The sequence below is a fragment of the Bradyrhizobium sp. A5 genome, assembly GCF_042076515.1.
Classification (GTDB): domain Bacteria; phylum Pseudomonadota; class Alphaproteobacteria; order Rhizobiales; family Xanthobacteraceae; genus Bradyrhizobium; species Bradyrhizobium cosmicum.
In genome coordinates this window covers 4225314-4450273 of the sequence record NZ_CP148990.1, presented here as the reverse complement: position 1 = coordinate 4450273, position 224960 = coordinate 4225314, and the positions used below count along the sequence as shown (strand labels likewise).

Below are 224960 nucleotides of genomic sequence, written 5' to 3'. Positions count from 1 at the left end.
TATCAGAGCGCAGCATATTGTCCGGAGATACATCTTCAGCTCCAATGGACCAAAGCGACTTCAGATCGAGATGCGTGCAGCAGATCGATCGCGGGTCTTGGTCTTCCTGATCCGCAACCTTAGAGATCGCCTTTCGACCCGCACATCAGGGATACTCTGTAGGCGGGCGGGGCGGGAATCGGCGCGCCGAATTCCACGCGGCGACTTTCAGGTCTCGGGCGCGACCCTGCTCTGTCGGCAATTCGTTGAGAGGGCTCGTGGAACGGCTGCCAAGGCGACGAGCACAACGCCCATTCCGAAAAAATCGCCAGCCTTGGTGAGCTCTGCCGCAATACGCCGAGCGTGCTGGATGGCAGCGTCCCGATCGGCGTGCTCGAAGCCCACCTCGTCTGTGGAGAGACCGTATTTGTCGACAATATGAAAATAGTAGCGCACGCCCTGGATTAGTCCGGTGCGATTCCGCCTTCCAGTGACAAATATGTAAGGGGCATTGGCCAAAGGGATGAGATCCCCGCGACCGCGAAGCTTCTGCAAACGATCCGGTCTGCCTCTAGGGCTCATACCCCCTCTCGGCCAAGCCGGCGAGGTGCGGCACCTCGGGCGGCGAGCTCTGGGAGCGCCGAGATTTGCAGGCATATTTAAGGCGATTTTGTAATGCTTTTGAGTGTGGCCGCGGCATGTTGGAGGGACATGCATGATGTCGCGACAGTCTCTCCCCGATTTGATGCCTCGGTGAAAAACTACTTGGTAATGTATTCGCTGCGGGGTAATAATTGGTACAACCGTAGGGTGATGTCTTGAAGTCCAGTCCGGGATGTCAAGTTGCTTTCAAAGCCGGCAATGACCGGACATGCCGAGATTGCGCCGACGATCTTCTCTTTGCGGTACGTCCTTTGGGTGACGGGAATTTCGTGTACGAGGGTGTGAATCCGTCGTTTGAATCACGCCTTGAGATGTCCTCGCAGGAAATCTGGAACCTCGAGGTTTCCGACTGCATTGGCAGGAAAGACGCTGAGTCCGTTTGTGAAGCCTTGCAGGCGTGTCTCGCGGAAAGGACCGAGATCAGAATTCGCCATCGTCTCGCGCTGGGCGGATCTCGGCAGAACATCGAGACCAGAATCGTCCCGATCATCGATTCGGTAGCCGGCGTCATCGTCCGATTGATCGGCAGCCACCGGATCCTCGATAGGAAGTCCTCCGAGAGCGCAATACAACCGAAGGCCTTCAGCTTGGCCTCCATCCAGGAGGACATTCAGCAGCGGATCGCGTCCGAGCTCCACGATTCGACTTGTCAGCACCTGATCGCTGCGAGCCTCGGCTTGATGCGGATCCGCACCCATTTCGGTGCTCTCCCCGGTGGAGAACAGCTCTGTGATGAAATCGACGCCTCGCTCGAGGAGGCTCTGAGAGAAATCCGAGCGTTGACCTATCTGCTGCATCCCCAAAGCCTGACGATCGACGGGCTGAAGGCGACGATCGAGCAGTATGCCAGGGGCTTTGCTACGCGCGCTTCGCTGCAGGTCAGCACTAGAATTCCGGCTGTCGTCGACCGATTGCCTTACGAGAGCCAGCGTTCGCTGCTGCGCGTCGTTCAGGAAGGGCTGACGAACGTATTTCGCCACGCGAAGGCCACGGAGGTCAAGATCGCGATCGACGCGACCGACGGGCGTCTTCGGCTGACGATCAGGGACAACGGGCGCGGCTTTCCGCTCGGCCACCCGGCGCGGGGCGGGAAATCGATATCGATCGGGGTCGGCATTCCCGCGATGAGAGCCAGAGTCGAGCGGCTTGGCGGCAGGCTCGACATCCAGCCCGATCCGGCGGGACCGGGCCACGGCACGACGCTCTGCGCAGTATTGCCTTATGACCTTGCTGTGAAGGACTCAGTCGGCGCGAGAGGTCACTAGGACCATGAGGGCTTACGCAGGCAGGTAGAAGAAAGAACACTGGCCACCAGTGGCCGGCTCCTCCCGTTTGAGGGGCCGGCTCCTGAGTCAACGAACCTGGAGTGCTCCGCCATGAAGCGGATCCTTATCGCCGACGATCATGACGTGGTGCGTTCAGGCTTGCGCGCCGTGCTTTCGCAACGCGCGGACTGGGAGGTCGTTGCAGAAGCGACCGACGGAAGCAAGGCGGTCGCCGCCGCCATCGAGCACCAACCTCACGTCGCCATCGTCGACTTCTCCATGCCGCGCATGACGGGAGTAGAGGTCGCGCGTCGGATCAGGGAATACCCACTTCAGACCGAAGTGTTGATCTTCACCGTCCACAATTCCAGTCTACTCGCGCAACAGGCCCTTCAGGCCGGCGCGCGCGCTTTCCTGTCCAAGTCGGATGCGAGCAGGTTCCTGCTGACCGCCGTGGATTCGCTTCTTGCGCACAGGCCGTTCAGCATCCGGAGCAGCTCGAGCGAATTCGACCGTGTGAGGGGTGCTATGGCGCCCGATAACGGGCTTACGCCGCGAGAGCAGCTCGTCGCCAAACTGGTCGCAGAAGGCTACAGCAACAAGGGCATCAGTGTCATCCTGGGCCTCAGCGTCAAGACCACGGAAGCGCATCGGGCAGCGGCAATGCGGAAGCTTGACGTGAATTCGACAGCGGGTCTGGTCCGATATGCGGCCCGGGTGGGGCTGATTGATTTGTGAGCAGGCGCGTGCCCATCGGGTATTTGCCCGGCGACATCAGGGGTTTTCTAGGATAACGCCTCGAATGATTGCCGGTATCGTTGACCCAATCTGCGGCCGGCAATTTCCTTGATGCCGCGGATCGGCACACGGGAACGACGCCGTGAAGAGCATCCTGGTTGCGGATGATCATGAAGTGGTGCGCTCCGGAATCCGCGCCATCGTCGAAACTCGCTCCGAGTGGACCGTCAGCGGAGAAGCAACTAATGGCAAGGAAGCCATTGCATTGGCGCTGGAGACGTTCCCCGACGTCGTGATCGTCGATTATTCGATGCCTGTGATGAACGGGCTGGAGGTCAGTCGTCGTCTCAAGTCCATGCAGCTGCGCACGGAAGTGTTGATACTGACGATGCACGAGAGCGAGGAGCTGTTGACCGAAGCGATTCTGGCCGGCGTTCGCGGTTTTCTATTCAAGTCCGACGCGAAAAAGCACTTGATTTCGGCGATCGAGGCGTTGCTCGACGGCAAGCCCTATTTCACCAGCATTCTGCTGGAGAAGATGCTACATGACTATCAGCTCAGCAAGCACAACAGGTCCGACATGCTGCTCACCTCGCGCGAGCAGAGTGTGGTTCAGCTCATCGCGGAGGGCCACACCAATCGCTCCATCGGCGCCGTCCTGAAGCTGCGCGTGAAGACTGTCGAGACACACCGCGCGTCGGCCATGCGCAAGCTGGGGATGTCGTCGACGGCCGAAGTGGTCCGCTACGCGATCCGCAAGAAGCTGGTCGCGCCTTGAGAGGTCTGGTCGCGGAACGAAGCGATCTGCTCGGTATATTTCCCGCCGACAATCAGGGTTTTTGAGGAACGCCGCATTGCGCCCCATCGCGTAAAGCTAGCGCAGGTGCCGGCGTGCTCGCGATCGCTGATCCGGCATGGCGAAAGTCCTGGCAATTCCGCGAAGGGCCTGACGAGGAGCGTGATATGAGGCGACTACTGATTTTGCTCGTCCTGATCGGCCTTGCGACGACGGTTTCCCTATCCGAGGCCGTTGCGCAAAGTAGCGCTGCGCGAGGAGCCGTCTCGGGCGCCATCATTGGCGGGGCGGTTGGCGGGCGACGAGGCGCGGCAATTGGCGCCACCGCCGGAGCGATCGCCGGCGCCAATTCGCGGCATCGGCATTGGCACAACTATTATTGGCGCCACGGTCGGTGCTGGTACCGCGCCCGCAACGGGCGTTCCCATCCGGTGTCCAGCAGATACTGCCGCTGACGGGATCTTGCGGATGGTGTGCGTCCTGAGAGAAGCGGTGGAAGATAGTCGGGCGCTCGAGTGACCGGACCGATGGTCCCTGCGCGAGAGCCCGCCGCGCCCCGCGTTCGGGGAGGCGAGGTTTCAGGAGGCAACAAATGTCGAACTATGAACCAGATCTCACGAACCCAAGCCTCGGTGGCGCCGCTGTTGCGATCGACGTCGGATTGCGCGACTACATGCTCCGCATCTACAACTACATGGCGGCGGGCGTCGGCCTCACTGCTGTGGCGGCATGGCTGACCTATCAGCTCACGGGTCCTGCATTGCTTCAGAACCCGGTGATGTGGATATTCATCCTGGCGCCGCTCGCGCTCGTGTTCTTCATCGGATCGCGCATCAATTCGCTGTCGGTCGGAACGGCGCGGCTCCTGTTCTTCGTCTATGCGGCGCTGGTCGGCGTATCGCTTTCCACGCTCCTGCACATCTACACCAGCGCCTCGATCGCGCGGGTCTTTTTCATCGCGGCCGCTATGTTCGGGGCGCTCAGCGTATTCGGTTATACCACGAGACGCGACTTGTCCGGGCTCGGCAGCTTCCTATTCATGGGCTTGATCGGTGTCATCATCGCAAGCTTGGTCAACCTCTTCCTTAGGTCTTCGGGAATGGATTGGCTGATCTCGATCGTGGGAGTCGCTGTCTTCGCCGGGCTCACCGCCTACGATACGCAGAGGATTAAGGCGATGTATGATGCCGGCGACGGCCATACCATAGCTGGGCGCAAATCCGTGATCGCTGCGCTGTCACTTTACCTCAATTTCCTCAATCTCTTCTTGATGTTGCTGCGCCTGGCAGGCGGCCGACGGTAGCTGGTATGTCGGCTGCGCCGTTTCGACGATCATTGCCGTTCAGAACGATCCGAAGATCGATCCCAGGACGAGGACGGCGCCAAGCGCGATGATGCAAGTCACGATCACGGTCATTACCATATCGAGATAGCTCTCGCCGTGGGTCAACCCGCTGATCTGGAACAGCAACAGGACCGTGCCGTTGTGCGGGAGGGCATCGAGCGTGCCGGCACCGATCGTGGTCACGCGATGCATGAGTGCAGGATCGATGCCGTGCTCCGCGGCAAGCCGCACATACGTGTCGCCGAGGATGTTGAGGACGATCGCCATTCCCCCGGACGCGGTGCCGGTCAATCCGGCCAGCACGTTCACGGCGATCGTGAGGGAGACGAGGGGGCCTCCGCCGACGGAGAGCAGCGCATCGCGCACATCTGCAAAGGCCGGTAGGGCGGCAACCACGGCGCCGAAGCCGACGAGACTGGCGATCGTCAGTATCGGCAATACGGATGAGATGGCGCCAGCGTCCAGGCTCTCCCGTAGCGCCGGGAGACGCTTGTAGTTGAGGAGAATAACGGTCAGGGTCGCTGCCGCAAGCGCAATTACGACCGACCAGACGCCTGCTACCGCTCCGATCGTCGTTCCGCCCCACATCTTCTCCGTCAGGAACGAAAAGTCGAGACGGGGCAGTATGACGAGCGACATGAGAAAGTTCATGCCGATGACGACGCCCAGCGGCAGCACCGCAAGAGTGAAGGGAGGCACGCTGGCACTGTGCTGACCGTGCTGAAACTCGGCCGGATCGAAATCGCCGGCCGCCGACGCCTGCACGCGAATTGTCTCGTTGACGGGAGAAGTCGCCAGTCCATCGTGGTAACCCTCGCCTACCTTGCGCGCTGCCGCCTCGGCGCGCCGGAGCCACCACATGCCGAGAACCATGATGATGATCGAGGCGATTATGCCCAGACCGGGCGCCGCGAAGGTTGTCGTGCCGAAGTACGGCATCGGAATGGCATTGTTGACGGACGGCGTTCCCGGCATTGCCGACATCGTGAATGTGAATGCTCCAAGACCGATGGCGGCCGGCATCAGGCGGCGCGGCAGGTTCGCAGCCTGAAACATCTCTCTCGCCATCGGGACCAGGACGAAGAAGGCGACGAAAACGCTGACGCCGCCGTAAGTCACCACCGCTGACGCCAGAACCACCGATAGCATCGTGCGGCGGGTGCCGAGCCGTTCGGTCAGGAACCGCGCGATCGACGTGATTGAACCGCTGTCGTCCATCAGCTTGCCGAACAGCCCGCCGAGCAGGAACATGGGAAACCACTGCGTCACGAACCGCCCGGCACCGCCCATGAAGGTCTGGGTCCAGTGAGCGAGAAGTGGCTCGCCGGAAATCGCGGCCGCCAATATCGCCGCGGCCGGGGCAACCATCAGGACGCTCCATCCGCGATACGCGAGCCACATCAGCAAGCCGAGACCGAGAAGTATCCCCACGAGTCCCATGGCCTAAGCCTCCGCTAGGTTGCTGAATTCGCCGCAAGCGTTGCCGCGTCGTCGCGCCCCGCCGAGGGTTCGAAACATTGGCGCGGCAGAAGGAAGATCCATGTGACGAGCACGAAGGGCGCGGTGAGTGCGGGAATCGCAAGGGGCGTCAGGGCAACGTTCAGCGCCGCTTGCGCAATGACCGTGACCAGCGTGCCCAGCATGGCGTAGGTCGCGACGCGCCAGCTCGGCCGGTAAAACACGGTTCCCAAGGCGATAGCGGTCAGAACCGGACTGAAACCGAGGAGGCCGCCGGTAATCAGCTCGCTCTCGGCTCCGAAGAGATGCGCCGCCAGAACGGCCAGTATCGCACCCGCGAGTGCGAAGCCGGCGGCGGGCAACGAATTCACGGCAAGCCCGATGAGCAGCAGAAGCGCAGCCACGCCGTTCCCCTTCAGGAAGACCTGCGAGATGCTTTGCAGGACGCCGTTGAGGAGGTCGACGAGTTTGAGCGGGTCAGCCTCATAGGGCTGAAACGCCGTGACGCCGCCGCCGGAGGGCAATGCGGCTCCTCCGAGACCGGAGAAGCCGTACGTGGCCAGCAGGAGGAGCCACGTCGTAATCACGAATGGAAGCGTGAGGCTGGACAGCCCCAAGGGCTTGACGGTGTTGGCGATACCGAGCATCGCGATCACCGAAACCGCCGCTCCCAGCACCACATAGAACCACATGAGTGCATTGGGGGACAGAAACGTTGCCAACGCGAGTCCGACGAGGATTCCGTTGTACCCGTAAAACCCGGAATGGAGCGAGGCAGCATCGACGCGAAGCCATTGTGCCGTCAGATTGGCGACGACGAGCGCGAGGATACTGGCGATGGCGATCCTCGGCACGCCGGCTGCGTACGAGGCCCAGGCGATCGCTGCCAGAAAGAGCAATCCGGTGAGCGGGTTGTCCTGAAGCATCACCTGTCCGGTGCTGCGCAAATTGACGTCCAGAAATCGCAACACATATGACGATGCGCAGATGCCCTCCCATTTTCTCAGGACCGTTTCCATGCCTGCCTCCTCGAACGTGTCCGCTAGCGCCAGAGATAGGGAGGAGGTAGCGAAGCGCCGACGACCTCCTCACGTACCACTGCCCAGAACTCGCGAACCTTGGCCTTGACCTGGGCGGTCTCGCGTCCCAGCACCTTGAACACGAGGCCGGCATCATTGGGCAGATGACACGCGCCGAACGCCAAGCCGCCGGCGCGGTCAAGATCGGCCGCGGCACGCGCGTGGATTCGTTCCGCCTTGTCCTTGGGGGCGCACAGGATCACATTGGCGAACACATCGAAGGAATCCATCACGCCGGTCTGCCGCATCGCATATCGCTGCGGCTCGATAACCAGTTTCTCCGCAAACAGGATCCGACCGTCGGGTCGCGCGCCGGACGTTGACATCGACAATATCGTGGCCCCGAAGCATTCGTCGGGATGATGGTGCTTGCGGCCGGGTTGAACGATCTCGGAGAGGAGCAGGGTGGCCGAGGGCGCCACGAAGATCTGCGTGTCGCTGAGGTAACGCGAGTGCCTATGGGGGATCACGGGGTCCGGGAGAAATTCCAAATAGGCATCTTCCGCGACCGTGATGGTCTGGCTCTGGGCTGCATAGTTCGCCTCCATCGCGTGAACCTTGGTCGCGGATTGCGAGGTGATGTGTGCCTGCGCACGCGGACCCAGGGTGACGTCGAGCGCGAGTCTGTCTCCTTGCAGCATGCAGCCGGTCGTGGTGATCAGGAATACGGAGGCGAGAGCCGGCATCTCCTCGTCGCAATAGAGCGCGCGCTGGACCATGTAGGGCGCGCGCCGCTCTAGCTTCGCTAGAACCGTCCGTCCCGAGCGGTGCTCTAGGCCGAGACGCAGAAAGCCCGTCTTGCCGACCGCGCCGCTCTTCATCTGCGCCGGCTCGTCCTGAAACCGGGCAAACTCCGGGCTGGTTGCGCCGATGACTTCAGCGCGCGTCCAGGGAGGAAAAGCCGCTCGTGTCATGCCGGGCGCCGTAGCTGTCGATGGACATCGAACAGGAATTCCCGCTCGATCAATTCGACCAACGCCGGAATGCCCTGACCCGTCTTGCAGTTCGTGAACAGGAACGGCTTGAGGCCGCGCATCATCTTTGAATCGCGCTTCATCACCTCCAGGCTGGCACCGACGTGGGGTGCAAGATCGGTCTTGTTGATGACCAGGACGTCGGAATAGGTGATACCGGGTCCGTTCTTGCGTGGAATCTTGTCGCCCGCGGCGACGTCGATTACGTAGATGAAATAGTCCACCAGCGCAGGCGAGAACGTTAGCGTCAGGTTGTCGCCGCCGCTTTCGATCAGTACTACATCGCTGTCCGGGAAGCGCCTCTCCATGTCTTCGACTGCCGCAAGGTTCATGCTTGGGTCTTCTCGCACGGCAGTATGGGGGCATGCGCCCGTCTCGACGCCGATGATGCGCTCCTGAAGCAAGATTCCCTTGAGAGTGCGCTGAACATGCTTGGCGTCCTCGGTCGTGACCACGTCATTGGTGATAATGAGAACTTTGATGCCGAGATCGAGCAGGCGTGGCGTGATGGCTTCGACGATCGCGGTCTTGCCGGATCCGACCGGGCCGCCGATGCCGATGCGCGTGATGTTCTTCGACATTCGAAGCTCCCATTGCTCAGTTCATGAACAGGCGGACATGCGCTCTGGTGTGGATGGCCGCGAGAATTTCCGTCAACGGAGCAAAGCCGGCCATGTCCGAAAGCCGCGCAGCCGCAGTGGCCGGATATGCCTCTTCCGCCTTGCGGGTGAGCTCGTAGAGAATCTTCTGCGTATCGATGTGGCTTACCTTCATCAACCGCAGGGCCGCGCCGAGAATCGTCGTCGCAACGCCGTATTGGTGCACGATGAACGCCTGGCTGGCGGGCAGATTCTGTACGGCAAAGCCAATCGCCAGCGCTAGCGGGTAGCAGCCGGGGGTCACGGATGTTTCGATGCGTTCGCGCCAGGCGCGGAGCAGCGGCGCGCCGACCACCGCCACACCCATCTCGGCGAACTTCTTGCCCATGCGGACTGACATCGCCCGCGCTTCATCGGAAAGCTTGCGGGCGTAGACCTGCGCGTCGATCCGGACGAGGGTATCGACATCGTCCGCCGTTGCCGCGCGATGCGCGGCGATCAGCGCGATGCAGTCACCGCGTGCAGCCTGCTCGAGTGCTGTCTGGGCGAAAGCGCGAAGCGTGGCCGCGTTCGTGACCGCGCCTTCCTGGATCGCAGATTCCAGGCCCGAGGAAAACGAGAATGCGCCGATCGGAAACATCGAATCGCCAAACTGCAGCATCCGTGAGAGAGACGAAGCGCTGCCTGCCGCCTTGGCATCCTCATTCGTGATGGTCATGAGCGGAGCCGGCCGTTGCGGACAACGCTTGTCCCGGAGTTCCCGAGTGCCCGTGGAAGCGCGTCGGAGGGTGTCCGAAGACGTGTCCGCTCTCGGGTTCGGTCTCGGCGTAGCTCTCGTGCGTATGGGAATGCACAGGGCCTTCCGCGCCACCGAACAGCCGCCGCGATTCGTGTGGCGCGAGATAGGGGATGACGTCCCGGCCGGGGACGAACTCGTAGCGGAGTCCCTCGAAGCGGTGCGTGTTCATCACGGACGTCATCACCTTGCGATCAACGGTGAGCGGGACATAGACAACCGTGTCCTTGACCAGCGCCGGCCAATGCTGATTGCCCATCGCGTGGCCCAGTTCCACGCATGTCCGCATTGCCACCTCGGGCGTAAGACTCATCAGCGCGTTCAGATGCACGATCATCACATCGCGCAGCTCGATCCGCACGACGATTGCCGAGCGCGCCTGGGCATCCCAGAGCAGGACGTCTCCATCCCGGATATGGGTGCCGCGGTCGATTGAGATCGCGACCTGCACGCCCCTCGCCGTCGTTTTGCGGAAGCGACTCTTCTGCGCTTCCCACTGATCGATCTCCAGCAGATCGGTATCGGCGGCGGACAGGCGCTCGGCCCACTCGGGCGCATCGATGTTGCCCATAACGGTCTCGATGAGGATCATGACAGGCCTCTCAACTGAAGAAGTATTTCTGATTCAAGGCGACCGTCTTCAAGGGCGGGACGGTCGCGTGCTTGCCGTCGACCGTCACGGCAAAGGTTTCCGGACTGACTTCGATCTTCGGCGTCCCGGTGTTTCGGATCATATTGCTCTTGCCGATATTGCGTACGTTCCGCACAGGTATCACTTGACGGCGGAGTTCTAGCCGTTGCTTGACGCCGGCGGCGTGCGCTGCGCCGGAGACAAAGGTGATGCAGTTCGCCCCCAGCGCGCCACCCTGGGTTCCGAACATGGGTCGATAATAGGTCGGCTGGGGCGTCGGGAGAGACGCGTTCGGATCGCCCATGACAGCCCAGCTGATGAATCCGTTCTTGATCACGATCTTAGGCTTCGCGCCGAAGAAGGCGGGCTCCCACAGGACGAGGTCCGCGACCTTGCCGACCTCGACGGAGCCGAGCACGTCGGAGATGCCGTGCGCGATAGCGGGATTGATCGTGATCTTCGCCACGTAGCGCAGCACCCGGAAATTGTCGTTGCCGGGCGCGTCCTCCGGAAGCTTGCCGCGGCCGGTCTTCATTGCATCGGCGGTCTGGATGCATCGCAGCCAACATTCCCCGATGCGGCCCATGGCCTGGGAATCGCTCGAGAACATGGAGATGATCCCGAGATCCTGAAGAACGTTTTCCGCCGCAATGGTCTCAGCCCTGATGCGGCTCTCAGTGAACGCGACATCGGACGGAATGTCCGGACTGAGGTGGTGACAGACCATGATCATATCGTAGAGTTCGGCCTGCGAATTGATGCCGTAGGGAAGGGTGGGATTTGTCGAAGATGGCAGGACGTTTGGGAGGCCGGCTATCTTGATAATGTCGGGTGCGTGGCCGCCGCCCGAGCCCTCGGTGTGGAACGAATGGACCGTCCGCCCCTCGAACGCTTCGATCGAATCGTCGATGAAGCCAGACTCGTTCAATGTGTCGGTATGAATGCAGACTTGGGTGTCCGTCTCGTCGGCCACGGTGAGCGCGGAGCGCAGGACGGCCGGCGTGGTGCCCCAGTCTTCGTGACATTTTACGCCGACGGCACCCGCCTCGATCTGCTCGATCAGGGCGGCCTTGCCGTGCCCGTGACCCTTGCCGAGGATGCCGACATTGAGCGGCCAATCCTCGAACGCACGCAACATCATGCTGATGTTGCCTGGACCGGATGTCACCGTCGTCGCATTGGAGCCATCCGACGGGCCTGTCCCGCCACCGATCAACGTCGTCGTGCCGTTCGACAGTGCGGCCTGCGCCTGCTGCGGAGAAATGAAGTGAATGTGCGTATCGATGCCTGCGGCCGTCAGTATGAGATGCGAACCCGAGATGGCGTCAGTGGCCAGTCCGACCTCCAAGCCGGGCGTAACCCGATCCATGATCTGCGGATTTCCGGACTTGCCGATGGCACAGATGCGGCCATCCTTGATGCCGACATCGGCCTTTACGACGCCGAGCACAGCATCGATCACGGTGACGTTTGTGATCACGAGATCGGGTGCGCCGGCTGCCCGCGTCACCTGATTGTCCATGCCCATGCCTTCGCGCATGCTCTTGCCGCCGCCGAAGACGATTTCGTCGCCGTAGCCCCCCCGCAGATCGCGTTCGATCTCGACGAACAGTCCGGTATCGCCCAGGCGGATGCGGTCTCCTGTCGTCGGGCCGAAGAGGCCGACATATTCTTGCCGAGAGATGCTGGCCATCACGTTCCCTGTTCTAAGTATTTACACTCAGCGCCGTCGTTTATGAGGAGCGAAAGCCTCGCTGTTTCGCCTGCGCGACTGCTTTGGCCTTGACTGTGGCGGCATCCGCACCGGCCGTGGGGCCGTCGACTAGATTGTTGAAACCGTAAACGGCGCGATTGCCGCTATACGGGACGAGCTGAACCTCACGCTCGTCGCCGGGCTCGAACCGCGTTGCCGTCGACGAAGGGATATTGAGGTGAAGTCCGAAGGCCGCCGCGCGATCGAATTCCAGCGCTCGGTTGACCTCAAAGAAATGGAAGTGCGATCCCACCTGAATCGGCCGGTCTCCGGCATTGCGAACCTTGAGCTTTGTGACCGGCCGATCGGCATCGAACGTGATCGCCGACGGGCTGCAAATGTAACCGCCGACTGGAACTTCGACCTCTGCCGGGTCGGCGTCGGCAGCAACCTGTGGGCCAATCTTCGGTCCAGCCATGTCGATCTCCCCATTACTGGATCGGCGTATGGACGGTCACCAGACGGCTTCCGTCGGTGAACACGGCTTCGATCTGCACCATTGGAATGAGATCGGCGACGCCGTCCATCACGTCAGCCTTGCTGAGGACGGTGCGCGCCTCGTTGGTCACGTCTTCGATCGTCTTCCCGGCGCGAGCGCCATCGAGGGCGGTCGCGGAGATGATCGCTACCGCTTCTGGATAGTTCAGCTTCAGGCCCTTGGCTTGTCGCTTCAGCGCAATTTCAGCCATCATGTAGACGAGCAGCTTGTCGAATTCGCGTGGCGTCAGTTGCATGCGGGGCACTCCCGGTGCTGCCGGCGTTGGCAGTCCCCATTGATGCAGCCAGTGATGCAGACGCGTGCCCCAGCGTGCAATGGGACTTCTACCTAGTCCTGCGTCGGAAACTACTTAGCGAGCCGAACGTCGCTGTTGCGTGCCTGTACTGCGCTTGTTTTCCCAATATGATGGTTGACGGCAGATATCATACCGGGGTGCGCCCGTGATGGGGTCGATTGTCGAAATGGTATCCGCGCGTCATCTATCCGACCACGGTGTTGCTGTTCGGCGGGGTCGTCTTTGCCAATGTCGCGGCCTGGCATGGGCGTTCGCTTTGTTTGCCGACAGGCCAGCGATGATGGGGATTGCGCTGCTCGCCTGGGTGTTCGGCCTTCGCCATGCGGTCGAGGCCGACAGCATCGCTGCGATCGACAACGTCGTGCGCAAGTTGATGCAAGGGGGCGGCACGCCGAAGACCGCGGGCCTTTACTTTTGCCCCGGGGCCATTCCACCGTCGTGGTCGTCGCGACGCTGCTACTCGCCGTTGGCGCGGTGCGGTTTGGCAGTGCCGGCCTGCTCGCCGGCGTGGGCGGCATGATCAGACCTTCGGTTTTGGCGGTTTTCCTCTTCCTGATCGCTTGCCTCAACTTCGCGATCCTCATGGACCTGTGACGAGTTCTCCGCGAGGTCCGCGCGCATGGGCCCCATGATGCGGGGCGGATCGATGCTCTGCTCGCCTGCCGCGGCATCCTGGCGCGTCTACTCGCGCCGATGTTCCGCCTGGTGACGAAATCCTGGCACATGTATCCGCTCGGCTTGCTGTTCGCTCTCGGCTTCGACACCGCGACCGAGGTCGGGCATTCTCCATTTCGGCGACCGAAGCCGCGCGCGGATGGCGCTATCGCATGTTCTCGTATTCCCCGCGTTGTTCGCCGCCGGTATGGCGATAACTGATACCGCCGATAGCGCGCTGATGGTCAGCGCCTATCGCTGGGCTCTCGTCGATCCCTCGCGGAAGCTCTGGTAGAACCTCGCAATCACAGGGGCCTCCGTAGTTGTCGGTCTCTTCGTTGGTGGCGTCGAGCTGCTGGGGCTGATTGGCCGGCGCCTCGGCCTCGAGGGCAAGATCTGGTCGTTGGCCGAGGGCATTAACGCCAGCCTCGCCAATTTCGGATTTATGGTGATCGCCCTGTTTGCGATAGCATGGCTCTTCTCCGTCGTCTCCTATCGCGCGCATTTGCCGGCTCACCGATCACGCACCGTCGCATGCGCTGACCGCGGACCATTCGGTAATAGTCGTCGCCGCGCCTCGGGGTTTTCTCGGATGTCGAAGGCGGAGAATTGCGGCTAGCATCGCTCGGATTACGCAACCGCGTCCCACAATATCAGCCGGCGGAGTTTTTCGTCGGGCCGGAGGCTTTCATGTCCGATCTCGTGGCGATCGTCTACCCCTCGGAAGACAAGGCAGAGGATGTACGTCAACGCCTCTTCAGACTGCAGAAGGAGTACTTGATCACGATCGGTGACGCCGTGATTGCCGTGAAGACGGAGTCGGGCAGCATCAAGCTAAATCAGCTCGTCAACACCACCGCTGCGGGCGCGATATCGGGAAGCTTCTGGGGGCTTTTGATCGGCGTGCTGTTTCTCAACCCGATCGTGGGCGTCGCGCTGGGCGCCGCCTCCGGCGCGCTGGGCGGCGCGCTGTCCGATTTCGGCATCAATGATGCATTCATGAAAGAGCTGTCGGCCAGCATTCAGCCTGGCAATGCGGTGCTGTTCGTCCTGGTCAAGAACATGACGGCGGACAAGGTGCTCAAGGAGATCAAGGATGCCCGCGGTGTCGTGCTCAAGACCTCGCTGGACGAGACGAAGGAAAAAATCTTACGCGACGCGCTCGCCGGTGTAGCTGAAAAGCCAGCCACCTAGCAATATCGCGCCCTCAGCGTTCAGCCGCAGGCGAGCTTGCGCGGTGGCAGGCGTGCAAGTCCTGCGATCTCCGATCGAGCGACGTCCGCGGTCCATTCGCTAGGCAACGAGGCAGGACATATGGACGATGGGAAGACCTACTGGAGTGCCCAATGCGATGGCGCCGCGATAGTCGGGCGGAAGTCGCATGAAGCCAAAGAACAAAAGTGTTGCTTTGTGGATCGCTGTGTTCTTTGCTGCCGTCTTCTTTCCATCACTTCGAGCCCAAGCTGAATGCGCGGAATTGTCTCGTGAACTCATCGTCGGAATCAAGGAGGCGCCACCCTTTTCGCTGAAGGACGAGAAGGGCGACTGGATGGGAATTAGCGTCGAACTTTGGCGACGGATTGCGACGGAGCTGTGCATTCGGTATCGCTTTGTGGAAGTAGACGACGTTGGCTCGCTCTTGCGAGGAGTTAACGCTGGTGATTTCGACCTCGCAGTCGCTGCGATCATGATAACGCCATCTCGGGCGCGCGACGTCGACTTTACATTTCCATATTTGCGGATAGGGACCGGAGTTGCGGTTCGAGCCGATCCGACGGCGAGCTGGCGACCCGTGATCCGTTCGATCGGATCGTACGGCTTCCTGCAGGCGGTGTCGGCGCTGCTCGCCCTCTCGTTCCTGACGGGATTGTTGATTTGGCTTTGCGAACGGAGAACAAACGACGGATTTGGCGGCGGTACATCTCGTGGCATTAGCGCCGCCATTTGGTGGTCGACGACCGCTATGACGCAACGTATCGGTGGCGGCGTAGTTCCGGTAACGGTACCGGGACGAGTCTTGGCCTTGATATGGATGATCGTGTCGGTGATCGCGGTCGCAGTCTTCACGGCCGGCCTCACTTCGGCTCTGACGTCGAGGCGATTGCAGGGTGTCGTCACCCGTGTCGCAGACCTCACGGCGATGAGAGTAGGTGTGGTGGCGGGAACCGTGGCGCAGGAGCGGGTGAGCCATTTGCGAATTTGCTTCCAAGTGCTGCCGAACGTGCAGCGAGGCTTGGCGGCTCTGCAAAATGGGCGTCTGGATGCGCTGGCTCATGATAGGCCCATTCTCGCTTGGCTGATTCGGCGGAACGATGCCAAGGCAATCGAGCTGGTGGACGTGACCTTTGCGCCGCAGGACTATGCGATCGCACTTCGAAATGGCAGCGGGCTCAAGAAGCGCGTCGACCTCGCCTTATTGGAAGCTCGGGACCCGGATTGGTGGAGGGAGAACCTGGCTCGTTATATGGGCTGGACTGGTGAAGAACCGTAGAACTCTGGCCATCGGCGCGCTCCTGGATGATGTCGTCGGCGGACAGGATGGTTTGGATACGTTCCAGAGCCACCGTCGTCTGCGCGATCGCGCTCGTCATGCTTGCAAGGTCTTTGATCGGTTTGAAAAACGTTGACAGATGCGCCAGATACACGGTCAGCGCTCCGGCTGTCATCGTTCCCGCAACGATCAGGGAAGTGCCCTGCCAAAGCACAATCGCTGTACAGATCGCCACCACGATATTGACCATCGGTGACAGCAGCGATTTCACCTTTCGCGCCTTGAGCGCGGCTTCAACGGTCGCGTGACTCGCGGCCTCCAAATGGGCGACTTCGAGATCCTGCCTTCCAAATGCCTTGACTGCACGAACCGAACCGAGCCCCTACTGGACGACCGCGACGATGTCGCTCTGTCGCGCACGGACAGTTCGCGTGACTCCCTTTACCGCTTTCCTGAAATGAAAAGAAACACCACCAGGAAGGGGGTGAAACCGACGGCGATCAGGGCGAAATCCCAGTCGAGCCAGAACATCAGCTCGACCATGAAGACGATGGTGATCAGGTCAACGACGATGTCGAGTGTAGATGACGACCCAAAGCGTTGAAACGTCGCAACATCATTGGTGATAGTGGACATCAGCGCGCGAGTCTTGACGTTGTCGTAGTAGCGCAGAGAGGGGCGGTGTAAATGTTCGCAAATGCGAATACGCAAGTCGTGCTACCCACTACCCCACGCTTGTGGTGTAGTAATTGTCGATATAGGTGGCGATCGCTCCGAAGACGGCGATAAACAGGGTCGCGACTCCTGCGAACAGGGCAACGCCGAGTGTATGACGTCCAAAGCCGTAATCGTGCGCCCCACGCGAGCCAGTACGGAAGCTTGCGGTGTCCGAGGGCGTCGTCGAGCACGAGCTTGAGTGGCCACAGTGCCGCGAGGCTCATGGCGACCTCGACCAGCGTTGCGATGGAAACAATGAATAGCCAGCCTCGGTATGGCCGGAGGAGGTCAAGAACCAGGCGGCTCAATCGGCCGCTCTTCGCCGGCTGTGCGTGGGCCGCCTCGTCCACTGAAACGGCGGTCCCCGCGACGGATTTCGGAAGCGGCATTTGCTGATCACCTGGTCGTGGCGGCCTTCTGGTTCAGCCAAAATTCCACGGTGTTACGTCACCCGCTATGCAAAAATCGGAAGGTTGCGGAGGCGAAGTTATTCGCGTGAGAGAACTCAAATTCCGATCTGACAGAACTTCGAGCTTTGTTTCGATATCGTGGGAGTCGTCGTCCTGTGGTCGGATTGTGCATAGACGGCGCCATGCCTAAATAGACATGATTGGCGAAGCGGTCTCGTCGTGGCCGTTGAGCCAAAACACGAATGAGGATCCAGGAGATGCCCATTTCGATTTCAATGATTGTTCTAAGCTCGCAGCTGGTCATGCAGGTAGCTGACGGGGTGCCGAAGTTCGATATCGCGCGGAGTTGCACGCTCGATGTCGCTGCCACCGCCGGCCTCTCCGTCGATCAGTCGCTAAAGAGCTGTATCAATGACGAACGGAAGGCAAAGCAGCAGCTTGCGAGCCAGTGGTCGAAATTTCCTGCGCCAAGCCGGGCAAGCTGTGTCTCGCAAGAGAGCATTGGCGGCACGCCAAGTTACGTCAGTTTGCAGACCTGTCTCCAAATGGGGCAGTGGGCGCGGTAGCAGCTCAGCCGTAGTGATCATATTCGCTCAGCGCAATCCGGACTTCACGCGCAAAATCGACCAGCGAGATGGTGAACCCGCCGAGCGAAATCATGAAGAAGATGGCGACTCCACGTTCGTGCTGTATCTGGAAGAACGCCGTTACAAAAGCGACGATCACGAGAAGCGTCACCGAGATACTTGCGATCACTGCCCAGAAGATCGCCCGATTCATCATCGCCGCGCGCTGCATCAGACGCGGCAGATCGGCCTTCAGCCGGCATCGGACCGTATCGTCATCGGGGATCCCGTTCAGGATCACCGTCCGGTCAACGATCCGGTTCAGGCGGGAGATCAGGATAGCGATGAAGGCGCCCAGTGCGCCCAGCAGGAAGGCGGGGGCCGCTGATTGCGAGATGACATGAGATAGCTGAGTTACGGATGGCGTTTCGGTCAACATTGAGCGGGGTTCCGGTTCACGATCAGGCCGCGTCGTTTAGGCCGCCCGACTTGTCCACGTAACGCGCCATCCAATGGATCGACTATGCAAAATCGGCGTCGTCTGCGTTGAGCCGTCGATTCATCGAGATAGATAATCAGAGTTGCGCGTCGTGCACGGTCCGATTTTGCATAGGCAGATGACGACACCGGCTCATATAGCTACTCCCGCGCATCGTCTTACAGCCTCGAACGCACATGTCCCATTGAGAGTGGTAGATAGCAATACCTCCGCCCGAGCATCGGGACTGCTGGCTGCGCACAAGGCCGACCTCGCCGTCGTTCGCGGCGATACCGGCGGCTTGGAGGATGCCAGGAGCGTGCTCCTGCTGACCCACGGCGTGGTTCTGCTCATGGCGCCTTCGGCGGCGAGCGGCATAGTCTTGGTGAGCTTCGCGATACGACTATCGGCGTCATCGGTGGGGCGATTAACCGGCCGACGGTGGATGCGCTGAAGTAAATTTATCCGTTTGATCGCGCTAAAGTCATTTTCCAGGATGTTGTCTTAGCCGACGGCGGCACCGCGCTTTCGTCCGGCCAGGTTCAGGCCCTTCTTGCGGTTTCCCGCTGACCGAGAAGTACCTGGCCAAAGTCAGACAGTTCTTCCGGCGGGACCGGATCAAAGGATCGGCCCCGAAGCTGATCGAAATCGAGTCGGCCGGCGCCGTCGCCAACATCGCCTAGTATTACGAAAGTTACGACATCCCAAAGGGGACCTTGCGCGGCGCGCCACCTGTCCCATCTGATGATCTGACGTCGCTTCGCGTTTCGTATTTTCTTGTTGCAAACAAGTCGGTGGGTAACAGCGCCATCATTGACCTGGCCCAGTCCCTAGTCGATGTCCGGAGGGACCTGTTGTCGCAATATCCTATATTGGCGTAAGCTGCCGCACCGAGCACCGACGCCGATGCACTGATCCCTATCCATCCGGGAGCTGCGACGTACTACAACGGAAACCAGCAGAGCTTCCTCGATAAGTATGACGACAAGCTTTATTACGGATCGCTGCTGCTGGGGTCCCTGATTTCGATTGTGGTTGCTGCGTGGCGCTTCGCCGGTTCGGGGACCGCCACTCAAAGCGAGCTCGAGCCGCTCTACGAGCTCGGCAATGAGATCAAGGCCCCAGGCAGCGAGAGAGCGAGTTGGAGCAGATTGAGAAGCGGATCGATTACATTCTGAGGTGGGAAATGGCCCGGAACGCGAGCGGCGAGGGGGCGGACAGCACGGACATGGCCGCGTTAAGCTTGGCGGCCCACAGGCTTTAGTATCTGATGAGCCATCGCAGGCTATCGCTTCGCGGTGCCACATCCGCCGAAACAGCGTAACGTGCCGGCTGGCCCTCAGTGGCTGGTCCAGGAAAAGATCGCGTCCCAGGGATGCCCTGCGCCGTCGACGTCACCATACCCCGTTATGAAAGACTGGGCTCGCGTTCGACTCGCGACCGGGCAAGATCAGACAACCGATCGCGACATAGCAGATGATCACTACTGGTAGCCGCACGCCATATCGGTGTGGATTTCGCACGCTGCTATTCCCCGATCTGACCCCCGCATCAGAGTGTCGAGTATGGTCGCAGACGCGGAATTGATTGCCCTATTTGTTCACCATCCGTCGCGTCGGCGTCACGGTGCTGGTCGGCGCCATCGGTGAGATGGAGAACGTCAGCCATGTATTCCAGCCCGATGGCCGATTTTCGGCGGCGAACTCGCCATAGGCTTTGACGTTGAGATATCCCTGCATGTCACCAACAGGGAAGAGGTATCCGAGTTGCGGACCAATTCCGAAGACTCGGGATCGAAAGCCACCGAGGATGGGATTCTGACCGAAGTCGTCCGTGACCTGCTGATAGGCATATCCCACGAAGCCGACGAAAACCTGTTTCGAAAGAAACTGGGAGACACCCCAGTCGAGATGGAAATCGATGCCGTTCTGATACTGCGTATCCTGGTTCTTGAAGTTGTAGGTAAAGCCGGCAACGGCGGAAAATTCCTGACCTGCCGCCGGATTGAAAAAGGTATACCCGGCGCCGCCATCGATTGCGGCGTGACCGATACCGAGATTGGAGAGGCGACTGGGATCGTAGGCGCCCACCGGGATGTCGCCGGTCAGATACGTCATGAAGTTATGTATGCCAGCGTTCCATTTCAGCGTGGCTTGCGGATACAGATCTCCCACCGACGTAAGCGAATCGGACAGGCTTCCTGTCCGGGTCGTCGCAAAGGGACCAACCGCTGTGGTGAGCGTTCCGTTGATGCTGGTGGCGGCGCGACCGAACAGGCCGGTAACGCCGATAGCCAGCTGTCCACCCAGGACAGGCGTTGCGAACGTGTAGGTCGGATTGAGCAGCACGAGGTCGGCCTGCGCATTAAGATTTGCGTTCAGGTTGACATTGACGTTCGCCGGGATCCTTCCAACCTGGATCTGTTTTGCCGCGGCTACCGCGCCGGATGCCTCGACGGAGGTGTGATAGTAGACCTCGGCCCAGGACCAGCCTGGTACTTGAGGCGTGGCTGCGAGGCTGCCGAACCGACCGGGAAGCCAATAGGACACTCCGCTTTCGTCCGCGCTGGCCGCCCCGGGCAGCGAAGCAAATATCGCGATGGCAAGGCCGGCGGAGTGTGCCAGCCGATGGGCTGCGCCTCGCTTGGAGATATTGCCCGTCATCTGCATGTCTCTCTCAATGCCGTTATGCTCACAGTCGCGATTGAACTTTGGAATTGCAGCGGTGACTATGCAAAATCGGCCACGTCACGAACGTCGAACCTTGCTGTGGTTCTAATACCACGCTCACGTTGTCTCCCGATGTGCCCAGTAGAAACGCGAATTCTCACCTATAGGGATCGGCTCGGTCCTGGTGATCAGCGGTATGGCTTACGCGCGCTGTGGCAGGCGAAGCGCGGTGCAAGGTTTGAGAGGGGCTTTCGCCAAAGACCTTGCGGTACTCAACCGAAAATCGTCCCAATTCGGCGAAGCCAAAGCAGGTCGCAATCTCCGTTACCGTCGAGAGATGACCGTCAGTCGCTATCAAGGCGCGCCTTGCCTGCTTGAGGCGCAGCATTCTCAGATGGCGGCAGGGCGGTAAACCATGGATTCTGTGAAAAGCTTTCCGAAGGGTCCGCTCGCTGACTGAAAGGGCAGCACACAGGGCCGAAATCTGGATCGGCTCGTCGACTTCCGCGAGTGCCAGAATTTCGGCCTGTCCGACCAGGTCGCGGCACGGATTATTTCGGGCTGCACGGATTGATTCCGCCTCGGTTTTGGCCGTCAGATGAATCTTCATCGTGGCACCTGCACTGCGCAAAAACACAGCAGACTGTTCTCCGACACCAAAAACCACAGCGCTGCGGCGCGGCCTATTGTCCTTGAGGGCAACGTCAGGTTGTCTGGTCGCCGATCGTCCGATCGGTCGCCGCCGGAAACTTGGATTCTTCTGGAGATAATGCGTTGGCGTTGATCCGAACCGAATCTTTTCGCGTCAGGAATTGGGCAGCGAAACCTGTGCATGTGCGCTTGCCGGGTATTGGATGGCGGCGAGAGCCAGCAAGGTCGCCATCCATTTCGGTCTCAACACACTGTTTCGGATGGTGGAGTGTGTCACGGCCAAAGCATCACCTTCGAGGTTCATCGAGGCCGGACCCTAGGATGTCGATCGCGCACCGCCTATGCAAAATCGCGCAACAGTCGCCTTTGAGAACTATCCGACTGCATACTCATCTCGTTTGGAATGATCTTTCTGTCCCTGCTACCGTCGGTTTCTGCATAGCCGCTGCGTATCACGTTCTGCACATTTACCGTTCGTTCGAAGCGTTCGCGCAACCCGGATTCAAAAGAATGGACAGTGCATGAGGAATCGATTTCTTGCAGCTAGCATGATCGTGCCGCTCATTATGAGCGGATCTCTGACCAACGCGGACGCTCTGCCGCTACTGGGCCATCCTCCGGCGCTTCACGATGCGGTTTCGCTGGGAGCCGAATCTGTCGCCGTTCGGCGGGGGGCCGTCGTCGCCCGTGGGCCGCAGGGAGGCGTGGTCGCCGCTGGCCGGACGACCGTCGTTCGCCATGGCGTACGCCCGGTGCATCCAATCGCTCGACCGGGCGTTCGACCGGTGCATCCGATTGCTCGTCCCTGGGTGCGTCCGACGCGGTATTACTGGCTCCCGGGAGGCGCCATCGCGGCAGGTGCGGCGATCGGCTTTGTCGCTGCCGCATCTGTCGGCGCGTATGCCGGCGTCGCTCCAGGCCCGAATTATTGCTGGTACTACACCGACGCCAGCCGCACCAAGGGCTTCTGGGATGTGTGTCCTTGAGCTGACGGCGGTTTCAGATCGTCCCGAAGACATGCCTTGTCTCGCGGCGATTTAAAGTTGCGGTCTCGTCGAAAATTCCGATCAGGGGCTTTCGACGCTCCTTGCTGCCGATGGTGCAAGCAATCCCGTCTTCTCGGCGATAGAAACGGCTTCGGCAAAAGATTGAACCCGCAGCTTTTCCATCACCATATGCCGGTGTGCTTTGATGGTTCGTTCGGATGTACCAAGCTGAAAGGCAATCTGCTTGTTCATCTTGCCCCGGACCATAAGTGCGAATACCTCGTTTTCCCGAGGCGTCAGGGTCGCTATCAAGGATCTGAGCGAATTGATCTGATCCTGCTGCTGCTTCGTCGCCTCAAATCCGGCGAGGGCGCGACGGATCGCATCGAGCAGCGTTTCCTTGGATACGGGCTTCAGCAGAAAGTCTTCGGCGCCGGCCTTGATCGCGCGTACGCTGGTGGGGACGTCACCACGGCCGGTCATGAATACGATCGGCCAGCCGTACGACAGCTTCGTGAGTTCTTCCTGAAGCTGTAGCCCATTAAACGATGGCATGTTCACATCGAGCAGAATGCAACCGGGCTTGGCAGTCTCGACGCCGCGCAAAAACGAGCTTGCGGACTCATAGTCGGCAATCTCGAAGCCGGAGACCTTCAACACACGCGAAATGGCCGCCCGGAAAGAGGCGTCGTCGTCGACAATGTGTATGACGGGCGTGCCGGTCATTCTCTCGTTCGGAATCACCCTGGTAGCCGTGGCGCAGTAATAAGGGTCAAGCGCTTTGGCGAAGTCGGTATCAGCCGTCGGATTATTGGATTGGGAATATAACGCCGACAGTTGAAACTATCCAGCCTACGCGAGCAGCATCTGCGCCGAGCGTCATTTTGGCATCCATAATGCCTGGTATTCTCCGTGGTCCCGCTACCGAGCAGGCCGCATCGGCTACAAGTAGGCAGTATAGGAACTGACCCAGACGAGAATGGAAGCGAGCAGCCCGATGACGCCCGCATTCGCAGCAAAGGCGGTTGCGTTTCCGGACATCCCGAGCCGGAGCGAGTCGCGGTTCATCTCGTCAGGAATGGATATCTCTGCCGGGAAGGCCGACGCCCCACCGATCGCATTGGTCCGCGCCAGTGTACCGGATGTGGCAATTTGTCCTTGGCCGATCCCCTTTGGAATTTCAATGATTTTCGCGCGGTAGATTCGGCCCGGAGCGCTTTCGAGCACAATATCGACGGGCGTGCCCGCCTTGATCGTCTGGAAGCCGTTTTGTGAAAACATTCCGACAATTGTAATTTCATTCTCGACGATAAACGACATCGTTGAGCGCGCCTGGAGGGCACGATCGCCGACGGTGAGTGCAACAGATGTGACGTAGCCGTTGGCCGGCGCGCGAATGCTTGTCTGCGACAACTCCCAATTTGCATTCTCGAGTTGGGCCTGAATCTGGGCAACGGAGGTGTTCACCCCACCGATTTCCGAATCCAGGGCGAGCTTGGCGCTCTGCTGAGCAGCTTTGGCCACATTGAGCTGCGCCAGTGACGTTTCGTATTGATTCTGGCGATCCTGTCCCTGGAATTGTGTGTTGGCATCGTCAGCCACGAGCTTCTGAATGTCGGCCAGGCGTTTCGCGTTGTACGAAACTTGCGCGGTCAGACCGGCGACATTTGCGGCTGCCTGGTCGTAGTTCGACTTCAGGATCTCGGTTTGCTGTTTCGCGGCAGCAAGCGACGCCTGCAATTGCGTGACCTTGTATTGAAATGGTGCCGGATCAATCTGAAACAGGATGTCTCCTGACTTCACCGGGATGTTCGGCTTTACCGGAATCGCCACCACCTGACCCGTCACATTCGGCGTCACCTCGACCACCCGGCCAGCGACCGTCACCTTGCCCGACGGTGTCAGGTAGTTGAACAGCGCGAGGAACGTCGCGAGGATAGAGGCGCCGGTCAGGATCGAAATCGTTCCCGACAGCCAGCCCCAGCGCACGAGCCTGAACCTGAAGAAGACGGCCCACATCGCAGCGATATAGAGACACAGGATAATAACCACGGTGGAGCCTCACGTTCGGGTACGAGATGGCCATTAGCCGGGAATCGATCAATGCGCGCTATGCAAAATCGGCGCGGCGAAAATCGTCGTGCCAAACGGTCGTCGTGCTGGCTTTTGCATAGTCGATGCAGTGTGACCTCTCCAGGGTGGCCGGCAAGCAAGACCATTCGCCGGAATCATCGTGACCAACAAGGAGAGCGTTATGACGCAGGCGTCGATACGCAGAGCCGCGGCGTTTGGCCTCGTCGCGGCCGGCGTGGCCCGCCGGACGATGCGACGCGGTTGCCGTTGGCGCGGTCGCGGTGGGGGCTGCTTATGCGGCGCCGGTCGTAGTGGCGCCTGTGCGGGTTGTTCCCGGGCGTTGCGTGCAGGCCGTCGATCCCTACGGGCGCATTTACATGCGCTGCTATTAGGGCTGGCGCCGGGCGGCGGGTGTAGTCAGCCGTGATCGACAAATATGTGCGAAGAGCGGACATCCATGCGGATCAGGATTGCCCGTTTTTGCATAGCCAGCCATCGCACAGGGCGTCAAACATGTACCTGCTACCCAAACTCGCTTGACCGCAAGCTGCGAACCGAAGGGAATTGTTCTGATGTTTACAAAACGCGATCTGCTTCGTTCCGCAGCGCTGGCTGCGATCACTGTCACTGCAGCGAAAGCTGTCCCGGCAAACGCGCAGGCCAAAGCGGAATGGCCTGACATCCGCGAGGCCAAGGCGATCGCCGAGGAAGGCTTCATCTACGGGCTGCCGATCGTAATGAATTACGCGGTCATGTATGAATATTCAGTCGACAGGAACTCGGGACAATTCAAGGCGCCGTTCAATCAGATCAATAACGAGGCTAGGGTCTTCACATACAAAGACACGGCCGTCATAACTCCCAACAGCGACACACCGTACTCGCTCGTATGGACCGATCTGCGTGCCGAACCGATCGTCTTTTCGGTGCCGGTTGTCGAGAAGACGCGCTATTATTCTGTGATGCTGTGTGACGGCAACACGTTCAATTACGGATATGTCGGTAGCCGCGCGACCGGCAGCGAGGCCGGTGACTATATGGTGGTCGGTCCCGATTGGAAGGGCGCTACCCCGCCCGGTATCAAGAAGGTCTTCCAGTCCTCGACGCAGTTTTCGGTCATTATCTACCGCACACAACTTTTCGATGCTGCAGACATGCCGAATGTTGAGAAGGTCCAGGCGGGCTACAGAGTGCAGCCCCTATCGGTCTATCTCAAGCAACCCGCACCGGCCGCCGTACCAGCCATCGAGTTTCCCAAAGCCAATGCGGAGTTGGTGAAGAAGAACTTCTTCGAGTACCTCGACTTCGCCTTGCAGTTCGCCCCGGCAGGGGCGGAGGAAACGCAGATCCGCGCCAAGCTCGCCCGCATTGGCGTCGGGGCCGGCAAGACCTTCGACTTCAAGGATCTTCCACTGACGCACAAGATTGAAATCGGGCTGGGAATGCGGGACGGCGAAGAGAAAGTCGAAAAGTATCTTGCCAGCGGACAGAAAGACGTAAACGGATGGAAAATCGGATCGCTGTTCGGAGACCGACAATTCTTCAGTGGCGACTGGTTGAAGCGTGCGGCTGCCGCCAAGGGCGGCATCTATGGCAACGACGCGGTTGAGGCCGTCTATCCGCTGACGAGGACGGTTGCCGATGGTGAGGTCCTCGATGGTTCCAAGCACAGTTACACCCTTACCTTCGCAGCTGGACAATTGCCGCCGGTGAACGCGTTCTGGTCGGTGACGATGTACGACGGCAAGACACAGTTGCTGATCGAAAATCCGATCAACCGCTATCTGATCAATTCGCCGATGCTGCCGGGCATGAAGCGGAACGCGGACGGTTCGCTGACGCTCTACATCCAGAATAAATCGCCGGGCGCCGACAAGGAGGCCAATTGGCTCCCGGCGCCGAACGGAGAAATCTATCTCGTCATGCGTCTGTACTGGCCGAGGCCGGAAGCGCCGTCGGTCCTGCCGGCGGGCGAAGGGACGTGGCAGCCGCCCGGTATCAAGCGGGTTTGATGGCACTTGGATCAATCATGCTGCCCGGGAAGTGACTTGAGCGCGCGGACTCGTGCGGGCCGCTTTTGGCCGGCGCGAGTTCGAACGTGACTCACAGGCGCCTCCGCAGATCGCAAGGAATACTTCAACGCTCAGGTGTCGACCTGCGCTCAGGGCGCCTGGCGGGAAGACGCGGAGTTGCTCGGCACCCGCTAAGGCTGCTGCGGCAGGTCTTGCACGGAGGCATCGTCGTAACGTCAAGAGAGCGAAACAAGCGGGGCGAGAAGTCATTCAGTGCTGCAAGGCCAAGCCCAGCAAGCCGGTCATCGAAGCAATTGCTGTCGTGTTCGGGGAGCGCGCGATTCCTGGTATCAAGATGAAGTCGTAAGCCAGTCTGTACGAAGCCGAATGGGAGGACGTTTCCGTTGGGGGCTGCAAGCGACATACCCTTACGCAGCCTTAGCTTTGATGAATATTCTGACATGGTTATTGGAGCGACGGTGAACTTCCTGCTGATTGGTCCCAGTCAAGCGCCTTGGTCGGTCATTGCAAGTTGGATTCGATCGTCTGGCAATTTGGCGTGGAGGGAGGCTCCAAGATTTGCACGGCGTCTCGAGCCTGGATGCTTTGAGTTTCATTTTTCAGCACGAACAAATCGCTGATCGCCTGACTTTTGACGGTCATATTCTCCAGCCTCGGGATTTCGTGGTACTTTCGCCTGGAAGTGAGCTTGCGTTCGCGTGGTGCGGAATCCATCGTTGGATGTCGATTTCGATGCCTGTCGGGCTCTTCGAAACGTTTGCCATTGAAGCCGGCAGAAAACATCTTGCAAGCAAAGCAGACGCTCGCATGTCGCGCGGCACGCGAGTGCTTGCTTTCGATGCGTCGTCCAGTAGCGAGACGGCTCGCTTTATGTTTTCCGGTCGGTTCGTTTTTGCATAGTCGGTGCTTCATCGGGCACCCATAGTGCCGGATAGCGCGACCAACCGCAGATGACCGCAGCGATAACCCGAATCCCAACAGGAGAAGTAGAAATGACGAGTACAAGATTCGTTCACCTGGCCGGCGTGCTCGCCGTGACGTCGATGCTCGGTGTCATGGCAACAGCCAGTGCCCAGACCGCACAGGCGCCGTCTGCGTTGAAAACAATTGGTGCGCCGTCCGCCGCGGCCAAGCCCGAGATCGTCCCCTCGCTGTTCGTGCTCAATTCCCGTGCGGCGACGTTGCAGGGCGAGACGCTGGTGCTGACGGGCATTGCCCCGAGCTCCATCATATTTGCGGACCGCCCAGTGCGATCTGCCGGCCATCAGCCCACTGCCGACGTCATCGCGGAATGGGGATCGGGTGACGACAGCTTTGCCAAGAATCCTCCGAACGCGACCTTGTCGGTATTCGGCAAGGACGGTGCGGTGAAGGACGCAGTCGTGGTGCTGAAGAACCCGAAGCTCGAGGGCGACAAACTGACGTTTACCGTTCAGACCCTCGAAGGGGATATTGCCGGTGCGGACGGCGGGGCGGCGCTGTTCATTGACATCATCGGCCGACCGTTCACGCCAATGTCGTTTGCTGGCGTCGCTCGACGTACGGCATTCCGGGGCGCGATGTATGCCGGCGCCGTCGGCGCCGCCGCCTATGGCGCGGCTGCCTACTACCACCCGTATGGTTACGCCTATCCCCGTCCGGCCTGCGGCTATTACCCGTATCCGCCCTGCTACTGAGGCGAGAGGCGGGGAAGCGCATGTTTCCCCGCCTTCGATCGATTTTCGTTTTCGGTCGACGACTCCACACAGAGAGCCAGCCAGTAAAATGGAGATAGCAATGAATATCACCCGCCGTAGCCTTGCGATGGGCGGACTGAGCCTTCTCGCCAGCGCCTCGATGAGCTCCCTGAGTCGTGCCGAATTCGGCTCATTCCTCGGGATCGGGGAGGGCATCGAAGACTTCATGCTGGCCACCGACGCCTACATCTTCGGATACCCACTGGTGACGATGGAGATGACGCGGCGCGTCATCACCAACGTCGCGTCACCGGTCGGGACGCGCGGTCCGATGGGCCAGATCATCAAGCTGCGACAATATCCCGATGCATCGTTCCGAGACGTTACTGCGCCGAACGCCGACACGCTTTACACGACGTCGTTTTTCGATGTCGGCAAGGAGCCGTGGGTCCTCAGCACTCCCGATATGAAGGGTCGCTATTTCCTGTTGCCCATGCTGGATGGCTGGACCACCGTATTCCAGGTGCCGGGCAAGCGCACCACAGGTACTGGCGCGCAGACCTACGCAATCACCGGCCCGGGCTGGAAGGGCACGTTGCCGCCCGGGGTCAAGGAATACAAGTCGCCCACGGCTATCGTATGGCTGCTCGGGCGCATCTACTGCACCGGCACGCCGGAGGATTACGCCGAGGTGCACAAGCTGCAGGATGAATTCAAGCTGGTGCCGCTGAGCTCGTATGGCAAGCCCTATGCGCCGCCGCCGGGGACGGTCGATCCATCGATCGATATGAAGACCGCGGTGCGCGAGCAGGTCAACCGGATGGATGCAGTGGCGTACTTCACGCTGTTGTGCAAGCTGATGAAGGACAACCCGCCGTCGGCGGGGGATACGCCCCAACTCGCGAAATTCGCCAAGCTTGGTATCGTTCCGGGGCAGGACTTCGATGCGAGCAGGCTCAAGGCGGATTTCGTCAAGCGGGTGCCCGAAATCGCCGTCGACCGGATCATGCTCCAGTTCAAGGTCAACAAGGCAGTCACAGACGAGAACGGCTGGACGTTCACGACCAGGACCGGCATCTACGAGACCGACTATTTGATGCGCGCCCTCATCACCGCGATCGGGCTTGGGGCCAACAGGCCGCAGGATGCAGTCTATCCGACTTCGCAGAAGGATGCCGAAGGCCGCAAGTACAGCGGTGCCAACAAGTACGTGATGCGATTTCCCAGGGGGCAGCTGCCCCCGGCGGAGGGATTCTGGTCGCTGACGATGTATGATTCCGGCTATTTCTTCGTCAACAATCCGCTCAACCGCTATTCGATCAGCGCGCGCGAGAAGCTGAAGTCGAATCCGGATGGCTCGGTCGATCTTTACATCCAGAACGAATCGCCCGGCAGGGACAAGGAATCGAACTGGCTACCTGCGCCAGCGGGCGATTTCATCCTGATGCTGCGTATGTATTGGCCGCAGGAGAAAACTCCTTCGATCATCAATGGCTCGTGGAAGATTCCGCCGGTGAAGAAAGTCGCCTGAACCAGCGGTGGCGTCGCGCTTCGGCGCCGGCGTCTCATCCGCAACGAATGGAATGGGGGTGCAAGATGTACAGGGCCTTGATTTTCGCAACGATATTGTCTGCGACGGCGATTCCGGTCGCCCGCGCTCAGGTTGATTTGAGCACCTATGCCGACGCCAACGGATTCTTGAATGTGCAGACGCTGACATGCGCTCAACTCGCCGGGACCTGGCAAGGCGATGCCGACCGGCTGACGGCCTGGTATAGCGGCTGGTACAACGGGCTCGCTCGCAAGCACTATATGGATATCGTCAAATCAAAAGAGGCAGAGCACGAGGTCATCGTCTATTGCAAGGCGAACCCTGGTCAATTGATCATCGAGGCGATCGCCGTCGTGTTCAAGGACATGCGGGCGAGGCTGGGGATTGAAATGAAGCCATGAAATCCGGCGGTTTGCCGTTACACTAGTCTGGGCGCCCTTGCCACAAGGGCGGATTTTGCATAGTGCCAAAAGGACATCGTTGCAGGACTGCTATTTGCAAGCCGCGCGCTGGAGCCAATCTGATCGCGGTTCGTATCTGATCTGAGACTGCTTTTCTTGCCGAGGGGACAACTGCAAACAGCCAATGATCGTTTCGTCATGCGCACCATAGCTGTCGTCGACGACAATCCCAGTCTGCTGCAAGGTCTAAACCGCCTTTTGTCGGCCCACGGCTTCCGCGTCCGGACGTTTGCATCGGCGGAGGCGTTTTTGGAGGCCGATGCCGGGTGCGAAGCGGATTGTTTGCTCCTGGATATTCACCTTGGCGGAATCTCAGGTATCGACCTGCAACGGCAATTGATCGCGTCAGGTAGGGAACTGCCGGTCATTATAATGACGGCCATCGATAATGAGGTCACCCGGCAGGAGGCATTCGACGCGGGCTGCGTTGCGTATTTGAAGAAGCCGTTTCTGTCAAAGCTGCTAATCGATGCCATCGGCAGGATTCCTTGAGGAATGGTATCCAATCCCTTTCGCAATGGCCCGGAATTGTAGCCAGAGGCCGATTGTCATAATTGCTCTCCCGGACGCCGGGCAAGTCGAGTAGGGTGGGTTCCAGGTCATCATAGAATGACATCCCGCGTAAACGGCCGCTTTATCGCATGATAACTCGAATAGTTTTCAGTTCGATCGTTCTGTTGCTGGCGATGACCGGTGCGGCGTCCTCCCAGCCTAAGCGGGTGCTGATTGTTCATTCCGTGGGCCGAGATTTTTCGCCGTGGGATGACTACGCGAGAAAGATCCGCGAAGAGTTGAAGCTTCAGTCGAAAGATCCCATCGATATCTTCGAGGTGTCGCTGTCGACGGCCCGCTTCCCCGACGGGAATGAAGACGCATTTGTCAACTATTTGAACGCGGTGTTTTCCGAGCGCAAGCTCGACCTGATCATGACGATCGGCGGCCCCGCGGCACGCTTCTTTCAGCAGAATCGTCAGCGGATTTTTCCTTCGATCCCAACCTTGTACGCGGCTCTCGCGCAGCGGATGTCGTCGGACGCGCCGGCGACCGATGCGATGGTTTCGGTATCTGTCGATATAGTGAGCACTCCCGACCAGATCCTGAAGTTGGCTCCGGAGACGACCAAGGTCTTCGTCGTGATGGGAAGTTCTCCGATCGAGAAGCTATGGCTGGAGGAGATGCGCAAGCTGTTCCAACCGCTGAAAAGCCGGCTCGAGATCACTTATTCCAATGAACTGTCGCTGGAACAGATCCTTGAGCAGGTGGCTGTCCTGCCACCCCGGACTTTCATCGTCTACGGGCAGATGTTGGTGGACGCCGCCGGCGTTGTGCATGAAGGCAATCGAGCCATAGACCGGATTCACGCAGTCGCCAATGCGCCTATCTTTTCGGAACAGGACGCGTTCTTCGGCCGAGGGATCGTGGGCGGTCGGATGACGAACATTTCCGACGTTAGCCGACAGACCGCCTCAGTGGCCGTGCGCATTCTGGGCGGAGAGTCGCCGGGCAGCATCAAGACGCCTCCGATTCCAGCTGCATCGCCCAGGTATGACTGGAGAGAGCTGAAGCGCTGGAACATCAGCGAAAGCCAATTGCCGCCAGGCAGTCAGGTAATGTTTCGCGTGCCGAGCGTGTGGGAGCAATATCGGCTGGAAGTGTCGGCTGTTACGGCTGCTATCCTGCTGCAGGCCGGTATCATTGGATTGCTGCTGATCGAGCGGCGCCGGCGCCATGTCGCTCAGGCCGAGGCTAACAGCCGTCGTCGGGAAGTGGTCCACTTGAACCGCGTTACAACCGCCAGCGTTCTGTCGTCATCCATAGCGCATGAACTCAACCAGCCGCTCGGAGCGATTTTGAGCAATACTGAAGCTGCGCAGGTTCTGCTGAAGGCGAATCCACCTGACGTTGCTCAGCTCGGCGAGATCCTTTCCGACATCGTCCGGGACGAACAACGGGCCAGCGACATCATCAGCGGGTTGCGAAATTTGCTGAACAATAGGACGGAATCCGATCTGCGAACGTTCGATTTGAACGATTCCGTGCGGGACGTAGTCAAAATTGTGTCTCCTGAAATTACAAGGCGGGGGGTGAACCTGCGTACCATTCTCGCGCCCGAGCCGTTACGGGTGCGGTGTGATCCGATTCATCTGCAGCAAGTCCTCATGAACCTCGTGATGAATGGCGTGGATGCGATGGACGAGGTGGTCCCGCGCAATCTTTCGATCCGGACGGCGCTGGCTGACGCTGACGGCATCGAAGTCCAGATATCCGACTCAGGAACGGGTATTCCCAACGACAAGCTGGCCAGCATCTTCAATGCATTCGTCACGACGAAGCCGCAAGGGACGGGGCTGGGACTCCCAATCGCGCGAACGATCCTTGAAAGCTACGGCGGCGAACTCTGGGCTGAGAACCGCAGCCGGGGCGCGGTGTTTTCATTCAGACTGCCTTTGGATAAGTCGGCGACAACCTAGATCCCTGGACCTGTCGTGTTTCTCCGCCAGTCAGGGCTGACGATAGGACGCGGTAATGAGAGCGTATTCTTCAGCTGCACTTAAGCCGGTCGCGCGATTGTAGAATTCCTGCGTAACCATCGTGCCGCGATAATTGGGAAGCGCGCTCGCAAGATGCGGGTGGCTGCCTCCATACGTCGCGGCAGTCGATGCGCCAGCCGTCCGAAAGAGTTGGGATGAGACGTTTACGCCGATCGCTTCGCGAGTGATCCTGGAGATCCGGGTACGACGGATCTTGGTGGTCAGTTGTCAGCCGGCGGTTGAAGAAATCCAAGGATCAGGATGTTCACTACCACGGCACAGGAGCGGCCTGTGCGCTTCGATGTCGCCGCTGACTGCATCAGGGACGAATTCTGGGACTTGGCCTTCATCTGTACGTGCGACTGGGTATCTTAGACGGCACGCGGAGCGACCAGCGGCCGGCCACCTTGGTGAAAGTGTCTGCAATCGTGAGGACCGCAGATTCCGACCGACACCTCAGTCGCCAAGCTGGCTGCATGAGCCGACGATTTCTCCCAATTGCTTACTCGCGCGAACGAATTCGCGAAACTTCGCCGAGCGTGGATTTCTTTAAACTAGCGTCAAACGCTCTCTGTAAGTCGTTGTGAGTATTACTGGAGCAACTGACTCCTGTTCTCTCGAAGGGCGCTAGGACCGAGTTGGAGCGTTTGGCCCTCAACACAGATCGGATGTTCGGTCTCAATCTCTGAAACCAACAGCATATCTGCTGAGAAGAGGCCTGCTCGCTCGGACGCACTTCGCCCGAACCCACGCCGTCGCACCAAACCCTCGGGCAACACAGACCCAACCGCCAATATAAACCTCTTCCTCTCGACGGCGGGGAGGTGGTCCGTCTTCGTGAAATGGTTTTAGGCAAAGCGTTTGCCCCAGGTTGCACGGCGATCTCCCGCGAAGGCACGCGGGCACCGGCCGGAAAACCTATCAGCGCAGGCTCTTAAACAGGCGTTCGGCATTCAAACGAACTGCCGGCGCTGACCGCGGCCTCAACGTGCTAACGGGATGCCGCGAAAGAGTGCTCTCACCATGCGTTGAAGTTGGCGACGAGTTGCTTGTCCAGGGACAAGCTTTCCATGCCACTGGAAAGCAAAATACCGCTTCGGTTATGGTGGCCACTCCCGGGCATGTCTCGTTTGTGGTGCAAGAAGTGACCGATCTCGTGCGCCACTACACCAATGAACGCTTCGCCAAGATCGAACACGGGTAGATTGCCTTGGTCAACAACCACGAATACCTGCTCATCAGGCAGATACTCCCCAGCCGCCTCAGTATCCATTGCATCATAGTCGCCGACGAGAAAGCAGGTGAGATCGGCGCCGCGCCTCTTCAATGGTACGACATCCTTTCGAAAAACATCCCGCGAGATTTTTGGTCCCAAGGCTTTCTGGACCGTAATCCATTTCGCATCGACCAGCGTGAAAAAGATATTCGTCTGAGCCCCGAACACCCAGTTCAGCCTGGTGAGGAACCAGGGCACGTCATCCGGCGTCCATTTCGTCGCGTTGATCACTTTGCCTGACTGATCGAGGTGCTTGAGGAATCTGAACGCGATCGTGAAGTCTTTGCGCGGCAGACTGGCGACCTCCAACTTGATGGCCGTGTTGCCGCGCGCGGCTTTGAGTTCGGGAATACCGACACCCTTGGCAACGACCTTGAGGCCGCGCGCACTGCCATCCGGCCGCGCGGTCCCATACAGCGCTGTACGCAGGCGCAGCAATTGATCATCGCGCTCCTGGCTTTTTTGCTTTCCATATCGAGTGTTGATGTATTCCTGAGCGATGCGTTCGACTTGCTCGAAGCGCACATCTTCAACCTGTAACCGATCGCGATCATACGATAGGCGAACGTCCTTGCTGTCGCGCAGGCAGACCAAGTTGAAGCCTCCCCGAGGAACGATCATGAAGCTTTGCGCCGCGTACACACCAGAATTCTGCAAGAACTGAGCGAAGCTTGCCATAGCTTTCCCAAACCCTAAATCACGATAGTGTCGCGCCGGTCCACCGCGCCGGGGACAACCATCCGTAATCATTGCTCGCCGGTTGAACCAGCAGCATACTGGAAATTAGCCGTGCGGGGCAATGTGCTGGCGTCGATTTTGCGGTCTGGACTTCGTTGGCGGCTGCGAGGGCGAGCGAGGTGTACGTCGAGTGGAGGCTACTCTGACAGCGGATGTCGCTAGCTATTCACGCCTTCTGCGGTGACGGGCGCGGCGTGCTAGCGACGCAGAAAGCCGTCTGCCAAGACGTCGTAGACCCAACGATTGCGGGCCACGGCGGGCGCATCGTGAAGACCAGCGATGACGAGTTGCGGTTCATTGGGTATACTGGCGATGCGCGCCGCCTGCTCTTCGACGGAACCATGCTTGGCGTTCGCGACACATGGAAACGCGAGCAACACAACTGCCGATTATCATTAGGGAGCGTCATACGCTCCCGGCTGGATGCGGGCCGCACGTGAAGGAGATCCCGGCAAATCTTCCCGACTACACCGACCGAAGTCCAGTTAGGAGTGACCTGCCGTTTCGTTTGCCGGAGCCTAGCCGGACTACGATTGCTCGACCACGTAAGGGAGGTAGGTCATGCCACTGACCGAAGGCGACGTCCTGGACACACTCAGTGACTCGGTAGCGCTTGGCATCGAGTTTTACGTCGACAAGATCCATATCAAGGGCGAATACTTGACGACAGTTCGCGATCACATTCGTGCCGGCAATATATTGGTGCAGGGCGGCACTCAGGATCTCGCCTTCTACGATCAGGCGACGGATATTTTGTTGACGCAGAAGAAGTCGCCTCCCGCAGATGATAGCGATCGGGCGTTGCTCCTGCACGAATGCGTCCACGCCATGATCGACGTCTATGATCCTGACGGCACTGTTACGCGCCACATGGGCGAACTGGCGGCCTATCTCACTCAAACGACCTATAGCGTTCGCAGGAATCCGTCGTCTAACCGCAACGGCACCGCACCCTGGGACAAGTTCTGGGGCGACCTCTACGCCACAGTGCGCGCCAACAAGCTCGACACCAGCGCGGGCAACGGCGTGAGGATCCCGTCGGCGACGCTCGAAAATCTGCGCCGGCAACTCGCTGCGCTGCCTTTTGTGAACTATGGAAATTTCGCCAAAGAAGCGACCGGCGTATCGGATGGGCTGACCCGCAGGAACTTGTTTCTGTCGGGCGATGAACCCGTGTCCATGCGATCATCGAGCGTTTCCCACGAAACTTATGTTGATCCGAGCGACGACTATTTGATACGCACCCTGATGGAGGCCTACTCGAGCACCGATGTTAGAGGCTATGGCAGCCGCCTGCGCCGGCTACGTCGTGATTTTCTCTATTGCTCGCTGTCTCGCGCCCATGAGCTCCGGAAGAGGTTCTCGGTGCGGAAGCGTGGAGACCGGCTCTCCGAACTGTTTCACGATCGCCTGTCGCATGGCGGCCGCGCAATTCTACTCCGTGTGCTTGCGCTGCGAAGCTGACCAGCATGCTGGACAAGTCGGAAAAATAGTCTCGAGAGGAAGAATGCGCTACCGCACCGCGTCGAATTCTCGGCGTGTTGGTGCATCGTCTAAGCGGACTCCCGACCACTCCTTTGCAGCGGATTTTAGTCCCGATGCCTTGCGCGCAGATCTTGAAGGTCCTTTTTCAATGCCACCAGATCCAGCCCGCGAGGAAAAGTGAGGCGTCCAGAGCGGATCACGAGCCGGACATACGGATAACGTTCTTCGGCAAGCATCGGAGAACTGATCTTGTACTTGTGCCAATCTTCGACGATGTGTGCCTGTTGCTCGACGTTGTATGAGTCCCAGCTATCGCCGGGCGTGTAGTCGTAGCCGGCACCGACTGTCTGCGCCCAGAAGGAGCGCGCCATCGTCCAGTTTGAATCGTTGAACGCCTGCCACACGTGGGTCATTTCGTGCACGAAGAGGTCGCAAATGCGACCGAAGTTGTCGCACAAGAGGCCGAAGGTGGGGCTAGGCGATGCCAGGTTACTGAAAGCGACATTGCCAAGATTGATGGCATACCGCATGCTCGGCACCATGGGATTGCTTCCCCTAAAGAACGGTCCATCGTTCGTCCACGGTCTTCCGCCTGCTCCCAGGCCATTGGTAATCGCAATTGTCTCCACGGCGGCAGCGTCGGGCCAAAGACGTTGCGCGCGAAATCCCGTTCGCTGACGTCCAGCACGCGCGCGAAGTCCGGTCGGCTTCCTTCACATTCCGGCGCGGTCGGAGCCGCTGGGGTGGACGCAACCGGTGGAGTGGGCGCAATCGGCGGGGGAGGCGGCGTACCTGGCGGCAGATAGATGAATCCCCCTCGCCATCCACCTTTCCCGCCGGTCGTACCGGAAGAAAACGCAAAATTCTGGCGGTCAGGCGACATCGCGCGGCAGCCTACATACTCGGCCAGGTACCAGTTCACCTGCCGTGTGGCTTGTTGGAAATCGCGCTGTTTGACGAGCTTGATGCCCGGAAAATTGAACTCGATGAGGTCCCAAGGGTCGATGCCGATCCGCTTGGCGAGGGATATCCAGGTCTCGCCTGCCGTCGCCGCATGCCGGAGTCCCGCTGGCGGTACATAGCTTTCGACGACAGGCTTCAAGGGCCTTTCCTGGTTCGGCAATGTAAGACCCCCCCTGCTGATTCCTGCGGAACTACCCGTTCTCGCCACCAATATTTATTGGTCGCCGCTACCTCGAGGCGGTTCGATGGTTCCATTCATTCGGCCACGAACTGGCACTGGCAAATCGAGGAGCCTTATTCGTAGCTTGGGGGCGTAGACACGGAGCAATGTCGAACGAGCAATATCCGCTTTTTTAGCGCCGGCCTTTTGACTTCGAGCCGAGCAGATCATGCGTGCCGCTGATGCTCACGGTTCCAGAGCACTCGAAACCGCCGAAAATTCCGCAGGAGCCGGTGACCGTAACGCGCAAGTCCTTGCGCTGGTACATGTCGACCGAAATGCCCACGCGCGAAAAGTCGTTCGCGCTGTTCGGCAGGATTAAGTCGATGTGTTCGGCCGCCCAACGCGGAACATGTGAGTTGCTCTTCCAGAACAGCTCATTGCCGGCGTGGTGCACGAAGTTCGGCCCGACCGTAAGGGCACCGTCCACGCTCTCGAACACGAAGCCTGTTTCGTCGATGTGCACGTTCACCCGATCAGGTGCTACTGCGAAATGCAGCGAGGTGATGTCCTGGGGCTGCGGGTCTTTGCCGAATTGCGAGCTGTAGGCATCGCTCCATTGTCCGCGGTCGCGTCCGAGCCCAAAGCCGTGCCGCCCCGGGAGATCCCGCGTTGAGAGCGGCTTGTCGGACAGCTTTGGGCGCCAGATCTCCCGAAACCCCTTGCCGATCGTTGCCGCCATCGACAGATCGAGAGCCCAATGCGACCCCTTCTCCGGGCTTTGCCCTTCGGCGAATGCGTCGAATCCGTCCGTCGTCTTGGCAATGCGCAGCTTCTTGATCAGCTCTTCCCAGTCTTTGGGCAGGAAGGTGACGCCGTCGAGCGTGGTCGTCGCGGCAGCGACACCATACTTCTCGAGCTGGTGTCGGATGTAGGGCTTCTCGTCATAAAGGCGCACATCCGGGTTGGGGCCGGCGAAATAATTCTTCAAATCGATCTGCGGTCGCAGCATGGTCAGTCGCGCCGCGATCTTCCGGTAAGTGTCGGTCGTCGTCGGATCGGTCGTCGTCATGGTGCGCCCTCCGAAGCAATCCTCGCGCCAGATTGGTCCCGCCCGGACGGGTTCGGGTTCAATGCCGGCTCGTTCGATCAAGCTGCGCCCGGCCCAGATCATTCGAAGTCCTGTCGCGCCGGTGCAGAGACTGTTTGAACCTGCCGATCGGAAACGGCGACAACCATCTGTGGAGTAGTGTGAACAGCGAGGACGATCAAATGTCACTGCGGAGCAGGGTATTGGACGTACTCAATGGCCCGGCCGTCGCACGCATGCGCTTCCGGTTTCCGATCCGCGGCAGCCACGTGACGATTGCGCCGCAAACGTTTCATCACGTTGCCCGGGCGATCCGGTTGGGGCAGGTCACCGTCGCGGTTCCGACCGATCTCGCAGCTGGTGTTGCCGCGCAATATAACGATGTCGCGCGAACCCGAGTCGACGGCACCGCGGTCGCGGCCAATACACTGGAGGTCGTGTCGGCGACGGGGCGGCTGGACGCGGCCTATATCGTCCACGAGAGCCTGCATGCGGCATACGATCTGTTGCGTACCGGCCTTGATGCCAATGCGGAAGAGGCGTCTGCCTATGTCTGCACGGCGCTCTATTGCCGCATGACAGGCCTGCCCCGCCCTCGCTGGGCCAACGGGCCGATCTACGCCAATGCCGCAGAGGTCGCCCGAACGCTGCTGTCCCAGTATCAGAAGGGCGATCCCGGGATTCCCTGGGTCGGCGAGCATGAATGGAAGATGCTGCGCGCAGGTGTTGGCTTTGATCCGGTCTATACCAGCGGCCCCGGCGGTATTCTCACGGGATGGCTCCTCGGCCAGCAATATACCCACGACGGCTAGAGTGCCGGGACCGCATCCGTTTCAAGAATGGCGGGAGCTTCCAATTCCTGCCATTCATCGCCAACGGAGCCCATGCACTTGAGCGCGTCAGGCGACCAGCAACCCCAGCTTGCCGACCACCGCAAGCGAACGCCGAACGCTTTCTCGTGTTGACAGCAGCAACGGCTCGGCAGTCTGCCCGGCTCTATCCTTCTGGTCTATCTGGATGGTCGGGCCGAATTTCTCGGTCATTTCGGCCGTGATCTGGTCGATGGACCGCGCACCGTCGAGCAATTGCAGGAAATCCCTGGTCCGGTCGTCCTCCAACTGCACTGTTTGATGGAGAAGGTTGGTGACGAGCGGACCTGTTTGCGCTTGTCTTCGCGCGAGCAGGCTCGCCTGCGGATGCTCGGTAGCTTCCTTCAACAAAAAGGGACGCGACAGCAGGAACGAAACCTCGCCGCCGCAAGCCAGGATGAACATCGCCTCAGTCAGCACCTTTTGGTCATCATCTGCCTGCCGGCCGCCCAGCAGCGCGCGGGCGCCATCGAGCAGTTCGTCAAATGACAATGCTCGCGGCCACGCCCGGCCGAGACATAGATGCGCGGCCTTCAAGAGCGGATTGGTTACCGTGACCCTGCTGCCGTCCTGGTTCTCGAATTCCATCGCGGAATCGTCGGTCACGCAAGCGTCGGAGTGGACCGGGTTGGTCGTGCTCAGCAAATGGAACCGGGTAACGAAATCGAGGTCAATCTGGCGGGATAGCGAAATGCTGTCGTGGCAGAGCAAAGTGCGCCGAAAGCCGTTGCCGTCGATGAAGTCCTGATATTGATCGCGCGCCATGAACTCGCTTTCCGGGAAGCGCTGCAGCGTTGCGCGAACCTCCCCGGAATAGCCGGCAAGATAGCGTCGTGAGAAATCAGCGTCGCCCAGATATTGCAGGCCGTGGCGGCTTGCGTCTTCGGCGACCTCATGCAGCAGGAAGGCCTCGGCGCCATCATCGAGATCGTCGTGAAATAAAAGCTCGTCGGGGGACTTAAGGACGCGGTTGTACTGGTCGCGCATAACCGCGCCGTGCACCGAGTCGGCCTTCGAGCCGTCGCTCAGGAACTTCAGGATCGCGCGGGCCTGTCCTACCTTCTCCTTCATGTCGGTGAGGCGGCGGGTGTGATACCGCATCATGTCGCGGACCATGTCGCGAAGATGCGAGAACGGGTGCGCATTATAGCTGACGTAGCAGACCCCGCGCGGAGCCAGGTTCTGCTTGAAGATCATCATAATCTTCTCGCGCACTGCCGGCGGCACCCAGGAATACACGCCGTGCGCTATGATGTAGTCGAATTGCCCGAAGCTTGCGTCGACATTCATGATGTCGCAATGGAGGAGCTTGATATTGCTGAGGCCCAATGTGGCGATATTTTGCTGGCCGCGCTTGATCGTCACGCGGCTCAGGTCGACACCGACGAATTCGCTGTTTGGATATTGAAAGGCCATCGGCAACAGGTTGCCGCCAACGCCGCAGCCAAGCTCCAGCACCCGGCAACGCTCGACTGGCACTGGCTGCATGCCGTAAACGGCAGCAATGGTAGCAAGATGGTTCGGATGAGTGAGCCCGTAGACGTGGCCGGGGTAGTAGACCTCGTCGTATGGCGTGGGGCCGGTGCTCGCGTGGCGATGCTCGGTTTGAGTGTCCATCGTCCTCAATTCCACGAATATGCGAACTTGTCGTTCTCGATCGAGACCCGCGCTTGCTTGACTTCTTCCTTGGCAAGCGACTTGCTGAGGAATTCGCGCGACAGCTCCGGGAGCAGGGTGTTCGTGATGATGTTGTCAATCATTCGCCCGCCGGAATCCGGGTCGTTGCAACGCGACACAATGTGCTCCACGACCGCGTCATCGTAGCCGAAGGACGCGTTATGATTGTCACGGAGGCGTCGTCCGATCCGGTCGAGCTGCAACCGCACGATCCCGGCGAGCATCTCGTCGGATAGCGGGAAGTACGGTATCGAGACGATGCGTCCGAGCAGGGCTGCGGGAAACACCTTCAGCAATTCCGGCCTCAGCAACTTTGCGAGCTCTTCCGGCTCGCTGCGATACCGTGGATCGCGCGAGAAGCCCATGATCAGATCGGTGCCGACGTTGGTGGTCAGGATGATCAAGGTGTTCTTGAAGTCGATCCGCCGCCCGTTGCCGTCCTCCATGGTTCCCTTGTCGAACACCTGGAAGAAGATCTCGTGGACGTCGGGATGAGCTTTCTCCACCTCGTCGAGCAGGATAACGCTATAGGGCTTGCGCCGGACAGCCTCCGTGAGGCGTCCACCTTCGCCATAGCCGACATAACCGGGAGGTGCTCCCTTCAAGGTCGAGACGGTGTGCGCTTCCTGGAACTCCGACATGTTAATCGTGATCATGTTCTGCTCGCCACCGTAAAGGGTCTCGGCAAGCGCCAGGGCGGTTTCGGTCTTGCCCACTCCGGATGGACCAGCCAACATGAACACGCCGATCGGTTTCGACGGGTTGTCAAGCTTGGCGCGGCTGGTCTCAATTCGCTTGGCGATCATCGTCAGCCCATGAGACTGGCCGACGACGCGGCGGTTGAGGATCTCCGGTAGCTTCAGCACGGTTTCGATCTCGTCGCGCATCATCCGGCCGACCGGGATGCCGGTCCAATCAGAGACAACGGACGCCACCGATTGCTGGTCTACATGGGCATAGACCATCCGCTTTTCCGGATTGATGCTCTCAAGCGTATCGAACTTGCCGCGCAGTTCCGCGCGCCTGACAGTCGGATCTTCGCCTTCTTTGGGCTGGGACAGAATCTCTCGAATGCTCCGGATGTCCTTGACGAGCTCCTGCTCTGTAGCCCAATCGGATTCGAGATTTGTGAGCTTGTCCTTCAGTGCCGCAATGTCGTTGTCGATCGCCGCGATGCGGTCGCTGTCCTCAATCCCAAGATCGCTGTCGCTGACGAGTGTTGATCTCTCAGCTTCTCGAGCGGTAATCGCAACGCGTGCATCCTCAATCAGGGCCGGCGTCGTGCTCTGGCTGATGGCCACGCGTGCCGAGGCGGTGTCAAGCAGGCTGACCGCCTTGTCCGGCAACTGCCGCGAAGGAATGTAGCGATGGGACAGGTTAACCGCTGCGACGATCGCGGCATCGGAGATGCGAACGCCGTGGTGCTTTTCCATCGGCCCGAGAAGTCCGCGCAGCATGATGCAGCAGGTCTCCACGTCCGGTTCATCGATCTGGATCGGCTGGAAGCGTCGTGTGAGCGCGGGATCTTTCTCGATATACTGGCGATATTCTGCCCATGTGGTGGCGGCGATCGTGCGCAGGGTGCCACGGGCGAGAGGAGGTTTCAGGAGATTGGCCGCATCACCGGTGCCGGCCGCGCCGCCGGCGCCGATCAGTGTGTGGGCTTCATCGATGAACAGGATGATGGGGGTGGGTGAGCTCTGGACCTCGTCGATCACCGAGCGTAAGCGCTGCTCAAACTCACCCTTCATAGAGGCACCGGCCTGCATCAGGCCGATGTCTAGCGCACAAAGCCTTACGCCGCGGAGAGGTGGCGGCACGTCGCCGGCGGCAATTCGCTGGGCGAATCCCTCGACAACTGCGGTCTTGCCGACGCCAGCCTCGCCGGTAAGGATTGGATTGTTCTGCCGCCGACGCATCAACACGTCGATCAGTTGGCGGATTTCTTCGTCCCGGCCAAGGATCGGGTCCATCTCACCCGATTTGGCCTTGGCGGTGAGATCTTGAGAGAACCGGTCGAGCGGCGTCGTCCCCTTGGGACTCGCTTGGGCCGCGCCTTCCGTGCCGGCGCCGATCAGGCCCGAACCGTCCATCGGCCGCATGGTCTCCTCGTCGGAGCCGGCCCAGACGGCGCGGCGCTCCGCGGCGAGTGCATCGACGTTGACCTTGGCAAATTCTTGCGAGAGATTGTTCAGCGTGCGACGAATATCGTTCGATTTTAGGCCCGCCACGAGCAGATGGCCTGTGCGGATCTGGGTCTCGCCAAAGAAGAGCGTGGCATAATGCCAGCCCCGATCGAGCAGATCGATGACCGAATTGGCGACGCCCGGCATGTCGGTTTCGTTCTTACGAAAGCCATTGATCACGCCGGCAAGGTCCGACAACAAGCGTGCCCGGTCGAGCTTGTAATGATCGACCGAGAGGCTGAGATCGTTGCGTTCCTGCTGCAGGATATGAAACAGCCAGTGCGCTAGCTCGACGTTGCGATTGCCGGCGCTCTTCGCGTGGCGCAGGGCCTGTATGAAGGCATCATAGCCGGCCCGGTTCAGCTTGCCCGTTACAGCTTCAATGCTGATGTCGGTCACGGCGGCTCCTCCTGCTTAATCCCTCCGCGGATGCCTGGCATCAAGCGGAGATTTCATCGAATCCCATAGCTTTAGGCAATCGACGCCACGGATAGGTTCAAATCGCCGCGGCATCGGCTGCCGCGCTCCGACGGGCCCTCAATCGCTCGCCGAGCTGAAAGCGGGCGTCTCGGCGATATTCTTCCGTTGAAGTCCAGTTCGGCGAGACCCAGGTGGTCCATCCAAGTCGTCCACTCTGTCCGAGCCTGACCGGTACGACCTCTCCCGCAGGAATGGCGAGCTCTACCTCCCATTCCAATTCGTCGCCAACATAGAAGAAGACAGCGTCGGCCAATGGTTCCGACAGGTTGGGCGTTTCCGTCGGCAGGAACTGCTCGTACTGGACAAAAGTTTTGACAAACACTCGAACTCTGATCTTGTCCTCGACGCTGAACACACGCGAGCCGAGAAGGGCGTCCTGACCGAGCTTCGCATGCGTTCCGCCGAGCCGGCTGCAGTGACTTGGGTCGAATGAGAGCCAGGTGCCGACGAATTCGTCGATCTCGACTTTGACGTCGAACAGTCCTTGCAGGAACCGAGTCAACCGTGATGCACACTTTGCCCTCGGCGCGACCAGTCCAGCGAAGCTGAGCTTCGCCATGTCCGGTACCGTATCGCGATCGGCGAAAACAGCAGAGCCTAAGCCGGCGAAGGAGCCGACATAGGCGATGAAGCGATCCTCGGCAGGGCGGTCATGCTGCGCGATCGGGCGCGCATCGGCCCAGGCACGAAAAAAGAGTTGGAGGAAGCGTCCGTTGAGGAGATCGAGAAAGCGCGGGAAGGCGTCATCACGCATCAGCCACCAACCGAGGCTTTCATCGGTGGTGGCGATTGGCAGCGCGCCCTGCGGCCCCAGAAGCCCGAGAAATTTGACGAGTATCCTGAGCCGGCCAGCATGGTCCTCGACCGCCGCGAGGTTCGAGGCGGGGAACTCCAGATAGGGCACCTGGCCGAGGTCGACATATTCGTCGCGACGAGCGGCACTGTCACCGATTCGCGGTCGATCCGGGTTGGCCCGCTCGATCTGGCGTAACGTATGGAAGAAATCGAAACGCCAGGGCTCGGCCTTCATCTGGTCGATCAGCGTCATAGCGGCCTCCGCGTGCCCATGCGCGGTGGCCATCGCATGATCTCGCCGCGCTCCGGCGTCGAGATGACCGTTTGGGAAAAGGTGTTGAAGCCGGAATAGTCGGCGAAAAAGCGCTCCAGCACCGCACCGAGCAGAAACACGCCGCTGCCCTCAAATGCTTTCTCGTCGAGCGTGACGGTAATCTCCAGGCCCCGTGCCGCACCGCTTCCGGTGCGCTCGCGCACCCTCCGCACGACGGGACGGCTTTCTATGCTGCGTACGCCGCGAATCTTGCGCTCCGTGGCGTCGTCGAACTGGTCGGCGAACAAGGACAGCATCTCGCGCAGCGCTCCGGCGTTCTTGCCGCCGCCGCGCTCGACGAGGCCAAGATAGTTGAGGCTGAGCATGTTGATCAGCCGCCAGCTGACAACCCCACTGTAGGCGATTTCGCTGCGGCTGCGCAGTTGAGCCACCACCGGCTCGCGTGGCGGCGTGGGACCGGCGACGCACGTCAGATCAAGGGAAGTGTCGTCCAGCAGGCGAAAATCGGCGCCGCCCTGGCCAACCGGCAAGTGCTCGGTGAGATGGCGATTAGAGCACAGAGCTCGAACGCTCAGTTCGGCAACGGAGCCTTGGCCGCTCAATTCACCGGGCTCGAGCAGTGACAGGAACATGTCCGTCCCGGTGTAGTCGGAGGAAGAACCGTATGTCTTCTCTTCCACTGTGCGGCGTCGAGGTAAGCGGCGGACGGTAAAATAAAGTCCGTCGACCGATCCGCTGTTCCGGTCGACGGTGGCCGAATATAGCGGGCGCACGGGCCGCTTATCCTTCTCTGCCGGAAGATGCGCGTAGACTTCGAGCACCTGGTGCGGTTCGTATTCCAGATAGTGGCTGCGATCTGGCACCACATGGTACTCGTAAGTATTCGACTTGACAGGAATGCGATCGCTCGTCTTCTCGAACAGATTGATGGCTGGCGCAGTATAGAGCCTGAAGGTCTCGGGGCGCACCGAGGCGGCCAGCCGCGAATTGTGTTCGTCGAAAGCGAAGACAATATCGATCGATTTGCTGCGCAGCCGCGACATTACGCTGCGTAGTCCCGTCAGGTTTATACCGAGGAACTTGCGTGGAAACATGAAATATTCTCGCAGCAGCTCCGAGCCGCGAAAGATCCGATTGTCGTTGGGAAACAGAGACTCGTTTTCGTCGAAGCCAATTTGCTGCACGCAATCATGGGGCGCTCGAGTCACTACCGGATCGCCGAAGTCGTCGAGATGCCGGAAGTAGACTCCCTTGCAATTCGAGATCAGTTGCTCGTAGAGCGCGATGGCGTCGGATTCCGCGCCCGAGAGGTAGATCGGAAGTTCGCTCACGCGGCAGCCTGCGAACCAGGTTTCCGGCTTGGTCCGAGCGTCTGCGTCCGCCAACTCCTCGTCGAGTCGGGTCGCACTACGATGGGTCAACGATAGCCTCAGCCCCGCGATGACGTCGCCGCCGACCGGGATCCCAAGCGCTTGCAGAGCGCCCGCCGTCGAGAAATACTCGGCGCCGGTGACATCAAACGGCCAGAGAAAGATATCGCGGCAAAGTCGAAACCGGCACGAAAGACTTCGCTCTCTCTCACGGTAGGTCGCGTCTAAATAGGCGCCGCGCGCGATCTTTTTGCCGTCGCGCAGCGCCGGGTCGGCGTAGGGTGGCCGTGCCGTGACGAGCATCGCCGACGGTGTGGGCGCAAGATAGTTTGGTACCAGCTGCTCAAGCAGGTTTGCAGTGAATTCCGGGAATTCGTGCTTGAGCTTGAGCTGAACGCGGGCGGCAAGAAACGCGGCGCCTTCCAACAGTCCCGTGATCATCGGGTCCGAGCGGTCCCGGATCAAGCCGCCGAGGCGCTCTGCGATGCCTGGATATTCTTCGGCAAAATCTCCCGCCTGCTCGTACAGCAATGACAGTTCACGATTGTAGAAATCGAGGAATTCGCGATTCATGCTAAAGTCGATTGATTTGGATATCGCCGCTGTCGAGGTCGACGTCGGCGATAAATTCCACAGGAACGTTGAGCGGCTCGGCCTTGAGGTCGGCGTGAACGATGAAGCGCAATTTGAGCTGCTCGGGACCGACGGAGCCGTCGCGGCGGACTCGGATCGTCTTGCGATCTAGTCTTGGCTCGTACGTCGTCAGAGTCTCGCGCAGGGCGTCGGTGAGTTCGTCGTCCGTGACCTCGTCGATCGAACGGTGGGCGATATCGGGGAAGCCGTAATTCAGGATCGAGGTTCGAACGCTATCCCGCCCGCTCAGATCCAAGGTCGATTCCAGAGCAATGGTATTGAGGAGCGTTTCAAGGTCGTGCGAGACCTCCCGCCGCAGCAACGTTTCCGAGATCGGAAAGCGGCCTGCGCTGCGCCGCCCGGCAATGACGCGCTCACCGAACCCATCGCGCAGATTAAGCTTCTTGCGCGCATCGCGTGCTTCATGAGCTGAGCGAAAGGCCAGCATCAATGGAGGAGAGAGCCGATCCTTCTTTGGAGCAATGGTCATTTACGGTCCCCAAGATGGCCGCCCGACTCGCTATTCTATTCCGCGGCGCATCAGCTGGTCTCCAAGATAATGTCGCCTCGACAGGCGGTCGGACCCACGATCGGGTCCGCCGAGACGTGCGACCGCAATTGCGTCGCCTGGCGCCGGTTCGCGCTAATCGCTACCGGCGCCAGGTGAGGGGTCGACGATCAGGCCCATTCCTTGTTGGCGGGAACGTCCCAACCAAACACCGGCGCAGCTCCAGCGCCGCCTTTTTCCGTCTGGGTCTTGTAGGTCATCTTGACCTTCGCGAAGTTCAGACTCACGTTTTCGGTGAGGCGATCTTCACCGTGCGATCCGCCCGTCGATACACTGGTGACCAGGATGTGCTTCATCTCGATCTTGAGATACTCCAGCGGATTTTCACCCGCTTTACGGACCGTAAGGATCGCCGTATCAATGTGCTTGCCGTTCGCGCAGACCTTGAAAAGCTCCGGCGTGGCCTTGTCGACGAAGTGCGTAAAGTGGAGATCCTGGACGCTCACCTTGCCGGCGCCGCCACCTGACCCGCTGTGGAAAGTGCCTGACTGGCTCTCGCCGAAAGACCAGCTCAAAATATCGATTTCGTCCTTGTGCTTGTCGTCCAGCGACTCGCCCTTGATCGGATCGAGTTTCAAGAAGATGTCGACAGCCATAGCGTAGTCCTCTCAAATTTCTGCATGGTTACGGTTGCGATGTTGCGGCGTCAGGAACCGGGGCCGGGTAGGCGTGAAACCAGGCTGAGGCCGACGTCCATCGCCTCCAACTGAAAGTGTGGACGAAGAAAGAAGCGCGCGTTGTAATATCCCGGATTCTCCTCGTTTGCGATGACTTCAACCTTCGCAGCGGCCAGTGGCTTGCGCGCTTTCTGAGCTTCTGACGAGAGGGCTGGGTTGGCATCAACGTATTCGTTGATCCAGGTTTGCAGCCAGATCGTCAGCTCATCCTTCTCCTTCATGGATCCGATCTTGTCGCGAACCATGCACTTCAGATAATGCGCAAAGCGAGACACTGCGAACATGTAGGGCAGTCGGGACGACAGGTTGTCGGACGCGGTGGCATCCACGCCCTTTTCTCCGAAGTACTTCTTTGGCTTGTAGAGTGACTGGGCGCCGATGAAGGCAGCCTTGTCGGTGTTCTTGCGATGGATCAGCGGGATGAGGCCCGCCTTTGCAAGTTCGTGCTCGCGGCGATCACTTATGGCGATCTCGGTCGGGCATTTCAGGTCGACGCCGCCGTCATCGGTCGGGAATGTGTGCGTCGGCAGGTTGATGACCTCGCCACCGGACTGCACACCGCGGATGCGCGTGCACCATCCAAACTCCTTGAAGGCGCGGTTGATGTTGACTGCCATTGCGTAGGCGGCGTTGATCCAGCCGTATTTGTCGCCGGTGTGTCCGTCTGTCTCCTCTTCGAAGGCGAACTCTTCCACGGGCTCCGATTTTGCACCGTAGGGGAGGCGGCCGAGCGCGCGCGGCATGCACAGGCCGAGATAGCGCGAGTCGTCCTGATCGCGCAGTCCCTTCCATGCGGCATATTCCGGCGTATCGAACACCTTGCCGATGTCGCGAGGGTTGGACAGCTCGGTCCAAGAGTCCATTCCCATCAGCGTCGGCTCGGCGCCGCTGAAGAAGGGGGCGTGCGCGGCGCCAGCGATCTTGCTGAGATCGCGGAGCAACTGCACGTCGGTTGGGAGGTGGCTGAAATAGTAGTCGCCGATCAGGCAGCCGAACGGCTCGCCGCCCAACTGGCCGAATTCATACTCGTAGATCTGCTTGAACAGGGGACTCTGGTCCCAGCGCGCATCGGGGTAAAGCCGCAGATTCCGATACAGCTCGTTCTTGGAGACGTTCATCACCCGGATCTTCAGGTTAGCGTCGGTCTCGGAATTGAAGACGAGGTAATGGAGGCCGCGCCAAGCACTTTCGATTGCCTGGAACTCAGGTGTGTGAAGAATCTCGTTCATTTGCGCGGTCAGCTTCTGGTCGATCCGCGCGATCATCTCCTCGATGGTGTCGAGGACGTCCGACTTGATGACGCTCGTGTCCTTCAAGGCCTCTTGAACGAGCGTGGATACCGCGTTTTCGACTTCGGTCGCCGCACGTTCAGTGCGCGGTTTGAAGCTTTGCTTCAGCAGAGTGGCAAACTCGTCAGCTTCAACAGTCTTGACCTGGGTGGTGCTCTCTTTGTGAACAGCTTCTTTTGCCATGGTCCCCATTCCTTCCTTAGCTCTCGGTGCCAGGTTCGGTCGAATGGCTTGTCGCGCGTTCCCGAAGCGCCGCCATAAGTTGAGGATCGGCGAGAAGTTTTTTGAGCTGGTCCTCGGCGGCCACCTTGCCGTCCATGTAGCGCAGCAGGTTGGCGAGTTGTTCGCGCGCCTCGAGCAGCTTGGCAGTAGCCGGCACCTGGCGGGCGACGGCCACCGGTGTGAAGTCTGCCATCTTGTTGAAGCGCAGGGTGACCGAGATCTTCTCGTCGGATCCATCGCTGAGGCGATTGGCGACGCGCGCCGTCACGCCGGGCTGGATTGCCGCCATGCGGTTGTCGAAATTGTCCATGTCGAATTCGAGGAACTTGCGCTCTTCGACCTTCGACTTCTCGATGCCGGGGTTATTGCCGGAAAGGTCTGACAGGACGCCCATGACGAATGGCAGCTCGATCAGCCGTTCGGCGTCGTAAGGATCCTCGTATGTGATGTGCACGCGTGGTGCGCGGTTTCGTCGAATGAATTTTTGACCGCTGTCGGTAGCCATGGTTCCCCTCTCAACGAAATCGAGAAGCCAAATTGCACGACGCAGATTGACTAAGGCGTTTCAACTTGCGGTCGGCAAAACATCCTTGTGTCCAGTTAGTGCCCTTGAGCGAAAGGTGGGTTCAATACGATTTGTTGATTGTCTTGAGAGCGCCCTCAGGCAGGAGGTCATTCAAAAGGCTGAGGAAATCTCTTTGTGCGAGATCGCGCGCGCGATCGATCAAAAAGGGGATGGGGCTGGACGGCTCCGCGGTTCGGAAAAACGACGCCACCTTCGTCAGCAAGCCCAAGGCCTGCGCTCTATTTTCTACTGAAAACACAATATCTTGAGCGCTGTCATCGGTCGTCGATGAGGGCGAGGTCGCGAGCTCCGCCATCCGTTCGATGGGCAGGTCGAAGACCTTGTCGCGCCCGATGTTGATCGCAGCGCTCTCCACGTGGGACGGGACCAGCATCCGCATCACTTCAATGAATGATTTGCCGACCATCTCCTGCGCTTGACGCACCAGCAACAGTGCCGGGTTGGATGGTTCCATCCGGGCGAAATAATCGGCCGCCGCAGCAAGCGCTGCAGATGCCTGTGCGGATGAAGCCACCACCCCGGTGGTGTCTGACGGCGCCTGTATATCGACAGGACCGGCACCTTCCGCGGTTCCGGCGATTGCCGTAGGATCCCGCAACGCGACAAGACCCGCGAGCCAGGTAGCCATGCCGTTAACCAGGCCGGAGAGCCTGTCGAGACTGATCGGTTGCCCCGCGTTCAATTTCTCGTGCCAGGTTTGCTTGATGCCCGCGATTTCAGCAGCGACCGCGGAGCACCGCGCGCTGGTTACTTTGAGAGTGTTGAGATCCGTCTCGCTGACGATGCGCTCGATGGCCGCCAGATCTGGCCCGTCGGCGTCGGCGTCGCCGGCGGGAATTTCGCCCATGGCGACTTGATAAGCGCGGTAGTTCAGGTTGCCGTGTCTGCGGTTCTCGATAAGGGGAAGGAACTGGAGCGGGTTGATCACGGTCGGGAACACGTCGATTGCTTCGACCGTGACGGCGCGAAGTGCGTAGTCACCGTCTTCGCCCTTCGGATGCACCGCTTCCCACTGCTCGCGCAGCAGCAAATTGGTCGCCTTCAGGCAGCAGAGAAAGCCGTCGAGATCGCGGTTGAGGATTGAAAACTTGGCCAAAAGCAAGTTCAGGCGAAGATCGCGGGTGCGCGCAAGAAGGGGCTGTGCGGCGGAAAACTGGCCGGCAAAATCGACTGCCTTTGGATCGAAGCGTCCACGCTCTCCATTGGCGTTGACGACCTCGAAGAACGACATCGGCAGCAGGGATTCCGCGCCTGCGAAAAAGTTGAGATATTGGACGTCTCCGACGGCGTCGAGATCTGGTCCGCAGGGATCGTCAGCGGTAATGGGCTGCGTCAGGGAGGCGACATCAAGCATACGAGGATCGTCCATCTGCTCGGTCACGGCCCCGCTGCCGAGCCCGTTGCGACTGCCGGATCGCGGGGGATCATGATCCGATCTATACTTATGGGTCAGATGCCTGCTGATCTTGGTTCATTCCCGAAGATCATGCCATTTTCGCGTGAACCGGCAAGCTCTTGGAGCCGACTACTTGATGACCGGGGCGGTTCTTTGGACTGCTGTTGTGGAACGTCCGGAGGCCCAGCCCTGGAGTGGATTTTCCGGCACTGCCGGTGGCGGGCAGGATTTTCGTGGTTCTCGCATAACGTCTGATCAGCTCTTTGCAGCGGGTCATTCGATCGAAGGAGGGAGTTTAAGCCCACATGGGCCAGCTTACTCAGGATACCCGCCTTTGCGAACTCAAGACGCCTCTTGGCAAGGACGTTTTGGTTTTTGCCGGATTCGAAGGCTCGGAAGGTCTCAGCGAGCTGTTCGAGTATCGCATCGAGTGTCTCAGTGAGGATGCGGACCTCGATTTCGACCGTGCCATCGGTCAGCAGTGCACGCTGACCATAAAGCTGCATGAAATGCAGCGCGAGTTCAGTGGCGTTCTGACGGAGGCCCAGTGGCTCGGGGTGAAGAACGACTATTTCAGCTACCGGATCGTGCTGAGGCCCTGGTTATGGCTGTTGTCGCGGACCACCGATTGCCGGATCTTTCAGGACAAGAAGGCGCCCGACATCATCAAGGAGGTTTTCAACGAACGTGGCTTCACCGACTATGAATCTAAATTGACCGAAGAGGGGGCATGTCCGAAGCTCGAATATTGCGTTCAGTACCGCGAGACCGACTTGAATTTCGTGTGTCGGCTGATGGAGCAGCACGGCATCTACTACTTCTTCAAGCATGAGGGCGGCAAACATACGCTGGTGTTGGCAGACTCCAAATCATCGCACACCCCGATCAAAGGTCTTGCTACGATTCCCTACATCCCGCTGACGGGTGCCGATCGTCGAGGAGAGCAGCACATCTATGAATGGGTCTCGGAGCGTCGGTTTCGTACCGGCAAGATCGAACTCAACGACTACAACTATCAGAAGCCCAACGCTCAATTGATCAGCGATGCCAAGGGCTCCGAGCATTACACTCGGTCGGAGATGGAGTTTTACGACTATCCCGGGAAGTTCAAGGAGAAATCCGACGGCGAGCGCTACGCGAAGATCCAGCTCCAGGCCGAGCAAGCGATGGATCGGCGTCGCCGCGGCAACGGCGACGCCGTTAACCTGTTCCCCGGCGGGCTGACGAAGCTCGAAAAGCACTCCAAAGACTCGCAGAACGTGGAATATCTCGTGGTGCGAGCGACGCACTCGTTCTCGATCGAATCTTACCGCACTGGCGGTCCCAGCGACGCCGGGCAACATGTCTATTTCGGCAGCTATGAGTTTCTGCCAAGCGATCGGCCGTTTCGAGCGCTGATGATGACGCCGAAGCCAAGGATCAACGGCATCCAAACTGCCAAGGTGGTGACCAAAGACGACAATTCGAACGAGGAAATCGACGTTGAATCGCTGGGCGAAATCTATGTCCGCTTTTTCTGGGATCGGAAGAAGAAGCGGTCGTGCCGGTTGCGCGTGGCTCAGGTTTGGTCTGGCAAGCGCTGGGGCGGTCAGATCATCCCGCGCGTCGGACAGGAAGTGGTTGTCGAATTCCTGGAGGGGGATCCGGACCGGCCCCTGGTGATCGGCACCGTGTACAACGACGAATACAAGCTACCCTACGATCTGCCGTCGAAGAAGACGGTTGCAGGATTGAAGTCCGACTCCACCAAAGGTGGTGGCGGCTTCAACGAGTGGAACTTCGAGGACAAGAAGGGATCCGAGAAGATCACGGTGCATGCTGAGAAGGACCACGACGTGACGGTCCGCGACACCGAGACACGGACCATCGGCGAAGCTGCATTCGGCGGCGACACCCGCAAAACCACGCTCAAGAAAGGCAATGATAAGCTCGATATCGAATTGGGCGGTCAGTACATCACGCTGGCCATGGACCAGTCTGTCAATGCGGGCATCAGCATCACACTCACGGCCAATGCCAATATCACCCTGCAGGTTGGTCCCAGCCAGATTATCCTGACCCCGGCGGGCATCGTCATCAACGCGCCGACGATCGCCATGACAGCGCAGGCCGGCATGGCGCTTGTAGCCGGCGGTCCGCTGGTCGCGCACGGCACTCCAACTCTTGTCGGCTGACGGTCATGGGGCAGGTTCGGTTCGGCACGGTACAGGATCTGTTTCAGGCCTATCCCTTGGCGCGCTATGATGTCGGCAGAGCCGACGCTGACAAGCCTTCGATGGATTTCCTTCAGGAGGCCGCCGACGCGTGCAATTGGCATCCGGCCGTGTCTTACTGTGCCTATTTGCTTCCAAGGCGCGTGGCAATTGGCTGGGGATGTCGCTCCCTGCGACGGATGTTCGACCATTTCGATGCCAGCGATAGCAGGTCGCTGAATATTGTGGAGACCTGGGTCCGGCAACCGGACGAGCAGTCCCGGAACAAGGCGCTGGCTGTCGGCAATGCCAACGATCCTGAGCAACCAGCAACATGGCTGGCGCTGGCGGCCGGATGGTCCGGCGGAAGCGTGGTTCCCCCGGAATTTGCGCCCGTGGAAGCCAGGCCAGATCAGGCCGCACGGGCGGTGCGTGCAGCACTGCTGATTGGCCTCTGCCGGCTCCCCCGCGACTCCCGGGACGAGATAATGACGTCATGCCTGGAGGATGGTATTCAATTGGCACGCGGCGAACCGCGCCCTCCTCGATAACGAGACGATGTGATGGTGCTTCGCTTTAATATCGAGAACGAACCGAATCTTCCGGACGGCGGACCTGTGTCGTTTACGGTTACCGGCAGGCGTTCGGTCGATATTGGCAGGGACCGTCACCTCGACTGGACGCTGCCGGATCCGGCGCGGACGATTTCCGGAAAGCATTGCGAGGTGCACTTTCGCGACGGTGGCTATTGGCTGCACGACGTCTCGACCAACGGCACCTTTCTCAATGGTGCCGACCAGCGCATGCGGGGGCCGCACCGCTTGCGCGACGGCGATCGGCTCACGATCGGCCACTACATCATAGGAGTTTCGCTGAAGGATGAGGCTGGCGGGCGCACCCCAAACCATGAGGCGCAACTGCACGAACCCTCGGTCCAGCAGCATGCGGATTACGGAGAGCTTTGGACGGCCGATCGTGACGTTCCGCCGCCGATCGATCCGCAACTGTTGAAGAAGCCACGCGAGGCTGCGCGGCCCGTCAATCCGGGGTTCCTGGATTGGGCGGCGAGCGTCCCGGCACCGGGTGGAGACCCATTCCGACGGTCATCGCCGGCGTCTCCGTACCAACCGTCCGTGCAGGACGACGACATGAACTGGGCAGCCGGTCCGGTTAACGCGCCGAAACCGCAAGTCGAGCGTCCGCCAGTCATGCCGACCCCACGCCGGCCGCCGGTGTGGATCGATGATGAGCCGGCCGCTGCCCAGCAGCCAGCATCGCCATCGCCACCGCGCCCACAGGTTGGGTCGCCGCACCCGGCGCAAGCAGCAGATGAGGGGCGTGTCACGGCCAAGCCAGTCGGCGGTACCGAGTTCGCACGGCTGGTGGCGCGCGCTGCAGGATTGCCGGACAATTTCTTTGCCAGCAAGTCCGATGCCGAACTCGCCGAACAGCTTGGCATCATCTTGCGCATGACCGTGGATAATCTGATGGCGCTGCTGCAGGCGCGAACCCAGGCCAAGCAGCTGACCCGCAGCACCAGCCAGACCACCGTCCAGGCCCTCGAAAATAATCCGCTGAAATTCTCGCCGACCTCGGAAGAGGCGATGCGCATTCTCTTTGGGCCGCCGACGCGTAGCTACCTCGACGCACAGCGCGCCCTTGCACAGGGCTTCAGTGATCTCAAATCACATCAGTTGAAGACCTACATGGCGATGCAGCACGCTGTGCATGAGCTGATTGCGGGCATAGATCCGACGCTGATGGCGCGCGAGCTCGAGCTTCAGCGTGGCGCAAGCTCCTGGCTCGGCACGAACAAGGGCAAACTCTGGGACGAATTTTTGACGCGCTGGAAGGCGCATCTTGGCCGCGACAACAGCGCTCCGATCGAAACCTTTATGTTGCTCTTCTCAGACTATTACGACCGCGGTGACAAGCCCGGTTCAAAGTAAACTATCGGCGACCACGCGGTTGCCGACAATTTCTAAGTGGATGTAGGAATGTCTTGGTACAGCAAGGTTTTCTGGTCGGAAGGTCTGTTTCTGCGACCGCATCATCTGCAGCAGAACGACCGCTACATCGAACATTTGCTGGAAAAGCGCGTTCGCTACACGACACCGTACCCCTGGGGCTTTGCCCAGCTGGAGATCGATAAGGATCTTACCGAACAAAGCAAGTTCGCGGTGCGCAATGCGTCCGGCGTCATGCCGGACGGTACGCCGTTCGCTATCCCTGCGGACAGCCCAATTCCCGAAGCGATCGATGTGCCGGAGACGGCCGCAGGCCAGATCGTCTGGCTGATGATGCCGGTCGCGGCACCAAACACCCGCGAGGTCGACGAGGACCGCACCGACAGCGCCAGTCGCTATGTTCGTACTTCGGAAACCTTCATTGACTCGACCTCGGCGCTACGCATCGAGGAAGAGATCGACATCGCTTATCCGCGCTTGTCGTTCGAACTGCGCAAGACCAACAAGCCCGGATACATGGGCCTCGGCATCGCGCGCATTCTGGAAGTGCGCGACAAGAACATCCTGTTCGACGACAAGTTCGTGCCGACGATGCTGGTCTGCGCCGCGCATCCGATCATCGATGGTTGGCTCAACCGCATCATCGGCTGGGTTGAGACCAAACTCGACGAGCTGGCGCGTTATGCGGTCGATCCGTCATCCGGCGGTGGGTTGCAGAGCGTCGACTATCTGGTCCTGCAAGTGCTGAACCGTACCATTCCCGTGCTGACTCATTTCCAGCGCTCCGGCAGCGTGCACCCCGAGCGCCTGTACGAGGAATTGCTGAGGTTCGCGGGTGAACTTGCGACTTTTTCCACGGCGGAACGGCGGGCGCGCAACTATCCGGCGTACGATCACGACGATCTCGAGAACGTCTTCACACCATTGGTGAGCGACATCCAGGACTTCTTGAGCGCGCGGCTGGGCCGGCGCGCGATCCGTCTGGAGATCATCGAGCGCGCGCAGAATGCGTTCGTATCGCCGATCCGCGATCGAGCGCTATTCCGAAATGCGACCCTGGTGCTGGAGGTTGCCGCACGGCGGCCACTCGTGGAGATCCAGAACGATTTCCCGCACCTGTTCAAGGTCGGGCCGAACACCAAGATGAACGAGATCGTGCACGCAAACTTGCCGGGCCTGACCTTGGTGCATTTGCCGACGCCGCCGCCGCATATCCGTGCCATCACGGATCACGTCTATTTCTATCTCGACCGCAAGTCGCCGCTGTGGCCCGAGTTCAGCACGGCGGCCTCGATCGGAATGCACTTCTCCGGCGACTGGCCGGAGCTTGAGCTGTACCTTTGGGCTATCCTGGAAGACAGGCCATGAGCGACAGGGACAAGCCGGTTAATCCTTTCGGTCGAGGCGAACGGACGATCATCCGTCCCAACCCCGGCGGGAAGTTGCCGCCGGCGCCGACCTCTCAGCCTCCGCCGGGCGAGGGGCCTGCGGCACGTCCGGCCTATTCGCCATCACCCGTACCTTCTCCCGGCGCGCCAGCGCCACCATCATCCTTTTCGCCCGTTCCACAGGGCTCGAACTACGCCTCCGCGCCGACCAGCCATCCAGCCGAGGAATGGATCTCGACACCCGCGCAAGGCCAAGTGCCGCAACCCATGTTGCCGCCAGGCCCGCCGGTGCGCGTTGACGATCTGGTGGCGCCAAATGCCAATCCGGTGATGCGCGCTGCGGGCCCGTTGCTGCAACTGCTCGGTCGGTTGCGGGTGGCGCTCATGCGCGCGTCATTCGCGAGCCTGATGGAGCAGGTCGCAGACGCCATCAAATTCTTTGAGAAGGACATCCGTTCAGCGGGCATTTCCGAGCACCAGGCCAACACAGCGAAATATATCCTGTGTGCCACTGCCGACGATATCGTGCAGCACATCCCAACCGAGGAGCGTCACGTCTGGACGCAATACTCGATGCTGAGCCGGTTCTTCGGCGAGCGTGTCGGCGGCGTCCGTTTCTTTGAGATCCTCGACCATTTGAAGGTTGATCCACTGGTCAACTATCCGGTCCTCGAACTTCAGCACGCCTGCCTTGCGCTTGGTTTTCAGGGCATTCACCGGACGTCGGGGGGCGGACTTGCGAACCTGCAGGTGATCCAGCGTAACCTCTATGAATTGCTGCGCCGGGTCCGGCCGAAGACGATGAGCGACCTGTCGCCCAACTGGCGCGGGCAGTCGCTGGCGGGGCGCCGGCAGCGTCTGCGTGTTCCAGTCTGGCTCGTGGCGGCCGTCGTCGCCGCGCTGCTGACCGGGTCCTATTTCGTCCTGCGGACGCTCCTCACTGGCCGGGCAGAGAATGCGGCCGAGGTGGCGCTCGCGCTCCATCCGGCCGGCCCGATCGAGCTCAAGCGCCAGGTCGTTGCACCACCGCCGCCGCCTCCGCCTCCGCCGCCACCAGATCGCATCACCCAGTTGCAACGCATCCGCAACGCGCTCGCGAAGGAGAACACAGCCTGTGCCATGACCGCGGACCAGACCCCCAGTTTCATCGTGATCAGGGTCTGCGATCTGGCCTTGTTTGCATCGGGCCAGGCGACCATCCTCGACGGTTTCAAGCCGATCGCACTCCGCGTCGCAGCAACCCTCGACAAGGAGCCGGGACGGATCCGGGTCGTCGGCCATACCGACAGTTCGCCGATCCGCACTGTCCGCTTCCCGACCAATTTCGAGTTGTCGGTCGAGCGCGCCAAGGCGGTTGCCGCGGCACTGAAGCCTGGCTTGACCGATGGTTCGCGCGTCGATGTCGAGGGCAAAGGAGCAGATGCGCCAATCGCCAGCAACACGACACCCGAGGGACGCGCCAAGAACCGGCGCGTCGAGATCTTTATCGAACGCAGCGAATAGGCAGATTCCACCGGGTCAGGTGGTTTGCAACAGGTACGGTTAGATGCTTGCCAAGGACATTCTTCGCATCGTTCTCTACGGAGTCGGGCTCAGCTCGCTCGGAGCGGTGATCTATTTCGCCGGTCCCTTCATTGCGTTCGGCGACTGGCGGCCGCTGGAGAACCATATCGTCCGGCAGATCGCTATTCTGCTGCTCACCACGGTCGTGGCAGGCATCGTTGGCCTCAATCTGTTCAAGCGGCGCAAGGGTGCCAAGGAGATTGCCGATGGCATCGCTGGTGCGGACCAGCTCGTCAGCGATGAACCGGTGCTCAAGGAGCGCATGAAGGATGCGCTCGCGACGCTGAAGACCGCCAGCGGCAACAAGTCGGGCTATCTCTACGATCTGCCCTGGTACGTCATCATCGGTCCGCCCGGCGCCGGCAAGACCACGGCGCTGGTCAATTCCGGGCTCAAATTTCCGCTCGCGCGCGGGGCGACGCCCGCAGCGATCGCGGGGGTCGGCGGTACCCGCTACTGCGATTGGTGGTTTACCGAGGAGGCGGTGCTGATCGATACCGCCGGCCGCTACACCACCCAGGATTCCAATAGCAAGGCCGATAAGGACAGCTGGCTGGCGTTCCTGGACATCCTGAAGAAAAGCCGATCACGCCAGCCGATCAACGGCGTCCTTGTCGCCATCAGTATCGAAGACATCCTGACGCTGCCGAAGCAGGAGCTCGCGCTTCACGCCGATGCCATCAGGATGCGCCTGCTCGAGCTACATCAAAGACTCAAGGTCAGCTTCCCGGTCTACGCGCTATTTACCAAAGCCGATCTCGTTGCCGGCTTCACCGAGTATTTCGCCTATCTCGGGGAAGCGGGCCGCCGCCAGGTTTGGGGTGCCACGTTCCAGACCGCCGATAAAACCCAGAATCTGGTGGGGCAAATCCCGGTCGAGTTCGACCGTCTGCTGGAGCGCTTAAGCGAGGAGACGCTCGACCGTCTGCAGGACGAGCCGACGCCCCAGCACCGCGTGCAATTGTTCGGCTTTCCGGCACAGATGGCGCGGCTCAAGCCCCAGATCCACGATTTCCTCAACCAGATCTTCGAGCCCACGCGCTATCACGTGAACGCGAACCTGCGCGGGTTCTACTTTACCTCCGGTACGCAGCAGGGCACGCCGATCGACCAATTGATCGGGTCGCTGGCACGTACCTTCGGTGCTGAGGAAGTCGGGTCCGGATCCTATTCGGGGACGGGCAAGAGCTTCTTCCTTGCCGATCTGATTTCCAAGGTCATCATCGGCGAAGCCGACTGGGTCTCGACCGACCGTGCCGCGGTGCGCCGCGCCCTGATCCTGAAAGCCGCAGCGCTATCGTTGATCGGCCTGGTGTCGATCGGACTGATCGCAGCCTGGCTGATGAGCTACAAGCGGAACTCCGATTTGATCGAGCAAAGCCTGCAAGCGGATAGCGAGTATGCGGCCGTCGGCGCACCACTTATCAAGCAGACGTTGATTGCCGATCACGACCTCGACAAGGTGCTGCCACTACTCTACCGGCTGCGCAACGCCCCGGCAGGCTACAGATCGCGCGGCGAGTCGGTGCCTCTGTCGGCTCGCTACGGGCTCAGTCAGCACGCCCGGCTGCTGTCGCCCTCGAAGGCGGCCTATCATACGGCGCTTGAGCGCATGTTCCGGCCGCGCCTGCTGTATCGCCTGGAGGAGCAGCTCAATGCGCGCATAAACGAACCTGCCTTCGTCTACGAGGCGCTCAAGGTCTATCTGATGGTCGGCGGCCTGCAGTCGCCGGACCGTGAGCTGATCCGCTCCTGGATGCAACGTGACTGGGCGGACAACCTCTATCCTGGCGCCACCAACGCGGAAGGGCGGCGTCTACTCGACGAGAACCTCGTGGCGATGTTCGACCTCGAGACCGAACAGCAGCCGCTGGTCGAACTCGACGGCCGGTTGATCAAGCAGGCGCAGAGCTCCTTGGCGCGCCTGAGCGTGTCGCAACGCGCCTACGAGTTTCTGAAATCGGAGGCTCGCGCATCGACTGCTGGCGACTGGATCGCCGGTCGCCATGGCGGACCCGACATGGGTGTCGTTTTCGAAACCACGACGGGGCAGCCTTTGGACGCCGTGCGGGTACCTGAGTTCTTCACGTATAACGGTTTCCATCAGAAGTTCGTCGCACGGCTGTCCGGATTGTCTGAGCGGATGAAGCGGGAGCGATGGGTTTTGGGTGATGCAGGCCAGCAGTCGGCCATCGACCAGCAGTACGACAATCTGGCCGGCGATCTGCTCAACGTCTATTCCAACGATTTCGTGGCGACCTGGCGAACCGCGCTCGGGAGCCTGCGCCTGAAGAAGCTGCTCGCCGACAAGCCGAAATATGAGGTGCTGCGGGCGCTTTCGGCGCCGACCTCGCCCATGCGGCAAATTCTGGAATCGGTGCGTGACGAGACGGCGCTGACCAAGGAACGGGCGAAGCCGGCGAACGCTTCGGCGCCAGTTGCCGTACCGGCGCCAGTACTCTTCACCAATGCCCAGGATGGACCGCCTGGCGCGATGATCGAAGCACAGTTCAAACCTTACCATGCGGCGCTCGAAGGCGAGAGTACTCACCGGCCGATCGACTCGGCCGTCGCGAACCTGAACGACATCGCGCAGAACCTGACGCTGATCATCGAGAATCCCCAACTGACCGCACAAGCCACGGCCGCGCTTCAGACCCAGGTCGCAGCGCTCCGCAACAATGCCTCGCGCATGCCGCCGCCATTCTCCGACATGCTGCGAGCAGCAGCCGCGGAGTTCGAAGGCAGCATCGCGGCTTCAACCGCGGGGCAAATCCTGCAAACGTTGCGCGATCAGGTCACGCCAGTCTGTCAACAGACCGTGACCAACCGCTACCCGTTCATCCGCAGCAGTAGCCAAGAAGTCCCGCTGGCGGATTTTGCCAAATTGTTCAGTCCGAATGGCGTTATGGACAAGTTCTTCACCCAGTATCTGGCACCTTATGCCGACACGTCGCGATCGGACTGGACTTGGCGAAAGGAGAGCCCCGTTGGTCGGTCGTTCTCGCCCGACACGCTCAAACAATTCCAGAATGCGGCTTATATCCGGGATGCGTTCTTCCAAACGGGCGGCGGTGTGCCGGCCGTTTCATTTGCGATCCGGCCCCCCGGGGCGCCGGGACCAGGCGTGACCGTTAAGACCGAGATCGGCGGCACCACGATTGCGAGCCCAACCATTCCCGGATCGGCCCCCTCGCCTTTGTTTGGCGGTCCGCAACCTACGCCGCCGCCACAGCCACAGAGCAACTCGCCAACGACCGTCCTATGGCCGGGCCCAGCGCCGCGAACGGCAATTTCAGTCAGTAACGACACTGGCCCGCCATCCGTGCTTGAGCGCATTGGTCCCTGGTCGTTGTTTCGGATGCTGGAGGCAGGTTCGTTAGCGGTGAAAGCGGAAACGGCCAGCGCGACCTTCATCGTCGCTGGGCGCGAGCTCAGCTATCAAATTTCGACGGGATCGTTGCGCAACCCGCTGAACCTGTCAGTGCTGCGCGAGTTTCGTTGCCCGACCGGGATATGACCATGCGTTGCGGGCTATTCGGCAAGATCGGCGCAAAGCGCGATTTCATCGCGATCGCGACCCCACGCAGCTTCCTCGAGGCCTGGGAGCCGTGGGTACAGGCGGCGCTGTCAGCAAGTCGCCACCAGCTTGGCCCAGGATGGCAGCAGGCCTTTCTGACCGCTCCAGTCTGGCGGTTTTGGCTCGGCGCCGCGATTTGCGGCACGACAGTGGCGGGTGCGATCATGCCCTCGCTCGACGGGGTGGGGCGATACTATCCCTTGACCCTGCATGCGGTGACCGGCGAGGCCGTCTCGCTGCCGCCGCCGAGCATTGATCCGCAGGACGAATGGTTCGGGCAAGTGGAGACGTTCCTACTTTCGACCCTGGATCGGGCCGCAACCTTCGAGCAGATCTCCGATGCATTGGATCGGCTTGCGGTGCCACGATTGCAGGAGACCGTCGGCAGCGGTCCGCCGATCACGTCGCTTGGTACAGCGGCAATGGGGAGGGCTTCGGCGGTCGACGCCTTCGCGGGGGCGTTTGCAGCACTTTGCGCCACCAACCCACAGGTCTACGCCGCGGCTAGCTTCTGGTGGACCGCCGGAGGAGAAGGCTTTCCGCCAATGGCGCTGAGTTGCCGCGGATTACCAGATCCGTTTCACTACATCACGCTGCTGACCGGTGATCTCGGCCTCGCGGCGTCCGGGACTGGATGACGCGCGATGGTGCATATTCCATCCTTGTTCGATGTTGGTAGCGTCACCCATGCCGGGCGGGTGCGGGAGCGGAACGAGGATTCATGTTTGATACGTACCGACGTTGGCCTGTGGGCGGTCGCCGACGGTATGGGTGGTCATGAAGCCGGAGATCTCGCTAGTCGCATTGTAGTGCAGTCGCTTGACGCGATCCGCACGCCAGAATCAGCCGCAGACCTGTTGGCGGAATGCGAGGAGCGGCTGTTCAGCGCAAACCAGCAGATACTGGCGCTAAGTCATGAACGACAGGGTGCCACCGTCGGGACCACAGCGGCGGTTCTGCTCGTTCGCGATAGCTACTATGCTTGCATATGGGCGGGTGACAGTCGGGTTTACCTGATCAGTCGCGGCGCAATTTGCCAAGTGTCGCATGATCACAGTGAACTGGAGGAACTGATCGCCGAAGGCGCGCTGTCGCGCGAAGACGTAAATGATTGGCCGAGCAATGCCATTACTCGTGCCGTCGGTGTCGCCGATGATCCAGAATTTGAGGTGGTGACAGGCCCGGCCGAGCCGGAGGATATCTTCGTCATCTGCAGCGATGGCCTGACCAGGCACGTGCACGACGACGAGATCCTGCAGCACGCGGCTACGCGGCGCGCCCAGGCGGCTTGCGATGACATGCTCGCGCTGGCTCTTGATCGCGGCGGGCTTGACAACGTGACGATTGTGATCGTGCGATTGCTGACGCCACGATCTCAGGAGGCGACAAGATCTCCGCTCAATCGGGAGCCGCAACCATGACCCCGAACGATCCGTTCCGATCGTCCTATCACGGCGTGCCGCCCGGCACCCGTCTCAACGGCATTTACGAGATCGAAGCGGTGATCGGCGCGGGCGGCATGGGTGAGGTCTACAAATGCCGTGAGATCCAGACTGGATCGCCTGTTGCGGTGAAAATGCTACTGCCCGACATGGTCGATAACGAGGCGGCGCTCGCGCTGTTCCGTCGAGAGGCCGCGGCACTCCACAATCTCCCGCATGACGCGATCGTTCGCTACTTCCTGTTTACCGTGGAGCCGGTGCTGCAGCGACCTTATCTCGCGATGGAGTTCGTGAATGGCCGCTCGCTCTCGAACATGCTCGATGATGGGCCGTTGACCTTCGAGGCGCTGATCAGGCTGATGCAGCGCGTCGCATCGGGGCTGGAGGCCGCCCATGAGCACGGCATCATCCATCGCGACGTTTCTCCGGACAACATCATCGTTCCGCTCGACGACGTCAGGCGGGCCAAGATCATCGACTTCGGCATCGCCCGGTCGACCCAGATGGGTGACAAGACCATCATCGGCTCGGGCTTCGCTGGCAAGGACAACTACGCATCGCCGGAGCAGGTAGGGTTGTACGGCAATGACGTGACTGCGAAGTCCGATGTCTACAGCCTCGGTCTTGTGCTCTTCCATGCGCTGACCGGACAGAAACTCGACATGGGTGGCAGCCAGTTTCAATTGGTGGAGAAGCGCCGGCGGGTGCCCGATCTCGGTGCGGTGGATATGCGCATCCGCCCTTTGCTGGAGCGGATGCTGCAGCCTGATCCGGCATTGCGCCCGACGATGGGGGAGGTCGCCAACTGGACGCCAACCGGTTCGGCCCAGACGCCGGCCGCGCCGTTATATGGCTTCGATCCGCTGCGGCGGCCGGAAAGCGCGGCGCCGGCGCCGCTGGACAGGATGCCGTCGACCGCGCGGGGTCCGCGCGGCCTCTGGCTGGGGGCGGGCGTGGCGGCATTGTTGCTGCTGGTCGGCGGTGGTGGATATGCCTTCTACAAGCTGGTCTGGTCAGCGCCCGGCACCGCGGTCTTGCCGCCACCTCCGAAACTCGCTGGAACAGTGGTGCCGCCGAAGGTCGAGCCCGCTGGACCACAGCCCGGACGCCAAGAGCCAGTGAAGTTGCCCGCGCAGCCGACGGCGACGCCGCCTCCGGGACTCGAGGGGCCGGGGCGAGCTGAGCGCATCCGCAAATACGTGGCCCAATATTCTGGCGGTGACTGCTTCTTCGTCTTGCCGATTGCCGTGAGCCCAAATGCCGCTGTCATCGAAGGGTTCGGTGCCTCGACCGCCCCATTCGATACCTTCGACAAAGCGTTCCGGCGTGAGCAGGGTTTCGAGGCTTCGATCGGCGTCAGGCAAGTGACCCAGGCGCAATGCCCAGCCGTCAAGTTCTTGAGTCAGGTCGGGAGCGATCAGGCGCGAATGCCACGCATCACCTTGTCAGCAACAGAGCTGAAAGGCGGTGAAACCCTCAATGGGACCATTGAGAACTTCGCCAACCGCGTGGTGGAGCTGCTCATGGTGTCGGATCGCGGCGAAGTCCAAAGCCTGTCTTATCTTCTGAAGCCGGGCATCGACTCACTTTCGTTTACGCTCCCGACAGCGCGCGCGAGCGGTCCGCAATTGCTGTTAGTCGTGGCGGTCCCGCAGGTCCTGGACTCATTGCGCCAGCCGCGACCGATGGCTGCCGACACGTTCTTCCTGCAGGCGCTAAGCGAGGCTCAGCGCAACAAGGTGACTGTCATCGCGGCCGCGCGCTACGTGCTGCTCACCAATTGACCGGCGCGCTCAGAATGTTCCGATCACCAGGATTTTCAGGTCGGCATCCGGCTTGAAGTCGCTTGCCGTATACTCAAGCGTGTTTCCAATAGCAGACGATGCCTTTAGCCGCCCAGGACAGAAGCTCACCAAACGGTCGCTGCCGCCTGGGTCGATAGTCAGCTTGAATGACCGGATCGGCCCGGCCCAATTCGCGCCGGTCTTGAGCACGTACGAAATGCGCCGCTCCTGCAGATTCGCGCTGTTGGTCTGGTTACTGCCCGCGCGCTTGTCGAGCTCGGCGAGGAACGTATCCTGGACGCAGTATTCTTTCCGGTAACGCGCGACTTCCTGACCGAGTGCGCTGCTGCGGCGCAGGCTCGAGCGCAGAATGGTGTCAGGACTGGAGCCAACGCTCGGCCGGTACTGGTGTTCGACCGTGACGGTGCGTATGGGCGGAAACACCTGCTGGCGCACAGCCGAAGTCTTGATAACCCAACCCGGCGCATACTGCTGGCGACCGTTGTCGCTCATCCCGGCTGGCATCAGAAGTCCGTCGTCCACGAGCCGGGTCCGGGTCGCCGCGGGCAGGTCGGTCACCCGGATCTCGCGGCGACCAATTGGCAGCAGCGGCAACTTGAGTTCGCGGAGCAGGGCACTGACGTCCCTGTTGCCAACCATGGCGCGCTGATCGACGGTCAGCGGCGCCGGGTTGCCGTCGACCTTGGTCTCGAAGTCGACGAAGTTGATCGGATCATTTGACGGCAGTGCAACGTTCTCAGCCTCCGACAGGTCGATGTCGGGCAGCGGAAAGGCAACAGTAAGCGTGACCTGCTTGGCGGTGAGGTTGGCGAATTGGTAGCGAACGCTGATCCTGTCAAGCGCGATACGAAGGTTCTCGCTCTCCATGGCCACGTCACTGGAGCGTACGAACTGGAGCCCGCCGATCGACAATTCCGCAGCCGAGTCGTTGGCGCGTGCCGGCCAGCCCGTCGCAACCAGGAGCGCGACCATCAGGGCCCGCATCCGGAACGACGGTCGGGCGTGGGGTCCGTTCGGCAAGCTAGTCTCCATGCGGCGTCGCAGCATATGCTGGTTCCATCCGATGCGGGTCAATCGATCGCCTGATAAAGATCGCCCCACTCGGGCTTCCAGACCCCGTCTGGATCGCAAACCACGAGCGCGAGCTTGACGTCGTTTGCCAGCCGGATCGCGCCGCGAAAAGCATCCTGAGCTGGCAATTGCGCGCTGACCTGGTCGGTGGTCAACCGTCCCCGGCTCGCGGCGGCAGGCAGCACGATCGATCCGGAGGCGCCGTTATTGTCGCGTTTCAGGAGCAGCGTGATTGCGTCGGGCTGGACTTCATTCACTTGCTCAAATCTATTCCGGGCCATGGTTTTCCACCGCACGCTGGAGAAATTTCGGACTATCACCGTCCAGTGATAGAATTGAACGTGATTGCGATTGCTCACCACTAATTGACGCGCCGCATCAACGGCATCTCGGATTAGTCGATCCGACGCGGCGATCGGTTCGGGGTACATTGAGGCGAACATGCTTCGTCCAAATCATTGGATCTGGGTCTTCATCGTTGGCGCTGGGATTTTCACAGCCAGGGCGCACGCCGACGATACTGTCGTACGCAGCTTCGCCGGCGGTTCGGCCGCTTCCATGGTCGGCATCGTCCCGGCCAGCGAGGACGTGGAACTCGCAGGACCGCAAGCACTCAGCGCCGACGGGCAAGGCAACCTGTTTGTGCTCGATCAGATCAACGGTCGCATCCTCCAGTTTGACCCGAAACAACCAAGTTCCGATCCTGACGTCCTCAAGATGCCGAAAGACGTCCAGCCGACCGATCTCGTCGTCCACGACGACGACATATTGGTTTGGGACGGCGGCGTACGAACGCTGAAGGCGGCGCCGGGGCAATCCACGCGCGGACTCGGCGGTGACGTGATCCAGCTCGAGGAGGTCTCCAGCCGTGGGGCGGATGATCAGGTCGCCGTCTCCGCTTTCGCCCAGATGGGATCGCAGGCGCCCGGCAGCGCGGCAGACCTGCTCGACCAGAACACCCGCGCGGCCATCATCAAGACGACCCGCCAGTCCGACCGGCAATATGTGGCTTCCCGAAGCAAGGGCTCGGTGATCGCCGATATCATTCCGGACAAGGGCAATTCCAGCGTACGGGTCGAGATCCAGACCATGGTCACCAACGAGACCATCGGCCAGCTCGGCCTGCGCGTGCGCAACCAGCTTGGGACGGTGGAGTTTCTCGAGATCGACAACAGCGACCGCTTCTACGTGCTGGCCGAGGATGTTCCGCCATCGGGAAAGAACGCCACCACATTCGTCGCACGCTATGCCGCGAACGGGCGTCTCGAGGGAATCTATGAGCTTCCTCTGGAAAATACTCCGCTGACCCGGCGGTTCGTTACGGTTTCGAGCGATGGCGACGTCTATTTCCTGCGGACCAAGCCGGACGGTATCGAAGTGGTTGGCGTCGGGTTTCGACCTCTGACCAATGCCTCGATTATCGACGTGCGGCCGTCGCGAACGGCAACCGCGCCGGCTCCGCAATCCGACGTCAAATTTGACGCTTCGGCCGCCGTGAGACCGTCCAATCGCCAGCAGGCGATCGAGACGGCGTTTGCGTTCGAGGGCATCCAGTGGAAGCTGACGCAGGCGAACTACGGCAACGATCCCGACAGCCAATGCAGCGGTTTCAGCCGTGTTCGTCGGCCGTGGTATCTGCAGGGAAAAGTGAACCAGGAGGTGCGCGGCGTACCCTATTGCTGGGGCTGCCACGGTTCGCTCGCGAACTTCCGGCAGCGGATCGAGAGCGGAACGCTGGCCGGCAATGTGTGCACTCGCAATGCGCCGCGGCCGGATGTGGCTGGCGTCGACTGTTCGGCATTCGTCAGCGCCGCGTGGGGGCTCTCCGTCCACTACACGACTGCCGCTATCCCCGCGATCGCAGCGCCCGTGGCAAATCCCTGGGACCTGAGGCCCGGCGATGCGCTGAACAAGCCAGGCTCGCATGTGATGTTGTTCCTGCGGTTCACGCCTGATCGCAAGGCCGAGGTCATGGAATCCTCGACCGGTGGCTGCAACGGCCGCGTCTGTCGCAACGTCTATCCGTTGGCGAGCCTGCTCGCGCGCGGCTATGTTCCGGTCCGCTTTCGGGCGTTCGCGGATGATCAGACGACGGTTTCAGCGGGCGCCTATCAGGAGACCGAGCAACCGCCAGCGGGCCGCAAAACGGCAAGCAAAAGGCGCTGAACCCAGTGTGTCGCCAGAGCTACAAAATGGTAGGCATGATGTCGAGGTGGATCACGATGCGGATGCCCAGAGGGCTTGATTGCGGGATCGGGCGGCTATGCGCCACCGTCGGGCTCGCTGCGTTGATCGGACTGACAATCCCGCAGGCGCATGCGGCAGGAGATTTGTCGATCAGCAATCCAGACGGGGCGGCGGTGCGCGCGCTCGTGATCGGGATCGACGACTACCAGCACGTGCGCAAATTGAAGGGTGCGGTCGCTGACGCCACGGACATCGTGACCAGCCTGAAATCCATGGGAGTTGGCGACGTCGTCGAACTGATTAACGCCCAGGCCGACAGGGCAGGCGTCCTGCGCGAGATCAGTGCACTGGTGGAGCGGACCAAGAACAACGACCTCATCTTTCTGTCGATCGCCGGTCACGGCACCCAGGAGCCGGAGCGCGTCAAGGGCGCGGAGCCGGACGGGATGGAGAACGTGTTCCTGCTGCCAGGCTTTGAAATCACGCCAACCGGGTCCGTTGAGCGTGTTCTGGGCAGCGAGTTCAACCATTTCATCCGGCAGTTCGAGCTGCGCGGAGCGAGGGTGATCTTCGTGGCTGATACCTGCCACGGTGGCGGTATGGTGCGCGATATCGATCCGCGTGCCGCTGAAATGAGCTTCCGGCAGGTCCCGCGCTACACGTTGCTGGTCGACGAACTGAAGCCGGTGTCGGACAGCAACGATCCGAAGTCCGAGCTTGACCTTGACCACACGGCATTTCTGGCCGCGGTGGACCGCTACACCAAGGCGCCGGAAGTCCGCATCCCTGGCATCGATGGCCTACGCGGGGCTCTCAGCTATGCGGTCGCGCGTGCGGTGGAAGGTAGCGCGGACATCAATCACGATGGGAAGGTGACGCTTAAGGAGCTTTTCAGCAATGTTCGGCAGGTGGTCTATCAGCTCTCGGACCAGCGCCAGAACATTGTGACCATATCGTCGCCAGCTCAGACGCCGGATACCGACGTCGCCTTCGGATTGACGCGCGGTGTAGTGCTGATTCAGGGGCCGGCCGCAAGAGCGGCCTCGGGTCAGGCCGGAGCCGTGGCGCCCGTCGAAGGGCAGGCTCCGGCGCCTTCGGCTGTCACTGCCAAGGCACCAACCGTTCCGACCCTCGCCGCGGCGACCAAGGAACTTCCGATCAGTGACGCGCCGGCCCCCCTTCGCCTCGCTGCGCCGATCCGACTGGCGGCGCTCGACGGCAAGACGAACTATTTTGCAAGCGTGAAGCCAAAAGATGTTCCCGTGCAGGCTGTTCAACCGACGGACAATCCCGACCTGATCTGGGACCCTGTGTCGCACGACGTGATCGCTTGGGGGGATGTGGTTGCCTATGGGATGGACGTTGCCAGCCTGCCGACGGTGATTGATCGGACAGCGGCAATTCGTGAACTCAAGCGCATTGCGACCCGGTCGCCGCAGGTGATGCGTATTTGGCCAGACGATCGCCAACAACGTGCTGGCCAGACGGTCGAAGTTGACCTGTCTGATGTGGCATCAAGGGCGGTGCTGCTGTTCAATGTGTCCGGCGATGGCACCATACAATTGTTGTATCCGGTGGGTGCTGATGCGGCGTTGGCCCGATCGACGAGTTTGCGCCTACCGCTCAGGGTCGGCGAGCCGTTCGGTGCGGAGCAGATCGTTGCGGTGACCTCGCAGCAACGCATGGTCGATCTTGAGACAGCCCTAGTGCAGTTCAACCGGCGTCGCGCCTCGGGCCAGGTGATCAAGAGTCTCGAGCGTTACTTGCCCGCGGACGCGCGAATCGCCTCGATCGGCTTCTTCAGTGCTCCTTGATTCTTAAGGGAGCAGGCCATGCCTTCATCGCAGCCGATCCGCCAGGAGCGACCATGGCTCGCATTCCTGCTGCTACTGGCAGGTAGCGGAGCTGCGTCCGGAGCACCGTTGCCGACGGCGTCGTTACATGTCGGCACGACGTACGCACCTTGGCTTTGGCCCGTACAAGCGGTGCGCAGGCAGACCAATACCGCGAGTGTGTCCCTTCAGATCCTGCCGAGTCAGACCGTCAACGTCGGCGGCAAAGTCTCGTTCGGCGTCACCGCCAGGAAGCCTGGATATCTCATTTTGGTCGACGTCGACGCGGAAGGGCGGATGTCCCAGATCTTTCCGACCCCCGAGCTATTGGCTCAGTCGAACGAACGCGACATTAATCTCGTCAAGCCGGGTGTCGAATTCGTTGTTCCTGCTCCGGCGGCGCGGCAACGTGGTTTTGAATATGTCGTCGCACCGCCGACTGGGTCCGCAGTGATGATCGCCATCCTGAGCGAGCGGCGGGTGCAGTTGCTCGATCTGCCGGACTTGCCGCGCAAGCTACAAGATCAGGCCGAGGCGTTGAGCTATCTATCGGCCTGGACCAGTGAGTTGCGCGTGCCGGACGCCGGGAGCGGAAAGCTGGTGACAAACAATTGGTCGTTCGACGTCAAGTCCTATTCCATCAAGTGAGCCCGGTAAGGCTAAGGTCTATGAAGACTAAAGCTTGCTCAGCCGACTGAAGAAGCCGCCCCGGGCGATCATGTAATGAATGTCCTTTGGAAAGGGAAAAGCGCTGCGGACGTTGGAAATCGCGCCCTGAAGGAATTCCCTGCTGTGGCGCCGGCTTGTGGCGCAGACGCGGCTGGTCAGCGACCTGCGGTATCATGAAGCGATCCACGAAAGCCGGGTCGAGATCGTTGACCCTGACCATCTGGCCAAATGCCGGGAATAAGTCGTAATGACCGACCCTTACGCTGAGGTTCTTGAGAGCAGGACGTTGTGGCTGCGCTTGATTGCCATCGGCCGTCGCCAGCCCGCGCCCGATCAGGTCCAGCTTCACCGATTGCGGGAGAGTTGAGGGACCATACACGATTTCGAGCGCGCGGCCGCTCTGTCCGGACAGCCACTGGTACCAGAAGGTCGCATCGTCGGGCCGCGCATTGGCACCGTAGAGGCAGTCAAATCCCCAACAAGCGGTCAGCTTCCCTTGATACTTTCCGAGGCTCCCGACGAGATTGCGCATGCCGTTACCACCACCGGAGTGGCATGCGATGATGAGCTTGCCGATCTGGAGCTGAGGAATGGACGTCGAGGACATACCCAAGAACCTGGCAAGAGCTCCAAGGATCTCCTCGAGATAACGTTCGCCCCAGTTCGCGCCTGCCAGGTCGGACACGCTGTAGTTTCCGGCAAAGGTGTCGCCAACGGCATATTCGTAGCCCAGGAACGGCGCGATAAGCACCACGTCCTTGCCGGAGTCCCGGACCTGTTCGCGCAGTCGCGCTGGATCGCTGTGGAACAGGAATTCATGGTTTTTGACGTAGAAGCCGTGAAGCCAGATCACGACATCGAACTTGGTGGCGGCCGTTGGGGGCTTTGGCGGAAGATAAACCGCCGTCGGCTTCATGCCGGGCGCCTGCCGCTTCGTGAAGAGCGTCACCCCTGGAAAGGCGTTGGCGTCCTTCTGCTCAAGCTCACACGCCACCACGCAGGTCGCTCCGCTTCGGCCAAGTCAGGCACGGACCGGCCCGACCTGATGTTATGCTCGGCTGCCGGCCACGTTCGCGATACCAAATCGCCGTGGCCCCATGGCTTTCGATGACGCCGTGGTAGCCGCGCGCGTTGCTAGCGGCAGGACTCTACATTACCTACGTTGCCCCCGGGGCCGCCGCCGCCACGGTATTCGAGGTGGCAGCCGCGACTGACTTGACGGCACAGAGATTGGTCACAAACGATCTGACCACTGCCGCCGCTGTTCTTCGCAGTTGCTTGCCGCCGCGGAACGTCGGCTGTTGACTCCGGCCGCTCGCTTGCCGAACGATCCGCACGCGATGGACGCTCGTCCGCGTTGCGCCTTGCAACCGGTTTCTTCCCGCGCCGCTTCTCGCATTCATTGTCGTCGTTGAGGAACGAGCCCTCGGCACAGGTGATCCTACTGCACTGGTCACCGTCAGCCTTATATCCATGATCACAGATCAGGGGACAGACCCGGGACGGCTTGAGCTTGATTGCGTCAAGCGCGTCAAGACTTGCGAGCTTGGCGTCGAATTTGGTTCCCGCGTGCCGGTTGAAGAGAGCCAACGAGCGCTGTGAGGCCGCATTCCATTGGCCATCGACGGGACCGGCGAAGCAGCCGACGCGGCTCAATTCGCCTTGCACGGACTTCGCGATATCGGCTTTTGCGATATCGGTCAGGCGCGGCTCGTCGCTCAGTGCCGCGAGCTTGGGCGTCTTGCTGTCCTCGCTGGGCGCAACGGCTGTAGGGTTATCCGCGACGGTACTCTCAACGGCCGGCTTATTCCCGGAGAGTGCCGCGATGATTGTAGATTCGGATGCAGTTCGTTTCCGTTCCGCCTCGGTGGCCTGCTCCTGCGCCGCTTGCTTCGTCCTCTCGGCGGCAATCCGGACCTCTTCCGCAGCCTTCAGATCCGCGGCCGCCTTCTCCTGTTCGGCACGCTGGGCGCCCTGGGACATCAGGCGAGCTTGTTGCTGCTCGGCCTGCTGCGCTTTCGCCGTCGCCGCGACGCGTGCGTCCTCGGCCTCGAGCTGATTAAGCTGCAGCTTGGCCAGATTTGAGTAGTATCCGTCCGGATGCTGGGTCAGGAACGCGTTCAGAGCAGGCTTGTTGCGGAGCTGCAAGGCCAATTCGTAATCGCGACGAATTTCCGACTGGGGGTTGGCTGCTTGTATCGGCTCCTCGGCCTTGGCAGCCGGAACAAGTGCAACGTCTTCGCCGCCCAGCGAGCCGTAGACATAGGGCTCCTGTCGGTTGCCCGTGGCTTGCAAGACATCGTCGCGGACGAAGCCGAAAGCCCTGCGCAAGTCGAGCCCCGGTTTTGCAATATACTTCACGAGAGCCGTCGCGTACGGACTATTCTTGCTGTTGCCATCGAGTGCGGTTAGTCCCGCTTTCGCGGCAAACGCGATTAGTGTGTTGGAGACGGCAGGTTCGACCCTGGCCAGCCCGCGGCTGATTGATCGCGAGGCAACCGTACGCTTCATCGAGTCGGCAAACGGATTGTTGCGGCACGCGTCGACTATCACAACGCGCAGCTGCCTCGCAGGCTCGATCGCCAGCAAGACACGGTCGAGCGAGAATGCTTCGTCATAGATGTCCGTGTCACGCTCGAGTCTGGCGTCCGTGGGGATCAGATAGTTCGTCCCGTCGATCTCGATACCGTGGCCAGCATAGTACACCAAGGCAATGTCGGCATTGCGGGCTTGATCGGCGAATTCTCTCAGGGCCCGCCGCATGTCGGTCGCGGCGAGGTTGAGCCTTGAGTCAACCACATCGAAACCCGCACCTTTCAAGGTTGCGGCGATGGCCGCAGCGTCATTGGCCGGGTTTGGAAGCAGTGGGGCGTTTTGATAACTGGAATTGCCGACCACCAAAGCCACGCGCTTTGTCGCCCAGGCTGGCTGAGAGGCCAGGAACAGCGAAGCGGCGAGAAGAAGACAAACTCGGAGGTGCCTGTACAATCTCATGGCGAACACCCAACCTATGCCCGTAGAATGGTAACGTCGCGAGGACGGCCGCGTAGGAAATAATTCCTGAATTCGTACGCTACTGGCGGCTGCCTATCTGCATACAGTACCGATCTCGAGCCCGATCCATTCCTATGTGTTGTTTTGAAATGCGGAGGCGTTCAAAAGGTGCGGAGGATTATTGCGGCCGGGCGTTGTGTGCCGATTCATGTGCATGGATAGGCGCCCGCAAGTCTTAGTATTGTACGATCGCGCTATAAGTTATTGATATAAAACAGTTATTATATTTTTTGGCCTACTTGCGGCAGCGCGTCTGAAGGCTCTGGCGTGATTCAAACGAAAGTTCCGCTGACGGCAGATCGAGGGGACGTGAAGTCCAGGGTCCGGCTTGCGGATCGAGCGTCTCGGTCGGTGAAGATCATCATCTTCATGTTCCCGCCGGAGCGCTCGATCTTCGAGCGCAGGACTATCCAATTACTATCCTTGAGCCACATCGAGCCTGACGTCGCCTGATCCGACGCGTCGAGCATCGGGGCATCGATAAGCAAGCAGACGCGGTAGCCCGGGCAAATAGCCGGCTTGCCTCGTCTATACTACCGGTGCCCCGACGGTGGAATGCGAGATTGGCCTCTTCTCGAATGTCGGTGTAGCCGGCGCGGCGGCCGACCGACGCGTCCTCGCAGCGACATCGTGACTGCTAACTTGATGAAGCGTGGCCCATTGGTCGCCTTCGTGGCTAGCAAGGTTCAAACAGATCGCTCACGCGATTGCTGCCGCGACAGCGCTTCCATAGGAAGCGAGGTGCGCATACGTGATTGCCCTCTGCCCGGCAGGCTGTTGCCACAACTGAGGGCCGGACCGCGTCTTTTCCGGTGTGACCGATTTCGAAAGACGGCGCACGGAGATACAATCGCAATTCCGAGCTTCGGAGAAGCTAATGCCCATTCCGTTGAGGATCTACATCACGCCATTTGCCGACAGGGGGGTCGTTGAGCCCGGGCAATGGAGCAGCGATACGGCCAAGAAGGCGCTCGACGTGGTCAATACGATCTGGTCAAAGGCCAAGATCTCGTTCGTGATCAGCGATTGCTTGATGGAGAAGCCGCTCGACATGGCAAAGAGCGCGCGCAGCAACGATCAGCGATTGCTGGGTGTTCTTGCCTCTCGGCACGATCCGGACAATGCCATCCACATCTACCTCGTCAATTCGATTGAAAATCTGTCTGCCGGCGGAAGCTCATACCCCAATAGCCAACCCGAGCCGGCAAGCTTCGTCCAGTGGTATGGCAATGACCACGCCAATGGACGCGCCTGGGCTCACGAGCTTGGCCATCTGATGAGCCTCGATCACGTCGAGATCGACTATTCCAATGAGAAGCAGGCGGCGCAACGGGTCAAGAACCTCATGACGATAGGATTGAGCGCCGGCTCCGACTTGACTGGCCAGCAGATCGATGCAGCCAAGGGCTCAAAGCTGGTCAAGCGATTTGGCGGATAAGTCGTTGGCCGACCGCCGAAGTCGTCGCCGCCGTCGTCCTGCAGATCGCGTGTCCGCGCGAAGCGGCGGGACCTGCTCTTCACGTGGCGATCTCCACCGAATTCAGAAAAACGATTGCATTGTGGCAATCGACGTAGTCACGCGCTCCCGGCCGGACGGTCGAGGCGGCGGAACTTACGGCAAATCTCGTCTCGCCAGGCCTCGTAAGCGGAGCCCTTGGCGAGCCCCCCTTGTGGGAATTCGAAAAGCAATCGAATGACTGTGTTTCGCGCATGGCGGCGACAGCCTTAAAGAGAGAGCAGATCAAGGAAAGACGCCAGGTTCCTATTCGCGAGATCCTCGTCGCTCCAGTCCAGACGTGTAGCGCGAGAGTCCATGATTGCGATCACAGAACTGGTAGCCACTTCGTCCGCTTTGAGTAAGGCCATCCGCGACTACAATGACCCCAACGATGAAATCACCAGCGACCACACCAAGTGCTTCCGGGATATTGCGCCACGGGGCTGGACGACGCTTACCGTTTCGCTCTGTTTTTGATGGACGATCAGGTAGACGCAAAGCAAGCCGGTAAGAATACTATCGAGATGCGCTGCTGTTTCAACAGCGGTTGGGTGGGGGCCTCCAAGTCTAGGGCAATTCCGCGAAGCCTTCGTGCTGTACGAATTCCACGGCCTGTCCTGTCGTGACCTCTCCTAGCTAGGTCGTTGCTGCTCCGATCGCGACAGTGATGTCGCGTATTGCACAAGCGCATACTGCTTCGGCGCCAGATCGAAATGGGAACAAGATCACAACCTTCGCTTCAGCTGTCGATTTCATGAACTTCTTTTCTCTTTCACGCACTAAAAACAAGGCGGTCCAGCGCCGTCCGGCCGATTGCCGACGAGTTCCTATTTGTTTGTTGCAGGTCGAAGAGACATGTTCCACAAAACTGGTCCGGGCAAGGTTGACGTCGATCTGGATTTTTCAGGAGTGGGGGTTCTGCACGCGCGGCTCTCGAATTTCGATTTCGATGATTTTGCCGGCTACCAATTTCGGGGCTTGAAGACAGAGCATGCCGAATTTCTGAAGAGCAAAGTCGTCCCGCTACTCGAGGACGACGCCGGTCAGATCTGGATGACGGGATCGGCGAGCCGGATCGGTACGGCGGATTGGAATATGACGACGTCGGCCAACCGCGTGATTACCGTCGCGAAGTCTCTGTCGGAGATGGGCATCCACCCGGAGCAAATGCAGACGCACGCCATCGGCAATACGCAGACGGCAAATCACAGGCTGGACGAAGACAGCGACAGATCAGTGGTCCTTTGGGTGCTGCCGAAGGTCTATTTCGAACCGATCATAAAGCCAGACTTGCCGCGACCCGTTCCGCCGAAGCCAAAGGTCAGTCGAAATTTCAAGATAGCCATGCTGCTTGAGGTCGACGGGTCGATCTCGTTTGCAGCGAGAGCGGCCATCAAGCGCATCGTGAAGGGCAGGGCTGGAGCCGGGATTGCGTTTGCCAGCGCGTTGTTCTCCATATGGGACACGGAAAACAATTTGAAGTGCACCTACGTCTATGCGGCGGTCGGCCTGGGCTTTGGATTAAGCCTTCCGAAGACCGGCGGCAGATCGGGTACCCTACATGGCCCCTGGAATTCGTTTACGACCGAAAAGCCAATCTCCTGTTCGCAGTTCGGCAAGTCGATGCGCTTTACGACTATCGGCATAGGCGGTCTAAGCAAGAACTGGATTCTGCTGGAAACGCCCAGGGGAGTGAAGGACGTCTACTTGAGCATCAGCACCGGCACGACCATAGGCGGGGGCGCATCGACATACCCCGCCCATCTTAGCGCTTTCGTCCCGCTGGAGAGACCGAAGCCGTTTGGCGGGCCGTGAGTGAACCGGCTCATCGAAACCTTTAGCCCGCCATCTGCGAGGCGAGCCTTCGACGTTCGACTGCAATCTACGTTTAGACGCCGGTGTCTTGGGTGCGAAGTGCAGCTTGGGCAGCTTACGTTCCTTCTGTAACCGGTTGACGTATTTGAGTGTGCGCTGCGCCTAGCTCTTGTGCCCAAGGTTCTGAATTTGTTAGCCAAAGGGCTGGCTCTTCGATCAGCTGCCCTTCGGCTATGCAGCGGACTTGGTCGCTTGCACTCGACCACCGATTGACCACCGAAGCATGGTGAACAAATGGCGATAAAGGTGGTCGAACACGAATTGCTTTTGTTGATCTTTCCTCCCGCTATTTACGTTCAGGACGCAGGGGGCGCAGGTTTCGCAATAATCGGGCGGCTTCAATTTACAGTTCGACCGTAACTTATTGATCTATTTAGGCCTCTTGAGGCGCCCCTTTATCCAATAAGAGGTAGACTCTTAATCAGCGGGTCCCAGGTTCGAGCCCTGGTGCGCCCACCAAGCTTTTCAAGACTTGGCCAAACCTCGCGCAGAACGGACCTTTCAGTTGGGAGGTACCCGACAAGATCTTTTGCATCGGCGTCAACTATGCCACGCATCGGGCCGAGAGCGGCCATCCGACGCTGGCGCATCCGATGATCTTCACCCGCTTCGCCAACAGCCAGGTCGGCCATGGCCAGCCGATGATCCGACCGCTGGAGTCCAAGCGTTTCGACTATGAGGGCGAGATGGCCGTCATCATCGGCAAGGCCGGCCGCCGCATCTCGCGCGAAACGGCGCTCAGCCATGTCGCCGGCTTGCTTGCTACAATGACGGCAGCATCCGCGACTGGCAGCGCCATACCTCGCAGTTCGCGCCGGGCAAGAATTTTGCCGGCACCGGCGGCTTCGGGCCCTGGATGGTCACGACCGATGAATTGACTGATGTCACCAGGCAGACACTGATTACCCGTCTCAATGGCATCGAGGTCCAGAAGGCACCGATCTCCGATCTCGTCTTTGACGTCCAGGCTCTGATCGCCTACTGCTCGACCTTCACCGAGCTCGCACCCGGCGATGTGATCGTGACAGGTACGACCGGCGGTGTCGGCGCCTATCGCACGCCGCCGCTATGGATGAAGGGCGGCGACGTCGTCGAGATTGAGATCTCCGGCATTGGCATCCTGCGCAATCCCGTTAAGGACGAGGGTCAGCCACGGCGACGCGCGCAGCCTGATCGGCTGCGCTCAACAACAATAAGAAGGAGACCCCCATGCCCATGCCTATGCATATTCTGCCGACCACGGTGGTCGGCAGCATCCGCAGCCGGAATGGCTGGTAAATCGCGCGATGCTGTCGAAGGTGGTGCCGCGCACCCGCCTGCACGACATGTGGCGCTTGCCGGCGGAGCATCTGGAGGAGGCACTGGACGATGCGACCATCATCGCGATCCGCGACATGGAGCGCGCCGGAATCGACATCGTGACCGATGGCGAAATCCGCCGTGAAAGCTACTCCAATCGTTTCGCCACCGCGCTCGATGGCATCGACGGGGACAATCCTGCGTTGATCGTTGTACGTACCGGCAACACCCAAACCCCGGTGCCACGCGTCGTCGGTCCCGTGAAGCGCAAGGGACCGGTGGAGCTGCAAGACATGCAGTTCCTGCGCAAAAACACCGATCGCGCCGCAAAGATCACCCTGCCGGGCCCGTTCACCATGAGCCAGCAGGCCAAGAATGAGTTTTATAAAGACGAGGAGGAACTCGCGATGGCCCTGGCCGAGGCCGTAAACGCTGAGGCGCTCGATCTGCAAAAGGCCGGCGCTGACGTGATCCAGCTCGACGTGCCCTGGGTGCGCAACAATCCGGATCTTGCCAAGTGTTACGCCGTCAAGGCAATCAACCGCGCGCTGAAGGGCATCACCGTGCCGACCGTGGTGCGTCTCTGCTTCGGTTATGCCGCCGTCGTGCCTGGTTCGAACAAGCCCGCTGGCTATTCCTTCCTTGCCGAACTCGACGACACCACGGCTGAACAAATCTCTATCGAGGCCGCGCAGCCGAAGCTCGATCTCGGCGTCCTCAAGGACCTCTCGTCGAAGAAGATCATGCTCGGTGTGCTCGACCTTGCGGATCCCGCGATTGAGAGCGTCGACACCGTGGCCGGTCGCATTCGCAACGGCCTTAAATATGTCTCACCGGACCGCCTTGTCCCTGCGGCGCCGGATTGCGGCATGAAATACATGCCCCGAGCCATCGCCTTCGGGAAGCTGAAGGCGATGTGCGATGCGGCCGCCCAAGTCCGGCGTGAAATTGGTTGACGACTTTTCGAGGGGATTTGCGAAGTTCGATGTCTGCTTCGAGGTATACTAGTACTTCGCGGGGAGGGCGGCTTTTGACACAATGCAGCCCTCTCTTGATCAGCTCCGACGTATTTGGCGTGAGCCAGCTCAAACTGGCCCATGATGGATTGGAGCGAGAGCTCAAGTTTTTCAATCCCTTAGAAGGCTGCGTGTGCACGACGTGTGCACCGGGAGATCAAGAAAAATCTATCGTCAGCAAGCATGGTTGGTCGCTCTTTGGAGTGATGCGAGTGTTTAGGTGGGGCAGGGTGCTCGCGTGCGACCTAAGGGATAACACTGCTCGTCACGAGCCGGGACTTCTGCTCGGCTTACCGTCGATGTCGCCGCAAGTTGCAGTGAGGACAAAAAATTGCGTCGGGGGTTCGAGTCCCTCTCCCGCTACCAATCGTACGCTTTTGTACGCCAACCTACGATTTGCCGCGACCCAGTGCGCGAGATGGTCATGCGACGTCGCGACTGGCGATCGCTTCCTGTCAGAGATCTGCAGTCAACAAAAGGGGGACGGTAGGCCCCAGGTAGAGTGGCCTTCGTTGCGAACCCGAACAGATGGGTCGCATTACCCTGCGCCACTGACGTTCGCGAGAATTGCCCTTCGCGAGTTCCAGCATTGTTCTGCAATACGTCGTCCTCGCCACGGTCTGGAACATCCCGGGCGTTTGCGTCGGCTACGTGGGAGGATTTGCCGCGCGCCTTTGATCCACCGGCCGGCTTTCTGGTCACTGCGAACAATCGCGTCGTTGCCGACGATCATCCGGACTATTTGTGCACCGATTGTCATCCTCCATATCGGGCCAAGCGGATCGCCGAGCGGCTAGCCGAACTCCCGGCCGCGACCGTCGCCGACATGGCGAGCGTTCATGCCGATACGCAAAGCTTCACGGCGCGCGAATTCGTCGCCCACGCTGCCGTCATGGCTGCGCAACGATGATACCGCCTTCCTCCGCGGGCGTCAGCTGCCACATAGAGATTCAAATCCGCCCGTGGATCGACCAGGGTCCGCGTCCGCCCGACGCCAGCCGCGCAACATGGCAACGGAGCACTCAGACAACCACAAAATTATCTTAGTCGGCCACATGTAGAAGTACGGCAGTTGGCGTATTTCGCATCAAGATCATCTGCCAAATGGCTTTATGGATCCAAATCCTTGATTGGAGTTGATTGATATCCTAATACCGTTGTCGGCCGGGGCGATACATGTGTGGACTCGTGCGAACGATCATTGCCGACGATCACGCCATCATTCGGGAAGGCTTGAAACAGCTTCTGTCGACCGTAGACGCGCTTACGGTCAGTGGAGAAGCGGCGGACGGTGAAGCCGTTCACCGGCTACTGAACGAAGGCTCCGCCGATCTTCTCATACTCGATCTCGGTATGCCGGGTGTCAGCGGGTTTCAGTTCATCGCTAACCTGAGAACCCAATGGCCGGAGCTGCGCGTTCTTGTTCTCACCGCTAACGTTGAGCCACGTTCGGTCCGGGCAGCTTTTTCCGCAGGCGCCAACGGCTATTTGACTAAGGGCGGCGATCCATCTGAACTCATCGCCGCAATCGATGCCATCAGAAAAGGCGCCCCCTATATCGCGGAGGAGGTTCGCTTTGCGGTGGACCAGCATGACAGCCCGAGCGAGACTCCGGAGCCCACGGCGGCGATAATGTCTCCGGTCACGCTCACAAGGCGTGAGCGGCAAATCCTGGGGATGATCCCCCACGGAGCCACCAGCCGCGACATCGCCAGCCGTCTCGGCATCAGCCCGCTTACCGCTCGGAAGCATCGTGAGAACCTGATGCGGAAGCTTGATCTGCACAGCAGTGCTGAATTGACAGCCTACGCCATTCGGCTCGGCCTTCCGGCGGGCTAGCGCAACGGCAACTCGCGAACGAAGCCGCCGCACCGACCGGCGCGCGGAGAGGTTTCGATGCAGGAAGACAAGATACGCGAAGCGCTCGTCGAACTCTTGTATCGCAATTCCTATGGGGTGGTGGCCTCCAACGTCTTGATCTCCCTGGCGGCGGCGTACGTTCTGAGGAACACCGTACCGGCGAGCTGGTTGGTCGGATGGCTCGGTGCGCTGTATCTGCTCACCGCCATACGCGTCCTGGCCGCGAGCCGGTTCTTCAGCCGGAATCGAGAACCAACGTCTGTGTTGCGATGGGCGTGGCTCGCGGCTGCGTTTTCCTGCGTGTCGGGCTCGCTGTGGGGAATGCTCGGCTGGGTTGGCTTCGTTCCTGAGCAGCCCGTTCCTTTTTTATTCACCTCTGTTGCCTTGACCGGTCTGGTCTGCGGCACGGTTCCGTCGCTCTCGGCCTTTCCGCCGGCTCTCGTCGGCTCGATCATCGCAACGGTGCTGCCGGTCATGGCGCGCTCCTTTATCAATGGAGGTGACGCCTCCGGCGCATATCTCGCTTTGCTTACGGGGCTTGTGGCCATCAATTTCTACTACTGCCGCACGACGCACCGCATGCTGCGCGAGACCATCAGGTTGCGCCTGGAAAATGTAGAGCTGGTCGGCCACCTGCAGGAAGAACGCGACCGCGCGCAAGCCGCAGATCGTGCGAAAACGCGTTTCCTTGCGGCCGCCAGTCATGACCTGCGCCAGCCGATCCATGCCTTGAGTCTGCTGATCGCCACGCTCGCGATGCTGGGTCAGCGCGGCGCTGTCCAATCCGGCGATGCACGCGATCTTGCCGGCAAGGCAAAATACATTGTCGGCAACCTCAGCGCCCTTCTGAATGGACTGCTCGACATTTCCCGGCTGGATGCCGGCGTCGTTACCGTTGCGAGGGAGACGGTGAGTCTGTCCCAGCTTTTGTACCATCTCAGCAACGAATTCGCCCTAGCAGCGAACGAGCGCGGTCTTGATTGGCGCGTCGTTGAATGCGGTCTGCAGGTGGACAGCGATCCGATGATGCTGAAACGGATCCTGGACAATCTGCTGTCGAACGCCTTTCGTTACACGCGATCCGGCGGTGTTCTGCTCGGCTGCCGCAGGCGCGGCGCTTCGGTGGAAATCCAGATCTGGGATACCGGCCCCGGCATCCCCGCGGATCAGCGAACAATGGTGTTCGAGGAATTCGTGCAATTGCAGAACCCGGCGAGGGATCGCGCGCTTGGCCTTGGCCTCGGCCTCGCCATCGTTCGCCGCACCGCCGCATTGCTACAACATCCGCTGAAGCTGGTCTCCGTCACCGGGCGCGGCTCGATGTTTTCCATTACGGTTCCGATCGCCGGTGTGGTGGAAACGCCCGTGCTCGATAACAAGGCATCACCGGCAGGCATCGCCGTCAGCATCATGGTCGTGGAAGACGAGGGGGATGTTCTCGATATCATGGTGCAATTGCTCACGCTGCAGGGCCACCGCGTCTATGCCGGCCGGTCTGCCGCCGAGGTGCAACAGGTCCATGCAGAGGCGCTCGCTGCCGGCGATGCACCGGTCGATCTGATCATCGCCGACTACCGCCTCGGGGATGGTGCGACGGGCGTGGACGCAATCGAGGCGCTTTGCACCCATATCGGCCACTCGGTCCCTGCCGTCATCGTGACCGGCGATACTTCGCCATCGCGCATCAAGGAAGCCACCGCCAGCGGCCATCGTATTCTGCACAAGCCGATTACCGGCGAGGAATTGTACGAAGTGATCGTTGCGGCCTGTGTTGGCGGCAAGGAATCCGTCAATAGCGGTGGCTAAGGGATGTGCAACTGCTACGGGATTGGCGATCACCCGGGCCACGGTTGAGATGGTGTCTCGGCCCTGATCTCACGCCGCGCTGCCACCTGCGGCAGCGCAAGGGCCTTTCGTCACTAGCCTCCTGACCGACGACGAAATGCGGCATCTGCCGTATCGCTCGCGCATGAACCCGGCGATATCGTTCACCGGACTGGAAGCGCTTGAACGGCAGCCGACCTTGAATCCGGCAGTCGAGAGCAGGCGTGCGCTCCCAACGGGTCGAACGCGAACCGGAAGGCAATTTGGATATGGCAATTACCAATCGCTCCCGCGCTTTGCGACCGTCGCGACCTCTCAAGGTGTGGACAGTCGCTGTCCTGGCCGGCTTCGGCATTTTGCACGTCGTCGGAGGAGTCATGCTGCATCAGGCGCCGGGTACCCGACCGATCGAAACGGCAGCAATGGCGATCGGCAGCGACTAGTCGGATTGGCTGTTTTCACTTGAGTGAGGTCGGACGATCCCATGCCGCCCGGCTATTGACGATGGTCATTTTTTTCAGGAAGCGAAATCATGTCAGACATAGCGATTTATCTGGTACTGAGCGGAGCGGTTTTTGCCGGCGCATTCGTTTCCGGCCTTTCCGGGTTTGCGTTCTCGGCGGTCGCAGGGGCCATTTTGCTGCACGTTTTTCCACCTATCGAAGCTGTGCCATTGATGATGGCTTGCAGCATCACAGTGCAAGCGGCGAATCTGTTTGCGCTGCGCAAGAGCATGCAATGGAAGACCAGCTTGGTTTTCATCGCTGGTGGACTTTTGGGCATTCCGATCGCGATCTATCTCCTGCAGAGTGTGGATACAGCGATCTTCAGACTGGGGTTTGGCATTCTCGTATCGCTTTACGCGGCATATGCCTTGTTCCGGCCAACGGTTGCCTACTTGCGTCATATGGAGAGCCCGAGCAGGAACGCACTGGTAGGGTTTGGTGGCGGGCTGGTGGGCGGCTTGACCGCGATGCCCGGCGCACTTCCTGCGATCTGGTGCGACATCCATGGTTTCCCGAAAACCCAGCAGCGCGGCCTGGTCCAACCCTACATCGGGGTCATGCAACTTTTCGCCCTCGCTCTCATGCTTTCGCACCACAGCCTCTCGTTAAAGGTTTTGATCGATTTTGGCCTTGCTCTGCCCGCTTTGGCGGCAGGAACGGCTGCAGGTATCGTGCTGTTCGGACGGATCAACGAAGCAGCCTTCAAGCGAATTGTCCTGGGCCTGTTGCTGTTTTCGGGAGTTTGCCTTGTGATCTAGAAGGGGGCTTCGAGGAGGGTGTGAGTGGCCTCGGGCTGAACGGCGCCGCTCGATGTTTTCCGTTACGGTTCCGAAAGGCAGGGGAAGCTCTCTTGCCCGATAAAACGGCCTCACCAGGAGGCGTCGCCGTCCGCATCATGGTGGTGGAAGATGAGTGGGATGTTCTCGATATCATGGTGCAGTTGCTGACGCTGATCTTCCACGGCGCCACCGTCTGCGGCGGCGCAGGGCGTTTCGACATTAGTCACCCTGCCGACGACGAAATACGGCATCTGCCGTATCGCTCCCGAATGACCCCGGCGATATCTTTCATCTCGACTGGTCGCGCTTGAATAGCAGCCGATCTTGAATTCGGCAGTTGGGGGCAGGAGTGCGGTTTTGCGCTGGAAGGGTATACCTTCCTGAGTGCAGGCTCTCGCTGCCCTGCCTTGGGCGTTAAAGATCAGAATGCTTACTGTCGAGTGGATGTCACAAAGGAGATATCTAACATGTTCATGAAGCAAATTGCCGTAATTGGTGCTGGCTTGGTGCTGGGCGGCTACTTGGCCGCCTCGGGCGATGCGCTCGCCCAAGGTCAGGGTGGGCTTGGCCAGCGCCCCTCGTACACGATCAAAAACGGCGCGCTAAATCTCGCCGGCCCGCAAACCAAACCGCCTTCAAACTACCCTTCCGGCTCGCCTTCCTCTGGTTCGCCGATCCACAATGGTTATAAGCCCAACACCGACTTCGGCCTTAGCGGCCCCTATGTCGGTATGAAGTATATCGGAAATCAATAGCTGACCAGGCCGCGGCTACTCCTGACTGGTGCTTCATTCCCCGGCCAGCCTCGTTTGGGGCCAGCATTGCTGGATTTGACATTCGCCCGTGATGCTCTGAAAGGCGTTCTGAAGGTTGGGCGGCGGGGTTATATGATGCGACGAATAATTGCCGGTGCAGCAGCGGTGGCGATTGCGTGCGGAGGTGAGGCAGGTCAGGCGCTTGCAGCCGATGTGCCGGTCAAGTCCATTGTGCAGTCGATCGATCAATTGTGGAACATCAGCTACAACACCGAAGTCCGCTATTTCAGCTGGCAGAACACCCGAGGCTTTCCCACCAATGCGGTCCCCCTGAGCGGCACGGGTCACGGTACGCAGATTTACACACCGATGTCGCTGTCGTTGATAGGCAATCCCAACCCGAACTGGAAACTGGAATTCGTGCTGCTGGGTGGCTTTGTCTCGTCGTCGCAATCGACATCCGGCGAGCGAGGCTCGGTTGATACGCCGGTCGATTCGCAATTCTCGGGCACCGTCACTTACAATGGCTTCACCGGCTTCCAGCCGTTTGCTGCGATATTGATCAACGCCCCGACTGGGAAGTCCGCGCTTTACGGCAACTCGCGCTTCGCGCGCATGGACGGCGATCTCGTCGACCAGGGCACCTACGGCGAAGGCTGGAATTTCGGCCCGACCGCGGGCGTCAATATTCCGCTGTCGCAGACACTGATCTTCACCTTGTCGGGTGGTTATACCCGGCGCAACGCGTTCGACAAAGAAGCTCTCAACCTGATTACCGGCCTGACCACCGATACCATTAGTGTCAAGAACGGCGACGAGGCAACGGTGACCGCCGCCCTTGGATATTCCAAAGGGCCGCTCTCGCTGCAGGGCTCCGGGTCCTATTCCTGGGACGGCATCTCGCAATCCGGCCAGTTCGGTATGCTAGACTACGGCAAGTACAGGGTCGGGCCGCGCACGACGATTTCCGGCAGCGCGTCTTATGCCTTTGATCAAGTATGGTCGATCTACAGCAATGGTTCCTGGTCCCATACCGAGAAGAATGAGATTCCTGATCCTAGCGGGTTGGCCTTGATTCAGGAGGGATTCAATTCCAACAGCAACCTTTATCAGGTCCATGCCGGATTGAACTACAGGTTTGCAAACGGCTTCACCCTTGGCCCAACCGCGGGCTATCTCTACCGTGACCACGATGGCTATGATGCTGCGACGTTCAGCTTTGTCCCGGCGAAGACCCGCTGGGCGGCGGGCGGAAGCGCCAACTACAATGTCGCCAACAAGATCAACATCAATGGCAGGGTCGAGCGGGTCTGGATTCGGGAGAGCGAGAATCCGGGACCGCCGGCCTTCGCACCGTTAGTGCCATTCATGTCCGGCGACGCCTGGGTCGTCGCCGGCGGCGCAACCGTGAACTTTTGAGGGGCCAACATGTCAAAACGTTTCAACACCGGCCTTCTCGTCACCGTCGCTTTTGGAGCAAGCGTCCTTACCGGTTCGATTGCCGCGGCCCGGTTCGCATGCGCCCCCGGACTCGAAAATGTGGCAGGCACCTGCGTGACTGCCGGCCTTGCCGGATCGATGCGACTACGCAGTGTCCTGATGAACCAATTGAAGATCGGCTATAACCTTCCGATACCACCAAGTTTGAATAACACCTATCCGAGGAATTTTGACGTCAACCGGTTTGAATTCAGCCAGCGCGGCAACTTCAGAACCCGCGCGTCTCCGCCTTCGCCATAGGTCCGGAACCGCGGATCGCCGCCCGTGGGTTTCTTTGCTCTATCGTCGCCAAAACTACGATGGCACTTATTCGATCCTAGGCGTGGCCAGAGCGGCACGGTACTTTGCAATGGTAACGAGGGTCGGAACTAGCGCGGTCTGCATGAGCTCATTCGGTACTGCATTGCTGTACCGGAGAAGGTGCGGCGTCATCGAGGGACGAACAGCCGATCGACTTAAGAACTTGAAGTGAAAGGAAGATGCTTCGATAGTCAGCCTTGAATTTGTGGCGGCCCAAAAATCAGCCATTCCGGATCAGACGATAAAGCGAAGTAATAGTAATATGTTAACCCATCGATTTTCCGTTGCGCCCATGATGGACTGGACTGACCGGCATTGCCGGGTGTTCCACCGTCACCTCAGCCGGCGGGCGCTGCTCTATACGGAGATGCTGACCACTGGCGCCATCATTCATGGTGACCGGGCGCGGCTGCTTGGGTTCGACGCGGTGGAGCATCCGGTGGCGCTGCAGCTTGGCGGATCGGATCCGCACGAGCTCGCGACGGCTGCGCGGATCGGTGCGGAGTTTGGCTACGACGAGATCAACCTCAATGTCGGCTGTCCGTCCGACCGCGTGAAAGACGGCCGTTTTGGCGCTTGTCTCATGGCGGAGCCGGAGTTGGTGGCGAGGTGCGTCGAAGCGATGAAGCGTGCGGTTGCCGTTCCAGTCACCGTCAAATGCCGCATCGGCATCGACGACCAGGATCCGGAAGTCGCGCTGGATGAACTGGCGCAGGCGGTGGTCGCGTCCGGCTGCGACGCGCTGATCGTGCATGCCCGGAAAGCCTGGCTCAACGGTTTGTCGCCGAAGGAGAACCGGGACATCCCGCCGCTCGACTACGATCGCGTCTATCGGCTCAAGCGCGCGATGCCGAACGTACCTGTCATCATCAATGGGGGCATCCAGAGCATCGACGAGGCCAAAGCACATCTCGAACACGTCGACGGCGTGATGCTCGGCCGCGCCGCTTATCAGGAGCCGTGGCGGCTGCTCGCCGTCGATTCTGACATCTTTGGCGAGGCTGCGCCGCAAGCAACCATGCAGGACGCGCTCGAAGCGATGATGCCCTATATCGAGCAGCAGCTTGCATGCGGCACGCGGCTGCATGCGATCACGCGGCATTTTGTCGGCGCATTCCACGCCGTGCCCGGCGCACGCGCGTTCCGTCGCCATCTTGCCGAGCAGGGGGTGAAGCCGGGCGCCGGCCTCGAGGTGTTGCGCGATGCAATCGCGCGTGTCGGTGCGCGCGTGCCGGCGGAGGCGGCGGCCGCCTAATCCACTGCCATGCGTGAGCGGCGATGGTTGCTCTGGAGTTCCGGATAGCCGGTAAGCATCAGCTTGTCGGCGCGCACACCCCAGCTCTCCAGGCGATCGAGGAAGCTCATGCCGAGCAGATTGGTCTTCATCTGTCCGCGTTGCACGACGAGCGCCGGCACCGACTTCTCGACGAGGTGGCCGACGGAGAGACGGTCGAGCGTGAGGCGAGCCGCCTTGGTGTGACCGCCCGCGGTTTCGAGATCGACGTCGTATTCGAGCATCTCGAGCGGCAGTCCGATCGCCTTCGCTGTCTCCCAGGTCAGCACCACGGAGGTGGCGCCGGTGTCGATCACCATGGGTGCGGCGACGCCGTTGATCTTGGCGCGCAGCGCGAATTCGCCGCCCTGGCCGCGCGGGATCTGCACCGCCGGGGCGGGCGACGCGGTTTGTCCGCGAAAGATGTGCGAGACCCTGTTGCTCGCGCGCACGATCTGATCGGGATCGCCATAGGCGACGACCGCACCTGCCGTGCCGGCGAGCATGATGAGAACGAGCAGGAAGCGGATCATCGCGCGCCTCCGAAGGCGCGCAGGCCGGTCAGGCGCGTTTCGGTGATCCCGCGATCGGCACCAGTCCGGCGTCCGCCATGCGTGTCGGCAACAGCGCCATGACGGACAGGCGTTCTGGACTCTCCATGGCGTGCCAGCGCGCGATCTCCGGCAAGGTCCGGCCGCAGCCGAAGCACAGCTTGGTCTTCGGATCGATCATGCAGACGGCGACGCACGGCGTTTCTTTGCTCATTTAGATATAGTGCGGGATCGTCGGGCATTTCTGCAAGCATCTCGTTAAGAGCCCGTGCCTGCGCTCATGATCGGCCTGTTGCGCGGCCGGCGCTTCTCGTCGGGAACGAGGGAGCTCTCCGGCTGCAGCGGCGGTGCATCCTCCGACAGTGGCGCCAGCGCGCTCATCACGCGTTCCGGCGGGAAGGTGACGATCACCTCGGTGCCGATTCGCAGCTTCGATTTCAGCGTGAACGTGCCGCCATGCAGGTCGATCAGGTTCTTGGCGATCGGCAGGCCGAGGCCTGCGCCCTGTTCGGCCGATTTGATCGAGTTCGAGCCCTGGCCGAACGAGGCGAGCACGACCGGAATTTCCTCCTCGGGGATACCCGAGCCGGTGTCCTTCACCGAGAGATATTGTCCGCCCGAGGCGGTCCAGCCGGCCTTGAGCCAGATCTCGCCGCCTTGCGGAGTGAACTTGATCGAGTTGGAGAGCAGATTGAGCACGACCTGGCGGATCGCGCGCTCGTCGGCCCAGAGCCGCGGCATGGCCTGCTCGAACACCTCGTGGATGGTGATGCCGCGGCTGGAGGCGCGCAGCTTCATCAGATGATGACAATCGGCGACGATGCCGACCAGCGACACCGCTTCCTCGTTCAATTCGTAGCGGCCGGCCTCGATCCGCGAGAGGTCGAGGATTTCGTTGATGAGGTTGAGCAGGTGCACGCCGGAATTATGAATATCGGCGGAATATTCCTTGTACACCGGCACCGCGTGCGCGCCAAAGATCTCGCTCTTCATCACCTCGGAGAAGCCGAGGATCGCGTTCAGCGGCGTGCGCAGCTCGTGGCTCATCTGCGCGAGGAAGCGCGACTTGGCGACGTTGGCGGCTTCGGCGCGGTGCCGCGCTTCGTCCGAGATCGCCTTGGCCTGTTCGAGCTCGCCGATCAGCGCGTCCTTCTCGGCGCGCGCCTCCAGCGTGGCAAAGGTCGAAGAATGCAGGCGGTGCGCCAGCAGCACGAAATAGCCTTCGGCCGCAAGCGCCAGCGCCGCAAGAATGTAGTTGTCCAGCGAGCCGGTCATCGCAAAGCTCAGCGCCATCGCAACCGCAACCGGCGCGGTGGCGGCAAGGGCTGCGATCGGCAGATTGGCGGCGAGCATGCTCGATACTGCGATCACCAGCAGCATCAGGAACATCATCAGCGTTTCCGTGACCATGTCGAGCACGGGATGGATCAGGATCGCCATCCAGCACAGGCCGTAGAGCAGGTCGAGCACGACGAAACGCGTCCGCCACGCCCGCGTCGCTGTCGGTGAGGCGGGCTCTGCCAGGAAGCGGTGGCAGCTGCGGATCATCGCGGCGTGGATGCAGAGCATGCCCGCCGTCCAGGCCGCAGCCGGGATCGGCTGCATCCACAGTCCGAACAGCACGCCGGTGGCGACCACCAGCAGCATCACGACATAGGAGGCCGACAGCCGCGTCTGGGCATATTGGCGCAGCATCTCGGCGTCGAAGGCCGGCCGGGTTCCACTGGTCGACGTTAACCTGTCGCGCGCTTCGCGCACCCGTTGCGCCGCAGCCCGTCGGCTGCTCGCCGACGGAGCGCTGATTGGCTCGGCCGGAAGCTGCACGACTTCAGGCTTTTCAGCGGGGTTACTCATCAAGCAACACGATTCCTGCCCGCGTCGGACGCGGGCCTTCTGCATTGTCTATCTCTGGCAAGAAATCCTTAAGAGGTGACTTAAGGAGCTAAAGAATTACGTTAACGCGGCGTTAATTCTTGGCGCGCTGATGCCGCTCAGTGCAGCCACGCATGCTGCGCGACGTAGACGACTGCCCCCGCCAGATAGCCCGCGAGCGCGGGGACGGCGATGCGGCGGGCGTACCAGAGGAACTCGATCCGCTCGAGCCCCATGGCGGCGACGCCGGCGGCCGAGCCGATGATCAGGATCGACCCGCCGGTGCCGGCGCAATAGGCGATGAATTCCCAGAGAAAGCTGTCGGTCGGGTAATGGGCGAGGTCGTACATGCCCATGGTCGCGGCGACCAGCGGCACGTTGTCGATGACGGCGCTGAGCAGGCCAAGGACGACGACGATGATATCCTGGCGGCCGATCGCGGCATCCAGCCATTTGGCCAGCATCGACAGCAGACCGGCATGTTCGAGGCTGGCGACCGCGAGCAGAATACCAACGAAGAACACGATCGAGCCCATGTCGATCCGGGTCAGGGCATGAGCGAGCGACAGCGGTCGGCGCACATGCTCGTCCTTTTCGCGATGCACGATCTCGCCGGCGAGCCAGACGATCCCGAGCCCGAGCAGGACGCCCATGAACGGCGGCAGATGGGTGACCGTCTTGAAGGCGGGCACCGCGATCAGCACGCCAAGCCCGAGATAGAACATCAGGTTGCGCTCGAACCGCTCGACGGCGAGCAGTCCGTTGTCCTTCGACGGTGCCGCGATGGTCTTGCCCTTGAGCGCAAAGCTGATGAAGGCGAGCGGTACCAGCAGATTGACCAGCGATGGCACGAACACCGAGCCCATGATCTTGAGCGGCGAGATTTGCCCGCCGATCCACAGCATGGTCGTGGTGACATCGCCGATCACGGTCCACGCGCCGCCGGCGTTGGCCGCGATGACGATGAGGGAGGCGAACAGCAGGCGGTCCTCGCGTCTTGCGATCAGCCGCTGGATCAGCGAGATCATCACGATCGTGGTCGTGAGATTGTCGAGGATCGCGCTTAGGAAGAACGTCACGAAGCCGACCAGCCACATCAGCTTGACCTGGCTCGTCGTGCCGATGCGCGAGGTGATGACCTCAAAACCGTCGTGGGCATCGATCACCTCGACGATGGTCATCGCACCGATCAGGAAAAACACGATCTGCGCGGTCGAGGCGACGGATTCGTCGAGCTGACGGTCGACCAGCGCATGGTCGCCCGTCGCCATGGCGTAGATGGTCCACAGCAGGCCCGCGCCGAGCAGCGCGGACGCGCTCTTGTTGACCCCGATCGGATGCTCGAGGGCAATCGCCGCATAGGCCAGAACGAAGATTGCGGCGAGTGCGATCAGCAAGGCGGGGGCAGTCCGTCAGGTGTCAGCGATTGAGGCGCGCGAGCAGGCTCGACGTATCCCAGCGCTTGCCGCCCATCTTCTCGACCTCGGAGTAGAACTGGTCGACGAGTGCGGTGACCGGCAGATTGGCGCCGTTGCGACGGGCTTCGGCGAGCGCGATCGAGAGGTCCTTGCGCATCCATTCGACCGCGAAGCCGAAATCGTACTTGTCCTCGTTCATGGTCTTGTAGCGGTTCTCCATCTGCCAGGACTGCGCCGCGCCCTTGGAGATGGTTTCGATCACGGCCGCGACGTCGAGGCCGCTCTTCTTGGCGAAATGGACACCCTCGGAGAGGCCCTGCACGAGGCCTGCGATGCAGATCTGGTTGACCATCTTGGTCAGCTGACCGGAGCCGGCGGGCCCGAGCAGTTTGCACATCCGCGCATAGGCGCCCGTGATGACCGGCTCGGCGCCGGCGTAAACATCCTGCGCGCCGCCGCACATCACCGTCAGCACGCCGTTCTCGGCGCCGGCCTGGCCGCCGGAGACCGGGGCGTCGATGAACTTGAAGCCGGCCTTGGTCGCGGCCGCGTCCAGCTCGCGCGCGACTTCGGCGGAGGCGGTGGTGTGGTCGACGAACGTCGCACCCTTCTTCATGCCGGCGAACGCGCCGTCGGCGCCGATTGTGACTGAGCGCAGGTCATTGTCGTTGCCGACGCAGCACATCACGAAATCCTGGCCTTCGGCGGCGGCCTTCGGGGTCGCCGCGGTCTTGCCGCCGAACTTGTCCGCCCATTCCTTCGCCTTGGCCGCGGTGCGGTTGTAGACGGTGACCTCATGGCCCCCTTTTTTCACGAGGTGTCCGGCCATGGGGAAACCCATCACGCCGAGACCGAGGAAAGCGACTTTAGCCATGTGTGGTACCTTGTCCGTAGCTTGAGTTTTACGGTTGCAGCCGGGCGAGGGGCGCCAGCCGGCTTTCTCGAGGTTCCGCCGAAAGACGGATCGGGCGCACCATAAACCCTTGAGGCCGGAGGGCAACGGCTTCGTTTGGCGGCCTCCTGTGCTAGGATGGCGGAGCCAAGGACTTCAAGAAAAGGGAGCGAAAGCATGGGTGGCACAAGTGTCGGCGTCCTCGATCATTTCAACATCCGCACCCGGCATCTGGCCGAGACGGTGCGCTTCTACGAGGACGTGCTGGGCCTCGAAAAAGGCGCCCGGCCCAATTTCGCCTTCCCGGGCGCGTGGATGTACAGCGAGGGCAAGCCGGTGGTGCACCTCGTCGATATTTCTCCAACCTCGGAACTGCAAAAGCCGGATTCCGGCGTGGTCCACCACGTCGCCTTCGTCAGCCGCGGGTTCGACGGCATGAAGCAGCGGCTGGCCTCCAGGGGCATGAAATTCGACGCCCGCCAGGTGCCCGGCGGCGAGCTCTGGCAGATCTTCGTCTACGACCCCAACGGGGTCATGATCGAGCTGAATTACGAGGCGGCCCTGGAGCAGGGGGCGGCACCCGTCGAGATGGCTGGTGATATCGGCAGGCAGTAGCCTTTTGGCCGTTTCCGCTCTAATGGGGCATCCTCAAGCTTTGAGCATGATCTGATCGGAAAACCGCCCACACTTTTCCGGATCATGCTCCACTCCAGGAGATGCGCTTTGAGCGTGACGCAGCAACAGGTTCTCGACAGCCTCGCCCGGATCAAGTCGCCCCGCGGGGTCGCGCTCACCAATGCCAATGTGCTGAGCCCGATCAGCGCGGCCGACGGCAAGGTGTTCTTCTCGATCAACGTCGATGCCGCCGAGGCGCGGGCCTGGGAATCCGTCCGGGCCGAAGCGGAGGCTGCCGTGCGCGCCATTCCCGGCGTCACCACCGTGATGGTGGCGCTGACCGCCGAGCGGAAGGCCGGCGCCGCGCCGCCTCCGCCGCCAACGCCGAGCCGCGGCACGCCCGGCGTGCAGCCGGTCCATGCCCACAAGCCGCCGCCGCAGGGCGGAGCCCAATCGCCGATGGCACGGCAGTCCGAGATTCCGGGCGTCGCCGCCGTGATCGCGGTCGCCTCCGGCAAGGGCGGCGTCGGCAAGTCGACCACTGCGCTCAATCTGGCGCTGGGCCTGCGCGACCTCGGCCTCAAGGTCGGGCTGCTCGATGCCGACATCTACGGCCCCTCGGTGCCGCGGCTGACCGGGCTGCACGAGAAGCCGGAGCTGAACGGCGAGCGCAAGATGATTCCGCTCCGGCGCTTCGGCCTCGCCATCATGTCGATCGGCTTCCTCGTCGAGGAAGAGACCGCGATGATCTGGCGCGGTCCGATGGTGATGTCGGCGGTAACGCAGATGCTGCGTGACGTCGCCTGGGGCACGCTCGACGTGCTTGTCGTCGACATGCCGCCGGGCACGGGCGATGCCCAGCTCACGCTGGCGCAGAACGTGCCGCTGAAAGGTGCCGTGATCGTCTCGACCCCGCAGGACCTGTCCCTGATCGACGCGCGGCGCGGGCTTGCCATGTTCAGGAAGGTCAACGTGCCCGTGCTCGGCATCGTCGAGAACATGAGCTATTTCCAGTGCCCGCATTGCGGCACGAAATCCGACATCTTCGGCCACGGCGGGGCGCGCCACGAGGCTGAGAAGCTGGGTGTGCCGTTTCTGGGCGAGATCCCGCTGCACATGGCGATTCGCGCCAGCTCGGATGCCGGCAGCCCCGTGGTCGACAGCGAGCCGGACGGGCCTCATGCGGCGATCTACCGCGCCATTGCAAGCCAGGTCCGGGACCAGCTCAAGGGCGTTGTCGCCACAGTCTGAGCGGTCTTTTCCGGGGACATGCGACTTTCGTAGAGCCCCGTCATGCCAATGTCGCGTTCCGAAACCTTGCGGTCCGTGTTAAAGGCCCACGGCAGTCAAGCCCCTTCGGTTCGACGCGGCCTAAAACGCGTCGCCGGAATGAGCGGCAGCAAAGAGGAAGTTAGGGGAAACGCCCCAGCAAGGAGAGCCTGAAGATGAAGCGTCGTGATTTTCTGAAAGTGTCGGCAGCAGGTGCTGCGGCAACCGCCGCGGTGGCCTCGCCGGCGATCGCGCAGTCCTCGCCCGAGGTGAAGTGGCGCCTGACTTCGAGCTTCCCGAAGTCGCTCGACACCATCTATGGCGGTGGCGAGCAGGTGGCGAAATACGTCGCCGAGATGACCGACAACAAGTTCCAGATCCAGGTGTTCGCCGCCGGCGAAATCGTCCCCGGCCTGCAGGCGCTCGACGCGACCTCGAACGGCACGGTCGAGATGTGCCACACCGTCTCGTACTACTATGTCGGCAAGGACCCGACCTTCGCGATCTACGCCTCGGTGCCGTTCGGCCTCAACGCGCGCCAGCAGAACTCCTGGTGGTACCAGGGCGGCGGCATGGAGCTCGGCAACGAGTTCTTCAAGAAGTCGAACGTGATCGGCTTCCCCTGCGGCAACACCGGCACCCAGATGGGCGGCTGGTTCCGCAAGGAGATCAAGACGGTTGCCGACCTCTCCGGTCTCAAGATGCGCATCGGCGGCATCGCCGGCCAGGTGCTCCAGAAGGTCGGCGTGGTGCCGCAGCAGCTCGCTGGCGGCGATATCTATCCGGCGCTGGAGAAGGGCACCATCGACGCGGCCGAGTGGGTCGGCCCGTACGATGACGAGAAGCTCGGCTTCGCCAAGGTCGCCAAGTACTACTACTATCCCGGCTTCTGGGAAGGTGGCCCGACCGTCCACGCCTTCACCAACCTCGACAAGTGGAATTCGCTGCCGAAGAACTACCAGGCGATCCTCACCAACGCGACGGCCAACGCCAACAGCTGGATGGCCGCGCGCTACGACATGCAGAACCCGGCCGCGCTGAAGCGTCTGGTCGCCGGCGGCACCCAGCTTCGTCCCTTCACCAACGAAGTGCTCGAAGCCTGCCTCAAGTCGACCAACGAGCTGTGGGGCGAGATCTCGGCCAAGAACCCCGACTTCAAGAAGTCGATCGACGCCATGCAGGCCTACCGCTCCGACGAATATCTGTGGTGGCAGGTCGCCGAATACACCTACGACAGCTTCATGATCCGCTCGCGCACTCGCGGCTGATCTTTCGAAAACGTCGCAAGACGACAGAGCCCGGCCTCGTTCGCGAGGCCGGGCTTTTTCTTTGGCGGCGCATGTGCGGACTCAAAGTCCGCAAAACAACCCCATGCACAGTAGACGCGGGGTGCCGGGAAATGGCCCGATGGGGGCCGACAACAGTTTGACTTACCGATTAAATTTGCGGGAAGGCGCGCGTCCGCTTCTACACCGTCATTGCGAGTGCAGCGAAGCAATCCAGGCTGCCTCCGAGGAGGGATTCTGGATTGCTTCGCTGCGCTCGCAATGACACGCGGATAGAGTTGGAGCTCGGCTGCGCAACGAACCCGTTTGACACGTCGGGCAAAACAGTGGCATAAAGCGATTATCGAATAATCCGAAATTTGGTCTCGGCGCCGATCCGTTGAAGCTGTCGATGCGCTTCGATCCCGATGATATTCAACGCGCGTTGCGCAAGGCGTGGTCGCCGTCGACGTCTAGCCAATGGACGGCGGGCAACCCCGCGGCAGGACAATGCAACGTCACGTCGCTGCTGATCCACGAACTCTTCGGCGGCGAGTTGCTGAAGACGCCTCTGCCGGCCGGCGATCATTTCTACAATCGGATCGGAGGCCGGCGGTATGACTTCACGGCGAGCCAGTTCGATCAGGCGATCGCCTACATCGACTTGCCGACAGATCGCGCTGAGGCAGAACTGGGAGCATCAAGCGGCCAACTATCCGCACTCAGGGCCGCTTTTCGGGTCGTACGACGTTAAGTGTGGGGCGGGTGCAGACCTCGATGGGACGACACCCGATTCAATCATTCGCATAACCTGAATTGGCGCGCCGACGCTCATTCTTCTCACTCTTCGACCTTGGGGCACGATGAACCTCGCTGCCGACGAAGTTCAAAGCAGCTCAGGGCAGGTCGTTGTCGAAATTCACTCTCCGCTAGGTTGACGTCGGTCAAGAGCTTCGGCTTTCGCTGCGCTAGAAGTTGGGAATCGTTGGCTTCGAGACCAAACGCGCATGCCACTCAAGACATACCTCGCCCCTGACGAGAGGCATTTGCTTGCCCGATTCTGGCAAAGCGCCTCCGGTTTCTGGCGGGGGCCGGCGGCTTGGCAAGGCTGGCTGCTGGTGGGCCTCCTGGTCGCCACCATCCTTCTACAATTGTTGACCCAGTATCGTCTGAACTTCTGGAATCGGGATTTCTTCGACGCGATCGAGCGCAAGGACGCAGCCGGGCTCTGGCAGCAGGCTTTGCGACTGCTCCCCATCGGCGGAGCAAGCCTGACCCTTGCCGTCCTCTCCGTCTGGGGCCGCATGACCATGCAGCGCAAATGGAGGGAGTGGCTGAGCAATCACCTCTACGACTATTGGCTGGAACGGGATCATATCGTCCGGCTCAGGTTCATGTCCGGGGAGCACCAGGCTCCGGAGTATCGAATCGCCGAGGACGCAAGGATCGCGACCGATCTGCCAATCGACCTGTTGCTTGGGTTGCTTTCTTCGGTCCTCGTCGCCGCCACATTCATCGGCGTTCTCTGGGAAGTCGGGGGACATCTCGCTATTGATGTCTTCGGAGCCAGCGTCGTGGTCCCCGGCTATCTTGTGATTGCGGTGATCCTGTATTCTGTCCTGCTGACGGCCGCGATGATGCTCATCGCGCGGCACCTGACCCGGATCATCGAAGACAACAAGCGGACCGAAGCCGAGTTGAGGTCGGTCGGGACGCATCTGCGCGACGCTGGAGAAGAGATCCTGGACCCGAATGTCCTGCAGGGCGGCCGTCGGGCGATCGCGGCAGCGCTGGATGAGGTGATCCGCATTTGGCGAATCTACTGCTGGCAACTGATGCGGATGACGCTGGTTACGCATACGAGCTTTCTGCTGACCCCGTTAATCGCCTTGCTGCTGTGCACGCCCAAATACATCGAGGGCACGATGACCCTCGGCGAAGTCGTTCAGGCCGCCGCGGCCTTCGTCGTCGTCCAGGCGGCCTTCAACTGGGTTACCGACAGCTATGGACGCATCGCCGAGTGGGCCGCTTCGGCGAACCGCGTCGCGTCGCTGCTGCTGTCGCTTGACCAGATCGACGGGCAGTCTAGTCCCTAATATTTTCACAGGTCTGCACCACAGTGCATTCGACCAAGCAGAAGCGATCCCCCTGCAAAAGACGATCTGGTTCACCTGGAAGGTAGAGACGATTCAGCTTCCGCCGATCCTGATGTCCGGTAGCGGGCATAAGCCTTGATGTGCGTCAAACGTGCCTGGCTACGCCGCCGTACATTGTCTTCGACCGCGCGGGCGCGATTTTCTTTTTGAACGGATCAGAACACTCATGAGCCGCCTTCGCAGTCACAAAGAGACTCATCTGGTCGATCGCATAGGTTGGCTCAGGGCGGCGGTGCTGGGAGCCAACGACGGAATTATCTCGACCGCGAGTCTGATTGTCGGAGTAGCCGCAGCGGCCGCAAAGCAGAACGACGTGCTGATCGCAGGAGTCGCGGGATTGGTCGCCGGCGCGATGTCTATGGCCGCCGGCGAGTATGTCTCCGTGAGTTCGCAGTCCGACACCGAGAAAGCGGACATCGCTAGAGAACGGGGCGAACTGCGCAGTAATCCCGACGGTGAACTCGACGAGCTCGCCGAAATCTATGCCCAGCGCGGGGTTGACGCGGGTCTTGCCCGGCAGGTTGCGGCGCAGCTCATGAAGAGGGATGCGCTCGGCGCCCATGCTCGCGATGAACTGGGAATTTCCGAGATGACCACCGCGCGTCCCGTGCAAGCGGCGATCACGTCGGCTGCGACGTTCTCGGTCGGTGCAGCGATGCCGCTGCTGATGGTCATCGTGTCACCTTCGAACATGCTGGTCCCGGTCACCTCGGCGGCATCGCTGGGTTTTCTCGCTTTTCTCGGCGCCGTTGGCGCGAAGGCAGGCGGTGCAGATATCCTTCGCGCGACTATCCGGGTGACGTTCTGGGGAGCATTGGCGCTCGGGATCACCGCCGGGATCGGAAAGCTCTTTGGTACGATACTCTAAGCATCGATCTCATCTGCAGATCTTCTTCCACGCGACTGGTACGGGTCCAATGCAATCAGAACTCGAAACCGGGCCAAGATACCTGCCGGTCCAAGCCTGCCGGCTGCGGGGTGACGCGGTGTGAAAATGCCTTCTTCGGCGGAAGGGCTTTCGCCTCCTCTTGCGCCAGCAATTTCAAGAGCATCTTCCGCTGTGCGTCCGTGCATGTCTCGGTGAGACGCTTCTTTAACAGCGCCAGATTCTCCCGGTGGATGTATTCCTCCAGAACATGATCTCTTCCTGAGGCAGCCGCGTTCTGCGTGCCGGAATTGCCCGCAATCCACCCGTTCATGACCTTCGACTTCATGGGATCATCCCGACGTCCAACCGTCGGGATGGCGTGCACCGCATTCGGGCATCCTTCGCATACGGGAAACTCAAACGCACAGAACTCATGATTTGAATAGGCTTCAGCGGTATTTGCGAAGCGACACAGCATACAGAGCGCCGGGTGCTGAACGGGCTGTATCTCAAGCATGTCATTCCCCCATGCCACGATTTGCGAATACGTCGCTCTCAATCACCAATTGGATGCAGAGCGGAAGCCGGTGACGGGAATATTGTGCCGCATCGCAACATGAGCGAATGGTCAAAATTGCTCATTCGTGGAGATTTAACGAGCCCTGACTTTGCAGAGCCATCGATCAAATCCCGAAAATTGTCAGGAAGCGATTCCCGGCCCCAGGGCTCAAATTGATCGAGCCCTCGGTCTCACTTGCGTGATGGCGACGCCGGAGATTGCGAGCAGCCCGCCGACGATCAACCTCGGGGTCGCGCGCTCGCCAAGAAACAGCACGCTCGACATCAGGGCGAACACCGGCAGCAGCAGACCGAAGGGAGCGACGCGGCTCATGGAGCAGCGGGCGATCAGCCAGAACCAGAGGCCAAAGCCGACGATTCCACCGATAAAAATCGTGTAGGCGAGGGCGAGCCAACCATTTTCATCCGCGGTGGCAAGGCTCGCCAACTGTCCGTGTTCGAGCAGCAGCGACATCACCATGACCTGCGGCACCGTGAACAGCGACGACCATCCCATCAGCATCAGCGGATCGAAAGGGCCGTAACGCTTGGTCAGGACGTTGGACACCGCGAAAGCGAAGGCTGCCCCGACCACGAGCAGCAGCGGCAACGGGTTTGCCGACGGGCCGGGCTGCGCTGCCAGCACGACCACGCCGACGAATGCGAGCACCACGCCGGCGGACGTGATGAGAGACGGTCTCTCAGCGAGCAGGGGCCAGGCCAACAGGACGGTGAAGGGTGTGGCGAGTTGATATGCGACCGCCGACATGCTTCCCGAGCCGAGGCCAAGGCCGACATAGAACAGCCCGAAGTTCAGTCCGCCAAGGAAAAGCGAAATGGCCGCGATGGGGCCAAGCTGTCGGCGCGTGGGCCTCTTGACGAACGGAACGAGCAGCAGCGCGATGGCGAGGAAGCGCAGCGCGAGGAAGAACAGCGGCGGAAACTCCGTGACGCCCACCTTGATCGCCACGAACTGGTAGCCCCAGAGCAGGGGAACGGCGACGGCGCAGACGATCTGGAGAGCCGACATGGCATTCTTAATTTCGAGACCGTTCGGTCCAGATATAGATGCGCTGATGGCGGAAGGCGCGGCATGATCGTTCATATGATTGGGTTGCTCACTTGATGAAGCGATCGAGAAGTGCGTCAGCGGTGGCCTTCGACGTGGTCCGTGCCGGGGCCGTCTTTCCGACCACGCGCAGCCCCTCAACGAAACAGACCAGAATTCGGGCGGCCCTCGAAGGCTCGACACCATCGGCCAGCTTGCCCGCTGTGCTCGCACGGGACAATGCGGCCGCCAGCCTGCTCTCCATCGCTTTGAAGAAGCTCGCGATGCGAAGGCCAACTTCAGCGTCCTGGCCTGCCAGTTCCATGGCTGTCGCCACGAGCAGGCATCCGCGCCGGCCATTGGCACCGCTGGTGCGGTCGACGTAGCCGGCAATGAAGGCCCGCAGGCCGTCGACCGGCTCCCTTTCGGGGGCGAGTTCGATGTCGATCCGGGTCAGGGCATCGGCAATGTAGCGATCCAGCGCACGCAGGAACAGCGAGTGCTTGTCGCCGAACGCGGCGTAGAGACTGCCGCGCGAGAGCCTGGTCGCACGAAGCAGATCCGGGAGCGCCGTGGCGTGATAGCCGTGCGACCAGAACACCTCCATCGCGCGCTCGACCGCGACGTCCACGTCGAAACTTCGGGGACGGCCACGGGGCGACTGCACTGGGGTCTGGCGGCTCATCGCAGACATATAGACTGATCGGTCGTTAAATCGCAAGCTGCAATCAGCTGCCGCGTGATTCTTCTGAACCTTATCTTGGCCAGGGGCGTCAAACCCTGAACGCTTCAGGGTGTTTGCCGTGCCGACCGACTTGAGCAGCCTATTTCACGTGCCAACGCTGATCCTCGCCTGGATCGCCACGCTCGCCATCGCGGGCGGGCCACTGCTTTGGAGGTTCCTGAACTACAGGCCGGTGACGCGCTGCGAGATCCTGCAAGCCGTGGCGAACGTTGTCGCGACAGGGAGCTGGCTGACGCTCGGCCTTGCCGCGATCAACGCCCATGAGCGCGGCTTGATCTCGGTGTTCACGAGTGTCCTCGTCATGGCGTTCCTGTTTGCTGGAGCGGCCGGGGCCTCGTCGCTGAGCGCGCGGTGGTGTCCTGATAAACGGTCTTAGCAGCGGCCGTGAAAGCAGGTCCGGCCGGCATGCGAAGCTTACACGGAGCTGACGGAGCGTGAAACGGCGGGCAGGGCCTGCCTTTTTGCTGGCCGAAACCGCGAAGATGGTGGAAGAGAGCAACGATGCGGCGCGAGCCGTGATTGCACCGGAACATCCGGCGGGAATGCGATGCGCCTTCTGATCGTCGAGGACAATGCCGAACTGTCGCGGCTCGTTGCCGCCGGGCTGGCGGCAGCGGGCTACGAGAGCGACATCGTCGGCAGCGCCGCCGAGGCGCGCGAGGCGGTCAGCAGCGTCCGCTATGCCGCGATGATCCTCGACCTCGGCCTGCCCGACGGCGACGGCCTGTCGGTGCTGCGCGAATTGCGCCGGCAGATGGAGCCGCTGCCGGTGCTGGTGCTGACCGCGCGCGGCGGCTTGCAGGATCGCGTCACCGGCCTGCGCAGCGGCGCCGACGACTATCTCGCCAAGCCGTTCGCGATGGAGGAACTGGTGGCGCGGCTGGAAGCGATCCTGCGCCGTCCCGGCCAGTTGCTCGGCCGTTCGCTGCGCCTCGCCAACCTCGTCTACGACACCGAGAGCCGCCAGATCTTCGTCGACGACCAGCCGCGGATCATCTCCGCGCGCGAGACCTCGGTACTGGAGATCCTGCTGCGGCGGCAGGGGCGGGTGGTGCCGAAGAAGAACGTCGAGGACCACATTTTCGGGCTCGAAGGCGAGGTCGCCTCCAACGCGGTCGAGGTCTACGTCTCGCGGCTGCGCAAGCAGCTCACTGAACACGGCGCCAAGGTCGTGATCCACACCATCCGCGGCGTCGGCTATCTCATGGCCGAGGAGAAATAGCGTGGCCCAGGTCGGGTCCCACGGCGGATTTCGCGCGGCGTTCGCAAGGCCGACCTTCAAATCGCTGATCTCGCGCATCGTGTTCATGCACATCGTGGCGGTCGCGGTGGTCGCGATCTTCCTGCCGCTGGTGCTGTTCTGGCTGCTCAATTCCGAGGTCGACCAGTTGCACCGCGAAGCCATGCGGGCGCAGGCCGAAGTGCTGGCTGAGCGCATCGTCGCGGCGCCGGACGGCCTGCTGACGTTCAATCTGCCGGACAGCCTTCGCGGCCTCTATTCCGAAGCCTATGGCCGCTATCTTTACGACATCCGCGATGCCGACGGCCGTTTGCTGTTCTCGTCACGCCCCAAGACCGGAGCCGCGGCAGCACAGGCGCCGCCGTTGTCCGAAACGATTTCCGGCGCCGGCGTCACGCGCATCATCGACGGCAAGATCGTGCGCATCCGCGTCGCCGAGGATCTGGCGCATCGCGACGTCATTATCGACGACATCATCTCGAATTTCTTCCGGCGGGTCGGGTGGATCACCATTCCGATCCTGCTGATCCTGCTTGCCATCGACATCATCATCTTCCGCCGCGCGCTCGCGCCGTTGTGGAAGGCGTCGGAGGAAGCCAGCAATATCGGGCCTGCGCGCACCGACATTCGCCTGCCGACCAGGCAGATCCCGCGCGAGATCATGCCGCTGGTCACCGCCGTCAACCAGGCGCTCGACCGGCTCGAAGGCGGATTTCGCGTGCAACGCCAGTTCACGGCCGATGCCGCGCATCAATTGCGCACGCCGCTCGCGATCCTGCGGACCCGGATCGAAACGCTGCATGACGCCGCCGCGCGGCAGGCGCTGCATGACGACATCGAGGGCATGAGCCGCATCGTCGCGCAGCTGCTGGAGATCGCCGAGCTCGACACCCTGGTGCTCGATCCCGGCGAGACCGCGGATTTGCGCGCCGTCTGCGCCGAGGTGGTCGCCGCGATCGCCCCGTTCGCGATCGCCCAGCACAAGGATATTGCGCTGAAGGGCACGGACGCGCCGGTGTTGATCCACGGCAATTCCGAGATGCTCCAGCGCGCGATCGTCAACCTCGCCGAAAACGCCATCAAGTTCACGGCAAAGGACACTTCCGTCGATATCGAGGTGAATGACGACGGTTCGGTGCGGGTGCGCGATTGCGGTCCGGGCATCGCGGCGGCCGAGCGCGACCTGATCTTCCAGCGCTTCTGGCGCGCCGACCGTCAGCGCAGCGACGGCGCGGGCCTCGGGCTCTCGATCGTGCGCGGTGTCGCGGACGATCACGCCGCCACGGTGGCGGTGGAGAATTTGCCGGGCGGCGGCGCGGAGTTCACGCTGCGGTTTCGGCTGGCAGAGAAGGCGCTCTCTTCATCCTCCCCTGGAGGGGGAGGGTCGGCGCGAAGCGCCGGGGTGGGGTGATCCCTCCACACGGGCACTATCGGATGCGGAGGGACCGTCACCCCACCCCGATGCGCATTCCGCTTCGCTGCATACGCATCGACCCTCCCCCTCCAGGTAGGGGAATCGCATATGACGCTAACGGCGTGTTGCAAAGGGGTTGGAACTGGATTCTTTGGGTGTCTCTCGCTTCCCGAGGGAGACCGGAATGCGCAAACTCAGGCGCCTGCTTCGACCGCTTAAGGATCCTCGCGCCGACAACACACGGCACGATCTGGCCGAGATTCTCATCATCGCTTTGGCGGCAACGCTGGCTGGCGCCAAGACCTGTACCGAGTTCGAGTTCTTCGGCAGAGGCCGAGAGGAGCTGTTGCGAGGGTTCCTGGAGCTTCGACACGGCATTCCCAGCCACGATACGTTCAGCACGGTTTTCCGCGCGCTGGACCCGAAGGGGCTGGAAGCGGTTTTGCGTAAGTTCAGCAAGGGCTTCGGCATCAAGGGCGTGGTCAGTATTGACGGGAAGACCTTGCGAGGAGCCTTCACACCTGGCCGGCGGGCCATGCCGCTGCATATGGTCAATGTCTGGGCGGCAGGCACACGCATGGCGCTGGCTCAGAGCAAGGCCCCCAATCGCAACGAGGTTGCCGGCGTTCTCAAAGTCCTCGCTCTGCTCGATCTGGACGGCGCTCTTGTCACCGCCGACGCCTTGCATTGCCGGCCCGACACGGCGCAGGCCATCCGCAAGCGGAAGGGCCACTACGTGTTGGCCATCAAGAGCAATCGCGGTCGGCTCTTCAAAGCCGCGAAGGCGCTCATCGACACCGCCCGAAAGCCCACGCGAGCGAGCCAGCGGAGGACATCCGCCCACGGCCGCACGGAGCGCCGGCAGGCCATCGTTACCCCGGCATCGCAATTGGCGGAGCAATTCGGCTTCCCCGCCATCGCCGCCGTTGGCCGCATCGACAGTTGGAGAGCCAATACCGGCAAAGCCGCCAAGCACACGGCACGATACTTTCTGGCATCGCGTCCGCTCCCGGCCAAGAAGCTGCTTGAGGTCGTGCGCGCCCATTGGGGCATCGAGAACAACTTGCACTGGGTTCTCGACGTTCTGTTCGATGAGGACGCATGCCGTAGCCGCAAGGGCCATGCTGCCGAGAACCTCGCAGCTATCCGCAAACTCGCCATCAACACATTGCAGGCGACACCAGGCCCTGTGCGCACAAGCCACAAAATGCTCGAAGCCAGATGGAATAACGATTTCCTTCTCCGCGCCCTTACCCATATGCGATAGCCCTACCCCTCCAGGGGAGGGTAAGAGGGCCGTTGCGCCAGTCGTTGCTACTTCTGCGGTGGCCCGAGATCCAGTGGCGGCAGGTCGATCTGCGGCACCTCGATCTTGACCTTGTCGAGGTCGACGTTGAGCGGCTTGTCGAGCAGGCCCGTCACCGTGACCGGGAAGATGATCACGAGCAGCACCATGATCATCTGCAAGCCGATCCAGGGGATCGCGCCCCAATAGATGTCGGAGCTCTTGACTTCCTTCGGCGCGACGCCGCGCAGGTAGAACAGCGCGAATCCGAACGGCGGATGCAGGAACGAGGTCTGCATGTTCACGCACAGCATCACGCCGAACCAGATCAGCGCAGCGTCCGGTCCCACCACCGGCGCGAGGACCTTCTGCGCGATCGGCGCGATCATCGGCAGGATGATGAAGGCGATCTCGAAGAAGTCGAGGAAGAACGCCAGGAAGAAGATGAACAGGTTGATGAAGATCAGGAAGCCCCAGACGCCGCCGGGCAGCGAGGTCAGCAGATGCTCGAGCCACACCCCGCCGGAGACGCCCAGGAACACCACCGAGAAGCAGGTCGAGCCGATCAGGATGAAGGTGACCATGCAGGTGAGGCGCATGGTGGATTCGTAGCCCTGCTTGATGAGGTCGCGCAGGTCGGGGATGCGGGCAGCCTGGATGCAGATCCAGGCCACGGCGATATAGCACACTGCGAACGAAAGCCTGAAGACCAGGTTCTCGGTGAACAGCATCGCGACGATGGTGCCGATCCCGGCGGCGATCACGCCGATGATCAGGATCCTGCGGTCGTTCGTGGTGAAGTCCTTGTGATGGATCGCGGCGAGCACGATGGCGCCGACCGCGCCCATGGCGCCGGCTTCGGTCGGAGTCGCAAGGCCCATCATCATGGTGCCGAGCACGACGAAGATCAGCACGGCGGAGGGGATGATGCCCATCAGGCACTTCTTCCACAGCGCCCAGCCGTTCAGCGTGCGCGCTTCCAGTGGCACCGGAGGCACGTGGTCCGGCTTGATCAGGCCGAGCACGAAGGTGTAGCCGGCGAACAGCACGATCTGGAACACCGAGGGACCCCAGGCGCCGAGATACATGTCGCCGACCGACTTGCCGAGCTGGTCGGCGAGGACGATCAGCACCAGCGAGGGCGGCACCAGCTGCGTGATCGTGCCGGAGGCAGCGAGCACGCCGGTGATGTAGCGCATGTTGTAGCCGTAGCGGATCATGATCGGCATCGAGATCAGCGCCATGGCGATGACCTGTGCCGCCACCGTGCCGGTGATGGCGCCGAGAATGAAGCCGACGATGATCACGGAATAGCCGAGGCCACCGCGGATCGGGCCGAACAGCTGGCCCATCGAATCCAGCATGTCCTCAGCGAGCCCGCATCTCTCCAATATCGCGCCCATGAAGGTGAAGAACGGAATCGCGAGCAGCAGCTCGTTGGAGAGCACGCTGCCGAACACGCGTCCGGGGATCGCCTGGAGGAAGTTGAGGTCGAAGAATCCGAGATGGATGGCGAGGAAGCCGAAGGAGAGGCCGACCGCCGCGAGCGTGAACGCGACGGGGAAGCCGATCAGCATCGCCAGAACCAGGCCGCCGAACATCAACGGCGGCATCATCTCCAGCGTAATCATTGGGTCGGCCTCTCGTACTTGGCGTCGATCGTGACATAGCCCTTGAGAGCCGCGATACGCTTGATGACTTCGGAAACACCCTGGAGCGCCAGCAGGACGAAGCCGGCGGGGATCACGAACTTGATCGGCCAGCGGATCAGGCCGCCGGCATTGCCGGACATCTCGCCGACGCTATAGGCCTGCATGAAGAACGGCCATGACAGATAGGCAAGCAGCAGGCAGGAGGGGATCAGGAAGCAGAGCGTGCCGATCATGTCGAGCCAGAGCTGGCCGCGCTCCGAGAGCGTCAGATAGAAGATCTCGACCCGCACATGCTCGTTGCGCTTGAAGGTGTAGGACGCGCCGAACATCACCAGGATCGCGAACATGTACCATTGCAGCTCCAGCCAGCCGTTGGAGGAGTTGCTGAAGGCGTAGCGGATCATGGCGTTGGCCGCGCTGACCAGGCACGCCAGCAGCACCAGCAGGTTACAGACGTACCCGATCTTTTCGTTGAGGAGGTCGATGGCGTTGCTCACCGCCAGCAAGGGACGCATCTTACTTTCTCTCCGTCGCGGCCATGAGCGTGATCCGGACCCGGTGGGCCGCGCCAGCGCGAGTTGCGAAGCGGCTTTCCGAAGAGACCAGGCTCGAACAACAACCTGAAGCGCGATGAGATGATTGATCCCATCTCATCGCGCTTCAGACTTCACGGGAGGCTTCAGCACGCATCGCTCTGCCCGCGTGCAAAATGCACGCGACCGCACGGATCGTTTTCCGAAAGCGATTGCGGCGTCAGTCCTCCCCTCGTGCCTTGCCGTCTTGACCGCGACCGCCAGAGGGGCGGGCCGGCTTATTGCTGCCGGGCAAGCAAAGGCGGGTGCACCAAACCAGCGGGCTTGCGTGCCGTCAATCGGAAAATGGACAAATTGACGCGCGCTCAAAAGCTTAGGTTAGCGACGCTGGCGCGAATCCCTCAGCCGCCGGTCACGCTCATATGCCGGGAGACGCTGGGGCGGTCATGGCGGCGGTCGATGATGAAATCGTGGCCCTTGGGCTTGAGCCCGATGGCGCGGTCGATGGCATCCGCAAGCAGTGCATCCTCGCTCGATGCACGCAGAGGTTTGCGCAAATCGGAGGCATCCTCGTGGCCGAGGCAGGTGTGCAGCGTGCCGGTGCAGGTGATGCGCACCCGGTTGCACGATTCGCAGAAATTATGGGTCATCGGCGTGATGAAGCCGAGCTTGCCGCCGGTCTCGGCGACGCTGACATAGCGTGCAGGCCCGCCGGTGCTCTCGGCCAGATCCGTCAACGTGAACTGCTGGGCCAGGCGCGCGCGCACCAGCGACAGAGGCAGATACTGGTCGATGCGGCCCGAGCCGATCTCGCCCATCGGCATGACTTCGATCAGCGTCAGGCCCATGCCCTTGCCGTGGGCCCAGCGCATCAGCTCGGGAAGCTCGTCCTCGTTGAGGTTCTTCAGCGCCACCGCGTTGATCTTCACGCCAAGGCCCGCGGCGCGCGCGGCCTCGATGCCTTCCAGCACCTTGTCGATCTCGCCCCAGCGGGTGATCTCGCGAAACTTTTGCGGATCGAGCGTGTCGAGCGAGACGTTGATGCGGCGGACGCCGCAATCGGCAAGCTCGCTGGCGTGCTTGGCGAGTTGGGTGCCGTTGGTCGTCAGCGTCAGCTCGTGCAGGGCGCCGCTCGAAAGATGCCGCGACAGCGAGCGCACCAGCGTCATCACGTTGCGGCGGACCAGCGGCTCGCCGCCGGTGAGCCGCAGCTTCTTCACGCCCTTGGCGATGAAGGCCGTGCAGAGCCGGTCGAGCTCCTCCAGCGTCAGCAGGTCCGCCTTGGGCAGGAACGTCATGTCTTCCGACATGCAGTAGAAACAGCGCAGGTCGCAGCGGTCGGTGACGGAGACGCGCAAGTAGGAGATGGTCCGCCCGAACGGATCGGTCATGGCGCTCGACAGCGCGGCGAGAGGGCTCGCCGTTGCGAGAGGGCTCGCGGAGGATGCGTTCATATCAAATGCCTTGTCACTTACGGCGACGGGCGCACCTTTTGCTTCAGCGGTGCTCTGGAAGCAATCTAAGCATCGGACGCGGCCAGGACAATCGGGTGGTATACGTTAAGTCAGCGCTTGCCCGCGTTCGGATCGGGGAACGGCGAGCCTGCAGCAGGGGCCATCTCGGCCGGCGCCGCAGCGGGCGCGGCTGCGGCCGGTTTCGGCTTCTTCGGCCGGTGCAGCTTGCGAACCGGTTTCGGCGGCGCGGCCGGCTGAAGCTCGGCGAACACCGGATTGGGGTCGGTGGTCACCGAGGCGGGCGTGGTGAAATCGCCGGGATTCCTGATGACGTTCACCGGCACGCTGGCCGGCTGGTACTTGGGCAGCGCGAAAGCGACCGTGAACGGGGCGTCGGGAGCGGGAACCGAGACGGAGCAGGGGGTCTTGCAGCCCGAACCCAGCGAGGTTGTGGCGTCGGCGCCCGGAGGATTGGATTCGAGCCGGACCTGAACGGTCGGCGGCGCCGATTTGAACATGTCCCAGGACATCGAAGAGCAGCCCCCAAGACTTGTTGCCCCCAGGAGGCTCGCCCCCGCTAACGCAATCGCGATGACACGATGCATGACCATCCACTTCTACTGCGACGAACCGCCACATCCCCGGCCGGACCATAGGAGTGTCGTTTCGGGCAGGCAACCGGCGCGCGACGCATAGATAATAGATGGTTAACGCAGAGTGCCGAAAAATAGCGCTGCTAAATCAGCGGCTTGTTCTGGCTAGCCTGTCATCAGGCTGAGGGCAGCCGCCGGCAGGTCGCGCATGTGATGGATCAGCCGGTCCGGCTTCAGCTCGGCGATCGGCACGTCCGTATAGCCGAAGCTGACGCCGATCACGGGCACCCCGGCCCGGCGGGCCACGCCCACGTCGGTTCCGGCATCGCCGACCATGATGCTGGCCTTCACATCGCCGCCGGCGCGCGCCACGGTCTCGCGAAAAATGGTCGGATCCGGCTTCTGGACCCCGAACGTGTCGGCGCCGCAAATCGCCGCGAAGCGACGGCTCATGTCGAGCTGGTCCAGCAGCCGCTTGGACAGCCATTCCAGCTTGTTGGTGCAGACCGCCAGCCGGTGGCCCTGGGCGGCAAAATGGTCGAGCGCGGCTTCCAGCCCCTCGAAGGGCCGGGATTCCACCGCGATGTGGTCGGCGTAATAGGCGATGAAATCCGCCGTCATCCGGTCCATGTCCGCGAGGCTTACGGTGCGGCCCTCGGCCTCCAGGCCCCGCTCGATCAGCTTGCGGGCGCCGGCGCCGATCATGTTGCGGGCCGAGGCCATCGGGACAGGCGGCAGCCCTTCGCGATCGAGCACGTAATTCAGCGCGGTGATCAGGTCGGGCGCCGTATCCACGAGCGTGCCGTCGAGATCGAAGACGAGGGTGTAGGGGGAGGTCATGGTGCAAGCGCTACCGGCCCGGCCGGACCTGCGCAAGGGGCGGCGCCATAAGATCAGCTTATGGGCCTGTTCCCGCGAGGAAAACGAGGCTACACAGGCCGCCGCAAGCGGCCAGACTCGGCGGCACACTCTATTCATTCAGGGGCGGGCGCATCGTGAACATGGACCAGTTGAAGCGGCAGGCTGCGGCGCGCGCCCTCGAGGAGGTGCGCGACGGCATGCAGCTCGGGCTCGGCACCGGCTCGACCGCCAAGCATTTCGTCGAGCTGCTCGGCGAGCGCGTCGCAGCCGGGCTCAAGGTGATCGGTGTGCCGACCTCCGAGGCGACGCGCCTCGATGCCGAGCGCTGCGGCGTGCCGCTGACCACGCTCGACGAGATCGACCATCTCGACATCACCATCGACGGCGCCGACGAGATCGATCCCGAGCTCAACCTGATCAAGGGCGGCGGCGGCGCGCTGCTGCGCGAGAAGATCGTGGCGGCCGCTTCGGATCGCATGATCGTGATTGCCGACGACACCAAATGGGTGCCGACGCTCGGCCGCTTTCCGCTGCCGGTCGAAGTCATCCCGTTCGGGCTTGGCGCGACGCGCCGCGCGATCGAGAAGGCATTTGCGGAATGCGGCGTTTCCGGGCAAATGGCGGTCCGCAAGGCCAAAGGCGGGGACAAGGACGGCCACGTTTTCGTCACCGATGGCGGCCACTGGATCCTCGATGCCCAGCTCGGGCGTATCGTGGATCCACCACGCCTCGCCAAGGCGTTGAGCGCGATCCCCGGCGTGGTCGAGCATGGGTTGTTCATCGGCTTGGCCAGCTCGGCTGTTTTGGCGGGTGGCGAGGGAATCCGCGTGATTGAACGGCGAAAGCCGAAAGGAGACTAGGAATGACGAGCGTATTGAAGTTTTTGCCGGCCGCGACCCTCGCTGTGGGACTGGCGCTCTCGGCCGCTCCGGCCCTCGCGCAGCAGGCGGCCCAGCCCAAGGCGGCTGCCGCGCCGGCCCAGCCGAAGGCCACGCCCGCGGCGGTCGCCGCGGCCAAGGAGATTTTGCAGATCAAGAACGCCACTGCGATGTATGCCGGCGCGGTGCCGGGCCTGGTTCAGAAGACCAAGATCGCGCTGCTCCAGCAGAACCTGAACTACCAAAAAGACCTCAACGAGGTCGCCCCGATCGTCGAACAGCAGCTCATGGGCCGCCAGAACGAAATCGGCGACGGCATGGCGCAGATCTATGCCAGCGAGTTCACCGAGCAGGAGCTGAAGGACCTCGTCACCTTCTACAAGTCGCCGCTGGGCAAGAAGCTGATCGACGCCGAGCCGCGCGCCATCGGGCTGAGCATGGCCTTCATGAACTCCTGGGCCCAGAACTTCTCCGAGACCGTGATGGGCGCCTTCCGCGCCGAGATGCGCAAGCGTGGCAAGGAAATCTGACCGTACCTATCTGATCAGAAATCCTTGAGCGGGGTCGGAGTGGACAATGGCTGAATTCGACGTCGACCTCTTTGTCATCGGTGGCGGCTCGGGCGGCGTGCGTGCCGCCCGCATCGCGGCCGGCCACGGCGCCCGCGTGATGATCGCGGAAGAGTACCGCATGGGCGGGACCTGCGTGATTCGCGGCTGCGTGCCGAAGAAGCTGTTCGTGATCGGCTCGCACTTTCGTCACGAGCTCGAGGACGCCGCCGGTTTCGGCTGGACCGTTCCGCCCGCCAGCTTCGACTGGCCGACGCTGATCGCCAACAAGGACAAGGAGATCGCGCGGCTGGAGGCGGCTTACACGACCAATGTCGAGAAGTCCGGCGCGCAGATCGTCAAGAGCCGCGCGGTGATCGAGGACAAGCACACCGTCCGCCTGCTCGCGGACGACCGGAAGATCACAGCCAAATACATCCTGATCGCCACCGGCGGGGCGCCCAACCACGGCGCCTCCATTCCCGGCATCGAGCACGTGATCTCGTCCAACGAGGCGTTTCACCTTGAAAGGCTGCCGAGGCGGATCGTGATCCAGGGCGGCGGCTACATCGCGCTGGAATTCGCCGGCATCTTCGCGGGCTTCGGCTCCGACGTCACCGTGATCTATCGTGGCGACAACATCTTGCGCGGCTTCGACGAGGACGTCCGCGCTCACGTCCGCAGCGAGATGGAGAAGCAGGGCATCACCATCCTGACCGGCTGCACGGTCGCGAAGGTCGATCGCCATGGCGACGAGTTCACCACGCATCTGTCGAACGGCTCGAGCCTCGCGTCGGACCAGGTGATGTTCGCGATCGGCCGTCATCCGGCGGTGGCCAATCTCGGCCTGGAAAAGGCCGGCGTCGCCATCAACCCCGCGAATGGCGGCATCGCGGTCGATCATTTCTCCAGGAGCTCGGTCGACAGCATCTATGCGATCGGCGACGTCACCCACCGCTTCAACCTGACGCCGGTCGCGATCCGCGAGGGCCATGCCTTCGCCGACACCGTGTTCGGCAAGCGCGAGGTGCAGGTCGATCATTCCAGCATTCCGACCGCCGTGTTCTCGCAGCCGGAGGTCGGCACCGTCGGCCTGACGGAGACCGAAGCGCGCGCGCAGTTCAGCCACGTCGACATCTACAAGACGAATTTCCGCCCGATCAAGGCGACGATGTCGGGGCGCGACACCCGCGTGCTGATGAAGCTCGTCGTCGACGGCTCGACCGACCGCGTGCTCGGCTGTCACATCGTCGGCGATTGTGCCGCCGAGGTCACGCAGGTTGTCGCGATCGCGATCAAGATGAAGGCGACCAAGGCCGATTTCGACTCCACCATCGCTTTGCATCCGACCGCCGCCGAAGAGCTCGTCACCATGCGCACGCCGACCGCGCGCCACGTGCGGCAGGCAGCGGAGTAGGGGTTGCACTCAGCGGACTGTCTCTGTGCGGGCGGCAAGTTCGGCACCGGGGTCTGAATTCCCCGACCAACGTGGGTTAGCGTGCTGCGTTCCTGCAGATCGACGCACGACGCCACGAAGTCTGCAGGTCTACCCTCGAGATTGAGAGACCCGCGCACCGAGGTCGCTTTGGCTGGTCTCTGAAATCCTTCCCTTCCCAAGGCAGGGCGGGCATTTGGTTGGGTAGATCTTGCGGCCCGGGAATGTCGATTGCCCCGATGGGGGATAACCGGTGCCGTTGCAGGTCGAGCAAATATGCTCCTTGATTTTCGCGATCATGTTGAACCTCTCGGGAAGTCTCTGGCGAGTCAATGCAGCGTTTCCGCGGCGGCCTCGTCGACCGCAGCCATGAGGTCGGCCGTATCCGACTGCTGGATCATGTGACCCGCATTCGGGACGCGGCGCATCTTGCTGTGCTTGATTTCGTCATGCAGCCGACCGGATTGCTCGTCGATGTCGATGAGACGATCGTCCTCGCCGGCGAGGATGGTAACGGGCATGGCAAGCCCGCCATAGGTCTTCGCAGACAGCATTGCCGAAGGCACCATCAATGCCGCCTCGGCCGCGCCGGCACGAAGCTGCGATGGGCGCACCGCCAGCGATTTGGGGAAGCCGTCGAATTTCTGCGGGACAGACTTCGGCCCGAACAGCTGCCGCAGCATCGCCGGCCACATCAGGCGACTGAGGATCGGCGAAATCGTGTGACTGAGAATGTCGCCGAACCCTGGGATCGCCGGCCCGGCCATCGCCATCATCGCGTCGGTGCGGGCCGTCGGGAAATAGTAGCCGGATGCGAGTATCAAAGCCTCTACGAATGACGGGTGTCTGCTTGCGAGTGCGACCGCGACCGATGCGCCCCAGGAATGTCCGAGCACGATCGCCTTTTCGACGCCCAGATGCGCAAGTGCATCCTTGAAGAGGTCGGCTTGCGCCGCAGGCGTCCACACCACGTTGCGGGGCCTCAGGCTATGGCCGAAGCCGGGACGGTCGAACACGATAACGCGATAGTCCTTGGCTGCGAGATCGATCAGACCGCTGGACTCGAAATCCTGGATCATGCTGCCATTGCCGTGGAGCAGTACGAGAGGACGACCGGATCCCCGCTCGACGTAGTGCAGGCGCACGCCGTCGATGTCGATGAACCGTCCTTGAGGCGGGTTATCGCGTTGCGCCTTGTCGGCAAGGCGCCGATTGACGACGGCAGCGGCAGCCATCAAGCCGGCCGTGACGACGAGGGCGGATGCGATGGGATAGTCCGCGAGAGTACGAAGGGCCATGGTCGCCAACGACGGCGAGCGTTTCTTCAGGATGCGCATGTGCACTTTCGCTGGCTGGAGCCAGCTGTTGGAGAGCAGGTGGGGACGCCGGGTTAACGACCCGGTCTCATCACGACCTTGATGACGCCGGATTCTTTGTCGCGGAACTTCTGATACATCTCGGGCGCGTCTTCGAGACTGGCCGGATGTGTCACCACGAAGCTGGGATCGATTTCGCCCGCAACGATCTTGGCGAGTAGCGGCTTGGTGTAAGCCTGAACGTGGGTCTGACCGGTCTTGATGGTCAGTCCCTTGTTCATGGCGGCGCCCAGTGGGATTTTGTCGCCCATTCCAACATAGACGCCTGGAATCGAGATGGTGCCCGCCTTGCGGCATGCCATGATCGCCTGGCGGAGAACGTGAACACGATCCGTTGCCAGGAAGGTCGCGGCCTTGACCTTGTCGAGCACCGCGTCCGCCGCGCCGTGGCCCGAGGCTTCGCAGCCGACCGCATCGATGCAACTATCCGGACCGCGCTTGTTGGTTCGCCGCATCAATTCTTCATGGACGTCGGACTTCGAGAAATCGATCGTCTCGGCGCCGCCGGCTTCCGCCATGTCGAGACGCTCCGCAACTTCGTCGATCGCGATGACGCGTCCGGCTCCCAGCATCAGGGCGGAGCGAATTGCGAACTGGCCGACGGGGCCGCATCCCCAGATCGCGACCGTATCGCCCGGTTCGATCTGCGCATTGACGGCGGCCATGTAGCCGGTCGGGAAAATGTCGGACAGAAACAGCGCCTGCTCATCCGTGATGCTGTCGGGGATCTTGATCGGCCCGATATCGGCCATCGGCACGCGCAGGTACTCTGCCTGTCCGCCGGAATAGCCACCCAGCATGTGGCTGAAGCCAAAGAGCCCGGCGGGCGATTGGCCCATGGCCTTGGCCGCGATCTCCGCGTTCGGGTTGGTGCGGTCGCAGCAGGAGAACAGTCCCTGCTGGCAGAACCAGCAACTCCCGCAGCTGATCGTAAAGGGAACAACGACACGATCGCCAATCTTGAGATTCGTGACTTCCGATCCCAGCTCGATCACCTCGCCCATGTTCTCGTGCCCGAGGATATCGCCGCTCTCCATGGTCGGCTGGTAACCGTCAAAGAGATGCAAGTCGGAGCCGCAGATGGCACAGGCCGTGATTTTGATGATCGCGTCGCGCGGATGCTGGATTTTGGGATCCGGAACCGTGTCGACCCGAACATCGCCTTTGCCGTGCCAACAGAGTGCACGCATGGTCATATCTCCACCTTTGGGGACGGCATGCGCATTCACGGGTCATGTCGTGCAAAGGCAACAGAACGGAGGGAGAGAGGTTCCTAAGTCGAATGAGCGCGACAATCAGGTCAGGCCGGGTCAATACGGGCTGTTAGAAGGGGCTTTCTCGACTTCGCACTGGCGAGGGCCATTTGGCGCACCATATCAAAAGTATTGCTGGCAGAGACATGACAGGCGCCGGTGACAGAGAGACGCTGCCGCGCTCCCGCCACAGACTGGAGGCGCGCCTTGAACGTCATCTCCTATCCTCTCCGTCTTTGCCGCAGGTTCGAACGCCGCTGGCTTGCGAGAGCGGTTCAGGACGAGAGCCAGCATTCCCCGTCGCAACGGCCGGAAGGCTGTGCTGGTTGCGGGAAGCTCGTGGCGGCTCCGGTGCACGCGACCTATTTGCCGACCGGGAAATTCATCAATCAGTGGCGGTGCCCTGTGTGCAAGAACTCCTGGCAGAGCTCCGCCGAGCCCGAGAGCAGCAACATATCCAATTGAGCCGGAGCATCTTTGGACTACGCCGGCTACTGCCTCCCTCTGGAAGACGCCACCGCCGAGGACCCATCGCGCAAGCAGTCGAGGCGCATGGGTGACGCGTGCTCCCTCTGGGGGAGACGCAGGAATGGCTCGAAGGCATGACGCCGCCGTATAGGAACGAACCTCCACGGGTCCGATTGAGCCTTCTGGGATCAATTGGATAGCAGGAGCCGGACACGCGTTAGACTCTCATCTTGTTGGCGCTGACCGCCGGGACGATCACGGTCGCCGGGGCGGTACCCGCGGATGCCCAGGAATATCGCTGGTGTCTTCAAGGACGGCAGACGGGTTTTCCCGGCGACTGCAACTATCAAACGCGGGCGCAATGCATGGCCTCGGCGTCTGGCCGCAACGCAGGATGCGGCGTCAACCCGCGTGCGGCCTTTGCGCAGAGGCGCTCGCGCTACTAGCGCAAGCGCACGGGCAAGCTGATCCCTCGGACTGCGGGAGCAATGTCATGGACAGAGACAAGAGCGGACACGTCGTCGAGACCGCAGTCGAAGCTCGCCAAGGCGAGCTTGGTCCGAGCGTTCTGATGCTGCTCGGTGTGAGCGTGGGACTCGCGGTTCTCATCCTGGCCGTCACGTGGATGATTTTCTTCAAGACTTAAATGCGCCGGCGATGTCTCGTCACGTGACGTAGGAACGAAAACTCCGCTTGGCGCTTGGCTCATTCCTTAGTCACTGGAGACAATCATGAAGCGCCTATCAATGTACGTTTGCATTTCTTTATTCGCTGCGGCCACAGCATTCGCAACCGCTCCCGCGTCCGCGCAAAATCCGCCGGCGCAGTCTGGGCCGAACAACAACGCGGTCAACACTGCGGGTCAGAACAACTCCGACGCGCCTGTCGCGGGTCGCAACAGTTTCACGGAAGGTCAGGCCAAGTCCAAGATCGAGGACGCCGGCTATTCCAACGTCACCGAACTGAAGAAGGACGACAAGGGCGTGTGGCGCGGCCAGGCCAGCAAGGGTGGATCAGCCATTGCGGTCAGCGTCGACTTCCAAGGCAACGTCAATTCGGCCAAGTAAGCAAGGAAACAAAATGACCGTTACAATCTCTCGCCTTTACGACAACTACACCAACGCGCAGCAGGCGGTTCAGCGACTCGAAGCTGCCGGCGTGCCGCACTCGGACATCAGCATCGTCGCCAACAATTCGGACAGCTGGTTCAACACTGACAAGAAGGTGGATCGTGACCGCGATGGCGTCGACGATCGCGCCGAAGGCGCGGGCACGGGCGCAGGCATCGGCGCGGGCGTGGGCGGCACCGCGGGCCTTCTGGCCGGCCTCGGCCTGCTCGCGATCCCGGGCCTCGGCCCCGTCGTCGCAGCCGGTTGGCTTGCCGCGACTGCAGTCGGCGCGGCCGCAGGTGCTGCGACCGGCGGCGTCGTCGGAGCGCTGACTGAAGCCGGCATTTCGAAGGAGGATGCAGACTCCTATGCCGAGGGCGTTCGTCGTGGAGGCACGCTCCTGTCCGCGCGGGTTGCAGATGCCGATCAGGCTCGCCTCGACACGATCTTGAACGAGTCGTCCGTCAATTTGCGGGACCGTAGCGCCGCCTGGCAGAAGTCCGGTTGGAAATCGTTCGATCCGGCCAGCAAGCCTTATGGCGCCGACGAGGTTCGCAAGGAGCGGCAGCTCTACGGCGGATCGCTCCGCTAAGCGAGAGTTTGACGGCCCGCTTCGGCGGGCCGTCTTTTTTGCGCTACGCGTAGAGATAGCCGACCGGCTTGCCCTCGGTCCGCAAGGGACGAACGTCCTTTTGCGTGATGATCTGACCGGCGAGGCCGTCGATCTCGTCACGCTGCGTCGGGGTCCAGCTGCGCAGCTCGTTCATGCCCTTGAGCAGGCCGAGCCGGAGCACCTGGGTGTTCTCTCCGAGGCCGATCAGGCTGACCGACTCCTTGCCCGCCGTCACGACGTCGCCGGCCGCGAGCTCGAATGTCTCTCCGGACTTCTTCCTGAACTCGGCCGTGCCGCGAATGACGCGATAGATCACGACCTCGCCCTTGGCAAAAAAGGCGGCGTCCGCAGCGATCGACGGGCTCTTCGGCAGCAGCGACTGGCCGCGCGGGTCGGTTGCGATGATGTGGCCGGTGACGAGGTGGCCGCTCGGAATCTCGATGCCGATATCGCGCACATAGACCGGCAGGGCCGACTTGACCGGGCTGTCGGTGAGCGGATTGAACAGCGCATCCAGCGCCAGGGGGTCCTGCAGCCAGAAGCCTGCATCCGCCGGGCGATCATGCAGCGGATGATTCCAGGCCACGCGTGGCGTCTCGGCCTCGTTGATCTGGTCCGGACCGACGATGGTCGGATTCGGAAAGGTCGTGGGGTCGGTGATGAAGGCCTCAAGGAATTTGCCCGAATAGCCCATCGAGATCGGGTCCGGCACCACGGTCTGCGCCGTCTTCAGGTTCTCCTCCGTCGTCAGTCCCGACCAGGTGTAGAACAACTGGCGGTGCACGATCGCGCTTTGAAGCATTACCGCGCCGGGACCGACATTGTAGAAGCGCCCGTCGTAGTCGAAGGTGAATGCGCCTGAGGTGACCAGCACGAGCTGAAAGCCGCCCGGCGGCAGATGAAGATGGAAATCGGTGGGGCCGGTGTCCGGGCGGTAGATCGGCAGGTTGGTCGCGACTTCGTGCAGCAGGAAGGTTTCGTTGTTGGCGTGAAAGCCTTCATTGGCGCGGTTGTAGAGTGCCTGCGGCCGGTAGGTCGCCTCATACTTCGCATTCTTGTCGCGGTCGATGGCCACGAAATCCTGGTCTTTGAGGCGAAGCGGCGCGCCGTTCGGGCGGGTGAGGCCGGTGAATTTGAGGTCGCCGGCAGCATGCACGTTCATGGCATTCTCCGATCTGTGCCGGTCATCCGGGCCCGTTCTGGCGGGGAGGGCGGAGACTGACGGCCTGATGCTGCTTTGCGAATTCTGGGCCAATTCGGTTCCAGAGTGGGAGATCTCCCCGCGCGCCATGGCAGAGCGAGTGAAAATCCAGTGGCTGCACCGAAGGTTAGATCGACCGATTCGGCCGGCGACTTGCCCCTTTTGCCTCCCGCGCGATCTCGCGAATCTGGCGCCTTCTGTCTAATTTGGCGGCAAGCCTGTTGGGGAACGTGCAGCCGGGGCAACGGCGAGCGCAAACGCGGCCGCAGGAAGTCGCCCATTGTATCGCCGAGATGAGCACCGAACTGCGCATGCGGCCGGACTTCGTTTCTGGCTCACCTGCTCAGCATCGTGATCGTACAGGCCGGGAAACATCGTCAAGCGGACGGGCAGGAGTTCCGCAAGCCGTCCGAAGTTCACTCAAACGACTGAACGACGGCGCGTTCCGGCTTGCCGGTCGGGCTGTCCGCCCACTTCGCCATGTCCACCGTCCGCGCGTCGATGCCTTCGCACCAGAGGCAGCTGAACTCTGTCGAGCCCTTTTTCGACAGGATGGGGACCAGGCTGTGGCCACAGCTAGCGCAACAGGTGATGTCGGTCATGCGTTTCTCCACGCCACTGCAAACTCCGCAGCGCCCTTATCGTTTTCGAAGCTTGTGCGGACGCTATGCCGGCGCCTGAGCACTGCGCCCGACCGGAGCGCTCGTTCCCGAGATCGTAGCTGTAGCAATCCATCGTGACACCGATGCGATGTCGTCGCCGTTTTCGCGATAGGCGCGAAGCTGGAGCTCGGCCGAGCTGCCGCGTTCCACGATGGTCCGGCAGTGCTCGACCTCCGCGGCGCAGTTCAGCGTGGCCGCGTCCTCCGCGGTGTCGTCGATGATGCGCGTGAGCAGCTCGGAGATCGTGACCGGACCATCCTTGGAAGCAAAGATGCAGTCGGTGCCGTAGCGCTGGGCGCGCCATTTGTTCTCGACCGCGATCGCGCGCGCGACGACGGTGACTTCCTTCGACAGATGAGGCCGCAGATAGAGGTGCCGTGTCAGGCAGCGATAGAGCGAGGCGATCGCGACGGCGTCGTCGACGAAGGTGCAGGTGTCCGGTGCGCGGCAGCTCGCTATCGGCCGCCAGCCGGTAGCCTTCAGTCCCGTCTTGTGGGAATTCCGGAACGGGGAGGACGTGCCCAGCGCGATGAACAGCGGCCGTAGAGATCGCGACCGTTCGCGACCGCGCTGGTGAAGCGCAGCCGCTGGCCTTCGTTGACGAGACCGGCAAGCGATCGGAGCACGCGGTGCGTCGCGCCGACCGGATCGCTGTCGAGACCTGCGCCCATGATGGCGAGGAACACGGCTTCGGAGTCCGTCGAGCCCAGCCGCGACGGATAGTAGGCGTCGGGGATCAGCGCCTCGACCTTCCGCCGCAGGCGATTCCAGCTGCCGACGAAGCCGTTGTGCATGAACATCCACTGGCTGCGGGCGAAGGGATGACAGTTCTGCCGCGTTACCGCCGTGCCGGTGGCGGCGCGCACATGGGCGAAGAACAGGTGCGAGCGGAGATGGCGGCAGAGGTCGCGGAGGTTTTCATCCGACCAGGCGGGGCGCGTCTCGCGATAAAGCCCAGGCTCCGGGTGCTCGCCGTACCAGCCGAGACCGAAGCCATCGCCATTCGAGCCCGCTATCGATTGCAGCGAGCGGATGCTTTGCGCAATCAGCGAATGCTCGGTGACGTCAGGCTCGCACGATGTCGTCTCGCTCCGGTATGCGATCCAGCGCCCCATGGGTTCCTGTCAGGATGTGTCGTGAGGTGCACCAACGATCCTTAGCGCGCCGGAGTTCCCCCGCATGGGCTGGACGCATATGCGCGTGGAGCGGGGTTGCCTTACGCCCGGCGCCGTGTAGAACACGTCCGGGTGCTCGCTGCATGTGGCAGCGACAGGTCAAGCGATGGTCGGGCCGCCACGCAGGATGCGTGTGCCCATGAACGACCAACTGCCCCGCAGGGACCTGCCCAAAACACCTCTTTTCGTTGAGCGGGCGCTTTCCACACTCCAGCAATTCCTGCATGTCGAGGCCGTCAGCGGCATCGTGCTGCTCGTGGCCGCAGCGGCTGCGCTGCTCTGGGCCAACTCACCCTTCGCCGATTCGTATCATGATCTCTGGCACCTGGAGATTCCGCTTCGCCTCGGCGAGTTCGCCTTCGAGAGGCCGCTGCATTTCTGGATCAACGACGCCTTGATGACGATCTTCTTTCTGGTCGTCGGCATGGAGATCCGCCGCGAGATCCACGAGGGCGCACTGAGCCGGTTTGATCAGGCCATTCTGCCGGTGCTCGCGGCTGTCGGCGGTGTCGTCGTTCCCGCGCTGATCTACCTGAGCTTCAACGCCGCTCCCGGGCGCGACCAGGGCTGGGCGATCCCGACAGCAACCGACATCGCTTTCGCCGTGGGCGTGCTCGCGCTGCTCGGAAAATCGATCCCGGGCAATGTCCGGGTCTTTTTGCTGGCGCTCGCCATCATCGACGACATCATCGCGGTTCTCATCATCGCGGCGTTCTACACCAGCGGACTCGATCTCAACGGCTTCGCCGTCGCAGCGCTCGGCGTTCTGATCGTGCTTGGCTTTCAGTGGATCGGACTTGGTTCGGCGTACGCCTATGTGGTGCCTGGGTTTATCGTCTGGGCGGGCTTCCTCATGGCCGGGGTTCATCCGACGCTGGCCGGTGTCGTGCTTGGCCTGATCACGTCGGTGCGATCGGCCAGCCCAGAGATCGTCCCGCCCGTCATTCGTGTCGAGACCGCGCTGCATCCCTGGGTCGCTTACGGAATCATGCCGCTGTTCGCGCTGGCAAATGCCGGTGTCGGCTTCGCGAGCACGGAGCTCTCCGGCGGTGCACAGTTCGTGACACTCGGTGTCGCCCTGGCCCTGTGTGCGGGCAAGCCTGTCGGCGTGATCGGTGCAACGTGGCTGGCGGTGCGCACCGGCTGGTGCCGTCTCGCTCCAGGCGTGTCATGGGGCGGCGTTTGCCTGATCGGGCTTTTGGCCGGCATCGGCTTCACCATGTCGATCTTCATCGCGATGCTCGCGTTCACCGACGACAAGCTGCTGGATGCTGCGAAGCTCGGCGTGCTGCTCGGCACGCTGATTTCCGTGACGCTCGGCCTCGGATGGGGCGCTGAATACGCCCAGCGCCGGCGCAACGAGGCCGAGGGCTAATCCCGTTCGCCGAGAGTTTCGACGTAAGCCTTGCCGTAGGGATAAAAGTGCTCCTTGCGGCCCTGGTCCCATAACGTCTTGAGACCGCGGGCCGTGATGTCCCAGTCCGGGCGGCATTTCATGGTGACGGCTCGCAGGTCCTGGCGAAGCTCTTCGACGGTCGGACGCCCGAAGAACCAGTAGCCGTTGTAGACCTGGTGAATGACGAGGCGGGGCTCCAGCACGACGACGTGCGGGATCATCGGATTGTGGACGGGATCGGTGTATTCGGCGATGTCGAGATCCTTCTGAATGATCCGCCGGGAATCGGACAGGAAGGGCCAGTGCGCCCCGACGCCGCTGCGATACTCGTTCGTCTGGGTGATATTATCGGTAGTGATCGTCACCATCCGGCAATAGCCGACTTCCATCTCCCGATGGAGTTGCAGCAGTCCTTCGGCCTGCCGTCGGTCCTTTGGACAAAAGCCGCCACGGCCGAGAACGACCACCATGGGGTCGCCTCCTTGCAACTCCGAGAGCTTGCGGTGTTTGCCGGTATGGTCGCTGAGCTCGTAATCCGGGAAAGACACTCCCGGCACCATGTCAGTACGCATCAAGCCCTCCCATGTCAGTTTTGAATATGCCGATGCTTTCACAGATCGACGACGACGTCGCCCTCGGGCCGCGCACAACAGATCAGGACATTTCCGTCCGCCGCTGGGTCGAGCGGATCCGGCGCATAGCTGACTTCGCCGGCCACGAGCCCGCTCTCGCAATTGTGGCACACGCCCGTCCGGCACGACCAGCGCACCGGCACGTCGCACGCTTCGGCGAGCTCGAGCAGGCTGGCATAGGACGGACCCCAGCAGACATTGAGGCCGCTGCGGACGAAACTTACCATCGGACCCGGGCCGAGGGCTCCAGCCGGCAGATGTGCGGCAATCTTGGGCGCGGCTGCAATACCCGGCGTCAGTGAAGGCTTGGTGCCGAACAGCTCGGTGTAGATGTGATCCGGCGCGATGCCTAAAGCGCCGAGACCCGCCGCAAGATCGGTCATGAATGCAGCCGGTCCGCAGATATAGAAGTCAGCGTCGCGCGGCACGTTGAGGCTTTGGAGCAAGCGAGCATCCAGATGTCCAATGGTGTCGAAATCCGTCCCGGCGCGATCGCCGGGATCGGGCGCGCTGTAGCAGATGTGGCTGCGATGGTGAGCGAGCCCAGTCAGCAGCCCGCGCACCTCCGCGGCGAATGCGTGTTCGTGGCCGTTGCGGGTGCCATGCAGCCACCAAACCTCTCGTGTCGCTCCTTCCGCGGCAAGCGCCTGGAGCATGGCGAGCACCGGCGTCGCGCCGATGCCGGCACTCAGCAAGACAACCGGCCGCGCGTCCTGGCGCAGCGTGAAACTCCCGCGTGGCGCGCCGACCTCGACGACGTCGCCAATCCGGAGTTCGTCCGCGATATATTGACTGGCTGCCCCGTGTGCCTCCCGCTTGATACTGACGCGATAGGACGCGGCATCGGAGTGGCTCGACAGCGAATAGCTGCGAGTCATCGCGGGTGCCGCCGACGGTCCGAGCCGTACGACGATGAACTGGCCGGGCAGGGCGGCGGCGACGGGATGTTGGTCCGTGGGATCGAGGATCAGCGACGTCACAGTGCCGCTTTCGGAAATCCTGCGCGAGACGCGGAACGGGCGGAATCCATGCCAGGCCGGCGGTGGGCTTGCTGTCGGGCCCAGACCGGCATTTCCCGCGGCCGTCTTGTCGTTGTGCTGCTGCGCGAGCAGCGCCTCGAACGAATGCCGCCAGCCGCGGCTCAGCGCCGGAATGCGCAGCGCGCGCTCGAGTCGCTCGCGCGGGTGGGGCGGCAGGTAGAGCAGGGCGTTGATCTCGGACACGCTCATGCGCTCGGGGCCATCTGCGACCCGCGTGATCTCGTCACCGGCTTCCACGTCGCCTTCCTCGATCACGCGCAAATAAAAGCCAGGTCGGCCGTGCCTGACGAGCAGCGCGGCCATGTCAGGCTCCTCCATGCGAATGCCGAGCCGGTAGCAGGTGACGCGCGGCTGGGTCACCTCGAAAACGGCAGAGCCGATCCTGTAGCGGTCTCCGATGCAGACGTCGGTGTCGGCGAGGCCATCGACAGTGAAATTCTCGCCGAATTGTCCAGGAACCAGGTTCGATCGCCCCAGATGCTTTTGCCAGAACAGATAGGACTCGCGCTGATAGACGTAGACGGCGCGCTGCTCGCCGCCATGACCTGCCGTATCGCCCTGGCCGTCGCCGTCGACGTTGAGCCGGCGCACCCTGCGCGGGCCTTCGACGGGCGTCTTCCAGATGCCGGTGTGTACGGTTTTGCCTTGCCATGCGATGTCGCGCGGCATGCCGACATTGACAGAGAGCAGACTGGCCATAGGTGTTTCCCGGCGTGACGGGCGCGGCACTGGCGGATTCCAGATCGCTGCAATGCCAATCTGCATCCAAGTCGGGCTTTAGGCCCGTTAGTCGTTGTTAGACGTTGCTAGACGGCCTCGTCGCCGGCTGCCCGCGCCTCGATGTTGGGGGCAGAGACGCAAAACGGGAGATCGAGATGGACGATCAAGTCACACTGGCGGCGCTCCAGCGCCATTGGGCTGCTTCGGATGCGAACGATTTCGAGGCCGAGCACGACCTCTACCGCGAGGATGCGGTGCTCGACTATCCGCAGTCCGGCGAGCGCATCCGCGGCCGCCGGAAGATTCAGGAGAGCCGCTTCGTGCAGCCGAACAGCAAGCGCTTCACGGTTCGGCGGATCGTCGGCGGTGGTGATCTCTGGGTGAGCGAATTTGTTCTGAGCTACGACGGCGTGCCCTCCTACGTGGTGAGCATCATGGAATTCCGCGACGGGTTGGTGGCGCACGAGACGCAATATTTCGGTGAGCGGTTCGATCCTGCGCCGTCGCGCGCGCATCTTGTCGAGCAGGTGAATTGAGGCAGCGATTCGCGCTCCGTCGACGCGCGCAATTGCTTAACCAAATCCAGCAACATGGAACCCGATGCGGCGGCTGGTCGCAGTGCCGCCGCCTTGATTCCGGCGCACCCATCTTTATCTCTGAAACGAACAAGAATCCGGGCCCCTCTGGCGAGGCTGCCGATAATGTCGGCAAACCTCGCGATGTCGGATGACCTGTCCCGCGCGAATGCGATGGATCGGCCGATCGTCGGGCCTTCTCTGTTCCCTCCGACCCAATCGTCCCCATCGCAGCTCCGCGCGGTCATTTCGCAATGTTGAGGAGCTATGATGTCCGACGCCGCCACTTCCAATCCGATCGAGCCCGAGATCACAGAACCCACTCGCCTCAATGAGCAGGCTGCGGTCGCTCTGGTGATTGCCGGCGCGCTCGTCGCGGTCGCCGACCGTCGCGTCTCGCCGGTCGAGCGCGACGAGGTGATCCGTTTCATCCGTGATCGCGGATTGGCGCCGCACATGAGTGACGATCGCCTGTTTGCGATATTCGACGAACTGGCGGAACGACTCGAGGAGCCGGACTTTGCCAATGTGGTGATCGACACTCTGCGGCCCGTCTCGAATCTCCCGATCTCGTCGCATCTGATGGAGCTGTCGGAGCGCGTTGCGGCTGCGGATGAGGACGTGCATCCCCACGAAGTGCAGGCGATCAAGCTGTTACGCCTGCTGACGCTGGTGTTGCCGCGGGCCAAGCAGGTCACGCCGAACGCGGTGCGCGCCGAATAACGCACCGCTTGATGGAGCCAACATGAGCGCAGTATCGGACGAACGTACGACGGCAACCAAGCGCAGCACCGGCCAGATGGCCGGCGGTGACCCGCGCCTCGACAAGCTCGTCGATCGCATGCCGTCCCGTGTGGGCGACACCGTCTCCTACCTGCTCAAACCGTCCAGCCGCTGGGTGAGGATCCCCTCGGGTGCGCTGCTCGTCGTCGGCGGCGTGCTGTCGTTCCTGCCCGTGCTCGGCGTCTGGATGCTGCCGCTGGGACTTGCACTGCTCGCCGAGGACGTGCCCGCGTTGCGCACCTCCCGTTCAAAGGTCTTCGACTGGATCGAGCGGAAGAAGCCGCATTGGCTCGATCCGTCCGCACCGAAAAAATGATCAAACATGTTTGAATTCGTCACTGCCGACGCGCTGTCCGCGCTGCTCCAGGTCATCCTGATCGACCTCGTACTGGCCGGCGACAATGCCGTCGTCATCGGCCTTGCCGCCGCGGGCCTGCCGGCCGAGCAACGCCGCCGCGCCATCGTCGTCGGCATCATTGCCGCCACCGGCTTGCGCATCGTTTTTGCAGGCGTGGCGACCCAGCTTCTGCAGGTGATCGGCCTGCTGCTTGCCGGCGGCGTTCTGCTGCTGTGGGTCTGCTGGAAGATGTGGCGCGAGCTGCGCGAGCAGGCCGCGCAGTCCAGCGAGCTTGCGTTCAGCCATGGCGGCGGCGCGAGCGGCGCGCCGGCGCCGCGCAAGACCTTCGGGCAGGCGGCGGCGCAGATTGTCGCAGCCGACATCTCGATGTCGCTCGACAACGTGCTTGCGGTCGCCGGCGCCGCGCGCGAGCATCCCTATATTCTCGCCTTCGGCCTGCTCTTATCGGTCGGGCTGATGGGCGTGGCCGCCGACCTGCTCGGCCGCGTGCTCCAGAAGCAGCGCTGGATCGCCTATGTCGGTCTTGCCATCATCGTTTACGTCGCCTTCGAAATGATCTATCGGGGCTCGCTCGAGCTCGCGCCCGTGATCGCGAGTCTCTGAGGTGACGTTTCCAGCCCGCGCTCCGGAGTGATCGATGACGTCTGAACCCAAAGCACCTTCAGCCGCGCCTTTGCCGCCGCCGCCGATCGGCCTGTTTGCCCAGGTCATCTTTGGCTCGCGCTGGCTGCAGGTGCCGCTCTATATCGGCCTCATCGTCGCGCAGGCCGTCTATGTGCTGCTGTTCTTGAAAGAGCTCTGGCACCTGGTCCTGCACTCGTTCGACGCCAGCGAGCAGCAGATCATGCTGGTCGTGCTCGGGCTGATCGACGTCGTCATGATCTCGAACCTTCTGATCATGGTGATCGTCGGCGGCTACGAGACTTTCGTCTCCCGGCTGAACCTGAGCGGTCATCCCGACGAGCCGGAATGGCTCAGTCACGTCAACGCCAGCGTGCTCAAGATCAAGCTGGCGATGGCGATCATCGGCATCTCCTCGATCTCGCTGCTGCGGACCTTCATCGAGGCCGGTAATCTAGGCACGACGCGCAGCAATTTCACCGAGAGCGGCGTGATGTGGCAGGTGCTGATCCACCTGACCTTCATCATCTCGGCGATCGGCATCGCCTGGGTCGACCGTCTCAGCGATAGCGGGCACCGCAAGGCCGGTCACGGCTGAGGTGCGATCGGGCCGCGCTCAGAGACGCCGGCCCCGCGCCAGCGTCTCGGACGGCGCTTCGCCGAACGTCATCTTGTAACCCCGCGAGAAGTCGCCGAGGTGCCAGAAGCCGTTGCCGAGCGCCGCGGCCTTGACGCTCAATCCGGCGCCGCCGGTCATGAGCTGGATACGGGTGGACCACAGGCGCTTGAGCCTGAGATAATGATGCAGGCTTACGCCATGCACGGCGTGGGTCGCGGTCTGGAGTGTGCGCACGGATACGCCGAGCGCGCGGGCGAGGTCGTCGCTGTAGAGCGGCTTGCTGCCGAACAGCGCGACGACTTCGTCGAGCCGCGCGATCAGCTTGCGGTGCTTGTCGAACGTCCCGCGCCGCGCAGCCAGCCCGTCCGCCGGCACGAGCGCAGCGTCGAGGCAGTCGAGCAAGGTTTCCTGGATCGGCCGGTTGAGCGCTTCAAACTGCCGGGGATCGCCGTGTTCCGAGGCCAGGCAAAACATATTCAGCATCGTAGCGCGCAACCGCGCCATCGGCGCGTCGTCAGTGCGGAAGAAGCCGAGCCCGCTGTCGTAATCCGCCCATCCGCGATGGCGCATGTCCGAGTTGAAGCGCATCATCAGGTAAGTATTGGGCTGGCGCTCGACAGATTTGATGGGAACCCTGCCGCGTATGACACTCACCGTCGAATTGTCGATCTCGCGGCCGTTGGAGATGGAGTGAAAGCAGAACGGGACCACGAGGCCGACGCCCTGATCGGTGCCGACATCGACCTCGAGCTGGCGGGCGAAGGCGCGCTGGAGCACGAAAAGCCCGTCCTGGAGCGGAAGGATCGCGCGCGACAAGGAGAAATCTCGCGGCTGGAGCGGCACGCTCGTGCCGAGGCCCAGCACATCGTTGGCGCGAAATTCCCCGAAGTCCGTAAAGCGCTCGATGCCGAGGACTCGCGAAGGCTTTAGCCGAGCTACCGGCAATTTGGAGTCCTCTGGGGTTAAACGGGCGCGAAGGGTACCAGATGGCCGACCATCGGCCCTATCCCGGGAAACTACTGTCGGGCTTCATTACGCGACTTGCGGATAGGCCGCGTTCTCCCGCCGCTCGCGCTCGCCGAGCTCACGCACGAGCTCTTGAAGAAATGACTCGGTGTAGGCGGGCAGGGTGCGCTCGGCGCGGACATAGATGCCGAGGTCCGACCAGACCGGGCTCCCGGCATTGTCGAGCGGCAGGAACACGAGCTGGCTCTCGCGCGACAGGCGGCCGATGCCGAGCTGGGTCTGGAAGGCGACGCCGACGCCACGCGCGGCGAGCTCGCGCATCAGGTCGATCGAGTTGGCCTGGATTGCCGGCTCCGGCGTTTCCGGGAGCTGAGCGATCAGCGGCTGGAGCAGGTGATAAATCGACAGCTCCGGCAGTGCGTTGATGACGGGAAAGGCGAGGCATTGTGCCAGCGTGACCGTCTTGCGACGCGCCAGCGGATGTTCGCGGGCGACGACGGCGCCGAGGCGAAACCGCTTCAAGGCGACTTGGCGCAGGTCCGGCGGATGCCGCAGCGCCATGGCGATGCCGATGTCGGCCTCGCCGCGGCTGAGCGCTTCCAGCACGTCCGATGATCCTTTCACCTCGGTGGTGAAGCTGACGCGCCGGGCGCGGCCGCGATGCGAGGCGATCAGGTCTGGCAGCACCGACTCGGTCAGGGACTCGATGCAGGCGATGCTGACCGTGCCGTGCCAGGCACCAGAGAGTGACGCGACGTCCGAGCGGAAGCGGTCGAGGTCCTGGAGCACGTTCATGACGTGCCGGGCCAGCATCTCGCCGACCGTGGTCAGGGTCAGGCCGCGCGCATTGCGCTCGAAGAGAGGCGATCCAACTTCTTGTTCGAGCTTGAGAATTTGGCGGCTCACCGCCGACGAGGCGACGTTCAGGACGCGCGCCGCGGCGCGGATCGAGCCGGTGCGGCGGACCGCGTGGAAATATTGGATGGATGGTGAGTGAAAGCGCATGGGATCCCCGGTCCGATTATAGCTGTTGCCGAAACGGCATCAACATGTGCGAAATTCTCTGCTTTTCGAGAGCGGCTGTCCCCCCTAGGTTGCCGCCGGCTTGGCCGGCCTTGCCGGGGAGACGCCGGGCCTGCGCAACGACGCGCCAGGGGATTTTGGGGTGGACAAGAACGTTGCTTGCGAGGTCGTGCGCGACACCCGCATGGTCGACCGCCGTCGGGCCGCGGCCTATGTCGGCGTGACCGCCGGACGCTTCGAGCAATTGGTGCGCGACAATGTCGTGCCGCCGCCGGTCATGGTGGACAACAAGCGGCGTTGGCCGCTCGCGTTGCTGGATATTGCCAGGGACGCTGTCGTCAGCAGCATGCCGCGCCTGCCGGAGGTCACGGTCGATGCTGCGCCCGACCTGCGCCCGTGCGAACGCGACCCGGCGTTGGTCTCGCGCGAATTGCCCGATCAGGTCTGGTTCGAGCAGCGCGCGCAGTTCGTGCAGCGTGTGCGGCGGTCGCTGCTTTCGGGCAACGAGATTCGTCTCTTGCGCGAGTTCAAGCTGCTCAAGCAGAACCAGATCAGCATGTTCGGCTATTACGGCAGCTTCGAAGCCCTGATGGTGCGCGGCTATGTCGTCGAAGTCGCCCGCAAGCCGCCGTCGAGCCGTCCGCTCGTGACCTATCGCCTGACCACGCAAGGCGAGCAGGTCATCTCGGCGCTGAAGGACGCGCCGGTGATCTGAGCCTGTCAGGACTTTCGCGAGCGTGCGATGTCCGACTTGAGCGCCGTCAGTTCCTTGCGCACCGCGCGCGCGGCGTCGCGCTCGATCTTGCGGTACCGCGCGATCAGGGGCGCGCCGAATGTGGTGAGCATCGCGCCGCCGCCATTCTTGCCGCCCGCCTGCGGTTCGACCGCAGCGCGACCGCAAATGCGGTTGATCTCGTCCCCGAGATCCCAGGCGCGCTTGTAGGACATGTCCATCGCCCGGCCGGCCGCCGAGATCGAGCCGTGTTCCCGGATCTGCTCCAGCAGCTCGATCTCCCCGGGGCCGATGCGGCCCCGGTCGTCAAGATCGATGCGAACGCTCAGTTGGGGACGTGAATTTGCGCTCGCGCGCGGCATGATCGGATCTCTTGGGCCAATTGCATCAGAGATTGCCACTCCTGCCCGTTGCGGACAAGGAGAGTGCGGCCTGCCGCATCACCGCATGGAGGGTCCCGTGACCTGCCGCAAGCACGGCATCGTTTTTCAAGATCGCTAAAATTATCTGCAATCCGCTCAGCGGCTGCAAACTCTCCCGACAAGTCCCGCAGCGCCTTAAACCTGGGTTTTGCAACCGACGTGCATCCTGCCTGCAAAGGGTGGGGCATCAGAATGTCAGTTGTCAGGGAGATCGTCGCCGCGATAGCGGGAGTCTACGCGCTCTTGTTCGTGTGCGACGCAGTGTTCGGCGTCGGCGAGGCGCGTTTCGACGACACCTATTACAGCGCCAGTCATTACGCGCCCCGGCCGAAGGAGTTTCGCTTCGCCGGCGATACGCCGCCGGCGGTGCGCGTCAGGGACGCCTTTGCGCAATTCGCGCCGAGCGAAGCCAGGCCGAACAGGCGCTACTCGTCTCTGACGACGATCATCCGCTAACGTCACTCCGCCTGGATCCATTCCGCTACGCCGCGCCACAGCGTGTCGCGGTGCTCGGGGCGGAAGAAGCCGAAATGGCCGATCGCCTTGGCGCCGACGTCGGACGGCTTCACCGTCAACACCTCCGGTTTGATCGCGCTGAACCCGCCCGTAAGCAGCTCGACCGCCGGCCGCGTCGCCCAGGGATCGTCGGAGAAGCACAGCGCGCGCAGCTCGCCCTTGAACTTCGCGAAATTCTCCAGCGCGGGCAGCTTTGAATCGAAGAGATAGCGCGGACTCGAGACCCAGTCGGCCCACTGCAGGAAGACACCCTTGGGCAGGTCCTCGCCGATGCCGACCCCGCCCGGTGCGTAGCCGAGCGCGTGGGCGAGCGGTACGCCAATGAGGTTCATGAAGGCGAAGACGCGGTATTTCTCCGGCGACGTCATCAGCCGCCAGGTCGCGGCCTGCGAGGCCACGAACGCGGCGCGCGATATTTCCGTGTTGTTCGCAATCAGCCCGAGCGCCTGGCCGCCGAAGGAATGGCCGACATAGGCAAGGGGCAGGGTGGTGTAGCGCTCGCGCATCCAGCGCACTGCGGCGGTGACGTCCTGCGTGGCCCAGTCCGACATCGAGGCCTTGAAGCCGACCAGCGATTTCGGCTGGTTGTAGCCGACCATCGCCGGCTGGCGGGAGTCGCCAATGCCGCGATAGTCGTAAGTGAGGACCGCGCAGCCGCGATGGGCAAGGTAGGAGGCAAAGCCGCGGTAGATCTTTCGCGGGACGGCGGTGGCCGAATTGATCAGCACGGCGTGGCGCTTGGCGCCGCGCGGCAGGAACAGGGTGCCGGTCAGCGCATACCCGTCGGTCGCCGGGAAGCTGATCTCGTCGATGAAAACGTCGTCCGGTGCGGCGTCCATGGCTGGAGGGTGTGCTGCCAGTTTCTTCTACCGCCCCTAGCAAATGCGAATTCAGCTTTTCCCGCAAGGGTTTGCAGTGCGAAATGGATTTACAACTGGCGGGGCGGGGCCAGCCTGTGTATAAGGCGGCCCTCGCAACCCACAGATCAGGTTGTGTTTTTTGCTTCACGGAGAGATTGCGATGTCCGAGCGGTGGACGCCCGAGTCCTGGCGCAGCAAGCCGGTGCTCCAGGTGCCCGATTATCCCGACGCCAAGGCTTTGGCCGACGTCGAGGCGCAGCTTGCGACCTTTCCGCCGCTGGTGTTCGCGGGCGAGGCACGCAATCTGAAGAGGGCCTTAGCGCGCGTGGCGGCCGGCGAGGCCTTCATGCTCCAGGGCGGCGACTGCGCCGAGAGCTTTGCCGAGCACGGCGCCAACAACATCCGCGACTTCTTCCGCGTGCTGCTGCAGATGGCGGTGGTGCTGACCTATGCCGGCGCCGTGCCGGTGGTGAAGGTCGGCCGCATCGCCGGCCAGTTCGCCAAGCCGCGCTCCTCGCCGACCGAGAAGATCGGCGGCGTCGAGCTGCCGAGCTATCGCGGCGACATCGTCAACGACATCGCCTTCACGAAGGAAGCGCGGGTGCCGGATCCGCAGCGTCAGTTGATGGCCTATCGCCAGTCGGCCGCGACGCTGAATCTGCTCCGCGCGTTTGCGACCGGCGGCTACGCCAATCTGGGCAGCGTGCATGAGTGGATGCTCGGCTTCCTGAAGGATAGCCCGCAGTCCCGCCGTTACAAGGAGCTGGCCGACCGCATCTCGGACGCGCTCAATTTCATGCGTGCCTGCGGCCTCGACCTCGAGAGCCATCCCGAGCTGCGCGCCACCGATTTCTACACCAGCCACGAGGCGCTGCTGCTCGGCTACGAGCAGGCCATGACCCGCGTCGATTCCACCACTGGCGACTGGTACGCGACCTCCGGCCACATGATCTGGATCGGCGATCGCACCCGTCAGCTCGACCATGCCCACGTCGAATATTTCCGCGGCATCAAGAACCCGATCGGCCTGAAGTGCGGCCCGTCGCTCAAGCCCGACGAGCTGCTCAAGCTGATCGACGTGCTCAACCCGGACAACGAGCCGGGCCGGCTGACGCTGATCAACCGCTTCGGCTCCGACAAGGTCGCCGACCATCTGCCGGGCCTGATCCGCGCCGTGAAGCGCGAGGGCAGGGTCGTGGTCTGGTCGTGCGATCCCATGCACGGTAACACCATCACGTCCACGTCGGGCTACAAGACGCGGCCGTTCGACCGCGTCCTGTCCGAGGTGAAGTCGTTCTTCACCATCCACGCGGCGGAAGGCACCCATGCCGGCGGCGTGCATCTGGAGATGACCGGCCAGGACGTCACCGAATGTATCGGCGGCGCCCGCGCCATCACCGACGAGGATCTCAACGACCGCTATCACACGGTGTGCGATCCCAGGCTCAACGCCGAGCAGTCCATCGACATGGCTTTCCTGGTCGCCGAGCTCCTCAAGCAGGAACGCGCGGGCAAGGCGAGGCCGGTACCGGTCGCAGCGGGGCTCTAGGACCTTGCTGCGGATCTGGAAGGCCACGATCAACTCCCGCAATGGTCTTGCCTTTGCGTTCCGCTCGGAGCAGGCCGTCCGGGAGGAGATTTTCGCGCTGCTGCTGTCGCTTCCGCTCGCGTGGTTCGTCGGCTCGACCGCAACGCGCGCGGTCGAGCTGGTGTGCGCGGTCGCTTTCGTGCTGGTGGTCGAGCTGCTCAACACCGCGATCGAGAAGCTCGCCGATCGCCTGACCATGGACCATGACAAGCAGATCGGCCGGGTCAAGGACATGGGCTCCGCCGCGGTCGGCGTCGCGCTCCTGATGGCCGGCGCGTTCTGGATCCTTGCCATCGTCGAACGATTGGGCTTCGTCTAGCCAAGGGATCGGAGCGCGGTGGCCATGACCGAACGTCTCAACGCATTCGCGGTCACGCTCGCCCAGCTCAACCCGACCATGGGCGACATCGACGGCAATGCCGCCAAGGTGCGGGCCGCGCGCGCGCAGGCGATCGCCGACGGCGCCGATCTCGTGCTGTTTCCGGAATTGTTCATCGCCGGCTATCCGCCGGAAGATCTGGTGCAGAAGCCGGCCTTCCAGGCTGCCTGCCGCGCCGCGATCGAAAGCCTGGCGCGCGAGACTGCCGACGGCGGGCCAGCCATGCTGGTCGGCACGCCCTGGGTCGAGGACGGCAGGCTCTACAATGCCTGCGCGCTGCTCGACGGCGGCCGTATCGCGAGCTTGCGCTTCAAGTGCAATCTGCCGAACTACGGCGTGTTCGACGAGAAGCGGCTGTTTTCGCGCGGCCCCGCGGCCGGTCCGGTGACCGTGCGCGGCGTGCGCATCGGCGTGCCGATCTGCGAGGATATCTGGCTCGAGGAGTCCGAAGACTACGAGAACGTGGTCGAGACACTGGCCGAGACCGGCGCCGAGATCATCCTGGTGCCGAACGGCTCGCCTTACGCCCGCGACAAGAACGATGTGCGTCTCTCAGTGGCCGTGGCGCGCGTGACGGAGAGCGGGCTGCCGCTGGTCTATCTCAACCAGGTCTGCGGCCAGGACGAGCTCGTGTTCGACGGCGCCTCCTTCGCGCTCAACGGCGATCTTTCGCTCGCCGCGCAATTGCCCGCCTTTGTCGAGAACATCAGCACGCTGCGTTTCACCAGACATGGCGACGATTGGCGCTGCGCGGGGCCGATCGCGCAGCTGCCCGAGGGCGACCACGCCGACTACGCCGCCTGCGTGCTGGGGCTGCGCGACTACGTCGCCAAGAACGGCTTTCCCGGGGTGCTGCTCGGAATTTCCGGCGGCATCGATTCGGCGCTCTGCGCGGCGATCGCGGTCGATGCGCTCGGCGCCGACCAGGTCCACGGCGTGATGCTGCCTTACCGCTACACAGCCGCACATTCGATCGCTGATGCCGGCGAGCTCGCCGGCCATCTCGGCATCCGCTACGAGGTGCTGCCGATCGCCGAGGCCGTGACCGGCTTCGAAACAATCTTGTCCGGCATCTTCAAGAACTTGCCGCCCGATATCACGGAGGAGAATCTCCAGGCCCGCACCCGCGGCACGCTGCTGATGGCGATCTCCAACAAGACCGGGCTGATGGTGGTCACCACAGGCAACAAGTCGGAAATGTCGGTCGGCTACGCCACGCTCTATGGCGACATGAACGGTGGTTTCAACCCGATCAAGGACATCTACAAGACCCAGGTGTTTCGGCTGGCAAGCTTGCGCAATGCCTGGAAGCCGGACGGCGCGCTCGGGCCTGCGGGCGAGGTGATCCCGCCCGACATCATCACGCGCCCGCCGAGCGCGGAGCTGCGCGAGAACCAGACCGACCAGGACTCGCTGCCGCCCTACGAGGTGCTCGATGCCATTCTGCAGGGTCTCATCGAACGCGAGGAGCCGCTCGATCAGATCATCGCGTCCGGCTTCGATCGCGAGACGGTGATCCGCATCGACCATCTCCTCAACGTCGCCGAATACAAGCGCCGCCAGGCCGCGCCGGGCGTGAAGGTGACGGCGAGGAATTTCGGCCGCGACCGCCGCTATCCCATCACCAACCGCTTTCGCGACAAGGGCGAGGGGCTGCCGGTGGCGGACGAGACGCTGGTCTCGCGCGGCAGCCGGGCGTCGATCGACGCGTTCGAGGGGTAGCTACCCATCCCGCTGTCATCATCCGCCTCAGTGCGCAATCGCGCACTGGGGCGGATGATCCAGTACTCCGCGTCGGACATTGTGAAAGCCAACTTCCGCCGCGGAGTACTGGATGCTCCGCCTTCGCGGGGCATGACAGTTGAGTTTGAGGTGGCGGCCGAGTTTACGGCAGGCGCCTCACTTCTGCTGCTGCGGCAGGAAGCTCGGACCGACCGAGCGGATCGGCTTATTTTCGGAGGATGTCGTCGCCGTGCCGGTATCCGCTGGCGGTGTCGCGGCCGGTGTCGTCGCTGTCGTCGGCGCCGGGGTCGTGCCCTTCTTCGCGGTCGTCGCAGGCGTGCCCTTGCCGAGCCGCTGCTGCTGCATCTTCTTGGCGCTCTCCTCGGTGACGATGATGTCACCCTGCTGCTCGGCTGAAGCCTTGTCGTCGGCCGATTTCAAGGCGTCGGCCCAGGTCTGGCCCGCCGCCTTGCAGGAGCAGGACGGGTTGAACTCGCTGCGGAATTTGAACGCGGTCGGCAGCGCCGTGTAGGGCTGGCCGCTGGTGGAGACCGCGGAGTTCATGTCTTCGCCGGGATTGCGGTGGGTGTAGAGCACGGCTTCCGCGGCCGGGCACAGCGCCTTGCAGGTCTTCTCGTCGTCGGGGAAGCGCGCCGGCACGGTGGCGAACGAGACCGGGAAATAGGCGCCGTCGCAGGTGCGCACGCACACGGTGCGGTAGGTGCCGGATTGCGGGCCGAGATCGGCGGGCGGGCCGCCTTGCGGATTGTTGGGATTGTTGCCGCCGAACAGATTGCTCAGGAAGTTGCCGCCGCCTTGTGATTGCGCAGCGTTGGCGTATTGCGGACCGCAATTGTTCTGCGCCAGCGCCACCAGCACCGAGCGGCGCTGGTTGTCGCGCTCCGGGCTGAAGCCGCCGGGGCCGCCGCCGCGCAGGCGTTCGAGATTGCCGGTGATCTGGTCCAGATTGGCGCGCATCTGCTGGATCTGGGTGTTGACCGGCCCGCATTGCGCCGACTGGCCGTTGAACAGCGAAAAGAAGCCGGAGGAATCGCAGCCCATCCGCTTGGCCTGCATGGTGACGCGGTCGAGCTCGGCCTGCTGCTTGGCCTGGGAGTCCTGGTAGCGGCGGATCTGGTCGTCGCGCGCGGGATCACCGCCGCCGCCGCGATCGAGCGCGGCGAGCTGACCTTCCAGTCGCACGCACATCGGATTGGGGCCAAGCCCATTCTGGCCAGGCTGAGGCGGCGGACCCGGCGGGCCGGCCTGCGCGAAAGCGCCGGTGGCGAGCACGACGGTGCTCAGAAGCACGGTGCAGGCAGAGAGGAAGCGGGCACGGAAGAGGGACAAAAATTCAGGCATATCCGCCATTCTAGCGAGGTCACGGCCCCATGTGACATTGGAGGGCCGAAGCGCGCCCTCCCATAGCCGCTTCCCGCGGCATCGTCACGTCGTTTCGGGGCCAAAGACCGGGCCTAAGATACGCCAGTTCCGAGCGAATTCAGCGCTGGCAGGTGATTGCGACGTATTCGTCGCAATGGCCATGCGAGCAGTTTGCGCCGGTTTTGGGGACAGAGCCGGTAATTTCGTCGGGATCGACCCGACGATAGCTTGATGCCTGGGCAAAATCTCGTGACTGGCAGTAGGTCCGCGCGACCTGTGCGCCGCATTTGTCGCCCTTGGCCAAGCAATGATCGACGCCGTAGCCGTCCGCCTGGCTGGGAATGATGAAGACGCGGGTTTCGGCAAGAGCGATGGATGCTGAAAGGATGGAAGCGCAGGAAATGAGCGCGAGCAATGATCGCATGAAAACACCGGAGGCAAAAAGAAGGAACTGCCAGTTCCAGAATGGGCGCAAATAGTTAAGGATCATGAACCATTAGGGCCGGCGAGGGCGCAGCGTGGAGACAAAACGGCATTTCCGCGGCACTCTTGACGCGGGGCCGCCTCATAGCCCATATGTTCCGCCATGAACGGTCTCCTCGTCATTTGCGCCATTTGCCGCGAGATTACGAGCTAGCGATTCGCTGGCTGGAGCCGTCTTTTCTCAAAACCATTGAGAGCACTGGACGCCCGGCCAACAGCCGACGGGTATCCATATGGAATTGCGCCTTTACGATACGCTGACGAAGGAGAAGCGGCCGTTCGTGCCGCTCGATGCGAACGACGTCCGCATGTATGTGTGCGGACCGACCGTCTACGACTTCGCCCATATCGGCAACGCGCGGCCGGTGATCGTGTTCGACGTGCTGTTTCGGCTGCTGCGCCATCTCTACGGCGAGGCGCACGTCAAATACGTCCGCAACATCACCGACGTCGACGACAAGATCAACGACCGCGCCGCGCGCGACTTCCCCGGCCTGCCGCTGAACGAGGCGATCCGCAAGGTCACCGAGCAGACCGGACAGCAGTTTCACGCCGACGTCGATGCGCTCGGTGCGCTGCGGCCGAGCGTCGAGCCCCGCGCGACCGAGCATATCGGCGAGATGCGCGAGATCATCGAACGGCTGGTCAAGGGCGGCTTTGCCTATGCCGCCGAGGACCACGTGCTGTTCTCGCCGCAGGCGATGAATGCGGCCAATGCCGGCCTGCCGCGCTATGGTGCGCTGTCCAATCGTTCGCTGGACGAGATGATCGCCGGTGCCCGCGTCGATGTGGCGCCCTACAAGAAAGACAACACCGACTTCGTGCTGTGGAAGCCCTCCAAGCCCGGTGAGCCGTCATGGCCGTCGCCAGCCGGCATCAAGGCCGAGGGGCGCCCGGGCTGGCATATCGAGTGCTCGGCCATGGCCTGGAAGCATCTCGGCGAGCATTTCGACATCCATGGCGGCGGCATCGATCTCGTATTTCCGCATCACGAGAACGAGGTCGCGCAGACCTGCTGCGCCTTCCACCGCGAGCGCATGGCGAACTACTGGATGCACAACGGCTTCCTGCAGGTCGAGAGCGAGAAGATGTCGAAGTCGCTCGGCAACTTCATCACGATCCATCAGCTGCTCGCGGATTGGCCGGGCGAGGTGCTGCGCCTGAACATGCTGAAGACGCATTATCGTTCGCCGATCGACTGGACCATGAAGTCACTGGAGGAGAGCGCCAAGACGCTCGACGACTGGTATCGCGTCGCGGCCGACGTCGCGCCGGGCAAGCCAGCTGCGTCCGTGGTCGATCCGTTGCTCGACGACCTCAACACGCCGCTCGCGATCGCGGCGCTGCACGGTCTGCGCAGCAGCGACGTACTCGCCCTGGCGGGTTCATTGCGGTTGCTCGGCTTCCTGTCCGAGAGCGCTGCGCAGTGGGAAGGGCGCAAGCAGCAGGCCAGCGGCGTCGATGCCAAAGAGGTCGAGCGCCTGCTCTCGGAGCGGACGGCGGCCCGTAGTCGCAAGGACTTCAAGGAGTCCGACCGCATCCGCGATCTGCTCGCCGCGATGGGCGTTGCGATCAAGGACTCCAAGGCGGGAACGACCTGGGAGATCGCGCGATGAAACGCCCCGACACGCCGTTTCCGCGGCACTGGCTCTATTACATCGCGCTCAAGATCCTGCTGCTCGGCGCCGCGGCGGCACTGGCGCTCAAGCTCTACGGGATATGGTGAAGACCATGGGACAGACTTTGCCAAAGCCCGGCCTGCGGCCATTCCTGCCGGCAGACGTGCCGGTTCTCGCCGCGATCTTCACGGCCAGCATCGAGGAGCTGACCGGCGAGGACTACAACGAGGCGCAGCAACAGGCCTGGATGGAGGCGGCGGACAGCGAAGAGTTCGGCAAGCGGCTTGCTGCCGACCTGACGCTGGTCGCGACATTGGAAGGCTCGCCCGTCGGCTTCGCTTCGCTGCGCGGGGCCGATCACATCCGCATGCTCTATGTGCATCCGGCCGTGACCGGACAGGGCATCGCGACCATGCTGGTCGACGCGCTGGAGAAGCTTGCCGGTGGCCGCGGGGCGACCGGCCTCTCGGTCGACGCCAGCGACACCGCCCAGGGCTTTTTCGCCAAGCGCGGCTACGTCGCCATGCAGCGCAACAGCATCACCGTCAACGACGAGTGGCTTGCCAACACCACGATGAAGAAGACGCTCGGAGCCGCGTCATGAGCAGGGAGCGCCTCTATCTGTTCGACACCACGCTGCGCGACGGCGCGCAGACCAATGGCGTCGATTTCACGCTGGCCGACAAGCAGATCATTGCCGCGATGCTGGACGATCTCGGCATCGACTATGTCGAGGGCGGCTATCCCGGCGCCAATCCGACCGACACCGAGTTCTTCGGCACCAGGCCGAACTTGTCGCATGCGCGCTTCACCGCCTTCGGCATGACGCGCCGGGCAGGGCGCTCGCTCTCCAACGATCCCGGTGTTGCAGGTCTGCTGGAAGCGAAAGCCGATGCGATCTGTTTCGTCGCGAAGTCCTCCGCCTATCAGGTGCGCGTCGCACTGGAGACGACGAAGGAGGAAAACCTCGCTTCCATCCGCGACAGCGTTGCGGCGGCGAAGGCGGCCGGCCGCGAGGTCATGCTCGACTGCGAGCACTTCTTCGACGGCTACAAGGAAGATTCCAGCTTCGCGCTCGCCTGCGCCAAGGCCGCTCATGAGGCCGGCGCGCGCTGGGTGGTGCTGTGCGACACCAATGGCGGCACCATGCCGAACGAGATCGAGGCGATCGTCGCCGAGGTGACGAAGCACATCCCCGGCGATCATCTCGGCATCCACGCCCATAACGACACCGAGCAGGCGGTTGCGAATTCGCTCGCCGCGGTGCGCGCCGGCGCGCGGCAGATCCAGGGCACGCTGAACGGCCTTGGCGAGCGCTGCGGCAATGCCAATCTCTGCTCGCTGATCCCGACCTTGAAGTTGAAGCAGGAGTTTGCCGACGCCTTCGAGATATCAGTCACGGCGGAGAAACTGGCGACCCTGGTCAAGGTCTCGCGCACGCTCGACGACATGCTCAACCGCGTGCCGAACCGTCATGCGGCCTATGTCGGCGAAAGCGCCTTCGTGACCAAGACCGGCATCCACGCCTCCGCCGTGCTGAAGGATCCGCACACCTACGAGCACGTGCTGCCCGAGACGGTCGGCAATCACCGCAAGGTGCTGGTGTCCGACCAGGCCGGCCGCTCCAACGTCATCGCCGAGCTCGACCGCGCCGGCATCGCCTATGAGAAGAGCGATCCGAAGCTGACCCGGCTCGTGGAGGAGTTGAAGGAGCGCGAGGCGGCCGGCTACGCCTATGAATCTGCCAACGCCTCGTTCGACCTGCTGGCGCGCCGCACGCTCGGCAAGGTGCCGCATTATTTCGAGGTCGAGCAGTTCGATGTCAATGTCGAGCAGCGCTACAACGCGCTTGGCGAGCGTGTGACGGTGGCGCTTGCCGTGGTCAAGGTGGACGTCGCCGGCGAGCATTTGATTTCGGCGGCAGAAGGCAACGGCCCCGTCAACGCGCTCGACGTCGCGCTTCGCAAGGACCTCGGCAAGTACCAGAAATACATCGAGGGTTTGACGCTGATCGACTACCGCGTGCGTATCCTCAATGGCGGCACCGGCGCGGTCACGCGCGTGCTGATCGAAAGCAAGGACGAGAACGGCGACAGTTGGACCACGGTCGGCGTGTCGCCGAACATCATCGATGCCTCGTTCCAGGCGCTGATGGATTCGGTGATCTACAAGCTCGTGAAGTCCGGCGCGCCGGCGTAGGGGACGGCAATTTGATGTATGGCGGTGCTAAAAGCACCGTCATTGCGAGCGCACACATGATCGACCACATTTCCGTCGGCGTCAGCGACCTCGAACGCTCCGCAAAGTTTTACGACGCCACGCTCGCGGCCCTCGGCCTTACGCGCTTGGTCACGCGGCCGCGGACGATCGGCTTCGGCAAGGCCTATCCCGAGTTCTGGATCAACTTGCGCGAGAACATGCCGCGCGTGCCGCCGGAGAGCGGCGTACACATCTGCCTGCGGGCGAAGACCACGGCGGAGGTCGACGCGTTTCACGCCGCGGCACTTGGGGCTGGAGGTGCGTCCGAGAGTGCACCGGCAATCCGTCCGCACGACCGCGTGCGCTATTACGCGGCATTCGTCGTCGATCCCGACGGCAACCGGATCGAGGCGGTGACGTTCCCGAGCGAATGATGTTTAGAGCTTACGCGCCACTTCCGGGGCGAGCTGCTTTTCAGCTTCGGCGAGCTGTGCCACCGCGGACTTCAGCTTCGGCAGGATATCCTCGACGCGATCGGCCTTGAGGATGTCGACCGACAGGCCGGCGCGGATGAACTCGGTCTGGCGCATGTGTGACAGCAGCGAGAACAGCGGCTCCCAGAAATTGTCGATGTTGGCGAGCAGCACCGGCTTGGCGTGACGGCCGAGCTGCTTCCAGGTCAATTGCTCGACCAACTCCTCCAGCGTGCCGACGCCGCCCGGCAATGCCACGAAGGCGTCGGAGCGTTCGAACATCAGCCGCTTGCGCTCGTGCATGTCGGGGGTAACGATCATCTCCTGCACGCGCGTCAGCGCATTCTCGCGCTGGCGCAGGAATTCGGGGATGATGCCGGTGACAGTGCCGCCGTGATCGAGCACGGAGGTCGCGACCGCGCCCATCAGGCCAAGCGAGCCGCCGCCATAGACGAGACGGACGTTGTTCTCGGCGAGCGCCTTGCCGAACGCATTGGCGCCTTCGATGAAACGAGGATTGGTTCCGGGACCGGAGCCGCAATAGACACAGACGGTTTTGATCGTGCTCATTGGCGCCATGATGCATTGCAGCGAAAGGGCGTCAAGCCCAATCGGTGATTCGGACCACCCGGAAATCTACCGGTAAATGGCGACAAACAATCGAAGATTCGCCATCTGGCGGGGTGCGTTCGCCTCCGGAAGCTTCTATATGACGAGCGAAAATCGTTAATCGCAACGCAGCCCGCATCCGGCGGGCTTTCAGGCTGTCTTGATGACTCATCCCCATTCGCCCCATGGCGCCGAAGCGCCCGAGCCGGCCGGCGGACCGCTGGAACGGGCCACGCTGATGGGCACGCTGGCGCATCTGTGGCCCTATATCTGGCCGGGCGACCGCTTCGACCTGAAGATGCGCGTGGTCTGGTCGATGGTGCTGCTGCTCGCCGCCAAGCTGATCACGCTCACGGTTCCATTCAGCTTCAAATGGGCGACCGATGCGCTGACCGGCGCCAACACCGCGCCGGTGCAGGCCGACAACTGGCACCTCTGGGTGATCGCCTCGCCGTTGCTGCTGACCGCGAGCTACGGCGTGATGCGCATCATGATGGCGGTGCTGACGCAATGGCGCGACGGCATCTTCGCCCGCGTGGCCATGCATGCGGTGCGCAAGCTTGCCACCATCACCTTCATTCACATGCACGAACTCTCGCTGCGCTTTCACCTCGAACGCAAGACCGGCGGCCTGACGCGGGTGCTCGAGCGTGGCCGCGAGGGCATCGAGGTCATCGTGCGGATGGTGATCCTTCAGCTGATCCCGACCATCGTCGAGGTCTCGCTGCTGATGGCCGTGCTGCTCTGGCAGTTCGACTGGCGCTACGTGGTCGCGACCCTGATCACGGTGACGGTGTACATGTACTACACCTACATCGCGACCGAATGGCGGATCGGCATTCGTCGCAAGATGAACGATTCCGACACCGAGGCGAATACCAAGGCGATCGACTCGCTGCTCAACTACGAGACCGTGAAATATTTCAGCGCCGAGGCGCGCGAGGCGCAGCGTTACGACAAGTCGGTCGCGCGCTACGAGGAATCGAGCGTCCAGGCCTATACGTCGCTCGCCGTGCTTAACACCGGACAGGCGGTGATCTTCACGATGGGGCTGACCGCGACCATGCTGATGTGCGCGATCGGCGTGCGCAACGGCACCAACACGGTCGGCGATTTCGTGCTGATCAACGCCATGATGATTCAGCTTTACCAGCCGCTGAATTTCATGGGCATGGTCTATCGCGAGATCAAGCAGGCGATCATCGACATCGAGAAGATGTTCAACGTCCTTGGCCGCGAAGCCGAGATCAAGGACGTGCCCGATGCAAAGCCGCTGGTAGTCTCCGCCGGGAATGTGCGTTTTGAGGACGTGCGCTTTGCCTATGAGCCTGCGCGCCCGATCCTGAAGGGCATCAGCTTCGAGGTGCCGGCCGGCAAGACGGTGGCGATCGTCGGCCCGTCGGGGGCGGGCAAGTCGACCATCTCGCGGCTTCTGTTCCGCCTCTACGACATCTCGGGCGGCAGGATTTTGATCGACGGCCAGAACATCCGCGAGGTCACGCAGGCCAGCTTGCGCGCCTCGATCGGCATGGTGCCGCAGGATACCGTGCTGTTCAACGACACCATCCGCTACAATATCCGCTACGGCCGGTGGGACGCCAGCGATGCCGAGGTCGAGCAGGCAGCGCAACTGGCGCAGATCGACCATTTCATCCGCATGGCGCCGAAGGGCTACGAGACCCAGGTCGGCGAGCGCGGCCTGAAGCTCTCCGGCGGCGAGAAGCAGCGCGTCGCCATCGCGCGTACCGTCTTGAAAGCGCCGCCGATCCTGGTGCTGGACGAGGCGACGTCGGCGCTCGACACCCACACCGAGCACGAGATCCAGGGCGCGCTCGAGCGGGTGGCGAAAAACCGCACCTCGCTCGTGATCGCGCACCGGCTTTCCACCATCGTCGGCGCCGACGAGATCATCGTGCTGGACCAGGGCCGCATCGCCGAGCGCGGCACCCACGCCAAGCTGCTCGCGCAGAGCGGCCTCTATGCCAGCATGTGGAACAGGCAGCGCGAGGCGGAGGCCGCGCGCGAGAAGCTGGCCAAAATGGCTGATACCAGCGAGGCGCCCAACCGGGAGCCGCCGCCGGTCCAGGACGCCCTCACAGCGCCTGAGGCCGCGGAGTGACCTTGTCTCCGGTCCCAACTCTGGCCTAAACAACTCCACCGCGCGGGGACGCCCCGCGCGCCATCAACTCCCAGGCGGCAGATAGCGATGTCCATTCTCGATTCGATCCAGCGTCAGATCCCGCCGATCCACAAGGAGGGCTATCCCTTCATCGGCGGCTTTGCCCTGGCGAGCCTGATCCTGTTCTGGCTGTGGTCGCCGCTCGGGTGGATCGGCACGATCCTGACCGTGTGGTGCGCGCTGTTCTTCCGCGACCCCGTGCGGGTGACGCCGGTGCGCGAGGGGCTCGTGGTGTCGCCGGCCGACGGCCGCGTCTCGATGATCACCATGGCACTGCCGCCGGCCGAGCTCGGGCTCGGCGACCGGCCGCTGCCGCGCATCTCGGTGTTCATGAGCGTGTTCAACTGCCATGTGAACCGCGCCCCCGTTGCGGGCAGGGTGGACCGCATCGCCTACCGGCCCGGCCTCTTCATCAATGCCGAGCTCGACAAGGCGAGCGAGGACAATGAGCGCAACTCGCTGGTGATCACGACGCCGACGGCACGGATCGGCGTAGTCCAGATCGCAGGGCTGATCGCCAAGCGCATCGTCTGCTTCGTCAGGGAAGGGCAGGCGATCGGGGCCGGTGAGCGCTTCGGCCTGATCCGCTTCGGCTCGCGCCTCGACGTCTATCTGCCCGTCGGCACCAGGGCGCTGGTCTCGGAAGGGCAGACCGCAATCGCCGGCGAGACGATTTTGGCCGACCTTGCCGGCGACGACCCGAGCCGCGCCTACCGCGCCAATTAACCAATAAGTCGGTCCATGAGGGCCTTCCGCCGCAATGGCGGAGGGGAGCGCGGCTTGCTATATCTCGCCTTGAGGTGAGGACGATCCATGACGCCCTACGACTCCAGAGATCCAGACGTGCGCCGCCGCCGGTTCCGCCCGATCCCGGTGCGGATGCTGGTGCCCAACGTCATTACGCTGCTGGCGATCTGCGCCGGCCTGACGGCGATCCGGCTGTCGATCGAAGGGCGGATGACGCTTGCCGTCTATGCCATCGTGTTCGCGGCGGCGCTCGACGGCATCGACGGCCGCATTGCGCGGCTGATCAAGGGCCAGTCCAAGTTCGGTGCCGAGCTCGACAGCCTCGCCGATTTCGTCAATTTCGGCGTGGCCCCCGGCCTGATGCTGTATTTCTGGCAGCTGCACGAGCTCGGCAATGCCGGCTGGATCGCGGCCATGGTGTTTGCGATCTCCATGTGCCTGCGGCTTGCGCGCTTCAACGCGACACTGGACGATCCGAACAAACCGGCCTTTGCCGCCAATTTCTTCACGGGCATGCCGGCACCAGCCGGTGCAATTACCGTGATGTTGCCGATCTATGCCGCATTCCTGGATCTGGGGCGCTGGCCCGCGTCGCTCACGGCCGGCTACACGCTGTTGATTGCCTTCCTGATGGTGTCGCGCCTGCCGGTGTTCTCCGGCAAGAGCATGCGCATGCGGGTGCCGCCGGAGCTGGTGTTGCCGGCCTTCGTCGCGGTGATCTTCTTCATCGCGCTTCTGATCAGCTATCCCTGGTACGTGCTCTCGATCGGCACGGTGCTGTATCTGGCCTCACTGCCGCTCGGTTTCAAATCCTATCGCGATCAGGCCCGTGCAATGGAAGCCACCGCGCCGGCGGCAGGAGGCGAGGTCCCGTCGCCCCCCTCGGCGCCGACACTGGCAAACCTGGCGGAGCCGCCGGACGACGACGACCGGCCCGGACGGCTGCACTGAGCGGCAAGACACGGATATCTGCCATGAGGGCGTGCTGAGTTGGGTTGAAGCCTGATCTCGGCTATATCGCCCGTGCAGGCGGCACCGCGCCAACAGCGGCCGCCAATCTGGGAGAGAACGCCGTGACCAATTCCGCGACCGGGCCGCTGCCCGCTTCCGTGCTCGAAGCGCTGGGCCGCTACGACACCCCGACGATCTGCAATGCCATGGAGATCGTCGCGCCCGAGCGCCGGCTGATCGGCTACACCACCAAACAACTCGTCTGCCCGTTCCCCGATCTGCCGCCGATCGTCGGCTACGCCCGCACGGTCGCGATCCGCTCGGTGCTGAAATCCTCGCTGCCGGCCGACGAGCAGTCCAGGCGCCGCATCGACTATTACGAATATGTCGGCACCGGCCACGGTCCGCGCATCTCGGTGATCCAGGACATCGACGGTCCCGATGTCGGCTACGGTGCGTTCTGGGGCGAGGTGCAGAGCAACGTGCACAAGGCGCTCGGCTGCCTCGGCGTCATCACCGACGGCTCGATCCGCGACATCCCGCAATGGGCCCCGGGCTTCCAGGCGCTGGCCGGTTCGATCGGCCCGTCACATGCGTGGGTGCATGCGGAGAGCTTCGGCGGCGAAGTGCGCGTCGCCGGCATGACCGTGAAGTCGGATGACCTCATTCACGCCGACCAGCACGGCGCCATCGTGATCCCGCTCGACATCGCCGCGAAGCTGCCGGAAGCCGCCGAACTCTGCGGCCGGCGCGAGACGCCGATCCTCGAGATTGCCCGCAGCCCCGACTTCTCGCTGGAGAAGCTGAAGGCCGCGCTGAAGCGCTCCGCGGAAATCCACTGAGCTCCTGACTTGCCAGGCGGTCGCCGGCCCGCACGGCCGGCGACATGGATGTGGTCCTGGCGCGCAAGACAAATTGCTGCTCAAGACAAATCGCTTGTTCAGAAGCGTCGGACCATTCCAGACATCGGCCTGCACGAGACGCCGAGGTTTTCGTCGCATGGCGACGTCATCATGGTTAGCGAAGTGTTGAGATTCATGTCGCTGTACGGCAATCGCGGTACCATCAGCAGCGGCGGGACACGCTGTCCGGACTTAACCTTTACGCGTCTTTAATCGCGGCTCACTAGGGTTTCCAATGCGGTTCGGGGTTGGGCCGCGCCATCGGCCACGACGGCCGTTGTTGCGTTCGCGTTGGAGTCTCCCATGGATATCATGACGGGCGCCGGGCTTGTGAGCGGCCTCGCCGTTATCGCGCTGATGGTGTTCATGGGCGGCGATCTGCACATGTTCATCAGCGACCATGCGGCGATCATCATTTTCGGCGGCTCGGCCGCAGCGACCATGATCCGCTTTCCGCTCTCGGTGCTGATGCACGGCCTGCCGCTCGGCATGAAATTCGCCTTCACGATGAGCCGGCTGTCGGCCCACGACCTGGTCGACGAGCTTGCCCGCATCGCCGAGATCGCCCGCAAGCAGGGCCCGGTGGGGTTGGAAAAGGTCGAGACCGACGAGCCGTTCCTCGCGAAGGGGATCCGCTACGTCGCCGACGGCTACGATCTCGATTTTATCAGGGACAATATGGAGCGCGACCGCGACAACTTCCTGTTGCATCTCAACGAAGGCAGCAAGATCTACCGCGCCGTCGGCGACTGCGCGCCTGCGTTCGGCATGATCGGAACGCTGATCGGCATGGTGCAGATGTTCTCGAACATGTCGGATCCCTCGAAGCTCGGCCCGTTCATGGCGACCGCCCTGCTGGCAACTCTCTACGGTGCGTTGGTCGCGAACCTGATCTGCCTGCCGATCGCCGACAAGCTGCATGGCAAGCTGATCGACGAGGAAACCAATCGCACGCTGATCATCGACGGCATTTTGATGATCCGCGACTCCAAGAGTCCGACGTTGGTGCGCGAAATGCTGCTGGCCTATCTGCCCGAGAAGCACCGCCACGCCGAAGGCGAGCCGGTTCCGGCGTAACGCCGGACGCCAGGATCTGACCGATGGCAAAGAAGAAACGCGAAGAAGCTCATGGCGGCCATGGCTGGTTCGTTACGTTTGCCGATCTGATGGCCTTGCTGCTGGCGTTTTTCGTGATGCTGGTCGCATTCTCCACCCAGGACTCCAACAAGCTGAAGATCGTCGCAGGCTCCATGCGCGAGGCCTTCGGCGTCCAGAGCGAGGCGCGCTACGCCGGCATCATCGAATCCGACGGCCTGCCGACCCGCGCGCGGCTAAAGAACGTCGACCACATCCAGCCTGAGGAGTCGTCGAACACGCCGACACCGGACCAGGAGGATCACGACAAGACGTCCGGCGCGAGGCTCAAGGTCGACCGCAGTTTCGCGCTCGCCGCAGCGTCGCTGCGTCAGGCCTTGCAGGACATGCCGGAACTGACCGAGATGTCCAAGCACATCATGTTCGAGGAGACCAAGCAGGGCCTCAATCTGGAGATCGTCGATCAGGACGGCCGCTCGATGTTCGCCGACGGCTCCAAGGTGCCCTATGACCGCACGCGTCGCCTGATCGAGAAGCTCGCCATTCCGCTCAAGGCCACGCCGCTCCGCGTCTCCATCGCCGGCCACACCGCAGCCGGTTTCGTGCCGACCCGCAGCGACTACGGCGCCTTCGATCTGTCGGCCGATCGGGCCAATGCAGTGCGCCAGATCCTCGAACGCGAGGGCCTGCCGCCGTCGCACGTCTTCGCCGTTTCGGGCAAGGCGGACACCCAGCCGCTGTTTCCGGACGACCCCTCGCTGGCGGCCAACCGCCGGGTGACGATCACCCTGATGCGGGAAGATCCGCCGCTGCCGCCGAATTTGAAGCCCTAGAGGTCTTGCGCTACCATCTTACCTGAGGCATGTCGTCGCGCTGGTGGCAACCGTTGCTGCGGCGTCACAGCATCTGCCTCGCCGCCTGCTAAGGTGCTGTGCCGATTGACAGCCGCGCCGGAAGCGTCAAAAGGCGCCGGATCAATTCCAGGGACGAAGCGTTTTCCATCCACATGACCGCGAGCATCACAACGACCGAGACCCAGGACGGGCCGGTCACCTCGGGCTTTTGGTCCCTTACGCTCGGGAGCATCGGCGTCGTCTTTGGCGACATCGGCACCTCGCCGCTCTACGCGTTCCACGAGGCGGTCAGAGGCGCGGCCCATGGCGAGCCGGTGTCGCGGGTCATAGTGCTCGGCGTGCTGTCGCTCATCCTGTGGGCGCTCTTTATCGTCGTCACCGCCAAATATGTCCTGCTGCTGCTGCGTGCCGACAATAACGGGGAGGGCGGCACGCTCTCGCTGATGGCGCTCGGCCAGCGCGCGCTCGGGCGGCGAAGCTGGTTCCTGCTCGCGCTCGGCGTGGTCGGCGCGTCCATGTTCATCGGCGATTCCATGATCACACCGGCGATCTCGGTGTTGTCGGCGGTCGAAGGTCTCAAGCTCGCCACGCCCGCCTTCGAGCATTACGTCGTGCCGCTCACCGTCTTCATTTTGGTGCTGCTGTTCGCGGTCCAGAGCAAGGGGACAGCGCTGGTGGCCTCGGCCTTCGGGCCGGTGATGGTGATCTGGTTCACCTGTCTGGCGGTGATGGGCGCCGTCCACATCGCCGACGATCCGTCGGTGCTGGCCGCTATCAATCCCTATTACGCGCTGGAATTCCTGCTGTCGCACGGCACCATCGGCCTCGTCACGCTGGGCGCCGTCTTCCTGGCGGTCACCGGCGGCGAGGCGCTCTATGCCGATCTCGGCCATTTCGGCCGCAAGCCGATCCAGTCCGCCTGGATGTTCTTCGTGCTGCCCTCGCTGCTGATCAACTATTTCGGACAGGGCGCGCTGGTGCTGTCCGATCCCAGCGCGATCGAGCATTCCTTCTACCGCATGGTGCCCGAGTATCTGGTGTTGCCGCTGGTCGGACTTGCGACCGCCGCGACAGTGATCGCGAGCCAGGCGGTAATCACCGGCGCCTATTCGCTGGTCTATCAGGCGGTGCAACTCGGCCTCTTGCCGCGCTTCGAGGTGCGCTACACCTCCGAAACCCATGCCGGCCAGATCTATCTGCCGCGGGTGAACCGGCTGCTCCTGATCGGGGTGATGCTGCTGGTGCTGTTGTTCCACACCTCCAGCAACCTGGCTTCGGCCTACGGTATCGCGGTCTCCACCACCATGGTTGCCGACGGCATCATGGGCTTCGTGGTCATCTGGAAATTGTGGAACTGGCGCGCCGCGACGGCGGCCGCCGTGATCATGCCCTTCGTTGTCGTCGACATGACTTTCTTCAGCGCCAATCTGCTCAAGCTGCTCGAAGGCGCCTGGGTGCCGTTGCTGTTCGGCGTCGTCATGGCCGGGACGATCTGGACCTGGCGGCGCGGCACGGGGATCCTGATCCAGAAGACGCGCCGGATCGAGGTGCCGCTGGACGACCTGATCAAGAGCCTCGAGAAGCGACCGCCGCACGTCGTCAAGGGCACGGCGGTATTCCTCACCAGCGATCCTTCCTTTGTACCCACCGCTCTGCTGCACAATCTCAAGCACAACAAGGTGCTGCACGAGCACAATGTGATCCTGACCATCGAAACCGCGCAGACACCGCGGGTCGATCTGGCTGATCGGTTCAGGATGGAGAAGGTCAGCGACAAGTTCTCGAAGGTCCGGCTGCGGTTCGGGTACATGGAGCAGCCGAACGTGCCCAAGGCGCTCGCGATCGCGCGCAAGCAGGGCTGGCAGTTCGACATCATGTCGACGTCGTTCTTCGTGTCGCGGAGGTCGCTGAAGGCCTCGGCTCAGTCCGGCATGCCGCTGTGGCAGGACCATTTGTTCATCGCGCTGAGCCGGTCCGCCAATGACGCCACCGACTATTTCCAGATTCCCACCGGGCGGGTGGTTGAAGTCGGCACACAAGTCACCATCTGATCGCAATTGGTGGACTTATGCAATTTTTGCATGGCGAGGGCCCGAAATCGGGCTAGGCTATGCCGGTAGCGCAGGACTATAAGCCGCGCGCTCTTCCGCCGTTGTGCAGTGAAGCATTCTAGAGGCCACTGGGCTCTCCATGACAAGTGATGTAGCGATTTCCGCCCCGGAAACGGCGGCGGCCAGTGGGCATGGCGAAGCCCATACGACCGCCCGTTTCGGTGCGCTGACGCTCGGCAGCATCGGGGTCGTCTACGGCGATATCGGCACCAGTCCGCTCTATGCGTTCCGGGAGGCCGTGATGGCCGCGTCGGGGACGGAAGGGGCTCCGACCCAGGCCGCCGTGCTCGGTGTGCTCTCGCTGATCCTGTGGGCGCTGGTCGTGGTGGTGACCCTGAAATACGTGGTGATCCTGCTTCGCGCCGACAATAACGGCGAAGGCGGCACACTCGCCCTGATGGCGCTGGCGCAGCGCGCGGTCGGCACCGGCGGGGCGACTATCGTCATACTTGGCATCATCTCCGGTGCTCTGTTTTACGGAGACGCCGTGATCACGCCGGCGCTCTCGGTGCTGTCGGCGATCGAAGGCATGAAGGACGTCACGCTGCGGTTCGAGCCCTACATCGTGCCGCTGACCGTGGTGATCCTGGCCTGCCTTTTTGCCGTGCAGTCGCGCGGCACCGCCCGGGTCGCCGCCTTCTTCGGCCCTGTGATGTGCGTGTGGTTCGCGGTGATCGCACTGGCGGCGATCCATCCGATCATCGAACAGCCGCAGGTGCTGTATGCGCTGAACCCGCTCTACGCCGTGTCCTTCATGCTCCACCACGGCATCATCGGCTTCGTGACGCTGGGCGCGGTGTTTCTGGCCGTCACCGGCGCCGAGGCGCTTTATGCCGACCTCGGCCATTTCGGCAAGCGGCCGATCCAGACGGCCTGGTTGTTCATCGTGCTGCCGTCGCTGGCACTCAACTATCTGGGGCAGGGCGCTCTCGTCCTCGGCGATCCCGGCGCGATCGTGAGTCCGTTCTTCCAGCTCTTCCCACAGGGTTTTTTCCGCGGCTGCATGGTCGTGCTCGCGACCGCCGCAACCGTGATCGCGAGCCAGGCCGTCATTACCGGTGCCTATTCGCTGACACGCCAGGCGATTCAGCTCGGCCTGCTGCCGCGCTTTGAAATTCGCCATACGTCTGAAGCCCATTCCGGCCAGATCTTCATCCCGCGCATCAACCAGTTGCTGCTGGTCGCGGTGGTGCTGCTGGTGCTGCTGTTCCGCTCCTCCAGCGCGCTCGCCTCGGCCTATGGCATCTCCGTGACCGGCACCATGGTGGTCACGGCGATGATGGGCTTTGTCGTGATCTGGAAGGTCTGGAAGTGGTCGCCGTTTGCGGCCGCCGCGCTGATTGCGCCGTTCCTGTTCCTCGACCTGACCTTCCTCGCGGCGAACCTGCTCAAGGTGTTCGAGGGCGGCTGGGTACCGCTGGCGCTCGGAGCGCTCATGATCATCCTGATGTACACGTGGCGGCGCGGCAGCCGGCTACTGTTCGAGAAGTCGCGCAAGCTCGAATTTCCGCTCGCCGATCTCGTGGCGATGCTGGAGAAGCGGCCGCCGCAGCGAGTGCCCGGCACCGCCGTGTTCCTGACCAGCGATCCGCTCAGCGCGCCGACCGCGCTGATGCATAGTCTGAAACACTACAAGGTGCTGCACGAGAAGAACGTCATTCTCACCATCGAGACCGCGCAGACCCCGCGCATCGATCCGGCCGAGCGGGTGAAGCTGGAGCAGATCAGCCCGACCTTCTCCAAGGTGACGCTGAAGTTCGGCTTCATGGAATCGCCCAACGTGCCCAAGGCGCTGGCGATCGCCCGCAAGCTCGGCTGGCAGTTCGACATCATGTCGACCTCGTTCTTCCTGTCGCGCAGGGCGCTGAAGCCCGCCGCCCATTCGGGCATGCCGCGCTGGCAGGACCGTTTGTTCATCTCGCTCAGCCGCTCCGCCAACGACGCCACCGACTATTTCCAGATCCCCTCCGGCCGCGTGGTCGAGGTCGGAACGCAGGTGACGATCTAGCGGCCTGGGGCGAAATTCGCGATCGTGGATGCGCGCCAGGTTCGCAACGATGAAGGGCCGCTGCTGGACTCGAATCATCGGCCCCCAGACGACCGAAGGAACCGACCCCGCGGTCACGCCGGCTCCGGTTCCCACCCCGCGGCGCGGACCGCCGCGACGGCGGGAGGGACCGGTCCGCGGCCGAGCCCAAGCGCTGCGCCGTAGTCCCCGCCGCAGACCTCCCGGGGCCGTTTGAAAGCTGCACTTCAAGTCGCTGCGATTTAGCTTTAACTTGCGACATGCGGCTCAAGCCTTTGTAGCGCTTGATTTTCGCCTGCCGAGAGGCGAGGTTGCCGGCCGCCGGGATCGCCCCGGCAGCGGCCCGCGACGTTGGAGGATGATGTGGCAAATCAAGTACAGGATCTGACCCCGGACGAGGTCTCCAAGGGTGTCGCGGAAGGGCGCTATCTGCTCGTCGACGTGCGCGAGCCGAACGAGGTCGAAGCCGAGGCCTATCCTTATGGCATCGTCGTGCCGCTCTCGACCTTCGATCCCAAGGCGATCCCAGATCCCGCCGGCAAGGAAGTCGTGTTCGCCTGCCGCTCGGGCAAACGCTCGGTGACGGCCTCGCTCGCGGCGCAGGCGGCAGGTCTGCCTTACGACAAGCATCTGGCCGGCGGCATGCTCGGTTGGAAGGCGGCGGGTCTTCCCAGCAAGGTCGGTGGCTGACCTCGCGATGACGACCAAGAGCTCCTCGCTGAACAAGGTCTTCTCCGACCTTCCCGTCACCATCTTCGAGGCGATGTCGCAGGCCGCGCGCGACAATGCCGCCATCAATCTCGGCCAGGGCTTTCCCGACGATCCCGGTCCGGAGGACATCCGCCGCGCCGCGGCCGAGGCCTCGCTGAACGGCTACAACCAGTACCCGTCGATGATGGGCATCCCGGAGCTTCGCCAGGCGATCGCCACCCATTACGGTCATTGGCACGGCCTCAAGCTCGATCCGATGAGCGAGGTGATGGTGACCTCCGGCGGCACCGAGGCGCTGACCTCGGCCATCCTCGCGGTGGTCCAGCCCGGCGACGAGGTGGTCTGCTTCCAGCCGGTCTATGATTCCTACCTGCCGATCATCCGCCAGGCCGGCGGCATTCCGCGCCTCGTCCGGCTCGAGCCGCCGCACTGGCGGCTGAACGAGGACATGCTGAAAAGCGTCTTCAATTCAAAGACCAAGGCGGTGCTCTTCAACAATCCCCTCAATCCCTCCGCGGTGGTCTATCCGCGCGGGGACCTCGAACTGCTCGCGCGCTACTGCCAGGAGTTCGACGTCATCGCGATCACCGACGAGGTCTGGGAGCACGTCACCTTCGACGAGCACAAGCACATCCCGCTGATCACGATCCCCGGCATGCGCGACCGCACCATCAAGGTCGGCTCGGCCGGCAAGATCTTCTCGCTGACCGGCTGGAAGATCGGCTTCGTCTGCGCCGCGCCGCCGCTGCTGCGCGTGGCGGCCAAGGTGCACCAGTTCCTGACCTTCACCACCGCGCCGAACCTTCAGGCCGCCGTCGCCTACGGTCTCGGCAAGTCCGACGACTACTTCCTGTCGATGCGCAAGGACCTGACGCGGAGCCGGGACCGCTTGACCAAGGGGCTGGAGAGCCTCGGCTTCCCCGTGCTGAAGTCGCAGGGAACCTACTTCCTCACCGTCGACCTGTCGCCGCTCGGGCTCAACGAGAGCGACACCGAGTTCTGCTGGCGGATCGTGAAGGACTACAAGGTCGCCGCGATCCCGGTCTCGGCCTTCTACGAGCAGGACCCCGTGACCTCGGTGGTTCGCTTCTGCTTTGCCAAGAAGGACGAGACCCTCGACACCGCGCTGGAGCGGCTGTCGGACGCGGTGCGTGGACGCAAGAGGTAGACGGGGATGACGAACGTCGGCCGCTCCGGATTTGGCTTTGGTCTCGCAATCGCCGCAGCGCTGACGTTCCTCTCGGCCCCGGCAGGGGCCGGGGAGCGCGTCGTCAACTTCTACAACTGGTCCAACTACATGGCGCCGGACGTGCTGGAGGCCTTCACCAGGGAGACCGGCATCAAGGTGGTCTACGACACCTTCGATGCCAACGAGACGCTGGAGACGCGCCTGATGGCCGGCAAGTCCGGCTACGACGTCGTGGTGCCCACCGCCTATTTCCTGCAGCGCCAGATCAAGGCCAACATCTTCCAGAAGCTCGACAAGGCGAAGCTGCCGAACCTCGGCAATGCCTGGCCCGTGGTGACGCAGCGCCTCGGCATCTACGATCCCGGCAACGTTTACGCCGCCAACTACATGTGGGGCACGACGGGCATCGGTTACAACGTCGCCAAGCTGAAGCAGATCCTCGGACCCGACGCCAGGATCGACAGCTGGGACATCGTCTTCAAGCCGGAGAACCTGGCAAAATTCAAAGACTGCGGCGTGCACATGCTCGACTCCGCCGACGACATCTTTCCGGCGGCGCTGAGCTGGCTCGGGCTCGATCCGAACTCGACCAGGCAGGCGGACCTGGAGAAGGCCGCCGACGTGGTCGCCAAGGTGCGCCCGTCGGTGCGAAAATTTCACTCGTCCGAATATTTGAGCGCGCTCGCCACCGGCGAGATCTGCTTCGTGGTCGGCTGGTCCGGCGACATCATGCAGGCCCGCGCCCGCGCCGCCGAGGCCAAGAGCGGCATCGAGATCGGCTACACGATCCCGAAGGAGGGCGCGCAGATGTTCTTCGACAATCTCGCGATCCCAGCGGATGCGAAGAATGTCAGCGAGGCCTACGAACTGATCAACTATCTCTACCGTCCTGACGTCGCCGCCAAGAACTCGGACTTCCTGTCCTACGCCAACGGCAACCTCGCCAGCCAGAAGCTGGTCGATCCGAAGATACTCAACGACAAGAATATCTATCCGGACGAGGCGACGCTCGCGAAGCTGTTTGTGATCACGGCGCGTGAGCCGGCGACGCAGCGGGTCATCAACCGGCTGTGGACGAAGGTGAAGACGGGAAGGTAGAGGGGCGAGCCGTCGTCATTGCGAGCGGAGCGAAGCAATCCAGAATCTCTCCGCGGAGACGCTCTGGACTGCTTCGTCGCTTCGCTCGCAATGACGGAGCAAAATCACCGCCACCTGCGATGCAGCCACAGCCACTGCTCGGGATATTCGCGCACCCAGCTCTCCACCACGCTCGTGACCGCCTGGGTCGTGCCCTGGATGTCGATCTTGCCGTCGGCATCACGCACCGGCGGAATCTCCTCGGTCAGTTCGGCGCGGAAGCGGTTGCCGGGCAGGCGGATGATGCGGACGCCATGGATGGGGCATTCGACCTGGCGGAGCAGGCGCGCCAGCATCGGGTTGGCGCGGGTCTTGCGGCCGAAGAAGGTGACCTCGACGCCGCCGGTCAGGTACTGGTCGATCAGCATGGCGACGTGCTTGCCGTCCTTGAGCGCCTGCGCGAGGCGCAACGGCGCGTCGCGGCCCGCCGGGATCAGCGTGCCCATGTTGACCTGGCGCATCTCTTGGATGATGCGGTCGGCCGAGGCGATGTTCGGCCGGCGGTAGAGGATCGCGGTGTCGAGTCCATGTGCGACGGCGGCGAGCGCCGGCAGCTCCCAATTGGAAAGGTGGGCCGCGAAGATCAGCGCCGGCTTGCCGTCGTCGCGGATGCGGTCGAACAGCTCGATGCTGCGCTGGGGCAGTTCGATCCGGCTGTTTTCCGGATGGTCGCGATCGTAGTCCCAGACGTGGTCCATGTGCGCAAACTCGCCGCCGACGCGGCCGAGATTGTCCCACACGCCCATCAGGATCCGTTCGATCTCTTCCGGGGACTTCTCGGGAAACGCGGCGGTGAGGTTGGCGCGGCCGATGCGGTGCTCGCGCAGGCGCGGGCCGATCATCTTGGTCACGCGCGCGAAAAAGTCCGAGGTCTTGACCGGATCGAAATAGCGCGTGGTGCGCAGCATGCCGACGGTGGCGGCGCCGATCAGGCCCCCGCTGATCGACTTGGCTGCATTCCGCGCGCGAATCTTCGTGCTGATAGGAATCAGCGCCATGCCGCGTCCGGTCAGACCGGTTCGCGGGTCAGGATCAGCGAGGCGTTCTGGCCGCCGAAGCCGAACGAGTTCGACATCACCGCGGTGACGCGGGCATCGCGCGCCTTGTTGCCGACGACGTCGAACAGGATCGCGGGATCCGGCGTCTCGTAGTTGATCGTCGGCGGGATGCGTTGATGCTCAAGCGTCATCAGCGAGAAGATCGCCTCGACCGCGCCGGCGGCCGAGATGGTGTGCCCGACCATCGACTTGTTGGAGGTGACCGGGATCTTCGAGATGAGATCGCCGAACACGGCAGATGTCGTGTTGTACTCCATTTTGTCGTTCTCGGGCGTGGAGGTGCCGTGCGCGTTGATGTGGTCGATCTGGTCCGGCGTCATGCCGGCATCGGCCAGCGTCTTGTTCATGCAGCCGATGATCGGTTTGCCATCGGGCGACGAGCGGGTGCGATGGAAGGAATCGGTCAGCTCGCCGCAGCCGGCGATCACGCCGAGGATCTTGGCGCCGCGCGCGGTCGCGGCCTCGTAGCTTTCCAGCACGAGGGCGCCAGCGCCCTCGGCCATGACGAAGCCGTCCCGATTCTTGGAGAAGGGGCGGGAGGCTGCCTGCGGCGGATCGTTCTGGGTCGACAGCGCCGAGAGCAGCGAGAAGCGCACGAGCGCTTCCGGGTTCACGGTGCCGTCGGTCGCGACGCACAGCGCGGCATTGGTCTCGCCGCGGCGGATCGCCTCGACGCCGAGCTGGATCGAGGTCGCGCCCGAGGCGCAGGCTGTCGACAGCGAGATCGGCGAACCCTTGGTGCCGAAGGTCTCGGCGAGGTGTGCCGCGACCGAGCCGAACATGAATCGGTGGTGATAGGCGGCGTACTTGCCGCCGCCGGAAATGCGCAGCAAATCGTCATAGGTGAAATCGGGCGAGCCGACGGCGCGGCCGAGTTCGCGGCGCTGCGGCCATTCGACTTCGACCGGCGCAACCGCAAGGAAGAGGGGACCCGGGAAATCGGCCTTGGCGCCGATGCCGGCCTGCTCCAGCGCTTCCTCCGTCACGAGTTCAGCCATCCGTTCGGACAGGCCGGTGGAGGAGAACGGATCGACGCTGACGAAGTCCACGGTGCCGGCCATCGTCGTCTTCAGCCCGTCGACCGGAAACCGCGTGATGGTGCGAATGCCGGATTCGCCGGCGACGAGCTTCGCCCAATTGTCGGCCTTGCCGGCGCCGAGCGAGGTCATAATGCCCATGCCGGTGACGACGACGACGGGGCGCCCGAGTTTGTCGCGTGGTGCAGTCATGTCGATCCCCCGATAGAGCTAGAGCGTCACCAGCCGAAGCGCGATGCGCTTAGCTGACCGCCTCGACCAGCGCCATGCCTTCGCCGCGCCAGTGTCCGGCCCCCACCACCACAATCTGGGTGGGGGCCCCCTGCATTTCAATCTCGGTCCCGGTCGAATCGTTCGGCGGGAACAGTGCGCCGCGCGAGATCGACAGGGCGGCGAGCGCAAGCCCGAGCGGGAATTGCGTTTCCATGGTGTGGCCGAACATCGTGCCGGTCGAGCGCACCGGGAATTCTGCATGGCCCTTCAGGAAGCCGCGCTCTTCCGATGTCGCCGGCTCCGCGCCGGTCGCTCCGGTGATGATCGCGCCCTTGCCCTCGCGCCTGGGCAGTTTGTCCCAAAGCTTCTCCAGCGTTGCCGCCATGTCGCCGGGCTGCTTGCGCCGGGCGAGGTCGGCGACGACGCTGGACAGCTTTGCGAACGGCTTGGCGCCGCGCGCCTCGGCGTGTGCTTTCGATTCCAGCACCAGGAAGGCGCCGGCCGAGCCGAGGGCGAAGCCGGCGTGGTCCTTGCGCGCCCATACCGGCGCAAACTCGTTCTTCAAATTGAAGTCGCCGAATTCGTAGAGGACCATCAGGTCCTTGCGCTCGCCGTTATGCGAGCCGCCGATCAGCGCGATGTCGCTCTCGCCCGAGGCGATGCGCGAGAGCGCGATGCGGGCGGCATCGGCGCCCGCGACTTCTTCGCCCATGAAGGTGCGCGAGGTGCCGCCGAGACCATGCACGATGGCGATGTTGCCGGCGAGGAGGTTGGAGAGCTGGGCCAAAAACAGCGTCGGCCTGAGATCGCTCATCAGCCGCTCGTTCAGGAAGCCGGGCGCGTTCGCACCCTTGGCCTCGGCCGTGAGCACGCCGGTGTCGACGTTGAGATCGCGCTCGCCGCCGCCGGCGGCGACCACCATGTCGATCTTCGACAGGATGTCCTTGTTGCCCTTGATCCCGGCGGAGTCGAGCGCGAGGCCGGCGGCATAGGTGCCGATGCGCTGCCAGGCTTCCATCTGGCGCTGGTCGCCCTTCTTCGGGATCTGGCTGTCGAAGCTGACAGGCATCAGGGGATGCACGATGTAGGGTGCAAACCCCTTCTCGTCGACATTGATGCGCTTCTCCTGGAGCGCGGTCCAGTTGGCGTCCAGGCCCTCGCCGAGCGAGGTGGCAAGTCCAATACCGGTGATCCAGACTTCGGTCTGGCCGGGCTTCGAAACGGAGGTGTCAGTCATGACGATACGGCCTGCTGCGGAAAGCCGACTCGCTTGGCGACCGCGTCCATGTATCCGCGCATATCCGCATTGGGGAAGGGGATAAGCGTGAAGGTGAGTGTCGAATTCGCGCGCAGCTTACCGTCGACCCTGATCTTGGCCTCGGTCATGGCGTAGCCCGAGCCCTCATGGGCGAGGCTCGCCTCGATGCTCATGAGATCGCCGGGGAATACCGAGCCACGCACCTTGGCCTCCTTTACGGCGGCAAGGATCGGCATCCGCTCGAACTTCAAGACTCCGAGCAGCAGAAAGCCCGATGCCTGCGCCATCGATTCGATCAGGAGCACGCCGGGCATCAAGGGATAGCCGGGGAAGTGTCCCTCGAAGACGGTGCTTTCCTTCGGGACCTGGGCTTCGACGACGATCGTCTTCTCGTCGACCTTGAGGTCGACGATGCGATCGATCATGTGGAAATATTCGAGTTGCATGACCGCCCGATCAGGCGCTCGCGCCCTTGGCGGCAACCAGTTCGTCGATGCGCGCGCACAGGTTCTTCAGCACAAAATACTGCTCGGTGGTCGCCTTGCCGTCGTTGACTTCCTGGGTCCATTTTTCCAGCGGCAGCTTGATGCCGAACTGCTTGTCGATCGCGAACGCGATGTCCAGGAAATCGAGGCTGTCGATGCCGAGGTCATCGATGGCGTGGCTATCCGGCGTGATCGTGTCGCGGGGGATGTCGCAGGTTTCAGCGATGATCGTAGCGACCTGATCGAATGTGGATGACATCACTAAGCCTTTGATATATTGCGGATATTGTCAGATGTTCCAGAGTGGCATGGTGGGTGGGCATCGCGCCCCTGATGACGCCCTCAAACCCCCCTCTGGCCGGGTTGAGTGCCCGTATAACGGAGCGACGCCCTGAGTTCAATGGAGCCGGACAGGGGCGGGGACAGGGCTGGGGATGCCCGCCGGCACCCTTTCGGCTCAAGGGGCAGTTGGCAGGCCGTGCCTAGATCTGCGGCGTGACGATCTTCGCGCAGTCCCGGCGGCCCATCAGCACGCAATCCTGGGTCCGCCTGAGGTCGGCGATGCTGACCGCGAGCCAGATTCCGACCGCGGTCAGTGCGATGGTGAAGGCGAGTGCGGCGATATTCGCAAGCATGCGGTGGCGGAAATCGTCCGGCTCGGGGCGAGGCTGCTCGTAGCGCGACAGGTCGAGCGGTTCGGGGGCGACGCGGAGCGGCTGCACGGTACCGCTGCCCCGGTGGGTGGCCGGGGAAGGCAAGGTGCGCGGCCTGAACTGGAGCACCCGGTGCTCGTCATCCGAGCTTATGGGCCGCTGGGTTTTCATGGTGCAGGGATCACTCCGAAGCAGCGATTTTTAGATAGCATACGGGACGAACGCGTTGCAGAAAATCTTCTCAACGCGCACGTGCATTGCGCCTTTGCACTATCCTTCATGGGATGTCTTGGGGCGTAGCGAACGATCGTGGCGGCGGGCGTCATCCTGGTGTCCGGCACGTGCGGGTTGCGCTGCAGCAACAGTCCGAAGCACACGCCGTCCCGCCCGTGAGCATCGGCTTGTGATCTCCGTGCCGGGGCCGAACGCATTTTGTCGCCGCCGGGCCCATGGCATAGTCGGGAAACCTGGACCACCGGCTGCAATTCTGTGAGGGGCCCTTCGACCATGACCAGCAACGCGCGCGAGCCGAGAGTGCATCCGGTGCCGATCCTGTCGTTGCGGCCGACGCAGATGACGGTCGGCATGCGCGAGGTCAAGGAGAAGCGCAAGCGCTGGCGCGAGCACGGCAAGAAGAAGCAATCCGAGCTGCTCGGCACCCACATGATTCCCGTCGTCTGCGGGCCGGACCAGCGCTATTACGTGATCGACCATCATCATCTTGGCCGCGCCCTGCACGACGAGGGCATCAAGGAGGTGCTGGTGACCGTGGTCGGCGATCTCAGGATGGTTGAGCGCGAGGCCTTCTGGGGCGTGATGGACAACAAGCGCTGGGTCTATCCCTACGACGCCAAGGGCGAGCGGCGGCCGTTCCGCGATCTGCCGAAATCGGTCGTCGATCTCAAGGACGACCCCTTCCGCAGCCTCGCCGGCGAGCTGCGTCGCATGGGCGGTTTCGCCAAGGACACCACGCCGTTCTCCGAATTCCTGTGGGCCGATTATCTGCGCCGGAAACTGTTGCGCAAGGAGGTGGACGCCAATTTCGACAAGGCGCTCGAGAAGGCCTTGTCCGCAGCCAAGAGCAAGGATGCGATCTACCTGCCCGGCTGGTGCGGCCCGGCGTCGGACGATTAGGCGGGGGCGCTCACATCAGGACGGCAGGCGGCCCGCAAACCGAGCCTGATCACAGCCTCTTGAGCAACATCATTATCGGCGCTCATGAAACCGTCCTGAAACAGAGCGGGCCCATCTGTGTGGAGTAGTCGAGCTCACACAGGAGGCCAAAATGCGCCGTCTGGTTTTCGTCATTGCCTTGCTCGCGGTCGCTTCAGCAGGGATATCGGCATCGTTTGCCGCGGTTCACCACGCCAAGACATTGACGTTTTCCGAGCGCTTCGCGCCGGCGCTCGAGTTGATGGCGAAGCGCTAGCGGCATAGCGCCTTACGACCGCAGGCAACACGGATCATTTCGGTGGTTGGCCAGGCGAGGACAGCAGGCGCTCCATTTCCACTGCGGCATCGCCATCGCGGGCCTTCTGCAGCAGGGTGTGGCGCTCGGCACCGGCCGGCAGGTTTTTGGCGGCGGCGCGGGCCTCTTGCGTGAACTTGTTCAGGCGTTCCTGAAGGGACAGGGCAGGTCGTGTGCGGTTGCGCTTCTTTGTCATGGCTTGGCCTTTCCGGCGCGAAGCCAACCATGCGGATGCGAGTGGCGTCCTTAACTTTTGTTGGAACCGGCGGCGCGGATCGCGGGTTTTCATTGCAGCGGAGCCCCGGCGCCGCGAACTGCAATACGGGTTCCCATTCACGCCAACCGGAGCTCCATCGCGTGTCCAGCGATACGATCCGCGCTGCGCTTGTCAGGCGTTTGCGCATCTCCTCCGCGATCGCGGAGGAGGACATCAAGGAGATCGAGGCCCTTCCAATCTCGGTACGGCAGTATCCGGCGGAAACGCCGGTGGTACGCGACGGCGAGCGGGCGACGGACTGCTGCCTGATCGCCGAGGGCTTCTGCGTGCGCTCCAAGACGATCGCGAGCGGCAAGCGGCAGATCCTCTCGATCGACATCCCAGGCGAGATACCGGATCTGATGAGCCTGTTCCTGCATGTGATGGACCATGATTTGTCGACATTGACGCCGTCGACGCTCGGCTTCATCAGCCACGAGACGCTGCAAAAGCTGCATCGCCGCCGGCCGAATGTCGCGGAAATGTTCTGGCGGGATACGTTGATTGACGCCGCGATGTTCCGCGAATGGATCGTCAATGTCGGCCAGCGCGCCGCGCCCGCGCGGCTTGCCCACGTCATGATCGAACTTCGCGAGCGACTGAGAATCATCGGGCGCGTGGATGGTAATGATTTCGAGATGCCGCTGACCCAGGAGCAGATCGGCGAAGCTCTGGGGATCACCGCTGTTCACGCCAACCGCGTCATCAAGCAATTGCGCCAGGAGGGCATCGTCGAGCTGCAGCGAGGCCGGGTGACGGTGCTGGACGAACGGAGATTTTTGGAACTGGCGGATTTCGACGGCCGCTATCTGCACCAGTCGCCAACGCTTTGAGGGCGCAAGATGCCGCGATTCGAATTTTGACATTCGGCGGTGGGAGTGCCGAACCTGCGGCCGACGGCGCAGTCCGGCTTGACGTATCGCAAAATCGACACTGGTGCTGGCCGCTAAGGTCCGCAGGCATGATGCCGAACAGCGTTTGATGTCGAAGCGCCAGGTGGGTACATTATGCCGACCTGGAGACGTAACGATGAGTCTGATTTTTCGCCTTCTGTTTGTCCTCGCCGGCGCCGTCACCGCGCTGTTCGTCGCGCGGGATGCGCTGAACTTCACCATCATCCAGACCTTCGTCGCCATCCTGCTCGTGACCTCGGTCCTGCTTGCCGGGAGCCTCTGGAGCCTGCGGCGGAAAACGTGAGCGGCACGGAGAGCGGAAGCCCGGCCGGACTGAGCGAGACCGAGGCTCGGGCGCGGCTCGCGGACGACGGTTACAACGAATTGCCTCGACCCGACCGGCGCAGCCCCATGCGCATCGTGCTCGAGGTGCTGCGCGAACCGATGCTGGCGCTGCTCCTCGGCGGCGGATTGGTCTACCTCGCGATCGGCGATCTCAGGGAAGCCATCATCCTGCTGACATTCGGTGCAATGTCCATCGTGATCACGGTGGTGCAGGAGACCCGGACCGAGCGCGTGCTGGAGGCCTTGCGGGACCTGACAAGCCCGCGCGCGCTCGTCATACGGGACGGCGCGCGCCGCCGGATTCCGGGGCGCGAGGTCGTCCACGGCGATCTCGTCGTTCTCGGCGAAGGTGACCGGATTCCCGCCGACGCCAGACTGGTGGACGCGCGCGATCTGCAAATTGACGAGTCCCTGCTGACCGGAGAGTCGGTGCCCGTTCGCAAGCAGGTCGCGGACAAGGCGGCATCAGTCGATCACCGGCCCGGCGGCGAGGATCAGCCCTTCGTGTATTCCGGTTCGATGGTGGTGCGTGGTGAGGGGCTGGCGCGGGTCGGGGCCACCGGCCCCCGTAGCGAGATCGGGAAGATCGGGCTGTCGCTGCGCGGTCTGCAGGCGGAGCCGCCGCGGCTCCAGCAACAGACGGCGCGGCTGGTGCGGCTCTGCTTTCTCGGCGGCGCAGTGATCAGCTTGGCTGCCGTCGCGCTTTACGGCACCCTGCGCGGGGATTGGTTGCAAGCGCTGCTCGCAGGCATCGCAATCGGCATGTCCATGCTACCGGAAGAGTTCAGCGTCGTGCTGACGGTGTTCATGGCGATGGGGGCATGGCGAATCTCGCAGGCCCGCGTCCTGACGCGCCGGGCCGCCGCCATCGAGGTCCTCGGTTCTGCGACCGTGCTGTGCACCGACAAGACCGGGACGCTGACGCAGAACCAGATGTCCGTCGCTGAGCTGCGGCTGCTCAATGGGGCATCGATGCGTCCGGCGACGGCCGGACAAGATCATGCCGGGCCCGAATTCGTCGAGCTGGCGCGCTGCGGCGCCCTGGCGAGCTCGCCGGAGCCGTTCGATCCGATGGAGAAGGCCCTGCACGCCTTCGCGCGGGATGCCTTGCGGGAGAGCGATGCGCTGGGCGGTCCCCGGACCCTGGTGCGGACCTACGGTCTGCGTCCCGAGTTGCTGGCCATGTCTCAGGTCTGGCGCACCCCCGGTGGAGCCGACCTCGTCATCTGTGCCAAGGGCGCGCCCGAGGCGATTGCACGCCTGTGCCGGCTGAGCGACGCCGACCAGGGGGCAGTGAGAGATGCGGTTGGAGCGATGGCCAGGGATGGGCTGCGCGTGTTGGGAGTGGCCGCAGCAGCGGGAAATGACACGCAGCTTCCATCGTCCCAGACGGATTTCGCCTATCGCTTCGTCGGCTTGGTCGGGCTGGCCGATCCGCTCCGTCCAGAGGTCCCTGAGGCGGTTCGCGAATGTCGCGCGGCGGGGATCCGCGTCGTCATGATCACGGGCGACTATCCGGCAACGGCTGTTGCCATCGCAAACCAGGCCGGACTCGACGCCCGCGACGTCGTGACCGGCGACCAGCTCCAGCTGGCGGACGATCCGGAGCTCGCCGACCGTGTCAGGCATGCGAATGTATTCGCGAGGGTCTTGCCGGAACAGAAATTGCGCATCGTCCAGGCGATGAAGCGCAACGGCGAGATCGTCGCGATGACCGGCGACGGCGTCAACGACGCTCCGTCGCTCAAGGCCGCCCATATCGGTATCGCGATGGGAGGGCGCGGGACCGACGTCGCCCGCGAGGCATCGGCGATCGTTCTGCTCGATGACGATTTCGGCTCGATCGTAGCGGCCATTCGCCTGGGCCGGCGCATCTACGACAATCTGCGAAAGGCGATGGCCTTCATCTTCGCCGTCCATGTCCCGATCGCGGGACTTGCGCTGTTGCCTCTGGTGTTCGGGTTGCCGTTGATCTTCAGTCCGGTGCACATCGCGTTTCTGGAGCTGATCATCGACCCCGTGTGCGCGCTCGTGTTCGAGGCGGAGCGGGACGAACACGATGCGATGACGCGTCCGCCGCGGCGGGCCGATTCCGAATTGTTCTCGTGGCCCTTGATCGGCTGGAGCGTGCTTCAGGGCGCCCTGGCATTTACCGCGACCGCCGCCATATTCGTCGGTGCGCTTCGCTCCGGCCTCGCGTCCGACGAGGCGAGGGCGCTCGCGTTTGTCTCCCTCGTCGTCTGTATCTTGGCCCTGGTCCTGGTCAACCGGTCCTTCAGCGCGTCGCTCGTGTCCGCATTCTTCCGTCCGAATCCTGCTTTGGCGTGGATCTTCGTGGCGGTCGCGCTCGTTCTCGCCACGGCGCTGCTGTGGCCCCCGGCGTCCAGCCTGTTCCGCTTCGGTCCCTTGCACGTCGACGATCTGATGATCACGCTCGGCGCGGGATTGCTGGTGCTGACGGTGCTCGAGCTGCTGAAGCCGCTGTGGGGACAGCGGCTCCGATTCTAGTCTAGCATATCGGCTGATTGAATCCTGCTTCTCAGCTATTTCTTGGGCAGGCGTCCCATCAGATAGAACTCGTCATTCGGGCGCATCCCGGTGAAGTTTGCCAGCCGGTTCGACAGCGCGAAGAAGGCGGAGATCGCGGCGATGTCCCAGATGTCGTCGTCGCTGAAGCCGTAGGGTGCGAGCGCGGCGAAATCCTCATCGGAGATCCGCTGTGCATCGACCGAAACCTTCATCGCGAAGTCCAGCATCGCCTTCTGCCGTGGCGTGATGTCGGCCTTGCGGTAGTTCACCGCGACCTGGTCGGCGATCAGCGGATTCTTGGCGCGGATGCGCAGGATCGCGCCGTGCGCGATCACGCAATATTGGCACTGGTTGGCGGCCGAAGTCGCCACCACGATCATCTCGCGCTCGGCCTTGGTGAGGCCCCCGTCCTTCTCCATCAGCGCGTCGTGATAGGCAAAGAAGGCGCGAAATTCGTCGGGCCGATAGGCCAGCGTCAGGAACACGTTCGGCACGAAGCCGCTCTTGTCCTGTACGGCGAGCAGGCGCTTGCGGATGTCGTCGGGAAGCTTGTCGAGGGCGGGTGCGGGGAAGCGTGGAGCTGTGGGCTTTGTCATGTGCATGGTTCCGGCTTGGGGCCGGCAACCATAGTCGATGCGGACGGCCTGCTCAACGCGCGGCTCCCGTGCCTCGGACGCAGCGCAACGCCTCTTCAGCGGTGCGCTGCAGAGCCGGGGCCCATGTTTCCGAGAGTGTGGTGCGTGTGGGATGGGTCCCGGCTCTGCGCAGCAGCGTTGCACGCTGCGGCGCGTCCGGGACACGAGAGGAATCTACCGCAGCGGCTTCTTCAGGAGCGAGAAGCGGTCCGGATCGAGCCCCATAGACGGTTGCAGCATCGGTGCTTCGGCGGGGGCGAGCGTCTTGGCCGGCGGAGCAGAGAACACCGGGTCGTTCGGCACGTCGCGCTGCGAAGTGGCGCCGCGCCAGCGCTCGAGCACCGCACCGACGAAATGCATGTCGTGCCCCGAGGTGACGGACGGCACGCTGCTGATGGTGGCTTCGCCGCGCGGCAATTGATGCGGCGGCACCTCCTTGAAGCGAAGGCGCGTCGGCAGCGCGACGCCTTCGCCAAACGCCAGCACCTCGCGGGTGCCGAGCGAGGGCACGAAGGACAGCAGATTCGCGGCCGCGTCCGACACCGCGGCACGCAGCAGCGCCTGGTCGCGCTCGTTGGCAAGACGCATCGTGAACAGCGTGTTGCACTGGGAGATGATGGTGGCGTCGAGCTCGGCAGGGCGCTGGGTGATGAGGCCGAGATAGACGCCGTATTTGCGGCCTTCCTTGGCGATGCGCGAGACCGCCTTGCGGGTCGGCCCGAAGCCGACATTGCGGTCGGCGGAGGCGTAGCGGTGGGCTTCCTCACAGACGAACAGCATCGGCGAGACGCCGTCGCTCCACAGGCCGAAATCGAAGGCCATGCGGCACAGCACCGAGACGACGGAATCGATGACCTCGGCGGGAAAGCCGGCGAGCTGCATCACCGTCATCGGCTTGCCGTTGGCGGGCAGACGGAACAGATGGCTGATCACCTCGGCCATGGTGTCGCCGCCGACATTGGCGTTGTCGAACATGAAGGCGTAGCGCGGGTCGTTGCGCACCGCCTCGATGCGCGAGATCAGCTTGTGATAGATGATGCGCGACGAGCGATTTTCGAGCTTGCCCATGCGCTCGTCGATCAGCGAAATCAAATCGACCAGCCGGTACGGCACCGGCGTGTCGACGGTGAAGCCGACCTGCTTGGGATCGATGCGCTTCAGGCCGAGGCGGTCGGTGTTCTGGTACTGGGTGTAGATCCCCTTGGCGATCGGGATCACTTCGGCGAGGACGTCGAGCTCCTCCGGCACGCCGGCGCGGCCGCCAAACAGGACGTCGACGATTTCCTCGAAATTGAACAGCCAGAACGGCAGCTTCAGGTTCCGCGGGTTGAGCACCAGCGCGCGGTCGCCGAAGCAGCGGCCATATTCGTTGTGCACGTCGAGCAGGAAGATGCGCAGATTCGGACGCGCCTTGAGGATCTCGTTGAGCAGCAGCGACACGCCGGTGGATTTGCCGACGCCGGTCGATCCGAGCACCGCAAAATGCTTGGACAGCATTTCCTCGACGTCGACATAAGCGACGACGGAGCGGTCCTGCTGGAGGAAGCCGACGTTGATCTGGTCCGACCCGGTCGGCGCGTAGATCGTGCGCAGCTCCTGGCTGGTGATCAGGTCGACGGAATCCCCGATGGTCGGATAGTTGGTGACACCGCGCTGAAACTTGGCCTTGTCGGCGGCATTGTGGATTTCGCCGAGCAGGTCGACGGAGGCGATGGCAATGTAGTCGTCGCTGCTCGACAGATTCTCGCAGGACACCTCGGTGATCATGGCGACGATGACCGAGCTGGCGCAGCGGATGCTGACGAAGCGGCCGACGGTGGCCCGGACCTCAGAGACCGGCAACTGGCTTTCCGCCAGAAGTCCGACCCGGGCGAGCGACCCGCGAACCGAAATCACGCGTCCAAAGGATGTCACGATGAATGAACCTGGAATGAGCGAGGAGTTTGACCCCGACTATGAGAGGCGGGGCTGCACAAACGGTTAAGCAGCAGGTGCAGGCGTTTTCTTAAATCTGCGACAATTCGGCCATGAGATTTGTTCCGAATGTATGCTTGCTCCCGGAATCGGCGGAAAAGGCTGCTTTTCTGAGCCCGATCTTGTCGCGATAGGTTAAGGAACGATTTACCATGTGCCGAACAGCGGTTGACGAAGGACGGAATTCGCGACGGCCGGCAAGGGGGACGCGACGGATGTCGGGAAAGATCGTCAAGACGCGCGTCGGGCCGGGCATCTATCTGCTTCGATTCAAGACGCAATACGAGCTGACATCGACCTTCCTGCGCGTGCAGGAGCACTACGAGTCGCCGGAGTTTCACGGGCGGGTGTTCTCGCTCGAGCAGTACATGGACTGGTATGCCGCGCGACACGGCAACTTCACCTACTATCAGGACTGGTCCGGCTTCAACGTGCCTTCGACGGCGTTTGCTCCGTTCCATGCCGGCGCGTTCGATCCGCTCACGCGCAAGGAGAAGCGACTGCTCGGATTGTTCGCGAGGTTGCGCGAACGGTTTTACGTCATCGGCGTCTACGAAGGCCGCGGCAGCACCTTGACGCACGAGCTCGCGCACGCGTTGTTCTTCACCGACGCCGATTACCGCCGCAGGGTGCGAGAGGCGATGCGTCCATATGATACGCGTGCGCTCGGGCGGCAGCTCGCGAGGGTCGGCTACGCGCAACACGTCATCGAGGACGAAACCCAGGCCTATCTGATTGCGCCTTCGGGCAAGCTCGGTCTTGCGTCGAAGGCGTTGATGCCGCTGCGGCGAAAGCTGCGGGCGTTATTTCATGAGCACGCGACGAAGCTGTCGGTACCGGCGGGCTAAGGGAGGTTGCGCCGGATGAAGTCGATGGTTCTCTTCTGGCGAAAATAGTTGCAGTGCCAGACTTCGGGATCGTTGCCAAAATCCTCAATGTCCCTGATTTTCAGCGGAAAGTCTGTCTCTCCCAGGTTGGTCATCGAGCCAGTATCGACCACGAGGTCGTTGTCGCCGGGGAAAATCTGGTCGGCCGCAAGGTCGGCGCCCCGTAGCGCTCTGAAGTTTCTCCAGAACTGCCATCCGGGGTCCACCGTCGCGAAATTCGACTTGACGACGAAATACACAGGCTGCGTCGTGCACGGACCGAGTCGAAGCAAATTGAGTTCATAGTTGTTGGATATCTGGGATTGTCCGAACAGCCCCGGAATGAGCGCTATGAGCCCGTCAAGGAGAGGCGTGTGGGCGAGTGTCCCGGTGACGGTCATCACCACCTCGACCAGCTTGCCCGCGACCCAGAGGAACGGATTGGCAGCGCCGACGAGCGTCAGCGTCTTCTCGGCAAACGTCCCGATATTGGAGATCAGGCTCAACGCGTGCTGGAGCTTGTCGGGCGCAGCCAGCGAGGTGCCGTACAGCGGCGAGCCCGCGAAGACGACGCGCGTCTCGGCTTTGAGCGCAGCGCCGAACGCCTCCAGCCACCAGCGCACGATCAGTCCCCCGCGGCTGTGGGCGACGACGTGGACCGCTCCGGTGGCGCCGCTGAAAGCGCGTCCGAGCTCGAGCGCGTTCAGCACCGGGCTTACGGCGAGCGTCGCGTGCTCGAACACGAGAACCTGGTCGTACTTGTCGGGTCCGTTCAAAGCGGCATTGAGAAATGCCTGGCCGTCCGTCGTCGCCTCGAATTCGCTAACCATGTTGACGGCGTTGGAGAAGGTCCCGTGGACGAGCAACAAGGTCCGGCCGTTGAACGGTCCGTGGACATCATTGGCATCGATGACGAATTTTCGCGGTCCGCCCCGCACTTGCCTGAGGTGGGACTGCAGCGAGACGCCGATCGCGGAATTGAGGCGCATGTCGATCGCGCCGATGGCGGCGGCGGCCCTGTTGGGCTGGAGCCTCGGAAACTCCTTGGTCAGGACGACCGTCTGGTCCGGAAGCGGCGGAGGTCCCCCGGCCCGTCGTGCACGGCGGCGGCGCTGCGGCGCTTCCTCCCGGGCTGGAACGCCGTCATACCAGCGCAGGACGCCGCTTTCCTCGACCAGGGAAGCCGCAAGAATATTGTCGTCGGGCGTGTTGGAGGCACGCCGCCGGCGGCGTCTCAAGCCGGCGACGGAGTCCATCCTGTCATCATGATCGACATAGAGAGCCTGGAACAGGTCGTCATGATCCTCGGCCGCCTTGATCAGCGACAGGTAACGCCTGGGATCTTCCGCGGCAAACTGTGACATGTTCGATGCCGTCATTCGTTGATGATCGGGAGCGGCGTGACGTTCAATTCGCGTGCGCGCTGGATGTCGAGCAGGCTGTCGAACTCCTTCGGGCTGCGCAGGTTGGCCCGACCTTCGGTTTGCGCGTCCTTGAACCCATAGGCTCCCGTCAGGTAGGTGGCCTCCAGCATCACGAGATCGCCTGACGTCACATAGGCCCTGATCTCGGCGTAGCTGATTTTGGTGAGCCGCCAGCCATAGGGATCGACGTAAGGCAGTCCCGCATCCCGGGTGGCCGCGTCGCCAACGCTCGCCACCGTTGCTGGTATCTTGATCACGCCCACGAAGTCGTCATGCGCCTTTTCAGATCGCCAATAGCCGACGAAAGCATGCCCGCTGAGCAGCACGACGACCGGGAAGATGCCGACGTATTCGAGGCAAGAGGCGAGCAGCAGCGCGAGGTCGATGCAGGTGCCGGTGTTGGACGCGACGATCTCGCTCGGCGTGCGCAACCGCTGACTTTGCTCGGAATAAGCGGGAGGAGGATTGATGTACTGGAAACGATATTCGTTCACCAGCGCGGTCCAGATGGCCTGGACCTGGCGGTCGACGGCGCCTTCTTCGTCTTGCTGATAGCCGTCGAACCCCGCTCCGGGATCGTCGAGAATGCCAATCAGGTAGCGTCGCGAGGCGTGGATGATTGCAAGAATTGCAGGATCCCTGGGCAGCACGAAGGAAGGCAGCCACGGGTTGTTCCTGGTGTCGTCGACCCACTCGTCAACAGGGATCAGGGTGACGCGCCTTGTCTCCTCGAACGCTGTCTTTCCGCCACAAGTCACTCTCACGTAAACGGCGGACTGCACTCGCTCGTGCAGCGAACGCGTCAGGCCGGCGGTGAGGGGGACGATCACTTTGGAGAACAGCGGCAGCTGCAATTCCGTCATGACCGGGATCGTGTAGCGGTAAGGGTAATTCTCGGCGCCGACGCAGAGCTCGACTTGAATCGCGATCGCTTCGACAGGGTCCTCAACCAGCCGCGTCAGCGTCAGTTTTTTGAGCAAGGGCCTGTTATTATGCAGCAGCGAGTAGTTGATTTCCCCTGCGACGTCCAGGTCGACCTTGATCGGAATCATGAGGCGGCCCTCTTCTTTCGGGAAGATGCCTTCTTCCTCGCAGGACGCGATCTCGACGTCGGCCTCTTGATGGATTCGCTGCCCTCTTCGAAGACACTACGTCCCATCCAGATCACGATCGACGTGCCGTGTACGTCCAGCGGCATCGCCTCCCACGACATCAGGAAGGCGTCCGGAATCGATAGGATCTGGTCTTTCGTTCCGTAGCGCCAGTTCCAGTAGAATGTCTGAAAGAACAGTTCCGCGACATCGTCGTCGATCTCGTCGAGAAAGCCAAGAGCGACATGGGCTCCCTTTCTGACCAGTTCGCGCGCGATGCGCGCGCCGGAATAGTAGAGATTGAGCGTCACGAGCCGAGGTGGGGCGGTCGGGTTCACAAGGGTCTCGGCAAGATCCTCGTATAGAACGGGAAACTCGCTTTCATGGGCCTCGCGGAGGATCATTCCATCAGGCACCCGTCCGTCCTTGTCGATGGTCGCGTTGAAGAGCGCCTCTTTCTTCTTCTTCATGTCCGGATAGAAATCTTTGACCATCCACCCGGCCTGGTGGGTATCAATCCCGGTGACGTGGATCGCTTCCCAATTTTTGCGGCGGACTTCCTTGGCGAGTTCGCTTTTTTGGGGCGTTCGTAGGAACGTCCGGTATGGATCGTCGTCTTTTCTGCCAGATGCACCGATCGCGACATCGATGCGCTTTTCCTCATCCTCGAATCCGTACTCGTCATCGAAGCGCCCAGGCGCGCTCTCGACGAAGAGGACGCTGTTCGGCGGGTGCGGCCTGACCTTCGCAAAGCCGCGGCCGAAAAGGCGAGAGATCAAGGTGCTGTGGTAACGGCCCTCCGCGCGCGTGCCGGCGCTGAGCAGGTATTCCCAGGGAATTTCGCAGGCGGCCTCATGGATCGCGCAAGCCTTCTTATCCTGGCGATCCCAATCGTACAGTTCGACCTCGATACGGTTTACGTGTGCCAACTCGCGCAATCGTTTGGACGAAATACCCACGCGCTCGAGGTCCTTGGCGGCGCGTTTGCCGATGGATTTGCGTTGCTCTGGATCGGAAGCCCATCGCGAGCGCACGCGCAGGAGATAAGTCCACTCTTGCGCGAGGCGTGGGAGAAGCTCGGCATTTTCGATGCTGATCTCGGCGACGCCGGCCGCGCGTATCGTGGCGATGCGTCCCGACGCTGGATTGCCGGCCGGCTGCGCGCTCATGGATCGCTTGGCCATCGAGCTCCCCCAACTCCCGGCGCGCCCATCGTCCTGCCGCACGGGTTCCGGGCATTACATCTTTAGATAGCAGCTTCCGTCAAGATCAGCTCAGGCAGGAAAGCAAATTGTCGCGTGAGGCCGGGCCGCGGGAAGCGTTGCCAGGCGTCCGCGCGGCGCGTGAGATGTGGCGCAACGGATCGAGCGGTGTCCCGGTAAGCCCGGTCACAGGAGTTTGTTGACGGGACCTAATCATTTGTACATTAGTACAAATTACCCCGCGGCCTCGGGCCGCCCCGGACGCATGAGCCGATCGCGGCTCTGCGTCCGAATGTGCGATCCGGTCCAGCGGATCGCCACGCCCTGGAGGAGACCATGCAGCCCGAACCGATCCTCGATCTCGCCCATCTCGGTCACATGGAACTGCTGACGCCGAAGCCGGACGAGAGCCTGAAATTCTTCGTCGACGTCATGGGCATGACCGTGAGCGGGCAGAAGGGTGAATCCGTTTACCTGCGCGGCTGGGACGATTACGAGCGCTATTCGCTCAAGCTCACGGCCTCGAAGACGTCGGGCATGGAGCACATGGCGCTGCGCGCGCGCAGCCAGCAGGCGCTCGAGCGGCGCGTCGCCGCGCTCAAGGGCTCCGGCTTCGACATCGGCTGGATCGACGGCGACATGGGGCAGGGGCCGACCTTCCGCTGCCGCGATCCTGACGGTCACATCGTCGAGCTCTATTACGAGACCGAATGGTACCAGGCACCGCCGGAGCTGAAACCTGCGCTGAAGAACCAGGCGCAGCGCTTTCCCGCACGCGGCGTCAATGTCCGCCGTCTCGACCATCTCAACTGCCTCGCCGTCGACATCAAGGCCAATCGCGAGTTCTTCCAGAATTACCTTGGCTGCCGCCTCACCGAGCAGATCGTGCTCAATAACGGAAGGGAAGCGGCGATGTGGCTGACGATGTCGAACAAGAGCTACGACTTCGCCTATTCGCTCGACCATTCAGGCGTGCCCGGACGCTTCCATCACGTCACCTATGCGCTCGACAGCCGCGAGGAGATTTTGCGCGCTGCCGACATTTTTCTGGAGAACGGCATCCACATCGAGACCGGCCCGCACAAGCACGCGATCCAGCAGACCTTCTTCCTCTATGTCTACGAGCCCGGCGGCAACCGCGTCGAAGTCGCCAATGCCGGTGCGCGCCTCATCCTCGCGCCCGACTGGAAGCCGATCGTGTGGACCGAAGAGGAGCGCAAGAAGGGCCAGGCCTGGGGGTTGAAGACGATCGAGTCGTTCCACACTCACGGCACGCCGCCGGTGGAAGTGAAGAAGCACGATTAACGGCTTGAAGTCCGCACGCGCGCGATCGTCTCGCGCACACCGGTCCATGCCGGCTTGTCGGGCGCGAACTGCTTGCGCAGGAAGGTGACGAGCTCCTCGACTTGCGCGTCGCTCATGCTGTTCCTGAAAGCGGGCATGTAGCCGAGATCGCTGGAGACCGGATCGGCAATGCCGTGCAGGATCACCTGCACGAGATTGTCCGCTTTTGCGCTGTGCAGGCTGCTGTTGAGCGCGAGCGAGGGCCGACTGCCGAACAGCGGCAGGCCGCCGACCTCATGGCAGACGGCGCAGGCGCCCTGGTAGAGGCGTGCGCCGGTGGAGGCGGCGGTGGCGACTTGCGTTGCGCTTTCCAGACGTGCCGCAAGCGCGTCCCGTGTCTCGGTCGCCGTGGCGTTGAACGAGTTGAGATAGACCGCCATTGCGCGGATATCATGATCGGGCAGGGCCTTGAGATCCCTAACGATCGGCGCCATCGGACCGGCGGCGACGCCGTGATAGCGCGAATGGCCGGTGCGCAAGTAGGTGAACAACTCGTCCTCGCTCCACGGGATCGGCGCGTGCGAGAGCGAGGTCAGCGGCGGCGCCTCCCAGCCCTCGGCAAAGCCGCCGGCGAGATAGGCGTTACGCTGCTCGGCGCCGAGCGCATTGCGCGGCGAATGGCAGGCGCTGCAATGGCCGAGGCTCTCGACGAGATAGGCGCCGCGATTCCAGGTCTCGGATTTGGCGGGATCGGGCTTGAACTCTTTCGTGTCGTGGAACAGCGCATTCCAGCCGGCAAGCAGCGGGCGCAGATTGAACGGGAAGGCGAGCGCATTCGCCGGCGCGGTCGCCCGCACCGCAGGCTGCGCCATCAGGTAGGCGTAGATCGCCTGCATGTCGGCATCGCCAGTCCTGACAAAGTGTGGGTAGGGGAAGGCGGGATAAAGCTGCCGCCCGTCGCGATGCAACCCGTCGCGCATCGCGCGCTCGAAGGCGGGATAGGACCAGGCGCCGATGCCGGTCTCGACATCGGGCGTGATGTTGGTGCTGTAGATCGTGCCGAACGGCGTCTCCAGCGCGCGGCCGCCGGCGTTGAGCGCGCCCGTGAGGCTGGTGTGGCACTCGGCGCAATTGCCGAGCGCGGCAAGCTGCTGGCCGCGGGCGATGGTCGCGGCGGAATAGACCGACGCATCAGGGCGGGCGATCGGTGCGATGGCGCGGCCGGGCATGAGAGCTGCGCCAATGCCGATCGCGGCGGTGCAGATGGCCGCAATTGTTGCAAAGATGCCGGCGCGCTTGGCGAACGGACTTTCCCAGATGCGCGACGGCGCCGCCGCAGCTGGTGCGGGCAGGGCTTGCGCCTCAGGCGATGTTTCGCCGTGCAGTCCCCTCAGAATACGCTCCGGTGTAAATGGTGGCTCGCGAAAGCGCACGCCGGTGGCATCGAAGATCGCATTGGCAATCGCCGCCGCGCTCGGCACCGACGCGGACTCGCCGACGCCGAGCGGCGGCTGGTCCGGCCGCGGCAGCATCAGGACGTCGATCTTGGGCACGTCGGGGAAAGGGATGATCGGATAGGCGCCCCATTCCCGCGCCGCCACCGCGCCGCGCTCGAACGAGACCTCCTCCATCAGTGCGCGGCTGGTGGACTGGATGACGTTGCCGTGGATCTGGTGGCGCACGCCGTCCGGATTGATCATCAGGCCGGAATCCTGCCCGGCGACCACGCGGGTGACGCTGACGTCTCCGGTGGTCTTGTTGACCGCGACGTCCGCGACCCAGGCCGACCACGCCGCGCCGTAGCCGGGAAACTTGCTGTGGACGTAGAGCGCATAGGCAAAGCCGCGACCGTGCACGATCTCGCCGTCTCTTTCCTCGCGAACCGGTCGTGGCGTCCAGCCCGCGCGCTCGGCGACCGCGTTGACGAGATCGACCGCGCGCTGGTCTTTCAGATAGCGCAGGCGGTATTCGATGGGGTCGACGCCGGCCTCGGTTGCGGCCTCGTCGATATAGGATTCATGCGCAAAGGTGTTCGGCAGCGCTGAGACGCCGCGAAACCAGGACGCGCGCACGATCGGCGCCATGTCATGCGCAACAACGCGCATGTTGTCGTAGTCGTATGGCGGGATCGCGGTGCGGTCGCCCATCTGCAGCACCGCGGGTTCGGGCGAAACGCGACCGGTGAGCAGGAGCGCAAGCGTCGGCGCGGCATTCGAAGGGTAGCGCGTGGCGAGATCGTAAGCCGCGATGCCGCCGTCGGCGTCGAGGCCGCCATTGACGTCGATGAGCTGTGCGGTGCCCTTGGGCTCCCAGGCGTGCTCCTGCTCGCGCGTCAGCTGCACGCGTACGGGCCGGCCGACGGCGCGTGAGAGCAGCAGCGCATCGGCGGTGACGTCATCGGCGCAGTTGCGGCCGTAGCATCCAGCGGCCTCCAGCCGGATGACCTCGATTTCGCTCTCGGGACGCTCGATCAGCAGCGCGAGATCGCCGCGCAGCACGTGTGGGTTCTGGGTGCCGGACCAGACGCGGATATTGCCGTCCCTAAAATCGGCGACCGCGCAGGACGGGCCGATCGACGCGTGCATCTGGTACGGCCAGACGTAAGTGCGCTGCATCGGCTTGGCTGCGCTGGCGATTGCGGCGTCGACGTCGCCCTTGTTGATCAGCGTGCGCGGCGTCGAGGGATTGGCGCGCAGCGCGGTCTCGACATCGGCGAGGTCGGTGAGTGCAGGCGTCGGCCGCCAGCTAACCGCGAGCTGCTCCGCCGCGCGGATCGCATGTTCCTCGCGTTCGGCGACCACGCCGACGAAATCGCCAATGTGCACGACGGCGATGAGGCCGGGGATGTCGCGCACCGACGACTGGCCGACCGAGATCAGGCTGGTGCCGACGAACGGTCCGGCATCGACGCCGGCATAGGGCGGACGCACCACGCGGCCGTGCAGCATGCCTGAAACCCGGACATCGTGCACGAAGGTCAGTTCGCCCGTGGCCTTGGCGGGGAGGTCGACGCGCGGCATCGACTGGCCGACGATGGCGTAGTCGCCGACGGGCTTGACGGCGACGTCTTCGGTCAGTTCGAGCCGGATCGTCTCGTCGCCGATCAACTCGCCATAGCTGACGCTGCGGTTGTCGTGCCCGCGCACGAGGCCGTCCTCGATCCGCAAGTCGGCAGCCGGCAGCTCCAGCCATTCTGCTGCGCGAGCGATCAGGAAATGGCGGGCTTGAGCGGCGGCCTTTCGCAGGGGAACGGCGGTGATCTGGATGGTTTCGCTGGCGATCGTCGCGCCCTGATTGGGAACCAATGCGGTGTCGCCGAGCACCACGACGACGCGGGCAAAGGACACATCCAACTCTTCGGCGACGATCTGGCCGAGCGCGGTGCGGATGCCGGTGCCGAGATCGACATGGCCGTTATAGGCCGTAACCGAACCGTCGGCGGTGATCCGGACGAAAGTTTCGGATGTGCATTCGTCAATTGTGCGGAGGACGACGAGCGAACCCGGTTGCCGCTCAGCTCCGCTCGAGAGGGGCGAGGTCATCAATCACCGGCTCCGGCGAACTGGCCCGACGCGCGCATCACCGCGCGCAGGATTTCGACATGCGTGCCGCAGCGGCAGAGATTGTAGCGCAGCGCAGCAAGCGCCTCCTGCTCGGTCGGCTGCGGATTGATCGCGAGCAGCGCCTTGGTGGTCATGATCATGCCATTGAGGCAGTAGCCGCATTGCGCTGCCTGTTCGTCGATGAAGGCCTGCTGCACGACATCAGGCTTGTCGCGCGTGCCGAGGCCTTCGAGCGTCACGATGTCGCGGCCGGCGCAACCGGCGATCGGAATCACGCAGGAGCGTGCGGCCACGCCGTCGATCAGGACAGTGCAGGTGCCGCATTCACCCAAGCCACAGCCGTATTTCGGACCGTTGAGCCCGAGATCGTTGCGCAGCACGTAGAGCAGCGGCGTCTGCGGCGCTGCCGTGACGTCGTGGATCCTGCCGTTCACGGTGAGGCGGATCGGTGTCTGAATCATCCTCGTTCCCAAGCCCCGCGATCACGCGATCGCAAAGAATCCAAATCGCTCAAAATCCAAGTCGTGACGATACCGTTTGTACACAAACGTGCAAGTCGGCTTGCCGCGGTGCAGCGCGATTGCCCGCTTTGTGGACAGGGCGGATAGGCAAATGAGGTTTTATGCGGCAGGCGCATCTTTTGCGCTGCACCGCCGCTTGACAGCCTTCGGGAGCACGCGCACCATCGTTCGTATACGAATGATAACTGCGGTGCCCGCTGGCTTTGACATGGTGATGGAAACGACGAGCGCTGTTGCCGAGAAGATCCGCTGCGATGCCTGTCCGGTGATGTGCTACATCAAGCCGGGCGCCGCGGGCGCCTGCGATCGCTACGCCAATCACGACGGCAAGCTCGTCCGCGTCGATCCGCATGTGATCCTGGAGCGCACCGTCTCGCATGGCGGCAAGCTCGTCCCGTTCAGCCGCACCGAAGATTGGGACGGCAAGATCGTCCATGAGCCCTCGACCTTCGTGACGGCGATCGGCGCGGGCACGACTTATCCCGACTACAAGCCAGCGCCGTTCATCGTCTCCGCGGAGGTCGACGGCGTCGACATGGTGACGGTGGTCACCGAAGGCATCTTCTCCTATTGCGGCGTCAAGGTGAAGATCGACACCGACCGCTATCTCGGCCCCGAGACCGCGACCGTCCGTGCGCAGGGCGAGGCGGTCGGCCACGTCACGACCAGCGAATACGGCTCGCAGATGCTGTCGCTCGGCGGCGTGCATCATCTCACCGGCGGCTCCAAGAAGGAGGGCCGCGTCACCTGCGACACGCTGATGGATCTCGCCAATTGCAAGGCGGTTGAGCTCACCATCGACGGCGGCGCGAGCGTGGTGGTGCAGGCCGGCCAGCCGCCGATTGTCAACGGCATGAAAGAAGAGCGCATGCGCGTCGGCTGCGGCTCGGCGACGATCGGCATGTTTGCAAAGCAGTGGCACGGCAAGGTCGACGAGGTCGTCGTGGTCGACGACCACATCACCGGCGTGCTGAGCGAGCACCAGGCCGGCAAGCTGCTCGACATTGCCGACACCGGCATCAAGATGAAGGGGCGCCGCTCGACCCCTGGCCGCTATTTCCAGGTCGCAGATCCGGCACCGGCTGGGGGGGCACCAACATCTCCGATCCACTGTCGATTCTAGGGCCGTTCGACGTGAAGGAGGCCAAACCCGGTCTCTCGATGCTGATGGTGTCCACGACTGGCGAACATTCGTCCTACTACGTGCTCGACGAGGCCCTGAAGCCGGTCGAAACCGAGATGCCTGCCGACCTGAAGTTTTCGGTCGAGCGCATCCAGGAGAATTGCGAGCCGGCCCTGTGCACGGTGCTGTTCATGGCGGGCGCGGGCGGCTCCTTGCGCGCCGGGGTCACCGACAATCCGGTGCGGCTGACGCGTTCGGTGAAGGACGCGCTGACGCGCGTCACCAGCGGCGGCGCTCCTGTTTATGTCTGGCCGGGCGGCGGCATCACCTACATGGTCGACGTGACGCAGATGCCGGCGGGCGCGTTCGGCTACGTGCCGACGCCGGCGCTGGTCGCGCCGATCGAGTTCACGATGAAGTTGTCCGACTACGCCGCGCTCGGCGGGCACATGGACTACGTCAAGCCGCTCTCCGAGGTGAAGAACGGCGATGATGTCCGCCAGCTGCCCTGGCAGAACCCGATTCCGGGGCCGCGGGCATGACCAGGCTCCCGCAGATCGCATTCCTGTCTGATGGCCGGCGGCTGCATTTGCAGGATGGCCCGATTGATCTGATCGTCGAGACGAGGGGGCGTGCGGACGAGGTGCGGGCTGCGTATGAGGCGGCGGCGCGCCGTTTCACCGGCCTGCTCGACGAGCTTTGTGCGGAGTTGACGGAACTGCGGAAGGCGGCTGAGGGGCGGACTTCGCTGACGGGCCTGGTGGCGCGTCGGATGCATGCTGCTGTCAGGCCTCATGCTTCCAATTGCTTCATCACGCCGATGGCTGCGGTGGCGGGCAGCGTAGCCGAGGAAGTTCTGGGTGCCATGATTGACGTTGCGATGCTCGATCAGGCCTATGTCAACAATGGTGGCGACATCGCGCTGCACCTCGGCGCAGGCGAGCACTTCTCGGTCGGTCTGATGGATCGGCCGGACCGCGACTGCGTGATGCGGAGGATACGGATCGATTCGGACGACCGAACGCGCGGCATCGCGACCAGCGGGCGCCACGGCCGCAGTTTTTCGTTCGGCATCGCCGACGCGGTGACGGTGCTGGCCGCGACGGCGTCGCAGGCCGATGCGGCGGCCACGATCATCGCCAATGCGGTCGATCTGCCAGGGCATCCCGCCATCATCCGGAAGCCTGCGAATGCGCTTCAGCCTGACAGCGATCTCGGCGCACGTCTGGTGACCCGCGATGTCGGTGAATTGTCGCAGACCGAGATCGCAGCAGCGCTGGAATCTGGCGCGGAATGTGCACGGCAATTATTCGATCGCGGATTGATCGAGGGTGCCGTGTTGCAGCTTTGTGGTGATATGCTTGTCATCGGACCGAAAGATATTGAACGGCAGAGATCGCGCCCGCTGGTACTGGAGAACGCGGTTCATGCCTGAGCAGGGAAGAGACCAAGGGAAACAGTCATGAGCGCGATCATCCGCAAGATCGTCACCGTCGTCGAAGAAACGCAGATGGAGATGGGTCGCCAGGTCTCGCCGCCGACCCGTCGCGCCGCGGCAATCGCGGTGATCGAAAATCCCTTCGCTGGAAAATATGTCGAGGATCTCTCGCCGTTGATCGCGATCGGCGAGGAGCTTGGCGAACTCCTGTCGAAGCGCGCGGTGGCGGCGCTCGGCATCGACGGTTCGAAGGCGCAGAGCTACGGCAAGGCAGCGGCCGTCGGCGAGAATGGCGAGCTGGAACACGCGGCTGCGATCCTGCACCCCAAGATGGGCGCGCCGGTGCGCAAGGTGCTGGGCAAGGGCGCCGCGCTGATCCCGTCGTCGAAGAAGCGCAGCGGTCCCGGCACGACGCTGGATATTCCGCTTGGCCACAAGGACGCCGCCTTCGTGCGCAGCCATTTCGACGGCATGGAGGTGCAGATCAACGATGCGCCGCGCGCCAACGAGATCATGGTCGCAGTCGCCGTCACCGACAGCGGCCGCCCGCTGCCGCGCGTCGGCGGGCTGACGGTTGCCGAGGTCAAGGGTGAAGACGGTCTGAGATAGCGGGCACGGCTTCTCCGACATCATCGCGCTGAAAACGTAGAGAGTTCAAAACTGGAGGTTGGGATGCGAGCAAGAAATCATTTCGTCGGCGCGGCCTTCGCGCTTCTGGCGGGCGGCATGGCTCATTCGGCCATGGCGCAGGACATCAAGATCGGCGAGATCAACAGCTACTCGCTGTTGCCGGCCTTCACCGAGCCCTATCGCAAGGGCTGGCAGCTCGCGGTCGAAGAGATCAACGCGGCCGGCGGCATCAACGGCAAGAAGCTCGTCGTCATCTCCAAGGACGACGGCGGCAAGCCGGCCGACGCGCAGACCGCGGCCAACGAGCTCGTGTCAAGCGAGGGCGTGGCGATGCTGGCGGGCACGTTCCTGTCGAACATCGGCCTCGCCGTCAGCGACTTCGCCAACCAGAAGAAGGTGTTCTTCCTCGCGGCCGAGCCGCTAACGGACGCTGTCACCTGGTCGAAGGGCAACAAATACACCTTCCGCCTGCGGCCCTCCAACTACATGCAGGCGGCGATGCTGGTGGAAGCTGCCGCGAAGTTGCCCGCAAAGCGCTGGGCGACGATCGCGCCGAACTACGAGTACGGCCAGTCGGCGGTGTCGGTATTCAAGAAGCTGATGTCGGAAAAGCGCCCCGACATCCAGTGGGTCGACGAGCAGTGGCCGCCGCAGGGCAAGATCGACGCGGGTCCGGTGGTGCAGGCTGTTGCCGCCGCGAACCCGGAAGCGATCCTCAACGTCACCTTCGGCGCCGACCTTGTGAAGCTCGTGCGTGAAGGCAACACCCGCGGCCTGTTCAAGGGGCGCGAGGTCGTGTCGTTCCTGACCGGCGAGCCCGAATATCTTGACCCGCTCAAGGACGAGACCCCCGAGGGCTGGATCGTCACCGGCTATCCCTGGTACTCGATCAAGACGCCCGAGCACGACGCGTTCCTGAAGGCCTATCAGGCCAAGTACAACGACTATCCGCGCCTCGGCTCGATCGTCGGCTACCAGACCATCAAGTCGGCGGCTGCGATCCTGACGAAGGCCGGCTCGACCGATCCGGAGAAACTGATCGCCGCGGCGGAAGGGCTGTCGATGCCGTCCCCGCTCGGTGAGATCACCTTCCGCAAGATCGACCACCAGTCGACGCTCGGTGCCTATGTCGGCAAGACCGCGCTGAAGGACGGCAAGGGCGTGATGGTGGATTCCGTCTACAAGAAGGGCTCGGACTATCTGCCGAGCGACGCCGAAGTCGCGAAGCTGCGTCCGAAGGATTGATCTCTTTCTTCTCCCTCTCCCCGCTTGCGGGGAGAGGGTTGGGGGTGAGGGGGAGCCTCCGCGAGGGAGGTGACCATCGAACTCGCGGCGACTCCGTCTCACCCGAATTTGCGCGTTGCGCAAATTCGACCTCTCCCCGCAAGCGGGGCGAGGTGATCTGAAACCCAACCCGGACCGCCGATGGCCTTTTATGTCGTACAGTTTCTGACCGGCCTCGCCAGCGCAGCGTCGCTGTTTCTGGTGGCCTCGGGCCTGTCGATCATCTTTGGCGTGACGCGGATCGTGAATTTCGCGCATGGCGCCTTCTACATGATCGGCGCCTACATCGCCTTCACGCTGACGGAGCGCCTCGCCGGCACCTTCGGCTTCTGGGGCGGGATCGTGCTGGCGGCGCTCGCCGTGGCGCTGATCGGCGTGCTTGTCGAAATGGTGCTGCTCCGCCGCATCTATCACGCGCCGGAACTATTCCAGCTGCTCGCGACCTTCGGCCTGACCTTGATGGTCGAGGACCTCGTCGTGCTGGTCTGGGGTCCCGACGATCTCGTCGGCCGCCGTGCGCCGGGCTTCCGTGGCGCGGTCGATTTCTTCGGCCAGAACATCCCGAGCTACGATCTGTTCCTGATCGTGCTCGGCCCCGTCGTGCTCGGGATCCTCTGGCTGCTGTTCCAGCGGACCCGCTGGGGCGTGCTGGTGCGCGCGGCGACGCAGGACCGCGACATGGTCGCAGCGCTTGGCGTCAATCAGAAATGGCTGTTCACCAGCGTGTTCGCGGTCGGCGTCTTCCTCGCCGCCCTCGGCGGCGCGCTCCAGATCCCGCGCGATGCCGTGCATCATGCGATGGATTTGCGCATCATCGTCGAAGTCTTCGTCGTGGTCGTGATCGGCGGCCTCGGCAGTATCGTCGGCGCCTTCGTCGCGGCGGTGCTGGTCTCCGAGCTCAACGCGTTCGGCATCCTGATCTTCCCGAAGATTTCCATCATCCTGGTCTTCCTGGTGATGGCGGCGGTGCTGATCGTCCGCCCCTGGGGCCTGTTCGGCAAGCCCGAGGCGCCTGCGCGCAAGACGCCGGGGCTCACCGTCAATCCGTGGCGGCCGTTGACGTCGAACGAGCGGTTGGCGGCGCTGGCAGCGCTCGTCATCGCGGCGACCTTGCCGCTGTTCGCCGGCAACTATGCGCTGACCGTCGGCTCCGAGATCGCAATCTTCGTGATCTTCGCCGTCAGCCTGCACTTCCTGATGTCGGTTGGCGGGCTCGCCTCGTTCGGGCACGCCGCCTATTTCGGTCTCGGCGCGTACGGCGTCGCCTTCCTCGCCAAGATGGCGGGGCTGCCGATGATCGTGTGCCTGTTGCTCGGCCCGCTGCTCGGCTGCATGGGGGCCGCCGTATTCGGCTTCTTCGCCGTGCAGCTCTCCGGTGTCTATTTTGCGATGTTGACGCTCGCTTTCGCGCAGATCGTCTGGTCGATCGCGTTCCAGTGGGTGAGCGTGACAGGCGGCGACAACGGCATTTTGAGCATCTGGCCGGAAAAATGGGCGGCGAGCCCGTCGAATTTCTACTGGCTGGCGCTCGGCGTAGCGGCGCTCGTCACCATCGCGTTGCGCGCCATGGTCTTCTCGCCGTTCGGCTATGCGCTCCGGGCCACGCGTGATTCGCTTCTGCGCAGCGAGGCGATCGGCATCAACGCCAAGCGCATCCAGTGGACGGCCTTCGTGATCGCAGGCACCACCGCCGGCATCGGCGGCGCACTGTTCGCCTACCTCAAGGGCAGCGTCTTCCCGGACAATCTCGGTATCTCGCTCTCCGTCGATGCGCTGGTCATGGTGCTGCTCGGCGGCGTCGAGACGGTGTCGGGGGCGGTGATCGGCGCCATCGTCTACAAGGCCCTCAACATCTGGCTGGTCAGCCAGACCGATCTTTCGAAGCTCGTGCTCGGCGGCTTCATCGTGTTGATCGTCGTGGTTTTCCCAAAAGGCATCGTCGGCATGCTGGAGATGCTGGCGCAGCGCCGCAGGAAGGCATCGCCGCCGGGATCGCCCCTCATTGCCAAGCCGATCGAGTCCGCCGAATGAGCGTCGCACCCCCACTTCTCGCGGTCGAAGGCCTGACCAAATCCTATGGCGGCATCCACGCCGTGCGCGGCGTGTCGTTCTCGCTGAGATCAGGCGAAATCCTCGCGCTGATCGGCCCGAACGGCGCCGGCAAGAGCACCTGCTTCGACATGCTCAACGGCCAGAACCGGCCGGATTCCGGCCACGTCCGCCTTCTTGGCGAAGAGACCACCGGCAAGAAGCCGCGCGAGATCTGGCGGCTCGGCGTCGGGCGCACCTTCCAGATCACCGCGACCTTCGCCACCATGACGGTGCGCGAGAACGTGCAGGTCGCGCTGGTCTCGCACGGCAGGCAATTGTTCAACCTCTGGGGCTCGGCGCCGAACTACGATCGCGGCGAGGCCGGACGCCTGCTCGAACTGGTCGGCATGGGCGGCTATGCGGATCGTCCCTGCGGCGAGCTCGCCTATGGCGATCTCAAGCGGCTCGAGCTCGCGGTGGCGCTCGCCAACCAGCCGAAACTTCTGCTGATGGACGAGCCGACCGCCGGCATGGCGCCGCGCGAGCGCGTCGAGCTGATGCGTCTGACCGCTCAAATCGCGCGGGAGAAATCGATCGGCGTGCTGTTCACCGAGCACGACATGGACGTGGTGTTCGAACATGCCGACCGTATCATCGTGCTCAATCGCGGCACCTTGATTGCCGAGGGCTCGCCGGCCGAGGTCCGCGGCAATCCGCAGGTTCAGGCGGTCTATCTCGGCGAGGGCCTGCTCTACGAGGCCGGGCATCGCGAGGGAGCCTCCGCATGAAGCTCACGGTGCAGGACCTCAACAGCCATTACGGTCCGGCGCATATCCTGTTCGACATCGGCTTCGAGGTCGGCGAGGGCGAGGTGGTGGCGCTCCTGGGCCGCAACGGTGCCGGCAAGTCGACGACGTTCCGTTCGATCGTCGGCCTCGTCGCGCAGCGCACCGGGCGCATCATGTTCGAGGGCAAGGATGTCTCGGCGCGGCCAACGCATGAGATCGTGCGCGATGGGCTCGGCTACGTGCCCGAGGAGCGGCGCATCTTCACCGATCTGACGGTGGAGGAGAATCTCGAAGTCGGCCGTCAGCCGAAGCGCCCGAACGCGCCACACTGGACCCGCGAAAAGCTGTTCGCGCTGTTTCCAAATCTCGGAGAGATGAAAAACCGTCCGGGCGGCCGCATGAGCGGCGGCGAGCAGCAAATGCTGACGATCGCGCGCACGCTGATGGGCAATCCGTCGCTGGTGCTGCTCGACGAGCCCTCGGAAGGCCTGTCGCCCAAGATCGTGGAGCAGATGGTCGATGCCATCCTGACCATGAAGAAGGAAGGTGTCAGCATCGTCGTCTCCGAGCAGAATTTGCACTTCGCGCGGCTGATCTCCGATCGCGCCTATATCATCGAGCGCGGCCGCATCTGTTTCGGCGGCACCATGGCCGAGCTCGACGCGCGTCCGGATATCCGCGACGCGCATCTGTCGTTGTGAGGGGCGGGGAACGGATGGCGAGAAGCGTCGCGGTGAAGAAGGGCGTCAAGCTGGCCAAATCGTCCAACAAGTCGTCTTACGTGCTCGACGAGCAGGTCGGCTTCATCCTGCGCCAGGTCTGGCAGCGCCATAGCTCGATCTTCTCGCGCGATATCGGTACCAACATCACGCCGACGCAGTGGGCGGCGCTGTCGAAACTTGCCGAGACGGGTGCCTGCTCGCAGAACCAGCTGGGCCGGCTGACGGCGATGGATGTCGCGACCATCAAGGGCGTGATTGACCGGCTGACGGCGCGCGGCCTCACCGAGACCAGCCAGGATCCCGAGGACGGACGGCGGCTGCTGGTCAGCCTGACGCGGGCCGGTCAGCAGCTTGCGGAGAAGGCTGCGCCGAATGCGCTTGCGATTACCCGTGAGACGCTGGCGCCGCTCGAGCCTAAGGAGCGCGAGACGCTGATGGCGCTGTTGAACAAGCTGCGGTGAATTCGGTCTCGTAGGGGGGGCAAAGGCGCACTTGCGCCGTGCCCACCACTTCTGCAGATATCGGGCGGCAATGGTGGGCACGCTTCGCTTTGCCCACCCTACGGCGGCTCTTGAACAAGCTGCGGTTAGCGGCGACTCATCTCGATAAAGGTTTGTCGAGGTTTCCGGCATGAGAGCAGCGACACGGATTGCAATGGCTTTAAGCTTCGGCGTGGCGCTGGCGGGCAGTAGCAATCCCGCCTGGGCAGCGCAGCCCTATGAAGGGTTCTGGGCGTCAACGAAGAGAGATTGCCGCGATCAGGACAGCGCCAACCGCATGAGCATCGAGGGCGGCAACCGCCTCTATTGGTACGAGACTCGCTGCCGCGCCAGCGAGATCACCGTCGGTGGAAAGCTCGGCTGGAAGATGAAGCTTGCCTGCGAAGGCGAGGGCGAGAAGTTTCGCTCCAATCCGCGTATCTCCATCGCTGCGGACGGCAGGCTGGTGATGGACAACGGTCCCGTTGGACAAGCCAAACACCAGGCCTATGTGCGTTGTGAGATCGCGAACAAGCGCTGACCCCTTACGTCTTTCCAGGCCATTTGGCGCGGTAGCGGATTTCGCTGCCATCAGCGAGTCGGCGCCATGTGCCGAATTCCGGCGTATGCGGCGCCCGGGCGGTCAAGTCGATCGGATAGATTCGGCTCGGCTGGTCCTGGATGTTGACGGCGAGTTGCCGGTGCGAGGTTCGAAACGCCAGTTCGACCTCGCCCGCGATGACGGGCTGGTCCCCGTCGCGATAGAAGGCGGCGGGGGTCACGTCGCCCGGCATGGTGTTGAGGTCGGTCTGCAATTCGATGGTGATGCCCTGCGGTGACGTCGGCACCGTAACGCCGGCGGGAAAGCGAACCTCGAACACGAGCAGGGGATTGCCGGCGTTCGGATTGAGCCAGGGGGTTGCGGTCGCATAGGCATAGGCAATGTAGATGCCGATACCCGTGGCGCAGAGCAGGACGACGACACCGAGCGACTTCAGGCTGTTGCGCGCGACGCCCCCATTGTCCGCGCCCTTGCCTGAACGCGTCACCAGCCAGCTGGCAAGCACCGAGCCGGCAATCGCCCCGATCGGGGAGTAGAAGAACAGCCCCAGCAGACCCGATGTGATCGGGTCGGCGCGGTTGCCGAAATCGAGCAGCGAGAACAGCACAAAGGTTGAGACATAGCCCGCTACCGCGCCAGCAACGCCGACGGCTATTCGCGATGAGTTTTTCATGTCTCGCTCGATGGTCCAGCAAATGAACTGCCGCCCCCGAGGGCTGCCTGCGTTAGACGCAGCAGGCAGCAGACTTGTTCAATGCGCTCAAAGCTGCGTCACTTCGCCACCACTTCCGGCACCCTGCCAGCGGGGGGGGTGTTGCGGCTGCGCTGGGTGCGCACGATGCCGTCGATGATGGTCATGCCGATGCCGGGGAGGTCGCCGAGCTGCACGCTCTCCAAAATGGTCTTGCCGGGCGAGTGCTGCGCCTTGTCCATGATGACGAAATCGGCGGAGCGGCCGACCTCGATCAGGCCGCAGTCGAGCTGCCGCATCCGCGCGGTGTTGCCGGTGGCAAGGCAGAACGCGATCTCGGCGGGCAGCTCGCCGATCGAGGACAGCATTGAGACCATGCGCAAGATGCCGAGCGGCTGCACGCCGGAGCCGGCCGGCCCGTCGGTGCCGAGGATGACGCGATGCAGGTCGCCCATCTCGCGCGCGATGCGCAGCGTGTAGAGCGCCGAGCGCTCATTGCCGTTGTGAACGATCTCGAGCCCGCGCTTGCACCCCTCGCAGATGCAGCGGATCTGGTCGTCGGGAAGGGCGGTGTGGCCGCCGTTGATGTGGCCGACCACATCGGTGTCGGCCTCCAGCACCACGTCCTTGTCGATCAGGCCGGAGCCGGGGATTGAAGGGCCGCCGGTGTGGATCGTGCTCTGGATGCCATATTTGCGCGCCCAGCCGACCATTTTTCGTGCAGTAGGTCCGTCCTTCACGCCACCGAGGCCGACCTCGCCGAGCAGCTTGACGCCGGCGGCTGCCAATTCCTTGAAGTCTTCCTCGACCATCTCGCATTCGATGACGGGTGCACCGGCGTGAACCTTCACGCCGCCCGGGCGCAAGGTCCAGAACGCGCGCTGGGCGAAGATCGCCATCGCCTTCAACCCCACGACGTCGCGGGGGCGGCCGGGCATGTGCACTTCGCCCGCCGAGATCATGGTGGTGATACCGCCATGAAGCGAGCTGTCGATCCAGCCGATCTGGTTCTGCCGTGGCGTCCAGTCGCCCGCGACGGGGTGGACATGGCTGTCGATCAGGCCGGGAGTCACCGTCGTGCCATTGGCATCGACAATGGTAGTCGCGCCTTCGGTGTTGAGGTCCTTGTGGCGGCCGATCGCGGTGATCTTGCCGTTCTCGGCGACGATGGTGTCGCCGTCCAGGATCGGCTTTTCCAGCGCTCCGGAGAGGATCAGACCGATGTTCCGGATCACGAGTTTCGAGGGTCCGGTGGCGTGGGGTGCGTCATGCGCCATGGAAGGGGTCCTTGTCCTTAACTGCAACGCTCGCGATCTTGGGCAGCCTTGACCGCGGGAGCAAGCGGGATTATTCATTAGTATACGAATGATCGTGTACAAACGACGCATGGCTGACCGCCTCGAACCGCACTGGAAGCGACACGGAAGGGTGAGATGAGCAATTTCAACCAGGAAAGCGTTTTGAGCGTCCACCACTGGACCGACACGCTGTTCTCGTTCAAGACCACCCGCAGCCCGACCTTCCGCTTCCGCAACGGCGAGTTCACCATGATTGGGCTCAAGGTCGGCGAGAAGCCGCTGCTGCGGGCCTACAGCGTCGCCAGCGCCAATTACGAGGACACCCTCGAATTCTTCTCGATCAAGGTGCCGGACGGCCCGCTGACCTCGCGGCTCCAGCACCTGAAGGAAGGCGACGAAATCATCGTCAGCCGCAAGGCCACCGGCACGCTGGTGATCGACAATCTGGAAGAGGGCCGCAACCTCTACCTCATCGGCACCGGCACAGGCCTGGCGCCGTTCCTGAGCGTGATCAAAGATCCCGAAACCTACGAGCGGTTCGAGAAGGTCGTGCTGCTGCACGGCTGCCGGCATGTGAAGGAACTCGCCTACGGCGAGATGATCACCGAGCATCTGCCGAACGACGAGATGCTCGGCGACTATATCCGTGCCCAGCTGATCTATTATCCGACCGTGACCCGCGATCCCTTCCGCAACCGCGGCCGCATCACCGACCTCATCACCTCCGGCAAGCTGTTCGCCGATATCGGCCTGCCGGCGCTGGAAGCCGCCCACGACCGCGTCATGATCTGCGGCAGCCCGGCGCTCGTTGCCGACACCCGCACGCTTCTGGGCGAGCGGGGCTTTGTCGAGGGCAATCACGGCGAGCCGGCTCAGTTCGTGGTCGAAAAGGCCTTTGCCGAGCGCTAAGCGCGGAATTCTCGCGTCATAAGACCGTAGTTTCGCCGCCGCACGGGCGTTGCGGCGCCGATTCGGCGCGCGCTACACTGCGGGAGCGAATCAGCGGAGTTCCCAGATGGTTGCGGACAGCGACAGCAATATCGCCTGGCACCGGGTCCAGTTGAAGAAGAACCGCGCCGAGTTGAAGGCGCTCGAGACCGCGCGCTTCACGATGGGCGAGATCGCGTCCTCCAAGCGGACGGGCCAGACCCAGAAGACGATCGCGGACCTCAAGCGCAAGATCGCGCAGTCGGAGCGCGTGATTGCGGACCACGACAAGCGCACGCGGCGTCCGCTCACGACCGACTTGCGGAGCCTCAGCGACGGCAGCTGGAGTCATTGGGACGCCTACACCAGCCAGCAGCAGCGCAAGACCGCGCCGCGTGCGCCGGGACGCGGATAGGGATCAAGAGCCGGTCAGCTTCTTCGCCACGACGTCGCGTTCCCAGCCGAACACGGACCGGCCGTCGAGCTCAGGCGATGCGGCACGTTCAGCTGCGATGAACGACTCCAGCGACGGACCACTGGCAGTGCGCTCCAGCCGACGCGCCTGATCGTCTAGACGCTTGATCGCCTGCGTCTCCTCGTCGCGTCCGAGCTTCGCGTTCTGGATCGCGCCCTTCAGCACGCGAATGGTCTCGTCATAGACCTTGATCGGGACGGGGTAGGGATGCCGGTCCTTGCCGCCATGGGCGAGCGAGAAGCGCGCGGGATCGTCGAAGCGATAGGGCGCGCCGTGCACCACCTCGGCGACCATCGCGAGCGAGCGCACGGTGCGCGCGCCGACACCCGGCGTCAGCAGCAGCTCCGGGAAGTCGACCGGGCCGCGCTCGGCGGCGGCCGCCAGCGTGCCGTGCAGGCGCCGCGCGAACACGTCCTTCGGCCTGACGTCGTGATGCGCGGGCATGATCAGGTGCGGCAGCATCGCCTGCGCCGGCTCGGACGCCGTGCCGGTGAGCCGTTCGAATTCGGAGAGGATGCGATCGGGGCCGAGATCGCTCAGCAGCTCGAGTTGCGCGCTGCGCGAGACACGGGCACGATGGTCGGTGAGATTGACGATCTCGCCCTGCTGCGGTCCGTCGATCGCGCTGTGCGGCGTATCGACAAAGCTCTTCAGCGCCTCGGAATGCCAGTGATAGCGGCGGGCCTGCCGCTTGTCGCCGTTCATGCCCTGCTGCACCACGGTCCATTTGGCGTCCGCAGTGACGAAGAAGCCGTGCAGGTAAAGGTCGAAACCGTCCTGGACCGCGGCACTGTCGACCTTGGCCACCAGGCGGCTGGCGCGCGTGAGTTTTGCGCCGTCGAAGCCGACACGCTCGCCGAGTTGCATCAGCTCGTCCGGCGTCTTGCGCGAATGCTGGCCGCGGCCGCCGCAGACATAAATGCCGAGCTCGTCCTGGAGCGGGCCGAGCCCGCGCTTCAGCGCGCCGATCACCGAGGTGGTGATCCCCGAGGAGTGCCAATCCATCCCCATCACGGCGCCGAACGATTGGAACCAGAACGGATGGGACAGCCGCTGGAGGAACGCATCGCGCCCGTAGTGATGGACGATCGCCTGGGTCACGATCGCTCCGAGCGACGACATGCGCGTCGCAAGCCACGGCGGAACCCGCCCGGTGTGGAGAGGAAGATCGGCGCTGCCGGTACGTCGAGTCATTGCCAAGAAATAGCGTAGATCGGCGACGGTTGCACTAAAGGGATCTGCTCCGCATCCGGCGGCGGCTGGAATGAAGCTGATGCAGTCAGGCAGCCTTCGCGACGGTGGCGTTCGTTCGTCTGTCCGTACGCGATCGCGGTTTGCGCAGCCTTCGCCGCGCCCAGATCAGCAGGCCGGTCGAGAGCAGGGTGAGCAACGCGATCGACGTCACCACATTGAGAGGCGAGGCGATCAAGGCCGACCAGTTTCCTTCATGAATCAGGCGCGGCCAGTTGCGCGGCAACGGCGTGACGCCTGACGAACTGACGGCATAGGCGCGCAACTCGCCGCCTTCGTAGATCCGAGCCATCATGCGCCCGCCGCGCACGCCGATCGAGATGACGTGCGACAAATCATGGGAGGCTGCGACAGTGCCAACCGCCTCGGGCAGTGGGAGTGGACGGCCGCCACCGCCGGGAGCGGACGCGCTCTGGAATGTCAGGCCGAAAGCGAGGCACAGGCCGGTGAGCGGGCTCAAGAGGATCAGCGGCAATGCGAACCAGGCAGTCCCCTTGTGCCATCCGGACAGCGTGTTGCGCAGCCGCGGCAGTCCCATGAAAATGCCAAGCACAATCAGGATGACCATGGCGACGGTCGAACTCGTGACGAGCCATGCCTGGCCGAGCAGCCGCTCATGTGTGCCGCGCGCCCATACGAAGAGATCGGAGAGGCTGAAACTGGTGATCGCGGGTTCGCCGGTGGCGAAATCGATCGCCGGCGCTCCCGCGCCTTGCAATGTCATCCGCTGCGCGGCGGCATTGATCGAAAGCCCGCGAGCCTTGCCGTCCGGGTCATATCGTTTGACCAGGTCGACGATGCGCGTGGAGGCGATCGGCGGACCACCAACGGCGCTGATTTGCGCCAGGGGTTCAAACGACAGGATGAGGCCGGTCGCTATGATCGCGATCAGCGGAAGCGCAAAGACGAGCGTGACCCAGCGATGGAGTGTCAACAACAAATGCTTGTTCATTCCCGGTCTCCTGCAATCCGCAGCTTTGGTCGCTCAGCGTGACGCCGAAGACAAATGACGCTTTATCCATGTTGTTGCGTTGATTTGCAGCAAACGGAATCAGTGCCCGGCGCAGCGATGTCAGCGAATGCCAATCGTTCGCAGGTTCGAGCGTCACGAGCAGCTTGTGCAGCAGCCGCGTCGCGCGCTCGACTTCGGTTACCGAGCCCAGGTCAGGCTGTAGCGTGTCGCTGATATCGTCACCGCGATCGGCGACTTCCTCACTGCGCGCGGATGTCAGCGGCCTTCAGCACCGGCTCCCATTTGGTCGCCTCGGCACGCATATAGGCGTCGAAATCCTTGGCGGAGGAGCCGACCGGAGCGGCGCCAATCTTGCCGAGCGTCGACAGCACGTTCGGGTCCTGCAACGCCGCCTTCAAATCGGTCTCGAGCTTCGCCACGATCTCCGGCGGCATCCTGGCCGGGCCAAGGACACCCCACCAGACCGAGACATCATAGCCTGATACGCCGGACTCGGCGACGGTGGGGACATTCGGCAGCGCCTTGGAGCGCTCGGCGGAGGTCACCGCGAGCGCGCGCACCGGGCCGCCTTCGAGCTGGCCGATCGCCTCCGCAAGTGGATTGATGCTGAGCGGGATCTCGCCGGCGATGACGGCTGTCAGCGCCGGCGCACCGCCCTTGTAGGGGATTGCGACGATCTTGGTGCCCGACATGTATTTGAGCAGCTCGCCGGCGAGATGCGCCGAGGTGCCGTTGCCGGACATGCCGTAGGAGAGCTTGTCCGGGTCCTTCTTTGCGGCGGCTAGGAGATCGCCGAGCGTCTTGTAGGGGCTGTCCTTGGCAACGACGATCGCGAGCGGCGAGGATGCGACTTCGCTGATCGCGGTGAAATCCTTGAAGGTGTCGTAGGGCACGCTCGGATAGATGAACTGGTTGAGCGGATGGCCGCTCGCGACCAGGATCAGCGTGTAGCCGTCGGGGGCCGCCTGCGCCAGCGCCTGCGAGGCGACGATTCCGCCCGCGCCGGGCCGGTTATCGACCACCGGCTGCTGGCCCCATGTCTTCGCCAGCGCCTGGCTCAGCGTGCGTGCGAGCACGTCGACCGCGCCGCCGGCGGCGTAGGGCACGAGGATATGAACCGGCTTGCTCGGATAGGTGTCAGCGGCCTGCGCGGTGCTCCCCGCCAGCAGCAGGCCGGCACCCAGCATCAAGCGGCCGATCGTCTTGTTCAAACCCAGCATAGTCCAGCACTCCTTGCGGGCGTTCGCATCCCTGCCGTCGGTCTTTCGGGTGGTCCAGACGCGGCCCGCGGTTTTTGTTGACGGGACCTGATCTTTTGTACGATAGTACAAATTAGATGGCACGCAAGCCCACCAGCAAGGAAACGGCCCGCAAGCCGAACATGCGCGAGGCGATCCTCGTCGCGGCCGAGGAGCTGTTCGCCACCAACGGATTCAATGCCGTTTCGGTGCGCGACATCGCGCAGGCCGCAGGCGCCAATCCCGGCAGCGTCACCTATCATTTCAAGACCAAGGACGGCCTGCTGCTGGAGATCTACCGGCGTCATTGCGGGCCGATGAACCTGCGCCGTTCCGAGCTGCTCGCCGCCGCCAGGCGCGTGCGTGATCTCCAGGACCGGCTGGAGGCGATCGTGCGGGCCTATGTAGTGCCGGCCTTCACCTCGGGCAGTGATCTTGCCGGCGGCGGCGCGCGCTTCACGCGGCTGCGCGCCGTGATGTCGGCCGAGGGCAACGAAGTTACGCGAAAAATCATCGCGCAGACCTTTGACGACACCAGCCATGCGTTCATCGATGCGGTGCACGACAGCCTGCCGCACATTCCACGCACCGATATCGTCTGGCGCAGTCACTTCCTGCTCGGCGCGCTCTATTACTCGCTGGTGACGCCGGACCGCGTCTCGCGCCTGTCGCGCGGCGAGGCTGACGGCAGCGATGCTGCCAGCGCCATCGAGCAATTGGTGCAGGCGACCGTTGCTGCGTTCCAGGCGCCCGCGCTGGATCAGGCCGCCCCGGCGCGGCGGCGGCCGGTCGTCAGCAGCAAGACTTGAAAGAAGCGTTCTCGTTCGGCGGTTCACCTGATGACGATGATGTACACGCCGACCATTCCACCGCCCGATCCGAACACGCGCACGCCGAAGTTCAAGCTGCCAAAACTGTCTTGCGACGCGCATTGCCACATCTTCGGGCCCGGCGCGAAGTACCCTTACGCGCCGGATCGGTCCTACACGCCGCCGGACGCACCGCTCGAGGATTTCCGCGCGCTGCATGCCAAGCTCGGAGTGGAGCGTGCCGTCATCGTCAATGCCAGCGTGCACGGTATCGACAACACGGTGGCGCTTGACGCCATCGCGCAGAGCAACGGCGCCTATCGCGCGGTCGCCAATATCGACGACACCATCACCGAACGCGGGCTTCGCGCGCTGCATGAGGGCGGTTTCCGCGGCTGCCGCTTCAATTTCGTCCGCCATCTCGGCGGCGTCCCCGACAAGGCCGTGTTCAACCGTGTCATCGCCATGGTCGCGCCGCTCGGCTGGCACATCGACCTGCATTTCGACGCGATCGACCTGCCCGACTATGCCGACATGCTGGCCAGGCTGCCGCTGAGCTACACCATCGACCATATGGGGCGGGTGAAGGCGGCCGAAGGGCTCGATCAATTGCCGTTCAGGATCCTGATCGAACTGATGCAGCGCGACGAAAAATGCTGGGTCAAGATCTGCGGCTCGGAGCGGGTGTCCTCTAGCGGTCCGCCGTTCGCCGACGCGGTGCCGTTCGCGCGAAAGATCGTCGAGACCGCAGCAGACCGCGTCATCTGGGGTACCGACTGGCCGCATCCCAACGTCAAAATGATGCCGAATGACGGTGACCTCGTTGATCTGATCCCGCAGTTCGCGCCGGAGCCGGAACTCCAGCAGAAGATCCTCGTCGGCAATCCCGCGCGGCTTTTTGGGTTCGACCCATGACGGTGGCGTGATCGATAAGTTGCTTATCAACCAAAGAGGGGGGCAGTCCCATGAAAACAGGCCTTGTCGTCACCGCCCATCCGGGCGATTTCGTCTGGCGCGCCGGCGGCGCCATCGCGCTGCATGCGAAGAAGGGCTATCGCATGAAGATCGTCTGCATGTCCTTCGGCGAGCGCGGCGAGAGCCAGTTCGCCTGGAAGGAAAAGGGCGCGACGCTGGCATCGGTGAAGGCCGGCCGCAAGGACGAGGCGGAACGAGCGGCAAAGCTGCTCGGCGCCCAGATCGAGTTCTTCGACTGCGGCGACTATCCGCTCAAGCTCACCGAGGCGCATTTCGACCGTATGGTCGACATCTACCGCGAGCTCAATCCGAGCTTCGTGCTGACCCATGCGCTGGAAGATCCCTATAATTTCGACCACCCGAACGCCGCGCATTTCGCGCAGGAGACCCGCGTGGTCGCGCAGGCGATGGGCCATAAGCCCGGCGCGCAATACAAATACTCCGCGCCTCCGGTATTTCTGTTCGAGCCGCACCAGCCCGAGCAGTGCAATTACAAGCCTGATCTGCTGCTCAAGATCGACGAGGTCTGGAAGGAGAAGTACGAGGCGTTCCAGATCCTCGCCGCACAGAAGCATCTTTGGGGCTATTACGAGCGCGTGGCACTCAACCGCGGCATCCAGGGCAGCCGCAACACCGGCGTGCCCATGACCTATGGCGAGGCCTATCAGCGCCTGTTCCCGACGGTTGCGGAGGAGCTGGCATGAAGCCCGTCGTCGTTCGCAATATTGACCGAGCCGATCCCGCCAGCATGTCGGAGTATGGCGTCTCGACAGTGCACGAGGCCTACGGCCGTATCGGCCTGATGAAACCGTATCTGCGCCCGGTCTGGGCGGGTGCGTCGATTGCCGGTCCGGCCGTCACCGTGCTGGCGCAGCCCGGAGACAACTGGATGATCCATGTCGCGGCCGAGCAATGCAGGAAGGGCGACATCCTCGTCGTCGGCTGCACCACCGACAATACCGACGGCATGTTCGGGGAGTTGCTCGCAACTTCGCTCCAGGCGCGCGGCGTGCGGGGGCTGATCATCGACGCCGGCTGCCGCGACGTCAAAGCGCTGCACGAGATGAAGTTTCCGGTGTGGTCGCGCGCTGTCTCGGCCAAGGGCACGGTGAAGGCGACGCTCGGCTCGGTCAACGTCCCCGTGGTTTGCGCCGGTGTCAATGTCGATCCCGGTGACATCGTCGTGGCCGATGACGATGGCGTCGTCGTGGTGCCGAAGCGTTATGCCGCCGAAGTCGCCGAGAAGGCGAAGAAGCGAAGCGCAGACGAGGGCGGCAAGCGCAAGCGGCTCGCCTCGGGCGAGCTCGGTCTCGACATGTACAGCATGCGCGAAGCGCTGGCGAAAGCGGGGCTCGTCTACGTCGACAATCCCGAGGACGTCTGAAGAGAACCGGAGCGGACTGATGGATCGTCTCAGGCTGAAGGCTGTGCTCGGCAGTCACCCCCATGTCCAGGCGGTGAAAAATGGGGAGCTCCGCTCCGACCTGTTCGACTTCGACTTCATCGAGTACGCGCCGACCAACACGGCGTTCAAGCCGATGGTTCGCGAGCAGGCCTTTGACGTCTGCGAGATGGCGATCGTCACCTATCTGATGGCCAAGGCGCATGGCAAGCCGCTGGTGCTGCTGCCGGCGACGATGCTCGGCCGCTTCCAGCATGCTTACGCGCTCTACAATCCTGTGCAGGGGGAGCTCGGGCCGTCCGATCTCGAAGGCAAGCGCGTCGGCATCCGCTCCTTCACCACGACGACGGGGGCGTGGATCAGGGGCATCCTCGCCAACGACTATGGCGTCAACCTCGACAGGATCCGCTGGGTCACCTTTGAAGATCCGCACGTCGCCGAATATGTCGATACCACCGAGCGAGCACCAAAGGACAAGAAGGTCCTGCAGATGCTGCTCGACGGTGAACTCGATGCGGTCCTCGGCGAGACCTCGAACGACCCCAAGCTGAAGCCGCTTTTTCCTGATCCCGCCGCGGAAGCCGCCAAATGGTATGTCCGCCGCGGTGTCGTGCCAGTCAATCATCTCGTGGTCGTGACCGAGCAGCTTGCAAGATCGCGACCCGACGTGGTCGCTGGCGTCTACGATCTCCTCAAGCGGAACAAGGCGCAGGCTGGCCCCGCCGTAACGCCGGACCTCGTTCCCTTCGGCATCGAGGCGAACAGGAAGCCGCTCGAGCTGATTGTCGATTACGCATTCCAGCAGGTGCTGATCCCGCGCCGCTATGCGGTCGAGGAGCTGTTCGATGAAACGACGCGAGGACTGAACTGATGGCGGGTGATCCCAAACGCTGGAAGATCGGGCTGGTTGGCTATGGCGAAGTTGGCCGGATTCTGGCCGAGGATTTGCGCCAGCAGGACATCAAGGTTGTTGCTTACGACATCAAGCTCGGAGGCGAGCACGGCGCGGCGCCCAGGGAGCATGCCGCCAAGTTCGGAGTGGCACTGGCATCCTCTCATGCCGAGCTGACCGCGAGATCCGATTTCATCATCTCTGCGGTCACGGCGAGCCAGGCCGTTCCGGTCGCAAAGGCCTGCGCGGCCGCGATCAACCAGGGCACATGGTTCCTCGATTTCAACTCGGCCTCTCCCGGCGCCAAGCAGCGCGCCGCGGCGCTGATCGATGGCGCCGCGGGGCGTTATGTCGAGGGCGCGGTGATGACCTCGGTGCCGCCGTATCGCATCAAGGTGCCGCTGCTGCTCGGCGGCCCCGGCGCGAAAGAGCTGGAGCCGTTACTGAACGCGATCGGTTTTGCGGCGAAGGTTGCCAGCGACAAGCTCGGGGTGTCGTCGGCCGTAAAGATGTGCCGGAGCATCATGATCAAGGGACTGGAGGCCATGGTCATCGAAAGCTTCACCACCGCGCGCGCTTATGGCGTCGAGGATGCGGTGCTGGCGTCGCTCACGGAAACCTTCCCGAGCATCAATTGGGAGAAGCAGGGCGCCTATTTCTTCCAGCGCGTGATCGAGCACGGCCGTCGCCGTGCCGAAGAGGTGCGCGAAGTCGCGGAGACCGTACGGGAGGCGGGGCTGACGCCATGGTCGGCGCAGGGCACGGCCGAACGTCAGGCTTGGGTGGCCGATCTCGCCGACGAGGGCCTGTTCGGCACCAGGGGCACGAAGGAGTTCGCCCGCAGCGCCGATTGGCGCACCGAGGCGGACAGGATCCTCGCGAAGATCAAGCGCTGACGCCGGGGGCCCATTCAGCTCAGGACCCTGCTGCCGCCGCGATAGCCCGAGACTTCGTCGCGGGCGGCCTCGATCAGATCGATCAGGCTGTTGGCCTTGCGCACGATGTCCGTCGTCCGCTCGCTGCGGAACTCGGTCAGGATCAGGCGAACGCATTTGTCGGCGGTATCCAGCGTCCACAGCGCGCGTGCCATCTCGTCCTGTGTGTGGATTGCCGTGATGTCGAGGCCTGACAGGACTTCGCCGATTCCATTCAGGCGCTTGACGGCGGTCTCGGCTGGCGTGCTGGCCCGGATGGAATGATAATCGATACTGTTGAATGCGCTGAACATAACCAAACTCCCGGTGAACGCAGATGGTCAGTGCAAGGTCTTAGTAAGATTACCTGATCCTTGCTGCAACGCGTTGGGCTACGGTCCGGGATTCTACCGGACTTGGAGTTTTGGGGAGGTTCGACGGTACGATTGAACGGTCAGGCGTGTTTGCCGACAACCTGGCCGTTTACGGCGACAAGTTTCCCCTCCTTGTACACGGAGCGCCCCTGCGGCACCGCGACGACGGCCTCGGGGATATGGGCCGCATTCAGCGTCACGAAGTCGGCCTTGGCGCCGACACGCAGGCCGTAACCTTCGAGACGCAGCGCCTTGGCGCCTGATGCGGTGACGAGGTCAAATGCGACGCGCAGTTCTTCGTCGATGTTGAAGCCGGAGCGATAGCCGAGCGTGGTTGCCCGGCGCAGCATGTCGCCGTCGCCATAGGGCCACCAGGAATCGCGGATGTTGTCATTGCCGCTGAAGACGGTGACGCCGGCGTTGCGCAGGGCGAGAACCGGTGGAAACGGCCGCGCCCCCGGCGCATTGGTCATGATTGCGACGCCCGAGCGGGCAAGAACCTCCGCCATCTTCTTGAGGTAATCTGCCGGAATATCGCCGAGCCCGTAGGCGTGGCTAATGGCAACACGGCCTTCCATGCCGAGCGCGCGCGTGCGCGCCGCGATCTGCTCGATCTCGAAGGCGCCGAGGGTGCCCATGTCGTGCAGATGGATGTCGACATCGACGCCATGCTTTTCGGCCACGCCGAACACGACGTCGAGGTGCTTCTCGACATCGCGGTCAAAGCTCGCGGGATCGAGCCCGCCGACGAGGTTGGCGCCGAGCCCGATGGCCTCATCCAGCAATTGGGGCGTGCCGGGGCTCGCCAGAATGCCGCTCTGGGGAAAGGCGACGAGCTGGATGTCGATCAGGTCTCGGTATTCCTCGCGCACGCGCAGGATCGTCTCGATCGATTTCAGCCCGACCGAGCCATCCACCATGACATGGCTGCGCATCTGCGTGGTGCCATGTCCGATGCAGAGATCGAGCTGGCTGCGCGCCCGCACGTCCATCGGCGCAGCCTTGGCCATGTTCTGCGCCTGGAAGGCGACGCGCTCGTGCACGTCGAACCCGTTGGTACACGGCTTGTGCGGACGCCAGGCATCGCCATAGAAACTGGTGTCGAGATGGATATGGCCCTCGACGAAGCCGGGGACGACGAGGGCATGATTGAAGTCGATCGCCGCAGCGCCGGTCGGGGGCTGGTCAACGGGCATGATCGCGGCGATGCGCCCATCCTTGACCGCGATGTGATGCCGGGACCCGCCGTCGAAGCGTGCATTGAGGAAGATTGTGTCGAAGGCCATCCGGTTCCTCCGTTTGTCGCCGTTCAGCTCCGCGATGAAAACAGCGTCGGGCGCGGCCGTTCAAATGTCTGCCGGCCATTCTTGAACCCCATCACGACATCCGGCAGCTCGGCGATGGCGAAGCGGCTGTCCTTCGTATCGAGCACGATGAGATCGGCGGGGTTGCCGACCTTGATGCCATAATCGCCAAGGTTCATCAGCCGCGCCGGCAGGTCGGTCACGAGATCGAGGCAGGTGTCGAAGTCGCTGACCGAGGCGTGCGCGACATTGGCATAGAAGTTCGCCATTCGCAGCAGCGAAGCGTCACCGAACGGGGTGAAGGGGTTGAGCACGTTGTTGGTGGCGACGGAGCACAGTACGCCGTTGTCGACGAGCTTGTGTGCGAGCGTCAATCCGCGCGGTGCATTGTGGGTGGCCTCGCGCCCCATCAGATAAAGGTCGGTCGCGGGCAGCACGGTGACGGCGACGCCGGCATTTGCGAGCTGCGCGGTGGCCGCTTTCAAGCGCTCCGGTGGCAGCGCCGAGAGCTTCGTGACATGGCCGATTGCGACGCGCCCCTGATAGCTGCGCCGCTCGGTCTGCCGGCAGACCTCGTCGAGGTGCCACCAGGACGGATCGAGATCGAAATCGAGATGGAGATCGACGTCGACGTCGAATTCCTGGGCGAGGTCGAAGATGCGTTCGAGGTGGGCGTTCGGGTCGGAGTCCATATAGGGACAGCCGCCGATCGACTCGCCGCCGTCGCGCAGTGCCTGGACCAGGAGCTCCTCAGCTCCGGGATCGTTTGTCAGCCCTTCCTGCGGGAAGACGCAGAGCGAGAGGTCGATGGCCCAGGCATGGTCGCGCTTCAGCGCCTTGACCGCCTCGTAGCCGCGCAGGCCGATGCGCGGGTCGATCTCGACATGCGTGCGCATGCGCGTCGTGCCGTGCACGATGGCGCGTTCGAGCACTTTCGCGCCGCGCGCATAGACGTCCTCGACCGTAAAATCCTTCTTCATCCCGGCGACGGCACGGATCGCTTCCGAGACGCTGCCGTGATTGTGCCCGCAGCGGCCGAGCAGGCAGGCCTTGTCGAGATGGATGTGGGTGTCGACGAAGCCGGGCAGGGCCAGACGCCCGCTGAGATCGACCTCGACGGCCTCGCAGGCGAGCTGTGGCTCGATCGCGGCGATGCGGCCGCCCTTCACGCCGATATCGACGGGTGTGGCGGATGATCGCAACAGCGCGTTACGGAAGATCTGGTCGAAGGCGGTCTGAGTGGTCATTGCATCGAATTCAGCTGTGCTAGCCTAGCGGAAGCGCTAGGTGAGGGCAGCTCCAGATTGTGTGCAGTTCTGACATCAAATTGTTCAAAAAACGTGCATGCAGTTTGAAGTACGAATTGTATACTGTCGAGACCCCGGAGAACCCGCCTATGTCCGCCCCCGCAAAAGCCGACCGCCCGATGACCGACGCCGAGATTGTCGAAGCCTATCTGACGGCCTCGATGATACCCGATCCCGACGCCGCTGCGGCCTATATGAAGCCGGGCACCGTGATCACCTTTACCGGCGGGCGCGAGTTCGATCATCCGCGTGGCCCGACCGGCTCAACGCGAAGCGCTACCGCTGGGTCAAGAAGAAGATGGACCGCTTCGACGTCTGCCCGGGCGCGGACGAGACCGTCGTCTACAGCGTCGGCACTCTCTATGGCGAGTGGATGGACGGCGCGCCGTTCGAGGGCAATCGCTATGTCGATCGCTTCGTCGTCAGGGGCGGGCGGATCGTGAAGATGGACGTCTGGAACGACAGCGCCGAGCGGATTCTGGTTCAGCGCGGGATTGAGGCCTAACGTCGTCTTGCGACCTTGGGCAGCTTGACGACGCGGTCGCTCGTCACCTCGTCGGCATACGGCGCGAGGATATCGAGCAGATCGCGGCCGCGCTGCGGGGTAGGGGCGACCAGCGCGCGATTGGCCACGGAATCGAGGTGATGATGCATCAATTCCATCACCTTGGCCTCGTCGCCCTTGGCCAGCGCGGCGATGATGGCGCGATGCTCGTTGATCGCGCATTCCGTGGAATGCGGCCGGCTGTACAGCGACAGCGTCAGGCAGCAGCGATACGCGACCTCGCTGACATAGCGCACCAGGATCGGGCTGTTCGTCATGTGCGCGAGCAGAATGTGGAATTCGGTGGCAAGCCGGATCGAGACGGCGTCCGTGCCGCCGCGCGCGCGATCCTCGGCATCGACATGGGCGTTCAGCTCGGCGATCTGGGCCTTGGTTAGCTTGCCTGCGAGCTGGCGGACCACGAGACGTTCGAGCTCGATGCGGATATCGAAGGCGTCGCGCGCTTCCTGCCAGCTCGGCGTCGCCACCACCGCGATCCGGTTGCGGCGCAATTCGACCAGCCCTTCCGCGGCGAGTTGCCCCAGCGCGTGGCGTGCAATCGTGCGGCTGACGCCGAACCGTTCGCCGAGCGAATCCTCGGGCAGCTTTGCGCCGGGCTCGAGCGCCTGCTCGATGATCGCGCGCCTGAGCGCGCGACAGATCACGCTGACCTTGTCCGATGATTCAGAAGTCTTGCTGGTGGGGCGCGCCGCCATCGGCGAATCCTTGAGGGGAGGGGCGAGGCCTCTCTTTAACACAGCGCCGCAGCAATCCCGCGCTCCAATTGCATGCAGTTTGGCGCCTGCATTGCCTAAATCGAATCCGGCCATTTGGCCGGGCGTCCGGCGAGGTCCTTGATTTCTCGCGTCTCGCAGGCTGGCATCCAGCTTGCATGCACTTTGGCTGTGATGCGCATGCAACCTAACGCCCAGTTCGACGGCCAGCCCGTGCCCGAAGGCTCCAGCCCTGTTGCCATCGAGCTGTCCGAGGCCTCCGTGACCTTCGGGCGCGGCGACCGTGCCGTGCCCGCGCTGTCGACAACCAGCTTGCGGATCGCCGACGGCGAGTTTGTCGCATTGGTCGGTCCGTCCGGATGCGGCAAATCGACTATCCTGCGTCTCGTCAGCGGCCTGGTGCAGCCGACCAGCGGCGTCGTCATCGTCGGTGGCCGGGAGGTCGCGGCGCGAGCGTTGCGGGTCGGCATGGCGTTCCAGAACCCGACCATGCTGCCGTGGATGACGATCGAGCGGAACATTATGCTGCCGCTCAAGATCGTCGAGCCGTTCCGTTCGAGCTTCCGCAAGCTGTGCAAGACCGAATTCCGCGACAAGGCCAACGCGCTGCTGGAGCAGGTCGGTCTCAAAGGGTTTGGCACTCGCTATCCGTGGCAGTTGTCCGGCGGCATGCTCCAGCGAGCCAATCTCTGTCGCGCGCTGATCCACGAGCCGCGCATGCTGCTGCTCGACGAGCCCTTCGGCGCGCTCGACCAGTTCACCCGCGAGGAACTGTGGTCGATCCTCCAAAACCTCTGGATGACGCACAAGCCGACGGTGCTGCTGGTGACGCACGATCTGCGCGAGGCCGGCTTCCTGGCGAGCCGTATCTGCGTGATGAGCGCACGTCCCGGCCGCATCCTCGACGACAGCCGCGTGGAGTTCTCCCGGCCGCGCACCGTCGCCGTGACCTTCGAGCCGGATTTCGTCGCATTGAACCAGAAGCTGCGCACCTTCATCGAGGACGCGCGCAGCGCGGCCCAGCAGGGGACAGGCTGATGTTCGGGATCGATCTCAGGCAGAAGGCGTGGTCCGCCGGACTGATCGTGCTGTTCTTCGTCGGCTGGGAATTGTTCTGCCTGATGACGGGCATGTCCGATCTGGTGCTGCCGCGGCCGTCGCAGGTGTTCGTGACGCTGTTCCAGCGCTTCCCGGTGCTGTGGCCGCACATCCTGCAAACGCTCGGGACCACCATGTTCGGTTTCGTGCTCGGTGTTGCGCTCGGCGTGGCGCTCGGCGCGATCATTGGCGTCTCCAAGACCGCCTATGACACCTGCTATCCGCTGCTGATCGGCTTCTCGTCGATCCCGAAGGTCGCGGTAGTGCCGATCTTCGTGCTGTGGTTCGGCTCGGGTACGGTGCCGGCCGTGCTGACTGCCCTCTCGATCTGCTTCTTCCCGATCGTCGTCAACATCGCGACGGGCCTTGCGACCACCGAGCCGGAGCTCGAGGACGTGCTGAAGGCGCTCGGCGCCAGCAAGTTCGATATCCTCTGGAACGTCGGCCTGCCCCGAACGATGCCGTTCTTCTTCGCCTCGCTGAAGGTCGCGATCTCCTACGCCTTTGTCGGCGCCGTGCTGTCGGAGACCGTCGCCTCCAACCGCGGCATCGGCAACGTTATGATGACCGCGTCGTCGAATTTCAACGTGCCGCTGGTGTTCGCCGGTCTGTTCGTGCTCGCCGGCCTCGGCGTCGCGCTCTACGCCGTGTTCTCGCTGATCGAGGGGCGGGTGACCGGCTGGGCCACGCGCAAGAACGACGTGATTGCCACCTGAATTCTTGAACCATCACGCAACGAAGCTTGAGGAGGTCTCGATGTTGAGAAACGTTACTGCCGCACTGCTGGGATTGGCCTTGTCCGCGGGCGTCGCAACGGCCCAGGAAACCACGATCAAGTTCACGCTGGGCTGGAAGACGCAAGGCAGCGACGCCGCGTTCTTCTATGCCAAGGACAACGGCTTCTTCAAGGAGGAAGGCCTCAACGTCGTCATCGACCAGGGCGAAGGCTCCGGCGCTACCGTCACGCGCGTCATGTCGGGCGCCTACGACGCCGGCTTCGGCGACGTCAACGCCATCATTCAGAACGCCTCGACCAAGCCGCAGGACGCGCCGGTCATGGTCTACATGATGTGGAACCAGCCGCCGTTCGCGATCGTCGCCAAGAAGACCAGCGGCATCAACACCATCAAGGATTTCGAAGGCCACACGCTCGGCGGTGCGCAGGGCACGCCGACGACGCGCCTCCTGCCGGTGTTCACCCGCAAGAACGGACTCGATGGCGAGAAGATCAAGATCTCCAACATGGCCCCGAACCTGCAAGAGCCGATGCTGATCAAGGGCGACATCGATGCGGCCCTCGTCTTCAACATCACCAGCTATTTCAATCTCGTGCTCAATCGCCAGGACCCGGACAAGGATTTCAAATGGTTCTCGTTCGGTGATTACGGTCTCGATCTCTATTCCAACGGCGTAATGGTCTCGAAGAAGCTGATCGCGTCCAACCCGAAGGCGGTGGCCGGCCTGGTGCGCGCCATCAACAAGGGCGCGATCGCGGTGGCCAAGGACCAGAATGCCGGCATGAAGGCCGCGCTGAACTACGACAATCTGATCGACGTCGCGGTCGAGAAGCGCAGGCTGCAATATTCCTTCGACAAGCTGATCGTCTCGCCGGAGATGAAGGAGATCGGCATCGGCGACATCAAGGACGACCGCATGGCGCGCGCCATCGGCATCGTGGTCGAGGGCTATCAGCTCGCCCGCGCGCCGACGCCGGCAGAGGTGTTCTCGCGCGAGTTCCTGCCGCCGCGCGCGGAGCGGGAGTTGGTGTATACCGCCAATTGATTGGGGGAGATCGTCATGGCCACGGAGATTTCGGCAACCAGCCTGTTCCGTGGCCCTGATTGCGGCATCAGCGACAATGTCGTGCTGCGGCACGATGGCGGCGTCATCACCGACATCTCGGGAGGAGCGGGACCTGGGCCTCGCTCCTTCGTCATTCCCGCCTTGGTCAACGCCCATGACCACGCCCGCGCCACCGCGTCGTCCTTTGGCGCGGTCGGCATGCCGCTGGAAAGCTGGATATTGCGGACCATACTCGGCACGCCGGTCGATCCTTACCTGACCGCGGCCTCCGCACTGGCGCGTTCCGCCAAAGCGGGCTGCGCGGCCATGATGGTGCACTACACCCGCCCGAGCGGGACCATGCCCTTGCTCGACGAGGCCACGGCGATTGCCAGGGCCGCGTCAGACGTCGGTATCCGCATGGCCTTTGCGCTTGCCGTGCGCGACCAGAATCCGATCGTCTACGGGGACGCCGAACCGATTCTCGCAGAACTCGCCAGCGACGATCGCAAGACGATCGAAGACCTGTTCGTCCGCGCACCGATATCGCCGACGGCGTATATCGAGCTGACCGACGCCATTGCCGCCGCCATCGCCGGTCCAATGGTGGATGTGCAACTCGGGCCAGCCGGGGTGCAATGGTGCTCGAAGCCTTTGTTGGAAGCGATCGCGGAGAACTCGGCGCGAACCGGCCGCCGCATCCACATGCATCTCCTGGAGACCGTGTACCAGCGCGCATGGGCCGACCGGAACTTTCCGGACATGGTGCGCTGGCTGCGCGACATCGGCTTCCTCTCGGAGCGGCTGACGCTGGCCCACTGCATCCACGCCCGGCCAGACGAACTGGAGGTGATCGCGGCCTCCGGTGCGCGCATCGTCACCAATTTCAGCTCGAACATGCATCTGCGTTCCGGGCTTGCTCCGATCGCCGCCGCGCATAAATGCGGCTGCGCCATCGCCGTCGGCGTCGACGGGCTGGCGCTCGACGAGGACGACGACATCCTGCGCGAGATGCGGCTGGTGCAGATGGTCCATGGCGGCCTCGGCTTCAAGGCGACATGGACGCCGGCTGAGTTGTTCGCGCTTGCGATCCGCAATGGCCGCCGCGCGACTGGCGCACCTGGAAGCGGCGAGCTCAGTCCCGGCACTCCGGCCGACTACGTCGTGATCGATCTGGACCGGCTCGACCGCGACCGGATCATGCCGGTCGACCCCATGGCCCTGCTGTTCGCGCGCGGGAATGCATCCCTGGTGAAGGAGGTCGTCGTCGCCGGCAAGACCGTCGCGCGGGACGGGGCCTGTGTTGGCGTTGACCTTCCGGCGATCGAGCAGGAATTGCGGGCCATGTACCGCGCCAATGCCGGCAAGCTTGGAAGCTTTCAGCGGATGTGGCCGCCGCTGTCGGAGCGGCTGTCCGGCTGGTTCGAGCAGCAGCTCACCTGCGAATAGGTGGCAGGGACGAAGACGCCCGCCTGACGACCAGGCGGGCGCTCCCAGACTCTCGCGTGTCGCGCTTACTGCAGCGCCTCGAGCTTGGCGTTCTTGCCATCGACCACCTTGAATACGACATAGCGCGGCTGCATCTGCCCGTTCGGCAGGAACTGGACGTCGCCGAACACGGTACCCTTGACCGGCTTGCCGCGGATCGCTTCCGCCACGGTCTTGCGGTCGAGCGACTTGGTCGATTCAACCGCTTGTGCCCAGACTTGTACGGCCGCGGCACCAAGCGCCGCGCTCTTGTCGGGCGGGGCGCCATAGGCTTTGGTGTAGGCCGCGACGAAGGAGGTGCTCTCCGGTTGGGTCGTGAACGGCGGCAGATCGGGGAAGAAAATATCGGCCGAGATCACGCCGTTGTTGGCATCGCCGGCGACCTTGAACACCGTGCTGAGCATGATGCCGACAGCGCCGACGAAGGTCGATTTGATGCCGGCCTGGCGATACTGGTCGACCATCGCCGGCAGGCCGGACGAGTTCGAGGAGTTGGTGACGATGATGGCGTCGGCGTCGGTGCCCTTCAGATTGGTGAGCTGAACCCGGAAATCGGTGTCCTTGAATGCGAATTTCTCGGTCATGACGACCTGGCCCGAAAAGTTCAGCTTCTTGAACTCGGCCTCGACCGCGGTCTGAAAACCGTTGCCGTAGACGTCGTTCTGGGTGAGGAAGGCGACCTTCTTCGCTTTCATGGTCTGGACGACGTATCTGGCAATCACCTCCGCGTCGAAGCCGTTCGAGCTGTTGATGCGCATCGCGTAAGGGTTGGTTTCGCCGCTGAGGATCAGGTCCGACTTCGAGACGGCGGTGATATCGAGGACGCCGCCGCGCGCGAGGATCGGCTGCATCGCCAGCGTGACCGGCGAATTCCAGCCCTCGATCACGACGTCGGCCTTTTCGGCAATCATCTCGTTGGCGCGGCTGACGCCCACCGCGGGCGTGCTTTCATCGTCCTTGGAGATCACGGTCAGCTTGCGGCCGAGCAGGCCGCCTTTGTCGTTGATCTGCTGGACCATCAGCTTGACCGCGTTGGTCACGGTCTGGCCGTCGGGGCCGGCGCCGCCGCTGAGCGGAAAGATGGTGCCGACCTTGATGTCCTGCGCCATCGCCGGCACGGATGCGAGCCCCAACAGCAGCGCGAGAGCGAGTTTCGTCTTGTGCATGCGCGTCCTCCCAATGTGTTTCATGTTTTCCTGGTGATACGTCGGTACAGGCCCACGAGCCCCGCAGGCCAGAAGATCAGGACCAGCGCCAGCACCGATCCCAGCACGATCTTGTTCCAGTCGCCGCCGAGCGACAGCAGGTTCTGCTGCGCGATCAGCAGGGCGGTGCCGATCAAGGGGCCGAGCAGGATGCGGCGCCCGACCAGCACGATGGCGGTGAGCATCATGACGAGGAAGTAGGACTCGAACATGTCGGGGCCGACATAGGCGCGCTGATAGGCGTAGAGCCAGCCGGCAAGCCCGGTGATGGGCGCGGAGATCACGAACACCGCGAGCCTGATCCGGCGCGGATCGACGCCAAGGCTCGCGGCCAGCGCCGGGTTCATCTGCACCATCAGCGCGGTGGTGCCGAGGCGCGAGCGGCGGAAGCGCGCGATGAAGGCGAGCGTCAGAAGCAGAAGGACGAAGGCGACCGGCCAGAGGTCTTCCTGCATCGCGCCGGAGAAATTGGTGACGAGCATGGGGAGCTTCAGCGGCGGAATGCCGACGATGCCGTCGGAGCCGCCGACGGCGTCCCAGTTGAACGCGATCTCGTAGGCGACGACCGCAGCAGCATAGGTCACGAGCGAGAACACGAACTCGCGGGTCCGCAGTGTGACGGCGCCGAGGAAGGCCGCCGCCGCAAGGCATAGCGCGATCGTGGCGGCCGCCGTGACCCAGCCGTTCAGGGCGTATTTGACCGAGAGGTTCGCCGCCGCATAGCCGCCGATGGCCCAGAATACCGTATGCCCGAGGCTGACCTCGCCGAGATAGGACAGCACGATGTCCGCGCCGTAACACATCACGGCGAAGATCGCGATCGTGGTCAGGGTCCAATAGGCGACCGAGGTGCCGCCGAGCAGGCGCGGCAGGAAGAAGCCGATCACCACGAAGGCCACGACTGCGGCGTAGCGCAGGTACGGGATCGAGGCGGGGCGTGGAGACTCGATCGCGGTCATTTGGTCGCAAGCCCCGCGGGACGGATCACGAGCAGCGCGAGCAACAACGCAAAGGCCGCTGCCGTCGTATAGGCTGGCGCCACGAACGCGCCGAAGAAGGCCGTGAACAGCCCAAGCCCGAGGCCGGCCGCGAGCGCCCCGCCGATCGAGCCGATGCCGCCGAGCACGACCACGACGAAAGTCATGATGACCTCGTTGAAGCCCATGCTGGTCAGGATCGGCGAGCGGGGCGCTACCAGCGCGGCGCCGAGCGCGACCGCCGCGCATTCGAACACGAAGACGCCGAGGTAAACAAATTTTGCGTTGATGCCGAACAGTTCCGAGAGCTTTGGGTCCTCGGCCACGGCGCGGATGACCGAGCCGAACCGGGTACGCTGCGTGAACAGCCAGACTGCGCCGTAGAGCAGCAGCGTAACGACCAGCACCAGCACATCCTGCCAGGTGAACCAGAGCGGGCCGATGTCCACCTTGGCGCGCGCCAGTGTGCCGGGCAGCGTCTGCGGATTGCCGCCGAAGATGAGCGCGCTGCCGCCCTGCAGGACGTAGCCAAGGCCGAGCGTCACGATCATCAGGCTGGTCAGGTTCTGCGTCATGACCAGCCGCATCATCGCGCTCTGTAAGAGGAGGCCGATGGCGCCAAGCACGACGATGGCCACGAGGATGGCGAGCGGGTAGGGCAGGCCCACCTTGACGATGGCGTACCAGGTGACGAACGCGCCGAGCATATAGAGCTGGCCGTGGGCAAAGTTCACGAGGCGCGCAACGCCGAGCAGAATGGTCCAGCCCAGCGCAATGCAGGCATAACCGGAGCCGAGCACGATGCCGTTGATGATTTGCTGCGCAATATTCATGCCGGCGTTCCATCCGCGATGGTGCCGAGATAGGCCTCGATGATGCGGTGATCGGCGGCCATCAATTCGGCGGGGCCTTCACCGACGATCTTGCCGCGTTCGAGCAGACAGAGATGGTCAACCACTTTCAGCGCCGCCTTCACGTTCTGCTCGACCAGCAGCACCGGAAGGCCGCGATCGACCAGCAGGCGGATCCGGGACAGCAGATCCGTGATCAGACGGGGCGCAAGGCCCGCGGATGGCTCATCGAGCATCAGAACGCGCGGGCCGGCGAGCAAGGCGCGTCCAACCGCGAGCATCTGGCGTTCGCCGCCGGAGAGCGCTGCGCCCCTGTGCGAGCGGCGCTCCGCAAGGCGGGGGAAGAATTCGAAGACCTCGGGAACGGTGAAGAGATGCCGGCCGGTGGTGTCCGTGGGGGGCCGTACCAGCGTCAAATTCTCATCGACGGTCAGCTCGGCAAAGATGTTCTTGCCTTCCGGCACCAGCGTGAGGCCGCGTGCCACCCGGTCGTGGGCGGCAAGCTTCTCGATGCTGCGTCCTTCGAGTTGCACGCTGCCGGTGACGACAGCGCGGCCGCGTGACCAGCCGGCGAGCGCGTTGACGAGTGTGGTCTTGCCGGCGCCGTTGGCGCCGACGAGGCCGACCATCCGCCCTGCGGGCACGCTGAGATTGACGCCTGATACTGCAACGTTGCCAGCGTAGCGTACCGAGAGGTTGTCGCTCTGGAGCACGCCGCTCATTCGTCGCGCCCCAGATAGGCTTCGCGGACCAGGGGATCACGCTGGATGTCGGCCGGCGTTCCCGTCGCCAGCATTGCACCCTGGTCGATCATCACGATGCGGTCGGCGATCGACATGATCAGGTCCATGTGATGCTCGATGACGACGAGAGCGAGGTTGCGCTTGCGCAGGCCGATCAGGACGTCGGCGAGTTTCTTCATGTCGCCGCCACTCAGACCCGCGGCGGGTTCATCCAGCAGCAGCACTTTTGGGCCGGTTCCGTAGGCGAGGGCAACGGAGAGCAGGCGCTGTACGCCATAAGGAATGTCGCCGGGAAGCTGGTCGTGGTACTGGCGCGCGATGCCGAAGAAGTCGAGCAGTTGAGCGGCCGCTATCTCGGCGGCGCGGCGTGTGGTTGCCTCGCGCCACGGCGCAAACAGCGATGTCGCGAGACTGGTCGAGAAATCGCGGAAGATGGCCGAGACCGCGTTCTGCAGGACGGTCAGCTCGCCGAAGAACGAATTCTGCTGGAAAGTACGGCGCAGACCGCGGCCGGCGAGGTCGAATGTCCGAAGCGCGGAGACGTCGTTGCTGTCGAGGAAGGTGCGGCCGCGATGGCTGACGGCGTTTGTGACGGCGGCAAAACAGCTGCTCTTGCCGGCGCCGTTCGGACCGATGATGCCGAGGATCTCGTCGCCATGGACCGACCAGCTCACGTCGCGCAGGGCGACAAGCGCGCCATACTGCACGGTCAGCCTTTCGACGCGCAGCACCTCGCTCGCGCTGCGACGCGTCTCCCCGGAACTTGCCACTCGGCCGTTCATCCCTTGTTGTCCCGGTCGCGCTTACGGCAACCGGTCGTTTTTGGCGGGGCAACGCGCCGCTATCGATGCGGAATCAAATCGCAGGAGAGCGGCGGCCTCGCGGGATGCAAGGTATTGCGCGCGCACGATGAAAACTTGTGCTGACTGGTTGTCAGACCGGAGGCACTTGCGCGGCAGAGCGCTCAACCCTGACGGTGCCGGGCGATATCTCCTCCCGCATCGGTACATGTAAAACGGGGATGGCCGATAGACGGAGCCTCGTCTGGTGATTGCGCCGGCTCTGGGCTATCACATGCGCGGCCGTGCGCTGGCGCAGCCCATGATCTTTTGAGGAGCTTTCGATGCGTCTTCCCACCGTTATCCTGGCCCTGACGTGTCTTGCGGGCGCAGCTTCCGCCGAAGACCTGTCGGGCACGCTCCAGAAGATCAAGGAAACGAAGAAGATTAGGCTCGGCTATCAGGAAGCGTCCGTGCCTTTCAGCTATCTGGACGGCAACCAGAAGCCGGTCGGCTTTGCCATGGACATCTGCCTGAGGATCGTGGATGCCGTGAAGAAGCAGCTCGGCATGTCCGACATCGGCGTCGAGTATCTCGCGGTGACCTCGTCGAACCGCATACCGCTGATGGTCAACGGCACGCTCGATCTGCACTGCTCGGCGACCACCAACAATGCCGACCGCCAGAAGCAGGTCGCGTTCACCAACACGCATTTCCTCAGTGCAACGCGATTTGCAGCCAAGAAGGCCGCGAAGATCAACAGCATCGACGATCTCAAGGGCAAGGCCGTCACGGCGGTGGCAGGATCGGTCAACCTGACCCAGCTCGCCAGGGTCAACACCGAGCGCAACCTCGGTATCAACATCATGCCGGCCAAGGACCAGGCCGAGGCCTTCCTGCTGCTGGAGACCGACCGGGCCCAGGCCTACGCGCTGGACGACGTTCAGCTTGCCGTTGCGATCGCGCGCGCGAAGGAGCCGCAGCTTTTCATGATCAGCGACGAGGCGTTCTCGAAGCCGGAGCCGTTCGGAATCATGCTGCGGCGGGAGGATGCGCCGTTCAAGGCGCTGGCCGATCGCGCCACGGCGGAACTCTACGCAAGCCCGGAGATCGAGGTCCTCTACCGGAAGTGGCTGGAATCCCCGACCCCGCCGAACGGTCTCAACTACAACGTCCCGATGTCGCCGGCCCTGCGCAACGCCTTCAAAAAGCCGAGCTCGAGCGCCGATCCTGACGTCTACGCGGTGAATTGAGGCGAGGGCGCTAGCGCGTCCGCGGCAGATCCAGCAATTGGCCCGCCAGTGCTGCGCCGATCACGGCGATGGCGGCCATGACAAGCGCCCACGGGACGAACAGACGATGGCCGATCAGCGCGCCGCTCACCAGCGGGGCGCTGATGTTCGCACCGGACATCAGCGACTGGTTGAGCCCCATGATCATGCCCTGACGGTTGATCGCGGTCGAGCGCGACAGCTCCGCGGTCAGCGTGCTGCGGGCGAACATGGTGCCGGCGATGATGAGCGTCAGCTCAATCGCGAGCAGGCCGACATTGCTGCCGGCCGCAAGCCCCGCGAATCCGAGTCCCATGCACGCGAACGCGGCCATGACGATGTTGCGATCGGAAGCGATCAGGTTGGCGCGTGTGATCAAGAGGCCCTGGACCACAATGTTGATGAAGCCGGCATAGGCGAACATCCAGCCGAGCTCGCGCGCGCCGAAGGGATGGCCGTCCGAGGAGAACCGTTCCGACAAGAACAGGCCGATCTGGGACAGGAACATCGAGTTGACGAAGAAGAACACGATGAGCAGGCCGAGCAGGCGCAAGGCGTAGCGCATCCCGAACAGGCTGCGGGTGAACGTCGCCTCGGACAGGCGATGCTGGTAAAGCGACCCGGACGCCGGGTGATCCGGCGGGAGCAGGGCGACTGTCGCGATGATGCTCACCAGGGAGAGCGCGGCCGCGGCCCACACCGGCGCGGTCTGGCCATAATGCACGAGGAAGCTCGAGAGCGCGGGGCCGAGCAGCAGCCCGGTTCCAATTGCGCCGCTGGTCATTCCGAGCGCCTGCTTGCGCGTCGCAGGCGCACTGTGCTCGGCGGCGTAAGCGTGCGCGACCGAGATGTTGCCGGATGTCAGGCCGTCGATGACGCGCGCCAGAAACACCAGCGTCAGATTGGCCGCGAGGGCGAGCAGGACAAATCCGATCAGGGTCCCGACCTGGCTGACCACCAGCACCTTTCGTCGGCCATAGCGGTCCGAGAGCATGCCGACCACGGGGCCGGCAATGAGCTGGCAGACGGCATAGACGGAGATCAGGGCGCCCAGCAGAACCGGCGTGGCGCCCAGTCTCTGTGAATAGAACGGCAGCAGCGGGAGGATGATTCCCATGCCGGTGGCATCCACGGCCACGACGACGAAGGTCGGCATCAGCGCCAGCGTGCCTGCGCTCGCCATCGCCGCCCGTGCCTCTATCGTGGAACCCGGTCCCATCTGCGTTGTCCTCGTTCGCTTTTGCGTGATCGGCTGGACTCTGCGGGTGTATATAGTTGCAGACTAATAGTTCGTATCCTATCTAATTTGCATGGCTCCCTCGCAGGCTCACATCCATGCCGAACTCGGCCGGCTCATCGCGCGCCTGGCCCGCGTCTGGCGCCGCGAGTCCGACCAGGCCTTGTCCGATCACGGCCTGTCCTATGCGACCGCGATTCCGCTTCTGGTGCTGTCGAGGCACGGTGAAAACGTCCGTCAGGGGGTACTTGCCGACGAGCTCGGCATCGAGGGGCCGTCGCTCGTGCGCCTGATAGACCTGCTCCAGGCCGAGGGGCTGGTTGAGCGCAGGGAAGACCCGACCGACCGCCGCGCCAAGACGCTCCATTTGACCAAGGCGGGCGAGGCCAAGGTCGAGGAGACCAACCGGGTGCTGCGCCGGGTGCGGGCGAGCCTGTTGAAGGATATCGGCGCGGACGAACTTGCGATAACCTTCGAGACGCTTCAGCGCATCGAACGGCGGGCCGGTCGCCTGCAGGACGGCAAGACCGGTCCAGAGGCGAAGTAGCCATGCGCGCAGACGAGCCTTTTCTGGTCCGCCACGCGGACCTCATTTTCGCGTTGAAGACGTTTGCCGCGTCGATTCTCGCGCTCGTCATCGCATTGGCCATGGACTTGCCGCGGCCCTATTGGGCGATGGCGACGGTCTACATCACGTCTCAGCCGCTTGCGGGCGCAACGAGCTCGAAGGCGTTCTTTCGCGTCATGGGCACGCTGGTCGGCGCGATCATGACGGTGGCGCTGGTGCCGAACCTGATCGATGCGCCCGAGCTGCTCTGCCTCGCGATCGCGCTCTGGGTCGGGCTCTGCCTCTATCTGTCGCTGCTCGACGGCACACCACGCAGCTACGTCTTCATGCTGGCCGGATACACCGTGGCGCTGATCGGCTTTCCGTCCGTGTCTGAGCCAGCCGCCATCTTCGACACGGCGGTGGCGAGGCTGGAGGAGATCTCGCTCGGCATCATCTGCGCCAGCCTCGTTTCCACCATCGTGTTTCCCCGCAGCGTCGCGCCCGCCGTCGCGCACCGCGTCGACAGCTGGTTGTCCGATGCGCGCAATCTCAGCCGAGCCGTGCTGCTGCGCGACGGTACGAGCGAAGCGCACCGCGCCAGGCGCCTCAAGCTCGCAACCGACATCGTCGAGATCGATACGCTCTCGACCCATCTTGCCTATGACCGGCTGGCGGATCGCAATGCCGTGAGCAGCCTCGGCGAAATCCGTCTGCGCATGCTGATGCTGCTGCCGGTCGTCGCCTCGCTAGAGGACCGTCTGACTGCGCTGGGGGAGGAGGCTCTGCGCCGGCAGCCGGAGCTGAATCGGCTGCTGGAGGATCTTGCGCAATGGATCGTGAGCGACGTCGGTGCGCGGCAGCCGGCCGAGCGGATCCGCTCCATGATTGCGGAGCGGCAAGCGGTGCTCGATGACGACGCCTCCTGGGAGCGGATCATCACCACCAGCCTGTTGTCGCGGCTACGCGAGCTGGTCGCCCTCTCGCGCGACTGCCGCGCGCTGACCGAGGCGATTGCCGAGGGCCAGGACGTCTCGACGCTCGATCTTGCTTTTCATCCCGAGACCGGCGCCGCGCCCGTGCGCCACCGGGACCGCGGCCTTGCGCTGTGGTCCGCGGCCGGCGCGGCCGGCGCCATCCTGATCTGCTGCGCGTTCTGGATCGGCACCGGCTGGCCCGACGGCGCGTCGGCGCCGATGATGGCAGCGGTGGCGTGCTCGTTCTTCGCAGCCCAGGACGAACCCGCGCGCTTCATCCGCAGTTTCGGCCTGTGGTCGCTGGTCGCGATCGTGGTGGTCGCGATCTATCTGTTCGCGCTAGTGCCGGCGATCTCCCATCTCGAGGTCCTGGTCGTGGCGCTGGCCCCGGCCTTTTTGCTCTACGGCTTTCTGATCGCGCGACCGGCGACGGCCGGCACCGGCATGGCTCTCGCGGCCAACACGGCGACGCTGCTGGCGCTGCAATCGACCTACAGCGCGGACTTTGCGTCCTATGCGAACTCCGCGGTCGCCTTTTTCGTCGGCGTCGCCATCGCCGAGCTCGTGACGCGGATCGCGCGCGGCGTCGGCGCCGAGTGGGTCGCCAATCGCCTTGTGCTGTCCAACTGGACGACGCTTGCGGTTGCCGCCGAACGCCGCGGCAAGCGTGATCGCGCGGAATTCGCCGGCCTCATGCTGCACCGGCTCGGGCTCCTGGTGCAGCGGATCGCCTTTCTGTCCGAGAGCGATCGCCGCGATACCGACAGCCTCGTCCAGCTCCGCATCGGCCTCAACATCATCGACCTTCGCCGCGCCCGCTATGGGCTCGCGGCATCGACCATTTCCGTGATCGACCACATGCTCGACCAGCTCGCCATCGCTTGCCGCAAATTTGCAAGCGATGGGATGCCGGTCGAACTGCTGGCAAGCATCGATCGGGCGCTGGCCCGGGCGGTGAAGGATCCCAACGAAAAGGCGCGGGAAGACGCCCTGATCGGCCTTGTCGGCATCCGCCGCGGCCTGTTCCCCGACGCACCGGCCTACCGGCCGCGCGCAGGCGAGAGTGTTGCGGCATGAGATATGTGATCGACATCTATGGCGTGCTCGTGCCGGCGCTGCTGCTGTGGATCATCGTCGCCTATGTCCTGAGCGCGATTCTTCGCCGGCTCATGCATCGCTTCGATCTCTACCGGCTGGTCTGGCACCGCGCGCTGTTCGATTTCGCGATCTTCGTCTGCCTTCTCGGCGGCGTCGTCTATCTCTCGGAGTATCTCTCATGAAAGGGAATTTTCCCTGGCTCGGTCGCCTCGCACTGACAGTGCTTGCCGTCGTCGCGGCGCTCGTCGTCGGCCGCGAGCTCTGGGTGTATTACATGGAATCGCCGTGGACCCGCGACGGCCGCGTCCGCGCCGACGTGGTGCAGGTCGCGCCCGACGTGTCCGGTTTCGTGACGCAAGTGCTGGTCAAGGACAATCAGAAGGTCCATCGCGGCGACGTACTGTTCCGGATCGACCGCGAACGTTTCGCGCTGGCGCTGCGGCAGGCCGATGCCGCGGTGGCCGGTCATCAGGCCACGCTCGATCAGGCCAATGCCGATCTGAAGCGCTACAGCGCGCTGACGACCGACGCGGTGTCGCAGCAGAAGCAGGAGCAGGTGCTGGCGACCCAGCTTCAGGCCAAGGCGGCCGTCGATCAGGCCGTGGCCGACCGTGCGGTGGCCCAGCTCAATCTCGACCGCAGCGAGGTCCACGCCTCCGTGAACGGCGTGATCACCAACATGGATCTGCGTCCGGGCGCCTATGTCACGGCCGGGAAGGGCGTGATGGCGCTGGTCGATACCGACACGCTGCATGTGGAAGGCTATTTCGAGGAGACCAAACTCGCGCGCATTCGTGTGGGCGACAAGGTGCGGATCCGCCTGATGGGCGAGAAGGTGACGCTGTCAGGCCATGTCGAGAGCATCGCCGCCGGTATCGAGGATCGCGACCGCGCCGACGGCGCCAGCCTGCTCGCCAACGTCAACCCGACCTTCAGCTGGGTGCGCCTCGCCCAGCGCGTGCCCGTGCGCATCGCGCTGGATCCGGTGCCTGATGGCACGGCACTGGTCGCCGGGCGCTCGGCAACGGTGGAGGTGCTGGATTAGTCGAGCGCCTTACGCTGCGCGCCACCTTCTCCCACAAGAGGAGAAGGGAAGAGCGCGCCTCAAGAACAGAACGCCTGTCTCCTCATGCGTTCGAATATTTCTTCAGCTCGAACCGCGCGATCTGGTTCCTATGCACCTCGTCCGGCCCGTCGGCAAGACGCAGCAAACGCGCGGTCGCATAGGCCTGCGTCAGCCCGAAATCGTTCGACGTGCCGCCGCCGCCATGGGCCTGGATGGCCCAGTCGATGATCTGGCAGGCCATGTTCGGCACGGCGACCTTGATCATCGCGATCTCGGCCTTCGCCACCTTGTTGCCGACCGTGTCCATCGCGTAGGCGGCATTGAGCGTCAGCAGACGGGCCTGCTCGATCATGATGCGGGATTCCGCGATGCGCTCCTGCGTCACCGTCTGCTCCGACACCGGCTTGCCGAAGGCGACGCGGCTGCGCACGCGGCGGCACATTTTCTCCAGCGTGCGTTCGGCTAGTCCAATCAGCCGCATGCAGTGGTGGATGCGGCCCGGGCCGAGGCGGCCCTGTGCGATCTCGAAACCACGGCCTTCGCCGAGCAGCATGTTTTCTTTCGGCACGCGCACGTTGGTGAAGACGACTTCCGATGCACGGTCGGGCACGCCGTAGAAGCCGAACACCGGCAGGGGACGCTTCACCTCGACGCCTGGTGTCCCCATCGGGACCAGGATCATGGATTGCTGTTTGTGGCGGTCTGGATTGTCGGGATCGGTCTTGCCCATGAAGATGCAGATCTTGCAGCGAGGGTCGGTTGCATTCGTCGTGTACCATTTGCGCCCGTTGATGACGTAATGGTCGCCGTCGCGCACGATCGAGCTTTCGATGTTGGTCGCGTCGGATGACGCGACCGCCGGCTCGGTCATGGCGAAGCAGGAGCGGATTTCGCCCGCGAGCAGCGGCTTCAGCCAGCGCTCCTTGTCCTTCTCGGTGCCGTAACGCTCCAGCACTTCCATGTTGCCGGTGTCGGGCGCCGAGCAGTTGAAGACTTCGGGCGCCAGATGCGAGCGGCCCATCACTTCGCAGAGCGGGGCATATTCGAGATTGGTGAGGCCTGCGCCGTGGCTCGACTCCGGCAGGAACAGATTCCAGAGGCCCTCCGCACGTGCCAGCGGCTTCAGCTCCTCGACGACGGGATAGACTTTCCACGGTCCGAGCTCCTCCGCCTCGCGATAGAAGCGCTCCTCGTTCGGATAGATGTGCCGGTCCATGAAACCCTCGAGCTTGCGCTTGAGCTCGACGACTTTGGGCGACATCGGGTAGAGCATCTGGGTCTCCTGCAGGTCGATCAGGGTCTGGTTTTGGGGCAGGTTGGCATCGAATCGTGCCGAAGGTTGCCCGGCATGCAGCCCCATTTTTCATCAATTGGTCGGCCGCAACTTGCGTCAAGGCAGACCCGGCACGTTGCCATGTTAACGGTCATTCACGGGCTGTCTTGTGTCGTACCGCGGTTGGGAGGCGGGCAAGACAGCCAGAAGCAACAAACTGCAATTGTCGCCTTCGCGGTACTGGCAATTCAACGCGCGGTGCCTAAGATCAGCCTCAATTAGAAGCAGGGGGCTGCAATCATGACAAGAGAAGGGGACTTTGGACGCGCATCCATGGGGATCGCTCGTCTTTAGTTCGCCCATCGACTAGCCGCGGAGCGCATTTTCCTAGACCGCGTCCTGGCTCTTCCAACTCTCAATAGGTCTTCCCGTCGATCCGCTGGTGCGTGGTCGCCGGCTTCGTTCGTTCAAAAACCAGCAGGGGCTTGACCCAAATGTCGCAACCTAGAATGCAATCTACGATAGCGTCATCATCATATGCACCTTTAAATCCAGAGAAGGAAATGGACCTCGACATGCACACACATTCAGGACGCTCCGTAACTCGCCGCCGCGGATTTGCAGCCGCCGTTGCGACGGCGAGCGCGATCATCGCTTCACCCGTTTTCGCCGGCGGTCCGCTGCCCGCACCCGTCGTCTCCTGGACTGGCGCCTATGCCGGCGTTCACGGTGGTTGGGGGTGGGGGAAGAGCGAGTTTCGCGATCCGCTCAACAATCCCGCCAACAATCCGTCCTTTGCCTACTACAACGGGCCGCTCGCCGGCGGGCAGCTCGGCTACAACTGGCAGCAAGGCAACTACGTCATCGGCGCCGAGATCGACGGCTCCTGGTCCTTTGTGAAGGGCAACACCAGCACCTCGCCCATCGTCACGTCGGGCACCAACAACGGGGTCGGCTACACCGCCCTGGCGACCGCAACGGGACGTGTCGGTTACGCATCCGGCCAATGGCTCGCCTACGCGAAGGGCGGCGCGGCCTATGCCCGCATGGAGCTTTCGTCGAGGTTCACGCCCGAGGTCACCAACTACGACCGAAACCTGTTCGGTGCCGTGGGCGGCGTCGGCCTGGAAGTGGCCTTCCTGCGCAACGTTTCCGCCAAGGTCGAATACAACGCGATCTTTCTCCCGACCGAGACGCTCCACTGGGTGAGCCCGGACACGACGTCCGAGATCAAGCACTTCGTCCAAGTGGTGAAGGCCGGCATCAACGTCCGCTTCAACGGCGACGATGGACCGCTGCGCTAACGCCCCGAGCTCAATCGAAACAGCATTCAGCAGAAATTTGGAGAACATCATGTCCATCATTTCCAAGAACCACCGCTCCAGGAACCGCCGCGCCGCCCAAATGGTCGCTGCCGCCGTCACCATCGGCCTCACCGCCGTGATCGCGGCGCCGAGCCGCGCGGCACCGGTCGAGTACGTCAAGGTCTGCTCGTTGTACGGCGCCGGCTTCTTCTACATTCCGGGCACCGACACCTGCACCAACGCCAACCAGATCGCGACGAACCAGTTCGACATCGCGCGTGCGCAGACCCGCGCCTCGACCGGTACCGCGATGGCCGCGTCGCTCGTCGCTCCGTGGCTTCCGACCGGCACCAACTACGCGGTCTCGACCCACTGGGCGACCTATGACGGCCAGCACGCCGCGGGCTTCTCGGGCCTGGTGCGGGTCTCCGGCAACTTCGTGTTCTCGGGCGGTTTCTCGCTTGGCCTCGACAAGGGAAGCCTCACCTCCCTCACCAACCGGACGCAGACGGAATACGGCACGGCGATCCCGGCGCAATCGTGGAGCGACGTCCGCGGCCTCGGCCGCGCGGGCTTCATGTACGCCTGGTGAAGCGCGCGAAACCTTATCCGATAATTCATTCCGGCATTTTGAAAGATCATCTCATGACAATCTCCGTCCTCCGATCGGCGCGCCGCTTCCTCGCCTGTGCTGCTGCCGTTGCGCCGCTTCTCGCCGCCATGTCGCTCACCGCCACGTCCGCGAATGCGGCCGATATGACCGTGAAGGCTCCGGTCGTCGCCCCGGTGCCGCTCTGGAACGGCTTCTACATCGGCGCTCACGGCGGCTACGGCGTCGGCAGCAGCCGTCTGGTCGACCCGAGCTTCGCCTTTGCTCAGGACCGCTTCACGATGGATACGAAGGGTGCGATCGCCGGTGCGCAGGTCGGCGGCAATTGGCAGTTCGACAACATCGTGGTCGGTGCCGAACTCGATCTCTCCTGGGCGTCGATCAAGGGCAATCGGCCGGTCGACCCGGCGAACCCCCTCTTGTCCGGCCTTTCAGTGTCGTACCAGGCACTGGCGACGGGCACCGGTCGCATCGGCTACGCGTTTGACAACGCGCTGGTCTACGCCAAGGGCGGCGTGGCATGGGCCAACATTGCCTACCAGGCCTTCGTCGGCACGCCCGTTCCAACCGACATAAACCATCAGCGAACCGGCTTGACCGGCGGCGTCGGTCTTGAATACGCGCTGACGAAAAATCTCTCGGCGCGCCTCGAGTACGACTATCTGTACTTCGGCCCGGCTGCGATCGCGCTGACGACACGGATCAGCACCCAGAACGTCGACCATGAGCTGCACCTCGTGAAGCTCGGCGTGAACTACCGCTTCAACGGCGATGCCATCGTTGCTCGTTACTGAGCCGCGTTCCCATCATTGATTGGAGACAACCATGTGGAAGCAAATCAACGCGGCACGAGGCGTCCTCGGACGAAGCTTGCGCGTGATGCTAGCGGCCGCTGCCCTGGCTCTGGTGATCCCGACGCCGGGCCATGCCGCGGTCGAATACGAAAAGGTCTGTTCGCTCTACGGCGCCGGCTTTTTCTACATCCCGGGCACCGACACCTGCGTGAACGCGGCGCAGACCGTGCAGAGCCAGTTCGACATCGCACGCCAGGTCACCCGTGCAGCAACAGGAACGGCCATGGCCGCTTCGCTCGTCAATCCGTTCCTGCCTGACGGGACCAACTACGCGATCTCGACCCATTGGGCCGTGTTCGACGGGCAGCACGCCGCCGGAGCCGTCGGCATGATCAGAATCCAGGGCAACCTGTCCCTGACCATGGGCATCGCGTTCGGTCTCGATCGCGGCAGCCTGACGTCCAACTCCAACCGGACCGCGACGGAGTTCGGCGTGGCGATCCCGGCACAGTCGTGGAGTGACAT

Annotated in this window: 211 protein-coding genes and 7 pseudogenes (1 of these 218 only partly in view); 125 read left to right on the top strand and 93 right to left on the bottom strand. The window is 62.7% G+C overall.

Features of this window, described 5'->3' with window-relative positions:
• Positions 1-207: 207 nt before the first annotated feature.
• Positions 208-561 (bottom strand): hypothetical protein, encoded by a 354-nt coding sequence (locus WHZ77_RS21460; protein WP_375309759.1) that lies wholly within the window; start codon positions 559-561, stop codon positions 208-210.
• A 236-nt stretch (positions 562-797) separates the two neighbouring features.
• Between WHZ77_RS21460 and WHZ77_RS21455 the strand changes: the two genes are divergently transcribed.
• The 5 genes from WHZ77_RS21455 (at position 798) to WHZ77_RS21435 (ending at position 4744) form a co-directional block, all read left to right on the top strand.
• Complete coding sequence (locus WHZ77_RS21455) at positions 798-1907, top strand: ATP-binding protein (protein WP_375309758.1); 1110 nt, start codon at positions 798-800, stop codon at positions 1905-1907.
• A gap of 111 nt (positions 1908-2018) precedes the next feature.
• Entirely contained in the window at positions 2019-2645 is a 627-nt protein-coding gene (locus WHZ77_RS21450; RefSeq protein WP_375309757.1) for a response regulator, read from the top strand.
• Positions 2646-2787: 142 nt separating this feature from the next.
• The gene (locus tag WHZ77_RS21445; protein ID WP_375309756.1) at positions 2788-3423 is read left to right on the top strand and encodes a response regulator; all 636 of its coding nucleotides are present in this window, start codon (positions 2788-2790) and stop codon (positions 3421-3423) included.
• A gap of 185 nt (positions 3424-3608) precedes the next feature.
• Positions 3609-3896, top strand: coding sequence for a YMGG-like glycine zipper-containing protein (locus WHZ77_RS21440; protein WP_375314782.1), 288 nt, complete (start codon positions 3609-3611; stop codon positions 3894-3896).
• A gap of 137 nt (positions 3897-4033) precedes the next feature.
• Complete coding sequence (locus tag WHZ77_RS21435) at positions 4034-4744, top strand: Bax inhibitor-1/YccA family protein (RefSeq protein ID WP_375309755.1); 711 nt, start codon at positions 4034-4036, stop codon at positions 4742-4744.
• A 39-nt stretch (positions 4745-4783) separates the two neighbouring features.
• On the opposite strand, the gene WHZ77_RS21430 is transcribed toward WHZ77_RS21435, so the two are convergent.
• From WHZ77_RS21430 to WHZ77_RS21390, 9 genes are read right to left on the bottom strand one after another with little or no spacing between them, the layout of a single operon-like run.
• Entirely contained in the window at positions 4784-6226 is a 1443-nt protein-coding gene (locus tag WHZ77_RS21430) for a GntP family permease (protein WP_375309754.1), read from the bottom strand.
• 14 nt (positions 6227-6240) lie between these two features.
• Complete coding sequence (gene yut, locus WHZ77_RS21425) at positions 6241-7263, bottom strand: urea transporter (RefSeq protein ID WP_375309753.1); 1023 nt, start codon at positions 7261-7263, stop codon at positions 6241-6243.
• Between the two features lie 23 nt (positions 7264-7286).
• On the bottom strand, positions 7287-8237 hold the full coding sequence (locus WHZ77_RS21420) for an urease accessory protein UreD (protein ID WP_375309752.1): 951 nt from the start codon (positions 8235-8237) through the stop codon (positions 7287-7289).
• Positions 8234-8878: an urease accessory protein UreG gene (ureG, locus tag WHZ77_RS21415; RefSeq protein ID WP_375309751.1), complete on the bottom strand. Its 645-nt coding sequence runs from the start codon at positions 8876-8878 to the stop codon at positions 8234-8236. The genes WHZ77_RS21420 and ureG overlap by 4 nt, the downstream gene beginning before the upstream one ends.
• A 16-nt stretch (positions 8879-8894) precedes the next feature.
• A complete protein-coding gene (locus WHZ77_RS21410; RefSeq protein ID WP_375309750.1) occupies positions 8895-9614 on the bottom strand; it encodes an urease accessory protein UreF in 720 nt (239 codons plus the stop codon).
• On the bottom strand, positions 9598-10284 hold the full coding sequence (gene ureE, locus WHZ77_RS21405) for an urease accessory protein UreE (protein ID WP_375309749.1): 687 nt from the start codon (positions 10282-10284) through the stop codon (positions 9598-9600). The genes WHZ77_RS21410 and ureE overlap by 17 nt, the downstream gene beginning before the upstream one ends.
• Before the next feature lie 10 nt (positions 10285-10294).
• On the bottom strand, positions 10295-12016 hold the full coding sequence (locus WHZ77_RS21400; RefSeq protein WP_375309748.1) for an urease subunit alpha: 1722 nt from the start codon (positions 12014-12016) through the stop codon (positions 10295-10297).
• Between the two features lie 40 nt (positions 12017-12056).
• Positions 12057-12494 (bottom strand): urease subunit beta, encoded by a 438-nt coding sequence (locus WHZ77_RS21395; RefSeq protein WP_375309747.1) that lies wholly within the window; start codon positions 12492-12494, stop codon positions 12057-12059.
• A gap of 13 nt (positions 12495-12507) precedes the next feature.
• Positions 12508-12810, bottom strand: a complete 303-nt coding sequence (locus WHZ77_RS21390; RefSeq protein ID WP_375309746.1) for an urease subunit gamma — start codon at positions 12808-12810, stop codon at positions 12508-12510.
• 218 nt (positions 12811-13028) lie between these two features.
• Between WHZ77_RS21390 and WHZ77_RS21385 the strand changes: the two are divergent.
• From WHZ77_RS21385 to WHZ77_RS21375, 3 genes and pseudogenes are all read left to right on the top strand, one after another.
• Positions 13029-14143, top strand: a pseudogene (locus WHZ77_RS21385) (HoxN/HupN/NixA family nickel/cobalt transporter).
• A gap of 71 nt (positions 14144-14214) precedes the next feature.
• Positions 14215-14718, top strand: coding sequence for a DUF1269 domain-containing protein (locus tag WHZ77_RS21380; protein WP_375309745.1), 504 nt, complete (start codon positions 14215-14217; stop codon positions 14716-14718).
• A 187-nt stretch (positions 14719-14905) separates the two neighbouring features.
• A complete protein-coding gene (locus WHZ77_RS21375; RefSeq protein ID WP_375309744.1) occupies positions 14906-16015 on the top strand; it encodes a transporter substrate-binding domain-containing protein in 1110 nt (369 codons plus the stop codon).
• Here WHZ77_RS21375 and WHZ77_RS21370 read toward each other — a convergent pair.
• Entirely contained in the window at positions 15915-16337 is a 423-nt protein-coding gene (locus WHZ77_RS21370; protein WP_375309743.1) for an ABC transporter transmembrane domain-containing protein, read from the bottom strand. The genes WHZ77_RS21375 and WHZ77_RS21370 overlap by 101 nt on opposite strands.
• A 119-nt stretch (positions 16338-16456) precedes the next feature.
• Positions 16457-16726 (bottom strand): ABC transporter transmembrane domain-containing protein, encoded by a 270-nt coding sequence (locus WHZ77_RS21365; RefSeq protein ID WP_375309742.1) that lies wholly within the window; start codon positions 16724-16726, stop codon positions 16457-16459.
• 673 nt (positions 16727-17399) lie between these two features.
• On the opposite strand from WHZ77_RS21365, the gene WHZ77_RS21360 reads away from it, so the two are divergent.
• Positions 17400-17708: a hypothetical protein gene (locus WHZ77_RS21360; protein ID WP_375309741.1), complete on the top strand. Its 309-nt coding sequence runs from the start codon at positions 17400-17402 to the stop codon at positions 17706-17708.
• Between the two features lie 4 nt (positions 17709-17712).
• Here the strand turns inward: WHZ77_RS21360 and WHZ77_RS21355 are convergent, their stop codons facing one another.
• From WHZ77_RS21355 to WHZ77_RS21340, 4 genes are all read right to left on the bottom strand, one after another.
• A complete protein-coding gene (locus WHZ77_RS21355; RefSeq protein WP_375309740.1) occupies positions 17713-18147 on the bottom strand; it encodes a DUF2721 domain-containing protein in 435 nt (144 codons plus the stop codon).
• A 1631-nt stretch (positions 18148-19778) separates the two neighbouring features.
• Positions 19779-20849 (bottom strand): transporter, encoded by a 1071-nt coding sequence (locus WHZ77_RS21350; protein WP_375314781.1) that lies wholly within the window; start codon positions 20847-20849, stop codon positions 19779-19781.
• A gap of 163 nt (positions 20850-21012) precedes the next feature.
• Entirely contained in the window at positions 21013-21465 is a 453-nt protein-coding gene (locus WHZ77_RS21345; RefSeq protein WP_375309739.1) for a helix-turn-helix domain-containing protein, read from the bottom strand.
• A 94-nt stretch (positions 21466-21559) separates the two neighbouring features.
• The gene (locus WHZ77_RS21340) at positions 21560-21742 is read right to left on the bottom strand and encodes a hypothetical protein (protein WP_375309738.1); all 183 of its coding nucleotides are present in this window, start codon (positions 21740-21742) and stop codon (positions 21560-21562) included.
• A gap of 549 nt (positions 21743-22291) precedes the next feature.
• Between WHZ77_RS21340 and WHZ77_RS21335 the strand changes: the two genes are divergently transcribed.
• On the top strand, positions 22292-22492 hold the full coding sequence (locus tag WHZ77_RS21335; protein WP_375309737.1) for a hypothetical protein: 201 nt from the start codon (positions 22292-22294) through the stop codon (positions 22490-22492).
• A gap of 81 nt (positions 22493-22573) precedes the next feature.
• Here WHZ77_RS21335 and WHZ77_RS21330 read toward each other — a convergent pair whose 3' ends face one another.
• Positions 22574-23218, bottom strand: coding sequence for a response regulator transcription factor (locus WHZ77_RS21330; protein ID WP_375309736.1), 645 nt, complete (start codon positions 23216-23218; stop codon positions 22574-22576).
• A gap of 216 nt (positions 23219-23434) precedes the next feature.
• On the bottom strand, positions 23435-24544 hold the full coding sequence (locus tag WHZ77_RS21325; protein WP_375309735.1) for an HlyD family secretion protein: 1110 nt from the start codon (positions 24542-24544) through the stop codon (positions 23435-23437).
• 593 nt (positions 24545-25137) lie between these two features.
• On the opposite strand from WHZ77_RS21325, the gene WHZ77_RS21320 reads away from it, so the two are divergent.
• Positions 25138-26577 (top strand): DUF1254 domain-containing protein, encoded by a 1440-nt coding sequence (locus WHZ77_RS21320; protein WP_375309734.1) that lies wholly within the window; start codon positions 25138-25140, stop codon positions 26575-26577.
• Positions 26578-27099: 522 nt separating this feature from the next.
• Here WHZ77_RS21320 and WHZ77_RS21315 read toward each other — a convergent pair.
• Positions 27100-27510 carry a hypothetical protein gene (locus WHZ77_RS21315; RefSeq protein ID WP_375309733.1) on the bottom strand — a complete coding sequence of 137 codons (411 nt, stop codon included), beginning with the start codon at positions 27508-27510 and terminating at the stop codon, positions 27100-27102.
• Between the two features lie 80 nt (positions 27511-27590).
• Between WHZ77_RS21315 and WHZ77_RS21310 the strand changes: the two genes are divergently transcribed.
• From WHZ77_RS21310 to WHZ77_RS21290, 5 genes are all read left to right on the top strand, one after another.
• Positions 27591-28274 carry a hypothetical protein gene (locus tag WHZ77_RS21310; protein WP_375309732.1) on the top strand — a complete coding sequence of 228 codons (684 nt, stop codon included), beginning with the start codon at positions 27591-27593 and terminating at the stop codon, positions 28272-28274.
• 100 nt (positions 28275-28374) lie between these two features.
• A complete protein-coding gene (locus WHZ77_RS21305) occupies positions 28375-29805 on the top strand; it encodes a DUF1254 domain-containing protein (protein WP_375309731.1) in 1431 nt (476 codons plus the stop codon).
• A 65-nt stretch (positions 29806-29870) separates the two neighbouring features.
• The gene (locus WHZ77_RS21300; protein WP_375309730.1) at positions 29871-30227 is read left to right on the top strand and encodes an HdeA/HdeB family chaperone; all 357 of its coding nucleotides are present in this window, start codon (positions 29871-29873) and stop codon (positions 30225-30227) included.
• 198 nt (positions 30228-30425) lie between these two features.
• The gene (locus WHZ77_RS21295; protein WP_375309729.1) at positions 30426-30779 is read left to right on the top strand and encodes a response regulator transcription factor; all 354 of its coding nucleotides are present in this window, start codon (positions 30426-30428) and stop codon (positions 30777-30779) included.
• 194 nt (positions 30780-30973) lie between these two features.
• Positions 30974-32758, top strand: a complete 1785-nt coding sequence (locus tag WHZ77_RS21290; RefSeq protein ID WP_375314780.1) for an ATP-binding protein — start codon at positions 30974-30976, stop codon at positions 32756-32758.
• Positions 32759-33836: 1078 nt separating this feature from the next.
• Here the strand turns inward: WHZ77_RS21290 and WHZ77_RS21285 are convergent.
• Entirely contained in the window at positions 33837-34772 is a 936-nt protein-coding gene (locus tag WHZ77_RS21285) for a hypothetical protein (RefSeq protein WP_375309728.1), read from the bottom strand.
• A gap of 621 nt (positions 34773-35393) precedes the next feature.
• On the opposite strand from WHZ77_RS21285, the gene WHZ77_RS21280 reads away from it, so the two are divergent.
• The gene (locus tag WHZ77_RS21280) at positions 35394-36296 is read left to right on the top strand and encodes a hypothetical protein (RefSeq protein WP_375309727.1); all 903 of its coding nucleotides are present in this window, start codon (positions 35394-35396) and stop codon (positions 36294-36296) included.
• Positions 36297-36421: 125 nt separating this feature from the next.
• Here WHZ77_RS21280 and WHZ77_RS21275 read toward each other — a convergent pair whose 3' ends face one another.
• Positions 36422-36847 (bottom strand): hypothetical protein, encoded by a 426-nt coding sequence (locus tag WHZ77_RS21275; RefSeq protein WP_375309726.1) that lies wholly within the window; start codon positions 36845-36847, stop codon positions 36422-36424.
• Between the two features lie 786 nt (positions 36848-37633).
• Positions 37634-38719 carry a hypothetical protein gene (locus WHZ77_RS21270; RefSeq protein WP_375309725.1) on the bottom strand — a complete coding sequence of 362 codons (1086 nt, stop codon included), beginning with the start codon at positions 38717-38719 and terminating at the stop codon, positions 37634-37636.
• A 14-nt stretch (positions 38720-38733) separates the two neighbouring features.
• Here WHZ77_RS21270 and WHZ77_RS21265 point away from each other — a divergent pair, with 14 nt between their 5' ends.
• Positions 38734-39342 carry a hypothetical protein gene (locus WHZ77_RS21265; protein WP_375309724.1) on the top strand — a complete coding sequence of 203 codons (609 nt, stop codon included), beginning with the start codon at positions 38734-38736 and terminating at the stop codon, positions 39340-39342.
• An 87-nt stretch (positions 39343-39429) separates the two neighbouring features.
• On the opposite strand, the gene WHZ77_RS21260 is transcribed toward WHZ77_RS21265, so the two are convergent.
• The 9 genes from WHZ77_RS21260 to WHZ77_RS21220 form a co-directional block, all read right to left on the bottom strand.
• Entirely contained in the window at positions 39430-41016 is a 1587-nt protein-coding gene (locus WHZ77_RS21260) for a methyltransferase regulatory domain-containing protein (protein ID WP_375309723.1), read from the bottom strand.
• 5 nt (positions 41017-41021) lie between these two features.
• Entirely contained in the window at positions 41022-43661 is a 2640-nt protein-coding gene (tssH, locus tag WHZ77_RS21255) for a type VI secretion system ATPase TssH (RefSeq protein ID WP_375309722.1), read from the bottom strand.
• Positions 43662-43758: 97 nt separating this feature from the next.
• Positions 43759-44823, bottom strand: a complete 1065-nt coding sequence (gene tssG, locus WHZ77_RS21250) for a type VI secretion system baseplate subunit TssG (protein WP_375309721.1) — start codon at positions 44821-44823, stop codon at positions 43759-43761.
• Positions 44787-46754, bottom strand: coding sequence for a type VI secretion system baseplate subunit TssF (gene tssF, locus WHZ77_RS21245; RefSeq protein WP_375309720.1), 1968 nt, complete (start codon positions 46752-46754; stop codon positions 44787-44789). Before tssF ends, tssG begins: the two co-directional genes overlap by 37 nt.
• A 1-nt stretch (position 46755) precedes the next feature.
• Complete coding sequence (gene tssE / locus WHZ77_RS21240) at positions 46756-47304, bottom strand: type VI secretion system baseplate subunit TssE (protein ID WP_375309719.1); 549 nt, start codon at positions 47302-47304, stop codon at positions 46756-46758.
• Between the two features lie 188 nt (positions 47305-47492).
• Positions 47493-47978, bottom strand: a complete 486-nt coding sequence (locus tag WHZ77_RS21235) for a type VI secretion system tube protein Hcp (protein ID WP_011086373.1) — start codon at positions 47976-47978, stop codon at positions 47493-47495.
• A gap of 50 nt (positions 47979-48028) precedes the next feature.
• Positions 48029-49531, bottom strand: a complete 1503-nt coding sequence (gene tssC / locus WHZ77_RS21230) for a type VI secretion system contractile sheath large subunit (RefSeq protein WP_375309718.1) — start codon at positions 49529-49531, stop codon at positions 48029-48031.
• Positions 49532-49547: 16 nt separating this feature from the next.
• Entirely contained in the window at positions 49548-50075 is a 528-nt protein-coding gene (gene tssB, locus WHZ77_RS21225) for a type VI secretion system contractile sheath small subunit (protein ID WP_375309717.1), read from the bottom strand.
• Between the two features lie 121 nt (positions 50076-50196).
• Positions 50197-51510 (bottom strand): ImpA family type VI secretion system protein, encoded by a 1314-nt coding sequence (locus WHZ77_RS21220; protein WP_375314779.1) that lies wholly within the window; start codon positions 51508-51510, stop codon positions 50197-50199.
• A gap of 347 nt (positions 51511-51857) precedes the next feature.
• On the opposite strand from WHZ77_RS21220, the gene WHZ77_RS21215 reads away from it, so the two are divergent.
• From WHZ77_RS21215 to WHZ77_RS21175, 9 genes are all read left to right on the top strand, one after another.
• On the top strand, positions 51858-53726 hold the full coding sequence (locus tag WHZ77_RS21215; protein ID WP_375309716.1) for a type VI secretion system Vgr family protein: 1869 nt from the start codon (positions 51858-51860) through the stop codon (positions 53724-53726).
• 5 nt (positions 53727-53731) lie between these two features.
• On the top strand, positions 53732-54295 hold the full coding sequence (locus tag WHZ77_RS21210) for a hypothetical protein (protein WP_375309715.1): 564 nt from the start codon (positions 53732-53734) through the stop codon (positions 54293-54295).
• Between the two features lie 12 nt (positions 54296-54307).
• Positions 54308-55693, top strand: coding sequence for a type VI secretion system-associated FHA domain protein TagH (tagH, locus tag WHZ77_RS21205; protein ID WP_375309714.1), 1386 nt, complete (start codon positions 54308-54310; stop codon positions 55691-55693).
• Positions 55694-55741: 48 nt separating this feature from the next.
• Positions 55742-57079 (top strand): type VI secretion system baseplate subunit TssK, encoded by a 1338-nt coding sequence (gene tssK / locus WHZ77_RS21200; RefSeq protein WP_375309713.1) that lies wholly within the window; start codon positions 55742-55744, stop codon positions 57077-57079.
• A 287-nt stretch (positions 57080-57366) separates the two neighbouring features.
• On the top strand, positions 57367-58602 hold the full coding sequence (tssL, locus tag WHZ77_RS21195) for a type VI secretion system protein TssL, long form (protein ID WP_375309712.1): 1236 nt from the start codon (positions 57367-57369) through the stop codon (positions 58600-58602).
• Positions 58603-58645: 43 nt separating this feature from the next.
• Positions 58646-62182 (top strand): type VI secretion system membrane subunit TssM, encoded by a 3537-nt coding sequence (gene tssM, locus WHZ77_RS21190; protein ID WP_375309711.1) that lies wholly within the window; start codon positions 58646-58648, stop codon positions 62180-62182.
• On the top strand, positions 62179-62880 hold the full coding sequence (gene tagF, locus WHZ77_RS21185) for a type VI secretion system-associated protein TagF (RefSeq protein ID WP_375314778.1): 702 nt from the start codon (positions 62179-62181) through the stop codon (positions 62878-62880). Before tssM ends, tagF begins: the two co-directional genes overlap by 4 nt.
• Before the next feature lie 6 nt (positions 62881-62886).
• Positions 62887-63663: a PP2C family protein-serine/threonine phosphatase gene (locus WHZ77_RS21180; RefSeq protein ID WP_375309710.1), complete on the top strand. Its 777-nt coding sequence runs from the start codon at positions 62887-62889 to the stop codon at positions 63661-63663.
• Entirely contained in the window at positions 63660-65468 is a 1809-nt protein-coding gene (locus tag WHZ77_RS21175; RefSeq protein ID WP_375309709.1) for a serine/threonine-protein kinase, read from the top strand. The genes WHZ77_RS21180 and WHZ77_RS21175 overlap by 4 nt, the downstream gene beginning before the upstream one ends.
• 9 nt (positions 65469-65477) lie before the next feature.
• Here the strand turns inward: WHZ77_RS21175 and WHZ77_RS21170 are convergent, their stop codons facing one another.
• Positions 65478-66461, bottom strand: coding sequence for a DUF4424 domain-containing protein (locus WHZ77_RS21170; protein ID WP_375314777.1), 984 nt, complete (start codon positions 66459-66461; stop codon positions 65478-65480).
• A 98-nt stretch (positions 66462-66559) separates the two neighbouring features.
• Positions 66560-67003, bottom strand: a complete 444-nt coding sequence (locus WHZ77_RS21165) for a hypothetical protein (protein WP_375309708.1) — start codon at positions 67001-67003, stop codon at positions 66560-66562.
• On the opposite strand from WHZ77_RS21165, the gene WHZ77_RS21160 reads away from it, so the two are divergent.
• Genes WHZ77_RS21160 through WHZ77_RS21150 form a run of 3 tightly spaced genes read left to right on the top strand, consistent with a single transcriptional unit; the run spans position 67002 to position 71227 of the window.
• Positions 67002-68726, top strand: a complete 1725-nt coding sequence (locus tag WHZ77_RS21160; protein ID WP_375309707.1) for a hypothetical protein — start codon at positions 67002-67004, stop codon at positions 68724-68726. The two genes, WHZ77_RS21165 and WHZ77_RS21160, sit on opposite strands and share 2 nt — an antisense overlap.
• Before the next feature lie 56 nt (positions 68727-68782).
• A complete protein-coding gene (locus tag WHZ77_RS21155) occupies positions 68783-70561 on the top strand; it encodes a caspase family protein (RefSeq protein ID WP_375309706.1) in 1779 nt (592 codons plus the stop codon).
• Between the two features lie 18 nt (positions 70562-70579).
• Entirely contained in the window at positions 70580-71227 is a 648-nt protein-coding gene (locus WHZ77_RS21150; protein WP_375309705.1) for a DUF4384 domain-containing protein, read from the top strand.
• On the opposite strand, the gene WHZ77_RS21145 is transcribed toward WHZ77_RS21150, so the two are convergent.
• Both WHZ77_RS21145 and WHZ77_RS21140 read right to left on the bottom strand, forming a co-directional pair.
• Positions 71220-72245, bottom strand: coding sequence for a hypothetical protein (locus WHZ77_RS21145; protein WP_375309704.1), 1026 nt, complete (start codon positions 72243-72245; stop codon positions 71220-71222). The genes WHZ77_RS21150 and WHZ77_RS21145 overlap by 8 nt on opposite strands.
• Positions 72246-72382: 137 nt before the next feature.
• The gene (locus WHZ77_RS21140) at positions 72383-74242 is read right to left on the bottom strand and encodes a caspase family protein (protein ID WP_375309703.1); all 1860 of its coding nucleotides are present in this window, start codon (positions 74240-74242) and stop codon (positions 72383-72385) included.
• A gap of 874 nt (positions 74243-75116) precedes the next feature.
• On the opposite strand from WHZ77_RS21140, the gene WHZ77_RS21135 reads away from it, so the two are divergent.
• The 14 genes and pseudogenes from WHZ77_RS21135 (at position 75117) to dusA (ending at position 88769) form a co-directional block, all read left to right on the top strand.
• Positions 75117-75740, top strand: a complete 624-nt coding sequence (locus WHZ77_RS21135) for a hypothetical protein (RefSeq protein ID WP_375309702.1) — start codon at positions 75117-75119, stop codon at positions 75738-75740.
• A gap of 375 nt (positions 75741-76115) precedes the next feature.
• The gene (locus WHZ77_RS21130; RefSeq protein WP_375309701.1) at positions 76116-76277 is read left to right on the top strand and encodes a hypothetical protein; all 162 of its coding nucleotides are present in this window, start codon (positions 76116-76118) and stop codon (positions 76275-76277) included.
• A 378-nt stretch (positions 76278-76655) separates the two neighbouring features.
• A complete protein-coding gene (locus WHZ77_RS21125) occupies positions 76656-77615 on the top strand; it encodes a hypothetical protein (RefSeq protein WP_375309700.1) in 960 nt (319 codons plus the stop codon).
• A gap of 575 nt (positions 77616-78190) precedes the next feature.
• Positions 78191-78819 (top strand): annotated as a pseudogene (locus WHZ77_RS21120) (fumarylacetoacetate hydrolase family protein); the annotation flags it as partial.
• A 65-nt stretch (positions 78820-78884) separates the two neighbouring features.
• Positions 78885-79930, top strand: a pseudogene (locus tag WHZ77_RS21115) (5-methyltetrahydropteroyltriglutamate--homocysteine methyltransferase).
• 721 nt (positions 79931-80651) lie between these two features.
• On the top strand, positions 80652-80900 hold the full coding sequence (locus WHZ77_RS21110; protein ID WP_375309699.1) for a penicillin acylase family protein: 249 nt from the start codon (positions 80652-80654) through the stop codon (positions 80898-80900).
• Positions 80901-81178: 278 nt separating this feature from the next.
• On the top strand, positions 81179-81829 hold the full coding sequence (locus tag WHZ77_RS21105; protein WP_375309698.1) for a response regulator: 651 nt from the start codon (positions 81179-81181) through the stop codon (positions 81827-81829).
• Between the two features lie 57 nt (positions 81830-81886).
• Positions 81887-83656, top strand: a complete 1770-nt coding sequence (locus tag WHZ77_RS21100; protein WP_375309697.1) for an ATP-binding protein — start codon at positions 81887-81889, stop codon at positions 83654-83656.
• 550 nt (positions 83657-84206) lie between these two features.
• Positions 84207-84938 (top strand): sulfite exporter TauE/SafE family protein, encoded by a 732-nt coding sequence (locus tag WHZ77_RS21095; protein WP_375309696.1) that lies wholly within the window; start codon positions 84207-84209, stop codon positions 84936-84938.
• A 92-nt stretch (positions 84939-85030) separates the two neighbouring features.
• Positions 85031-85270 carry a hypothetical protein gene (locus WHZ77_RS21090; RefSeq protein WP_375309695.1) on the top strand — a complete coding sequence of 80 codons (240 nt, stop codon included), beginning with the start codon at positions 85031-85033 and terminating at the stop codon, positions 85268-85270.
• A 156-nt stretch (positions 85271-85426) separates the two neighbouring features.
• Positions 85427-85714, top strand: coding sequence for a hypothetical protein (locus tag WHZ77_RS21085; protein WP_375309694.1), 288 nt, complete (start codon positions 85427-85429; stop codon positions 85712-85714).
• Between the two features lie 66 nt (positions 85715-85780).
• Positions 85781-87133, top strand: coding sequence for a hypothetical protein (locus tag WHZ77_RS21080; protein ID WP_375309693.1), 1353 nt, complete (start codon positions 85781-85783; stop codon positions 87131-87133).
• A 9-nt stretch (positions 87134-87142) separates the two neighbouring features.
• Entirely contained in the window at positions 87143-87454 is a 312-nt protein-coding gene (locus WHZ77_RS21075; protein WP_375309692.1) for a hypothetical protein, read from the top strand.
• 352 nt (positions 87455-87806) lie between these two features.
• Positions 87807-88769 (top strand): tRNA dihydrouridine(20/20a) synthase DusA, encoded by a 963-nt coding sequence (gene dusA, locus WHZ77_RS21070; RefSeq protein WP_375314776.1) that lies wholly within the window; start codon positions 87807-87809, stop codon positions 88767-88769.
• On the opposite strand, the gene WHZ77_RS21065 is transcribed toward dusA, so the two are convergent.
• From WHZ77_RS21065 to WHZ77_RS21045, 5 genes are all read right to left on the bottom strand, one after another.
• Positions 88766-89320: a TIGR02281 family clan AA aspartic protease gene (locus WHZ77_RS21065; protein WP_015686986.1), complete on the bottom strand. Its 555-nt coding sequence runs from the start codon at positions 89318-89320 to the stop codon at positions 88766-88768. The two genes, dusA and WHZ77_RS21065, sit on opposite strands and share 4 nt — an antisense overlap.
• A 28-nt stretch (positions 89321-89348) precedes the next feature.
• Positions 89349-89552 (bottom strand): DUF1289 domain-containing protein, encoded by a 204-nt coding sequence (locus WHZ77_RS21060; RefSeq protein ID WP_041748406.1) that lies wholly within the window; start codon positions 89550-89552, stop codon positions 89349-89351.
• Positions 89553-89596: 44 nt separating this feature from the next.
• Positions 89597-91192, bottom strand: coding sequence for a sensor histidine kinase (locus WHZ77_RS21055; RefSeq protein ID WP_375309691.1), 1596 nt, complete (start codon positions 91190-91192; stop codon positions 89597-89599).
• 137 nt (positions 91193-91329) lie between these two features.
• A complete protein-coding gene (nhaD, locus tag WHZ77_RS21050; RefSeq protein WP_375309690.1) occupies positions 91330-92607 on the bottom strand; it encodes a sodium:proton antiporter NhaD in 1278 nt (425 codons plus the stop codon).
• A gap of 22 nt (positions 92608-92629) precedes the next feature.
• Positions 92630-93502, bottom strand: a complete 873-nt coding sequence (locus WHZ77_RS21045; RefSeq protein ID WP_375309689.1) for an NAD(P)-dependent oxidoreductase — start codon at positions 93500-93502, stop codon at positions 92630-92632.
• Positions 93503-93697: 195 nt separating this feature from the next.
• On the opposite strand from WHZ77_RS21045, the gene WHZ77_RS21040 reads away from it, so the two are divergent.
• The 6 genes from WHZ77_RS21040 (at position 93698) to WHZ77_RS21015 (ending at position 99693) form a co-directional block, all read left to right on the top strand.
• Positions 93698-94135 (top strand): VOC family protein, encoded by a 438-nt coding sequence (locus WHZ77_RS21040; RefSeq protein WP_375309688.1) that lies wholly within the window; start codon positions 93698-93700, stop codon positions 94133-94135.
• A gap of 108 nt (positions 94136-94243) precedes the next feature.
• Positions 94244-95386 carry an Mrp/NBP35 family ATP-binding protein gene (locus WHZ77_RS21035; protein WP_375309687.1) on the top strand — a complete coding sequence of 381 codons (1143 nt, stop codon included), beginning with the start codon at positions 94244-94246 and terminating at the stop codon, positions 95384-95386.
• A gap of 194 nt (positions 95387-95580) precedes the next feature.
• A complete protein-coding gene (locus tag WHZ77_RS21030) occupies positions 95581-96672 on the top strand; it encodes a TRAP transporter substrate-binding protein (RefSeq protein ID WP_375309686.1) in 1092 nt (363 codons plus the stop codon).
• Positions 96673-97081: 409 nt separating this feature from the next.
• Complete coding sequence (locus WHZ77_RS21025; RefSeq protein WP_375309685.1) at positions 97082-97423, top strand: hypothetical protein; 342 nt, start codon at positions 97082-97084, stop codon at positions 97421-97423.
• A 253-nt stretch (positions 97424-97676) separates the two neighbouring features.
• Positions 97677-98765 carry an SbmA/BacA-like family transporter gene (locus WHZ77_RS21020; protein ID WP_375309684.1) on the top strand — a complete coding sequence of 363 codons (1089 nt, stop codon included), beginning with the start codon at positions 97677-97679 and terminating at the stop codon, positions 98763-98765.
• 226 nt (positions 98766-98991) lie between these two features.
• Positions 98992-99693 (top strand): VIT family protein, encoded by a 702-nt coding sequence (locus WHZ77_RS21015; protein ID WP_375309683.1) that lies wholly within the window; start codon positions 98992-98994, stop codon positions 99691-99693.
• Between the two features lie 55 nt (positions 99694-99748).
• Here the strand turns inward: WHZ77_RS21015 and WHZ77_RS21010 are convergent, their stop codons facing one another.
• The 3 genes from WHZ77_RS21010 to WHZ77_RS21000 all read right to left on the bottom strand — a co-directional run bounded on the left by WHZ77_RS21010 (position 99749) and on the right by WHZ77_RS21000 (position 101984).
• Complete coding sequence (locus tag WHZ77_RS21010; RefSeq protein WP_375309682.1) at positions 99749-100039, bottom strand: hypothetical protein; 291 nt, start codon at positions 100037-100039, stop codon at positions 99749-99751.
• Positions 100040-100420: 381 nt separating this feature from the next.
• Complete coding sequence (locus WHZ77_RS21005; RefSeq protein ID WP_375309681.1) at positions 100421-101281, bottom strand: DMT family transporter; 861 nt, start codon at positions 101279-101281, stop codon at positions 100421-100423.
• A gap of 88 nt (positions 101282-101369) precedes the next feature.
• Entirely contained in the window at positions 101370-101984 is a 615-nt protein-coding gene (locus WHZ77_RS21000; RefSeq protein WP_375309680.1) for a TetR/AcrR family transcriptional regulator, read from the bottom strand.
• A gap of 118 nt (positions 101985-102102) precedes the next feature.
• Here WHZ77_RS21000 and WHZ77_RS20995 point away from each other — a divergent pair, with 118 nt between their 5' ends.
• The 4 genes from WHZ77_RS20995 to WHZ77_RS20980 all read left to right on the top strand — a co-directional run bounded on the left by WHZ77_RS20995 (position 102103) and on the right by WHZ77_RS20980 (position 105965).
• Positions 102103-102420, top strand: a complete 318-nt coding sequence (locus WHZ77_RS20995) for a hypothetical protein (protein WP_375309679.1) — start codon at positions 102103-102105, stop codon at positions 102418-102420.
• Between the two features lie 171 nt (positions 102421-102591).
• On the top strand, positions 102592-103266 hold the full coding sequence (locus tag WHZ77_RS20990) for a response regulator (protein ID WP_375309678.1): 675 nt from the start codon (positions 102592-102594) through the stop codon (positions 103264-103266).
• Between the two features lies 1 nt (position 103267).
• The gene (locus WHZ77_RS20985) at positions 103268-104695 is read left to right on the top strand and encodes a sensor histidine kinase (protein ID WP_375309677.1); all 1428 of its coding nucleotides are present in this window, start codon (positions 103268-103270) and stop codon (positions 104693-104695) included.
• Between the two features lie 187 nt (positions 104696-104882).
• Positions 104883-105965, top strand: a complete 1083-nt coding sequence (locus tag WHZ77_RS20980; RefSeq protein WP_375309676.1) for an ISAs1 family transposase — start codon at positions 104883-104885, stop codon at positions 105963-105965.
• 47 nt (positions 105966-106012) lie between these two features.
• On the opposite strand, the gene WHZ77_RS20975 is transcribed toward WHZ77_RS20980, so the two are convergent.
• The 5 genes from WHZ77_RS20975 to WHZ77_RS20955 form a co-directional block, all read right to left on the bottom strand.
• Positions 106013-107614, bottom strand: a complete 1602-nt coding sequence (locus WHZ77_RS20975) for a TRAP transporter large permease subunit (RefSeq protein ID WP_375309675.1) — start codon at positions 107612-107614, stop codon at positions 106013-106015.
• Positions 107611-108150, bottom strand: coding sequence for a TRAP transporter small permease subunit (locus tag WHZ77_RS20970; protein ID WP_015686971.1), 540 nt, complete (start codon positions 108148-108150; stop codon positions 107611-107613). Before WHZ77_RS20970 ends, WHZ77_RS20975 begins: the two co-directional genes overlap by 4 nt.
• Positions 108151-108569: 419 nt before the next feature.
• The gene (moaA, locus tag WHZ77_RS20965; RefSeq protein WP_375309674.1) at positions 108570-109622 is read right to left on the bottom strand and encodes a GTP 3',8-cyclase MoaA; all 1053 of its coding nucleotides are present in this window, start codon (positions 109620-109622) and stop codon (positions 108570-108572) included.
• Between the two features lie 110 nt (positions 109623-109732).
• Positions 109733-110227: a hypothetical protein gene (locus WHZ77_RS20960; protein WP_375309673.1), complete on the bottom strand. Its 495-nt coding sequence runs from the start codon at positions 110225-110227 to the stop codon at positions 109733-109735.
• 153 nt (positions 110228-110380) lie between these two features.
• The gene (locus tag WHZ77_RS20955; protein ID WP_375309672.1) at positions 110381-111055 is read right to left on the bottom strand and encodes an HAD-IA family hydrolase; all 675 of its coding nucleotides are present in this window, start codon (positions 111053-111055) and stop codon (positions 110381-110383) included.
• A 155-nt stretch (positions 111056-111210) separates the two neighbouring features.
• Here WHZ77_RS20955 and rpiA point away from each other — a divergent pair, with 155 nt between their 5' ends.
• The 3 genes from rpiA to gor are packed head-to-tail and all read left to right on the top strand — an operon-like array spanning position 111211 to position 113919.
• Positions 111211-111936: a ribose-5-phosphate isomerase RpiA gene (gene rpiA, locus WHZ77_RS20950; protein ID WP_375309671.1), complete on the top strand. Its 726-nt coding sequence runs from the start codon at positions 111211-111213 to the stop codon at positions 111934-111936.
• A 2-nt stretch (positions 111937-111938) separates the two neighbouring features.
• Complete coding sequence (locus WHZ77_RS20945) at positions 111939-112484, top strand: DUF2059 domain-containing protein (protein WP_015686966.1); 546 nt, start codon at positions 111939-111941, stop codon at positions 112482-112484.
• Between the two features lie 46 nt (positions 112485-112530).
• Complete coding sequence (gene gor / locus WHZ77_RS20940) at positions 112531-113919, top strand: glutathione-disulfide reductase (RefSeq protein WP_375309670.1); 1389 nt, start codon at positions 112531-112533, stop codon at positions 113917-113919.
• Between the two features lie 347 nt (positions 113920-114266).
• Here gor and WHZ77_RS20935 read toward each other — a convergent pair whose 3' ends face one another.
• Entirely contained in the window at positions 114267-115274 is a 1008-nt protein-coding gene (locus WHZ77_RS20935) for an alpha/beta fold hydrolase (protein ID WP_375309669.1), read from the bottom strand.
• 53 nt (positions 115275-115327) lie between these two features.
• Positions 115328-116503, bottom strand: coding sequence for a zinc-dependent alcohol dehydrogenase (locus tag WHZ77_RS20930; RefSeq protein WP_375309668.1), 1176 nt, complete (start codon positions 116501-116503; stop codon positions 115328-115330).
• Between the two features lie 761 nt (positions 116504-117264).
• Between WHZ77_RS20930 and WHZ77_RS20925 the strand changes: the two genes are divergently transcribed.
• The 4 genes from WHZ77_RS20925 (at position 117265) to WHZ77_RS20910 (ending at position 118735) form a co-directional block, all read left to right on the top strand.
• Positions 117265-117480 carry a DUF3551 domain-containing protein gene (locus WHZ77_RS20925; protein WP_375309667.1) on the top strand — a complete coding sequence of 72 codons (216 nt, stop codon included), beginning with the start codon at positions 117265-117267 and terminating at the stop codon, positions 117478-117480.
• Positions 117481-117527: 47 nt separating this feature from the next.
• The gene (locus WHZ77_RS20920) at positions 117528-117680 is read left to right on the top strand and encodes a hypothetical protein (RefSeq protein WP_375309666.1); all 153 of its coding nucleotides are present in this window, start codon (positions 117528-117530) and stop codon (positions 117678-117680) included.
• An 85-nt stretch (positions 117681-117765) separates the two neighbouring features.
• Positions 117766-118101, top strand: a complete 336-nt coding sequence (locus WHZ77_RS20915; RefSeq protein WP_375309665.1) for a hypothetical protein — start codon at positions 117766-117768, stop codon at positions 118099-118101.
• A 13-nt stretch (positions 118102-118114) separates the two neighbouring features.
• Positions 118115-118735, top strand: a complete 621-nt coding sequence (locus WHZ77_RS20910) for a general stress protein (protein ID WP_375309664.1) — start codon at positions 118115-118117, stop codon at positions 118733-118735.
• Positions 118736-118778: 43 nt separating this feature from the next.
• Here the strand turns inward: WHZ77_RS20910 and WHZ77_RS20905 are convergent, their stop codons facing one another.
• The 4 genes and pseudogenes from WHZ77_RS20905 to WHZ77_RS20890 all read right to left on the bottom strand — a co-directional run.
• Positions 118779-119918, bottom strand: coding sequence for a hypothetical protein (locus tag WHZ77_RS20905; protein ID WP_375309663.1), 1140 nt, complete (start codon positions 119916-119918; stop codon positions 118779-118781).
• Positions 119919-120373: 455 nt separating this feature from the next.
• Complete coding sequence (locus WHZ77_RS20900) at positions 120374-120559, bottom strand: hypothetical protein (RefSeq protein ID WP_375309662.1); 186 nt, start codon at positions 120557-120559, stop codon at positions 120374-120376.
• Between the two features lie 63 nt (positions 120560-120622).
• Positions 120623-121159: pseudogene (locus WHZ77_RS20895) on the bottom strand (carboxylate--amine ligase); the annotation flags it as partial.
• A 2-nt stretch (positions 121160-121161) separates the two neighbouring features.
• Positions 121162-121734: pseudogene (locus tag WHZ77_RS20890) on the bottom strand (class II glutamine amidotransferase); the annotation flags it as partial.
• Between the two features lie 199 nt (positions 121735-121933).
• On the opposite strand from WHZ77_RS20890, the gene nhaA reads away from it, so the two are divergent.
• Entirely contained in the window at positions 121934-123169 is a 1236-nt protein-coding gene (nhaA, locus tag WHZ77_RS20885) for a Na+/H+ antiporter NhaA (RefSeq protein ID WP_375309661.1), read from the top strand.
• Here nhaA and WHZ77_RS20880 read toward each other — a convergent pair.
• Complete coding sequence (locus WHZ77_RS20880; RefSeq protein WP_375309660.1) at positions 123166-123762, bottom strand: redoxin domain-containing protein; 597 nt, start codon at positions 123760-123762, stop codon at positions 123166-123168. The genes nhaA and WHZ77_RS20880 overlap by 4 nt on opposite strands.
• 38 nt (positions 123763-123800) lie before the next feature.
• Positions 123801-125561 carry an MOSC domain-containing protein gene (locus WHZ77_RS20875; protein WP_375309659.1) on the bottom strand — a complete coding sequence of 587 codons (1761 nt, stop codon included), beginning with the start codon at positions 125559-125561 and terminating at the stop codon, positions 123801-123803.
• A 176-nt stretch (positions 125562-125737) separates the two neighbouring features.
• On the opposite strand from WHZ77_RS20875, the gene WHZ77_RS20870 reads away from it, so the two are divergent.
• The 5 genes from WHZ77_RS20870 to WHZ77_RS20850 all read left to right on the top strand — a co-directional run bounded on the left by WHZ77_RS20870 (position 125738) and on the right by WHZ77_RS20850 (position 128517).
• Complete coding sequence (locus tag WHZ77_RS20870) at positions 125738-126118, top strand: nuclear transport factor 2 family protein (protein ID WP_375309658.1); 381 nt, start codon at positions 125738-125740, stop codon at positions 126116-126118.
• A gap of 309 nt (positions 126119-126427) precedes the next feature.
• Positions 126428-126880, top strand: coding sequence for a TerB family tellurite resistance protein (locus tag WHZ77_RS20865; protein ID WP_375309657.1), 453 nt, complete (start codon positions 126428-126430; stop codon positions 126878-126880).
• Positions 126881-126902: 22 nt separating this feature from the next.
• Positions 126903-127256, top strand: a complete 354-nt coding sequence (locus tag WHZ77_RS20860; protein WP_375309656.1) for a hypothetical protein — start codon at positions 126903-126905, stop codon at positions 127254-127256.
• Positions 127257-127262: 6 nt separating this feature from the next.
• Complete coding sequence (locus WHZ77_RS20855; protein WP_375309655.1) at positions 127263-127901, top strand: TerC family protein; 639 nt, start codon at positions 127263-127265, stop codon at positions 127899-127901.
• A gap of 34 nt (positions 127902-127935) precedes the next feature.
• A complete protein-coding gene (locus WHZ77_RS20850; RefSeq protein WP_015686944.1) occupies positions 127936-128517 on the top strand; it encodes a TIGR00645 family protein in 582 nt (193 codons plus the stop codon).
• A gap of 18 nt (positions 128518-128535) precedes the next feature.
• On the opposite strand, the gene WHZ77_RS20845 is transcribed toward WHZ77_RS20850, so the two are convergent.
• Both WHZ77_RS20845 and WHZ77_RS20840 read right to left on the bottom strand, forming a co-directional pair.
• On the bottom strand, positions 128536-129483 hold the full coding sequence (locus WHZ77_RS20845; protein WP_375309654.1) for a helix-turn-helix domain-containing protein: 948 nt from the start codon (positions 129481-129483) through the stop codon (positions 128536-128538).
• Between the two features lie 87 nt (positions 129484-129570).
• Positions 129571-130509 carry a LysR family transcriptional regulator gene (locus WHZ77_RS20840; RefSeq protein WP_375309653.1) on the bottom strand — a complete coding sequence of 313 codons (939 nt, stop codon included), beginning with the start codon at positions 130507-130509 and terminating at the stop codon, positions 129571-129573.
• A 160-nt stretch (positions 130510-130669) separates the two neighbouring features.
• Between WHZ77_RS20840 and WHZ77_RS20835 the strand changes: the two genes are divergently transcribed.
• Entirely contained in the window at positions 130670-131242 is a 573-nt protein-coding gene (locus WHZ77_RS20835) for a hypothetical protein (protein WP_375309652.1), read from the top strand.
• A 5-nt stretch (positions 131243-131247) separates the two neighbouring features.
• Here WHZ77_RS20835 and WHZ77_RS20830 read toward each other — a convergent pair whose 3' ends face one another.
• Positions 131248-131622, bottom strand: a complete 375-nt coding sequence (locus tag WHZ77_RS20830; RefSeq protein WP_375309651.1) for a winged helix-turn-helix domain-containing protein — start codon at positions 131620-131622, stop codon at positions 131248-131250.
• Between the two features lie 252 nt (positions 131623-131874).
• Between WHZ77_RS20830 and WHZ77_RS20825 the strand changes: the two genes are divergently transcribed.
• Positions 131875-132138 (top strand): hypothetical protein, encoded by a 264-nt coding sequence (locus WHZ77_RS20825; protein ID WP_375309650.1) that lies wholly within the window; start codon positions 131875-131877, stop codon positions 132136-132138.
• Between the two features lie 2 nt (positions 132139-132140).
• On the opposite strand, the gene WHZ77_RS20820 is transcribed toward WHZ77_RS20825, so the two are convergent.
• Entirely contained in the window at positions 132141-133037 is an 897-nt protein-coding gene (locus WHZ77_RS20820) for an alpha/beta fold hydrolase (RefSeq protein WP_375309649.1), read from the bottom strand.
• 181 nt (positions 133038-133218) lie between these two features.
• Here WHZ77_RS20820 and WHZ77_RS20815 point away from each other — a divergent pair, with 181 nt between their 5' ends.
• Genes WHZ77_RS20815 through WHZ77_RS20805 form a run of 3 tightly spaced genes read left to right on the top strand, consistent with a single transcriptional unit; the run spans position 133219 to position 136747 of the window.
• On the top strand, positions 133219-134607 hold the full coding sequence (locus tag WHZ77_RS20815; protein ID WP_375309648.1) for a class II 3-deoxy-7-phosphoheptulonate synthase: 1389 nt from the start codon (positions 133219-133221) through the stop codon (positions 134605-134607).
• A gap of 4 nt (positions 134608-134611) precedes the next feature.
• Positions 134612-134965, top strand: a complete 354-nt coding sequence (locus WHZ77_RS20810) for a diacylglycerol kinase (protein ID WP_015686935.1) — start codon at positions 134612-134614, stop codon at positions 134963-134965.
• Between the two features lie 24 nt (positions 134966-134989).
• The gene (locus WHZ77_RS20805; RefSeq protein WP_375309647.1) at positions 134990-136747 is read left to right on the top strand and encodes an NAD+ synthase; all 1758 of its coding nucleotides are present in this window, start codon (positions 134990-134992) and stop codon (positions 136745-136747) included.
• Positions 136748-136924: 177 nt separating this feature from the next.
• Here the strand turns inward: WHZ77_RS20805 and WHZ77_RS20800 are convergent, their stop codons facing one another.
• Both WHZ77_RS20800 and WHZ77_RS20795 read right to left on the bottom strand, forming a co-directional pair.
• Positions 136925-138118, bottom strand: a complete 1194-nt coding sequence (locus tag WHZ77_RS20800) for a DUF2865 domain-containing protein (protein WP_375309646.1) — start codon at positions 138116-138118, stop codon at positions 136925-136927.
• Between the two features lie 130 nt (positions 138119-138248).
• A complete protein-coding gene (locus tag WHZ77_RS20795; protein ID WP_375314775.1) occupies positions 138249-138554 on the bottom strand; it encodes a hypothetical protein in 306 nt (101 codons plus the stop codon).
• Positions 138555-138846: 292 nt separating this feature from the next.
• Here WHZ77_RS20795 and cysS point away from each other — a divergent pair, with 292 nt between their 5' ends.
• From cysS to WHZ77_RS20775, 4 genes are all read left to right on the top strand, one after another.
• Positions 138847-140229 carry a cysteine--tRNA ligase gene (gene cysS, locus WHZ77_RS20790; protein ID WP_375309645.1) on the top strand — a complete coding sequence of 461 codons (1383 nt, stop codon included), beginning with the start codon at positions 138847-138849 and terminating at the stop codon, positions 140227-140229.
• A gap of 115 nt (positions 140230-140344) precedes the next feature.
• Positions 140345-140836, top strand: coding sequence for a GNAT family N-acetyltransferase (locus tag WHZ77_RS20785; protein ID WP_375309644.1), 492 nt, complete (start codon positions 140345-140347; stop codon positions 140834-140836).
• On the top strand, positions 140833-142431 hold the full coding sequence (gene cimA / locus WHZ77_RS20780; RefSeq protein WP_375309643.1) for a citramalate synthase: 1599 nt from the start codon (positions 140833-140835) through the stop codon (positions 142429-142431). Before WHZ77_RS20785 ends, cimA begins: the two co-directional genes overlap by 4 nt.
• A 56-nt stretch (positions 142432-142487) precedes the next feature.
• Positions 142488-142865, top strand: coding sequence for a VOC family protein (locus WHZ77_RS20775; RefSeq protein WP_375309642.1), 378 nt, complete (start codon positions 142488-142490; stop codon positions 142863-142865).
• A 3-nt stretch (positions 142866-142868) separates the two neighbouring features.
• On the opposite strand, the gene WHZ77_RS20770 is transcribed toward WHZ77_RS20775, so the two are convergent.
• A complete protein-coding gene (locus tag WHZ77_RS20770; RefSeq protein WP_375309641.1) occupies positions 142869-143474 on the bottom strand; it encodes a TIGR00730 family Rossman fold protein in 606 nt (201 codons plus the stop codon).
• Between the two features lie 202 nt (positions 143475-143676).
• Between WHZ77_RS20770 and WHZ77_RS20765 the strand changes: the two genes are divergently transcribed.
• The 11 genes from WHZ77_RS20765 (at position 143677) to WHZ77_RS20715 (ending at position 157376) form a co-directional block, all read left to right on the top strand.
• A complete protein-coding gene (locus WHZ77_RS20765; RefSeq protein ID WP_375309640.1) occupies positions 143677-145632 on the top strand; it encodes an ABCB family ABC transporter ATP-binding protein/permease in 1956 nt (651 codons plus the stop codon).
• A gap of 87 nt (positions 145633-145719) precedes the next feature.
• On the top strand, positions 145720-146418 hold the full coding sequence (locus WHZ77_RS20760) for a phosphatidylserine decarboxylase (RefSeq protein WP_015686925.1): 699 nt from the start codon (positions 145720-145722) through the stop codon (positions 146416-146418).
• Positions 146419-146505: 87 nt separating this feature from the next.
• Positions 146506-147390, top strand: a complete 885-nt coding sequence (locus tag WHZ77_RS20755) for a CDP-alcohol phosphatidyltransferase family protein (protein WP_375309639.1) — start codon at positions 146506-146508, stop codon at positions 147388-147390.
• A 122-nt stretch (positions 147391-147512) separates the two neighbouring features.
• On the top strand, positions 147513-148232 hold the full coding sequence (locus WHZ77_RS20750; protein WP_375314774.1) for an RraA family protein: 720 nt from the start codon (positions 147513-147515) through the stop codon (positions 148230-148232).
• A 363-nt stretch (positions 148233-148595) separates the two neighbouring features.
• Positions 148596-149369: a motility protein A gene (locus WHZ77_RS20745; protein ID WP_375309638.1), complete on the top strand. Its 774-nt coding sequence runs from the start codon at positions 148596-148598 to the stop codon at positions 149367-149369.
• Positions 149370-149392: 23 nt separating this feature from the next.
• On the top strand, positions 149393-150220 hold the full coding sequence (locus tag WHZ77_RS20740) for a flagellar motor protein MotB (RefSeq protein WP_375309637.1): 828 nt from the start codon (positions 149393-149395) through the stop codon (positions 150218-150220).
• Between the two features lie 173 nt (positions 150221-150393).
• Positions 150394-152292, top strand: coding sequence for a potassium transporter Kup (locus WHZ77_RS20735; protein WP_375309636.1), 1899 nt, complete (start codon positions 150394-150396; stop codon positions 152290-152292).
• A gap of 139 nt (positions 152293-152431) precedes the next feature.
• Positions 152432-154360: a potassium transporter Kup gene (locus WHZ77_RS20730; RefSeq protein ID WP_375309635.1), complete on the top strand. Its 1929-nt coding sequence runs from the start codon at positions 152432-152434 to the stop codon at positions 154358-154360.
• Between the two features lie 381 nt (positions 154361-154741).
• Positions 154742-155068, top strand: a complete 327-nt coding sequence (locus WHZ77_RS20725) for a rhodanese-like domain-containing protein (protein ID WP_375309634.1) — start codon at positions 154742-154744, stop codon at positions 155066-155068.
• Between the two features lie 7 nt (positions 155069-155075).
• The gene (locus tag WHZ77_RS20720) at positions 155076-156257 is read left to right on the top strand and encodes an aminotransferase (protein ID WP_375309633.1); all 1182 of its coding nucleotides are present in this window, start codon (positions 155076-155078) and stop codon (positions 156255-156257) included.
• Positions 156258-156263: 6 nt separating this feature from the next.
• Entirely contained in the window at positions 156264-157376 is a 1113-nt protein-coding gene (locus WHZ77_RS20715; RefSeq protein WP_375309632.1) for a polyamine ABC transporter substrate-binding protein, read from the top strand.
• A gap of 104 nt (positions 157377-157480) precedes the next feature.
• On the opposite strand, the gene WHZ77_RS20710 is transcribed toward WHZ77_RS20715, so the two are convergent.
• The 6 genes from WHZ77_RS20710 to WHZ77_RS20685 form a co-directional block, all read right to left on the bottom strand.
• A complete protein-coding gene (locus tag WHZ77_RS20710; protein ID WP_375309631.1) occupies positions 157481-158413 on the bottom strand; it encodes a lipid A biosynthesis lauroyl acyltransferase in 933 nt (310 codons plus the stop codon).
• Between the two features lie 11 nt (positions 158414-158424).
• The gene (locus tag WHZ77_RS20705) at positions 158425-159702 is read right to left on the bottom strand and encodes a beta-ketoacyl-ACP synthase (RefSeq protein ID WP_375309630.1); all 1278 of its coding nucleotides are present in this window, start codon (positions 159700-159702) and stop codon (positions 158425-158427) included.
• Between the two features lie 49 nt (positions 159703-159751).
• Positions 159752-160960, bottom strand: coding sequence for a beta-ketoacyl-ACP synthase (locus tag WHZ77_RS20700; protein WP_375309629.1), 1209 nt, complete (start codon positions 160958-160960; stop codon positions 159752-159754).
• Positions 160957-161427 carry a 3-hydroxyacyl-ACP dehydratase FabZ family protein gene (locus WHZ77_RS20695; protein ID WP_375309628.1) on the bottom strand — a complete coding sequence of 157 codons (471 nt, stop codon included), beginning with the start codon at positions 161425-161427 and terminating at the stop codon, positions 160957-160959. The genes WHZ77_RS20700 and WHZ77_RS20695 overlap by 4 nt, the downstream gene beginning before the upstream one ends.
• A gap of 10 nt (positions 161428-161437) precedes the next feature.
• On the bottom strand, positions 161438-161725 hold the full coding sequence (locus WHZ77_RS20690) for an acyl carrier protein (RefSeq protein WP_007592476.1): 288 nt from the start codon (positions 161723-161725) through the stop codon (positions 161438-161440).
• Between the two features lie 223 nt (positions 161726-161948).
• Positions 161949-162290: a hypothetical protein gene (locus WHZ77_RS20685; RefSeq protein WP_375309627.1), complete on the bottom strand. Its 342-nt coding sequence runs from the start codon at positions 162288-162290 to the stop codon at positions 161949-161951.
• Positions 162291-162626: 336 nt separating this feature from the next.
• On the opposite strand from WHZ77_RS20685, the gene WHZ77_RS20680 reads away from it, so the two are divergent.
• A complete protein-coding gene (locus WHZ77_RS20680) occupies positions 162627-163253 on the top strand; it encodes a ParB-like protein (protein ID WP_375309626.1) in 627 nt (208 codons plus the stop codon).
• A gap of 151 nt (positions 163254-163404) precedes the next feature.
• Positions 163405-163548: a hypothetical protein gene (locus tag WHZ77_RS20675; RefSeq protein WP_375309625.1), complete on the top strand. Its 144-nt coding sequence runs from the start codon at positions 163405-163407 to the stop codon at positions 163546-163548.
• 34 nt (positions 163549-163582) lie between these two features.
• Here WHZ77_RS20675 and WHZ77_RS20670 read toward each other — a convergent pair whose 3' ends face one another.
• Positions 163583-163783: a hypothetical protein gene (locus tag WHZ77_RS20670; protein ID WP_375309624.1), complete on the bottom strand. Its 201-nt coding sequence runs from the start codon at positions 163781-163783 to the stop codon at positions 163583-163585.
• A 161-nt stretch (positions 163784-163944) separates the two neighbouring features.
• On the opposite strand from WHZ77_RS20670, the gene WHZ77_RS20665 reads away from it, so the two are divergent.
• The 3 genes from WHZ77_RS20665 to WHZ77_RS20655 all read left to right on the top strand — a co-directional run bounded on the left by WHZ77_RS20665 (position 163945) and on the right by WHZ77_RS20655 (position 167589).
• Positions 163945-164676 (top strand): Crp/Fnr family transcriptional regulator, encoded by a 732-nt coding sequence (locus WHZ77_RS20665; protein ID WP_375314773.1) that lies wholly within the window; start codon positions 163945-163947, stop codon positions 164674-164676.
• A gap of 196 nt (positions 164677-164872) precedes the next feature.
• A complete protein-coding gene (locus WHZ77_RS20660; protein WP_375309623.1) occupies positions 164873-165040 on the top strand; it encodes a hypothetical protein in 168 nt (55 codons plus the stop codon).
• Positions 165037-167589 (top strand): HAD-IC family P-type ATPase, encoded by a 2553-nt coding sequence (locus tag WHZ77_RS20655; RefSeq protein ID WP_375309622.1) that lies wholly within the window; start codon positions 165037-165039, stop codon positions 167587-167589. The genes WHZ77_RS20660 and WHZ77_RS20655 overlap by 4 nt, the downstream gene beginning before the upstream one ends.
• Before the next feature lie 35 nt (positions 167590-167624).
• Here WHZ77_RS20655 and WHZ77_RS20650 read toward each other — a convergent pair whose 3' ends face one another.
• Both WHZ77_RS20650 and WHZ77_RS20645 read right to left on the bottom strand, forming a co-directional pair.
• The gene (locus WHZ77_RS20650) at positions 167625-168206 is read right to left on the bottom strand and encodes a peroxidase-related enzyme (protein WP_375309621.1); all 582 of its coding nucleotides are present in this window, start codon (positions 168204-168206) and stop codon (positions 167625-167627) included.
• Positions 168207-168419: 213 nt separating this feature from the next.
• Positions 168420-170159 (bottom strand): ATP-binding protein, encoded by a 1740-nt coding sequence (locus tag WHZ77_RS20645; protein ID WP_375309620.1) that lies wholly within the window; start codon positions 170157-170159, stop codon positions 168420-168422.
• 275 nt (positions 170160-170434) lie between these two features.
• Here WHZ77_RS20645 and WHZ77_RS20640 point away from each other — a divergent pair, with 275 nt between their 5' ends.
• Positions 170435-171067: an ABC transporter ATP-binding protein gene (locus tag WHZ77_RS20640; protein ID WP_375309619.1), complete on the top strand. Its 633-nt coding sequence runs from the start codon at positions 170435-170437 to the stop codon at positions 171065-171067.
• Here the strand turns inward: WHZ77_RS20640 and WHZ77_RS20635 are convergent.
• The 3 genes from WHZ77_RS20635 to WHZ77_RS20625 are packed head-to-tail and all read right to left on the bottom strand — an operon-like array spanning position 171064 to position 174784.
• The gene (locus WHZ77_RS20635) at positions 171064-172449 is read right to left on the bottom strand and encodes an esterase/lipase family protein (RefSeq protein ID WP_375309618.1); all 1386 of its coding nucleotides are present in this window, start codon (positions 172447-172449) and stop codon (positions 171064-171066) included. The two genes, WHZ77_RS20640 and WHZ77_RS20635, sit on opposite strands and share 4 nt — an antisense overlap.
• Before the next feature lie 11 nt (positions 172450-172460).
• The gene (locus WHZ77_RS20630) at positions 172461-173561 is read right to left on the bottom strand and encodes a hypothetical protein (RefSeq protein ID WP_375309617.1); all 1101 of its coding nucleotides are present in this window, start codon (positions 173559-173561) and stop codon (positions 172461-172463) included.
• Entirely contained in the window at positions 173558-174784 is a 1227-nt protein-coding gene (locus WHZ77_RS20625) for a hypothetical protein (protein WP_375309616.1), read from the bottom strand. Before WHZ77_RS20625 ends, WHZ77_RS20630 begins: the two co-directional genes overlap by 4 nt.
• 354 nt (positions 174785-175138) lie before the next feature.
• On the opposite strand from WHZ77_RS20625, the gene WHZ77_RS20620 reads away from it, so the two are divergent.
• Entirely contained in the window at positions 175139-176107 is a 969-nt protein-coding gene (locus WHZ77_RS20620) for a catechol 2,3-dioxygenase (protein ID WP_375309615.1), read from the top strand.
• Here WHZ77_RS20620 and WHZ77_RS20615 read toward each other — a convergent pair.
• Positions 176104-179628, bottom strand: a complete 3525-nt coding sequence (locus WHZ77_RS20615; RefSeq protein WP_375309614.1) for a molybdopterin cofactor-binding domain-containing protein — start codon at positions 179626-179628, stop codon at positions 176104-176106. The two genes, WHZ77_RS20620 and WHZ77_RS20615, sit on opposite strands and share 4 nt — an antisense overlap.
• Entirely contained in the window at positions 179628-180110 is a 483-nt protein-coding gene (locus WHZ77_RS20610) for a (2Fe-2S)-binding protein (RefSeq protein WP_375309613.1), read from the bottom strand. The genes WHZ77_RS20615 and WHZ77_RS20610 overlap by 1 nt, the downstream gene beginning before the upstream one ends.
• Before the next feature lie 268 nt (positions 180111-180378).
• Between WHZ77_RS20610 and WHZ77_RS20605 the strand changes: the two are divergent.
• The 9 genes and pseudogenes from WHZ77_RS20605 (at position 180379) to WHZ77_RS20565 (ending at position 189206) form a co-directional block, all read left to right on the top strand.
• Positions 180379-181835 (top strand): annotated as a pseudogene (locus WHZ77_RS20605) (6-hydroxynicotinate reductase).
• Positions 181832-182728: a UPF0280 family protein gene (locus WHZ77_RS20600; protein ID WP_375309612.1), complete on the top strand. Its 897-nt coding sequence runs from the start codon at positions 181832-181834 to the stop codon at positions 182726-182728. The pseudogene WHZ77_RS20605 and the gene WHZ77_RS20600 overlap by 4 nt, the downstream one beginning before the upstream one ends.
• Before the next feature lie 27 nt (positions 182729-182755).
• Complete coding sequence (locus WHZ77_RS20595; protein WP_015686892.1) at positions 182756-183340, top strand: amino acid synthesis family protein; 585 nt, start codon at positions 182756-182758, stop codon at positions 183338-183340.
• Between the two features lie 63 nt (positions 183341-183403).
• Complete coding sequence (locus WHZ77_RS20590; protein ID WP_375309611.1) at positions 183404-184606, top strand: ABC transporter substrate-binding protein; 1203 nt, start codon at positions 183404-183406, stop codon at positions 184604-184606.
• A 180-nt stretch (positions 184607-184786) separates the two neighbouring features.
• A complete protein-coding gene (locus WHZ77_RS20585; RefSeq protein WP_375309610.1) occupies positions 184787-186676 on the top strand; it encodes an ABC transporter permease in 1890 nt (629 codons plus the stop codon).
• A complete protein-coding gene (locus tag WHZ77_RS20580; protein WP_375309609.1) occupies positions 186673-187464 on the top strand; it encodes an ABC transporter ATP-binding protein in 792 nt (263 codons plus the stop codon). Before WHZ77_RS20585 ends, WHZ77_RS20580 begins: the two co-directional genes overlap by 4 nt.
• Positions 187461-188165, top strand: coding sequence for an ABC transporter ATP-binding protein (locus WHZ77_RS20575; RefSeq protein WP_130362273.1), 705 nt, complete (start codon positions 187461-187463; stop codon positions 188163-188165). Before WHZ77_RS20580 ends, WHZ77_RS20575 begins: the two co-directional genes overlap by 4 nt.
• 14 nt (positions 188166-188179) lie before the next feature.
• Positions 188180-188647 carry a MarR family winged helix-turn-helix transcriptional regulator gene (locus WHZ77_RS20570; RefSeq protein WP_375309608.1) on the top strand — a complete coding sequence of 156 codons (468 nt, stop codon included), beginning with the start codon at positions 188180-188182 and terminating at the stop codon, positions 188645-188647.
• 169 nt (positions 188648-188816) lie between these two features.
• Entirely contained in the window at positions 188817-189206 is a 390-nt protein-coding gene (locus WHZ77_RS20565; RefSeq protein WP_375309607.1) for a hypothetical protein, read from the top strand.
• Between the two features lie 4 nt (positions 189207-189210).
• On the opposite strand, the gene WHZ77_RS20560 is transcribed toward WHZ77_RS20565, so the two are convergent.
• Together WHZ77_RS20560 and WHZ77_RS20555 are read right to left on the bottom strand one after the other, a co-directional pair.
• Positions 189211-189900 carry a hypothetical protein gene (locus tag WHZ77_RS20560; protein ID WP_375309606.1) on the bottom strand — a complete coding sequence of 230 codons (690 nt, stop codon included), beginning with the start codon at positions 189898-189900 and terminating at the stop codon, positions 189211-189213.
• Between the two features lie 98 nt (positions 189901-189998).
• A complete protein-coding gene (locus tag WHZ77_RS20555) occupies positions 189999-191195 on the bottom strand; it encodes an amidohydrolase family protein (RefSeq protein WP_375309605.1) in 1197 nt (398 codons plus the stop codon).
• Between the two features lie 156 nt (positions 191196-191351).
• On the opposite strand from WHZ77_RS20555, the gene WHZ77_RS20550 reads away from it, so the two are divergent.
• Positions 191352-192125 (top strand): ferredoxin--NADP reductase, encoded by a 774-nt coding sequence (locus tag WHZ77_RS20550; protein WP_015686883.1) that lies wholly within the window; start codon positions 191352-191354, stop codon positions 192123-192125.
• A 106-nt stretch (positions 192126-192231) separates the two neighbouring features.
• Positions 192232-192558 (top strand): hypothetical protein, encoded by a 327-nt coding sequence (locus WHZ77_RS20545; protein WP_375309604.1) that lies wholly within the window; start codon positions 192232-192234, stop codon positions 192556-192558.
• A gap of 3 nt (positions 192559-192561) precedes the next feature.
• On the opposite strand, the gene WHZ77_RS20540 is transcribed toward WHZ77_RS20545, so the two are convergent.
• The 3 genes from WHZ77_RS20540 to WHZ77_RS20530 form a co-directional block, all read right to left on the bottom strand.
• Positions 192562-193812: a DUF763 domain-containing protein gene (locus WHZ77_RS20540; protein ID WP_375309603.1), complete on the bottom strand. Its 1251-nt coding sequence runs from the start codon at positions 193810-193812 to the stop codon at positions 192562-192564.
• A gap of 85 nt (positions 193813-193897) precedes the next feature.
• A complete protein-coding gene (locus WHZ77_RS20535; protein WP_375309602.1) occupies positions 193898-194821 on the bottom strand; it encodes a PepSY domain-containing protein in 924 nt (307 codons plus the stop codon).
• A 260-nt stretch (positions 194822-195081) separates the two neighbouring features.
• Positions 195082-196062 (bottom strand): tripartite tricarboxylate transporter substrate binding protein, encoded by a 981-nt coding sequence (locus tag WHZ77_RS20530; protein ID WP_375309601.1) that lies wholly within the window; start codon positions 196060-196062, stop codon positions 195082-195084.
• Positions 196063-196178: 116 nt separating this feature from the next.
• Here WHZ77_RS20530 and WHZ77_RS20525 point away from each other — a divergent pair, with 116 nt between their 5' ends.
• From WHZ77_RS20525 to WHZ77_RS20500, 6 genes are read left to right on the top strand one after another with little or no spacing between them, the layout of a single operon-like run.
• Complete coding sequence (locus tag WHZ77_RS20525) at positions 196179-196889, top strand: TetR/AcrR family transcriptional regulator (protein WP_375309600.1); 711 nt, start codon at positions 196179-196181, stop codon at positions 196887-196889.
• Positions 196890-196919: 30 nt separating this feature from the next.
• The gene (locus tag WHZ77_RS20520) at positions 196920-197804 is read left to right on the top strand and encodes an amidohydrolase family protein (protein WP_375309599.1); all 885 of its coding nucleotides are present in this window, start codon (positions 196920-196922) and stop codon (positions 197802-197804) included.
• A gap of 50 nt (positions 197805-197854) precedes the next feature.
• On the top strand, positions 197855-198568 hold the full coding sequence (locus tag WHZ77_RS20515; protein WP_375309598.1) for a PIG-L deacetylase family protein: 714 nt from the start codon (positions 197855-197857) through the stop codon (positions 198566-198568).
• Positions 198565-199248: a 4-carboxy-4-hydroxy-2-oxoadipate aldolase/oxaloacetate decarboxylase gene (locus tag WHZ77_RS20510; RefSeq protein WP_375309597.1), complete on the top strand. Its 684-nt coding sequence runs from the start codon at positions 198565-198567 to the stop codon at positions 199246-199248. Before WHZ77_RS20515 ends, WHZ77_RS20510 begins: the two co-directional genes overlap by 4 nt.
• A gap of 19 nt (positions 199249-199267) precedes the next feature.
• Positions 199268-200137 (top strand): hypothetical protein, encoded by an 870-nt coding sequence (locus tag WHZ77_RS20505; RefSeq protein WP_375309596.1) that lies wholly within the window; start codon positions 199268-199270, stop codon positions 200135-200137.
• Complete coding sequence (locus tag WHZ77_RS20500) at positions 200137-201054, top strand: DUF1932 domain-containing protein (RefSeq protein WP_375309595.1); 918 nt, start codon at positions 200137-200139, stop codon at positions 201052-201054. Before WHZ77_RS20505 ends, WHZ77_RS20500 begins: the two co-directional genes overlap by 1 nt.
• Positions 201055-201068: 14 nt before the next feature.
• On the opposite strand, the gene WHZ77_RS20495 is transcribed toward WHZ77_RS20500, so the two are convergent.
• The 3 genes from WHZ77_RS20495 to WHZ77_RS20485 all read right to left on the bottom strand — a co-directional run bounded on the left by WHZ77_RS20495 (position 201069) and on the right by WHZ77_RS20485 (position 203997).
• A complete protein-coding gene (locus WHZ77_RS20495; protein ID WP_015686872.1) occupies positions 201069-201386 on the bottom strand; it encodes a hypothetical protein in 318 nt (105 codons plus the stop codon).
• 140 nt (positions 201387-201526) lie between these two features.
• Positions 201527-202732, bottom strand: coding sequence for an amidohydrolase family protein (locus WHZ77_RS20490; RefSeq protein WP_375309594.1), 1206 nt, complete (start codon positions 202730-202732; stop codon positions 201527-201529).
• 23 nt (positions 202733-202755) lie between these two features.
• Positions 202756-203997 (bottom strand): amidohydrolase family protein, encoded by a 1242-nt coding sequence (locus tag WHZ77_RS20485; protein ID WP_375309593.1) that lies wholly within the window; start codon positions 203995-203997, stop codon positions 202756-202758.
• Between the two features lie 149 nt (positions 203998-204146).
• Between WHZ77_RS20485 and WHZ77_RS20480 the strand changes: the two are divergent.
• Positions 204147-204562 (top strand): annotated as a pseudogene (locus WHZ77_RS20480) (nuclear transport factor 2 family protein).
• On the opposite strand, the gene WHZ77_RS20475 reads toward WHZ77_RS20480, so the two are convergent.
• On the bottom strand, positions 204559-205317 hold the full coding sequence (locus WHZ77_RS20475; RefSeq protein WP_375309592.1) for a GntR family transcriptional regulator: 759 nt from the start codon (positions 205315-205317) through the stop codon (positions 204559-204561). The pseudogene WHZ77_RS20480 and the gene WHZ77_RS20475 overlap by 4 nt on opposite strands.
• 198 nt (positions 205318-205515) lie before the next feature.
• Between WHZ77_RS20475 and WHZ77_RS20470 the strand changes: the two genes are divergently transcribed.
• Genes WHZ77_RS20470 through WHZ77_RS20455 form a run of 4 tightly spaced genes read left to right on the top strand, consistent with a single transcriptional unit; the run spans position 205516 to position 209664 of the window.
• Positions 205516-206373, top strand: a complete 858-nt coding sequence (locus WHZ77_RS20470) for an ABC transporter ATP-binding protein (RefSeq protein ID WP_375309591.1) — start codon at positions 205516-205518, stop codon at positions 206371-206373.
• Positions 206373-207149 carry an ABC transporter permease gene (locus tag WHZ77_RS20465; RefSeq protein ID WP_375309590.1) on the top strand — a complete coding sequence of 259 codons (777 nt, stop codon included), beginning with the start codon at positions 206373-206375 and terminating at the stop codon, positions 207147-207149. The genes WHZ77_RS20470 and WHZ77_RS20465 overlap by 1 nt, the downstream gene beginning before the upstream one ends.
• A gap of 40 nt (positions 207150-207189) precedes the next feature.
• Positions 207190-208215: an ABC transporter substrate-binding protein gene (locus WHZ77_RS20460; RefSeq protein WP_375309589.1), complete on the top strand. Its 1026-nt coding sequence runs from the start codon at positions 207190-207192 to the stop codon at positions 208213-208215.
• A gap of 15 nt (positions 208216-208230) precedes the next feature.
• Positions 208231-209664: an amidohydrolase family protein gene (locus tag WHZ77_RS20455; RefSeq protein ID WP_375309588.1), complete on the top strand. Its 1434-nt coding sequence runs from the start codon at positions 208231-208233 to the stop codon at positions 209662-209664.
• Positions 209665-209729: 65 nt separating this feature from the next.
• Here WHZ77_RS20455 and WHZ77_RS20450 read toward each other — a convergent pair whose 3' ends face one another.
• Genes WHZ77_RS20450 through WHZ77_RS20430 form a run of 5 tightly spaced genes read right to left on the bottom strand, consistent with a single transcriptional unit; the run spans position 209730 to position 214249 of the window.
• A complete protein-coding gene (locus WHZ77_RS20450) occupies positions 209730-210869 on the bottom strand; it encodes an ABC transporter substrate-binding protein (protein WP_375309587.1) in 1140 nt (379 codons plus the stop codon).
• A 20-nt stretch (positions 210870-210889) separates the two neighbouring features.
• Positions 210890-211867, bottom strand: a complete 978-nt coding sequence (locus tag WHZ77_RS20445) for a branched-chain amino acid ABC transporter permease (protein ID WP_375309586.1) — start codon at positions 211865-211867, stop codon at positions 210890-210892.
• Complete coding sequence (locus WHZ77_RS20440; protein ID WP_375309585.1) at positions 211864-212718, bottom strand: branched-chain amino acid ABC transporter permease; 855 nt, start codon at positions 212716-212718, stop codon at positions 211864-211866. Before WHZ77_RS20440 ends, WHZ77_RS20445 begins: the two co-directional genes overlap by 4 nt.
• Complete coding sequence (locus tag WHZ77_RS20435; RefSeq protein WP_375309584.1) at positions 212715-213458, bottom strand: ABC transporter ATP-binding protein; 744 nt, start codon at positions 213456-213458, stop codon at positions 212715-212717. Before WHZ77_RS20435 ends, WHZ77_RS20440 begins: the two co-directional genes overlap by 4 nt.
• The gene (locus WHZ77_RS20430; RefSeq protein WP_375309583.1) at positions 213455-214249 is read right to left on the bottom strand and encodes an ABC transporter ATP-binding protein; all 795 of its coding nucleotides are present in this window, start codon (positions 214247-214249) and stop codon (positions 213455-213457) included. Before WHZ77_RS20430 ends, WHZ77_RS20435 begins: the two co-directional genes overlap by 4 nt.
• A 353-nt stretch (positions 214250-214602) precedes the next feature.
• Here WHZ77_RS20430 and WHZ77_RS20425 point away from each other — a divergent pair, with 353 nt between their 5' ends.
• Positions 214603-215511 carry an amino acid ABC transporter substrate-binding protein gene (locus tag WHZ77_RS20425; protein WP_375309582.1) on the top strand — a complete coding sequence of 303 codons (909 nt, stop codon included), beginning with the start codon at positions 214603-214605 and terminating at the stop codon, positions 215509-215511.
• A gap of 10 nt (positions 215512-215521) precedes the next feature.
• Here the strand turns inward: WHZ77_RS20425 and WHZ77_RS20420 are convergent, their stop codons facing one another.
• On the bottom strand, positions 215522-216748 hold the full coding sequence (locus tag WHZ77_RS20420; RefSeq protein ID WP_375309581.1) for an MFS transporter: 1227 nt from the start codon (positions 216746-216748) through the stop codon (positions 215522-215524).
• A 91-nt stretch (positions 216749-216839) separates the two neighbouring features.
• On the opposite strand from WHZ77_RS20420, the gene WHZ77_RS20415 reads away from it, so the two are divergent.
• From WHZ77_RS20415 to WHZ77_RS20400, 4 genes are read left to right on the top strand one after another with little or no spacing between them, the layout of a single operon-like run.
• Positions 216840-217313: a MarR family winged helix-turn-helix transcriptional regulator gene (locus WHZ77_RS20415; RefSeq protein ID WP_375309580.1), complete on the top strand. Its 474-nt coding sequence runs from the start codon at positions 216840-216842 to the stop codon at positions 217311-217313.
• A 2-nt stretch (positions 217314-217315) separates the two neighbouring features.
• On the top strand, positions 217316-219367 hold the full coding sequence (locus tag WHZ77_RS20410; RefSeq protein ID WP_375309579.1) for an FUSC family protein: 2052 nt from the start codon (positions 217316-217318) through the stop codon (positions 219365-219367).
• Positions 219364-219570 carry a DUF1656 domain-containing protein gene (locus tag WHZ77_RS20405; RefSeq protein WP_375309578.1) on the top strand — a complete coding sequence of 69 codons (207 nt, stop codon included), beginning with the start codon at positions 219364-219366 and terminating at the stop codon, positions 219568-219570. Before WHZ77_RS20410 ends, WHZ77_RS20405 begins: the two co-directional genes overlap by 4 nt.
• Entirely contained in the window at positions 219567-220433 is an 867-nt protein-coding gene (locus WHZ77_RS20400; RefSeq protein ID WP_375309577.1) for an efflux RND transporter periplasmic adaptor subunit, read from the top strand. Before WHZ77_RS20405 ends, WHZ77_RS20400 begins: the two co-directional genes overlap by 4 nt.
• A gap of 82 nt (positions 220434-220515) precedes the next feature.
• On the opposite strand, the gene WHZ77_RS20395 is transcribed toward WHZ77_RS20400, so the two are convergent.
• Entirely contained in the window at positions 220516-221727 is a 1212-nt protein-coding gene (locus WHZ77_RS20395; RefSeq protein ID WP_375314772.1) for an acyl-CoA dehydrogenase family protein, read from the bottom strand.
• A 575-nt stretch (positions 221728-222302) separates the two neighbouring features.
• Between WHZ77_RS20395 and WHZ77_RS20390 the strand changes: the two genes are divergently transcribed.
• The 4 genes in view from WHZ77_RS20390 to WHZ77_RS20375 are tightly spaced (at most 53 nt apart) and all read left to right on the top strand, a layout consistent with a single transcriptional unit that may run on beyond the window.
• Positions 222303-223031 carry an outer membrane protein gene (locus WHZ77_RS20390; protein WP_375309576.1) on the top strand — a complete coding sequence of 243 codons (729 nt, stop codon included), beginning with the start codon at positions 222303-222305 and terminating at the stop codon, positions 223029-223031.
• Positions 223032-223080: 49 nt separating this feature from the next.
• A complete protein-coding gene (locus WHZ77_RS20385; RefSeq protein WP_375309575.1) occupies positions 223081-223623 on the top strand; it encodes a porin in 543 nt (180 codons plus the stop codon).
• 53 nt (positions 223624-223676) lie between these two features.
• A complete protein-coding gene (locus WHZ77_RS20380; RefSeq protein ID WP_375309574.1) occupies positions 223677-224435 on the top strand; it encodes an outer membrane protein in 759 nt (252 codons plus the stop codon).
• Between the two features lie 31 nt (positions 224436-224466).
• Positions 224467-224960 carry the 5' portion of a porin gene (locus tag WHZ77_RS20375; protein WP_375309573.1) on the top strand. The gene runs 40 nt beyond the window's last position, so 494 of the gene's 534 nt are visible here — the first part of the coding sequence; its start codon is at positions 224467-224469; its stop codon lies off the right edge, out of view.

Excerpts from the sequence above, each read along its gene's own strand:
- WHZ77_RS21460 (WP_375309759.1), bottom strand. The coding sequence starts at position 561 with ATGAGCCCTAGAGGCAGACCGGATCGTTTGCAGAAGCTTCGCGGTCGC.
- WHZ77_RS21450 (WP_375309757.1), top strand. The coding sequence starts at position 2,019 with ATGAAGCGGATCCTTATCGCCGACGATCATGACGTGGTGCGTTCAGGC.
- WHZ77_RS21440 (WP_375314782.1), top strand. The coding sequence starts at position 3,609 with ATGAGGCGACTACTGATTTTGCTCGTCCTGATCGGCCTTGCGACGACG.
- WHZ77_RS21435 (WP_375309755.1), top strand. The coding sequence starts at position 4,034 with ATGTCGAACTATGAACCAGATCTCACGAACCCAAGCCTCGGTGGCGCC.
- WHZ77_RS21430 (WP_375309754.1), bottom strand. The coding sequence starts at position 6,226 with ATGGGACTCGTGGGGATACTTCTCGGTCTCGGCTTGCTGATGTGGCTC.
- yut (WP_375309753.1), bottom strand. The coding sequence starts at position 7,263 with ATGGAAACGGTCCTGAGAAAATGGGAGGGCATCTGCGCATCGTCATAT.
- WHZ77_RS21420 (WP_375309752.1), bottom strand. The coding sequence starts at position 8,237 with ATGACACGAGCGGCTTTTCCTCCCTGGACGCGCGCTGAAGTCATCGGC.
- ureG (WP_375309751.1), bottom strand. The coding sequence starts at position 8,878 with ATGTCGAAGAACATCACGCGCATCGGCATCGGCGGCCCGGTCGGATCC.
- WHZ77_RS21410 (WP_375309750.1), bottom strand. The coding sequence starts at position 9,614 with ATGACCATCACGAATGAGGATGCCAAGGCGGCAGGCAGCGCTTCGTCT.
- ureE (WP_375309749.1), bottom strand. The coding sequence starts at position 10,284 with ATGATCCTCATCGAGACCGTTATGGGCAACATCGATGCGCCCGAGTGG.
- WHZ77_RS21400 (WP_375309748.1), bottom strand. The coding sequence starts at position 12,016 with ATGGCCAGCATCTCTCGGCAAGAATATGTCGGCCTCTTCGGCCCGACG.
- WHZ77_RS21395 (WP_375309747.1), bottom strand. The coding sequence starts at position 12,494 with ATGGCTGGACCGAAGATTGGCCCACAGGTTGCTGCCGACGCCGACCCG.
- WHZ77_RS21390 (WP_375309746.1), bottom strand. The coding sequence starts at position 12,810 with ATGCAACTGACGCCACGCGAATTCGACAAGCTGCTCGTCTACATGATG.
- WHZ77_RS21380 (WP_375309745.1), top strand. The coding sequence starts at position 14,215 with ATGTCCGATCTCGTGGCGATCGTCTACCCCTCGGAAGACAAGGCAGAG.
- WHZ77_RS21375 (WP_375309744.1), top strand. The coding sequence starts at position 14,906 with ATGAAGCCAAAGAACAAAAGTGTTGCTTTGTGGATCGCTGTGTTCTTT.
- WHZ77_RS21360 (WP_375309741.1), top strand. The coding sequence starts at position 17,400 with ATGCCCATTTCGATTTCAATGATTGTTCTAAGCTCGCAGCTGGTCATG.
- WHZ77_RS21355 (WP_375309740.1), bottom strand. The coding sequence starts at position 18,147 with ATGTTGACCGAAACGCCATCCGTAACTCAGCTATCTCATGTCATCTCG.
- WHZ77_RS21350 (WP_375314781.1), bottom strand. The coding sequence starts at position 20,849 with ATGACGGGCAATATCTCCAAGCGAGGCGCAGCCCATCGGCTGGCACAC.
- WHZ77_RS21345 (WP_375309739.1), bottom strand. The coding sequence starts at position 21,465 with ATGAAGATTCATCTGACGGCCAAAACCGAGGCGGAATCAATCCGTGCA.
- WHZ77_RS21340 (WP_375309738.1), bottom strand. The coding sequence starts at position 21,742 with ATGGATGGCGACCTTGCTGGCTCTCGCCGCCATCCAATACCCGGCAAG.
- WHZ77_RS21330 (WP_375309736.1), bottom strand. The coding sequence starts at position 23,218 with ATGACCGGCACGCCCGTCATACACATTGTCGACGACGACGCCTCTTTC.
- WHZ77_RS21320 (WP_375309734.1), top strand. The coding sequence starts at position 25,138 with ATGTTTACAAAACGCGATCTGCTTCGTTCCGCAGCGCTGGCTGCGATC.
- WHZ77_RS21315 (WP_375309733.1), bottom strand. The coding sequence starts at position 27,510 with ATGAAGCACCGACTATGCAAAAACGAACCGACCGGAAAACATAAAGCG.
- WHZ77_RS21310 (WP_375309732.1), top strand. The coding sequence starts at position 27,591 with ATGACGAGTACAAGATTCGTTCACCTGGCCGGCGTGCTCGCCGTGACG.
- WHZ77_RS21305 (WP_375309731.1), top strand. The coding sequence starts at position 28,375 with ATGAATATCACCCGCCGTAGCCTTGCGATGGGCGGACTGAGCCTTCTC.
- WHZ77_RS21300 (WP_375309730.1), top strand. The coding sequence starts at position 29,871 with ATGTACAGGGCCTTGATTTTCGCAACGATATTGTCTGCGACGGCGATT.
- WHZ77_RS21295 (WP_375309729.1), top strand. The coding sequence starts at position 30,426 with ATGCGCACCATAGCTGTCGTCGACGACAATCCCAGTCTGCTGCAAGGT.
- WHZ77_RS21290 (WP_375314780.1), top strand. The coding sequence starts at position 30,974 with ATGACCGGTGCGGCGTCCTCCCAGCCTAAGCGGGTGCTGATTGTTCAT.
- WHZ77_RS21285 (WP_375309728.1), bottom strand. The coding sequence starts at position 34,772 with ATGGCAAGCTTCGCTCAGTTCTTGCAGAATTCTGGTGTGTACGCGGCG.
- WHZ77_RS21280 (WP_375309727.1), top strand. The coding sequence starts at position 35,394 with ATGCCACTGACCGAAGGCGACGTCCTGGACACACTCAGTGACTCGGTA.
- WHZ77_RS21275 (WP_375309726.1), bottom strand. The coding sequence starts at position 36,847 with ATGCGGTATGCCATCAATCTTGGCAATGTCGCTTTCAGTAACCTGGCA.
- WHZ77_RS21260 (WP_375309723.1), bottom strand. The coding sequence starts at position 41,016 with ATGGACACTCAAACCGAGCATCGCCACGCGAGCACCGGCCCCACGCCA.
- tssG (WP_375309721.1), bottom strand. The coding sequence starts at position 44,823 with ATGGCCACCGCGCATGGGCACGCGGAGGCCGCTATGACGCTGATCGAC.
- tssF (WP_375309720.1), bottom strand. The coding sequence starts at position 46,754 with ATGAATCGCGAATTCCTCGATTTCTACAATCGTGAACTGTCATTGCTG.
- tssE (WP_375309719.1), bottom strand. The coding sequence starts at position 47,304 with ATGACCATTGCTCCAAAGAAGGATCGGCTCTCTCCTCCATTGATGCTG.
- WHZ77_RS21235 (WP_011086373.1), bottom strand. The coding sequence starts at position 47,978 with ATGGCTGTCGACATCTTCTTGAAACTCGATCCGATCAAGGGCGAGTCG.
- tssC (WP_375309718.1), bottom strand. The coding sequence starts at position 49,531 with ATGGCAAAAGAAGCTGTTCACAAAGAGAGCACCACCCAGGTCAAGACT.
- tssB (WP_375309717.1), bottom strand. The coding sequence starts at position 50,075 with ATGGCTACCGACAGCGGTCAAAAATTCATTCGACGAAACCGCGCACCA.
- WHZ77_RS21220 (WP_375314779.1), bottom strand. The coding sequence starts at position 51,510 with ATGCTTGATGTCGCCTCCCTGACGCAGCCCATTACCGCTGACGATCCC.
- WHZ77_RS21215 (WP_375309716.1), top strand. The coding sequence starts at position 51,858 with ATGGGCCAGCTTACTCAGGATACCCGCCTTTGCGAACTCAAGACGCCT.
- WHZ77_RS21210 (WP_375309715.1), top strand. The coding sequence starts at position 53,732 with ATGGGGCAGGTTCGGTTCGGCACGGTACAGGATCTGTTTCAGGCCTAT.
- tagH (WP_375309714.1), top strand. The coding sequence starts at position 54,308 with ATGGTGCTTCGCTTTAATATCGAGAACGAACCGAATCTTCCGGACGGC.
- tssK (WP_375309713.1), top strand. The coding sequence starts at position 55,742 with ATGTCTTGGTACAGCAAGGTTTTCTGGTCGGAAGGTCTGTTTCTGCGA.
- tssL (WP_375309712.1), top strand. The coding sequence starts at position 57,367 with ATGTTGCCGCCAGGCCCGCCGGTGCGCGTTGACGATCTGGTGGCGCCA.
- tssM (WP_375309711.1), top strand. The coding sequence starts at position 58,646 with ATGCTTGCCAAGGACATTCTTCGCATCGTTCTCTACGGAGTCGGGCTC.
- tagF (WP_375314778.1), top strand. The coding sequence starts at position 62,179 with ATGACCATGCGTTGCGGGCTATTCGGCAAGATCGGCGCAAAGCGCGAT.
- WHZ77_RS21180 (WP_375309710.1), top strand. The coding sequence starts at position 62,887 with ATGGTGCATATTCCATCCTTGTTCGATGTTGGTAGCGTCACCCATGCC.
- WHZ77_RS21175 (WP_375309709.1), top strand. The coding sequence starts at position 63,660 with ATGACCCCGAACGATCCGTTCCGATCGTCCTATCACGGCGTGCCGCCC.
- WHZ77_RS21170 (WP_375314777.1), bottom strand. The coding sequence starts at position 66,461 with ATGGTCGCGCTCCTGGTTGCGACGGGCTGGCCGGCACGCGCCAACGAC.
- WHZ77_RS21160 (WP_375309707.1), top strand. The coding sequence starts at position 67,002 with ATGCTTCGTCCAAATCATTGGATCTGGGTCTTCATCGTTGGCGCTGGG.
- WHZ77_RS21165 (WP_375309708.1), bottom strand. The coding sequence starts at position 67,003 with ATGTTCGCCTCAATGTACCCCGAACCGATCGCCGCGTCGGATCGACTA.
- WHZ77_RS21155 (WP_375309706.1), top strand. The coding sequence starts at position 68,783 with ATGCGGATGCCCAGAGGGCTTGATTGCGGGATCGGGCGGCTATGCGCC.
- WHZ77_RS21150 (WP_375309705.1), top strand. The coding sequence starts at position 70,580 with ATGCCTTCATCGCAGCCGATCCGCCAGGAGCGACCATGGCTCGCATTC.
- WHZ77_RS21140 (WP_375309703.1), bottom strand. The coding sequence starts at position 74,242 with ATGAGATTGTACAGGCACCTCCGAGTTTGTCTTCTTCTCGCCGCTTCG.
- WHZ77_RS21130 (WP_375309701.1), top strand. The coding sequence starts at position 76,116 with ATGATTGCGATCACAGAACTGGTAGCCACTTCGTCCGCTTTGAGTAAG.
- WHZ77_RS21125 (WP_375309700.1), top strand. The coding sequence starts at position 76,656 with ATGTTCCACAAAACTGGTCCGGGCAAGGTTGACGTCGATCTGGATTTT.
- WHZ77_RS21100 (WP_375309697.1), top strand. The coding sequence starts at position 81,887 with ATGCAGGAAGACAAGATACGCGAAGCGCTCGTCGAACTCTTGTATCGC.
- WHZ77_RS21095 (WP_375309696.1), top strand. The coding sequence starts at position 84,207 with ATGTCAGACATAGCGATTTATCTGGTACTGAGCGGAGCGGTTTTTGCC.
- WHZ77_RS21085 (WP_375309694.1), top strand. The coding sequence starts at position 85,427 with ATGTTCATGAAGCAAATTGCCGTAATTGGTGCTGGCTTGGTGCTGGGC.
- WHZ77_RS21075 (WP_375309692.1), top strand. The coding sequence starts at position 87,143 with ATGTCAAAACGTTTCAACACCGGCCTTCTCGTCACCGTCGCTTTTGGA.
- dusA (WP_375314776.1), top strand. The coding sequence starts at position 87,807 with ATGATGGACTGGACTGACCGGCATTGCCGGGTGTTCCACCGTCACCTC.
- WHZ77_RS21065 (WP_015686986.1), bottom strand. The coding sequence starts at position 89,320 with ATGATCCGCTTCCTGCTCGTTCTCATCATGCTCGCCGGCACGGCAGGT.
- WHZ77_RS21060 (WP_041748406.1), bottom strand. The coding sequence starts at position 89,552 with ATGAGCAAAGAAACGCCGTGCGTCGCCGTCTGCATGATCGATCCGAAG.
- WHZ77_RS21055 (WP_375309691.1), bottom strand. The coding sequence starts at position 91,192 with ATGAGTAACCCCGCTGAAAAGCCTGAAGTCGTGCAGCTTCCGGCCGAG.
- WHZ77_RS21045 (WP_375309689.1), bottom strand. The coding sequence starts at position 93,502 with ATGGCTAAAGTCGCTTTCCTCGGTCTCGGCGTGATGGGTTTCCCCATG.
- WHZ77_RS21040 (WP_375309688.1), top strand. The coding sequence starts at position 93,698 with ATGGGTGGCACAAGTGTCGGCGTCCTCGATCATTTCAACATCCGCACC.
- WHZ77_RS21030 (WP_375309686.1), top strand. The coding sequence starts at position 95,581 with ATGAAGCGTCGTGATTTTCTGAAAGTGTCGGCAGCAGGTGCTGCGGCA.
- WHZ77_RS21025 (WP_375309685.1), top strand. The coding sequence starts at position 97,082 with ATGCGCTTCGATCCCGATGATATTCAACGCGCGTTGCGCAAGGCGTGG.
- WHZ77_RS21020 (WP_375309684.1), top strand. The coding sequence starts at position 97,677 with ATGCCACTCAAGACATACCTCGCCCCTGACGAGAGGCATTTGCTTGCC.
- WHZ77_RS21015 (WP_375309683.1), top strand. The coding sequence starts at position 98,992 with ATGAGCCGCCTTCGCAGTCACAAAGAGACTCATCTGGTCGATCGCATA.
- WHZ77_RS21010 (WP_375309682.1), bottom strand. The coding sequence starts at position 100,039 with ATGAAGTCGAAGGTCATGAACGGGTGGATTGCGGGCAATTCCGGCACG.
- WHZ77_RS21005 (WP_375309681.1), bottom strand. The coding sequence starts at position 101,281 with ATGTCGGCTCTCCAGATCGTCTGCGCCGTCGCCGTTCCCCTGCTCTGG.
- WHZ77_RS21000 (WP_375309680.1), bottom strand. The coding sequence starts at position 101,984 with ATGAGCCGCCAGACCCCAGTGCAGTCGCCCCGTGGCCGTCCCCGAAGT.
- WHZ77_RS20990 (WP_375309678.1), top strand. The coding sequence starts at position 102,592 with ATGCGCCTTCTGATCGTCGAGGACAATGCCGAACTGTCGCGGCTCGTT.
- WHZ77_RS20980 (WP_375309676.1), top strand. The coding sequence starts at position 104,883 with ATGCGCAAACTCAGGCGCCTGCTTCGACCGCTTAAGGATCCTCGCGCC.
- WHZ77_RS20975 (WP_375309675.1), bottom strand. The coding sequence starts at position 107,614 with ATGATTACGCTGGAGATGATGCCGCCGTTGATGTTCGGCGGCCTGGTT.
- WHZ77_RS20970 (WP_015686971.1), bottom strand. The coding sequence starts at position 108,150 with ATGCGTCCCTTGCTGGCGGTGAGCAACGCCATCGACCTCCTCAACGAA.
- moaA (WP_375309674.1), bottom strand. The coding sequence starts at position 109,622 with ATGAACGCATCCTCCGCGAGCCCTCTCGCAACGGCGAGCCCTCTCGCC.
- WHZ77_RS20960 (WP_375309673.1), bottom strand. The coding sequence starts at position 110,227 with ATGCATCGTGTCATCGCGATTGCGTTAGCGGGGGCGAGCCTCCTGGGG.
- WHZ77_RS20955 (WP_375309672.1), bottom strand. The coding sequence starts at position 111,055 with ATGACCTCCCCCTACACCCTCGTCTTCGATCTCGACGGCACGCTCGTG.
- WHZ77_RS20945 (WP_015686966.1), top strand. The coding sequence starts at position 111,939 with ATGACGAGCGTATTGAAGTTTTTGCCGGCCGCGACCCTCGCTGTGGGA.
- gor (WP_375309670.1), top strand. The coding sequence starts at position 112,531 with ATGGCTGAATTCGACGTCGACCTCTTTGTCATCGGTGGCGGCTCGGGC.
- WHZ77_RS20935 (WP_375309669.1), bottom strand. The coding sequence starts at position 115,274 with ATGCGCATCCTGAAGAAACGCTCGCCGTCGTTGGCGACCATGGCCCTT.
- WHZ77_RS20930 (WP_375309668.1), bottom strand. The coding sequence starts at position 116,503 with ATGCGTGCACTCTGTTGGCACGGCAAAGGCGATGTTCGGGTCGACACG.
- WHZ77_RS20920 (WP_375309666.1), top strand. The coding sequence starts at position 117,528 with ATGGACAGAGACAAGAGCGGACACGTCGTCGAGACCGCAGTCGAAGCT.
- WHZ77_RS20915 (WP_375309665.1), top strand. The coding sequence starts at position 117,766 with ATGAAGCGCCTATCAATGTACGTTTGCATTTCTTTATTCGCTGCGGCC.
- WHZ77_RS20910 (WP_375309664.1), top strand. The coding sequence starts at position 118,115 with ATGACCGTTACAATCTCTCGCCTTTACGACAACTACACCAACGCGCAG.
- WHZ77_RS20905 (WP_375309663.1), bottom strand. The coding sequence starts at position 119,918 with ATGAACGTGCATGCTGCCGGCGACCTCAAATTCACCGGCCTCACCCGC.
- WHZ77_RS20900 (WP_375309662.1), bottom strand. The coding sequence starts at position 120,559 with ATGACCGACATCACCTGTTGCGCTAGCTGTGGCCACAGCCTGGTCCCC.
- nhaA (WP_375309661.1), top strand. The coding sequence starts at position 121,934 with ATGAACGACCAACTGCCCCGCAGGGACCTGCCCAAAACACCTCTTTTC.
- WHZ77_RS20880 (WP_375309660.1), bottom strand. The coding sequence starts at position 123,762 with ATGCGTACTGACATGGTGCCGGGAGTGTCTTTCCCGGATTACGAGCTC.
- WHZ77_RS20875 (WP_375309659.1), bottom strand. The coding sequence starts at position 125,561 with ATGGCCAGTCTGCTCTCTGTCAATGTCGGCATGCCGCGCGACATCGCA.
- WHZ77_RS20870 (WP_375309658.1), top strand. The coding sequence starts at position 125,738 with ATGGACGATCAAGTCACACTGGCGGCGCTCCAGCGCCATTGGGCTGCT.
- WHZ77_RS20865 (WP_375309657.1), top strand. The coding sequence starts at position 126,428 with ATGTCCGACGCCGCCACTTCCAATCCGATCGAGCCCGAGATCACAGAA.
- WHZ77_RS20860 (WP_375309656.1), top strand. The coding sequence starts at position 126,903 with ATGAGCGCAGTATCGGACGAACGTACGACGGCAACCAAGCGCAGCACC.
- WHZ77_RS20855 (WP_375309655.1), top strand. The coding sequence starts at position 127,263 with ATGTTTGAATTCGTCACTGCCGACGCGCTGTCCGCGCTGCTCCAGGTC.
- WHZ77_RS20850 (WP_015686944.1), top strand. The coding sequence starts at position 127,936 with ATGACGTCTGAACCCAAAGCACCTTCAGCCGCGCCTTTGCCGCCGCCG.
- WHZ77_RS20840 (WP_375309653.1), bottom strand. The coding sequence starts at position 130,509 with ATGCGCTTTCACTCACCATCCATCCAATATTTCCACGCGGTCCGCCGC.
- WHZ77_RS20830 (WP_375309651.1), bottom strand. The coding sequence starts at position 131,622 with ATGCCGCGCGCGAGCGCAAATTCACGTCCCCAACTGAGCGTTCGCATC.
- WHZ77_RS20825 (WP_375309650.1), top strand. The coding sequence starts at position 131,875 with ATGTCAGTTGTCAGGGAGATCGTCGCCGCGATAGCGGGAGTCTACGCG.
- WHZ77_RS20820 (WP_375309649.1), bottom strand. The coding sequence starts at position 133,037 with ATGGACGCCGCACCGGACGACGTTTTCATCGACGAGATCAGCTTCCCG.
- WHZ77_RS20815 (WP_375309648.1), top strand. The coding sequence starts at position 133,219 with ATGTCCGAGCGGTGGACGCCCGAGTCCTGGCGCAGCAAGCCGGTGCTC.
- WHZ77_RS20805 (WP_375309647.1), top strand. The coding sequence starts at position 134,990 with ATGACCGAACGTCTCAACGCATTCGCGGTCACGCTCGCCCAGCTCAAC.
- WHZ77_RS20800 (WP_375309646.1), bottom strand. The coding sequence starts at position 138,118 with ATGGCGGATATGCCTGAATTTTTGTCCCTCTTCCGTGCCCGCTTCCTC.
- WHZ77_RS20795 (WP_375314775.1), bottom strand. The coding sequence starts at position 138,554 with ATGCGATCATTGCTCGCGCTCATTTCCTGCGCTTCCATCCTTTCAGCA.
- cysS (WP_375309645.1), top strand. The coding sequence starts at position 138,847 with ATGGAATTGCGCCTTTACGATACGCTGACGAAGGAGAAGCGGCCGTTC.
- WHZ77_RS20785 (WP_375309644.1), top strand. The coding sequence starts at position 140,345 with ATGGGACAGACTTTGCCAAAGCCCGGCCTGCGGCCATTCCTGCCGGCA.
- cimA (WP_375309643.1), top strand. The coding sequence starts at position 140,833 with ATGAGCAGGGAGCGCCTCTATCTGTTCGACACCACGCTGCGCGACGGC.
- WHZ77_RS20775 (WP_375309642.1), top strand. The coding sequence starts at position 142,488 with ATGATCGACCACATTTCCGTCGGCGTCAGCGACCTCGAACGCTCCGCA.
- WHZ77_RS20770 (WP_375309641.1), bottom strand. The coding sequence starts at position 143,474 with ATGAGCACGATCAAAACCGTCTGTGTCTATTGCGGCTCCGGTCCCGGA.
- WHZ77_RS20765 (WP_375309640.1), top strand. The coding sequence starts at position 143,677 with ATGACTCATCCCCATTCGCCCCATGGCGCCGAAGCGCCCGAGCCGGCC.
- WHZ77_RS20760 (WP_015686925.1), top strand. The coding sequence starts at position 145,720 with ATGTCCATTCTCGATTCGATCCAGCGTCAGATCCCGCCGATCCACAAG.
- WHZ77_RS20755 (WP_375309639.1), top strand. The coding sequence starts at position 146,506 with ATGACGCCCTACGACTCCAGAGATCCAGACGTGCGCCGCCGCCGGTTC.
- WHZ77_RS20745 (WP_375309638.1), top strand. The coding sequence starts at position 148,596 with ATGGATATCATGACGGGCGCCGGGCTTGTGAGCGGCCTCGCCGTTATC.
- WHZ77_RS20740 (WP_375309637.1), top strand. The coding sequence starts at position 149,393 with ATGGCAAAGAAGAAACGCGAAGAAGCTCATGGCGGCCATGGCTGGTTC.
- WHZ77_RS20735 (WP_375309636.1), top strand. The coding sequence starts at position 150,394 with ATGACCGCGAGCATCACAACGACCGAGACCCAGGACGGGCCGGTCACC.
- WHZ77_RS20730 (WP_375309635.1), top strand. The coding sequence starts at position 152,432 with ATGACAAGTGATGTAGCGATTTCCGCCCCGGAAACGGCGGCGGCCAGT.
- WHZ77_RS20720 (WP_375309633.1), top strand. The coding sequence starts at position 155,076 with ATGACGACCAAGAGCTCCTCGCTGAACAAGGTCTTCTCCGACCTTCCC.
- WHZ77_RS20715 (WP_375309632.1), top strand. The coding sequence starts at position 156,264 with ATGACGAACGTCGGCCGCTCCGGATTTGGCTTTGGTCTCGCAATCGCC.
- WHZ77_RS20710 (WP_375309631.1), bottom strand. The coding sequence starts at position 158,413 with ATGGCGCTGATTCCTATCAGCACGAAGATTCGCGCGCGGAATGCAGCC.
- WHZ77_RS20705 (WP_375309630.1), bottom strand. The coding sequence starts at position 159,702 with ATGACTGCACCACGCGACAAACTCGGGCGCCCCGTCGTCGTCGTCACC.
- WHZ77_RS20700 (WP_375309629.1), bottom strand. The coding sequence starts at position 160,960 with ATGACTGACACCTCCGTTTCGAAGCCCGGCCAGACCGAAGTCTGGATC.
- WHZ77_RS20695 (WP_375309628.1), bottom strand. The coding sequence starts at position 161,427 with ATGCAACTCGAATATTTCCACATGATCGATCGCATCGTCGACCTCAAG.
- WHZ77_RS20690 (WP_007592476.1), bottom strand. The coding sequence starts at position 161,725 with ATGTCATCCACATTCGATCAGGTCGCTACGATCATCGCTGAAACCTGC.
- WHZ77_RS20685 (WP_375309627.1), bottom strand. The coding sequence starts at position 162,290 with ATGAAAACCCAGCGGCCCATAAGCTCGGATGACGAGCACCGGGTGCTC.
- WHZ77_RS20680 (WP_375309626.1), top strand. The coding sequence starts at position 162,627 with ATGACCAGCAACGCGCGCGAGCCGAGAGTGCATCCGGTGCCGATCCTG.
- WHZ77_RS20675 (WP_375309625.1), top strand. The coding sequence starts at position 163,405 with ATGCGCCGTCTGGTTTTCGTCATTGCCTTGCTCGCGGTCGCTTCAGCA.
- WHZ77_RS20670 (WP_375309624.1), bottom strand. The coding sequence starts at position 163,783 with ATGACAAAGAAGCGCAACCGCACACGACCTGCCCTGTCCCTTCAGGAA.
- WHZ77_RS20660 (WP_375309623.1), top strand. The coding sequence starts at position 164,873 with ATGAGTCTGATTTTTCGCCTTCTGTTTGTCCTCGCCGGCGCCGTCACC.
- WHZ77_RS20650 (WP_375309621.1), bottom strand. The coding sequence starts at position 168,206 with ATGACAAAGCCCACAGCTCCACGCTTCCCCGCACCCGCCCTCGACAAG.
- WHZ77_RS20640 (WP_375309619.1), top strand. The coding sequence starts at position 170,435 with ATGTCGGGAAAGATCGTCAAGACGCGCGTCGGGCCGGGCATCTATCTG.
- WHZ77_RS20635 (WP_375309618.1), bottom strand. The coding sequence starts at position 172,449 with ATGTCACAGTTTGCCGCGGAAGATCCCAGGCGTTACCTGTCGCTGATC.
- WHZ77_RS20630 (WP_375309617.1), bottom strand. The coding sequence starts at position 173,561 with ATGATTCCGATCAAGGTCGACCTGGACGTCGCAGGGGAAATCAACTAC.
- WHZ77_RS20625 (WP_375309616.1), bottom strand. The coding sequence starts at position 174,784 with ATGGCCAAGCGATCCATGAGCGCGCAGCCGGCCGGCAATCCAGCGTCG.
- WHZ77_RS20620 (WP_375309615.1), top strand. The coding sequence starts at position 175,139 with ATGCAGCCCGAACCGATCCTCGATCTCGCCCATCTCGGTCACATGGAA.
- WHZ77_RS20615 (WP_375309614.1), bottom strand. The coding sequence starts at position 179,628 with ATGACCTCGCCCCTCTCGAGCGGAGCTGAGCGGCAACCGGGTTCGCTC.
- WHZ77_RS20610 (WP_375309613.1), bottom strand. The coding sequence starts at position 180,110 with ATGATTCAGACACCGATCCGCCTCACCGTGAACGGCAGGATCCACGAC.
- WHZ77_RS20600 (WP_375309612.1), top strand. The coding sequence starts at position 181,832 with ATGACCAGGCTCCCGCAGATCGCATTCCTGTCTGATGGCCGGCGGCTG.
- WHZ77_RS20595 (WP_015686892.1), top strand. The coding sequence starts at position 182,756 with ATGAGCGCGATCATCCGCAAGATCGTCACCGTCGTCGAAGAAACGCAG.
- WHZ77_RS20590 (WP_375309611.1), top strand. The coding sequence starts at position 183,404 with ATGCGAGCAAGAAATCATTTCGTCGGCGCGGCCTTCGCGCTTCTGGCG.
- WHZ77_RS20585 (WP_375309610.1), top strand. The coding sequence starts at position 184,787 with ATGGCCTTTTATGTCGTACAGTTTCTGACCGGCCTCGCCAGCGCAGCG.
- WHZ77_RS20580 (WP_375309609.1), top strand. The coding sequence starts at position 186,673 with ATGAGCGTCGCACCCCCACTTCTCGCGGTCGAAGGCCTGACCAAATCC.
- WHZ77_RS20575 (WP_130362273.1), top strand. The coding sequence starts at position 187,461 with ATGAAGCTCACGGTGCAGGACCTCAACAGCCATTACGGTCCGGCGCAT.
- WHZ77_RS20570 (WP_375309608.1), top strand. The coding sequence starts at position 188,180 with ATGGCGAGAAGCGTCGCGGTGAAGAAGGGCGTCAAGCTGGCCAAATCG.
- WHZ77_RS20565 (WP_375309607.1), top strand. The coding sequence starts at position 188,817 with ATGAGAGCAGCGACACGGATTGCAATGGCTTTAAGCTTCGGCGTGGCG.
- WHZ77_RS20560 (WP_375309606.1), bottom strand. The coding sequence starts at position 189,900 with ATGAAAAACTCATCGCGAATAGCCGTCGGCGTTGCTGGCGCGGTAGCG.
- WHZ77_RS20555 (WP_375309605.1), bottom strand. The coding sequence starts at position 191,195 with ATGGCGCATGACGCACCCCACGCCACCGGACCCTCGAAACTCGTGATC.
- WHZ77_RS20550 (WP_015686883.1), top strand. The coding sequence starts at position 191,352 with ATGAGCAATTTCAACCAGGAAAGCGTTTTGAGCGTCCACCACTGGACC.
- WHZ77_RS20545 (WP_375309604.1), top strand. The coding sequence starts at position 192,232 with ATGGTTGCGGACAGCGACAGCAATATCGCCTGGCACCGGGTCCAGTTG.
- WHZ77_RS20540 (WP_375309603.1), bottom strand. The coding sequence starts at position 193,812 with ATGACTCGACGTACCGGCAGCGCCGATCTTCCTCTCCACACCGGGCGG.
- WHZ77_RS20535 (WP_375309602.1), bottom strand. The coding sequence starts at position 194,821 with ATGAACAAGCATTTGTTGTTGACACTCCATCGCTGGGTCACGCTCGTC.
- WHZ77_RS20530 (WP_375309601.1), bottom strand. The coding sequence starts at position 196,062 with ATGCTGGGTTTGAACAAGACGATCGGCCGCTTGATGCTGGGTGCCGGC.
- WHZ77_RS20525 (WP_375309600.1), top strand. The coding sequence starts at position 196,179 with ATGGCACGCAAGCCCACCAGCAAGGAAACGGCCCGCAAGCCGAACATG.
- WHZ77_RS20520 (WP_375309599.1), top strand. The coding sequence starts at position 196,920 with ATGACGATGATGTACACGCCGACCATTCCACCGCCCGATCCGAACACG.
- WHZ77_RS20515 (WP_375309598.1), top strand. The coding sequence starts at position 197,855 with ATGAAAACAGGCCTTGTCGTCACCGCCCATCCGGGCGATTTCGTCTGG.
- WHZ77_RS20510 (WP_375309597.1), top strand. The coding sequence starts at position 198,565 with ATGAAGCCCGTCGTCGTTCGCAATATTGACCGAGCCGATCCCGCCAGC.
- WHZ77_RS20505 (WP_375309596.1), top strand. The coding sequence starts at position 199,268 with ATGGATCGTCTCAGGCTGAAGGCTGTGCTCGGCAGTCACCCCCATGTC.
- WHZ77_RS20500 (WP_375309595.1), top strand. The coding sequence starts at position 200,137 with ATGGCGGGTGATCCCAAACGCTGGAAGATCGGGCTGGTTGGCTATGGC.
- WHZ77_RS20495 (WP_015686872.1), bottom strand. The coding sequence starts at position 201,386 with ATGTTCAGCGCATTCAACAGTATCGATTATCATTCCATCCGGGCCAGC.
- WHZ77_RS20490 (WP_375309594.1), bottom strand. The coding sequence starts at position 202,732 with ATGGCCTTCGACACAATCTTCCTCAATGCACGCTTCGACGGCGGGTCC.
- WHZ77_RS20485 (WP_375309593.1), bottom strand. The coding sequence starts at position 203,997 with ATGACCACTCAGACCGCCTTCGACCAGATCTTCCGTAACGCGCTGTTG.
- WHZ77_RS20475 (WP_375309592.1), bottom strand. The coding sequence starts at position 205,317 with ATGGCGGCGCGCCCCACCAGCAAGACTTCTGAATCATCGGACAAGGTC.
- WHZ77_RS20470 (WP_375309591.1), top strand. The coding sequence starts at position 205,516 with ATGCAACCTAACGCCCAGTTCGACGGCCAGCCCGTGCCCGAAGGCTCC.
- WHZ77_RS20465 (WP_375309590.1), top strand. The coding sequence starts at position 206,373 with ATGTTCGGGATCGATCTCAGGCAGAAGGCGTGGTCCGCCGGACTGATC.
- WHZ77_RS20460 (WP_375309589.1), top strand. The coding sequence starts at position 207,190 with ATGTTGAGAAACGTTACTGCCGCACTGCTGGGATTGGCCTTGTCCGCG.
- WHZ77_RS20455 (WP_375309588.1), top strand. The coding sequence starts at position 208,231 with ATGGCCACGGAGATTTCGGCAACCAGCCTGTTCCGTGGCCCTGATTGC.
- WHZ77_RS20450 (WP_375309587.1), bottom strand. The coding sequence starts at position 210,869 with ATGCACAAGACGAAACTCGCTCTCGCGCTGCTGTTGGGGCTCGCATCC.
- WHZ77_RS20445 (WP_375309586.1), bottom strand. The coding sequence starts at position 211,867 with ATGACCGCGATCGAGTCTCCACGCCCCGCCTCGATCCCGTACCTGCGC.
- WHZ77_RS20440 (WP_375309585.1), bottom strand. The coding sequence starts at position 212,718 with ATGAATATTGCGCAGCAAATCATCAACGGCATCGTGCTCGGCTCCGGT.
- WHZ77_RS20435 (WP_375309584.1), bottom strand. The coding sequence starts at position 213,458 with ATGAGCGGCGTGCTCCAGAGCGACAACCTCTCGGTACGCTACGCTGGC.
- WHZ77_RS20425 (WP_375309582.1), top strand. The coding sequence starts at position 214,603 with ATGCGTCTTCCCACCGTTATCCTGGCCCTGACGTGTCTTGCGGGCGCA.
- WHZ77_RS20420 (WP_375309581.1), bottom strand. The coding sequence starts at position 216,748 with ATGGGACCGGGTTCCACGATAGAGGCACGGGCGGCGATGGCGAGCGCA.
- WHZ77_RS20415 (WP_375309580.1), top strand. The coding sequence starts at position 216,840 with ATGGCTCCCTCGCAGGCTCACATCCATGCCGAACTCGGCCGGCTCATC.
- WHZ77_RS20410 (WP_375309579.1), top strand. The coding sequence starts at position 217,316 with ATGCGCGCAGACGAGCCTTTTCTGGTCCGCCACGCGGACCTCATTTTC.
- WHZ77_RS20405 (WP_375309578.1), top strand. The coding sequence starts at position 219,364 with ATGAGATATGTGATCGACATCTATGGCGTGCTCGTGCCGGCGCTGCTG.
- WHZ77_RS20400 (WP_375309577.1), top strand. The coding sequence starts at position 219,567 with ATGAAAGGGAATTTTCCCTGGCTCGGTCGCCTCGCACTGACAGTGCTT.
- WHZ77_RS20395 (WP_375314772.1), bottom strand. The coding sequence starts at position 221,727 with ATGCTCTACCCGATGTCGCCCAAAGTCGTCGAGCTCAAGCGCAAGCTC.
- WHZ77_RS20390 (WP_375309576.1), top strand. The coding sequence starts at position 222,303 with ATGCACACACATTCAGGACGCTCCGTAACTCGCCGCCGCGGATTTGCA.
- WHZ77_RS20385 (WP_375309575.1), top strand. The coding sequence starts at position 223,081 with ATGTCCATCATTTCCAAGAACCACCGCTCCAGGAACCGCCGCGCCGCC.
- WHZ77_RS20380 (WP_375309574.1), top strand. The coding sequence starts at position 223,677 with ATGACAATCTCCGTCCTCCGATCGGCGCGCCGCTTCCTCGCCTGTGCT.